The 229,467-nt window shown below is 61.7% G+C and carries 214 protein-coding genes, 1 tRNA gene and 1 pseudogene (2 of these 216 running past the window's edge); 129 read left to right on the top strand and 87 right to left on the bottom strand.

What is annotated here, in order from left to right; genetic code table 11:
• Nucleotides 1–435: the 3' end of an APC family permease gene (locus AC0J5Z_RS14070; protein WP_475033225.1), read on the top strand. It extends 1,059 nt beyond the left edge of the window; 435 of the gene's 1,494 nt are visible here — the last part of the coding sequence; its start codon lies beyond the left edge, outside the window; the stop codon is at nt 433–435.
• A 7-nt stretch (nt 436–442) separates the two neighbouring features.
• Here the strand turns inward: AC0J5Z_RS14070 and AC0J5Z_RS14065 are convergent, their stop codons facing one another.
• Nucleotides 443–1,255, bottom strand: coding sequence for an MBL fold metallo-hydrolase (locus AC0J5Z_RS14065; protein WP_475033221.1), 813 nt, complete (start codon nt 1,253–1,255; stop codon nt 443–445).
• Between the two features lie 120 nt (nt 1,256–1,375).
• On the opposite strand from AC0J5Z_RS14065, the gene AC0J5Z_RS14060 reads away from it, so the two are divergent.
• The gene (locus AC0J5Z_RS14060) at nt 1,376–1,582 is read left to right on the top strand and encodes a hypervirulence associated TUDOR domain-containing protein (RefSeq protein WP_475033216.1); all 207 of its coding nucleotides are present in this window, start codon (nt 1,376–1,378) and stop codon (nt 1,580–1,582) included.
• A gap of 4 nt (nt 1,583–1,586) precedes the next feature.
• On the top strand, nt 1,587–2,783 hold the full coding sequence (locus AC0J5Z_RS14055) for an NAD(P)/FAD-dependent oxidoreductase (RefSeq protein WP_475033212.1): 1,197 nt from the start codon (nt 1,587–1,589) through the stop codon (nt 2,781–2,783).
• A 67-nt stretch (nt 2,784–2,850) separates the two neighbouring features.
• Here the strand turns inward: AC0J5Z_RS14055 and AC0J5Z_RS14050 are convergent, their stop codons facing one another.
• From AC0J5Z_RS14050 to AC0J5Z_RS14040, 3 genes and pseudogenes are all read right to left on the bottom strand, one after another.
• Complete coding sequence (locus tag AC0J5Z_RS14050; protein ID WP_014921815.1) at nt 2,851–3,054, bottom strand: cold-shock protein; 204 nt, start codon at nt 3,052–3,054, stop codon at nt 2,851–2,853.
• A gap of 211 nt (nt 3,055–3,265) precedes the next feature.
• Nucleotides 3,266–4,027, bottom strand: a complete 762-nt coding sequence (locus AC0J5Z_RS14045) for a cation:proton antiporter domain-containing protein (protein ID WP_475039705.1) — start codon at nt 4,025–4,027, stop codon at nt 3,266–3,268.
• A gap of 82 nt (nt 4,028–4,109) precedes the next feature.
• A pseudogene (locus tag AC0J5Z_RS14040) lies at nt 4,110–4,433 on the bottom strand (cation:proton antiporter domain-containing protein); the annotation flags it as partial.
• Between the two features lie 248 nt (nt 4,434–4,681).
• Here AC0J5Z_RS14040 and AC0J5Z_RS14035 point away from each other — a divergent pair.
• On the top strand, nt 4,682–5,290 hold the full coding sequence (locus tag AC0J5Z_RS14035) for a dihydrofolate reductase family protein (RefSeq protein ID WP_475033210.1): 609 nt from the start codon (nt 4,682–4,684) through the stop codon (nt 5,288–5,290).
• A gap of 27 nt (nt 5,291–5,317) precedes the next feature.
• On the opposite strand, the gene ligD (AC0J5Z_RS14030) is transcribed toward AC0J5Z_RS14035, so the two are convergent.
• The gene (gene ligD / locus AC0J5Z_RS14030) at nt 5,318–6,562 is read right to left on the bottom strand and encodes a non-homologous end-joining DNA ligase (RefSeq protein WP_475033208.1); all 1,245 of its coding nucleotides are present in this window, start codon (nt 6,560–6,562) and stop codon (nt 5,318–5,320) included.
• 155 nt (nt 6,563–6,717) lie between these two features.
• On the opposite strand from ligD (AC0J5Z_RS14030), the gene AC0J5Z_RS14025 reads away from it, so the two are divergent.
• From AC0J5Z_RS14025 to AC0J5Z_RS14015, 3 genes are all read left to right on the top strand, one after another.
• Nucleotides 6,718–6,852: a hypothetical protein gene (locus tag AC0J5Z_RS14025; protein WP_445933465.1), complete on the top strand. Its 135-nt coding sequence runs from the start codon at nt 6,718–6,720 to the stop codon at nt 6,850–6,852.
• 36 nt (nt 6,853–6,888) lie between these two features.
• Nucleotides 6,889–7,239: a DUF3846 domain-containing protein gene (locus AC0J5Z_RS14020; protein ID WP_475033204.1), complete on the top strand. Its 351-nt coding sequence runs from the start codon at nt 6,889–6,891 to the stop codon at nt 7,237–7,239.
• 87 nt (nt 7,240–7,326) lie between these two features.
• Nucleotides 7,327–9,075: a pyruvate dehydrogenase gene (locus AC0J5Z_RS14015; protein ID WP_475033202.1), complete on the top strand. Its 1,749-nt coding sequence runs from the start codon at nt 7,327–7,329 to the stop codon at nt 9,073–9,075.
• 1 nt (nt 9,076) lies between these two features.
• Here AC0J5Z_RS14015 and uvrA (AC0J5Z_RS14010) read toward each other — a convergent pair whose 3' ends face one another.
• The gene (gene uvrA / locus AC0J5Z_RS14010) at nt 9,077–11,611 is read right to left on the bottom strand and encodes an excinuclease ABC subunit UvrA (RefSeq protein WP_475033199.1); all 2,535 of its coding nucleotides are present in this window, start codon (nt 11,609–11,611) and stop codon (nt 9,077–9,079) included.
• A gap of 159 nt (nt 11,612–11,770) precedes the next feature.
• On the opposite strand from uvrA (AC0J5Z_RS14010), the gene AC0J5Z_RS14005 reads away from it, so the two are divergent.
• Both AC0J5Z_RS14005 and AC0J5Z_RS14000 read left to right on the top strand, forming a co-directional pair.
• Nucleotides 11,771–13,309: a hypothetical protein gene (locus tag AC0J5Z_RS14005; RefSeq protein ID WP_475033195.1), complete on the top strand. Its 1,539-nt coding sequence runs from the start codon at nt 11,771–11,773 to the stop codon at nt 13,307–13,309.
• 104 nt (nt 13,310–13,413) lie between these two features.
• Nucleotides 13,414–13,830 carry a nuclear transport factor 2 family protein gene (locus AC0J5Z_RS14000; protein ID WP_475033190.1) on the top strand — a complete coding sequence of 139 codons (417 nt, stop codon included), beginning with the start codon at nt 13,414–13,416 and terminating at the stop codon, nt 13,828–13,830.
• Nucleotides 13,831–13,858: 28 nt separating this feature from the next.
• Here the strand turns inward: AC0J5Z_RS14000 and arfB are convergent, their stop codons facing one another.
• Nucleotides 13,859–14,278 (bottom strand): alternative ribosome rescue aminoacyl-tRNA hydrolase ArfB, encoded by a 420-nt coding sequence (gene arfB / locus AC0J5Z_RS13995; protein ID WP_475033187.1) that lies wholly within the window; start codon nt 14,276–14,278, stop codon nt 13,859–13,861.
• 290 nt (nt 14,279–14,568) lie between these two features.
• Here arfB and AC0J5Z_RS13990 point away from each other — a divergent pair, with 290 nt between their 5' ends.
• Complete coding sequence (locus AC0J5Z_RS13990) at nt 14,569–14,964, top strand: hypothetical protein (RefSeq protein WP_475033184.1); 396 nt, start codon at nt 14,569–14,571, stop codon at nt 14,962–14,964.
• Nucleotides 14,965–15,047: 83 nt separating this feature from the next.
• Nucleotides 15,048–15,668, top strand: coding sequence for a dihydrofolate reductase family protein (locus AC0J5Z_RS13985; RefSeq protein ID WP_475033182.1), 621 nt, complete (start codon nt 15,048–15,050; stop codon nt 15,666–15,668).
• A 17-nt stretch (nt 15,669–15,685) separates the two neighbouring features.
• Here AC0J5Z_RS13985 and AC0J5Z_RS13980 read toward each other — a convergent pair whose 3' ends face one another.
• Nucleotides 15,686–16,126 (bottom strand): hypothetical protein, encoded by a 441-nt coding sequence (locus tag AC0J5Z_RS13980; protein WP_475033179.1) that lies wholly within the window; start codon nt 16,124–16,126, stop codon nt 15,686–15,688.
• A 229-nt stretch (nt 16,127–16,355) separates the two neighbouring features.
• Here AC0J5Z_RS13980 and AC0J5Z_RS13975 point away from each other — a divergent pair, with 229 nt between their 5' ends.
• Entirely contained in the window at nt 16,356–16,838 is a 483-nt protein-coding gene (locus tag AC0J5Z_RS13975) for a pyridoxamine 5'-phosphate oxidase family protein (RefSeq protein WP_475033177.1), read from the top strand.
• Nucleotides 16,839–16,844: 6 nt separating this feature from the next.
• Nucleotides 16,845–17,201, top strand: coding sequence for a TraR/DksA family transcriptional regulator (locus AC0J5Z_RS13970; RefSeq protein WP_475033175.1), 357 nt, complete (start codon nt 16,845–16,847; stop codon nt 17,199–17,201).
• Nucleotides 17,202–17,218: 17 nt separating this feature from the next.
• On the opposite strand, the gene AC0J5Z_RS13965 is transcribed toward AC0J5Z_RS13970, so the two are convergent.
• From AC0J5Z_RS13965 to AC0J5Z_RS13950, 4 genes are all read right to left on the bottom strand, one after another.
• Entirely contained in the window at nt 17,219–17,479 is a 261-nt protein-coding gene (locus AC0J5Z_RS13965) for a hypothetical protein (protein ID WP_475033173.1), read from the bottom strand.
• Nucleotides 17,480–17,587: 108 nt separating this feature from the next.
• Nucleotides 17,588–18,142, bottom strand: a complete 555-nt coding sequence (locus AC0J5Z_RS13960) for a dihydrofolate reductase family protein (protein WP_475033169.1) — start codon at nt 18,140–18,142, stop codon at nt 17,588–17,590.
• A complete protein-coding gene (locus tag AC0J5Z_RS13955; RefSeq protein WP_475033167.1) occupies nt 18,139–19,446 on the bottom strand; it encodes an MFS transporter in 1,308 nt (435 codons plus the stop codon). Before AC0J5Z_RS13955 ends, AC0J5Z_RS13960 begins: the two co-directional genes overlap by 4 nt.
• A gap of 244 nt (nt 19,447–19,690) precedes the next feature.
• A complete protein-coding gene (locus tag AC0J5Z_RS13950; protein ID WP_475033165.1) occupies nt 19,691–21,625 on the bottom strand; it encodes an FAD-binding monooxygenase in 1,935 nt (644 codons plus the stop codon).
• A 166-nt stretch (nt 21,626–21,791) separates the two neighbouring features.
• Here AC0J5Z_RS13950 and AC0J5Z_RS13945 point away from each other — a divergent pair, with 166 nt between their 5' ends.
• Complete coding sequence (locus AC0J5Z_RS13945; RefSeq protein ID WP_475039701.1) at nt 21,792–22,742, top strand: 5'-3' exonuclease; 951 nt, start codon at nt 21,792–21,794, stop codon at nt 22,740–22,742.
• A 171-nt stretch (nt 22,743–22,913) separates the two neighbouring features.
• Complete coding sequence (locus AC0J5Z_RS13940) at nt 22,914–23,465, top strand: hypothetical protein (protein WP_475033163.1); 552 nt, start codon at nt 22,914–22,916, stop codon at nt 23,463–23,465.
• 90 nt (nt 23,466–23,555) lie between these two features.
• Here AC0J5Z_RS13940 and AC0J5Z_RS13935 read toward each other — a convergent pair whose 3' ends face one another.
• The gene (locus tag AC0J5Z_RS13935) at nt 23,556–24,641 is read right to left on the bottom strand and encodes a fatty acid desaturase family protein (protein WP_475033161.1); all 1,086 of its coding nucleotides are present in this window, start codon (nt 24,639–24,641) and stop codon (nt 23,556–23,558) included.
• Nucleotides 24,642–24,829: 188 nt separating this feature from the next.
• Here AC0J5Z_RS13935 and AC0J5Z_RS13930 point away from each other — a divergent pair, with 188 nt between their 5' ends.
• Both AC0J5Z_RS13930 and AC0J5Z_RS13925 read left to right on the top strand, forming a co-directional pair.
• Entirely contained in the window at nt 24,830–25,249 is a 420-nt protein-coding gene (locus AC0J5Z_RS13930; RefSeq protein WP_475033158.1) for a YciI family protein, read from the top strand.
• A 36-nt stretch (nt 25,250–25,285) separates the two neighbouring features.
• The gene (locus tag AC0J5Z_RS13925) at nt 25,286–26,545 is read left to right on the top strand and encodes an RNA polymerase sigma factor (protein WP_475033155.1); all 1,260 of its coding nucleotides are present in this window, start codon (nt 25,286–25,288) and stop codon (nt 26,543–26,545) included.
• 15 nt (nt 26,546–26,560) lie between these two features.
• On the opposite strand, the gene AC0J5Z_RS13920 is transcribed toward AC0J5Z_RS13925, so the two are convergent.
• The 3 genes from AC0J5Z_RS13920 to AC0J5Z_RS13910 form a co-directional block, all read right to left on the bottom strand.
• Complete coding sequence (locus AC0J5Z_RS13920) at nt 26,561–28,450, bottom strand: HNH endonuclease signature motif containing protein (RefSeq protein WP_475033153.1); 1,890 nt, start codon at nt 28,448–28,450, stop codon at nt 26,561–26,563.
• Nucleotides 28,451–28,659: 209 nt separating this feature from the next.
• On the bottom strand, nt 28,660–29,064 hold the full coding sequence (locus tag AC0J5Z_RS13915) for a (R)-mandelonitrile lyase (RefSeq protein WP_475033149.1): 405 nt from the start codon (nt 29,062–29,064) through the stop codon (nt 28,660–28,662).
• A gap of 27 nt (nt 29,065–29,091) precedes the next feature.
• A complete protein-coding gene (locus AC0J5Z_RS13910) occupies nt 29,092–29,988 on the bottom strand; it encodes a helix-turn-helix transcriptional regulator (RefSeq protein WP_475033144.1) in 897 nt (298 codons plus the stop codon).
• Nucleotides 29,989–30,117: 129 nt separating this feature from the next.
• Here AC0J5Z_RS13910 and AC0J5Z_RS13905 point away from each other — a divergent pair, with 129 nt between their 5' ends.
• On the top strand, nt 30,118–31,161 hold the full coding sequence (locus AC0J5Z_RS13905) for an NAD(P)-dependent alcohol dehydrogenase (protein WP_475033142.1): 1,044 nt from the start codon (nt 30,118–30,120) through the stop codon (nt 31,159–31,161).
• Nucleotides 31,162–31,256: 95 nt separating this feature from the next.
• The gene (gene hrpB / locus AC0J5Z_RS13900) at nt 31,257–33,908 is read left to right on the top strand and encodes an ATP-dependent helicase HrpB (protein ID WP_475033140.1); all 2,652 of its coding nucleotides are present in this window, start codon (nt 31,257–31,259) and stop codon (nt 33,906–33,908) included.
• A gap of 28 nt (nt 33,909–33,936) precedes the next feature.
• On the opposite strand, the gene AC0J5Z_RS13895 is transcribed toward hrpB, so the two are convergent.
• Both AC0J5Z_RS13895 and AC0J5Z_RS13890 read right to left on the bottom strand, forming a co-directional pair.
• Nucleotides 33,937–35,571 (bottom strand): amidohydrolase, encoded by a 1,635-nt coding sequence (locus AC0J5Z_RS13895; protein ID WP_475033138.1) that lies wholly within the window; start codon nt 35,569–35,571, stop codon nt 33,937–33,939.
• On the bottom strand, nt 35,561–37,018 hold the full coding sequence (locus tag AC0J5Z_RS13890; RefSeq protein ID WP_475033136.1) for an APC family permease: 1,458 nt from the start codon (nt 37,016–37,018) through the stop codon (nt 35,561–35,563). Before AC0J5Z_RS13890 ends, AC0J5Z_RS13895 begins: the two co-directional genes overlap by 11 nt.
• A 160-nt stretch (nt 37,019–37,178) precedes the next feature.
• Between AC0J5Z_RS13890 and AC0J5Z_RS13885 the strand changes: the two genes are divergently transcribed.
• The 3 genes from AC0J5Z_RS13885 to AC0J5Z_RS13875 all read left to right on the top strand — a co-directional run bounded on the left by AC0J5Z_RS13885 (nt 37,179) and on the right by AC0J5Z_RS13875 (nt 40,792).
• Complete coding sequence (locus AC0J5Z_RS13885) at nt 37,179–37,796, top strand: TetR/AcrR family transcriptional regulator C-terminal domain-containing protein (RefSeq protein WP_475033134.1); 618 nt, start codon at nt 37,179–37,181, stop codon at nt 37,794–37,796.
• Complete coding sequence (locus AC0J5Z_RS13880) at nt 37,793–38,527, top strand: M50 family metallopeptidase (RefSeq protein WP_475033130.1); 735 nt, start codon at nt 37,793–37,795, stop codon at nt 38,525–38,527. The genes AC0J5Z_RS13885 and AC0J5Z_RS13880 overlap by 4 nt, the downstream gene beginning before the upstream one ends.
• Nucleotides 38,528–38,686: 159 nt before the next feature.
• A complete protein-coding gene (locus AC0J5Z_RS13875) occupies nt 38,687–40,792 on the top strand; it encodes an elongation factor G-like protein EF-G2 (protein WP_475033126.1) in 2,106 nt (701 codons plus the stop codon).
• A gap of 2 nt (nt 40,793–40,794) precedes the next feature.
• On the opposite strand, the gene AC0J5Z_RS13870 is transcribed toward AC0J5Z_RS13875, so the two are convergent.
• Nucleotides 40,795–41,460, bottom strand: coding sequence for an alpha/beta hydrolase family protein (locus AC0J5Z_RS13870; RefSeq protein ID WP_475033122.1), 666 nt, complete (start codon nt 41,458–41,460; stop codon nt 40,795–40,797).
• A gap of 76 nt (nt 41,461–41,536) precedes the next feature.
• Between AC0J5Z_RS13870 and ligD (AC0J5Z_RS13865) the strand changes: the two genes are divergently transcribed.
• Both ligD (AC0J5Z_RS13865) and AC0J5Z_RS13860 read left to right on the top strand, forming a co-directional pair.
• Nucleotides 41,537–42,562 carry a non-homologous end-joining DNA ligase gene (gene ligD / locus AC0J5Z_RS13865; RefSeq protein WP_475033120.1) on the top strand — a complete coding sequence of 342 codons (1,026 nt, stop codon included), beginning with the start codon at nt 41,537–41,539 and terminating at the stop codon, nt 42,560–42,562.
• Nucleotides 42,563–42,575: 13 nt separating this feature from the next.
• Nucleotides 42,576–43,733, top strand: a complete 1,158-nt coding sequence (locus AC0J5Z_RS13860) for a serine hydrolase domain-containing protein (RefSeq protein ID WP_475033116.1) — start codon at nt 42,576–42,578, stop codon at nt 43,731–43,733.
• Between the two features lie 26 nt (nt 43,734–43,759).
• Here the strand turns inward: AC0J5Z_RS13860 and AC0J5Z_RS13855 are convergent, their stop codons facing one another.
• The 6 genes from AC0J5Z_RS13855 to AC0J5Z_RS13830 form a co-directional block, all read right to left on the bottom strand.
• A complete protein-coding gene (locus AC0J5Z_RS13855; RefSeq protein ID WP_475033113.1) occupies nt 43,760–44,380 on the bottom strand; it encodes an L-threonylcarbamoyladenylate synthase in 621 nt (206 codons plus the stop codon).
• A 20-nt stretch (nt 44,381–44,400) separates the two neighbouring features.
• Nucleotides 44,401–45,318: an ABC transporter permease gene (locus tag AC0J5Z_RS13850; RefSeq protein WP_475033110.1), complete on the bottom strand. Its 918-nt coding sequence runs from the start codon at nt 45,316–45,318 to the stop codon at nt 44,401–44,403.
• A complete protein-coding gene (locus AC0J5Z_RS13845) occupies nt 45,257–46,273 on the bottom strand; it encodes an ABC transporter ATP-binding protein (protein WP_475033106.1) in 1,017 nt (338 codons plus the stop codon). The genes AC0J5Z_RS13850 and AC0J5Z_RS13845 overlap by 62 nt, the downstream gene beginning before the upstream one ends.
• Nucleotides 46,270–47,424, bottom strand: a complete 1,155-nt coding sequence (locus tag AC0J5Z_RS13840) for a LolA family protein (RefSeq protein ID WP_475033102.1) — start codon at nt 47,422–47,424, stop codon at nt 46,270–46,272. Before AC0J5Z_RS13840 ends, AC0J5Z_RS13845 begins: the two co-directional genes overlap by 4 nt.
• Before the next feature lie 89 nt (nt 47,425–47,513).
• Nucleotides 47,514–48,452: an N-acetylglucosamine kinase gene (locus AC0J5Z_RS13835; protein ID WP_475033099.1), complete on the bottom strand. Its 939-nt coding sequence runs from the start codon at nt 48,450–48,452 to the stop codon at nt 47,514–47,516.
• Entirely contained in the window at nt 48,419–48,601 is a 183-nt protein-coding gene (locus tag AC0J5Z_RS13830; protein WP_475033097.1) for a hypothetical protein, read from the bottom strand. The genes AC0J5Z_RS13835 and AC0J5Z_RS13830 overlap by 34 nt, the downstream gene beginning before the upstream one ends.
• A 120-nt stretch (nt 48,602–48,721) precedes the next feature.
• Between AC0J5Z_RS13830 and AC0J5Z_RS13825 the strand changes: the two genes are divergently transcribed.
• The gene (locus AC0J5Z_RS13825) at nt 48,722–49,459 is read left to right on the top strand and encodes a GntR family transcriptional regulator (RefSeq protein ID WP_475033094.1); all 738 of its coding nucleotides are present in this window, start codon (nt 48,722–48,724) and stop codon (nt 49,457–49,459) included.
• A gap of 57 nt (nt 49,460–49,516) precedes the next feature.
• Here AC0J5Z_RS13825 and AC0J5Z_RS13820 read toward each other — a convergent pair whose 3' ends face one another.
• Genes AC0J5Z_RS13820 through kynA form a run of 3 tightly spaced genes read right to left on the bottom strand, consistent with a single transcriptional unit; the run spans nt 49,517 to nt 52,575 of the window.
• Nucleotides 49,517–50,413, bottom strand: coding sequence for a PaaX family transcriptional regulator (locus AC0J5Z_RS13820; protein ID WP_475033092.1), 897 nt, complete (start codon nt 50,411–50,413; stop codon nt 49,517–49,519).
• Between the two features lie 7 nt (nt 50,414–50,420).
• Nucleotides 50,421–51,659: a kynureninase gene (gene kynU, locus AC0J5Z_RS13815; RefSeq protein WP_475033088.1), complete on the bottom strand. Its 1,239-nt coding sequence runs from the start codon at nt 51,657–51,659 to the stop codon at nt 50,421–50,423.
• A 46-nt stretch (nt 51,660–51,705) separates the two neighbouring features.
• Nucleotides 51,706–52,575 (bottom strand): tryptophan 2,3-dioxygenase, encoded by an 870-nt coding sequence (gene kynA, locus AC0J5Z_RS13810; protein WP_475033085.1) that lies wholly within the window; start codon nt 52,573–52,575, stop codon nt 51,706–51,708.
• Nucleotides 52,576–52,685: 110 nt separating this feature from the next.
• Here kynA and AC0J5Z_RS13805 point away from each other — a divergent pair, with 110 nt between their 5' ends.
• From AC0J5Z_RS13805 to AC0J5Z_RS13785, 5 genes are all read left to right on the top strand, one after another.
• Nucleotides 52,686–53,204 (top strand): HAD domain-containing protein, encoded by a 519-nt coding sequence (locus tag AC0J5Z_RS13805; RefSeq protein WP_475033083.1) that lies wholly within the window; start codon nt 52,686–52,688, stop codon nt 53,202–53,204.
• 181 nt (nt 53,205–53,385) lie between these two features.
• Nucleotides 53,386–54,591, top strand: a complete 1,206-nt coding sequence (locus tag AC0J5Z_RS13800; protein ID WP_475033079.1) for an inorganic phosphate transporter — start codon at nt 53,386–53,388, stop codon at nt 54,589–54,591.
• Nucleotides 54,588–54,809: a hypothetical protein gene (locus tag AC0J5Z_RS13795; RefSeq protein WP_091467309.1), complete on the top strand. Its 222-nt coding sequence runs from the start codon at nt 54,588–54,590 to the stop codon at nt 54,807–54,809. The genes AC0J5Z_RS13800 and AC0J5Z_RS13795 overlap by 4 nt, the downstream gene beginning before the upstream one ends.
• Before the next feature lie 96 nt (nt 54,810–54,905).
• Nucleotides 54,906–56,036 carry a hypothetical protein gene (locus AC0J5Z_RS13790; RefSeq protein ID WP_475033077.1) on the top strand — a complete coding sequence of 377 codons (1,131 nt, stop codon included), beginning with the start codon at nt 54,906–54,908 and terminating at the stop codon, nt 56,034–56,036.
• Between the two features lie 27 nt (nt 56,037–56,063).
• Entirely contained in the window at nt 56,064–56,603 is a 540-nt protein-coding gene (locus AC0J5Z_RS13785; RefSeq protein ID WP_475033074.1) for a dihydrofolate reductase family protein, read from the top strand.
• Nucleotides 56,604–56,630: 27 nt separating this feature from the next.
• Here the strand turns inward: AC0J5Z_RS13785 and AC0J5Z_RS13780 are convergent, their stop codons facing one another.
• Nucleotides 56,631–57,095, bottom strand: coding sequence for a hotdog fold thioesterase (locus AC0J5Z_RS13780; RefSeq protein ID WP_243836761.1), 465 nt, complete (start codon nt 57,093–57,095; stop codon nt 56,631–56,633).
• Between the two features lie 160 nt (nt 57,096–57,255).
• Between AC0J5Z_RS13780 and polA the strand changes: the two genes are divergently transcribed.
• The 4 genes from polA (at nt 57,256) to rpsA (ending at nt 63,973) form a co-directional block, all read left to right on the top strand.
• Nucleotides 57,256–59,898: a DNA polymerase I gene (gene polA, locus AC0J5Z_RS13775; RefSeq protein WP_475039699.1), complete on the top strand. Its 2,643-nt coding sequence runs from the start codon at nt 57,256–57,258 to the stop codon at nt 59,896–59,898.
• A gap of 84 nt (nt 59,899–59,982) precedes the next feature.
• Complete coding sequence (locus AC0J5Z_RS13770; RefSeq protein WP_475033072.1) at nt 59,983–61,296, top strand: GNAT family N-acetyltransferase; 1,314 nt, start codon at nt 59,983–59,985, stop codon at nt 61,294–61,296.
• A 246-nt stretch (nt 61,297–61,542) separates the two neighbouring features.
• Nucleotides 61,543–62,307, top strand: a complete 765-nt coding sequence (locus AC0J5Z_RS13765; RefSeq protein ID WP_475033069.1) for a polysaccharide deacetylase family protein — start codon at nt 61,543–61,545, stop codon at nt 62,305–62,307.
• A gap of 184 nt (nt 62,308–62,491) precedes the next feature.
• Entirely contained in the window at nt 62,492–63,973 is a 1,482-nt protein-coding gene (rpsA, locus tag AC0J5Z_RS13760) for a 30S ribosomal protein S1 (protein WP_026540604.1), read from the top strand.
• 95 nt (nt 63,974–64,068) lie between these two features.
• Here the strand turns inward: rpsA and AC0J5Z_RS13755 are convergent, their stop codons facing one another.
• Nucleotides 64,069–64,758 (bottom strand): IMPACT family protein, encoded by a 690-nt coding sequence (locus AC0J5Z_RS13755; RefSeq protein WP_475033067.1) that lies wholly within the window; start codon nt 64,756–64,758, stop codon nt 64,069–64,071.
• A gap of 22 nt (nt 64,759–64,780) precedes the next feature.
• Here AC0J5Z_RS13755 and coaE point away from each other — a divergent pair, with 22 nt between their 5' ends.
• The 4 genes from coaE (at nt 64,781) to AC0J5Z_RS13735 (ending at nt 70,724) form a co-directional block, all read left to right on the top strand.
• On the top strand, nt 64,781–66,019 hold the full coding sequence (gene coaE, locus AC0J5Z_RS13750; RefSeq protein ID WP_475033063.1) for a dephospho-CoA kinase: 1,239 nt from the start codon (nt 64,781–64,783) through the stop codon (nt 66,017–66,019).
• 29 nt (nt 66,020–66,048) lie between these two features.
• Nucleotides 66,049–68,148, top strand: coding sequence for an excinuclease ABC subunit UvrB (uvrB, locus tag AC0J5Z_RS13745; protein ID WP_475033061.1), 2,100 nt, complete (start codon nt 66,049–66,051; stop codon nt 68,146–68,148).
• 168 nt (nt 68,149–68,316) lie between these two features.
• Nucleotides 68,317–69,342, top strand: a complete 1,026-nt coding sequence (locus tag AC0J5Z_RS13740) for a TerC family protein (RefSeq protein ID WP_475033059.1) — start codon at nt 68,317–68,319, stop codon at nt 69,340–69,342.
• Nucleotides 69,343–69,371: 29 nt separating this feature from the next.
• Complete coding sequence (locus AC0J5Z_RS13735; protein ID WP_475033057.1) at nt 69,372–70,724, top strand: MFS transporter; 1,353 nt, start codon at nt 69,372–69,374, stop codon at nt 70,722–70,724.
• Here AC0J5Z_RS13735 and AC0J5Z_RS13730 read toward each other — a convergent pair.
• The 4 genes from AC0J5Z_RS13730 to AC0J5Z_RS13715 are packed head-to-tail and all read right to left on the bottom strand — an operon-like array spanning nt 70,721 to nt 76,524.
• A complete protein-coding gene (locus AC0J5Z_RS13730) occupies nt 70,721–72,064 on the bottom strand; it encodes an alpha/beta fold hydrolase (RefSeq protein ID WP_475033055.1) in 1,344 nt (447 codons plus the stop codon). The two genes, AC0J5Z_RS13735 and AC0J5Z_RS13730, sit on opposite strands and share 4 nt — an antisense overlap.
• On the bottom strand, nt 72,057–72,569 hold the full coding sequence (locus AC0J5Z_RS13725; RefSeq protein WP_475033053.1) for an N-acetyltransferase family protein: 513 nt from the start codon (nt 72,567–72,569) through the stop codon (nt 72,057–72,059). Before AC0J5Z_RS13725 ends, AC0J5Z_RS13730 begins: the two co-directional genes overlap by 8 nt.
• A 32-nt stretch (nt 72,570–72,601) precedes the next feature.
• Nucleotides 72,602–73,978 (bottom strand): CoA transferase, encoded by a 1,377-nt coding sequence (locus tag AC0J5Z_RS13720; protein ID WP_475033051.1) that lies wholly within the window; start codon nt 73,976–73,978, stop codon nt 72,602–72,604.
• Nucleotides 73,979–73,989: 11 nt separating this feature from the next.
• Nucleotides 73,990–76,524, bottom strand: a complete 2,535-nt coding sequence (locus tag AC0J5Z_RS13715; protein WP_475033047.1) for a DEAD/DEAH box helicase — start codon at nt 76,522–76,524, stop codon at nt 73,990–73,992.
• Nucleotides 76,525–76,594: 70 nt separating this feature from the next.
• Here AC0J5Z_RS13715 and AC0J5Z_RS13710 point away from each other — a divergent pair, with 70 nt between their 5' ends.
• From AC0J5Z_RS13710 to AC0J5Z_RS13640, 15 genes are all read left to right on the top strand, one after another.
• Nucleotides 76,595–77,389 carry a trans-aconitate 2-methyltransferase gene (locus AC0J5Z_RS13710; RefSeq protein WP_475033045.1) on the top strand — a complete coding sequence of 265 codons (795 nt, stop codon included), beginning with the start codon at nt 76,595–76,597 and terminating at the stop codon, nt 77,387–77,389.
• Between the two features lie 154 nt (nt 77,390–77,543).
• On the top strand, nt 77,544–77,924 hold the full coding sequence (locus AC0J5Z_RS13705) for a GntR family transcriptional regulator (protein ID WP_475033043.1): 381 nt from the start codon (nt 77,544–77,546) through the stop codon (nt 77,922–77,924).
• A gap of 65 nt (nt 77,925–77,989) precedes the next feature.
• On the top strand, nt 77,990–80,917 hold the full coding sequence (gene uvrA, locus AC0J5Z_RS13700; protein ID WP_475033040.1) for an excinuclease ABC subunit UvrA: 2,928 nt from the start codon (nt 77,990–77,992) through the stop codon (nt 80,915–80,917).
• 112 nt (nt 80,918–81,029) lie between these two features.
• Nucleotides 81,030–81,746, top strand: coding sequence for an HAD hydrolase-like protein (locus AC0J5Z_RS13695; RefSeq protein WP_475033036.1), 717 nt, complete (start codon nt 81,030–81,032; stop codon nt 81,744–81,746).
• Nucleotides 81,733–82,401, top strand: coding sequence for a lysophospholipid acyltransferase family protein (locus tag AC0J5Z_RS13690; RefSeq protein WP_011774770.1), 669 nt, complete (start codon nt 81,733–81,735; stop codon nt 82,399–82,401). The genes AC0J5Z_RS13695 and AC0J5Z_RS13690 overlap by 14 nt, the downstream gene beginning before the upstream one ends.
• A gap of 58 nt (nt 82,402–82,459) precedes the next feature.
• Entirely contained in the window at nt 82,460–84,475 is a 2,016-nt protein-coding gene (gene uvrC, locus AC0J5Z_RS13685) for an excinuclease ABC subunit UvrC (protein ID WP_475033034.1), read from the top strand.
• A gap of 131 nt (nt 84,476–84,606) precedes the next feature.
• Complete coding sequence (gene rapZ, locus AC0J5Z_RS13680; RefSeq protein WP_475033032.1) at nt 84,607–85,530, top strand: RNase adapter RapZ; 924 nt, start codon at nt 84,607–84,609, stop codon at nt 85,528–85,530.
• The gene (locus tag AC0J5Z_RS13675) at nt 85,530–86,546 is read left to right on the top strand and encodes a gluconeogenesis factor YvcK family protein (RefSeq protein ID WP_475033030.1); all 1,017 of its coding nucleotides are present in this window, start codon (nt 85,530–85,532) and stop codon (nt 86,544–86,546) included. Before rapZ ends, AC0J5Z_RS13675 begins: the two co-directional genes overlap by 1 nt.
• 9 nt (nt 86,547–86,555) lie before the next feature.
• Nucleotides 86,556–87,536 carry a DNA-binding protein WhiA gene (gene whiA / locus AC0J5Z_RS13670; protein WP_011774774.1) on the top strand — a complete coding sequence of 327 codons (981 nt, stop codon included), beginning with the start codon at nt 86,556–86,558 and terminating at the stop codon, nt 87,534–87,536.
• A gap of 174 nt (nt 87,537–87,710) precedes the next feature.
• Nucleotides 87,711–88,334, top strand: a complete 624-nt coding sequence (locus tag AC0J5Z_RS13665) for a superoxide dismutase (RefSeq protein ID WP_475033025.1) — start codon at nt 87,711–87,713, stop codon at nt 88,332–88,334.
• 271 nt (nt 88,335–88,605) lie between these two features.
• A complete protein-coding gene (gap, locus tag AC0J5Z_RS13660) occupies nt 88,606–89,616 on the top strand; it encodes a type I glyceraldehyde-3-phosphate dehydrogenase (protein ID WP_475033023.1) in 1,011 nt (336 codons plus the stop codon).
• A 9-nt stretch (nt 89,617–89,625) separates the two neighbouring features.
• A complete protein-coding gene (locus tag AC0J5Z_RS13655) occupies nt 89,626–90,852 on the top strand; it encodes a phosphoglycerate kinase (RefSeq protein ID WP_475033021.1) in 1,227 nt (408 codons plus the stop codon).
• Between the two features lie 75 nt (nt 90,853–90,927).
• Nucleotides 90,928–91,743, top strand: coding sequence for a triose-phosphate isomerase (gene tpiA, locus AC0J5Z_RS13650; RefSeq protein WP_475033015.1), 816 nt, complete (start codon nt 90,928–90,930; stop codon nt 91,741–91,743).
• 36 nt (nt 91,744–91,779) lie between these two features.
• Entirely contained in the window at nt 91,780–92,037 is a 258-nt protein-coding gene (secG, locus tag AC0J5Z_RS13645; RefSeq protein ID WP_017198454.1) for a preprotein translocase subunit SecG, read from the top strand.
• A gap of 165 nt (nt 92,038–92,202) precedes the next feature.
• On the top strand, nt 92,203–92,598 hold the full coding sequence (locus AC0J5Z_RS13640) for an RNA polymerase-binding protein RbpA (RefSeq protein ID WP_475033010.1): 396 nt from the start codon (nt 92,203–92,205) through the stop codon (nt 92,596–92,598).
• Here AC0J5Z_RS13640 and pgl read toward each other — a convergent pair.
• From pgl to tkt, 6 genes are read right to left on the bottom strand one after another with little or no spacing between them, the layout of a single operon-like run.
• Complete coding sequence (gene pgl, locus AC0J5Z_RS13635) at nt 92,551–93,369, bottom strand: 6-phosphogluconolactonase (RefSeq protein WP_475033008.1); 819 nt, start codon at nt 93,367–93,369, stop codon at nt 92,551–92,553. The two genes, AC0J5Z_RS13640 and pgl, sit on opposite strands and share 48 nt — an antisense overlap.
• The gene (locus tag AC0J5Z_RS13630; protein WP_475033005.1) at nt 93,359–94,300 is read right to left on the bottom strand and encodes a glucose-6-phosphate dehydrogenase assembly protein OpcA; all 942 of its coding nucleotides are present in this window, start codon (nt 94,298–94,300) and stop codon (nt 93,359–93,361) included. Before AC0J5Z_RS13630 ends, pgl begins: the two co-directional genes overlap by 11 nt.
• Entirely contained in the window at nt 94,297–95,853 is a 1,557-nt protein-coding gene (zwf, locus tag AC0J5Z_RS13625; protein ID WP_475033001.1) for a glucose-6-phosphate dehydrogenase, read from the bottom strand. The genes AC0J5Z_RS13630 and zwf overlap by 4 nt, the downstream gene beginning before the upstream one ends.
• 15 nt (nt 95,854–95,868) lie before the next feature.
• Complete coding sequence (locus tag AC0J5Z_RS13620) at nt 95,869–97,500, bottom strand: glucose-6-phosphate isomerase (protein ID WP_475032996.1); 1,632 nt, start codon at nt 97,498–97,500, stop codon at nt 95,869–95,871.
• Nucleotides 97,501–97,506: 6 nt separating this feature from the next.
• Nucleotides 97,507–98,625: a transaldolase gene (gene tal, locus AC0J5Z_RS13615; RefSeq protein WP_475032992.1), complete on the bottom strand. Its 1,119-nt coding sequence runs from the start codon at nt 98,623–98,625 to the stop codon at nt 97,507–97,509.
• Nucleotides 98,626–98,648: 23 nt separating this feature from the next.
• Complete coding sequence (tkt, locus tag AC0J5Z_RS13610; protein WP_475032988.1) at nt 98,649–100,775, bottom strand: transketolase; 2,127 nt, start codon at nt 100,773–100,775, stop codon at nt 98,649–98,651.
• A 416-nt stretch (nt 100,776–101,191) separates the two neighbouring features.
• Between tkt and AC0J5Z_RS13605 the strand changes: the two genes are divergently transcribed.
• Nucleotides 101,192–102,154: a heme o synthase gene (locus AC0J5Z_RS13605; protein WP_475032984.1), complete on the top strand. Its 963-nt coding sequence runs from the start codon at nt 101,192–101,194 to the stop codon at nt 102,152–102,154.
• Between the two features lie 79 nt (nt 102,155–102,233).
• Here the strand turns inward: AC0J5Z_RS13605 and AC0J5Z_RS13600 are convergent, their stop codons facing one another.
• On the bottom strand, nt 102,234–102,782 hold the full coding sequence (locus tag AC0J5Z_RS13600) for a TOPRIM nucleotidyl transferase/hydrolase domain-containing protein (RefSeq protein ID WP_475032982.1): 549 nt from the start codon (nt 102,780–102,782) through the stop codon (nt 102,234–102,236).
• A 224-nt stretch (nt 102,783–103,006) separates the two neighbouring features.
• On the opposite strand from AC0J5Z_RS13600, the gene AC0J5Z_RS13595 reads away from it, so the two are divergent.
• Genes AC0J5Z_RS13595 through AC0J5Z_RS13580 form a run of 4 tightly spaced genes read left to right on the top strand, consistent with a single transcriptional unit; the run spans nt 103,007 to nt 107,429 of the window.
• Entirely contained in the window at nt 103,007–103,387 is a 381-nt protein-coding gene (locus AC0J5Z_RS13595) for a peptidase inhibitor family I36 protein (protein WP_475032979.1), read from the top strand.
• A gap of 4 nt (nt 103,388–103,391) precedes the next feature.
• On the top strand, nt 103,392–104,300 hold the full coding sequence (locus AC0J5Z_RS13590) for a hypothetical protein (protein WP_475032975.1): 909 nt from the start codon (nt 103,392–103,394) through the stop codon (nt 104,298–104,300).
• A complete protein-coding gene (locus tag AC0J5Z_RS13585; RefSeq protein ID WP_475032973.1) occupies nt 104,287–105,471 on the top strand; it encodes an efflux RND transporter periplasmic adaptor subunit in 1,185 nt (394 codons plus the stop codon). Before AC0J5Z_RS13590 ends, AC0J5Z_RS13585 begins: the two co-directional genes overlap by 14 nt.
• A 59-nt stretch (nt 105,472–105,530) precedes the next feature.
• A complete protein-coding gene (locus tag AC0J5Z_RS13580; protein ID WP_475032969.1) occupies nt 105,531–107,429 on the top strand; it encodes an ABC transporter ATP-binding protein/permease in 1,899 nt (632 codons plus the stop codon).
• Between the two features lie 6 nt (nt 107,430–107,435).
• Here the strand turns inward: AC0J5Z_RS13580 and AC0J5Z_RS13575 are convergent, their stop codons facing one another.
• From AC0J5Z_RS13575 to AC0J5Z_RS13565, 3 genes are read right to left on the bottom strand one after another with little or no spacing between them, the layout of a single operon-like run.
• Nucleotides 107,436–108,380 (bottom strand): COX15/CtaA family protein, encoded by a 945-nt coding sequence (locus tag AC0J5Z_RS13575; RefSeq protein WP_475032964.1) that lies wholly within the window; start codon nt 108,378–108,380, stop codon nt 107,436–107,438.
• A 46-nt stretch (nt 108,381–108,426) separates the two neighbouring features.
• Nucleotides 108,427–109,191: an ABC transporter permease gene (locus tag AC0J5Z_RS13570; protein WP_475032962.1), complete on the bottom strand. Its 765-nt coding sequence runs from the start codon at nt 109,189–109,191 to the stop codon at nt 108,427–108,429.
• Nucleotides 109,188–110,153: an ABC transporter ATP-binding protein gene (locus AC0J5Z_RS13565; protein WP_475032960.1), complete on the bottom strand. Its 966-nt coding sequence runs from the start codon at nt 110,151–110,153 to the stop codon at nt 109,188–109,190. Before AC0J5Z_RS13565 ends, AC0J5Z_RS13570 begins: the two co-directional genes overlap by 4 nt.
• Before the next feature lie 109 nt (nt 110,154–110,262).
• Between AC0J5Z_RS13565 and AC0J5Z_RS13560 the strand changes: the two genes are divergently transcribed.
• Genes AC0J5Z_RS13560 through AC0J5Z_RS13535 form a run of 6 tightly spaced genes read left to right on the top strand, consistent with a single transcriptional unit; the run spans nt 110,263 to nt 115,416 of the window.
• Nucleotides 110,263–111,084 (top strand): helix-turn-helix transcriptional regulator, encoded by an 822-nt coding sequence (locus tag AC0J5Z_RS13560; protein WP_475032957.1) that lies wholly within the window; start codon nt 110,263–110,265, stop codon nt 111,082–111,084.
• Nucleotides 111,084–112,547 carry a Fe-S cluster assembly protein SufB gene (gene sufB / locus AC0J5Z_RS13555; protein WP_011774792.1) on the top strand — a complete coding sequence of 488 codons (1,464 nt, stop codon included), beginning with the start codon at nt 111,084–111,086 and terminating at the stop codon, nt 112,545–112,547. Before AC0J5Z_RS13560 ends, sufB begins: the two co-directional genes overlap by 1 nt.
• Before the next feature lie 2 nt (nt 112,548–112,549).
• A complete protein-coding gene (gene sufD / locus AC0J5Z_RS13550; protein WP_475032955.1) occupies nt 112,550–113,863 on the top strand; it encodes a Fe-S cluster assembly protein SufD in 1,314 nt (437 codons plus the stop codon).
• A gap of 21 nt (nt 113,864–113,884) precedes the next feature.
• The gene (locus tag AC0J5Z_RS13545) at nt 113,885–114,241 is read left to right on the top strand and encodes a non-heme iron oxygenase ferredoxin subunit (RefSeq protein ID WP_475032953.1); all 357 of its coding nucleotides are present in this window, start codon (nt 113,885–113,887) and stop codon (nt 114,239–114,241) included.
• A gap of 43 nt (nt 114,242–114,284) precedes the next feature.
• Nucleotides 114,285–115,070: a Fe-S cluster assembly ATPase SufC gene (gene sufC / locus AC0J5Z_RS13540; protein ID WP_014921882.1), complete on the top strand. Its 786-nt coding sequence runs from the start codon at nt 114,285–114,287 to the stop codon at nt 115,068–115,070.
• Nucleotides 115,071–115,083: 13 nt separating this feature from the next.
• Entirely contained in the window at nt 115,084–115,416 is a 333-nt protein-coding gene (locus tag AC0J5Z_RS13535; protein ID WP_089595078.1) for a metal-sulfur cluster assembly factor, read from the top strand.
• 100 nt (nt 115,417–115,516) lie between these two features.
• Here AC0J5Z_RS13535 and ypfJ read toward each other — a convergent pair whose 3' ends face one another.
• Nucleotides 115,517–116,419: a KPN_02809 family neutral zinc metallopeptidase gene (gene ypfJ, locus AC0J5Z_RS13530; RefSeq protein ID WP_475032951.1), complete on the bottom strand. Its 903-nt coding sequence runs from the start codon at nt 116,417–116,419 to the stop codon at nt 115,517–115,519.
• Between the two features lie 61 nt (nt 116,420–116,480).
• Between ypfJ and AC0J5Z_RS13525 the strand changes: the two genes are divergently transcribed.
• Both AC0J5Z_RS13525 and AC0J5Z_RS13520 read left to right on the top strand, forming a co-directional pair.
• Entirely contained in the window at nt 116,481–117,872 is a 1,392-nt protein-coding gene (locus tag AC0J5Z_RS13525; protein WP_475032949.1) for a class I adenylate-forming enzyme family protein, read from the top strand.
• Nucleotides 117,844–119,085, top strand: coding sequence for a thiolase family protein (locus AC0J5Z_RS13520; RefSeq protein ID WP_475032947.1), 1,242 nt, complete (start codon nt 117,844–117,846; stop codon nt 119,083–119,085). The genes AC0J5Z_RS13525 and AC0J5Z_RS13520 overlap by 29 nt, the downstream gene beginning before the upstream one ends.
• Here AC0J5Z_RS13520 and AC0J5Z_RS13515 read toward each other — a convergent pair.
• The 3 genes from AC0J5Z_RS13515 to AC0J5Z_RS13505 are packed head-to-tail and all read right to left on the bottom strand — an operon-like array spanning nt 119,082 to nt 121,099.
• Nucleotides 119,082–119,708: an energy-coupling factor transporter transmembrane component T family protein gene (locus AC0J5Z_RS13515; RefSeq protein ID WP_475032945.1), complete on the bottom strand. Its 627-nt coding sequence runs from the start codon at nt 119,706–119,708 to the stop codon at nt 119,082–119,084. The two genes, AC0J5Z_RS13520 and AC0J5Z_RS13515, sit on opposite strands and share 4 nt — an antisense overlap.
• Complete coding sequence (locus tag AC0J5Z_RS13510) at nt 119,705–120,442, bottom strand: energy-coupling factor ABC transporter ATP-binding protein (RefSeq protein ID WP_475032942.1); 738 nt, start codon at nt 120,440–120,442, stop codon at nt 119,705–119,707. The genes AC0J5Z_RS13515 and AC0J5Z_RS13510 overlap by 4 nt, the downstream gene beginning before the upstream one ends.
• An 18-nt stretch (nt 120,443–120,460) precedes the next feature.
• Nucleotides 120,461–121,099: a biotin transporter BioY gene (locus tag AC0J5Z_RS13505; RefSeq protein ID WP_475032939.1), complete on the bottom strand. Its 639-nt coding sequence runs from the start codon at nt 121,097–121,099 to the stop codon at nt 120,461–120,463.
• Nucleotides 121,100–121,368: 269 nt separating this feature from the next.
• Here AC0J5Z_RS13505 and AC0J5Z_RS13500 point away from each other — a divergent pair, with 269 nt between their 5' ends.
• Nucleotides 121,369–122,967, top strand: a complete 1,599-nt coding sequence (locus tag AC0J5Z_RS13500; RefSeq protein WP_475032937.1) for an ABC-F family ATP-binding cassette domain-containing protein — start codon at nt 121,369–121,371, stop codon at nt 122,965–122,967.
• A 7-nt stretch (nt 122,968–122,974) separates the two neighbouring features.
• On the opposite strand, the gene AC0J5Z_RS13495 is transcribed toward AC0J5Z_RS13500, so the two are convergent.
• From AC0J5Z_RS13495 to AC0J5Z_RS13480, 4 genes are read right to left on the bottom strand one after another with little or no spacing between them, the layout of a single operon-like run.
• Nucleotides 122,975–123,460: a YbaK/EbsC family protein gene (locus AC0J5Z_RS13495; RefSeq protein WP_475032933.1), complete on the bottom strand. Its 486-nt coding sequence runs from the start codon at nt 123,458–123,460 to the stop codon at nt 122,975–122,977.
• Nucleotides 123,444–124,310: an SURF1 family cytochrome oxidase biogenesis protein gene (locus AC0J5Z_RS13490; protein ID WP_475032929.1), complete on the bottom strand. Its 867-nt coding sequence runs from the start codon at nt 124,308–124,310 to the stop codon at nt 123,444–123,446. Before AC0J5Z_RS13490 ends, AC0J5Z_RS13495 begins: the two co-directional genes overlap by 17 nt.
• Nucleotides 124,311–124,586, bottom strand: a complete 276-nt coding sequence (locus tag AC0J5Z_RS13485; protein WP_475032925.1) for a hypothetical protein — start codon at nt 124,584–124,586, stop codon at nt 124,311–124,313.
• The gene (locus tag AC0J5Z_RS13480) at nt 124,583–125,080 is read right to left on the bottom strand and encodes a DUF3099 domain-containing protein (protein WP_475032923.1); all 498 of its coding nucleotides are present in this window, start codon (nt 125,078–125,080) and stop codon (nt 124,583–124,585) included. Before AC0J5Z_RS13480 ends, AC0J5Z_RS13485 begins: the two co-directional genes overlap by 4 nt.
• A 153-nt stretch (nt 125,081–125,233) precedes the next feature.
• Here AC0J5Z_RS13480 and fabG point away from each other — a divergent pair, with 153 nt between their 5' ends.
• The 3 genes from fabG to AC0J5Z_RS13465 all read left to right on the top strand — a co-directional run bounded on the left by fabG (nt 125,234) and on the right by AC0J5Z_RS13465 (nt 128,651).
• Nucleotides 125,234–125,959, top strand: coding sequence for a 3-oxoacyl-ACP reductase FabG (gene fabG, locus AC0J5Z_RS13475; protein WP_475032920.1), 726 nt, complete (start codon nt 125,234–125,236; stop codon nt 125,957–125,959).
• 118 nt (nt 125,960–126,077) lie between these two features.
• Nucleotides 126,078–126,830 (top strand): SDR family oxidoreductase, encoded by a 753-nt coding sequence (locus AC0J5Z_RS13470; RefSeq protein ID WP_475032918.1) that lies wholly within the window; start codon nt 126,078–126,080, stop codon nt 126,828–126,830.
• A gap of 318 nt (nt 126,831–127,148) precedes the next feature.
• Nucleotides 127,149–128,651, top strand: a complete 1,503-nt coding sequence (locus AC0J5Z_RS13465) for a sugar ABC transporter ATP-binding protein (RefSeq protein ID WP_475032916.1) — start codon at nt 127,149–127,151, stop codon at nt 128,649–128,651.
• 78 nt (nt 128,652–128,729) lie between these two features.
• On the opposite strand, the gene AC0J5Z_RS13460 is transcribed toward AC0J5Z_RS13465, so the two are convergent.
• Nucleotides 128,730–129,299 (bottom strand): roadblock/LC7 domain-containing protein, encoded by a 570-nt coding sequence (locus tag AC0J5Z_RS13460; protein ID WP_475032911.1) that lies wholly within the window; start codon nt 129,297–129,299, stop codon nt 128,730–128,732.
• 330 nt (nt 129,300–129,629) lie between these two features.
• Nucleotides 129,630–130,523 carry a phosphoserine phosphatase SerB gene (gene serB, locus AC0J5Z_RS13455; RefSeq protein ID WP_475032907.1) on the bottom strand — a complete coding sequence of 298 codons (894 nt, stop codon included), beginning with the start codon at nt 130,521–130,523 and terminating at the stop codon, nt 129,630–129,632.
• Between the two features lie 110 nt (nt 130,524–130,633).
• Between serB and AC0J5Z_RS13450 the strand changes: the two genes are divergently transcribed.
• The 5 genes from AC0J5Z_RS13450 to AC0J5Z_RS13430 all read left to right on the top strand — a co-directional run bounded on the left by AC0J5Z_RS13450 (nt 130,634) and on the right by AC0J5Z_RS13430 (nt 134,627).
• Entirely contained in the window at nt 130,634–131,419 is a 786-nt protein-coding gene (locus tag AC0J5Z_RS13450; RefSeq protein WP_475032905.1) for an ABC transporter ATP-binding protein, read from the top strand.
• Between the two features lie 19 nt (nt 131,420–131,438).
• Entirely contained in the window at nt 131,439–132,224 is a 786-nt protein-coding gene (locus tag AC0J5Z_RS13445) for a sulfite exporter TauE/SafE family protein (protein WP_475032903.1), read from the top strand.
• A 7-nt stretch (nt 132,225–132,231) separates the two neighbouring features.
• Nucleotides 132,232–133,041: a TrmH family RNA methyltransferase gene (locus tag AC0J5Z_RS13440; protein ID WP_475032901.1), complete on the top strand. Its 810-nt coding sequence runs from the start codon at nt 132,232–132,234 to the stop codon at nt 133,039–133,041.
• A gap of 141 nt (nt 133,042–133,182) precedes the next feature.
• On the top strand, nt 133,183–133,440 hold the full coding sequence (locus AC0J5Z_RS13435) for a type B 50S ribosomal protein L31 (RefSeq protein ID WP_017200906.1): 258 nt from the start codon (nt 133,183–133,185) through the stop codon (nt 133,438–133,440).
• Between the two features lie 86 nt (nt 133,441–133,526).
• Nucleotides 133,527–134,627, top strand: coding sequence for a lipoate--protein ligase family protein (locus AC0J5Z_RS13430; RefSeq protein ID WP_475032898.1), 1,101 nt, complete (start codon nt 133,527–133,529; stop codon nt 134,625–134,627).
• A 10-nt stretch (nt 134,628–134,637) separates the two neighbouring features.
• On the opposite strand, the gene pepN is transcribed toward AC0J5Z_RS13430, so the two are convergent.
• On the bottom strand, nt 134,638–137,241 hold the full coding sequence (pepN, locus tag AC0J5Z_RS13425) for an aminopeptidase N (RefSeq protein ID WP_475032896.1): 2,604 nt from the start codon (nt 137,239–137,241) through the stop codon (nt 134,638–134,640).
• A 4-nt stretch (nt 137,242–137,245) separates the two neighbouring features.
• The gene (locus tag AC0J5Z_RS13420) at nt 137,246–138,295 is read right to left on the bottom strand and encodes a YeiH family protein (RefSeq protein ID WP_475032893.1); all 1,050 of its coding nucleotides are present in this window, start codon (nt 138,293–138,295) and stop codon (nt 137,246–137,248) included.
• A gap of 110 nt (nt 138,296–138,405) precedes the next feature.
• On the opposite strand from AC0J5Z_RS13420, the gene AC0J5Z_RS13415 reads away from it, so the two are divergent.
• The 3 genes from AC0J5Z_RS13415 to AC0J5Z_RS13405 are packed head-to-tail and all read left to right on the top strand — an operon-like array spanning nt 138,406 to nt 141,792.
• Complete coding sequence (locus tag AC0J5Z_RS13415; RefSeq protein WP_475032891.1) at nt 138,406–139,962, top strand: circularly permuted type 2 ATP-grasp protein; 1,557 nt, start codon at nt 138,406–138,408, stop codon at nt 139,960–139,962.
• Between the two features lie 55 nt (nt 139,963–140,017).
• Nucleotides 140,018–140,944, top strand: coding sequence for an alpha-E domain-containing protein (locus tag AC0J5Z_RS13410; protein ID WP_402932733.1), 927 nt, complete (start codon nt 140,018–140,020; stop codon nt 140,942–140,944).
• A complete protein-coding gene (locus AC0J5Z_RS13405) occupies nt 140,941–141,792 on the top strand; it encodes a transglutaminase family protein (protein ID WP_475032889.1) in 852 nt (283 codons plus the stop codon). Before AC0J5Z_RS13410 ends, AC0J5Z_RS13405 begins: the two co-directional genes overlap by 4 nt.
• Before the next feature lie 8 nt (nt 141,793–141,800).
• Here AC0J5Z_RS13405 and AC0J5Z_RS13400 read toward each other — a convergent pair whose 3' ends face one another.
• Both AC0J5Z_RS13400 and glgC read right to left on the bottom strand, forming a co-directional pair.
• The gene (locus AC0J5Z_RS13400; protein ID WP_017200913.1) at nt 141,801–143,252 is read right to left on the bottom strand and encodes an SDR family NAD(P)-dependent oxidoreductase; all 1,452 of its coding nucleotides are present in this window, start codon (nt 143,250–143,252) and stop codon (nt 141,801–141,803) included.
• Nucleotides 143,253–143,325: 73 nt separating this feature from the next.
• Nucleotides 143,326–144,738, bottom strand: a complete 1,413-nt coding sequence (glgC, locus tag AC0J5Z_RS13395; RefSeq protein ID WP_475032887.1) for a glucose-1-phosphate adenylyltransferase — start codon at nt 144,736–144,738, stop codon at nt 143,326–143,328.
• A 93-nt stretch (nt 144,739–144,831) separates the two neighbouring features.
• Here glgC and glgA point away from each other — a divergent pair, with 93 nt between their 5' ends.
• On the top strand, nt 144,832–146,028 hold the full coding sequence (glgA, locus tag AC0J5Z_RS13390; RefSeq protein ID WP_475032883.1) for a glycogen synthase: 1,197 nt from the start codon (nt 144,832–144,834) through the stop codon (nt 146,026–146,028).
• A 119-nt stretch (nt 146,029–146,147) separates the two neighbouring features.
• Here the strand turns inward: glgA and AC0J5Z_RS13385 are convergent, their stop codons facing one another.
• Together AC0J5Z_RS13385 and AC0J5Z_RS13380 are read right to left on the bottom strand one after the other, a co-directional pair.
• The gene (locus AC0J5Z_RS13385) at nt 146,148–148,253 is read right to left on the bottom strand and encodes an acyl-CoA dehydrogenase family protein (protein ID WP_475032880.1); all 2,106 of its coding nucleotides are present in this window, start codon (nt 148,251–148,253) and stop codon (nt 146,148–146,150) included.
• Nucleotides 148,254–148,299: 46 nt separating this feature from the next.
• Nucleotides 148,300–149,088, bottom strand: a complete 789-nt coding sequence (locus AC0J5Z_RS13380) for a TetR/AcrR family transcriptional regulator (RefSeq protein WP_475039696.1) — start codon at nt 149,086–149,088, stop codon at nt 148,300–148,302.
• Between AC0J5Z_RS13380 and AC0J5Z_RS13375 the strand changes: the two genes are divergently transcribed.
• Genes AC0J5Z_RS13375 through AC0J5Z_RS13365 form a run of 3 tightly spaced genes read left to right on the top strand, consistent with a single transcriptional unit; the run spans nt 149,087 to nt 152,710 of the window.
• Nucleotides 149,087–150,439: an acetyl-CoA C-acetyltransferase gene (locus AC0J5Z_RS13375; protein ID WP_475032878.1), complete on the top strand. Its 1,353-nt coding sequence runs from the start codon at nt 149,087–149,089 to the stop codon at nt 150,437–150,439. The two genes, AC0J5Z_RS13380 and AC0J5Z_RS13375, sit on opposite strands and share 2 nt — an antisense overlap.
• 10 nt (nt 150,440–150,449) lie before the next feature.
• Nucleotides 150,450–151,790 carry a 3-oxoacyl-ACP reductase gene (locus AC0J5Z_RS13370; protein WP_475032874.1) on the top strand — a complete coding sequence of 447 codons (1,341 nt, stop codon included), beginning with the start codon at nt 150,450–150,452 and terminating at the stop codon, nt 151,788–151,790.
• Nucleotides 151,787–152,710: a MaoC/PaaZ C-terminal domain-containing protein gene (locus tag AC0J5Z_RS13365; protein ID WP_475032872.1), complete on the top strand. Its 924-nt coding sequence runs from the start codon at nt 151,787–151,789 to the stop codon at nt 152,708–152,710. Before AC0J5Z_RS13370 ends, AC0J5Z_RS13365 begins: the two co-directional genes overlap by 4 nt.
• A gap of 53 nt (nt 152,711–152,763) precedes the next feature.
• Here the strand turns inward: AC0J5Z_RS13365 and AC0J5Z_RS13360 are convergent, their stop codons facing one another.
• Nucleotides 152,764–153,735, bottom strand: a complete 972-nt coding sequence (locus AC0J5Z_RS13360; RefSeq protein ID WP_475032870.1) for an alpha/beta hydrolase — start codon at nt 153,733–153,735, stop codon at nt 152,764–152,766.
• Between the two features lie 121 nt (nt 153,736–153,856).
• Nucleotides 153,857–153,939, bottom strand: a tRNA-Leu gene (locus AC0J5Z_RS13355).
• Nucleotides 153,940–154,200: 261 nt separating this feature from the next.
• Between AC0J5Z_RS13355 and AC0J5Z_RS13350 the strand changes: the two genes are divergently transcribed.
• Both AC0J5Z_RS13350 and AC0J5Z_RS13345 read left to right on the top strand, forming a co-directional pair.
• Entirely contained in the window at nt 154,201–155,505 is a 1,305-nt protein-coding gene (locus tag AC0J5Z_RS13350; RefSeq protein ID WP_475032868.1) for a M20/M25/M40 family metallo-hydrolase, read from the top strand.
• A 28-nt stretch (nt 155,506–155,533) separates the two neighbouring features.
• Nucleotides 155,534–156,694 (top strand): acyl-CoA dehydrogenase family protein, encoded by a 1,161-nt coding sequence (locus AC0J5Z_RS13345; protein WP_475032865.1) that lies wholly within the window; start codon nt 155,534–155,536, stop codon nt 156,692–156,694.
• A gap of 10 nt (nt 156,695–156,704) precedes the next feature.
• Here the strand turns inward: AC0J5Z_RS13345 and AC0J5Z_RS13340 are convergent, their stop codons facing one another.
• Nucleotides 156,705–156,938, bottom strand: a complete 234-nt coding sequence (locus tag AC0J5Z_RS13340) for a DUF5703 family protein (protein WP_419202727.1) — start codon at nt 156,936–156,938, stop codon at nt 156,705–156,707.
• Nucleotides 156,939–156,977: 39 nt separating this feature from the next.
• Here AC0J5Z_RS13340 and AC0J5Z_RS13335 point away from each other — a divergent pair, with 39 nt between their 5' ends.
• The 3 genes from AC0J5Z_RS13335 (at nt 156,978) to AC0J5Z_RS13325 (ending at nt 159,278) form a co-directional block, all read left to right on the top strand.
• Nucleotides 156,978–157,235, top strand: coding sequence for a hypothetical protein (locus AC0J5Z_RS13335; RefSeq protein WP_475032861.1), 258 nt, complete (start codon nt 156,978–156,980; stop codon nt 157,233–157,235).
• Between the two features lie 310 nt (nt 157,236–157,545).
• Nucleotides 157,546–158,211 (top strand): acetyltransferase, encoded by a 666-nt coding sequence (locus tag AC0J5Z_RS13330; RefSeq protein WP_475032858.1) that lies wholly within the window; start codon nt 157,546–157,548, stop codon nt 158,209–158,211.
• Nucleotides 158,208–159,278 carry a glycosyltransferase family 2 protein gene (locus AC0J5Z_RS13325; protein ID WP_475032855.1) on the top strand — a complete coding sequence of 357 codons (1,071 nt, stop codon included), beginning with the start codon at nt 158,208–158,210 and terminating at the stop codon, nt 159,276–159,278. Before AC0J5Z_RS13330 ends, AC0J5Z_RS13325 begins: the two co-directional genes overlap by 4 nt.
• Here AC0J5Z_RS13325 and AC0J5Z_RS13320 read toward each other — a convergent pair.
• Nucleotides 159,259–160,203: an aldo/keto reductase gene (locus AC0J5Z_RS13320; RefSeq protein WP_475032853.1), complete on the bottom strand. Its 945-nt coding sequence runs from the start codon at nt 160,201–160,203 to the stop codon at nt 159,259–159,261. The genes AC0J5Z_RS13325 and AC0J5Z_RS13320 overlap by 20 nt on opposite strands.
• Before the next feature lie 52 nt (nt 160,204–160,255).
• Here AC0J5Z_RS13320 and AC0J5Z_RS13315 point away from each other — a divergent pair, with 52 nt between their 5' ends.
• Nucleotides 160,256–161,089 carry an undecaprenyl-diphosphate phosphatase gene (locus AC0J5Z_RS13315; RefSeq protein WP_475032851.1) on the top strand — a complete coding sequence of 278 codons (834 nt, stop codon included), beginning with the start codon at nt 160,256–160,258 and terminating at the stop codon, nt 161,087–161,089.
• Between the two features lie 15 nt (nt 161,090–161,104).
• A complete protein-coding gene (gene mshC, locus AC0J5Z_RS13310; RefSeq protein ID WP_475032848.1) occupies nt 161,105–162,382 on the top strand; it encodes a cysteine--1-D-myo-inosityl 2-amino-2-deoxy-alpha-D-glucopyranoside ligase in 1,278 nt (425 codons plus the stop codon).
• A 71-nt stretch (nt 162,383–162,453) separates the two neighbouring features.
• Here mshC and AC0J5Z_RS13305 read toward each other — a convergent pair whose 3' ends face one another.
• The gene (locus AC0J5Z_RS13305) at nt 162,454–163,359 is read right to left on the bottom strand and encodes a PAC2 family protein (protein ID WP_475032846.1); all 906 of its coding nucleotides are present in this window, start codon (nt 163,357–163,359) and stop codon (nt 162,454–162,456) included.
• Between the two features lie 30 nt (nt 163,360–163,389).
• On the opposite strand from AC0J5Z_RS13305, the gene AC0J5Z_RS13300 reads away from it, so the two are divergent.
• The 18 genes from AC0J5Z_RS13300 (at nt 163,390) to AC0J5Z_RS13215 (ending at nt 184,421) form a co-directional block, all read left to right on the top strand.
• Nucleotides 163,390–164,202, top strand: coding sequence for an HAD family hydrolase (locus AC0J5Z_RS13300; RefSeq protein WP_475032844.1), 813 nt, complete (start codon nt 163,390–163,392; stop codon nt 164,200–164,202).
• Complete coding sequence (locus tag AC0J5Z_RS13295) at nt 164,203–165,369, top strand: site-2 protease family protein (RefSeq protein WP_475032842.1); 1,167 nt, start codon at nt 164,203–164,205, stop codon at nt 165,367–165,369. It begins immediately after the preceding gene.
• 117 nt (nt 165,370–165,486) lie between these two features.
• On the top strand, nt 165,487–166,551 hold the full coding sequence (locus AC0J5Z_RS13290; protein ID WP_475032841.1) for a tRNA (adenine-N1)-methyltransferase: 1,065 nt from the start codon (nt 165,487–165,489) through the stop codon (nt 166,549–166,551).
• Between the two features lie 97 nt (nt 166,552–166,648).
• Nucleotides 166,649–168,457 carry a proteasome ATPase gene (gene arc / locus AC0J5Z_RS13285; RefSeq protein ID WP_475032837.1) on the top strand — a complete coding sequence of 603 codons (1,809 nt, stop codon included), beginning with the start codon at nt 166,649–166,651 and terminating at the stop codon, nt 168,455–168,457.
• Nucleotides 168,458–168,507: 50 nt separating this feature from the next.
• On the top strand, nt 168,508–170,127 hold the full coding sequence (gene dop / locus AC0J5Z_RS13280) for a depupylase/deamidase Dop (protein WP_475039694.1): 1,620 nt from the start codon (nt 168,508–168,510) through the stop codon (nt 170,125–170,127).
• A gap of 119 nt (nt 170,128–170,246) precedes the next feature.
• Nucleotides 170,247–170,450, top strand: a complete 204-nt coding sequence (locus AC0J5Z_RS13275) for a ubiquitin-like protein Pup (protein ID WP_043806102.1) — start codon at nt 170,247–170,249, stop codon at nt 170,448–170,450.
• A gap of 79 nt (nt 170,451–170,529) precedes the next feature.
• Complete coding sequence (prcB, locus tag AC0J5Z_RS13270; protein ID WP_475032835.1) at nt 170,530–171,339, top strand: proteasome subunit beta; 810 nt, start codon at nt 170,530–170,532, stop codon at nt 171,337–171,339.
• A gap of 1 nt (nt 171,340) precedes the next feature.
• Nucleotides 171,341–172,048, top strand: coding sequence for a proteasome subunit alpha (gene prcA / locus AC0J5Z_RS13265; protein WP_475032832.1), 708 nt, complete (start codon nt 171,341–171,343; stop codon nt 172,046–172,048).
• 1 nt (nt 172,049) lies between these two features.
• Nucleotides 172,050–173,414 carry a Pup--protein ligase gene (pafA, locus tag AC0J5Z_RS13260; RefSeq protein WP_475032830.1) on the top strand — a complete coding sequence of 455 codons (1,365 nt, stop codon included), beginning with the start codon at nt 172,050–172,052 and terminating at the stop codon, nt 173,412–173,414.
• A gap of 127 nt (nt 173,415–173,541) precedes the next feature.
• A complete protein-coding gene (locus tag AC0J5Z_RS13255) occupies nt 173,542–174,474 on the top strand; it encodes an FKBP-type peptidyl-prolyl cis-trans isomerase (RefSeq protein WP_475032829.1) in 933 nt (310 codons plus the stop codon).
• A gap of 68 nt (nt 174,475–174,542) precedes the next feature.
• Nucleotides 174,543–174,938 (top strand): FKBP-type peptidyl-prolyl cis-trans isomerase, encoded by a 396-nt coding sequence (locus AC0J5Z_RS13250; RefSeq protein WP_309075022.1) that lies wholly within the window; start codon nt 174,543–174,545, stop codon nt 174,936–174,938.
• Nucleotides 174,939–175,033: 95 nt separating this feature from the next.
• Nucleotides 175,034–177,052, top strand: a complete 2,019-nt coding sequence (locus AC0J5Z_RS13245) for a helix-turn-helix transcriptional regulator (protein ID WP_475032827.1) — start codon at nt 175,034–175,036, stop codon at nt 177,050–177,052.
• 9 nt (nt 177,053–177,061) lie between these two features.
• Entirely contained in the window at nt 177,062–177,412 is a 351-nt protein-coding gene (locus tag AC0J5Z_RS13240; RefSeq protein WP_475032826.1) for a hypothetical protein, read from the top strand.
• A gap of 36 nt (nt 177,413–177,448) precedes the next feature.
• Nucleotides 177,449–177,718, top strand: a complete 270-nt coding sequence (tatA, locus tag AC0J5Z_RS13235) for a Sec-independent protein translocase subunit TatA (protein ID WP_475032824.1) — start codon at nt 177,449–177,451, stop codon at nt 177,716–177,718.
• Between the two features lie 6 nt (nt 177,719–177,724).
• Complete coding sequence (tatC, locus tag AC0J5Z_RS13230) at nt 177,725–178,561, top strand: twin-arginine translocase subunit TatC (protein WP_091470754.1); 837 nt, start codon at nt 177,725–177,727, stop codon at nt 178,559–178,561.
• Nucleotides 178,562–178,585: 24 nt separating this feature from the next.
• Entirely contained in the window at nt 178,586–181,561 is a 2,976-nt protein-coding gene (locus AC0J5Z_RS13225) for a DEAD/DEAH box helicase (RefSeq protein WP_475032823.1), read from the top strand.
• 49 nt (nt 181,562–181,610) lie between these two features.
• The gene (locus AC0J5Z_RS13220; protein ID WP_475032820.1) at nt 181,611–183,254 is read left to right on the top strand and encodes an amidohydrolase; all 1,644 of its coding nucleotides are present in this window, start codon (nt 181,611–181,613) and stop codon (nt 183,252–183,254) included.
• Between the two features lie 423 nt (nt 183,255–183,677).
• On the top strand, nt 183,678–184,421 hold the full coding sequence (locus AC0J5Z_RS13215; RefSeq protein ID WP_475032818.1) for a polyprenol monophosphomannose synthase: 744 nt from the start codon (nt 183,678–183,680) through the stop codon (nt 184,419–184,421).
• A gap of 79 nt (nt 184,422–184,500) precedes the next feature.
• Here the strand turns inward: AC0J5Z_RS13215 and AC0J5Z_RS13210 are convergent, their stop codons facing one another.
• From AC0J5Z_RS13210 to AC0J5Z_RS13195, 4 genes are all read right to left on the bottom strand, one after another.
• A complete protein-coding gene (locus AC0J5Z_RS13210) occupies nt 184,501–184,848 on the bottom strand; it encodes an RNA polymerase-binding protein RbpA (RefSeq protein ID WP_011774875.1) in 348 nt (115 codons plus the stop codon).
• A gap of 259 nt (nt 184,849–185,107) precedes the next feature.
• Nucleotides 185,108–186,085, bottom strand: coding sequence for an SPFH domain-containing protein (locus tag AC0J5Z_RS13205; protein WP_475032816.1), 978 nt, complete (start codon nt 186,083–186,085; stop codon nt 185,108–185,110).
• A 92-nt stretch (nt 186,086–186,177) separates the two neighbouring features.
• A complete protein-coding gene (locus tag AC0J5Z_RS13200) occupies nt 186,178–186,639 on the bottom strand; it encodes an NfeD family protein (protein ID WP_144648429.1) in 462 nt (153 codons plus the stop codon).
• An 80-nt stretch (nt 186,640–186,719) separates the two neighbouring features.
• On the bottom strand, nt 186,720–187,562 hold the full coding sequence (locus AC0J5Z_RS13195) for a methyltransferase domain-containing protein (protein WP_475032814.1): 843 nt from the start codon (nt 187,560–187,562) through the stop codon (nt 186,720–186,722).
• Nucleotides 187,563–187,630: 68 nt separating this feature from the next.
• Here AC0J5Z_RS13195 and AC0J5Z_RS13190 point away from each other — a divergent pair, with 68 nt between their 5' ends.
• Nucleotides 187,631–189,646 carry a S9 family peptidase gene (locus tag AC0J5Z_RS13190; RefSeq protein WP_475032812.1) on the top strand — a complete coding sequence of 672 codons (2,016 nt, stop codon included), beginning with the start codon at nt 187,631–187,633 and terminating at the stop codon, nt 189,644–189,646.
• Nucleotides 189,647–189,669: 23 nt separating this feature from the next.
• On the opposite strand, the gene AC0J5Z_RS13185 is transcribed toward AC0J5Z_RS13190, so the two are convergent.
• On the bottom strand, nt 189,670–190,344 hold the full coding sequence (locus AC0J5Z_RS13185) for a peptide deformylase (protein ID WP_475032809.1): 675 nt from the start codon (nt 190,342–190,344) through the stop codon (nt 189,670–189,672).
• A 53-nt stretch (nt 190,345–190,397) separates the two neighbouring features.
• Here AC0J5Z_RS13185 and AC0J5Z_RS13180 point away from each other — a divergent pair, with 53 nt between their 5' ends.
• The gene (locus AC0J5Z_RS13180) at nt 190,398–190,805 is read left to right on the top strand and encodes a nuclear transport factor 2 family protein (protein WP_475032807.1); all 408 of its coding nucleotides are present in this window, start codon (nt 190,398–190,400) and stop codon (nt 190,803–190,805) included.
• On the opposite strand, the gene AC0J5Z_RS13175 is transcribed toward AC0J5Z_RS13180, so the two are convergent.
• The 3 genes from AC0J5Z_RS13175 to AC0J5Z_RS13165 are packed head-to-tail and all read right to left on the bottom strand — an operon-like array spanning nt 190,806 to nt 193,799.
• Nucleotides 190,806–191,936, bottom strand: a complete 1,131-nt coding sequence (locus AC0J5Z_RS13175) for an FAD-dependent oxidoreductase (RefSeq protein WP_475032805.1) — start codon at nt 191,934–191,936, stop codon at nt 190,806–190,808.
• The gene (locus AC0J5Z_RS13170; RefSeq protein ID WP_475032803.1) at nt 191,929–192,666 is read right to left on the bottom strand and encodes a class I SAM-dependent methyltransferase; all 738 of its coding nucleotides are present in this window, start codon (nt 192,664–192,666) and stop codon (nt 191,929–191,931) included. Before AC0J5Z_RS13170 ends, AC0J5Z_RS13175 begins: the two co-directional genes overlap by 8 nt.
• Nucleotides 192,663–193,799 (bottom strand): type III polyketide synthase, encoded by a 1,137-nt coding sequence (locus tag AC0J5Z_RS13165; RefSeq protein WP_475032801.1) that lies wholly within the window; start codon nt 193,797–193,799, stop codon nt 192,663–192,665. Before AC0J5Z_RS13165 ends, AC0J5Z_RS13170 begins: the two co-directional genes overlap by 4 nt.
• Before the next feature lie 131 nt (nt 193,800–193,930).
• Here AC0J5Z_RS13165 and AC0J5Z_RS13160 point away from each other — a divergent pair, with 131 nt between their 5' ends.
• The 10 genes from AC0J5Z_RS13160 (at nt 193,931) to AC0J5Z_RS13115 (ending at nt 207,423) form a co-directional block, all read left to right on the top strand.
• Nucleotides 193,931–196,324, top strand: a complete 2,394-nt coding sequence (locus AC0J5Z_RS13160; RefSeq protein ID WP_475032799.1) for an ATP-binding cassette domain-containing protein — start codon at nt 193,931–193,933, stop codon at nt 196,322–196,324.
• Nucleotides 196,325–196,959: 635 nt separating this feature from the next.
• The gene (locus tag AC0J5Z_RS13155; RefSeq protein ID WP_475032797.1) at nt 196,960–197,841 is read left to right on the top strand and encodes a TetR family transcriptional regulator C-terminal domain-containing protein; all 882 of its coding nucleotides are present in this window, start codon (nt 196,960–196,962) and stop codon (nt 197,839–197,841) included.
• The gene (locus AC0J5Z_RS13150; RefSeq protein ID WP_475032795.1) at nt 197,838–198,725 is read left to right on the top strand and encodes a beta-keto acid cleavage family enzyme; all 888 of its coding nucleotides are present in this window, start codon (nt 197,838–197,840) and stop codon (nt 198,723–198,725) included. Before AC0J5Z_RS13155 ends, AC0J5Z_RS13150 begins: the two co-directional genes overlap by 4 nt.
• A gap of 3 nt (nt 198,726–198,728) precedes the next feature.
• Nucleotides 198,729–199,700, top strand: coding sequence for a 3-hydroxyacyl-CoA dehydrogenase NAD-binding domain-containing protein (locus AC0J5Z_RS13145; protein WP_475032793.1), 972 nt, complete (start codon nt 198,729–198,731; stop codon nt 199,698–199,700).
• Nucleotides 199,701–199,774: 74 nt separating this feature from the next.
• The gene (locus AC0J5Z_RS13140) at nt 199,775–200,167 is read left to right on the top strand and encodes a thioesterase family protein (protein ID WP_475032791.1); all 393 of its coding nucleotides are present in this window, start codon (nt 199,775–199,777) and stop codon (nt 200,165–200,167) included.
• A gap of 176 nt (nt 200,168–200,343) precedes the next feature.
• A complete protein-coding gene (locus tag AC0J5Z_RS13135; protein WP_475032789.1) occupies nt 200,344–201,798 on the top strand; it encodes an ABC transporter substrate-binding protein in 1,455 nt (484 codons plus the stop codon).
• Entirely contained in the window at nt 201,795–202,751 is a 957-nt protein-coding gene (locus tag AC0J5Z_RS13130) for an ABC transporter permease (protein WP_475032787.1), read from the top strand. Before AC0J5Z_RS13135 ends, AC0J5Z_RS13130 begins: the two co-directional genes overlap by 4 nt.
• Entirely contained in the window at nt 202,748–203,635 is an 888-nt protein-coding gene (locus AC0J5Z_RS13125; protein ID WP_475032785.1) for an ABC transporter permease, read from the top strand. The genes AC0J5Z_RS13130 and AC0J5Z_RS13125 overlap by 4 nt, the downstream gene beginning before the upstream one ends.
• Nucleotides 203,632–205,320, top strand: a complete 1,689-nt coding sequence (locus AC0J5Z_RS13120) for a dipeptide ABC transporter ATP-binding protein (RefSeq protein ID WP_475032783.1) — start codon at nt 203,632–203,634, stop codon at nt 205,318–205,320. The genes AC0J5Z_RS13125 and AC0J5Z_RS13120 overlap by 4 nt, the downstream gene beginning before the upstream one ends.
• 69 nt (nt 205,321–205,389) lie before the next feature.
• Complete coding sequence (locus tag AC0J5Z_RS13115) at nt 205,390–207,423, top strand: acetoacetate--CoA ligase (RefSeq protein ID WP_475032781.1); 2,034 nt, start codon at nt 205,390–205,392, stop codon at nt 207,421–207,423.
• 138 nt (nt 207,424–207,561) lie between these two features.
• Here the strand turns inward: AC0J5Z_RS13115 and AC0J5Z_RS13110 are convergent, their stop codons facing one another.
• From AC0J5Z_RS13110 to AC0J5Z_RS13100, 3 genes are all read right to left on the bottom strand, one after another.
• Nucleotides 207,562–207,990 carry a VOC family protein gene (locus AC0J5Z_RS13110; protein WP_475032779.1) on the bottom strand — a complete coding sequence of 143 codons (429 nt, stop codon included), beginning with the start codon at nt 207,988–207,990 and terminating at the stop codon, nt 207,562–207,564.
• An 88-nt stretch (nt 207,991–208,078) separates the two neighbouring features.
• The gene (locus AC0J5Z_RS13105; protein ID WP_475032777.1) at nt 208,079–208,534 is read right to left on the bottom strand and encodes a VOC family protein; all 456 of its coding nucleotides are present in this window, start codon (nt 208,532–208,534) and stop codon (nt 208,079–208,081) included.
• 146 nt (nt 208,535–208,680) lie between these two features.
• Nucleotides 208,681–209,058 carry a VOC family protein gene (locus tag AC0J5Z_RS13100; RefSeq protein ID WP_475032775.1) on the bottom strand — a complete coding sequence of 126 codons (378 nt, stop codon included), beginning with the start codon at nt 209,056–209,058 and terminating at the stop codon, nt 208,681–208,683.
• A 130-nt stretch (nt 209,059–209,188) separates the two neighbouring features.
• Here AC0J5Z_RS13100 and AC0J5Z_RS13095 point away from each other — a divergent pair, with 130 nt between their 5' ends.
• Entirely contained in the window at nt 209,189–209,578 is a 390-nt protein-coding gene (locus AC0J5Z_RS13095) for a DUF3054 domain-containing protein (RefSeq protein ID WP_475032773.1), read from the top strand.
• A 72-nt stretch (nt 209,579–209,650) separates the two neighbouring features.
• Complete coding sequence (locus AC0J5Z_RS13090; protein WP_017197606.1) at nt 209,651–209,929, top strand: Lrp/AsnC family transcriptional regulator; 279 nt, start codon at nt 209,651–209,653, stop codon at nt 209,927–209,929.
• Nucleotides 209,930–209,947: 18 nt separating this feature from the next.
• Here AC0J5Z_RS13090 and trpD read toward each other — a convergent pair whose 3' ends face one another.
• The gene (gene trpD, locus AC0J5Z_RS13085; protein WP_475032771.1) at nt 209,948–211,006 is read right to left on the bottom strand and encodes an anthranilate phosphoribosyltransferase; all 1,059 of its coding nucleotides are present in this window, start codon (nt 211,004–211,006) and stop codon (nt 209,948–209,950) included.
• A 148-nt stretch (nt 211,007–211,154) separates the two neighbouring features.
• Between trpD and ctaE the strand changes: the two genes are divergently transcribed.
• The 4 genes from ctaE to qcrB all read left to right on the top strand — a co-directional run bounded on the left by ctaE (nt 211,155) and on the right by qcrB (nt 215,488).
• Nucleotides 211,155–211,793, top strand: a complete 639-nt coding sequence (gene ctaE / locus AC0J5Z_RS13080; RefSeq protein ID WP_081589141.1) for an aa3-type cytochrome oxidase subunit III — start codon at nt 211,155–211,157, stop codon at nt 211,791–211,793.
• Between the two features lie 88 nt (nt 211,794–211,881).
• Nucleotides 211,882–212,670, top strand: coding sequence for a cytochrome bc1 complex diheme cytochrome c subunit (qcrC, locus tag AC0J5Z_RS13075; protein ID WP_475032769.1), 789 nt, complete (start codon nt 211,882–211,884; stop codon nt 212,668–212,670).
• Between the two features lie 96 nt (nt 212,671–212,766).
• Nucleotides 212,767–213,837 (top strand): cytochrome bc1 complex Rieske iron-sulfur subunit, encoded by a 1,071-nt coding sequence (qcrA, locus tag AC0J5Z_RS13070; RefSeq protein WP_475032766.1) that lies wholly within the window; start codon nt 212,767–212,769, stop codon nt 213,835–213,837.
• Complete coding sequence (gene qcrB / locus AC0J5Z_RS13065; RefSeq protein ID WP_475032764.1) at nt 213,815–215,488, top strand: cytochrome bc1 complex cytochrome b subunit; 1,674 nt, start codon at nt 213,815–213,817, stop codon at nt 215,486–215,488. Before qcrA ends, qcrB begins: the two co-directional genes overlap by 23 nt.
• Nucleotides 215,489–215,596: 108 nt before the next feature.
• On the opposite strand, the gene AC0J5Z_RS13060 is transcribed toward qcrB, so the two are convergent.
• Nucleotides 215,597–216,385 carry a GntR family transcriptional regulator gene (locus tag AC0J5Z_RS13060; protein ID WP_475032762.1) on the bottom strand — a complete coding sequence of 263 codons (789 nt, stop codon included), beginning with the start codon at nt 216,383–216,385 and terminating at the stop codon, nt 215,597–215,599.
• 157 nt (nt 216,386–216,542) lie between these two features.
• Here AC0J5Z_RS13060 and AC0J5Z_RS13055 point away from each other — a divergent pair, with 157 nt between their 5' ends.
• Entirely contained in the window at nt 216,543–216,836 is a 294-nt protein-coding gene (locus AC0J5Z_RS13055; RefSeq protein WP_475032760.1) for an HPr family phosphocarrier protein, read from the top strand.
• Nucleotides 216,837–216,979: 143 nt separating this feature from the next.
• Here the strand turns inward: AC0J5Z_RS13055 and AC0J5Z_RS13050 are convergent, their stop codons facing one another.
• The 5 genes from AC0J5Z_RS13050 to AC0J5Z_RS13030 form a co-directional block, all read right to left on the bottom strand.
• Entirely contained in the window at nt 216,980–217,381 is a 402-nt protein-coding gene (locus tag AC0J5Z_RS13050) for a cytochrome c oxidase subunit 4 (RefSeq protein ID WP_475032758.1), read from the bottom strand.
• The gene (ctaD, locus tag AC0J5Z_RS13045) at nt 217,378–219,099 is read right to left on the bottom strand and encodes an aa3-type cytochrome oxidase subunit I (protein ID WP_018777684.1); all 1,722 of its coding nucleotides are present in this window, start codon (nt 219,097–219,099) and stop codon (nt 217,378–217,380) included. Before ctaD ends, AC0J5Z_RS13050 begins: the two co-directional genes overlap by 4 nt.
• 10 nt (nt 219,100–219,109) lie before the next feature.
• Nucleotides 219,110–219,979: an aa3-type cytochrome oxidase subunit II gene (gene ctaC, locus AC0J5Z_RS13040; RefSeq protein WP_475032756.1), complete on the bottom strand. Its 870-nt coding sequence runs from the start codon at nt 219,977–219,979 to the stop codon at nt 219,110–219,112.
• A gap of 183 nt (nt 219,980–220,162) precedes the next feature.
• On the bottom strand, nt 220,163–220,552 hold the full coding sequence (locus AC0J5Z_RS13035; RefSeq protein ID WP_144648335.1) for a HesB/IscA family protein: 390 nt from the start codon (nt 220,550–220,552) through the stop codon (nt 220,163–220,165).
• Nucleotides 220,553–220,714: 162 nt separating this feature from the next.
• Entirely contained in the window at nt 220,715–222,148 is a 1,434-nt protein-coding gene (locus AC0J5Z_RS13030; protein ID WP_475032754.1) for a M20/M25/M40 family metallo-hydrolase, read from the bottom strand.
• 134 nt (nt 222,149–222,282) lie between these two features.
• On the opposite strand from AC0J5Z_RS13030, the gene AC0J5Z_RS13025 reads away from it, so the two are divergent.
• On the top strand, nt 222,283–222,876 hold the full coding sequence (locus tag AC0J5Z_RS13025; protein WP_475032751.1) for a DUF3043 domain-containing protein: 594 nt from the start codon (nt 222,283–222,285) through the stop codon (nt 222,874–222,876).
• A gap of 72 nt (nt 222,877–222,948) precedes the next feature.
• On the opposite strand, the gene AC0J5Z_RS13020 is transcribed toward AC0J5Z_RS13025, so the two are convergent.
• The gene (locus tag AC0J5Z_RS13020) at nt 222,949–224,028 is read right to left on the bottom strand and encodes a quinone-dependent dihydroorotate dehydrogenase (protein ID WP_475032749.1); all 1,080 of its coding nucleotides are present in this window, start codon (nt 224,026–224,028) and stop codon (nt 222,949–222,951) included.
• Nucleotides 224,029–224,197: 169 nt separating this feature from the next.
• Here AC0J5Z_RS13020 and AC0J5Z_RS13015 point away from each other — a divergent pair, with 169 nt between their 5' ends.
• Entirely contained in the window at nt 224,198–225,220 is a 1,023-nt protein-coding gene (locus AC0J5Z_RS13015) for an alpha/beta hydrolase (protein WP_475032747.1), read from the top strand.
• A gap of 117 nt (nt 225,221–225,337) precedes the next feature.
• Here the strand turns inward: AC0J5Z_RS13015 and AC0J5Z_RS13010 are convergent, their stop codons facing one another.
• The 3 genes from AC0J5Z_RS13010 to leuA form a co-directional block, all read right to left on the bottom strand.
• On the bottom strand, nt 225,338–226,162 hold the full coding sequence (locus AC0J5Z_RS13010) for an isoprenyl transferase (RefSeq protein ID WP_475032745.1): 825 nt from the start codon (nt 226,160–226,162) through the stop codon (nt 225,338–225,340).
• A gap of 2 nt (nt 226,163–226,164) precedes the next feature.
• A complete protein-coding gene (recO, locus tag AC0J5Z_RS13005) occupies nt 226,165–226,917 on the bottom strand; it encodes a DNA repair protein RecO (protein ID WP_475032743.1) in 753 nt (250 codons plus the stop codon).
• 85 nt (nt 226,918–227,002) lie between these two features.
• Nucleotides 227,003–228,742: a 2-isopropylmalate synthase gene (leuA, locus tag AC0J5Z_RS13000; protein WP_475032741.1), complete on the bottom strand. Its 1,740-nt coding sequence runs from the start codon at nt 228,740–228,742 to the stop codon at nt 227,003–227,005.
• Nucleotides 228,743–228,991: 249 nt separating this feature from the next.
• On the opposite strand from leuA, the gene AC0J5Z_RS12995 reads away from it, so the two are divergent.
• Nucleotides 228,992–229,467: the beginning of a M13 family metallopeptidase gene (locus AC0J5Z_RS12995; RefSeq protein ID WP_475032739.1), read on the top strand. 1,477 nt of this gene lie beyond the right edge of the window; only the first 476 of its 1,953 coding nucleotides appear in the window; the start codon lies at nt 228,992–228,994; its stop codon lies off the right edge, out of view.

Genomic DNA, 229,467 nt, shown 5'->3' with positions numbered 1-229,467 from the left:
TCGCCGTGGGCTGGCATCGCTTTCTCCACCGTCCTTGCCATGGGGCTGATTTGGTACGTCAGCATCGACCCCTCGAGCAACATCGTGGCCAATCTTTCCGGGACCACGGCGTTCCTGCTGCTGTGCGTTTTCACGCTGGTAAACGTCGCCTGCGTCGTCCTTCGCCGAAAGCGGGACCCCCACCGGAAGGTGTTCTTCACTTCCCCGGGACAACTGCCATTGGTGGCAGCCGTACTGTGTGCCTTCCTTGCTGGTCCATGGGTGGGCAGGAACCCCATCCAGTACCAAGTGGCCGGCGGCCTCATGGCCATCGGCGTGGTGCTGTGGTTCATTACCTGGCTGATCACCCGGAAGACCAACACGGGAGCTGGAGGACCAGCCAGTGCACAGGCGGATGTGGAGGGCCAAGGGCGACCGCAGCCACCGCAGGAATGACGCGGACTCAGGTCAGGTGGTCGAAGTCTCCCCGCGTCCATGCGGCGTGCCGTTGGGCCGAGTCGTGCAGTACGTCTTTCGCCCCGGAGGCGATGACGTTGTTGAAGTTGCCGTAGATTCGATCGAAAGTAAGCCCTTCCAGCCGGGCGGCTATACGTAACGCCACCGCCCCGGAGAGCGGTAAGCGATTGGGATAGCTGCGCATGAACGCGACTGTGCGACGATCGGGATTGGGAAACACGGTGTCACCGGTTAGGAGTACCCCCTTGCCGCCGGCTCCTGCTGCCCAGTGCGCCACCGCACTGCCTTGGAAATGCCCACCAATCTGATGCAGGACCAATCCATCGGCGATTGTTGTGGTGCCGGACCAGAAGGTGACACTAGGGTCGCTGCGCCCGAGCCATTCGCGGTCGGCCGCGGCGACCAGGACCGGGACGTTTCCAAGACGGCGCGACCACTCCACCTGCACGCCGAACATGTGCGGATGGCTGGCGGCAATAGCTGCAACGGGGCCGTGTTCGAGGACAGATGCAACAGCGTTGTCGTCGACGTACCCCACGGGATCCCACAGCAGCGAGCCCTTGGACGTCACCACGAGCTGCGCGGTCTGGCCGATCCCGACTTTCGGCTCCGTTTTGACCGCGAAAAGTCCGGGCTCGTTCTGCTCCAGCACCGTCTGACGTTCAGCCCCAGCCAGTTCATCCAGAGTGAGCCATTTTTGTCCGTCCTCGGGCACGTACTGCCGTTCATCGGCGCAGATCGGACAAACGTCGGGCACAGGTTCGTCGTGTTCAACGGCGCAGGTTGCGCAGATCAGCATTGCGAGTCCTTTCCACAGCTCTTTGTATCCGGCTGTCCCGCCAGGTATCGCCAGATGATCATCATGCTTACTATTGTGGGGCAGTCGAAGTCGGAGAGGGACACCACATTAGGAGCGGACATGGCACTGAGCAAGGGAACACACGTGGAGTGGAACACCCCGCAGGGCAAGACGCACGGAAAGATCGTGGAAAAGAAGACCAGTGACTTTGTACTGGATGGCAACAAACATGTGGCCAGCGAGGACGAGCCGCAGTACGTGGTGGAGTCAGAGAAGACCGGTGCCAGGGCAGCGCACAAGGGCTCCGCATTGACTGAAAACAGCTAGTGGCATGGCACCGCAACACGAGGTAGTCATCATCGGCGGCGGCAATGCAGGGGTGTCGCTCGCAGCACGCTTGGGGAGATATGGCGTCAAGGACATCGCACTCATCGAACCCAAGGACCACCACCTTTACCAGCCGTTGTTCTCCCATATCGCCGGTGGACGGGCCCAGGTCAAAGAAGCAGTCCGAAGCCAGGAGTCCGTGACGCCCAAGGGCGTGACGTGGATCAAGGACAGGGCGGTCAACGTGGATGCAGATGCCAACTCAGTGACGCTGGCGTCCGGTTCCACGGTGACTTATGGACACCTTGTTGTGTGCCCGGGGCTCCAGTACAACTGGGACGCTGTGCCAGGGATGGCTGAGGCGGTGCAATCGCCGTATGGCTCCTCCCACTACGACTTCGAGCTTGCGCCAAAACTCTGGGCCCTCTTGAGCGCCATGAAGTCCGGGACCGTCATCTTCACCATGCCGTCGGGACCTGTTAAGTGCGGCGGGGCAAGCCAGAAACCGATGTATCTGGCCTGTGACTACTGGAAGGAACAAGGCGTCCTGGACAACATTCGGGTTGTCATGGTCCAGCCCTATCCCACAGTCTTCGGCATTCCCGACGTTGACCGGGAGCTTGACCGCAAGGTCGCCGAGTATGGAATCGAACTGAGGACAAACAGCGAGTTGGTGGCGGTGAATCCCGCCGGACGTACGGTCACTATCCGGAACATTGCGGACCACACTTCGGAGGACTTGCCCTACGATGTCCTCAACGCCGTCCCGCCCCAGTCCGCGCCGGATTGGCTCAAAGCCACGGACTTGCCAGCGGAAGGGGACGAGCACGGTTTTGTGGAGGTGGACACGCAAACGTTGCGTCACCCCAGGTACCCCAATGTCTGGTCACTGGGCGACGCTGCAGGAACAACCAACTCCAAAGCCGGCGGGGCGCTGCGCAAGCAGACCAAGGTTCTGGCTAAAAATTTGGTCTCGGCCCGCAAAGGCGAAACGCTCAGCCAGAAGTACAACGGATACTCCGTATGTCCGTTCACGGTTTCGCGGAGCACCGTCGTATTCGCCGAGTTCGACCCCCAATACCGGCCCATGCCAACTATCCCAAAGGTTCCCACATGGAAGGAAAGCCGGCTCTCCTGGTGGGTGGACCGCGATATGTTCCCGCAGGTTTACTGGCACCTGATCCTCAAAGGCCGCGCGTAGGACGCCAAGAGACCGGTCTGGCCAATAGGCCGGACCGGTCTCTGTTAGTGAATCTGGTGTTGTGAACCTAGGCGGGCTGGATGTTCTCCGCCTGTGGACCTTTGGGACCCTGCGTGATGTCGAATTGGACCTTCTGGTTCTCCTCCAGCGAGCGGTATCCGCTCGACGTAATCGCTGAGTAGTGAGCAAACACGTCAGGGCCTCCATCGTCCGGGGCGATGAATCCGAAACCCTTTTCAGCGTTAAACCACTTAACTGTTCCTGTTGCCATGCCTTTATTTCCTTCACCCGGTCGCTGGTCGGTCCCGCTGGTCGGTTTGCCGTCCCTGCCACTCACGATACGAGCCTATGGGCCGGTTCCGCTTGGGGCAACACATTTGCGGAGACGCGTAGGCGTCGGTGGGAAGAACGTCCGACGGCGGGAGGCCGCCGTCGGACGCTTGTTGCCTTTGCCGGGGCTGCTTCAGGGCAGCCGGGTTGCCTCACGCTTTCGGTGGGAGCAGCGTAGGATCTGTGGCTTCTGTGCGGCCTAGTGCACGAAGCGCCAGCAGCGGAAACAGGAGTACCGAGAGCATCCCCGCGCCTATGAGGGCCGAGGAAATTCCATTGCTGATGAACCCATGCTCCCGGCCAATGGTTGTCACGGCAACGATGATTGGCAAAGCTGTGGCACCAAACAGCAGGAGGGCCCGTCTGTCGGCTCTAGTGGAGCCAGGGGGCGCGGCCAGCAAAGATGGCAGGCCACGGATGATCAGCAAAAGGACCAGGAACAGGGGGACCATGGCCAAGGTCAAGGGGCTGGAGGTGAGTGCGCCCAGATCGAAGTCAATGCCGGTATCGATGAAGAAGATGGGGACGAGGAAGCCAAATGCGACTGCGTCGATCTTGGTCTCAATGACTTTCCGGTCTGCTTCAGGAGCGCGCGCGATGGTGACCTTCCAGAGGACTCCTGCGACGAAAGCACCCAGGAGCATGTCGAGACCCAACACCATGCTGAGCACCACCAGCGCGCTGAGAATCAACAGGATTGACCGCATGGCGAACTGGCTGCTGGTGTGCAGCGTGGCAGTGACTTGGGCATGGAACAAGGTGTGCCGTGCCTGGGAGGCAAGGTAAATTGCAATGCCGGTCAGGAGAACGAAGCCGAGAAGCACTCCTGATGCCACTCCGAGTTGTTTGCCGCTGAAGAACAGTGAAATGGCTATCAGCGGACCAAACTCGCCGGCCGCGCCCACGGCTGTCACGGCGACACCGATCGGTGACTTCGATGCGCCGGCGTCCCGGGATGATCGGCAGTAACGCGCCCAACGCTGTGGAGCACAAAGCAACGCCTATGATCACGGCAGCCTCCGGGGAGGGGTCCAAGACAAAACCTGCCCCGATGCCTGCGGCCAAAGAGATGACCCAGCCCGCAGAGGCTCGGTAGATCGGACGGCCGCGGATTGCCGTGAAGTCGATCTCGTTGCCGGCAACGAAGAACAGCATGGCCAAGCCGAAGTCAGCCAGCGTGTCCGTGAACGCGGTGGATTGGACCCATCCCAGGAGACTCGGACCGAACAGGATGCCAAGAACAATCTCAAAAACCACGATTGGCACTTTGACCCAATGATCAAGGAGCCGGGTGGCAAGAGGGGCCACGACAGCCAGCATGGCGATGAGTACCAGTGACGCGGACAAGCCTTGCATCGGCAGTGCCTCCGGTACCTCGGCTACTTCAAGGAAAAGTACTCCAAAGCTACCGCCACCTCCCGCGGTGCGCCACAAGTCCTGCCCCAAAAAACCGGCGCCCTGAACAACCGGTTCCGGGTTCCGCGACGAACGGTGAAGCAGCATACTGATTCGAGGAAGACGCCACAGCCTCGCGGCATCCCGCCGCGGTTCACGCGAAGGAGCGCATCGTGGGAATTCTCTCCGCAAACCTGTTCATCACCCTTGACGGCGTCTATCAGGCGCCGGGCGGCCCCGAGGAAGACAGGGGCGGTGGCTTCGAATTCGGCGGCTGGCAGGGAGCATATTTTGACGACGAGACTGGCGAAGCCATCGGAGCGGGGATTGACCGCATGGACGCCTTGCTGCTTGGGCGAAAAACCTACGACATCTTCGCGGGGTTCTGGCCGCATCAGAAGGACCACATCGGCGAGACGTTCAACGCCTTGCCAAAGTTTGTTGTCTCACGAACCCTGACCCGCCCGGAATGGGAAGGAACCACAGCACTTCCGGAGGTTTCGGAGCTGGCTGAATTGAAGGAGCGGTTCCTGGATATCCACATGTTCGGCAGCGGACACCTTATTCGCTCGCTGCTGGAGGCCGACCTTCTCGATCGACTGAACCTTTTCCTTTACCCGCTCACCTTCGGCTCGGGAAAGCGGTTGTTTACTGATGGCTCGGGAGTCCCGGCGGCTTTCCGTTTTGCGCAACCACCGCGGGCGTTCCCGAAGGGAGCGGTCATGCTCTCCTACGAGCGTGCCGGTGCGCCGGTTACGGGCATCACCATCGGCCAGGACTAGCTGCGCGTCTTCAGGTTTTGGGCAGCGTCAGGAAGCTGGCTGGCCGGGCCATTCCTTGCCCGCCCACGGGTCATAGTCTGCGATGAGCTTCTCTTGGGGCGGGCGCCTGTCTTCAGGGATGTGCTGAAGGTTTACCCGCACCCGGTACCAAAGGGAACTCGATCCCCGCATCCCGTCGACAAGGACGTCGGCAGGGTGCAGCAGGGAAACAACGTCCGCGTTCCGGGCCTTCCACTCATCGAGCGCGGCCTCGGCCTCAGGCTTGGTCTTGGTGCGGGCCACCTCGATGAGCGGCATCGTTGACATCCGGCGGCCGGAGCCGTCGCCGCTCCTGGGAGCTTTCTCGGCGGGGCCAAGCTCGGCGGCCAAGGCGAGAAGCCCATCGAGCGAGCCGGCTGCGTCATCGATTCCTGTGTGCGGGTCGCCCAGATCCGAGAAACGCCCCGGGACTGAATGCACGGTGAATTGCTCCGGCCGAGCGGAGCGCACCTCGTCCCACGTGAGCGGCGTTGAGACGCGGGCATCGGGCCGGGAACGGATCGAGTAAGCGGAAGCTACTGTGCGGTCCTTCGCGTTCTGGTTGAAGTCGACGAAAACGCTCTCACCACGCTCCTCCTTCCACCACTTGGCGGTCGCCAGCCCCGGAGCGCGGTTCTCCACCTCACGGGCAAGGGTCTCGGCGGCGAGCCGCACATCACGGTAAGACCACTGCGGTGCTATGCGGACCAGGATATGGAGCCCCCGGGAGCCGCTTGTCTTTGGCCACCCCACCAACCCGACATCATCCAGGACATCCTGTGCGACGTAGGCGGTGTCCACGATCCGGGACCATTCCACGCCGGGCATCGGGTCCAAGTCCACCCGGAGTTCATCCGGGTGGTCGAGGTCCTCCGCACGGACAGGGTGCGGGTTGAGGTCCAAGCATCCAAGATTCACCACCCACGCCAAGCCGGCAGCATCGCGGATGACCGTTTCCTCGGCGGAGGTGCCGGACGAGTAGTGGAGAGTGGCCGTGTCAATGAAGTCAGGATGGTTTTCAGGGACGCGTTTCTGGAAGAACGGTTCAGCGTCTATGCCCTTGGGAAATCGCTTGAGCACCATCGGACGGCCGCCGGCGCCGCGTAGAGCCCCCTCTGCCACTGCGAGGTAGTAGTTCACCAGATCGAGCTTCGTCAGCCCGGGCTCGGGAAACACCACCTTGTCCGGATTGGAGATGCGGACCTCACTGCCGGCGATGTCGAGGATCTTTGCCGGGGGCTTCGACGGGTTCATGCGGCCACGCTAGCAACCAACAGCCCTCCCAGCCAGAGTCACGTTCAAAGAAAAGGCATAAAAGATCTCCGGCCTTGAGGCGCAAATTCTGCAACTGGCTTTAAAAATATAAGTAGGTATGGTGTTGTCATAACGAAAATATAGAGGAGCACAAAATGTCCGGCAAATCACCCAGCAGTGCCAAGTCCAAGAAGACAGGGAAGACCATTCTGGAAAAGCGGGCCGAAAAGAGGGCAAAAGCTGAAGGCAGCGAAAACCTCTTCTCCAAACCAAGGAAGAACCAGCGGTAGAGCGGCCGCATAGCAGCAGAAACGGAAATCACAGCAATGCAGCAACTCATTACTGTGCTCATTATTCCCGCACGCCTCAATGAGTGTATCCGGGTGGAAAGAATTGAGCCCGTCATGTCAATTCAGCAGTCCCTCGTAGAAGGAAATGTTGAAGCAATCTCCGGTCGTGGCTGGCACGTTCTTCTGAACGACCAGGCAATTCACATTCCTTTGCCCCTGAACCCCCGGGCCGAGGTCTTGATACGGGAAGCAGGCACTCCAATGGAGGACACCGTCAGTGGCACTGCCGTTTTCCTCGGTCACGGGAGCAGCGGCAGCGCCGCAGACGTGCCGAGTCATCTGTTGAGTCTGGCGGAGCGCCTGTTCGAGACTCGGCTGGCAGCTTAAGCAGAAGGCCTTCACAGGCGGGGACGGGACAGGCCGACTATATTGGCCCTGTCAGCCCACCACCACCATTGAGGGAGCCTGCACACTATGGCCAAGGAACTTGCCACCCAACTCATCGAACAACTCCAAGCGGCCGGCGTGCAGCGGATCTACGGAATCGTTGGCGACAGCCTTAATCCAATCGTGGACGCCGTCCGGCAAACTGGAGGCTCCAAGAAGGGCGGCATCGACTGGATCCATGTGCGCCATGAGGAGGCGGCCGCATTTGCTGCCGCTGCGGAGGCTAAGTTGACGGGAAAATTGGCGGTCTGCGCGGGCTCATGCGGACCCGGAAATCTGCACCTGATCAATGGTCTGTACGACGCCAACCGCACCGGAGCACCGGTGCTTGCCATCGCTTCGCACATCCCCAGCAAGCAGATTGGCAGCGGCTTCTTCCAGGAAACTCATCCGGACCGGCTCTTCAACGAGTGCTCCGTGTATTCGGAGATGATTAGTACGGCCGAGCAAGCACCGCGGGTCATGCACAGCGCCATCCAGAACGCTGTAGGCCTCGGGGGAGTCGCGGTTGTCACCCTTCCCGGCGATATCGCCGGGCTTGAAGCTACGGCACCAACCCCATTGCCGGCCGCCTTCCGTCCGGCGGCCCTGGTGCCCGATCCAGCCAGCGTCAGGGAACTGGCTGACGCCATTAACGACGCCGGTAAGGTGGCTATTTTTGCCGGCGCCGGCGTCGAAGGGTCGCATGATGAACTGATCGCCTTGGCAGAACTGGTCAACGCACCAATCGGCCACTCCCTGCGGGGCAAAGACTTCGTTCAGTACGACAACCCTTTCGATATCGGGATGACCGGGCTGCTCGGCTATGGGGCGGCGGCCGAGGGCATTGAAGACGCGGAACTGTTGATTTTGCTCGGCACTGATTTTCCCTACGACCAGTTCCTGCCGGACACCCGCACGGCCCAGGTCGACAGGGCCGCACAGCGGCTGGGGAGGCGGACCGACGTCGACATTGCCGTCCATGGCGACGTACGTCCCACCTTGACGGCCTTGCTGCCCTTGGTGACGCCGAAGAAGAGCCGACGTTTCCTTGACCAGATGCTGAAGAAGCATGACCGCCTGATGAACAAAGCGGTGGGAGCTTACACCCGCAAAGTGGAGAAGAAGCAGCCAATCCACCCCGAATACGCGGCATCGCTGCTGGACCAGGTTGCGGCGGAAGACGCCATTTTCACTGCCGATACCGGTATGTGCAACGTCTGGACTGCGCGTTACATCAACCCGCTGGGCACCCGTCGGCTGATTGGCTCCTTCCTCCACGGATCCATGGCCAACGCCCTTCCGCACGCGATCGGCGCGCAGATGGCTTATCCCGGACGACAGGTAGTCTCCGTGTCCGGTGACGGCGGGCTATCCATGCTGATGGGCGAGCTCATTACGGTGGCCGCGCACCAGCTGCCGGTGAACGTGGTGGTGTTCAACAACTCCACACTGGGCATGGTGAAGCTCGAAATGCTGGTGGACGGTCTACCCGACTTCGGAGTGGACGTGCCGGACGCCAATTACGCAGCGGTGGCCAAAGCCCTGGGTTTCCATGCCGTGCGCGTCACGGATCCGGCGGACATCGAGGCAGCGTACCGGGCAGCGTTTGCGCACCCCGGCCCGTCCTTGGTGGAGCTCATCACCGACCCCAACGCCCTCTCCATCCCGCCGAAAATTTCGGGGTCGCAGGTCATTGGATTCGCTACAGCCATGTCCAAGGTGGTTCTTAATCGCGGTGCCGGGGAGGCTGTCAGCATGGCGCGAAGCAACCTGCGGAACATTCCCCGGCGGTAGGTTACCGCCGGCCGGCAGCAGCGAGGTAGGGCGCTGTCCGGCTTGTTCGGGAACGCGCGACGACGGTTGGCGGGCCTGCGACCATGATCTCGCCGCCGGCGTCGCCACCGCCGGGACCCAAATCGATCACCCAGTCGGCGCCTGCTACGACGTCCATCTCATGCTCCACCACGATGACCGTGTTTCCGGCATCCACCAGCTTGTGCAGCTGGGCCATCAGAAGTTGGACGTCGGCCGGGTGTAATCCAGTAGTGGGCTCATCCAGCAAATAAAGGGTGTGGCCACGCTGGATGCGCTGCAGCTCGGTGGCGAGCTTGATGCGCTGGGCCTCACCGCCGGAAAGCTCGGTGGCCGGCTGGCCCAGGCGGAGGTATCCCAAGCCCACCTCGCGAAGGGTTTGGAGACTGCGGGCAACGCCGGGAAGATCAGCCAGGAATTCGGAAGCCATGTTCACGGTCATGCCCAGGACGTCGGCAATATTGTGTCCACTGTAGGTGACTTCCAGGGTTTCGGGATTGAACCGCGAACCGTGGCATTCGGGGCAGGGCCCGTAACTCCCGGGGAGGAACAATAGTTCCACAGCCACGAACCCTTCTCCCTGGCAGGTTTCGCAACGACCGCCGGCTACGTTGAAGGAGAACCGGCCAGCCCCGAAGCCACGGGCACGGGCTTCCTCAGTGGCTGCGAACTCCTTCCGGACTCCGTCAAAGAGCCCGGTGTAGGTGGCCAGGTTGGAGCGCGGGGTCCGCCCGATGGGCTTCTGGTCCACCTTGACGAGCCGGTCGAGCTGGTGGAGCCCGGATACCAGGCCCACATTGTTTGTTTCGTGCGGAGCGTCTGCGTCGGGGTGCAGCTCGGCCCCGACAACCTCGGCGAGAACGTGGCTGACCAGGGAGGACTTACCCGAGCCGGACACGCCAGTCACCGCCGTAAGCACGCCTAACGGGAACTCAGCTTCCAAGTCCCGAAGGTTGTGCCGGTTGATGTTCTGAAGCTTGAGCCACGCCTTCGGCTGGCGGGGCTCTTTTGGTGGACGGGTCTCTTTTGGTGGATTCGGTTTGTGGCTGTCAGGGAACAGGAACGGCCGCGTGATGGAATCCTGTACGTCAGCAAGTCCGGCCACGGGACCGCTGTACAGGACCTGTCCTCCGCCATCGCCCGCGCGGGGTCCGACATCGACAAGCCAATCGGCTGCCTTGACGAAGTCCATGTTGTGCTCCACTACGAACACAGAGTTGCCTGAGGTCTTGAGCTGGTCCAGCACAGCGAGGAGCGGCTCGGCATCGGCCGGGTGAAGTCCTGCAGATGGTTCATCAAGCACGTAAATGACGCCGAAAAGCCCGGAACGCAGCTGGGTGGCGATCCTGAGGCGTTGCATCTCGCCGGGAGAGAGGGTCGGTGTTGGACGACCCAGCGCAAGGTAACCCAGGCCCAGATCCAAAAGTACCGTGAGCCGGTTCAGTAGGTCGCGGGTGATGGCGACGGCTACCTCGTTGGTTTCACCGGAGTTCCCTGTCCGTGAGGCTGTGCCGGCTGCCGTCAATTCCGTGGTGGGACGGATGATGTTGGCCAGGTCGGTCATCGGCAGCGCGTTGAGCTCAGCGATGGTCTTGCCGGCGAAGGTCACAGCCAGTGCTTCCGGCCGGAGCCCGCTGCCGCCACACTGCGGGCAGCGCCCGCTTTCCATGAAGCGCAGCACCCTGTCACGCATCGTGGTGCTTTTGGAGTCGGCCAGGGTGTGGAGCACATAGCTTTTGGCGCTCCAGAACCGGCCCTTGTAGGGCTTGGCGACGCGGTCCCGTTGCGGCGTCACTTCCACTACGGGCTGTTCTTCGGTGAAGAGGATCCAGTCGCGGTCCTTCCTGGGGAGCTTCCTCCATGGCGTGTCGACGGCGTAACCAAGATGAGTGAGAATGTCGCGGAGATTTTTGCCTTGCCAAGCGCCGGGCCACGCGGCGATGGCACCATCACGGATGCTGAGGGACGGGTCAGGAACCAAGGACTCTTCCGTGACCGTGTGGGCGACTCCCAGTCCGTGGCATTCAGGGCAAGCACCAGCGGAAGTGTTGGGGGAGAAGGCGTCGGAGTCCAACTGTCGCGCGCCTTCCGGATAGCTCCCGGCTCGCGAGAAGAGCATTCGCAGGGAATTGGACAGCGTGGTCAGTGTGCCGACGCTGGAACGGGCGGTTGCCGTGCCCCGGCGCTGTTGGAGGGCGACGGCGGGTGGCAGCCCTGTTATCGTCTCTACCTTCGGATTGTGGCCCTGTTGGATGAGGCGCCGGGCGTACGGGGCCACGGATTCGAAGTAGCGGCGCTGGGCCTCGGCAAAGATCGTGCCAAACGCCAGGGACGATTTCCCGGATCCTGAAACTCCTGTGAAGGCGACAATTGCATCACGGGGTACGTCCACGTCCACGTTATGGAGGTTGTTCTCGCGGGCTCCACGGACCCTGACGAACCCATCCTCAGCGTCGGCAAACTGTGCTGACCCTTGGGTGGAAGCTTGGTGCCTGGCAATTGTCAGTTTGCTGTCCATTGAAACGACTCTATCGGGCGCCAGTAACCAACGCGATTCGCTGTGGCCATGTGGGGAACTTGCCAGGCGGTCCCATAACCTTTTGTCCGGGGGCGTTCGCGCTGCTTTGAAAGTTTCACTGTGAATCTTTCGCTTGATTGTCTCGTTGGGGGAAGACTCGTGATCAGAAAAATAGTGTCCGCCTGGTTCCTTGCGGCAACTTTGGCGGCGTCGTCGCTGGTGTTCGCGGTCCCGGCGGAAGCGGGCGCGCAGGTGTTCAACCCGTGTCAACGCCTCAGCTCCGGGCAGGTGAAGTTTCCGTCTTACGCGGCCAATCGTGTCACCTTTGCCACTGCGACAGACCGTTCACAGTCGGCCGTGGTCATCACGGGGTGTGTACGGGCGGGGAGCGGGTACGCGCAGGAGTGGCAAACCACCGGCTTCGCCGGTTCCAAGGGGTTCTCGGCCCAGAACCTTGCATGGGAAGACACTTGGAAGTCTCCCACCGGAAGCTTCAGTTTCACGGAGGCCTTAGGTCGATCGAATCCGGGGACCGCGCTGAAGTACTACAAGGTGAACCCCAGTTCCCGCTGGGGCGGTGAGCACGGGCCCACCTATAACCAGTATTTCGAGGGGCTAGGCGGCGAATCCGACGAGAACCTTTGGACATACATGAATCAAGGATTCTATGAGCAGGCCGCAGTGATCAACTGGAACCGATACCCGGACATGCCAACAGTCCAAGGGGCGTCCTATGCGATCTTCTTCCACGCCGGCAACGTCCCGAGCGCTGGCTGCATTTCAACGCACTTAGGGACCGTAAACCAGCTCCTGAAGACCAACCGGCCCGGTGACCGCATCATCATGGGCGCCGTGGACGACGTCTTCACGCCCTACAGCAGCTCACCGTTCGGGACAATCACCAACAAATATGCAGCAATCGGGGGCCCTGCCTACGCCGGTGATCCCATCAGCAACGAGATGTATGGCCTCAAAAATGGTGGAGCCGGCCAAGCTTTCCAAAATGGCTCCATCTATCACTCGCCACTATCCGGTACCTACTTCAACACAGGAGTGATACGCGGCAAGTGGGGTTCAACAGGCTTTGAAAACGGATTTCTCGGTTACCCGGCGTCCGATGAGTTACGGATGACCCGGGGAGCCTTGGGCCAGGCATATCAGAACGGCTCCATTTACTGGGGCGGGAGCACAGGCGTGCACATCAGTATGGGTGCCATCCGTGCTGCGTGGGGTGCCACCGGGTACGAAAGAGGCTATCTCGGCTACCCAACCACGGACGAGATAACCGGCATGGCCAAAGGCGGCATCGGTCAAGCATACGAAGGTGGCTCCATCTACTTCACGCCCGCAACCGGAGCGCACGTCAGTACTGGCTTGATCCGCCGCAAATGGGCCTCCCTCGGCTACGAGGCGGGGATCTTGGGGTACCCGGTCACGGACGAGATCCGAGGCATGGTGAACAGTGGCGTCGGACAGGCGTACGAAAACGGGTCCATCTACTACTCACCTGCCAGCGGCGCACACCTCAGCATGGGTGCGATCAGGAACCTCTGGGCCCAGCACGGGTTCGAGAAGGGCAAGCTCGGTTACCCGATCTCCGATGAGTACGTTTCTGCCGGCACCGTCGTGCAGGACTACCAGGGAGGTAGCATCCGCTGGTTCGGCTCCAGTGGCAAGGTCAGCTTCAGATCCAGCTAGCCCATGTCGCCCTGGAGAAGTCGACGCGTCACCTCATCAAGAAAACCTGAACCGGCGACAACAAGCCATGGCGCAATCCGGGCCCCAAGAGGACAATGCCGATCATGGCTGAACAAATAGTCAGTGATCAAGGCGTCAATGAGCAGGACGCCAACGAGAACATAGTCAAGCGGCTGATCGACTGCATCAACGATCGACACATCGAAGTCATGGATGAGCTCTTCCACGACGACGCCGTGATGCATTGGCCCCAATCCGGGGAAGTGGTTCGCGGCGCCGAGAATCGCAGGGGAATCTACAACGCTTTTCCGCAGCTGCCCACCATCACACCCCGGCGTCTGCTCAGCGGTGGGAACCTGGTGGTGGCTGAGGCGCTGCTGGACTACGGCGGACCCACCTATAAAACAGTCTTCATCTTCGAATTTCGCGATCGCAGGATAGCCAAGGAGACTGCTTACTGGAGTGATGCATTCCAGGCCCCGGAGTGGCGTTCGCAGTGGGTTGAAATCATTAGTACTTAGTCACTTTTGCCCGAAGGAATGCCCGGGGCTACTCGGCGGCAGGCCGGCGTCGTTGTTGTTTGGTTGCGGACCTGAGTTCTTTTGCGGCGCGGTGGCGGCGAGCGGAACCGCGCGTCGGTTTGGAAGCACGGCGGACGGATTCCGGGACGAGGCCCGTTCTTATGAGCTCAGCGAGCTTGGCCATGGCGATCTCACGATTACGCAGCTGGGATCGTTCCTCCGATGCGGTCACGGTGATGGTACCGCCGACGAGTTTTCGCCCCAGGCGTTTGAGCAGCAACGACCGCTGCTCATCTGTCAGGGTGGCAGAAGCGGTAACGTTCCACATCAATTCGGCCCGACTGTCCGTGGTGTTGACGTGTTGACCGCCCGGTCCGGAGGAGCGGGAGAATCGCCAATTGAGTTCCGCGGCGGGGATCGTCAGTGAGGGCGAAATTTCCAGGTCCATGGATCAAGCCTCGCACGTCACGGATGCCCACGCGGGCAGGACTGCACTGACATCCTCCGGCATCCTCGGCGTCTCAGGCGGTGGCGGTCTGGCTGCGATCATCGTCATCACCACAGTCCCGACGGCGGGCGCGTGGGTGGTCACCGGCTCAGCGCTTGGGGGAGCGGCCCTTTCTGCGTGTACCTGCTTTGGCGTTCACGGGTTGACCGGACAGTCTGACGTCCATATCGCACGGGTGGTGAATCGTCACTTCCTCCGCTATGTTCACTTCCTACGCTTAGGATCGACTCATGGCCGGTTCACTGGATGTTCTCGGCCCCATCCTGGAAATGATGACGTGGGTGGGGTTTGTCCCCGGCGTGCCGCTGCTTTTGTGGGCGTGGGTCATTGCCAAGCGTCGATGCGTTTGGACTACCGCCGAGGGAGAACAGTTCGCCGCAGGCGGATTTCTGGGACTGCATTGGGTAGATCGGGCGAACGAGGAACAAAAGGTCCTGCTGGATATCCCTGCCCGCGACGGGAGCGTTGAATCACGCGCTGTGCTGGTCCACTACGACCTCTGCCACCCCTCCCGATGCTCGCTGCATCCGCCCCGCCACGACAACACTGTTCTGATTCTCGGCTGGATCCTCACTGGTGTTGGGATACTGAGCACCCTGGGCGGGTTCGTCCTTCTCCTTCTCTAGCGCGAACCCCTTGAACCTCCAATTGCTCCGGGGCTAGCATTTCCGCGCACGGTCAACGCGCACCGTAAACCTAGGAGACTGCTATGAGTGAGACGACCGCAACCCTGATGGTGGACCTGATCATTTCCTTGGACGGCTACGCGTCTGCCGAAGGTTGGCCCGGCTGGTGGGGATTGGAAGGTCCGGAATACCTGGCCTGGTTGGACGAAGAGGCGAAGAAGGACTTCACCACACTTATGGGCGCGAACACGTATCGGGTGATGTCCAGCATGTCGGAAGAAGCCTCTGAAGACAGCTCGGGGTTTTCAGAGGAAGAGGGCGCCAGCCTGAGCGGGTTGGCTGCCATGCCAAAGATCATCTTTTCCTCCACTCTGAAGGAGCCCTTGGCATGGCCCAACTCGGAACTCATTTCGGGTGACGCTGTGGAAGCTGTCCGGGAACTAAAGCGGACCCGAACCGGCACGTTGAGCACTCTGGGCAGCTTGAGCCTTTGCCGTTCCCTGCTGACGGCCGGTCTGGTGGACAGGTATCGCTTGGTAATCTTTCCCGTGATCACCGGGAGGACCGGTAGTGAGCGAATCTATGACGGCTACCCGGATGTCGCCTTGGAATTGGTGGACAGCCGGACGTTCGATGGCCGCTCGCAGCTTCTCGAGTACATACCCACTGTCATAGAGGGCCCGCCACCAGCAAGGCAGGGTTGATTTCATCCGCGGGTGCCTCACCTAACGTTCAGTGTCTGACCCTCATTTACGTGTTCGAACAGTGGAGCGAGGCAATCAGCGTAATAGGTCATGGCCTCGGCGAAAGTGAGTAACTTTGGTCCGTCGGCGGCGGCGCCCGTCGAGCCCTGCGGGTCTGCCAGGTCCACGTGGCAGAGAACAGGTTCGCGGCTGATGCCGTTGGCGGTCAAGGTGGCAATTCCCCAAGGGTGGGTTGGGTCGCTCACGGAGATGCCGGCAGCATCGAACGTGTCCCGCAGGACGTAGTGCGTGACCGTGCGCCACGACTGGAGAAACGGCGGCTGCAGCTGTTCTATGAGGTCGTCGTCATTGGTGTTGTAGGCGGCCGAGAGGGCGGCTGAAAGTCCGTCCCATTCGTTGGCGTCCCGGACCATAAGGTGCGCGGTCCTCAGGCGGTCAATGGTTTCAATAAACGTCATGGCAGTCCCCAAACTTCCCGTCGTTTTGCTTGGCCCGCATGGGACAAGCCTGACCGCCGTCGGCATGTCATTAATAATGAGAACGGATAGAGGTGCAGCATGATTCCCGGAAAGCCTCGTGTTTTTTGTACTGCTATCGGCATTCCTTACTCGCCTATTGAATCAGTAGTCTTACTAATAGGCTGGACGATCGGGGAAAGCTCCGGAACGAAGAGAAACGAGGCGAGGTATGACTGAAGAGCCGGGAATCAGCAAGGTTGTGGACATCATCAACGATTCCAAGATCGGCATGCTGACAACCGTCAACGAGGCGGGGGCGCTGGTCAGCCGGCCGCTGGCTGTCCAGCAAGTGCAGGACGACGGCGACATGTGGTTCTTTACGGGGCTGGGAACCTCACAGGTTGCCCATGTAAGGCAGGATCCGCGGGTGAATGTTTCCTTTGGCAAGAACACAGAGTGGGTCTCCGTAGCCGGGACTGCCGAGGTTGTCACGGACCGGCAGAAGATCCATGGGATGTGGAACCAGGTTGTAGAGGCATGGTTCCCAGATGGCCCTGACACTCCGGAGGTTTGCCTGCTTCGCGTTGATTCAGATTCGGCAGAGTATTGGACGAGCCCGGGCGGAACGGCCGCAACGGTACTTCAATGGGTCAAGTCCAAGGTCACCCACTCCCGGTTCAGCGTGGGCGAGAGCGGCACAGTAGAACTATGACCCGACGTGGTTGATACTGAGCGGTTTCGGTTCCTCCTGGAGGAGGAAAGGAGTCGCAAACTCGAACTGCTCAAGGCGCTGCGAAGCGACATCACCTCGGTGAGCCTGGCCCGTCAGGATTCCAATGTGGACGACGAACATGATCCTGAAGGCAGCACCATAGCTTTCGAACTCTCCCAGGCGTCCGCACTACTGGACCAAAGCCGGGTTGGTTTGGAGCAGATCGAACAGGCGCTGGCGAGGATCGCAGGGGGAACCTACGGACGGTGCGCGGTTTGCGGCGTAGCCATCCCTGAGGGCAGGCTTGAGGCCCGGCCGTGGACGCCTTTCTGCGTCGATCACGCATCCGGAAAGTTGGAATAGCTTGCGAAGAGGCTGAGTCAGCTGGACATTCCCGGCGAGACCGGCACGAATTCGATGCCCTGCTGTACCTTCTTCTTGGGCCCCCGGTCGAACCCTTTTGCATCCAGGTGATTCCCCGCGCGGTAGGCTGCGAGGGCTTCGTCGTAGATCTGGTTGAGCCGCAGCCCAGTGAATACCTCCTGGGTTCCATCCGCAAATACGACGGCTACCGAAACGCTGGCGGGAAAGTGCCTGCTCATTCGGATGAAGCCTTGGGGGTCCTGCTGTAGGGAGATCACTTGCCAACCGCGCTTTCAGTAGTGGTTGATCTCATTCTTGCGTACTTGAGCACCAGTGGGTGCTTCTGGCGCCGCTGCCCGCCCGACGTGACTAGCCGCTCAAGGTGACTAGCCGCCGTCGGGCACTTTTCTTTTGTCCTTCACCTTGTAGTTCAGCAGCACGATCCCTGACGGGTATTTGCGGCAGTCCAGAAGCTCTAGTTTTGTCCACTGACTGACCTGGCCGAAGAACGGGACTCCGCCGCCAAGGATAACGGGGACGATGGACACTCCGAGTTCGTCAATCAGGCCCAGCTCGACGAACTCCGTGACCAACCCGCCCCCGCCGAACAAGCAGATGTCCTTGTCTGCCGGAATGGATCCCTTAATGCGGGCAACGAGGTCGTGCAGATCGCCGGAGAAGAGCTCTGCCTTGCCCTTGGTGGCAAGCGCTTGATCGTGCGTGACCACATAAGTTGGAACCTTGGACCCTCCGCCACCCATCCTTAATACCTCGCGGTAGGTGTTGGCCCCCATGATGTAAGCCCCGGTCCTGCGCTCGGTCGCTTCAAAACCGTAGTCCTCGTCCCTTGCCATGGCGTCGTTCAGCCACGAAAGATCGCCGTTCCGTGACGCGATGTACCCATCAAGGCTGGCAGCCATGCCTCCAAACACGGCGCTCATGGCAGGAATTCTGTGTCTGATGCGGTTTCGGCTGTGCTGGCACGGTCGGCAGCCGCGCCCTGCTTCCGGCTGCCCAGCAGGAACGGCACTGCGATGAGCTCGATGACACCCGCCATGGCCAAGGATGCTGGATAGCCGTAGAGGTCAGCGCCCCGGCCCAGCAGCGGCTGGATCACTACGCCACCGCTGGAACCCATCAGTGAATCGAAGCTCAGGACGGTGGCCCGCTGCTTCGATGGGATCATGTCGTTCACATATGCCTGCCGGACGGGTGTGGCCGCGGAACCCACAACAGCCCACAGCGCGAGCAACACCAGCGCCACCCAGAAGATACGCGTGAATCCAAGGACCAGCAGGATGACGCCGCCCGCCAACGCACCGAGGATCAGCACGGACGTGCGCTTGTGGAACATTTGCCGGGCGTGCGGGGCGAGCCAGCCTCCCAGGATCTGCGATCCCGCCACGATCGCTGCGGCCAGACCTGCAATGGAGTACGCCTTGGGGTCGCCAAACAGGTCCAGCAGATAAGGCTGCAGTGCGTAGAAGACATAGATCCCGACGCCGGCACTAAAGGGGGCTGCCAACATCACGTACCGGACTGGCGGGTTTTTCAAACCATTCTCGATCGAGGCGGACAGCACAGCTCGGGTCGCGCGGAGGGGGTGCGTCGAACGCTCAGGCGAGAAGCCGACGTCGTGCATGAGTCCAAACGCGACAGCAAACATGGCGAGCAGCACCAGCACGCGCAGGAGGAACGGCACGCCAAGGTTGGTGGCTTGGGCAATAACCCCGCCCGCCACTGACCCCGTCAGCATCGCTACTCCTTGCACCATCTGACCGCGGCCGAGCACTGATTCCAGGCCGCCTTCGTAACCCGAGAAGCGCAGGGCATCGACGAGCCATGCCTCAACAGCGCCAGAGAAGAATGTGAAGCCGAGGCCCAGGAGGACGGACACCACCGCCCACATCCAGAACGGCGCAGAGATCTGCCACATGACGAAGTACAGGTAGGTGGATACGGCAAGTGTCACAGTACCCAGCAGGAACGAGACGCGCCGGCCCCACCCATCAGCAATAACGCCCGTGGGGACCTCGAAGAGGACCATGCCTGCAGTGAAGAAGGCGTTGGCGGCGAAAGCCTCCAGGTTGCTCAAGCCGGCATCCAGAAGGAACAGGGTGTTGATGCCCCAGATGAAGGAGGCCGCAACGGTATTGCCCAGCGTCAATGTGAGGTAGACGCGTTGGATCTTTCGGGCGGCGTTATTCAGAGTGTTGCCGCCCTCGCCGGCGCGAGGAGGGACCACCAGCTAATTCTCGCCCTGTTACCGGTCCTCCGCCAGAGCTTCCGGGGATGGCGTGCTACGTTTGGTGACTTGTCGGGATGTCTTGGGAGGCCCCCTGAAGTAGGCGAGTGCTTCAGCGTGGTGCTGAACTCTCCAGGATCCGTTCATGACGGCCATAAGCCTGTTCTACGCTCAGGGCAGGTCAAAAACCAGATTCGTTGCTCGAACTGCGCAGCCACGAACTTCCGGGTGCTGCCCCTCGCGGTTAGGCCTGGTTACTCACCAGGCCCGGTTTTGTCGCAGGCGCTTCAGGACGCCCCGCCGAAAGCATCGGTGCGAAGAACTCGCCGAGCTCCGCCGTCGCGGTCAAGGGCAGCACGTTGGCGACGTACTGGTCTGGGCGGACGATTACAACCACGCCATCGCGGCTGAGGCCGCGCAGCTCGAAGATGTCTGCGTTCGGGTCCGTGCCGAAGACCTTCTCTAGGTAGGTGAGCTTGAAGGGACCGACCGTCGGCTTGAAGGCTGCAGGTACGGCGTTGATATCAACGTTGGTGTGGTCCTGCTGGTAGATCACCTTCACGTCGTACCAGGCGTCGCGGTCGGCGTCCGACGGCGTCGCGGCCAGCGGTGAGTCCGGCGAGTTCGCGATCCACTCGGCGAAGTTCGCCACGGGTCCCGCAGCGCCTGCCTGCGCAGCGTCGGCGAAGACGTAAATGCGCCAGCGGCCGTCAGCCTTTGCGTGGTGGCCGAGGTGCATGGGGTTCGTGTCACACACCCGAAGGACGGGAGCGGACTTGAAGCGCTTGCCGATGGGGAAGCCGGTGGCTAGTTCCTGGTGCTTTGCTTCGGCCACCAGCATTGAGGGCGCGTACTGCGTCATGAAGCCGGCGGGGAACTCGGCGGTGCTGGTGTAGAAAGTCTCCAGTTCTGCGGGGTCTTCGAACTCTTCAGGCTTCTTGGCCATCAGCGTGGACCACTTCTTGTCGAAGTCGATGAGGTTTTTCGCCACTACCTGGCGCTCGGCCGAGTATGTGTCCAACAGGCTTTCGGGGCTGCGGCCTTCAAGGACGTGTCCGAGCTTCCAGCCGATGTTGAAACCGTCCTGCATGGAGACGTTCATGCCTTGACCGGCCTTGGCGCTGTGGGTGTGGCAGGCGTCGCCGGTGATGAACACCCGTGGCGTCCGCGTCCCGCGATCCTCCGGCAGAACGTCGTCGAACCTGTCCGTAAGGCGGTGGCCTACCTCGTAAACGCTGTGCCAGGCGACGTTGCGGACGTCCAGGGTGTACGGGTGGAGGATGTCGTTGGCCTTCTGGATAATCTGCTCAATGGTCGTCTTGCGTACTGCGCCCTTGTCATTGGGATTAACTTCGCCAAGGTCCACGTACATGCGGAACAGGTGGCCGCCCTCGCGGGGGATCAGGAGGATGCTGCCTCCCGCGCCGGACTGGATGGCGCACTTGGTGCGAATGTCCGGAAAATCGGTGACGGCAAGGACATCCATGACGCCCCACGCGTGGTTGGCTTGGTCGCCGGCAAGGTGGCAGCCAATGGACTCACGAACCTTGCTGCGCGCACCATCTGCACCCACCACATATTTGGCGCGGATGACCCTCTCCTGGCCTTCGTTGGGCCCGGACGTGTGGGCCAGCGTTACGGCGACAGGGTACTCGCCCTCGCCGGTGACGTTGAGTCCTTGGAATTCGTAACCGTAGTCAGGTGTCATACGTGTGGGGGAGTTGGCCATGAATTCAGCGAAGTAGTCCAGCACACGGGCCTGGTTGACGATCAGGTGCGGGAACTCACTGATGCCGGCTGGGTCATCCACTGCCCGTGCGGCCCGGACGATGCGGGAGTGGTCAGCGGGGTCCGGCTTCCAGAACGCCATTTCCGTGATGCGGTAGGCCTCGGCGGTGATGCGCTCCGCGAACCCGAAGGCTTGGAAAGTCTCGACACTGCGGGCTTGGATGCCGTCGGCCTGGCCGATGGACAAGCGCCCGGGTCGGCGCTCAATAATACGTGTGGTGACGTCGGGGAACTGGGACAGCTGCGCCGCGGTCAGCATTCCGGCAGGGCCAGTGCCCACGATGAGGACGTCAACTTCGTCGGGAAGCTCGGCTGGGCGGTTGATTCCGACGCCGGCCGCCTGCTCGACTCGAGGGTCACCGGATACGTAACCGTGGTGATGGAACTGCACGGGCTTTCCTCACTTCTTTGTGGGCTATCTCATTGGGTGTTCGATAATAGAACAACGTGTTCTATTATCGCTCAAATAATCGTAATGCGGCTCACACCCGTGTTCAAGTCCTTGAAGAGTCTTATGACGGAACCTTGTGTAGCTTCCGGCGAATTGAACCATGGGCATGTCAGGATCAGGTATGCCGCGACTGATGCTCTTGGACACTGCCTCCTTGTATTTCCGCGCCTTCTACGGTGTGCCCGATTCCATCCGCCGTTCCGACGGAACGCCCGTGAACGCAGTGCGGGGGCTGATGGACATGATCGCCCGGCTCACCACCGACTACGAAGCCACGCACCTGGTGGCCTGTTGGGACAACAATTGGCGCCCGCAATGGCGCGTGGACCTCATCCCCAGCTACAAGTCGCACAGAGTCGCGGAGATCGTTCCGGACGGCCCGGATGTGGAGGTTGTCCCCGACCCGCTTGAGGCGCAGATTCCCATGATCCGCCGGGTACTGGAACTTGCCGGGATTGCTGTGGTGGGCATCGACGACCATGAGGCGGATGATGTCATAGGGACCTATGCGAGCCTGGCGACCTTCCCGACGGATGTGGTTACTGGTGACCGCGACCTATTCCAGCTCGTGGATGACGACCGCGGGATCCGCATCATTTACACGGCCCGCGGCATGAAGAACCTGGAAGTTGTCACCGACGTCGTAGTGGTGGGCAAGTACCGTGTCCTGCCCCAGCAATACGCCGACTACGCAACACTCCGGGGCGATGCCTCCGACGGGCTTCCCGGAGTCGCCGGCATCGGCGAAAAGACGGCGGCGTCGTTGCTTGGCACGCACGGTTCATTGCAAGGACTTCTTGAGGCGGCCGAAGCCCCCGACGGCGGGTTGTCGGCTTCCGTCCGGGCCAAGCTGTCCGCGGCGGCTGACTATCTCAAGGTGGCGCCCGCCGTCGTGAATGTCGTGCGCGACTTGAAGGTGCCGACGCTTGAAGAAGCAGGCGCTGAACTTCGCCCCGTCACAGGAGCTGCTCGCACTGAACTTGAGAAACTGGCCAATGACTGGAATCTGGGTGGATCGGTCAAGAGGTTGCTGGACGCGCTGGACCGCGTCCGCTGAGCCCGCCGTCCGCTGAGGACAGCCCTCACAGGCTCCGGTTCACTTTCACAGCCGAATGACAGGTTCGAAACAGCCTGTGCTGTGGTGGGTCTCTCATCGTGTTTAAGAGGACGGAACCATTGACCGTCCCTCAGACACCAGCCGTACCAACGGCTCATTGAGGAGAGGCATATGTCGAAAATCAAGAGAATCACCCTGGGCATGGCAGCCGGAGCGCTGGCACTAGGCGCAGGGCTGGGGGCAACCAGCATCGCGACGGCGGCTACCACCCCGTCGCCGAGCGCCACGTCATCCGCGGATGCAACCACCCCGTCAGACCGTGGGGGCAAGCCCGGTGGCCACGGACGCGATCGGGGACAAATAGCCGCGGAGCTGGCCACAAAGCTCGGTGTGGACGAAGCCAAGGTCACCGAAGCCTTGAAGGCGTTCCGTGAGGCAAACAAACCCACCACTCCGCCTACCGAAGGAACTGAAGGAACCAAGCCGGACCGCACAGCGCAGGATGCTGCCGTGGCTAAGTCGCTCGCTGAAGCATTGGACGTCGACGAAGCCAAGGTCACCACGGCACTGGAAGAAATCCGTGCAGCAAACCAAGCGGAACGTTCCGCTGCACTGAAGACCAAGCTGGACAAGGCGGTCACGGACGGCAAACTGACCCAAGCCGAAGCTGACGCCGTGACCAAAGCTGTTGAGACCGGGGTCATCGGAGGAGGCGGCCGCTGATGTCATTGTGAGGACGGCTTAGGACGGCTACGGCAAAAGGATCCCCCGGATACATCCGGGGGATCCTTTTCGTAGCGCCTGACGATGGCCTTATCGCGGCCGGAACTGGTCAACCACCGGACATTCGAAGGGCTCGCCCGCGAAGAGTCCAACGTCGTCCAAGTACTTCACCACCGCCGCGTAAGACGCCACCAAACTGGTTTCGGTATAGGGGATGCCCAGTTCGTCGCAGCACTCCTTCACGATGGCGGAGGCGCGGTGCAGGTAGGGGCGAGGCATGTCCGGGAAGAGATGGTGCTCAATCTGCCGGTTCAGTCCGCCCATCAACGTGTCCATGAACCGGCCGCCGGAGATGTTCCGGGCAGTGAGCACCTGACGGTTGAGGAAGTCAGTCCTGGTTGAACTGGGCAGGATGGGCATGCCTTTGTGGTTTGGGGCAAAAGACGCACCCATGTAGAAGCCGAACACGCCCAACTGCACTCCGAGGAAAGCGAACGCCATGCCTAACGGCAGCAACGAGAACACCAAAATAGGCACCACCAGCAATCGCAGCATAATGACCGGGATCTCCACCCAGCGGTGATCCACTTTTCTTTGATGGAGCAGGTACTTCAAGGAATCAATGTGCAGGCTGAGGCCGAGGAAGAACAACAACGGGAACAACAACCAGCCTTGCTTGCGCGTGACCAGAACCATGACGCCCCGGCGGGTGCTTGCTGCTTCAGGGTGAAAGGCGATAGCGCCGGTGTGGATGTCCGGGTCCTTGTCGATGACATTGGGAAAGTTGTGATGGCGGGTGTGCTTCTGCGCCCACATTGAGTAGCTGATACCCACCAGGCCCGTACCAACGAGCCGCGCGGACCACTCATTCATGCCTTTGGACTTGAACACCTGGCGGTGGGCCGCTTCATGGGCCAAGAACGCGAACTGGGTGAGAACCACACCCATTCCCGCCGCAATGAGGAGCTGAAACCACGTATCCCGTAACAAAAGGAAGCCACTCCAAGTTCCCGCCCACGCCACCATCAGGATCACAAAGACCGTGATGTAAAAACCCCGGCGGCGTTTCAGCAATCCGGCGCTGCGCACGGACTTCAACAGGGCGGAGTATGTAAGGACCGTCCGGGCGGCACCCCGGTCCGGCTGAATTTCATCGGACGAACGCTCCGGTGCCATGATGCCTCGAACCACTTACCGGCGGACTCAACAGAATCCTTTCCCACCGTCCCTTCAGACTACTCCGGTGGCGCCCGCAAAGAGCAGGGAATTTGTTTTCAACTAGTTGTCGATTTCTGCTCGCACTGTTCGACCTATGAATGAGAAGGTCGAAGGGCGACTTTCCACGACACAGGAGATTGAGTCAAATGGCGAAATACATGTTGATCATGCGGGCAGACGACGCTTCTTACGCCAAGTTCGAGAACATCGATTTCAACGAGATCCTCGAAGCCATGGGCAAATTCAATGACGAACTGATCCGCGCCGGAGTCCTCTTGGCTGCTGAAGGCCTGGACGACGCCAAGGACGGAGTGGTGGTGGACTTCACTGGTGAAACCCCGGTGGTCACTGACGGCCCCTACGGAGAAACAAAGGAACTCTTCGGCGGCTATTACATCCTGGACGTCGCATCCAAGCAGGAAGCAATCGAGTGGGCCAAACGCGCTCCGATGACTGCTGGTACCAAGACCGAAATCCGGCGCGTCACCAGCATTGACGAGTTCCCTCAGGACAACGAATGGATCCAAAAGGAACGCGCGTGGCGCGAGCAGACCGGCCAGCTCTGAGGTTCATCACGGAAACTTCGGTCAATAGCGACTGGCGTGAGCAGCAATGAGGCAAGGGCCGCCGTCGAAGCGGTGTGGCGGAGCGAATCCGCCCGCATCGTCGGCGCCCTTGCGCGCTACATGGGCGACTTCACCCTGGCAGAGGACCTCGCTCAGGAGGCGCTCGCAGAAGCTCTCGTGTCGTGGTCTGTCAGCGGCATCCCCGCGGAACCGGCGGGTTGGCTCCTGACTGCCGGCCGGCGTCGGGCGATCGATTCGTTCCGACGGCGTGCTCTCCGCGATGAAAAGTACGCCCTGCTGGCCCGTGACCTCTCCGAGGAGGAGCCGGGCGTGGACACTCTGTTCAACCCGGAAGCGATCGATGACGACGTTCTCGCATTGATGTTTGTCTCCTGCCATCCCGTGTTGTCCAAGGAGTCGCGAATTGCGCTGACACTTCGAGTAGTGGGTGGTATGGGCACGGAGGAGATTGCCAAGTCGTTCCTGGTCCCCGTTCCCACTGTCCAAGCCCGCATTACACGAGCCAAGAAAACCCTGGCGGCAGCGCACGTTCCGTTTACGGTGCCGGAGAAAACTGATGTACCGGAGCGGCTGGGATCAGTGCTGCAGGTGCTCTACCTGATTTTCTCGGAAGGTGCCTTTGCGTCCGGCGGCGACTCGTGGATGCGCACAGAACTGGCCGGCGAAGCACGTCGTCTCGCCCGTGTGCTGGTTCGGCTAGCACCTGAGCCCGAAGTGTTTGGCCTCTTAGCCCTGATGGAACTGACGGCCGCACGTTTTCCAGGCAGGCTCGACGCTGCCGGGCAGCCCGTCCTACTCGAAGACCAGGATCGTCGCCGTTGGGACCAGTCTGCGATACGCCGGGGCAGGGCGGCACTTTCGACGGCGGTGGCGGCCGGCCGCGGTCTTGGCGCCTACGGATTGCAGGCTTCCATTGCGGAATGCCACGCGGTGGCTCGGACAGCAGGGGAGACGGATTGGCAACGAATTGTAATCCTGTACGAGGCACTCGGGCGTCTTGTTCCATCGCCTGTCATTGAACTGAATCATGCAGTCGCGGTTGCCATGGCTGCGGGTCCGGGCGTAGGGCTCCACCTTGTGGATACCCTTGCAGATAGGGGTGAGCTGCATGGCTCACACCTCGTGCAGACAGTGCGAGGCGAACTCCTCACCCGGCTGGGTCGCCTCGCGGAGGCAAGGGTGGCCCTGCTCGAGGCACTCGACCTGTGCTCAAACGCCGCCGAACGAACTGCGTTGGAGCGGAAGATCGCAGAATTGGCAGACAAGCAGAGCTGACAAATCACGACATCCCTATGTTCTGTGGGGTGTGTGGTGGTGGTTGCGTCGGGGTGTTTGGTTGGGGTCGATGTGGGGTGGGGGGATGAACCAGGGGACGCCGGTTGTCATGTCGATGCGCCAGTTTTCTTTGTGGATGAGGTGGTGGTGGTGGCTGCAGAGCAGGGTGCCGTTGTTGGTTGATGTGGTGCCGCCGTGGGACCAGTAGGTGGTGTGGTGGGTTTCGCACCAGGGTGCGGGCATGGTGCAGTCGGGGAAGGCGCAGCCTTGGTCGCGGGCGGTGATGGCTTTGCGGATGTGGGGTGGGAAGATCCGGGTGGTGCGGCCGATGTCCAGGACGCGGGATTCGCTGCCGAGCAGGACGGGGATGATGTCGGCGTCGCAGGCGATTTTGCGGATGGTGTTCGGGTGGATGGGGCCGGTGAACGTCGCTGTCCCGGTGCTGAGCCGTTGGTGGTTGTTGAGTCGTTTGAAGAGGTCGCGGTGGTCGATGGTGACGGTGAGTTGGGGTCGGAGGCCGCCGTTGGAGGGCAGTTTCCCGGTGCTCATCGCGACGGCGCAGGCGCCGACGAGGCCGTTGAGGAGTTTCTGTGCCCGGCTGCGCCGGTCCAGGTCCGGGCCGCTTGGTCCGGGCTGCGATCCTGTGCCGGGCTCGTCGTTGTGGCCGGTGAGTCTGGGGTTGGTGGCGGTGTTCATGGCCGTGGCCAGGGTTTCGTATTGTTCGGCGGTGGCGAAGATTTCGAGGTGGTGGAGTCCGTGGCGGCGTCGACGGCGGAGGAACGCGCCTTGGAGTTGGCGGCGAACTTCTTCGGACGGTTCGGGGCCGTCCTGGTCGATTCTGTCGGTCCAGCGTTTGGCCATTTTGGTGACGAAGTCCGGGTCGGATTCAACGGCCGTGGCGGTGAGGGCGTGTTCCATCCGGGTGATGGTGTCTTCATCGGTGAGTTGCCGGACAGTGTCCAGGGCGGTGCTGATGATCGTCGCCGACCGGGTAGGCACCAGGGCTGAGGAGAGGGCTTCGGCCAGCATTTCGCGCCGGGCCGGGATCTGTTGCCCGGCCAGTCCAGCCTGCGGAAGGACATCGGGGGCGAGGGCGAGCCTGCGCCGGGCTTCACCGATGCTGATCCGCAACCGGGCCCGAAGGAACTCAGCGGCGTTCCGGTACCCGTCATCCAAAGGGCTCACTGTTGAAGCGGCGGCCCGTCCTCCAGAACCCTCGCCGACTACCGAACCCTCGCCGACTACGGAACCGGCCTCATCCACGGAAGGTGCCGTGTTAGTGGAGCGTGCTTCACCAGCGGCAGCTGATGCCGGGTTGGGTTCTGGCTCCGGTTCAGACCACCCCGTCCGCCATCCCGGCGCGGCCCCAGACAACCCGGGTCCTGCTTGCTGTGCTTCTTGCCGGGTCCGTTCCACCGCCTGCGCCGCGACGACCTGCAAGTACTCCAACGACCGGGACATCTCCTCGACCCTGCCCGCAAAATCAGCGGCCTCAACAAAACCAAACAACCGCGCCTCATCGGCTACGGATTTACGAAGCGACCCCAAGGCTTCGCTCGCCTGCTCAAGCGGCTCGCCCACAGCACTGGGTGAAGGCCGGCCGGCTTCGGTCAGACTTGCTCTGCGCTTGATGTCGGCGGCCAAGACTACGGGCAAACCAGCCTCAGCGTCCATGGAGTTCACGCCGTCACTTGTGCTGAACTCCGGTAAGCCGCTCAATGACTCGAATCCGGGAAGCAGCCCAGCGCCTCGAGAGCTACCCGCGAGAGTGTCGGTCGCCGTCGAACCCCTTAACGTGGCCGTCCGGACAGGGACACTCGTGGACCTCAGGGACCGCTGACGCAGCAGGGCATCGGCGCGTGGCGAACCCGCCCGCCGTGCCACGACCTGCCCGATGATTCCCATACATAAACCCTGTCATGGAGCTCTGACATTATTAGCTCTCTGCAATGACCCTCCTGTATGACGGCAAAGAAGAGGGGATTCCGGAGCGTGGTCCAGTTGGGTCCGTGCCCACGCGTTGGTCTCCTCACGGCTGTGCAACGTCTGCTTCGCCCGTTACTTCCGCCCCCTAAACCCCCGTCAATGCGTCATCAACAACCGATCACCCTCGATTACTCCGAGTAGCCGTACTCCTCGTCAGTGACCAACTCACCCCACGTCGTCTCCGAACCGTCAGTGACGCCGGCGGTTTCCCACATAGCCAAGTGACTCATAAAGTGGTCCGGAGCTGCGCCGTGCCAATGCCATTCACCAGGGGGCGTATAGATGGTTTGGCCCTGCTGGACCACTTGCACCTCACCACCGCGTGCCTGCACCAAGCAGACTCCGTCGGTGACATGAAGGGTTTGCCCCGCGGCGTGGGTGTGCCACGCGGTCCGCGAGCATGGCGAGAAACGGACGATGTTCACCCGCAGCTGCGACGGCTCATCACCCCTAGCGATGACGTCAAAGTAGACGTCGCCAGTGAACAGCTCGGCCGGACCTTTGGTGCTGGTGGTCTTGGGAAAGATATCCATGGTTCCTTTGTGAAGTTGATGGCTGGATTACTTGTTGTGAATGTTGCGGAGGGGCCCGGAATCCTCAGGGGTCGCGAGGGTCGTCGCGGCCCAGCTTGCGAGCAACTGCAGGGCATCCGCCGTACCGGTGCCGGGTTCCGCGTTGTAGACCGTTAAGGTCAAACCGGCATCGGCGGACAGCTCAAGGGCTTCGTACAACAAATGCAGATCGCCAACTATCCGATGCCGGAAGTGCTTCTTCCCCGTGTAATGCTGACGGACATTATGGGAGGCCCAGCGGACCCGGAATTCTTCGCTGCGAGTGGACAGCTCGCCCACCAGGTCGCTGAGTCCGCGGTCGTAGGGGTCACGGCCTGCCTCTGTCCGCATAATGGCCACGGTGTCGTTGGCCGCGCGTTCCCAATCTGTGTAGAAATCACGGCTGCGTGGATCGAGGAAAAGGAAGCGGGCATGGTTGGGCGGCCCGGCCGGACTGTCGTAAATATCGGAGTACAAAGCCCGCCCCAGGGCGTTGGTCGCCAAGAGATCCAAGCGACCGTTGCGGATGAAGGCGGGTGAGCCGCTAATGGCATCCAGGGTGAGTTGCACGCCAGGCCGGATGGCCTGTTTCCGCACCGGCCGGCGTCGTGACTTACCACCTTCACTCGCTGCGCGGGCAAGGTCGTACAAGTGGGCGCGTTCGGCGTCGTCGAGTTGCAGGGCGTTCGCCAAGGATTCCAGCACGCTTTCCGAGACGCCGGCGAGGTTTCCACGCTCCAGACGGGTGTAGTACTCCACGCTCACTCCGGCAAGCATGGCCACTTCGCCGCGGCGGAGGCCCGGTACGCGACGGTTGCCGCCATAGGCGGCAAGTCCCGCTTGCTCGGGAGTGATCTTCGCCCGCCGTGTGGAGAGGAAGTCGCGCGTCTCGGTCCGGTTGTCCATGGTTCAACGGTATGACCTTTGGCCCGCTAAGGGAGTCCCTGTCATTACCCCTAACAGCAGTAACTCCTTCGATTCGGGGAAAGCAGGTTAGATGGAAACATCCAACAACGTTCACCACGCAGGAGAAACATGCCTACCGCTAACGCTTACGCTGCCCCCTCGGCCACGGGCGACCTGACCCTGACCACCATCGAACGTCGCCAGGTCGGCCCGAACGACGTCCACATTGACATCAAGTTCGCCGGTATCTGCCACTCGGACATCCACACGGTTCGGGGTGACTGGGGCCCGCAGCAGTATCCTCTGGCCCCTGGCCACGAGATTGCAGGAATCATCACCGAGGTTGGCTCGGACGTCACCAAGCACAAGGTGGGTGACCGCGTAGGCGTTGGCTGCATGGTCAATTCCTGCAAGGAGTGCAAGAACTGCCTGGCAGGTGAGGAACAGTATTGCCTCCAGGGAAACGTGGGCACCTATGGCGCCGTTGACCGCGATGGCACCATCACCCAGGGCGGCTACTCCAGCAACGTCGTGGTGAATGAGGACTTCGTGGTTACCATCCCGGAAGGTTTGGACCTCGACGTCGCCGCACCCTTGCTGTGCGCCGGCATCACCACTTACTCGCCTCTGCACCACTGGGGCGCCGGCCCCGGTAAGAAAGTCGCCGTCGTTGGTCTTGGCGGACTCGGGCACATGGCCGTCAAGATTGCCGACGCCATGGGCGCAGAGGTGACAGTTCTGTCGCAGTCACTGAAGAAGATGGAGGACGGGCTCAACTTGGGTGCGGACCACTACTACGCCACCAGCGATCCCTCCACGTTCGAGCAGCTCGCAGGCACCTTCGACCTCATCATCAACACCGTCAGCGCCTCCATCGACATCAGCGCTTATCTGCAGCTGCTCACGCTGGACGGCACGCTGGTCAACGTCGGCGCTCCGGCCGAACCGCTGCCGGTGAACGTGTTCTCGCTGATCATGGGTCGTCGCCGGTTTGCCGGTTCAGCGATTGGCGGGATCCGTGAAACGCAGGAGATGCTGAACTTCTGCGCGGAGCACGGCCTGGGCGCCGAAATCGAGGTCATCCCGGCCAGCAAGATCAACGATGCCTATGAGCGGGTTCTTGCCTCGGATGTCCGCTACCGCTTTGTCATCGATGCCTCCACTATCGGCTAGATACACAGCACTACAAGAGCAGCATCATGAGAAAGGCCACGCCCCCTTGATGGGGCGTGGCCTTTCCTGCACCACGCAGCGGGGACAATGGTCTGGTGACTTTCAGACTGGACACCATCGGTACGGGGCTCGTCTTCGCTGATTACCTTGCGAACCTGGCTGAGGCACTGACAAACCAGGGCGACGGCGGAACGGCAGTGGTGCAGGCGCCGCCCGGTACAGGTAAAACCACACTGGTCCCACCACTGTTGGCCAATTTTGTCTCCGCACGGCAAACGGTCCAGCGGCAAGCGGTCCAGCCCCACGTCGTCGTCACCCAACCGCGGCGTGTGGCCGCCCGCTCAGCCGCACGCCGCCTGGCCGCGCTGGACGGAAGCCGCCTGGGTGGCAGGGTGGGCTATACCGTCCGAGGTGAAAGCAAAGTCAGCCAGGACACCGTGGTCGAATTCGTCACGCCAGGCATTCTCCTTCGACGTCTTCTGGCTGATCCCGGCCTTGAAGACGTCCACGCCGTGGTCCTGGATGAGGTCCACGAACGTGGACTCGAAACGGATCTCCTGGTGGGCATGCTCGCGGAGGTTCGTGAGTTGCGCGGTGACCTCACGCTGGTGGCCATGTCGGCAACCCTCGACGCTCCGCGTTTCGCAGAGCTGCTTGGGACAGGGCTCGACGGCGGTGGGCCGGCTCCCGTCGTCGACTGCCCTTCCGCGCTGTACCCGTTGGAGGTCCAGTGGGCTCCGGCCCGCGAGCATCGATTGGATGCTCGGGGCGTGTCCCGAAGTTTCCTCGATCACGTGGCCCGCACGGCAGCGGGCTCGCACACAGCGGCCCTAAGCCAGAACCTCGAGGTAGACGCGCTGGTTTTCCTCCCGGGAGCCCGGGAAGTTACCGACGTCGCCACTCGCCTTCGCGGGCTGCTGCCACAAGGTGTGGAGGTGCTCGAGTTGCATGGCCAGATCGGTCCGGAAGCCCAGGACCGCGCGGTATCCGGACGTGAACCCGGCGGGCCGCCCCGGATCATCGTGTCAACGTCGTTGGCTGAATCGTCCCTGACCGTCCCCGGCGTACGGCTGGTCATTGACTCGGGGCTTTCAAGAGAACCGCGTCGGGACGCCGGCCGCGGCATGTCCGGACTCGTGACGGTTTCCTGTTCGCGCGCCTCGGCAGATCAACGCGCCGGTCGCGCGGCTAGACAGGGACCGGGCACGGTGGTTCGCTGCTATGACCAGCAAGCCTATGCTGCAGCTCCGGCGCATCAGACCCCCGAAATCTCCGTTGCCGACCTCACCAGCGCTGCCTTGGTCCTTGCCTGCTGGGGCGCGCCCGGTGGTTCAGCCTTGCGGCTCCCGGACGCACCACCTGCCGCAGCCATGAACGATGCCGTGGAGGTCCTCCGGGAACTGGGTGCTGTCAACCGGGACGGAACAGTCAATGCCGTGGGCAAGGCCTTGGCCCGTATCCCAGCCGACCCACGGCTTGCCCGCGCCTTGCTGGACGGATCGGCTGTGGTTGGCCGACGCGCGGCGGCTGAAACAGTGGCACTCGTGGCCGGCGATCAAAGAGCACCCGGCGCTGACCTCACCAAGCTGCTCTCTGCGCTGCGTTCGGGATCAGAGCCAGGAGCCCGTCGGTTCGCCGAAGACGTCAAGCGGATGGAGACGTTGGTACGGCAGGAGACGTCGGTACGGAAGGAGACCGCCGCCGTCGTGCGTCCCAAGGCTGCCATCGATGTCACTACGAGGGAAGCGCCCGGCTTCGTGGTGGCGCTGGCATTCCCGGACCGCGTGGCCAGGCGTGTTCCCGGCGATGGATCCAGCACGTACTTGCTTTCGTCCGGGACGCGGGCCGGGCTCCCCGCCGGGAGTCCACTGTCCGGGCATGACTGGCTGGCAGTTGCCGAAGTGTCGCGCGCGCAGGGGCGTGACGCCGCAGGAACGGGCGCGGTCATCCGTTCCGCCGCGCCCTTGTCGCTTGAAATGGCGGAAGCTGCCGCGCCGGATCTCCTCACGGAGACGGTGCAGGCGAAGTTTGACCAAGGCCGGGTAATGGCCAGGCTGGAGCGGAGGTTAGGCGCCATCATGTTGTCCTCCACACCCGTCCGCCCCACCGCTGAATCCGGCCGTCGTGCCGTGTCCGAGTCGTTGGAGAAGGCGGGGTTATCCATAATCGGCTGGTCCACCGCAGCTGACGCCCTGCGCCGGCGCCTTGCATTGCTGCACCGCGAGCTCGGAAGTCCGTGGCCTGACGTCCGCGAAGCCGCGCTGCTGTCCACGCTGGAGAATTGGCTGGGCCCGGAGCTGGAGACGATTGCCGCCGGCGCCTCCGTGAGTTCCATCAACCTCGTCGACCCTTTGAGGCGCCTGCTCCCATGGCCGGAGGCTGCCCGGCTCGAAGACCTCGTGCCGGAGCGCTTGGCGGTGCCGAGTGGTTCGCGTGTCCGGATCGACTACCCCGAGGTTTCGGATGGTTCGGGTCACGACGACGGCCGCCCGGTGGTGGCGGTCAAGCTTCAGGAATGCTTCGGTTGGGACCGCACGCCCCGCCTCGTGGAGGGTAGGGTCCCTGTGTTGTTTCATTTGTTGTCCCCGGCAGGAAGACCCTTGGCCGTCACGGACGATCTCGCGTCCTTCTGGTCTGGTCCTTACTCCCAGGTTCGGGCAGAGATGCGTGGGCGCTACCCCAGGCATCCCTGGCCCGAAGACCCGTGGTCCGCACCGGCTACGGCTAAGACGAAGAACAGAATGTAGCCGAACGTCTGTGCTCCAGAGGCGCCGGCTACGCGAGCCGCTCCAGGATGAACTGGATCTCGCCATCCACGAACGTCCCCAGCACGCTGCTTGCGGCAAATTCGTCCGGCGCCGTGGTCAGGGGATCGAGTTCGAATGCCGTGAAGTCTGCCCGCTTGCCCACCGTGATCGAGCCTGATAATTCCCAGAGCCCGGCAGCTTTGGCCGCGTGGGAGGTGTACCCCTCAAGGGCCTGGAGTGCTGTAAGCGCCTGGGCTGGTGCGATGGGTTCCTGCTCGGGCTTCCCCGAACGCCGTCGCAACTGGGCGTCCGCGATGATGGGAAGTGGCTCGTAGGGCGCGATCGGCCAGTCCGAACCAATCCCCAAGGTCACTCCGGCGTCGCGAAGATCCCTGCAGCGCCACGCCCGGTCGGCGCGCTCCGATCCCAACCGGATTGACCAATTGTCGCTGTGATCCGCAAGCGAGTAATGCGTGCAATGTGTAGGCTGCATGCTGGCCACCACGCCTGCGCCCTTGAAGCGCTCCACCAGCTCATCCGGCACGGTTTCGATGTGCTCGATCCTATGGACGGTACGGCGCAGGACGTCAACGGGGACATTGTTTCGCAGCGATTCCAGGGCCTCCAGCACGTGGTCCACCCCGGCATCGCCAATTGCGTGGGTGGCCGTGGGGATGCCACGTGAGGCAAAGTATCGGACGGCAGCGGAGTAGTCTTCGGGACGCGGCCAGAACGGCGCAGTGGATTGGCCGTGAACATCAGGTTCGTAGAGCCAGGCCGTTCCGTTGTCCACGGTGCCATCGACAAAGAGTTTGATGGCTTCAATGGACCACCGGCGGCCACCCGTACCAATGCTGCGGGCCAGTTCCTTCCAAGCAGCTTCACCGCTGCCCGGCATGCACCACGGTGCGGCTCGAAGCCGCAGCGGGAGCTCGCCGTCGGCCTCCAACGCCTGGAAGAGGGCGGTGGATTCCTCGCTGTGGTCCATGACGTGGCCACCGGTCAGTCCCGCGCGGGCGAAGTCCCCCAAAAGCCGTGCGAGTCGCGCTTTGCGTTGGCCAAAGGACTCCCGCGGAATGTGCCGCTGCACGAGCTCCATGGCAGCAGCTTCGAGCAGGAGCCCGGTGGGAACGCCGTCTGCGTCGCAGACCACCTCAGAGGCTTGGTCGAATTCGAAGCGGCCATGGACTCCGGCCAGTTCCAGGGCTCGGCTGTTTGCTAATGCCGAATGACCATCGAACAAGCGAATGAGCGCGGGCTGGTCCCCGGTGACGCTGTCCAGCGCACTGCGGTGCAACGGGACTGTTCCGAAAGCGTTCGGGTTCAGCCCCCATCCCCGCAACCAGCCGCCGTCGTGTGCTGCTTCTGCGCGCAGGAGTGTGAGGACTTCATCCAGAGACGTAGCGCCGGCGAGGTCGACGCCGATTGTCAGGTCCAAGCCGAACACCGGGTGGATGTGGCAGTCCACCAAACCGGGCGTGAGCGTCGCATTACCGAGGTCCACCACCCGTGTGTCCGCCTGTTGCCAGTCCTTGGCGTCTTGGCGTCTTCCGACGGCGGCAACTCTCCCGTCGCTGACAGCGACGGCTTGGATAGGCTGCGCGTGGTGTCGCTCATCCATCGTGTGAATGGTGTCGGCAAGGACGATGAGGTCAGGAGTCATGGATTTCAAAGCTTCCAATCCGGGAGAAGACGTCAGGACGGGTGGTGCGCAGCCTGCGGGCAATCAGTAGGCCAGCAAGGAAAACAAGGGGCGCGACCAGGAGCAGGATGGTGTTGGTCAGCGCATCGGCAAAGGTGAGGAGTTCGATGTTGATGGCGATCAGTGTCACCACGCCGAACAGCAGGATGGCCGAGGTCACGCTCAGGGGGATGAGCAAACGGTGTGTGGCCGCGGCGGGGTTACGCCGCAAGTAGATGAATGCAGCTACCGACACCAGGCCCTGCAGGGCCACGATCCCGAAAATGCCCGGCGTGTTGACCCAGATGAGCAATTGCTTGTATGGATCCGCGCCGGCTATGGCGCAAATGATGATGACAACGGCGGCCAGAATGGTCTGGATCTGCCCTGCACGGTGCGGGGACTTGTACTTGGGGTGGGTCCTGCCAAGGAACGCGGGGAGCACACCGTCTTTGGCGAGCATGTACACGTAGCGGTTGATGGCGTTGTGGAAAGCCAACTGGGACGCATAAACGCTGGTCACGATCAGCACGTACATGACGACTTCCGCCCAAGGGCCCACGTACTGGTTGATGGTGGCAAAGAACATTCCATCGGCCAGTTCACCGGCGGCAACAACCACGTTTCCATCGCCGTAGGCCTGGATGACGGTCCACACAATGAAGGCGTAGAACACGGACATGAAACCCACTGCGATGTAGGTTGCCCGGGGAACGGACTTGTCCGGATTACGCGCCTCGCGGCGGTACAGCACTGTGGACTCGAAGCCCATGAAGGCAGCAAAGCACACAGCCAGGATGGCCAGGACACCCGGCGTGAAGGCATGCTCGGGGGTGAAGGAGGCGAAACTGATGCCTTCAGCGCCGCCACGTGCAAGGATTCCGAAGCCCATGATGGCCAGGATCGCAGTCTCGGCGATGAGCAGGACGCCAAGGACCTTGGCGCCAACATCGATGCCCCGGTATCCCAGGAACCAGACGGCCGCAATGGCCACCAACGCGACGGCAGGCCAGGGCACGTCCAAGCCAAAGAGCGCGAGCAGCATGGCTTGGGTTTGGACCGCGAACAATCCGTAGACGCCGATTTGCAGACAGTTATAGGACACGATCGCAAGGATGGCTGCGGCCAGGCCCACGGTTTTGCCCATGGCCAAGGTGATGTAGGTGTAGAAGCCTCCGGCGGCTTTGACGTGTTTGGTCATGGCCATGAAGGAGACGGCGAAGACCAGCAGGACCGCTCCGGCAATGGCATAGCCCATGGGGGCGCCTATGCCCCCGACGCCGATGGCAACAGGTGCCACGCCGGCCATCACGGTGAGGGGAGCTGCCGCGGAGATCACCAGGAAGGCGATGCCACCGGTGCCTATGGCGTTGCGCTTGAGCCCGTTCCCGGCGTCTGCTGCCGGGGGGCGGGTTTCGAGGTCAGACATGGGGATCCTCTGGGGTGTTTGGGGAGGGGAGTTTTCAGGAGAAGCCGAACACTAAGCGAAAGGCTTTCGTTTATCGTAAGTCCTTGTGACCCGGGGCACAATACTTCGACGCAAACTTCTGGCTAGAGTCGTAACAACAACCTTGAATGGAGACACCCGCATGGCACGCCCGTTGGTCCCTCTGATATCGATTGATGCACTCGTCACCGCTGCCCTTGAACTGGTGGACGAGGCAGGGGACTTCAGCCTGCCAAAACTTGCCAAACGGATTGGCGTGAGCCAATCCTCCATCTACAACCATGTCAGCGGGCGGGAGGAGATCCTCGAGCTCATGCGTGGCCGGATCATCTCCGAGAGCCCCTACATCCTGGTGGACGAGCAGGACTGGGAGGCGTCACTTCGCGCGATTGTCCGGAGTTATCGGGACGCCTTTGCCCGCCATCCAAAACTCGCGCCCCTGCTGGTACTTCAAACTGTTCAGGATGCCCAAGTGATGGCACTCTACGAGAACCTGGCAGTGGCCCTCGAAGCGGCAGGATTCCGCGGGCGGGACGTCATGTCAGCGATTTCCACCATTGACAGCTTCGCCCTGGGCTTCGCCTTGGACCTGGCAGCACCCGACGTCGTCTGGGCGCCACCTGCGCAGGGGTACCCCGCCCTCACCAGCGCCTTGGCTCACGCAGGACCCACCGATGAGCGAGGCGAGGCAGCTTTCGACTTCGGACTCGAGATACTCATCGCCGGCCTGCATTCCCGTCTTCAGCCGTCAGTGCTGTGAATTTCGCGCAAAATTGGTGGGACGCGGTGGTCCGCGGCTTCACCGACACGCATACCACCGCAGTGCCGCTTCCGGCCCTGCTGGGCATCCTCGCGTGCGCCGTCGTCCTGAGCATCCCTCGCGCTACCTGGAGGTGGTTCGGCCTCTACGTCACTTTCGTCCATGAGCTGGGGCATGCCTACGCCGCACTCATGACTGGGCGCTTTGTACATGGCCTCCGGATCGGCCTCGACCATTCGGGGCGTCTTGTCAGCAGTGGCCGGAGCGCGTTCGGGGCAGCGTGGTCCGGGTTTTGGGGCTATCCCGCGCCGGCGGTCGTCGGGTTGTGCCTGATCGCAGCCTTTGCCTCTGGCCGGTCCGGCGCAGCCATGTCCATCGGTGCTTTGATCCTGCTGGTTTCGCTCATCTTCCTTAGGAACCTGACCGGGATCCTTGTGGCTGTGTTGAGCGCTGCCATCGCGCAACTGCTGGTTCTGTTTGCGACGCCCGCAGTAGTCAACTATGTAGTCCTTGCGCTCGGCGTTGCCCTGTCCGTGGGCGGTGTTCGGGATCTGCTCAAACTTGCCGGCGTGCACACCCGACGCCGCGACCGCTTGGCTGCCTCTGATGCCTTCATTCTTGGCCGCACCACGGGCGTCCCGGCGTTCATCTGGCTGACCGGATTCGCTGCGGTGATCGCCGGATGCGCCGTAGCGTCCGTCTGGTTGCTGTGGGGGATGCTTACCGTTTAATGCGGTGGTTGACCGGCGCTCTGGGGCTCGACGGCGATTGTCCGGTTTTCGTCCATGGCAGCCCTTGCCCTCTGGTCGCTTCAGGGTGTCCAATCCTCTTTAACGTTCGAACTGGATGTGTTCGGACTCCGTGCCGGGATACAACACCAGGAGGTGCCCATGTCCGCGAAGGGCACGCGCGAAACGGCGAAAGGAACCGGGCTTGGCACAACCGACGCCAGGCGCGGTGACAACGGCGCAGCCTTGGCCGCGAGCGATCCGGCGAATATCCGGAACGTGGCACTCGTGGGGCATTCGGGTGCGGGCAAATCGATGCTGGTGGAGGCCTTGCTCGCCGCAACGGGTGCCATCACCAGGATGGGCTCCATCAGCGAGGGCACCACGGTCAGTGATTCCGACCCCTCTGCGATCCACCAACAACGATCGGTCACGTTGTCTGTGGCCCCGATCCTAGTGGGCGACATCAAGGTCAATCTGATCGACACCCCCGGCTACACCGACTTCACCGGCGAACTGCGCGCTGGTTTGAGGGCCGCCGACGCGGCCCTTTTTGTTGTGTCGGCCGTTGACGGCATTGATGGTGCCACCGTTGCGCTGTGGGGCGAGTGCGAGAAAATCCGGATGCCTCGTGCCGTGGTGGTCAGCAAACTGGACCATCCGCGCGCTGACCTCAGTGCCGCCGTCGTGCGTTGCCAGGAAGCGTTCGGTGAATCGGTCCTCCCGCTCTACCTACCGGCCGTGGGCAACGCCGGACTCATCGGCGTACTCCACGGCACTGAGAAGGGGGACCTGGAGCCGGCTTCGGATGTCGAAGCAGCAAGGGGGCCCCTGATCGAGGGAATCATCGCTGAGAGCGAAGACGAAACGCTCATGGACCGGTACCTTGGCGGTGAAGAACTGCCCCTCGCGGACCTGGTCAACGATCTTGAAACGGCGGTTGCACGGGGGAGCTTCTTCCCCGTTATGCCCACGTCGGCCGAAACCGGCCTGGGCCTTCCGGAACTCATGGCCCTGTTGACTGATGCTTTGCCATCGCCGTTGGAACGCATCACTCCTGCGGTGATGAAACTCGACGGTTCCTCACTGAAGCCCCTGGAGTGTGACCCAACCGGCCGACTTGCCGCAGAAGTGGTCCGAACCACCGTGGATCCGTTTCTGGGCCGCGTGTGCTTGGTCCGGGTCTTCTCGGGCACCCTGCGGGAAGATTCCTCGATTCATATCGGCGGCAGGGGATTGGCGGACCGCGGGCACGAGGATCACGACGCCGATGAACGCATCACGCACCTCTACTCGCCTGTAGGTTCCAGCCTGAAGGCGGTTCCGCAGTGCATTGCAGGTGACATCTGCGCCATCAGCAAGCTGGCCAGCGCCGAGACAGGGGACACTGTCTCGGACCGTGAGGCGCCGCTGCTGATCGAGACGTGGAACATGCCGGAGCCCTTGATGCCCATAGCCATTGAGGGGGCATCGCGCAGTGATGAGGACGCGCTGGCCAAGAGCATCGGAAAGGTGGCGGCTGCCGATCCGACGCTTCGTCTGGAGCGCAACCAGGACACGCACCAACTCATACTCTGGTGCATGGGGGAGGCTCACGCCGAGGTGGTCCTGGACAGGCTGCGCAACCAGGGCGTTAAGTTGCAGACAGTAGACGTGATTACGCCGCTCAGGGAAACTTTCGCCACCAAGGCGGCCGGACATGGGCGGCATGTCAAGCAATCCGGTGGCCACGGGCAGTTTGCCATCTGCGACATCGAGGTGGAGCCCTTGGCACGGGGTGAAGGATTCGCCTTCACGGACAAAATCGTGGGCGGCGCAATACCCGGGACTTTTGTCGCCTCCGTGGAAAAAGGTGTCCGCTCGCAAATGCTCAAGGGCGTGTCAGCAGGATTCCCGGTGGTGGACATCAAAGTGACGCTGGTGGGCGGAAAAACCCACAGCGTGGACTCTTCGGATGCAGCCTTCCAGGCCGCCGGTGCGTTGGCTCTGCGAGAAGCTGCGGCAAACGCGAAGATCCAGCTGCTAGAACCCGTCTCGTCCGTTGTCATCAGCGTTCCAGACGAATACGTGGGTGCAGTGATGAGCGATCTTTCCGGACGCCGGGGTCGCGTAACCGGCACTACCGCAGCAGACGGTGAGGGAACGGAGATCAGCGCCGAAGTGCCGGACCAGGAGCTTTTGCGGTACGCCATTGAACTTCGTGCCCTCACGGCAGGTACGGGGCGCTTCCGCCGGTCCTACCTTCGCCATGAGCCCCTGCCGAAGTAGGTCTACGCGTTAGCCCGCAGGAAAGCAGCCACCGCCGGGGCGAGGGATGCTCCAACCTCCGCCGCGCCACGCTTTACACCCTTGACCGCGAACGAATGGTCCCCGCCCTCGCTCCATTGAAGAGTCGCCGTCGGACCAATCTTCGCAACCACCGCCTCAAGCAGTTCCGGCGTCGCGAAGGTATCGCGCGTTCCTTGGAGGAAGAGCATGGGCACAGTGACGCCGTAGAGGTGTTCATCCCGCAGCTTCTCCGGCTTGCCGGGTGCATGGAGTGGATAACCGAGGTACACCAAACCGCTTGCGGGCATGCCCTCGGCCGCCGCCATGGAAGCCATGCGTCCACCGAAGGATTTACCGGCTGCCCAAAGGGGTTCCCCTTCGCCTAGCTCAGCTGCTCTGTCCATTACTGCCTGCCACGTGGCGATAGCCAGCGGCGGGCGGTCCGGAAAACGCCTGCCCGCCTCGCGGTAGGGAAAGTTGAAGCGGAATGTGGCCACTCCTTCGTCAGCCATCGCCTCGGCAAACCCCTGGAGGAAGGGGTGTTCCATACCGGCTCCGGCTCCGTGCGCCACCACAAGGGTGGCGAAGGGCTGCTTGGGCCGGAGATGGAGGGCAGACACTTCGGTTTCGCCGACAGTGACGGTCACGGATGTTTCTGTTCTTGGCATGTATCCATCATTGCCCACGACACAAAAAACGCACTGGATGCTGACGAGCAAGGCCTAAACGGGGTAGCTTGTGGCCATGGCGAGCGAAGCAACCACCGTTACTGTCCCCGGTCCAGAAGGCCCCCGCGAGGTCCGGATTTCAAGTCCAAGCCGGGTGATGTGGCCCGAGGCGGGATTGACCAAGCTGGACCTTGCCAACTACCTCATCGACGTCGGCCAAGCCTTCGTCACGGCGAACGGGAACCGGCCAATCAGCCTCCAGCGTTACTCGGGGAACATTGAGGGCGAGATGTTCTTTTCCAAGAATCCGCCCAAAGGCGCCCCGGAGTACGTCCGTTCCGTGCCGGTCACCTACCCCAGCGCGCGTTCGCATCCCCAGTTGGTGATCGACGAGCCGGCTGCCGCCGTGTGGGCCGCGCAAATGAATACCGTGGTGTTCCACCCCTGGGCGTCCCGGGCCAACGATCCCGACAATCCCGATCAGCTCAGGATCGACCTGGATCCCCAACCTGGCACGGACTTCGACGACGCCATCCCGGCCGCGCTGGAACTCCGCACCGTGCTGGAAGAAGCCGGACTCACGGCGTTCATCAAAACCTCCGGCAACCGGGGACTCCACGTGTACGCCCCCATCCATCCCAAGCATGAATTCCTGGACGTCCGCCACGCCGTGATCGCCGCTGGCCGCGAGTTGGAGCGCCGCATGCCGGAGAAGGTCACTACGGCTTGGTGGAAAGAGGAACGCGGAACCAGAATTTTCGTGGACTTCAACCAGGCCAACAGGGACCGGACAATTGCCGGTGCTTACAGCCCGCGCGCCGTGCCCACGGCCCAGGTGTCCTGCCCGTTGACGTGGGACGAATTGGAGAACGCTGATCCCGCGAAGTACACCATCAAGACAGTCCCGGATCGCCTGGCTAAAGTAGGGGACCCCTGGCTGTCCATGCATGATCATCCGGGCGACATCGACGTCCTGCTCAAGTGGTGGGAGCGCGACGTCAAGAACGGCCAAGGTGAAATGCCTTTCCCGCCGGAATTCCCCAAAATGCCTGGCGAGCCCATGCGTGTACAGCCGAGCCGGGCACGTAAGCCAGAGGAGTAAACCAGGAGAGCGTGTGCCGCGACGACCAGCGAGAGGGATCCTGACCGCCGCACTCGCGTGCGGCTTGTTCCTCAGCGGCTGCACCCAAACCCCGGAACCGCTGCCGTTACAGCCCACCACCACTATGCCTTCCCGGCTAACGCCAACAGCGATACCTTCGACGCCGGGCCCTCCTGCCGCGCCTACCCTCGCGCCCGTACCCACGGAGAGCGTTGAAGTAACCCCGGCCTTCCAGGAGCTCCGTGCCACTCTTGAGCTCTTCACTCGGGAGAAGCTGGAGGAGGGGGCGTCGGCCGTGCTCATCAAAGCGAAGGTCGGCCAGCAGGTGTGGACGCACGCGGAAGGGGTCCGGAGCCGGGTGGGACGGGTCGCGGTCCAACCGGGCGACCGTTTCCATGTAGGTGACCAGTTCCGGGGATTGTTGGCAGTCTCTGTGATGAAGCTTGTCGAAGAGGGCCGGCTGGGTTTGGACGACCCCATCACCACGCACCTGCCGGGATCTCTCACGGCAGGCAATCCCGCGACGATACGCCAGCTCCTTGGCGACGCCGCGGACTTGCCTGCTGCCGCGGACTTGGTCGGCACTCCTGGACCCGATGCCGACGCACTGCTTGGCCTGATGGTGGAGCAACTTCGGGGTGCTCCGCTGGGGGCTGTCCTGCGAACGGATGTCCTGACACCCGTGAACCTTGGTTCTACGGAATTGCTGGATGCCAACAGCACCTTGCCGGATGATCTCATCCACGGATACGTCCAGGTGGAAGGAGAAGCAGTGGACGTTACCGGTGCCGGACTGCCGGACGGGATCGCCAACGGCGGCCTGGTGTCCACCGTGGAGGACATCCCGGCGTTTCACGCCGCGCTGCTGAGGGGCCAATTGTTGTCGCCGGCGAGCCTGATCGCCATGAAGGGGACGGTGTTCGAAGAATATGGCCTTGGCCTGGACCATTGGGATGACCGCTGCACCAACGGCTTCTATTACGGCCACGCCGGAGATGTTCCAGGGTACGGGAGCATTGCCATCAGCAGCGCCGACGGTAACCGCCAACTGTCGATTTTTGTGGCCTACCCGCCGCAGCCAGTGTCGTCCCAGCCGTCAGCCCTGGCACTGGAAATGACGGGCGTCGCCCAAGTTGCCCTGAATTCGGGATGCCGCTTCCAATTCCGGTGAATGCGCCACGCCAAGAACCTGTGGCCTTATTCGAAGCGCGAGGGATCACCCGTTCCGTACCGCACAACCTCGGCCACTCCACTGGAGAAGTCGATCACAGTGGTAGGTTCCGAACCCGTGTCTCCGGCATCGATGACGCCGTCCACCTGGTTGTCCAGCCGCTCCTTGATTTCCCACCCCTGGGTCAGTGGTTCTTCCTCATCCGGCAGCAGGAGCGTGCTGGAGAGCAAGGGCTCGCCCAGCTCGGCCAAAAGCGCCTGAACCACCTTATGATCCGGAATGCGAACGCCCACAGTCTTCTTCTTGGGGTGCAGAAGCCTCTTGGGAACTTCACGGGTGGCCGGGAGGATGAACGTGTAGCTTCCGGGGGTGACGGCCTTGATACTCCTGAAGATGTCGTTGTCCAACATGACGAACTGCCCCATCTGGGCGAAGTCCTTGCACACCAAGGTGAAGTGATGTTTGTCGTCTAGTTGCCTGATGGTCCTGATGCGGTCCAAGGCGTCCCTGTTACCGATCTGGGCGCCAAGCGCGTAGCAGGAGTCGGTAGGGTATGCGATCAAACCGCCGCCTTGGAGCATGTTCACCACTTGGCCGATGGCGCGTGGTTGGGGATCTTCCGGGTGCACGTCAAAGAATCTGGCCATGGAAAGAGCCTACGACAAAGCTATGACAAGACGTCCTTGTTGGAGAATTTCGCGTAGGCCAGCGCGCCGCAGACGGCGATGTACCCGGCTTGCAGGATGGCATTTTCACCGAATGACGTCCACGAGATCGGCTGCCGCAGCAGATCCGCGAATCCCAGCCAGTGGTGGCTGAACAACCATGGATGCAGCCACTCAAGTTGGGGGAGGTTATCGAGAACCTGCGACACCACAGATAGCACGATGGTGGCTGCCATGGCCCCCACCGGCACGTCAGTGAACGTGGAGATCAGAAGACCGATTGCGGACAGGCCGAGCAAAGACACTGTGATGTAAGCAGCGATCAGCAGGGATCTCAAGGCAGACTCACCCACGCTGATGGTGTCGCCGGACAGCAGGGTCACCGGACCCACAGGAAAGAGTACGACGCCGGCCAAGGCCCCTGACACAGCCACTGTGGCGGTCGCGGCGAAACAGAAAGCGACGGCCCCGGCATACTTCACCAGCAGTAGGCGTATGCGCCCTGCTGGAGCGAGGAGAAGGTACCGCAAGGTTCCCAGGCTGGCTTCCCCGGCGACGGTATCGCCGGCCACCACGCCGACAGTAAGAGGCAGGAACAAAGGAACACACACCACCAAGGCAGTGACCGCGACGAAGAGGCCATTCTGGGTGATGCGGTCCAGGAACAACGGCCCCCGGCCGGGCGTGGTGGGCCGGGATGACAATTTGACGGCCACGGCTATCAGGATGGGCACGGCAGCGAGGGCGATCAGCATTGCCCACGTGCGGAGCCGACGGAACAGCACGGACAACTCCGAGCCCAGGAGCGCCCATCCGATACCAGGACGCAGTGCAGCGTCCCGGGAAAGTCCAGCAGCCTCAGCCGACAACGTCGAACCCCTCCCCGGTAAGGGACACGAACCGCTCTTCCAAGCTCGCATTCTCCACCGTGAAGCCTCGGACCCGGACGCCGTCAGCAACCAACGCGGCCACGATCGCCTCAGGTTCACGTCCATTGATGCCAGTGCCCACCACCGCCGTTGTTCCCCACGGGCTACCGGTACCCGGCGCTTCGCCGGGAACCAGGCCTAAGCGCGTCAAGACGCTGGCCGCACGTTCGACGTCGGGCGTTTGCACCACAACGTGGGCCTGCCCGGCTGACCGAAGCTCCTCCAGCGGGCCCTGGGCCACCAGGCGGCCGGCGCTCATTACGCCCACGTGGGTGCACATCTGTTCCACCTCGGCGAGTAAGTGGCTGGAGACGAACACGGTGGTCCCACCTGCGGTGAGGGAGCGAACCAGGCTGCGGACTTCGCGGGTGCCCTGGGGGTCCAGGCCATTGGTTGGTTCGTCGAGGACCAGCAGCTGCCGGGGCCTGAGCAGCGCGTTGGCCAGGCCCAGGCGCTGTTTCATGCCCAATGAGTAAGCGCGGACCTTTTTTCCGGCCGCGTGGCCAAGTCCCACCCGTTCCAGGGCGTCGTGGACGCGTTGCCGCCTGGTTGACGACGAGGCATGGCGATCGGCGGCATCCAAGCGCACAAGGTTTCCCGTCCCCGAGAGGAAGGGGTAGAAGCCAGGACCTTCAACCAAGGCACCGACGTCAGGCAGCACAGAAGCCAAAGACTGTGGCATCTCCCGCCCAAGAACGCGGATGTCCCCACTGTTCGCTGTAGCCAAGCCCAGCAGCACCCGGATGGTGGTGGTCTTCCCCGATCCATTCGGTCCCAGGAAGCCGAACACCGAGCCCCGTGGTACCGCGAGGTCGATGCCGTCGACGGCGGACCGGTGACCGAAGCGCTTGACCAGTCCGTGCGTTTCTATGGCGAGATCGGACGAGCGGACAGGCGTCGGACCATCAGTTGCACCAACAGACGCGGCTGTCCCGGGTTCGTTCACTGGGCGGCAGCTGTTGACTGAAGCCGTTCCAAAGGCACCATTCCCGCATAGACGCGGCCGTCGTCGAGAACCAGAACGCTCAGCAGCGACGTCGTCAAAGCCCGTCCGCCGTCAACAGGCTGCAGGGCCTGCGATAGCTGGGGATTGGAAGTGAACTCAGCTGGGGCAGAACCAGCGGGCAAGGCGACCACGGAGTCCCACGCCTCACCAGAGACAGTCGCACCGTGACCAGAGGAAGCATGGCCCGGGGTGACAAAGCCCTCCGCGGCGGGTGCATCCGGTGCCGGAACAGCAGGATCGGGTACCGGCGCAGACGGCAGCGCCATGGTAGGTGCGGGCTTCGCCGGCAGGACCTTCTCAGTGACTGAGGCTCCCGGCGGCGGGGTGAAGTCAAATAAAGCATCATCCGGCTTGGAGAGGTCCAACTGCGTGTACGCAAGTGAATACGCGGGCTCAGCCTGCCCCTTGGCCCGCACCTCGACGCCCAGCGGCAGACCGGTTTCGGAGTCGACGTCGATGGTCACCGAATCAACCAGGGTTTCATCGCTGCGGGGGGTAAGGACCAACGAGTAAGCGCTGCGGCCCGCCACCGATGAAGCCTCAGCAACGGTCACCTCTGTGCTGGCATCAATGGCTCCAAGGAAACGGCTGGCCATGGCCTCCGGAGTCGGCATGTCCAGTCGCTCCGGCTTAGCGGGAAGGGACCCCTTCAGTTCCGCCACGGACGGAACCGGCACGGTCAGATGCGTGGCGCTGTTATCCCTTGAGTTGTAGAACCAAGCGTCCCGGCCATTGATGACAACGTCACGTTCGGCCATCTGGTCCAGGATTTGCAACCGCGCCCTCAGGGGGCCATCTATATAGACCCTGGCCGTGTGGGAGCCAGTCAGGAACTCCAGGGCAGAGGCAGCGCCCGGGGCGATGCCCGGACCTGATGCAGGGACTTCCGGCAGCCCCAGCTCGGCGGTCTGCTCCACAGTGCCGGACAAAGCCCGCACCTCGGTGCGCGCGATCATGGCCAGGATTTCTTCAGCGGTCTTGGGTGGAAGGGAAACGGTGGCGCCAGCCTGGACTGAGCCGAACAGGACTGCCATCGCCAAGGCAAGGGGAATGAAGAGAGCTGGCAGCCACCGCTGCCTGGCCCGCGCCACTGCTACCAACCACCGCTCGTGAGAGGCATAAATCCAGACTACTCCGGTTGGCTGCAGCGATCACCTGCCCGGATCACTCCTGAATCAGCTCACTCCTGGATCAGCTCACGGGCCAATTCCACCGCACCATGGACCGGAGGCTGCGCCAGGATCCGGATTGCGGACGGATCTTCCAGGGAAACCTTGCGAGCCACGGCCCCGGCCAGCTGGCTCTGATTCACCAACAGGGCACCGGCCATGACCAACGGCAGGTCCAAACCCAGCTCGCCCATGACCTGCCGGGCAAGCGCAGCCAGCGAATGCGCGGCCTCTGCCTGGATACGCAACGCTGCGGGATCGCCCTCCGCTGCCAAGTCCAAGACAAGCGGGGCCAAACCGGCCCAATGGTCAGGTTCGGGTTTTGCGTAGAAGGAATCCATGAGCTGCAAAGCGTCCGCGCTCGCAGTCGCTGCCATGAGTGCTCTGACGAGGGTGCCGGGTTCCAGCCCGGCGTAGTACTCGCGCAGCGCCTCGCGGACGGCATCGCGCACCACCGAGTAGCCGCCGCCCTCGTCGCCCAGCAGGTACCCGTAGCCTCCGCTGCGGGCTTCGCGGCCGTCACGGTTCCGGCCCCACGCCACCGAGCCGGTGCCCGCAACGACGACAGCTCCGACGTCGAGACCGGCTGCCGCCAACACAATGCGGGTGTCATGCACGACGTCGATCCTGGCGCCGGGGAAATGTTCCGTGAGCAGGGCGGACAGGACTGCCCGGCTTGCCGGGGTGTCCGCTCCGGCGGCTCCGGCACACACAGCCTCGATTCCGCCGCCCACGCTTGCCGCGATCCGACGCAGCACGGCGTCGGCGCCTTGGTGCCCAACGGAGGACAGGTTGGCGCTGGCTTCGGTGATTTCGACGCCGGAGCCACCCTGGGACTCAACGTCGCCCTGCGCTGCATCGGAGCGGACGGCGTGCGTCTTGGAGCCGCCGATGTGAAGGCCCAGAACAGCGGGCGTCACAGGATTTCCGCCGGCACGGTGGTCTCCCACTGCTGTATTTCCTCCAACTGATGTCCCTTCGTTTCGGGTGCGGACTCTCGGACAAACATAAACCTGAGGATAGCCAGTACGCCGAACACTGCGAAGGCACCCACTTCGTGGAGTTGCTGGGTTCGCCGTAGGTCGTGCAGGATCGACATCTTTGTCCTTGGTTCCATGGAAAAGTTATGGTCTTCGGGAGCCTTCCCGATATTGGTTTAGAGCAAGCCTTTCAACATTGGCATAGACCAATGGCGTTGTCTAGAAGTAGGATCTCCAATATGTCGAGCGACGTCGCGCATGCAACCCCCAAGTACTACGTCCTGAAGACCGAGGTAATCGGGCTGATAGCAGGTCTCCAACCGGGCACGCTCATTCCCACCGAGCGTGCCCTTGCCGAACAGTACGCGACATCCCGGACCACGGTCAGGCAGGCCATTAGCGAGCTCGTCGCGGAGGGCAAGCTGGGCCGCATCCAAGGCCACGGCACGTTTGTGGCGCCACCTAAGGTGACGCACGTCCGGCAGCTGACCTCCTTTTCGGATGACGCCCGGTCCCAGGGGCTGCGACCGGACTCAGCGCTGATTGCCCTCAACGTCGTTCGTTCTGATGCGGAGGTAGCCGCCCATCTGGGGCTTGACCAAGGTGCGCCCGTCACCCGGCTCGAGCGCATCCGATTGATTGAGGGGGAGCCGTTGGCGCATGAGGTCGCCTGGCTTCCCGGTAAGCTGCCGCGGTTCAAGTCCAACCTGGCCAAGGCAGGGTCGCTTTATGCCGTTCTGGCCGAGGTCTACGGGGTCCGGATAGCCGACGTTGAGGACACGGTGGAGACAGGACTCGCCGGTCCGGCGGACGTCAGGCTGCTTGGAATCGAAATGGGAGCACCATTGCTGGTGGTCCACCGATTGGCCCGGAATGCGGCCGGCGCACCGGTGGAATGGACCCGCAGCGCATTTCGCGGCGACAGGTTCCGGTTCGTGTCGCGCGTGAAGTCCGGGAGCCAAGGTGGCCAACAATGAGTGTCGTCACGTTGGCCCGGCGTTCGGGAATCCCTGTGACAACAGCCTACCTGGGACTCAGGAAACCGGAGTTCGACGAAATCCGGCCCCAACAGCTTCCCGCAATGTGTTGCGGACGAACTCACCGCTCGGTTCCGCATAGACATCAACTATCCGGCTGAACAACGCAGTACCCTCGGCCCCAGGCCAGTCGTGAGGCAGGAATGCCGACGGCAAGCCGGGGTCGAGGTACGGGATGATCCGCCAGCGGTCGATGCACCGGACATATGCGGCAAAGGCCTCAGGAGAAGGCCCCACCGTTTGACCGGCACGTACGGGATCATCAGCCGCGCTTCCACCGACAAAACCGTGCTCACGGATAAAGTCCCTGTGCAGTTCGGCCACCGCGTCCAGGTCCCACCACGTGGACGCAGCATCCTGAAGGCTGCCACCCACTAGCGGAGTTTCCGTGACGAAGATAGTGGACATGGCCCGCAGCTCAAGATCGGCAAGGATTTCCTCCACCTCCACACGCAGCGAATCAGGGCAAATCCACAGGCCGGCTGCCACCGTACCGCAACCGATCCAATGGAGCCTCCGCCGTAGCTGGTGCCGTTTCTCGCGCTCCGTCTCAGGGATGGAGAAGGAGATGAGGCACCAAGGATCCGAAGCTGACATGCTCCGCGGGTTGAAGATCCGGCGGTCGCCGCGGGCCAACATCGTTGCAGCGCCCTCGGTGAGCGTGAACCCGGGGACGCCATGACGGGTCTCCTGCAACACCACATCCTTCTTGCGGAGCCGGCCCAGGGCCGTCCGGGACACTGTTCCGGACGTGCCCAAGGCTTCCATGAGAGTCACTATGTCCTTGGCGGACATCCACCCCCCGGCATCACGCAGATACAGGCCGATGACGGTGCGCAGCAGCGACGTTGTACTCCCGGGACGGGAGTCCATGTCGTCAAGGACGGCACTCATTTCCGGCTCACAGAAGTTCCGAGAGGGCGTCGCGGATGGCTGCGACTCCCAGCTCAACCTCGGCGTAGCTTGTGCTCAACGGGGACAGGCCAATGCGCAGGCCGTGCGGGGGACGAAAATCGGGGATGACTCCCTTTTCCCACAGCTTGGCCGTGACATCGGCGAAGAGCGGGTGGTCCACCGTAATGTGCGAGCCACGCTCAGCAGGATCCCGGGGGCTCACGATTTCCGCACCGAGCGGCACCAGGAGCTCCTCGGAGAGCTCGACGGCGTACTCGGTGAGCTTGATCGACTTCTCCCGCACGGCTTCCATTCCAACCGATGCAATCAGGTCCACCATGTCCTTGAGGGGCTGCATGGCCAGGACCGGGGGAGTTCCCGTGATGAACCTGCGAATGCCCTTGGCCGGATGGTACGAGTCCGTCATCCCAAAGGGATTGTCAGCGCCCATCCAACCCCAGATGGGCTGCTGCAAGCTGTCCTGACGCGATGCGTTGACGTAGGCGAATGCGGGGGAGCCTGGCCCGCCGTTGAGGTACTTGTAGGTGCAGCCGACGGCAAGGTCCACACCCCACTCGTCAAGTTCCAAGGGCACGGAGCCAACGGAATGGCAGAGGTCCCAGAGCATCAACGCACCCGCTTGGTGCACCTTGGCCGTGATCCCGTGGGCGTCGGCAAGGAACCCGGAGCGGTAGGCCACATGGCTGAGGACCACGACGGCGGTCCGCTCACCCAGCATTCCGTCCAGGTCCTCCGCGCGCACACCGCTGGCAGGGTTGGCAGCGATCCACTTAATGCTCGCTCCGCGCTCCTTGGCGATGCCCTCAATGATGAACCGGTCCGTAGGGAAGTTGTCGCGGTCGATGATGATCTCGTCGCGTCCCGGCTGGGCATCGACTGCTGCACGGATCATTTTATAGAGCATCACCGACGTGGAGTCACCCACCGTGGTCTGTCCCGGAGCAGCCCCCAGCACCACTTCGCCGATGCGGTCGCCCACTGCAGTGGGCTCGTCCATCCATTGCTCGTCCCAACCGCGGATGAGGCGGCTGCCCCAGGCGTCGTGGACGAATGAAGCGAGGTTCCCCGAGGTGACCTTCAGCGGGCGTCCGAGTGAGTTGCCGTCCAGATAAGAGACGAGCTGATCGGCGTCGGGCGTGTAGAAGGCGTCACGCTGGGCGGCGAGTGGATCAGCGGCGTCCAATTCGGCCGACGTCGGCTTGTGGGTCTGCTGTGCTGTGGTCATGGTTGCTCCTGCGGAACTATTGGGCGGCAGTGGCCGGGTGGTTTGGTTAGTTGCCGATCTCGGTGCGTACGGCGTAGAGCTCGGGGAAGAACGTGAGGTCCAAGGCGCGCTTAAGGAAGTCCACGCCCGACGAGCCGCCGGTGCCTACCTTGAAGCCGATGGTGCGTTGGACTGTCCGGAGGTGCCGGAACCGCCAAGCCTGGAAGTTGTCCTCAATGTCCACCAGGTCCTCGCAGGCCTCGTAAAGACCCCAGGGAGTGTCGTCCGATTCGTAGATCTTCTGGAAAATGGGGACGAGGTCTTTGCGGAGCGTCCACGGTTCGCTCTTGTCCCGGTCAAGGATGTCAGCAGGGATGTCATAACCGGCCCGTGCAAGGACCGCCAGGAAGGCGTCGTACAGCGTGGGCTCTTCCAAGAGCGTGCTGAGCAATGCGTGGGCATCGGGTTCGCTTTCGAAGACGCGCAGCATCCCGCGGTTTTTATTCCCCAACAGGAACTCAACACCGCGGTACTGATACGACTGGAAGCCGGACGAGCTTCCCAGGAAACCGCGGAACTGGGCGTACTCGCGGGGTGTGAGCGTTCCAAGTACCGACCATTGCTCAGTCATGGTTCGCTGGATGGCCTTGACCCGGGCGATGCACTTGAGCGCCTTGCCAAGGTTGTCTGCGTCGAAAAGCCTCCGGGCTTCCAGCAATTCATGAAGGACCAGCTTCAGCCAGAGCTCGCTGGTCTGGTGCTGGATGATGAACAGCAGTTCGTCGTGGTGTTCCGGTTCACTGAGGGGGTGCTGGGAACTGAGCAGGCGGTCAAGGTCCAGATATCCGCCGTAAGACATCGCATGCCGGAAATCGGTGCGAACACTGTCCTCGATATCTCGGACGCTTTGGGCGGAATGGACTGTGGGCTTTTCCATGGATTGAGATTATCACTTCCATGACGAACGTCAAGAGATTGATTTGTCCCGCTTTCCCGCGTTGCCGTCACGTAGGTTGAACCTCAACAGTCGGGGAAGGGGGAGCTGCCATGGACTCCAGCCGAGGCTCCGACGCGCCCGTGTCTATATACCTGGATGTCGATGGTGTTGTGAACCCCTTCAGTCCCATGGGAACCACTGACTGGGGCGGCGAATGGGCCATCGCCGATGCCGGAATCCTCGATGTCGCTTTCGCGCCCGAAGTGGTCGCTGAACTTAATGACCTGGCCGACCATCCCGATGCGCGATTTGTGTGGCTGACCACCTGGGAACGCCTTGCGCCGGAGCTTCTGTGCCCTGCCATAGGCCTGAACGGACAGGACTGGCCCGTGCTGTCCAGCCAAGGTTGGGATGAGGGCCCCGAATGGTGGAAGCTGGTGGCCCTGCAAAAGGACCTGGCTGCAGTGGGCAGCGAGAGGATCGCCTGGCTCGACGACCAACTCAGCCAGGAGTCCGATGCCAGATCCTGGGCCGAATACCAGGACGATCGTGTGCTTTGCATCTCACCGGATCCCCGCAAGGGACTGTCCCGTCACGACCTCGCAGCTGTACGTGCGTATTTAGGCTGAACCGGAGGCACGGCACGTTTGTCCGCTCACCGTATGGCACGTAGGATTCTTAAGGTTTCAAGCCCGCCAGAGTGAATCCCGCAAGTCGAGTCAGTTGAACATTTGCTGAACTATGCTGTGGATGGCAGGTACGGGGAAGTGAAACTGCTGAACGTCGTCGACTCTGCAGATTGGGCAACAGGTGGATATCACCTTCATGGTCGCGCTGGTAATAGCGTTGGCCCTATTCTTTGACTTCACCAACGGGTTTCACGACACAGCCAATGCGATGGCTACGCCTATCGCAACGGGGGCGATCAAGCCCAAGACGGCCGTCGCCCTGGCCGCCGTGCTCAACCTCGTCGGCGCGTTCCTCTCCACGGAAGTGGCCAAGACCATTTCCGGCGGACTGATCCGGGAAGGCTCGGACGGAATCCACATCACGCCGGACATCATCTTTGCCGGCCTCATGGGAGCAGTTCTCTGGAACATGATCACCTGGCTCAAGGGCCTGCCCTCGAGTTCCTCGCACGCCCTCTTCGGCGGGCTCATCGGTGCAGCCGTGGTGGGCATCGGCCTCCATTCCATCAACTTCGAGACCGTGCTGCAGAAAGTGATCCTGCCCGCGATCTTTGCGCCGCTCATCGCAGGCCTCGTGGCGTACATCTGTACCCGCCTCGCATATGCCCTGACCTCGCGACATGATCCTGAGACCGGCGACAAACTCACGCAGAAACGTGGCGGCTTCCGCACTGGACAGATTTTTACTTCCAGCCTTGTGGCCCTTGCGCACGGAACCAATGATGCCCAAAAGACCATGGGCATCATCACCCTGGTCCTCATCGCAGGAGGCACCCAGGCTCCGGGCAGTGGTCCACAGTTCTGGGTTATCGCTGCCTGTGCTTTCGCCATCGCGATCGGCACCTACGCAGGCGGCTGGCGCATCATCCGCACCATGGGCTCGGGCCTCACCGAAGTAAAACCGGCCCAAGGTTTCTCCGCTGAAACCAGCACAGCGTCGGCAATCCTGGCCTCATCCCACTTGGGCTTCGCCCTCTCTACTACACAGGTCGCCTCAGGCTCTGTCATCGGCTCAGGCCTCGGCCGTAAGGGTACATCCGTCCGATGGGGCACCGCCGGCAAGATCGCCCTGGGATGGTTGTTCACCCTTCCGGCATCGGCCATCGTCGGCGCGTTGACGGCTCTCCTGGTGAGCATCGGCGTCGTTGGCGTCATTATTGCCGCGGTAGTAGGAACCGCCGCCGTCCTGTTCATGTTCGTTGTGTCCCGTAAGTCGCATGTCGGCCACCACAACGCCGTCGAGGTTGAGGAAGCCGGCCACGCGGTGCGGTTCCGCAAGAAGAAAAAGTCCCGAAAGACCACCCCCAGCGAGGATGTGCAGCGATGAAATGGTTGGAATTGCTGCAGGTGGGCGGGGTCACCCTCGTGGCCGCAGTGACTTTGGTGGTGCTCTATTCGTTGGGCGTACGCCTCACGGCCATCGCCGGTGACGCCCGGCAGAAGTCGCCCGCTTTGGTGCGCTCCCTGGCATTCGTTTGCTTTGGTTTCTGTGCACTGGCCGTTCTTTTCGGCATCTACTTGATCGTGCCTTACTTCGGGAAGTAAGTACCTTTCTAGCCGTCAGGTCCGTTCGGGAGAATAATCAGCAGTGTAGTTATGCACATAGCTGCGTTGTCTTAATCCGGCAGATGTGGGGCTGTGATGACGTGCCGATCCCGGGAGCATCTCATCGGACTGGCGCTGGTTCCGGTCTTGATGCTTGGACTTTCGGCGTGCCTTCCTCCTGAAAAAGGCGGTCTCCCGCCTGGCTCGACCTCCGCCTCACCACCCGCGACCACTCCGTCGCAGGCCAGCACGGCTCAAGCGGGCACGACACAAGCGGGTACGGCACAATCGACCCAGGCAGAGGGCGCCCCGTCATCGGACGCCTCCGCAGATGCCACCCCGTCAGGGAACAACTCTGCGGACGCCAGGACCGCAACACCCGAACCCACCGCCGTCGACCCCACTCACAGCACCACTACTCAACAGCAGGAAACCCCGGGCACCCAGGTGTCTTCGCAGAGTCCCACCGTCGTGAGTTGGGTGCCCACGGGGCCCATCGGTCCGAATGATCCAGCCCCGGGCCAGCGGTATCTCCTGCTCCAGCAATTCCAGTGCGATGCCTTGGCCCAAAGCGTGGCAGGCGCAGCGGACGCGGCCGTCTGGCTGGCGGGTGCCGCCGTCTGCCGTGCCCTTCAGACCGGAAGCCAAGAGGACTGGCAGCGGGCGAGCGCCGCCGTCGCCATCACCCCGCGGATCCCGCAACGGCAGTGCCTTGAATTCAGAGTTGCCGCCACGTCGGCATCTGTGGTGACGCAGTACCGCAGCAATCCCGGTGGCATCTTCAAAGCGGAGCCGTCGCCCGGAGAAGCCTGCCCCCGGCAATTGCTCGGGCTGACCGTGGTGGACGGGGACTTGCGGCCCGTCACCGGGTTGACCCGTGCCTCAGGTCCCAGGACAGGTGGCACGATTGTCCGCTTGGACGGTTACTACGTGCGGGTAGGAGAGGTCCTCTTCGACGGTGTCCCCATAGCCCCGGACGTCGTGGCCGGGGGAGGGGACTACCAGGCGTTGTACTTGCGAATGCCCCCGTCCGACGGCAGGGACGCCATCCGGATCTCCATCACGGACACGGCAGATGTCGCCGGAACGGTGACCTTCTTCTATGACGATTCCGCCGCTTCCGGCAACACCCCAAGTCCGCCGAATGACGCTGCAACGCCACCGGATTCCAAACGACCCGGTGAAGCACCCGCCGTTAAGCGGAACAAAAAGTCTGCCACTGACTAGTCCGGGGTCATGTCTTAGTCTGGGGCCATGTCGATTTTCCAGTACTACGTAGCTTCAACCATTGACGGCTTCATCGCTTCGCCGGACGACGACCTTGGCTGGCTCCTTCAGTTCGACCAGGTTGAGGGCGTTAACGAGAGCATCGAGTCCTTCATGGCGGGTGTCGGCTGTATCGCCATGGGCGGCGATACCTATCGCTGGCTCATGGAACACGAACCCGGTAAATGGCCGTATCCGGACACGCCCTGCTGGGTGTTCACCCATCACGAATACTCCGCTCCGGCCGGTTCGGATATCACTTTTGTCCGGGGTGACGTCCGGGAGTTCGCCCCGGACCTGCTCAAGGATGCCGGCGACAGGAACGTCTGGCTGGTGGGCGGAGGCGACCTCGTGGCCCAATTCGCCAATGCCGGCCTGCTTCACGAGATGATCGTCACCATCATTCCCGTGGTGCTGGGCGCAGGGAAGCGACTGTTGCCCCTCAACGGCCCGACGGCGCCACTTGAGTTGGTTTCGTCGAAGATCCTGGGTGGGGCCGCGGCCGAACTGCATTACCGGTTGACGTGACGCTTCAGGCTCAGTGACGGTTCCTGTTCAGTGACGGTTGTCCCGGATCATGTTGGTGATCCGGGCCGTCGAGAGCCTGCGCCCTTTGTCATCGGTGATGACGATCTCGTGGGTGGCCAAGGTCCCGCCAAGGTGGATGGCCGTGCAGGTGCCTGTCACTATGCCGCTGGCAACGGAACGGTGATGGGTTGCGCCCACCTCGATGCCCACCGCATGGCGACCCCTGCCGGCGTGGAGGGATGCGGCGAAAGAACCCAAAGTCTCAGCCAGGACAACATGCGCGCCGCCGTGGAGGATGCCAGCCACCTGGGTGTTTCCTTCCACCGGCATCGTGGCCACCGTGCGCTCGGCGCTCATTTCCGTGAACCGGATGCCCAGTTTCACCACGAGGGCGCCAACGCCATGCGCTGAAAGCCAATCGTGGAACTCTTCCGGGACACCTGCCTCATTGAGCTCGTCGACAAACCGGTTCGGCGTGAAATTGTCCATCATGCCAACTAGGCTGGCACCTGTGAGTGAAACAACCAAACCGGACCAGGTTCCAACGGCCCAAGCTGCTGCCATCGCTACAGCACCCACCCCCTCTTCCACAGCATCCACCAACGCCACGGGGGAGGGCCGGCCGAGGTTGCTGGTCCTGGACGGCCACTCCATGGCGTTCCGCGCGTTCTACGCCCTTCCTGCGGAGAACTTCTCCACGGCAAGGGGGCAATACACCAACGCCGTACATGGGTTCACGTCCATGCTGATCAACTTGATCAAGGACCAGAAACCCACCCACGTCGCTGTGGCATTCGACGTTTCTGACGACACCACATTCCGCAAGGCGGAGTACAGCGAATACAAGGGGGGCCGCAATGCCACGCCAGCGGAGTTTGCCGGCCAGATCGGCCTCATAGCCAAGGTCATGGAAGCCTGGGGCATCAGGACCATTGCCATGCCCGGATATGAAGCGGATGACGTCCTCGCCACTCTGGCGGCACAAGGTGACGCCGCAGGCTTCGAGGTCCTCCTCGTGTCAGGCGACAGGGACTCGTTCCAGCTGATTAATGACAACGTCTTTGTGCTGTACCCCAAGCAGGGTGTGAGTAATATCCCGAGGCTGGATGCCGCGGCCATCGAAGAGAAGTACTTCGTCAAACCCAGCCTGTACTCGGACCTCGCCGCCCTTGTGGGCGAATCCGCGGACAACCTTCCCGGCGTTCCGGGGGTCGGCCCCAAAACGGCTGCCAAATGGATCAATCTCTACGGCGGCCTCGAAGGCATCCTGGAGAACCTTGACGCCATCGGTGGCAAGGTTGGCGGGGCCCTCAAAGAGAACCTTGAGAACGTCAAGCGCAACCGCAGGCTCAACCAGTTGCTGACCGATCTCGAGTTGCCCATAAGTTTGGAGGACCTGCACGAGCCCCGTCCGGATCGCCAGGCGATTGAGGAGCTCTTTGAGGAGCTCGAATTCCGCACGCTCCGGACCCGTCTTTTCGATCTTTATGGTGACGACACTGCCGGCGCAGCGCCGGACACCATTGAAGCCCCTGAATTTTCCGTGCTCACGGATGCTGCAGGGCTCGAGGCCTTCTTCGCCGCCGGTTCCGGAGTGCGTTCTGCGCTGGCCGTGCAGCTGGTCCCCGGACGGATCGGTGATGATGCCAGCGCCCTTGCCGTTGTCAGGAACAACGGAGCAGCCTACATCGAACTGACAGGCCTTGATGCGACGGCTGAGTCTGTCCTGGCCCGGTGGCTCAAGGACCCCGAGGAAGCCAAGGTCCTGCACGAGTTCAAGTCGGCGCTCAAGTCTCTGCACAACCGTGGCCTCGGACTGGAAGGCGTAGTGGATGACACCTCCGTCTCGGGTTACCTGATCCAGCCGGACCGCCGCAGCTACGACCTCGCCGAGCTCGCGCAAGTTCATTTGAAGATCTCACTTGCGACGGCCGCAGCCCAGTCGGGTCAGCTGGAGCTCGACCTCTCCGGTGAAACTGACCAAGCTGCCGCAGCAGCGCTCGTCCAGCATGCCGCCGTCGTGCATGCCCTCAGCAAGCACTTCGAAAAGGAGCTTGCCGAGCGTAAGGCCGATGCGCTTCTTACAACGCTCGAACTTCCAGTGGCCCGCGTGCTGGCCCAGATGGAACTCACCGGCATTTTTGTGTCCACGGACCGCATGGATGAGCAGCTCGCAGACCTCACCAAGGTGATCGAGAACGCCCAGGAGCAGGCTTTCGCTGCGATTGGGCACGAGGTCAACCTCGGTTCGCCCAAGCAGCTCCAAACGGTGCTCTTCGACGAACTCGGCCTCCCCAAGACCAAGAAAATCAAGTCCGGCTACACCACGGATGCCGCGTCCTTGAAGGGTCTGCTGGAAAAGACCGGCCACGAATTCCTGGTTCAGCTCATGGCGCACCGCGAGTCCTCCAAGCTTGCCCAGATGGTGGAGACACTCAAGAAGTCCGTGGCGGATGATGCGCGCATCCACACCACCTACGCCCAGAACATCGCAGCCACGGGCCGCATCTCCTCCAACAACCCCAACCTCCAGAACATCCCGGTTCGCAGTGAAGAGGGCCGGCGTGTCCGGGGAATCTTCGTGGTCAGTGAAGGCTATGAGTGCCTGCTGTCCGCCGACTACTCGCAGATCGAAATGCGCATCATGGCACACCTGTCAGGCGACGAAGCGCTGATCCAGGCCTACCGTGACGGTGAGGACCTGCACCGCTTTGTTGGATCCCGGATCTTCAACGTTGCGCCGGCCGAAGTCACCAGCGCCATGCGTTCCAAGGTGAAGGCGATGTCCTATGGCCTGGCATACGGCCTGACGTCCTTCGGACTGTCCAAGCAGCTTGAGATCTCCGTGGATGAAGCACGGACGCTCATGAAGGACTACTTCGACCGCTTCGGCGGGGTGCGCGACTACCTGCGTGGGGTAGTGGACCAGGCCAGGACGGACGGCTACACGGCCACCATCGAGGGCCGACGCCGCTACCTGCCGGACCTGACCAGCACCAACCGGCAGGCTCGCGAGGCAGCCGAGCGCATCGCACTGAACTCGCCCATCCAGGGTTCAGCAGCAGACCTCATCAAGCGCGCCATGCTGGGCGTATCGGCAGAGCTCGCCAGCCAAGGCCTAAAGTCGCGCATGCTGCTGCAGGTGCACGACGAACTTGTGCTCGAGGTTGCGCCAGGAGAGCGCGAAGTCGTGGAGAAACTGGTGATTGAACAGATGGGATCGGCCGCTGAGTTGTCAGTCCCGCTCGATGTCCAGATTGGCGTCGGTTCCAGTTGGTACGAGGCCGGACACTAGTCCAGGCAGACATTCAAAGGATCGCTGGAGGGCGCGCCGCCGAGATGGTGGCGCGCCCTCGGGCGTCTGGCTAGGCTCGAGGACGTGGCCGATCCCAATGAACCAAATCTTGCAAAGTATGCCGTCCGGCGTTTCCCTGCCGTAGCCGATCCGGATGACGCAGGCTATAGCCGCTGCACCACATGGGTGCAGGCCGTGTCCCACGGTTTCCACGAGCGACGGCGTGATGACGAATTCCTGGCCAAGACCCTGGCGGCCTACCAAACAGACAATCGCGTGCTGACTGGCGTCTACGTCAATGGCAGCGTGCCTGATCACTCCCTGGGCGCCGAGGTTCCGGTGGCGACCTACGCCACCATGCGTAAGGCCTTGAACATTGGCTTTGGCCGCCAACTGGAATCCAACCTGGTCACCGCCGTAACAGTCCGCGGTACCCATCGGCGGAACGGGATCCTTCGTGGCATGATCACCGCCGACTTGGAAGCTGCCAAGGATGACGGCCTTTCCATGGCCGCCCTCACGGCGTCAGAGGCTTCCATTTATGGCCGCTTCGGCTTCGGTGTGGCCACCTTTGAGCGGAGCATCAAGGTTGATGCCGGCCCACGCTTCCGGCTGAGGGGCCTGCCGGAAGGCACCGTGGAAGTCGCCGATCCTTCCGTATTGTTGGACGTGGCCCCGCAGCTCTTTGATCGTGTCCAGCGACTCTCGCCGGGTTCCATTGACCGGCAGGAGTATTACCGACTGGCTGCCTCCGGTTCCATCGGTCATGACGGCAAGCCGGACACCTCTGTCCGCTGCGCCCTGCGTTACGACCTGTCCGGAAGGTTGGATGGCTACGTTTCCTACCGCTTCAAAGGCTGGGACCGCAAGCCGTACACCATGGAAATCGTGGACCTCGTCGCGGCAAGCAACGCGGCTTACCTTGACCTGTGGCGCTTCCTGGGCAGCATCGACCTCATTGACGAAGTGACCTGGGCTGAGGCGCCTGTGGATGACCCGCTGGCATGGGCCTTGGAGGATCCGAGGTGCATCGACGCCTCTGAAATCCGCGACATGCTGTGGCTCAGGATCCTCGATACTCCTGCTGCCCTGCGCGCCCGCAGCTTCCCGGTGGCCGGCAGGCTGGTGCTGGAGGTATCGGATTCTTTGGGTTTGGCAGGTGGCACCTGGGTTCTGGAGTCCGACGGCGGTGCTGCCGCCGTCGTGAATGACGCTTCGGGCGAGACGCCCGACCTCAGCCTGGACGTGGCGGATCTAGCGTCCATCTACCTGGGTGTGGTGTCGCCGGTGACGTTGGCGGCTGCCGGGCGCATCCAGGAGAAGGCTCCAGGAGCCGCCTTCCTCGCCCAGCAAATGTTTGCCGTAGAACGATCCGCGCACTGCCTGACGCACTTCTAGAAAGCATCAAAATAATCACAACCACATAGCCACAACCAGATAGGGACATCCATGGGGGATTCCAAGCGGCGGCCATTGGCCGGCCGGCGATCAGTGCTGCTGGGAATTGCGGGCCTTGCGTCCGTTGCCATGACCGCGTGCGCGGGTAGGGGCGGCCATAACGATCCCGCTGGTTCAAGCGCAAGCCCAGCTGCTCCAACGTCCCCGCGAACGGGTCCGGCCACACCGCCACCTTCCATAGCCGCCATGTCCAGCGAACAGGCAGCCGCTGCCCTCGCTCCTGCTGCGCGGAGCAAGCCCAAGGCGACACCAGACAAGCAACAGATCGTGGCGGAGTTCGCAGGAAGGCGCCCAAAGGAATGGGGGCTGCATGTGACGGGGGTCGTGAACAATTCACGGTCACAGCACGCGGCGCTAACGTTCGACGCCTGCGGCGGGCCCGGAGGCACAGGGTGCGATCACGCTCTGCTGCAAACCCTTCGTCGGCTCAACGTCCCTGCAACGCTTTTCATCAACAGCCGATGGATCCACGCCAACCCGTCACTGTCGGCCGAACTGGCCGCTGACCCGCTGTTCGAACTCGCCAATCACGGGACCGCCCACCTCCCGTTGTCAGTAAACGGTCAGGCGGCGTATGGCATCCAGGGAACAGCCACTGTTGCCGCTGCGTACGACGAACTCATGGGTAACCAGGCGATCCTGCAGGAGATCAGCGGAAAGGTCCCCCGGTTTTTTCGTCCGGGGACTGCGTTCTACGACGACGTCGCAGTAGAGATCACACGACGGCTCAGTATGCTGCCGGTCAACTTCACGGTCAACGGCGACGGCGGTGCTACGTTCTCGGCGGCCACTGTGGCCGCCGAAGTGGGGCGGATAGCGGCCGGGGACATCGTTATTTCACATTTCAACAGACCGGCTGCAGGCACTGCCAACGGCTATGCGCGCGCTTTGCCGCAGCTGCTGGACCAAGGAGTCTCATTTGCCCGTCTTGGAGACGTCTTGACGACGTAACACTCCTTTTGACCCTGCTTTGCCAATGCGACTAGAATAAACGGGCGTGTACTACGTGCATGCATCCATTTTGTACTAATCCACAAATCAGGATGACCCGGTATTTCGCCGTGTTCTGCCGTCCGGACCCGGGCGGCAGCGGTTTGCCTGACCGACTAACTATCCACAACGGAGCCCCTACTACATGACCATCACCTCCACCGAGAAGCCCGGTACCCCCGTAGTCGCCATTAACGACATCGGTACCGCTGAGGACTTCCTCGCAGCTGTCGACGCCACCATCAAGTACTTCAACGACGGAGACCTCGTCGAAGGTACCGTCGTCAAGGTCGACCGCGACGAAGTTCTGCTCGACATCGGTTACAAGACCGAAGGTGTCATCCCTTCCCGCGAGCTTTCCATCAAGCACGATGTTGATCCCGGTGACGTCGTCGCCGTTGGCGATCAGGTCGAAGCTTTGGTTCTCACCAAGGAAGACAAAGAAGGCCGTCTGATCCTCTCCAAGAAGCGTGCTCAGTACGAGCGTGCCTGGGGCGACATCGAGAAGGTCAAGGAAGAAGACGGTGTCGTTACCGGTACCGTCATCGAGGTTGTCAAGGGTGGCCTCATCCTGGACATCGGCCTGCGCGGCTTCCTGCCCGCATCGCTCGTGGAGATGCGTCGTGTCCGCGACCTCGCTCCGTACATCGGTCAGCAGATCGAAGCCAAGATCATTGAGCTGGACAAGAACCGCAACAACGTTGTGCTGTCCCGCCGTGCATGGCTCGAGCAGACCCAGTCCGAGGTTCGCTCCACGTTCCTCAACAAGCTGGAAAAGGGCCAGGTTCGTCCGGGCGTCGTTTCCTCCATCGTCAACTTCGGTGCATTCGTGGACCTGGGCGGCGTAGACGGCCTCGTTCACGTTTCCGAGCTGTCCTGGAAGCACATCGACCACCCGTCCGAGGTTGTCGAGGTTGGCCAGGAAGTCACCGTCGAGGTCCTCGAAGTGGATCTGGACCGCGAGCGTGTCTCCCTGTCGCTCAAGGCTACGCAGGAAGATCCGTGGCAGACCTTCGCCCGCACCCACGCCCTCGGCCAGGTTGTTCCGGGTAAGGTCACCAAGCTGGTTCCGTTCGGTGCGTTCGTTCGCGTCGAAGACGGCATCGAAGGCCTCGTGCACATCTCCGAGCTGGCTGTCCGCCACGTGGAGCTCGCAGAGCAGGTTGTCTCCGTTGGCGACGAACTGTTCGTCAAGGTCATCGACATCGACCTCGAGCGTCGCCGTATCTCCCTCTCCCTCAAGCAGGCTAACGAGGGCGTTGACGCTGACAGCACCGAGTTCGATCCCGCTCTGTACGGCATGGCCGCTGAGTACGACGAAGAGGGCAACTACAAGTACCCTGAGGGCTTCGACCCCGAGTCGAACGAATGGCTCGAAGGCTACGAGACCCAGCGCGCCGCTTGGGAGCAGCAGTACGCTGACGCCCAGACCCGCTGGGAAGCCCACAAGAAGCAGGTTGCCCAGCACGCTGCCGACGACGCTGCTGCTGCAACGTCCGGTGAGAGCGATTCCGGCACCACCAGCTACTCCTCGGAGCCGGCTGCTGCTGAGTCCAACACCGGCGGCGGCACCTTGGCGTCCGACGAAGCACTCGCCGCACTGCGCGAGAAGCTGACCGGCAACTAATTCCGCCTCCCTCACGGGATGTGCTGAATAGCCAAAGAAGGACCCCTGCCTCCGGGCAGGGGTCCTTCTTGGTTAAGCCAAAAGCGGGTGGTCGATCAGCGGGGAACGTCTACCCATTCAGTGCCCTCGCGTCGGAGGGTTGCTTGCCCGGCCGTCAAGGCGGCCACCCTTGCCCCGGCTTCGGCAATCTCCGCCGGATGGTCCTGCACGGCAACGCGAAGAATGGCGTTCCGGGCTTCATACGCGGTCCCAGCCATCACGTACCCGGCGCTGCGCAGTTCGTTCTCCAGGCGACCTGCGTCCGCGTGGGGACTCTCAATGGTGCACAATCGCAGCCGGCGTCGCTGGACCAGGGGAGCGAGATCCAAAGCAGTGGAGACCGATTCTGAGTAAGCGCGTACCAGACCTCCCGCACCCAGGAGGACCCCACCGAAATAGCGCACGACGACGGCACTCACGTCACTGAGGTCCGTCACCCCTGCCGCGGTTTCGCGTTTGATGATGGCCTCCAGCATGGGAACGCCCGCCGTGCCCGAGGGTTCGCCGTCGTCGCTGGATCGTTGAATCATCCGGTCAGGACCTAAGACGAAGGCTGAGCAGTGGTGCCGGGCGTCGTGGAATTCACGCCGAAGGTCAGTGACCAGGGAGCGCGCGGTTTCCTCATCGGGTGAACGCCGGAGGACTGTGATGAAACGGGACCGCCGGATCTCCAGCTCGTGGCGGCAATCCGCATCCGCGGCGAGTGTTGTGTACGTTGTCGCACGGCTGTCATCCTCATTTTCCACCGCTTCAGTCTAGTGTTGGAGGGTGCTGAAGATCGGGCTGACGGGCGGCATCGCCTCGGGGAAATCACTGGTGGCATCCAGGTTGCAGGAATTGGGCGCGATCCTTGTGGACGCAGACCTCATTGCGCGGGAAGTGGTGGAGCCGGGAACTCCGGGGCTGGCCCGCGTTGTGGCCGCATTCGGCCCCGGAATCCTCGATGCACATGGAAGGCTGGATCGGCCCAAACTTGGCTCCATCGTGTTCCAGGATCACTCTCAGCGCGAAGTGCTCAACGGCATCATCCATCCGCTGGTCCGCGAGGCTGCTGCGGCGATCGTGTCAGGTGCCGGCCCTGGTGAGATTGTCATCCAGGACATTCCGCTCCTTGTCGAAACCGGACAGGGCACCAACTTCCACTTGGTGGTGGTCGTGGACGCGCCGGATGATGTTCGCATCCAGCGCATGGTGGAGTTCCGCGGAATGACAGAGCAGGACGCCCGATCACGCATGGCGGCCCAGGCCACACGCCAGGCCCGCAACGCGGCAGCTGACGTCGTCCTGGACAATGCCGCAGGACGCCAGGAACTGCTCGCCGGCGTCGACTCACTATGGCGGAACCGCCTGGTCCCCTTCGCGGACAACCTGGCGCGGGGAGTAAGGGCACCGAGGAATATCGGCCCGGTCATGTCCAGTTCGCACGATGCCTGGGTGTCCCAGGCCGCACGACTGGCAGCCCGCATCACGGCGGCAGCACCTGACGAGGTCCTCGCAGTGGACCACATAGGTTCCACGGCGGTGCCAGGCCTGGCAGCGAAGGACGTGATCGACCTTCAACTCACTGTGGCCGATTTGGAGACGGCAGACCCGATCGCGCCTCTTCTGGCAAACGCCGGATTCCCCGCCGTGCCGCATATGGAACGAGATACCCCGAAGCCTTCCCAGGCCGAGCCCTCTCAGTGGCAGAAGCGTTTCCATGCCAACGCAGATCCGGGCAGGGCGGTGAACCTTCACGTTCGGGTAGCCGGCTCGCCCGGATGGCGTTATGCGCTGCTGTTCCGCGACTGGTTGCGCGCAGAACCGTCATCAGCGGCACTTTATCAGGCACACAAACTCGAACTGGCGACCGCGCTGGCGGGGGATCAGGGCACTGCTGCCTACGCTGACGCCAAGGAGCAGTGGTTCACCGAGATTGCCTGGCCGCTCATGGATGAGTGGGCCCGGCGCACACGCTGGATGCCGCCGTCGTATATGTCTTCTGCTGAAGGCAAACGCGGACAGTAGCTGTCCTAGGGCGGGGGTAGATTGGTTTCATGAGCCTTGCCCAGGAAATCAACCGTGTCGTCGCGCCTTTCGAAGTGATCAGTGAGTTCAAACCCGCCGGTGATCAGCCGACCGCCATCGCAGAACTGACCGAACGAATCAACAACGGTGAAAAAGACGTTGTCCTCCTCGGCGCCACTGGTACGGGTAAGAGCGCCACCACGGCATGGCTCATCGAACAGGTCCAGCGACCCACCCTGGTTATGGTCCAGAACAAGACCCTCGCCGCGCAGCTGGCCAATGAATTTCGGGAGCTGCTGCCCAACAATGCTGTTGAGTACTTCGTCTCCTACTACGACTACTACCAGCCCGAGGCATACGTAGCGCAGACGGACACATTCATCGAGAAAGACTCTTCCATCAATGAGGAAGTCGAAAGGCTCCGGCACTCGGCCACCAACGCCTTGCTGACCCGCCGCGACGTCATCGTGGTGGCCACGGTGTCGTGCATCTATGGCTTGGGTACGCCGGAAGAGTACATCGCCGGCATGGTCACGCTCCGCAAGGGCGCGGAGATGAACCGCGACCATCTCCTCCGGAAGTTCGTCTCCATGCAGTACGCCCGGAATGACATGGACTTCCACCGAGGCACGTTCCGCGTGCGTGGCGACACCGTGGAGATCATTCCCATGTACGAGGAACTCGCCATTCGGATCGAGTTCTTCGGTGACGAGATCGAAAACATCCAGACACTCCACCCCCTGACCGGGGAAGTGCTGCGGGACGAGGAAGAGATGTACGTTTTCCCGGCGTCGCACTACGTTGCCGGGCCTGAACGGATGGCCCGTGCCATCAAGCGGATCGAGGATGAACTCGCTGACCGCTTGAAGGTCCTCGAGGGCCAGAACAAGCTCGTGGAAGCCCAGCGGCTCCGGATGCGCACCACGTACGACCTCGAAATGATGCAGCAGATGGGTTTCTGCAACGGCATCGAGAACTACTCCGTGCACATTGACGGACGTAACCCCGGGACCGCTCCGCACTGCCTCATCGACTACTTCCCGGATGATTTCCTGCTGGTTGTTGATGAGTCGCACGTGACCATTCCGCAGATCGGAGCCATGTACGAGGGCGACATGTCCCGTAAGCGGAACCTCGTGGACTTCGGCTTCCGCCTGCCCTCGGCCATGGACAACCGGCCCCTCAAATGGGATGAGTTCCTGGAACGCATTGGCCAGACCGTGTATCTTTCGGCAACCCCCGGCAAGTACGAGCTGGGAAAGGCCGATGGCTATGTCCAGCAGATCATTCGCCCCACCGGCCTCATTGATCCCGAGGTTGTGGTCAAGCCCACCAAGGGCCAGATTGACGACCTTCTCGGTGAGATCAGGACCCGCACGGAGAAGAACGAGCGCGTCCTTGTCACAACATTGACCAAGCGGATGGCCGAGGACCTCACGGATTACCTCGTGGGACACGGCGTCAAGGTGGAGTACCTGCACTCGGACGTGGACACCCTGCGGCGCGTGGAACTGCTCCGCGAACTTCGGATGGGCGTCTTCGATGTCCTGGTGGGCATCAACCTGCTCCGCGAAGGCCTGGACCTGCCTGAAGTTTCCCTTGTCAGCATCCTGGATGCGGACAAAGAAGGCTTCCTGCGTTCCTCCACCTCCCTGATCCAGACCATCGGCCGTGCCGCCCGTAACGTTTCGGGCCAGGTGCATATGTACGCTGACAGGGTCACCGACTCCATGGCCCATGCCATTGAAGAGACCAACCGCCGCCGAGCCATCCAGGTGCAGTACAACACCGACCACGGCATCGACCCCCAGCCGTTGCGCAAGAAGATTGCCGACATCACCGATCAGCTGGCCAAGGAAGACGCGGACACCCAGGAACTGCTCAATAACAACCGGCTGGCCAAGGGCGGCAAGCGTGGCAAGTCGGCCGCCAAGGGTGCCGCTACGGTTCGGCAGGACGGCCTCGCCGCGGCTCCCGCCGAGGACCTTGTGGGTCTCATTGAGCAGCTGACCGAACAGATGCACGGCGCAGCTGCTGAACTGCAGTTCGAAGTCGCTGCCCGAATCCGTGATGAAGTCAAGGAGTTGAAGCGCGAATTACGGCAGATGCAGTCAGCCGGGCACGCCTAAGGTAAGGTTTAGGTCACGTAGGGGAGTATCCCAAGCGCTACGTCCGTCAGCACGCAAGGCACAGATGCCTCGCCGGACCTAGCGGGCCGCCAACATTTGCATTCACCGCACCCTGGCAGGCCGGAGAGACTTACACCGCTTTCCCGTACCCTGCGAAAGGCACCTTTAATGCAGCTTCCCGTCTGGTTCGAGATCGGCTCCTTTGTCGTCCTCGGAATCATCTTGGCTATCGACCTCCTGTTGGTCGTCAAGCGTCCCCACGAACCTTCCATGAAGGAAGCCGGCCTGTGGGTCGGCTTCTATGTTGCACTTGCCCTGCTGTTTGCAGTGGCCATGTTCATTTTCGCCGGCCCGGAATACGGCGGGCAATTCGTCGCCGGCTGGGTCACTGAGTACAGCCTCAGTATCGATAACCTCTTCGTCTTCATCATCATCATGGCGCGCTTCTCGGTGCCGCGTAAGTACCAGCAGGAAGTGCTGATGGTGGGCATCATCATCGCGCTGATCCTCCGCGGTATCTTCATTGCCCTGGGCGCGGTAGTCATCGAGCAGTTCAGCTGGGTCTTCTATATCTTCGGCGCCTTCCTCCTCTGGACTGCCTGGAAGCAGGCCCGGGACTCCGGCGAAGACGAGGAAGATACCGAGAACCCGCTGATTGCCCGGATCCGCAGGGTCCTCCCGATGTCCGAGAAGTTTGATGGCAACAAGATCCGCACCGTGGTGGACGGCAAGAAGGTCTTTACCCCCATGTTGATCGTTTTCATCACGATCGGACTCACTGACCTCCTGTTCGCCGTGGACTCCATACCTGCGATCTTCGGCCTGACCCAAAGCGCCTTCATTGTGTTTACTGCGAACATCTTCGCCTTGATGGGTCTGCGCCAGCTGTACTTCCTCCTCGGTGGACTCATGACGCGCTTGGTGTACCTGAAGCACGCCCTGTCAGTGATTCTGGCCTTCATCGGCGTCAAGCTTGTCCTGCACGCCATGCACGTCAACGAGCTTCCGTTCATCAACGGTGGCCACCACATCGAATGGGCTCCTGAGATCCCCACCTATGTGTCCCTGGCGGTCATCGTGGGAACCATCATCGTTGCTGTCGTAGCTAGCCTGATGAGCCCGGCAGCACGCCAGGCCACGTTGGATGCACGGTTGGAAGAGGACGCACGCAAAAGCATGAGCGAGGCAGAGTAACTGACCTCCAAAAGTTGTAGTCTCGTGAAGTGACTACCACTTCAACAACGGCGCTGGACCCACAACGGGTTCAGCGCCGTTCTGTTTTCCTGCTCAGTTCAGCACAGCTGCTTAGCGGCGTTGGCAATGGGGCTACACTTTCCATTGGGTCTTTGCTGGCTGTGGACTTATCGGGTTCTGAGGCCTGGGCAGGATCCATCACCACCGTCCTGACACTGGCTGCAGCAATCGCAGCGCTGCCGCTGGCCGGGCTGGCTGAAGCGCGCGGCAGGCGCGTAGGACTTGTCACCGGCTTGGTTGGTGCAATGCTCGGTGCTCTGCTCATCATCGCCGCAGTAATGAGCCAGTCATTCGTGCTGCTTTTGCTGGGCGCGGCCTTCCTTGGCCTGGGCACGGCGGCGAACCTGCAGGCGCGTTTCGCCGCCGTCGACCTCGCTGAACCGGAGCACCGGGGAAGGTCACTGTCCACGGTGGTCTGGGCGATCACCATCGGCGCAGTCGCAGGGCCAAACTTGATTCAGCCGGGCGCCGCAGTTGGTGCAGCACTTGGCCTGCCGCCCATTGCGGGTCCCTTCGTGTTCTCAGCAGTGGGGCTGTTCCTGGCGGCCAGCCTATTGTTCGCAGGCCTGAGGCCGGATCCATTGTTGCTGTCCCGGCGCTTGGCGTCCGAAGCAAGCCTTGACGGGGAGCCAGGGGTGCAGCCCGCCAAGGGAACCATCCGTTCCGGTCTTCGTGCCGTCCGTTCATCACCGCGCGCCATTCTTGCCCTCGCGGCGGTCGTCGCTGCCCACGGCGTCATGGTGGCGGTCATGTCGATGACACCGCTGCATCTGCAGCAGCTTGTGGGCGGATCCCACGCAGGGCACCATGGTGGAACCACCGACAGCACAGATGCACTGGTGGTTATCGGGCTCACGATATCCCTCCACATTGCAGGTATGTTCGCCCTATCGCCCCTCTGGGGTTGGCTGACGGACAAGGCCGGGCGGTTTCAGACCATCGCCATGGGCCACGGCCTCCTGCTGGTGGCGGTGTTCATCGCTGGATTCGGCCAGCATGAACCGGCATTGGTAACCGCAGGGCTGGTTCTCTTGGGTTTGGGATGGTCCGCGGCAACCATCGCTGGATCAACGTTGTTGGCCGAAAGCGTCGCGCCTGACCAGCGGGTGACCGTGCAGGGTGTCTCGGACACCCTGATGGGTGCAGCCGGAGCGATCGGCGGTGCTACGTCCGGCCTGCTCCTTGCCTGGATCGGCTATCAAGGGCTCAATATCGCTTCGAGCGTTCTCGCCGCAGCGGTGCTGGCCCTGACGGCCATCACGGCAGCCCGCCAGCGGACGCAAGCCTCCGCAAGCGGGCCACCGGGTGGCGCGTCCACCTAGCGGTTTGCGCGCACCATGCCGAACAGCCGCCCAAAGATGCCCTCACCGTCTTCGCCGATGCCGTCATGGTGGAAGTCCGACGTGACCCAGGTCTGAAGACCTCGCACTGCCGCAGCGGTTTCAAGGGAAAGATCGTGATCCACGTAGATATCGTCCTTGTACACGGCCGCGGCAACGGGAACCGTGTTGGACGCTAGTCGGGTGGGGTCGTATAGCGGTTTCCAGTCCTTCTTGGCGGCCAGCTGTTCAGCCACGTCGCCTAAGGGAACGAGCGCCGGATCCTGTTCGAAGTACCACGGATACACCATTTCGCCCGTGAGCAGAGGCTCCTCGGCCTCGGGCTTGAACTCAGGGTAGTCCTCCAAAACGCGCCAGGCGGCCCAGTTGGTTGCTTCTCCTTGACCGTAGATGGATTCGTGCAGGACGGCGTAGAGCGGATTAGCCGCCCGGCTCACGAGTCCCCGTACTTGTTCGAGGAACGCCTCGGACAACCGCTCTCCGGAAGGTGTGTCGATGAACGCGTCTTCCAACAGGTAGTGCAGTGCATCAACCCGGGTGTTGCCGCCCAGGAAGGATCCCACCATTTGGAAGCGCTCGGGCGTCAACTGTTCGCCACTGGCCAGGAATTCAGGCTGCTGCTCCAGGTGGCGGGCGATCCGCGTGACTTTCTCCCGGTCCTCCGGGTACCACGAGAAATACTCCGCGTTCCTCGCGGCGACGCGATTAAAGGTTGCTTGGTAGACGCGGTCCGCCGGGCCGTGGAGCGGGGCCAGGCCGCCGGTGATGAGGACCTCGCGTAGTCCCTCCGGCGCGAAGGACAGGTATGTCAGCGCGCAGAACCCGCCGAAGCTCTGCCCCAGCACTGACCACGGGCCGGAGCCCAGGACACCCCGGATGAGTTCGGCGTCCGCCACGATGGAATCGGCGCGGAAGTGGGTCAAATACTCGGCCTGGGCCGGGGCGTCGCCACGGAGCTCCAGTGATTTTTGTTCAACGGGCGTAGACAACCCGGTGCCGCGCTGGTCCAGCATCAGGATGCGGAAGTCCTTCGCGGCCGCCTTCATCCACCCGGAAAGCGAGGTGACACGGTTACCCCGGCCGCCGGGTCCACCCTGCAGAAACAGGAGCCACGGTAGCTTGGCTGTTTCCTCCGCCGAATGGTCACTGGAAGAGTACTCCCGGGCGAAGATGGTGATCCTCTCGCCGGGGACCTCTGCCTGGTGAACCAAAGGGACCCTGAAGTAGTGCTCCGCCGTCCGCAGTCCACGGAATTCGTGGCGTGCACGGATGAGGTGCCTGCCGGCGGAGGGCCGCTCCTCAGCCACAGATAGTTCAGCCATGGGTAAGAACCTCTTTCGCCTCACCGACGTTCGCGCCAAAGGCCTGGAGTGCCTCGCCGGTCAGCCTGAACGTCGACCATTCCTCCATCGGGAAGGCACCCAGGCTCTTGTAGAACTTGATGGAAGGCTCATTCCAGTTCAGGACGCTCCACTCCACCCGGGCGTAGCCACGGTCGACGGCGGTGGCGGCCAGATGCTGCAACAGCGCCTTGCCGTGGCCCTCGCCACGGGCTTCGGGAACCACGTAAAGGTCCTCGAGGTAGATGCCGTAGACGCCTTCCCATGTGGAGTAATTCAGGAACCAGAGCGCGAATCCCTGTACTGTGCCAGCGCTGTTTTCCGCGATGGTGGCATAGACGCGCGGGTTCTCGCCAAAGAGTACTTCGCTGAGCATGGCCGGGGTGTTCTTAACCGCGTCCGGTTCCTTTTCATAGATCGCAAGATCGTGGATCATACGCAGGATGGCAGGGACGTCTTCGACGGTGGCGGGGCGGATTACACTCATGCATTCGAGCTTACTAGGGGCTTGCCGGCTTCCTACCTCCAGGCCAGCGCGGACGTTCCATAAGGCACAGGCGGCTGCCGGTACCTTAGCGGGACGCCCTCAACCACGAGGGGCGGCCCCACAAAACTGAGCCGGCCGTAGGGGCTGTCCGCTTCAAGGTGCTCCGGCTCATGCAGTGGGCTCACAGGGATGCCTTGGTTGCCGGAAGGCAGGGCGAACAGTTCCTCGGCCGTCCGACCCAAGGAGAGCTCCGCTGATCCACCGGCTCCAGTCCTTATTCGCTCGGTTAGTAAAGCCAGCACCGCCGCCGCAAGCCCATAGCCCGTGGCGTGATCAAGGGCCTGGACTGGTAGCGCGCCCGGCTTCCACCCGTCGTCGTCATGCTGTCCGTAACGCTCCGCGATTCCGCAGGCTGCCTGAACAAGGCTGTCGAAGCCCCTCCGGCCTTTCCACGGTCCGCTGATTCCCCAAGCTGTCAACGTCGCCACCACCAAGTCAGGCCGTACGGCCGACAGAGCGTCCGGGCCTAATCCGAATCTGTCCAGGCCGCCGTCGCGGTAGCCGGTAACCACCACATCCGCTGAGGCGACAAGACCGTGAACAGCTGCCAAGACGTCGGCATTCTCGAAATCGGCTTCAGCACTGCGCTTGTCGAACCCGGCGTCAATGAAGGCATCGATCAGTTCCGGAAGGGCGGGCGGGTCGATACGCAACACGTCCGCGCCCAGTGCACCCAGAAGGCGGGTGGCAGTGGGCCCGGCGATGACCCGTGTCAGGTCAAGTACTTTCAAACCCTCCAACGGCCGGAGCGGGTTCTCGGCCGGTACCCACGAAGTGGCACCCTGGCGTCCGGACGGTGCAGCTGAACGGGAGAGGCTGATCCATGGACCGGAGCGTGCCGCAGAATGCATGGGTGAGGAAACCCATTCCTCGCGGCCCCGGACAGCGGCAGCCACACCCCTGTGTGCCACGATCGCAGTCTCGGCCTCCAAGGACGTCATCGATGACAGGGCACGGTCTACGTCAAGCGGCACCCTGGCCGAGAGCGCTTCCATCAACCGTGCTGCGTGGTGGGGATAGTTGGCATGCAGGCGGATCCAACCGTCCGCTGTACGCCGGAAGCCCGACGTCGGGGCGAATCCTTGGGGTATGCGGCCCGCAATCCGAAGGTGACCCAGCGAATCGAAAGAGGCCGCGGTCAGCCCTGAGTCAACGGAGTATCTCCCTGGAGATCCGGTCAATGCGTTCAGCGCTGTGGCGGCGCCCTGAACCGAGGCGAGAGCCAAACCCTCGACGTCCAGGCGTCCGCCGCCCCACCAGCGACGTGAACCGGTGCAGGCCGCCGGCGGTTCCTTGCGTATGGCTTCCACTTCCCGCAATCCGGCGGTCAGGTCAGGGACGGATTCCACGGCGCCAGGACCTAGAGCCTGTTGACGTCTGTCACCCGGACCACGGCGGTGCCGGACTCATCGGACTCAGCCAAGTCCACGTCGGCAGAGATTCCCCAGTCGTGGTTGCCCGCCGGGTCGTCAAAGATCTGCCGGACCTTCCACGTCCCTGGTTCCTCGGTGATGATGAGTAACCCGGGACCCCGCGCGTCAGGACCAGTGCCGATGTCGTCATGTTCGTCGAAGTAATCGTCCAAGACTTCTTCCCATCGCTCTGCGTCCCAGCCTGCATCGGCGTCCAGTTCGCCCAACGCCGTGGAGCCCTCGTCTGCGAAAAGTTCAACCCTGCGGAACATCTCGTTCCGAACCATGACCCGGAAGGCCCGGATGTTGGAGGTCAGGAGCGGCGGCGGGGGCGGGGGAGCGTCGTGGGGCGTGGGGGCCAAGCCGGAAGTGAGCTCTTCCCACTCGTCCAGAAGGCTGGAATCCACTTGGCGGACCAGCTCACCCAGCCACGCGATGAGATCTTCAAGGTCTTCACGGAGCGAATCCTGGGGCACTGTCTGCCTCAGCGCGCGGAACCCGTCCGCCAGATAACGCAGGACGATGCCCTCCGAGCGGGCCAAACCATAGAACTGCACAAACTCGCCAAAATTCATGGCGCGCTCGTACATATCCCTGATGATCGATTTCGGAGCAAGCTCGAAGTCGCCCACCCAGGGGGCGGCCTTGCGGTAGACCTCAAAGGCCTCGCCAAGAATCTCCGCCAGGGGCATGGGATAGGTAACTTCGTCCAGCATGGCCATGCGTTGGTCATACTCAATTCCGTCAGCCTTCATGGCGGCAACGGCTTCGCCCCGGGCCTTCTTCTGCTGGGCGGAGAGAATCTGGCGCGGCTTCTCCAGTGTTGACTCAATGACCGAGACAACATCCAGTGCGTAGGAGGGAGACTCAGGATCCAGGAGCTCCAACGCAGCAAGCGCGAAGGGGGAGAGCGGCTGGTTGAGGGCAAAGTTTGCTTGCAGATGAACAGTCAGCCGGACTGAGCGCCCTTCTGCCTCCTGTTCCTCCTCCGGGATGCGTTCCACCACACCCGCGGCCAGGAGTTCCCGGTAAATCCCCAAGGCCTTCTTCATCAGCTTGAGTTGCGCGGGGCGGCTCTCATGGTTCTCACTGAGCAGGCGCCGGGTTGCCTGAAAGGGGTCGCCCGGGCGTTCCATGAGGTTCAGCAGCATCGCGTGGGTGACGGTGAAGCTTGAAGTCAAAGGCTCGGGTACCGACTCGACGAGTCGCTTGAACGTAGGTTCGCCCCAGGACACGAATCCTTCCGGAGGTTTCTTCTTCACCACTTGGCGCAGTTTCTTCTGGTCATCGCCAAACTTGGCGGTGGCCTTGGCCATGGCCTTGGTGTTTTCCACCACGTGGTCCGGAGCCTGAACCACCACGGTGCCGGCGGTGTCATAGCCGGCCCGTCCGGCGCGTCCGGCAATCTGGTGGAACTCCCGCGAGTTGAGAGACCTGGTGCGGACGCCGTCGTACTTGCTCAGTGCCGTCAACAGCACTGTCCGGATGGGCACGTTAATGCCGACCCCCAATGTGTCGGTTCCGCAGATCACTTTGAGGAGGCCGGCCTGCGCGAGCTGCTCCACCAGGCGGCGGTACTTGGGCAACATGCCGGCGTGGTGGACCCCAATGCCGTGCCGGACCAGTCTGTTGAGTGTCTTTCCGAAGCCGGCGGCAAACCTGAATCCCGCAATCAGCTCCGCGATCCGGTCCTTTTCGGCCCGGCTGCACATGTTGATGCTCATGAGGTTCTGGGCACGCTCAATGGCTTCTGCTTGGCTGAAATGGACCACATAAACGGGAACCTGCTTGGTCGAGAGCAGTTCTTCCAGCGTCTCGTGAACAGGAGTCAGATGGTAGTAGTGGTGCAACGGAATCGGGCGTTCCGCAGAACTTACTGTGGTGGTGGTCCGGCCCGTTAGCTCAGCCAGACCCGTTTCGAACCGGGAGACATCGCCCAGGGTCGCGGACATAAGGAGGAACTGCGCCTGCGGGAGTTCCAGGAGCGGCACCTGCCAGGCCCAACCGCGCTGGGGGTCGGAGTAGAAGTGGAACTCGTCCATGATCACGGAGCCCAACTCTGCCGCGGAGCCTTCGCGGAGGGCGATGTTGGCGAGGATTTCCGCGGTGCAGCAAATGATGGGGGCATCTTGGTTTACACCGGAATCACCGGTGATCATGCCAACGTTTTCTGCACCAAAGATCTCGCAGAGCGCGAAGAACTTTTCGGAGACGAGAGCCTTGATCGGCGCCGTGTAGTAGCTCCGCTGGCCACGTGCCATCGCCTCGAAGTGCGCTGCGATGGCTACCAGGGATTTTCCGGAGCCCGTGGGGGTGGCGAGGATGACGTTGGCGCCGGCAGCCAGCTCCATGATCGCTTCGTCCTGCGCCGGGTAGAGCTGCAGCCCACGGCTCTCAGTCCACTCCACGAACCGTGTGTAGATTTCGTCCGGGTCCAAGGGACCGGTAGCGGTGGAACCGGGGAGCTGATCTAGAAGTTTCATTGGTTTCCAGCTTAGTGCCCGGACGGTTTAGGCTCGGCCCAGCAGGAATGCCAGCGGCGAGGAGGCTTTTATGAACTGGGATCCGTCCAAATATGTTGAATTTGGCAACCATCGTGACCGGCCGTTCCATGACCTTGTAGCAAGGGTCCAGGCCAGCGAACCAAGGAAAGTCATTGACCTCGGCTGCGGCCCCGGAAACCTGACCGCTACGCTGGCTGACCGCTGGCCGGATGCCAGCGTCGTGGGCATCGACTCGTCGGAAGAAATGCTCCTCAAGGCCGAGACGCTCGCGCAGCAGTCCCTCCCGTTCCAATACAGCCAGTTGACCTTCCAACAGGGCGATATAGCCGGCTGGGCTCCGGATGCGGACACTGACGTGGTGGTCACGAATGCCGCCCTCCAGTGGGTTCCCGGGCATCAGGAGATGCTGGGCGCCTGGCTTCGCGACCTCACGCCGGGGGCTTGGTTTGCCTTGCAGGTACCGGGCAACTTCACCTCGCCATCCCACACGCTCATGCGGCAACTGGCGGAATCCCCTTCATGGTCGGCCCGTCTTGGCGGCGTGCTTCGGCACGATGGCGCGGTGGGCAGTCCTGCGGACTACCTGGGCATCATGCTCGACGCCGGATGTGCGGCAGACGCTTGGGAAACCACCTACCAGCAGGTGCTGCAAGGGGAAGATCCCGTACTGGAGTGGGTGCGCGGCACGGGACTTCGTCCGATATTGGCAGTCTTGTCTCCGGAGGAGGCCGCGGCCTTCGAAGGGGAATATTCGGCTCTGCTTCGTGAGGCCTACCCTTCGACGAGCCACGGAACAGTCTTCCCGTTCCGTCGTATTTTCGCCGTCGCCCAAAAGACCGCATGAACCGGCAGGATGCTTGGCCGCGCGTAGCATTCAGTTTCCTGCGCTGTGACGGCTTGTCCCGTGCCGACGTCGCTGGTCTAATTCTCGGCATGGACCAAGGACGTTTCGAAGAAAAGATGACCCGGCCGGAGCAGGCACCAGGCCGGAGTTCCTCGTGACTCCCACGGGAGATTTTCCAGGCAGCTGGCGCCCCAACACCAGCAGTGCCGTTGCGCTGTTTGAACAGTTGAGATTGCGGATCATTGAACTCGTGGATGCCGGAGTCCTTGCCGTTGGCGCCAAGCTTCCTCCCGTTCGCAATCTGGCCGGGGTGCTGGACGTCGCTCCGCACACGGTGGCCCGTGCTTACAAGGAATTGGAAGCAGCAGGCGTAGTGGCAACGCGGGGGCGCAACGGTACCGTGGTCTGCGCACGGGATGATCGCTGGGGAGCGCTGGCCGGTGTCGCCGCACAATATGCCGCCGCCGCGAAAGCCCAAGGAGCCTCATTCGCCGAGGCAGTGCAGCTTCTTGCCGCGGCCTATGACGCTGACTGATACCGATCGGTAGCATGTGAGGCACGACATGGAAATTCGAAGAAGTTTTCGATTAGCATTGGTAGGTGCCCAAAGCCTTAGCTGAAGATACCGCCATGGATGCCATAAACGGCGTCTCCGTCCTTCCCCATACCAAACCCGCCAAGCCGGATCTTTCCCGCTTGGTGGTCAAGGGTGCCAGGGAACACAATCTGCGAAACGTGGATCTCGATCTTCCCCGTGACGCCATGATCGTGTTCACGGGACTCTCCGGTTCCGGCAAGTCATCCCTGGCTTTCGACACCATCTTCGCCGAAGGCCAGCGCCGCTACGTGGAGTCGCTGTCCGCGTACGCACGCCAGTTCCTTGGCCAGGTGGACAAGCCTGATGTCGATTTCATCGAGGGTCTGTCTCCTGCGGTATCCATCGACCAGAAGTCCACCAGCAAGAATCCGCGTTCAACCGTGGGCACCATCACCGAAATTTACGACTATATGCGTTTGTTGTGGGCGCGCGTAGGCCGTCCGCACTGTCCTGTTTGTGGCGAGCCTATCGCCCGGCAGACGCCGCAACAGATTGTGGATCAGCTCCTGGAACTGGATCCGGGCACGCGGTTCCAGGTGCTGGCGCCGGTTGTTCGAGGGCGCAAGGGCGAATTTGTTGATCTCTTCAAGGAGCTCACCGCGAAGGGCTATTCCCGTGCCCGGGTGGACGGCGAACTGGTTCAGCTAAGCGATCCTCCCAAGCTTGGCAAACAGTTCAAGCACACCATCGAGGTAGTGGTGGACCGCCTGGTGGTCAAGGAAGAGATCAGCCAGCGGCTCACTGATTCCGTGGAGACGGCCTTGGGCCTTGCCGAGGGCCGGGTGCTGGTGGAGTTCGTGGACCTCGATGCCCAGGATCCTGAGCGCATACGCGCTTTCTCAGAGAACCTGGCGTGCCCCAACGAGCACCCCCTGGCCATCGACGAAATTGAGCCCCGCTCATTCTCCTTCAACAACCCCTTCGGTGCCTGCTCTGCCTGCAGCGGCATCGGTACCCGGCTGGAAGTGGATGAAGAACTGATCGTTCCCAATCCGGAGCTCTCCCTGGGCGAGGGTGCCATTGCTCCCTGGGCCCTCGGCACAGCGACAACGGAATACTGGAACCGACTTCTGGAGGGCCTGGCACACGAACTTGGCTTCTCCATGAAGACATCATGGGAGAAGCTGCCCAAGGACGTCCGCAATACCGTGCTGCATGGCAAAGACCACAAGGTTGTTGTCCAGTACAAGAACCGCTTTGGTCGTGAGCGTAAATACAGCACCGGCTTTGAAGGCGCAATCCAGTACGTCCACCGTAAGCACGGAGAAACGGACTCCGACTGGGCCCGCGACCGGTACGAAGAGTACATGCGCCAGATTCCCTGCCCTGAGTGCAACGGAGCGCGCCTCAACCCGGCATCGCTGTCCGTGCTCATCAACGGGAAGTCGATCGCCGAGGTCGCTGCCCTGCCGATGCGTGAGTGCGCGGAGTTCCTGGGCAGTCTTACCCTGACCAACAGGGAAGCCCAGATTGCCAACCAGGTGCTGAAGGAGATCCAGGCGCGCCTGACCTTCCTCCTGGACGTCGGGTTGGAGTACCTCAACCTGGAGCGCCCTTCGGGGACTTTGTCTGGTGGCGAGGCCCAGCGCATCCGACTGGCCACCCAGATCGGCTCCGGCCTGGTGGGCGTCCTCTACGTTTTGGATGAGCCATCCATTGGCTTGCACCAGCGTGACAACCGGCGGCTGATCGAGACGCTCACCCGCCTCCGGGACCTGGGTAACACCCTGATTGTGGTGGAGCATGACGAAGACACCATCCACGAAGCGGACTGGGTGGTTGACATCGGACCGGGTGCCGGCGAACACGGCGGCCAAGTGGTGCACTCCGGAACCTACAAGGAACTTCTGGAGAACACTGACTCACTGACGGGTGACTACCTGTCCGGACGCCGCAAGATAGATGTCCCCACCAAACGCCGTAAGTATGACAAAAAGCGTGAACTCAAGGTTGTTGGCGCCAGGGAGAACAACCTCAACAACGTTGACGCCACGTTCCCCTTGGGGCTCTTCACAGCGGTGACCGGCGTCAGTGGCTCCGGCAAGTCCACATTGGTGAACGAGATCCTGTACAAGGTCCTAGCCACCAAGCTTAACGGCGCCAAGCAGGTTGCAGGACGTCACCGGACGGTGGCTGGACTGGAGCACCTGGACAAAGTGGTCCACGTAGATCAGAGCCCGATCGGCCGTACACCCCGGTCCAACCCGGCCACATACACCGGCGTCTTCGACAACATCCGGAAACTGTTCGCTGAGACCACCGAAGCCAAGGTGCGTGGATACCAGCCCGGTCGGTTCTCGTTCAACGTCAAGGGCGGGCGCTGCGAGGCCTGTTCAGGCGACGGCACGTTGAAGATCGAGATGAACTTCCTGCCGGACGTTTACGTACCTTGCGAAGTGTGCCACGGCGCCCGGTACAACCGGGAAACCCTTGAGGTTCACTACAAGGGCAAGACCATTGCCGACGTCCTGAACATGCCCATCGAGGAAGGTGCACAATTTTTCGCTGCGTTCACTCCGATCGCTCGGCATTTGAACACTTTGGTGGATGTGGGCCTTGGCTACGTCAGGCTTGGCCAGCCCGCCACCACACTGTCGGGCGGCGAGGCCCAGCGCGTGAAGCTGGCTGCAGAGCTCCAGAAGCGATCCAACGGGCGCAGCATCTACGTCCTTGACGAGCCCACCACGGGCCTGCACTTTGAGGACATCCGCAAGCTGCTCATGGTTCTTCAGGGCTTGGTGGACAAAGGCAATACTGTGATCACTATCGAGCACAACCTGGACGTCATCAAGTCGGCGGACTGGATCGTGGACCTTGGCCCCAATGGTGGTTCGGGCGGCGGAAAGATCGTGGCCACTGGAACGCCTGAACAGGTGGCAAAATCTACGGACAGCCACACCGCGACCTTCCTGGCCGAGGTTCTCGGTTAGTTACACACGCATGTCCGGGAGGCCTTCGAGGGAATATGTCCACGACCTTGGAAGTATTCCGATAGCGGCATGCGAGTTTCAGGCATGCCGCTACTCGTGAGAAACTAACCCGGTGACTCAAACAACGGTGCCCGTAATATTCGATCTGGACGGCACCCTTGTCGATCCTGCCGGTGGTATCACGGGAGGCATTTCTGCGGCCCTCCGGGAAATGGAACTCCCTGTTCCGGAACAAGCTGTGCTGAATTCCATGGTGGGTCCCAAACTCAGCGATTCCCTCCTGCATTTGGCGAACGTCCCCAGCGAATTGGTGGACGAAACCATTGAGCGATACCGGCGCCACTACAAAGACACCGGTATTGGCCAAAGCAAGCTGTACCCGGGAATATTCGATCTCCTCGAATTCTTCGCGGAGACCGGCCGGCCCATCGCGGTAGCCACCCAGAAGCCGCAGTCAATTGCGCGGCTCGTGCTCAAACATCACAAAATTGCTGACTTCTTTGTCTCCATCCGCGGGGCTGCGGACGACGAATCCCTGAAGGCCAATACGGCGTCCGGCAAAGTTGAGATCGTCGGCGCGGCGTTGAATGATCTTCACTCCCAACCGGCCGTCATGGTTGGGGACAGGCATCAGGACGTCGCGGGCGCATTGGCCAACGGGTTGGACTGCATCGGGGTCAGTTGGGGATTCGCGCCGGACGGTGAACTTGCGGAAGCCGGAGCAGTCGCCGTAGTAGACACTGCCCTCGAGCTGCGCACCAAAATTGAAGAACTTGACGCTGTCCGCGCGGCAGCCCTGAGCGAGGTACAAAACGATGGCAGTCTTTGATGCGATCCGCTGGACAACCCGTGGCTTGATTTCTTCCACGTGCCGTCCTACGGTCATTGGGCTGGAGAACGTTCCCAAGGATGGGCCGTTCATCGTAGCCCCCAATCACCTCTCCTTCCTGGACAGTGTCATCGTTCAGGCACTCATGCCCCGCCCCGTTGCCTTTTTTGCCAAGGCGGAGTATTTCACCACCAAGGGCGTCAAAGGTGCCGTGATGAAGTCGTTCTTCGAGGCAGTGGGTTCCATTCCCGTCGAGCGTGGCGAACAGGCGGCCAGCGTGCAGGCGCTCAAGACGCTCCTGGACATACTGGAATCGGGTAAGGGCATCGGCATCTACCCTGAAGGTACGCGTTCCCGGGATGGCATTCTCTACCGTGGCAGGACGGGCGTGGGTTGGCTTGCCTTGACCACGGGGGCTCCGGTGATACCGGTAGGTCTGATTGGCACCGAGAAGTTGCAGCCTGCGGACAAGAACGCGGTCCGCCCCCAGCACTTCACCATGAAGGTGGGCGAACCCCTCTATTTCGACAAGACAGGCCCGGACCATTCCCTGCCCGCTCGCCGCGAAGTCACCGACAAGATCATGGACGCCATAGCCCTGCTGAGCGGACAGGAACGGTCCACGAGCTACAACCAAAGTAAATCGGTTGACTAGCGGGCACTGCCGCAACGCCGTGGCAATGAGTGACGTTCCGGTTCACTAGACTGGAAACGTGGCAGATCCAGCAAGTTACCGCCCCCAAACGGGGGAAATTCCCACCACGCCGGGCGTCTATCGTTTCCGTGACCCCCATGGCCGCGTCATCTATGTGGGCAAGGCAAAGAACCTCCGCTCCAGGCTGAATTCGTACTTCGCCAACCCGGCAGCCCTTCTTCCCAAGACCCATGCCATGGTCCACGCGGCCAGCAGCGTTGAATGGACTGTGGTGGGCAGCGAGCTGGAGTCGCTGCAATTGGAATATACGTGGATCAAGGAATTCAAACCACGGTTCAACGTCGTGTTCCGGGACGACAAGACCTATCCCTATCTTGCCGTCACCATGGGGGAGAAGTACCCCCGGGTGCAGGTCATGCGCGGCGAGAGAAGGAAGGGCACCAGGTACTTCGGTCCATACACGGCCGGAGCCATCAGGGAAACCATGGACACGCTCCTACGGGTTTTCCCCGTCCGGAGTTGCAGCGCTGGCGTCTTTAAGCGCGCTGAGTCCAGCGGACGGCCCTGCCTTTTGGGTTACATCGACAAATGCTCGGCACCTTGTGTTGGCCGGGTCACTCCCGATGAGCACCGTGGCCTTGCGGAGGACTTCTGTTCCTTCATGGGAGGCGAAGCCAAACGTTTCATCAGCCGGCTGGAAAAGGAAATGGGTGCCGCCGTAGCCGAGCTGGACTACGAGCGCGCCGCCGGGCTCAGGGACGACATCATCGCGCTTCGGAAGGTCTTTGAACGCAATGCAGTGGTCCTCGCGGAGGACACCGACGCCGATGTCTTCGCTCTCCACGAGGACGAACTCGAAGCTTCCGTACAGGTTTTCCACGTGCGCGGCGGCCGTGTCCGCGGGCAGCGCGGCTGGGTGGTGGAAAAAGTGGAGGATGCTACGACGCCGGAACTCATCGAACATTTGCTGCAGCAGGTCTACGGGGAAGATAGTGAAGTTCAGGGCCGGATCCCACGGGAAGTCCTGGTGCCGGAGAACCCCAGCAACCATGCTGAACTGACGGAATGGCTGGGTGGCTTGCGCGGAGCCAGGGTGGACATCCGCGTGCCACAGCGCGGTGACAAAGCCGCACTGATGTCCACTGTGCGCGAGAATGCCGAGCAAGCCCTGAAGCTGCACAAGACCCGACGCGCAGGAGACATTACGGTTCGTTCCCTTGCCCTCCAGGAACTGCAGGAAGCCTTGGAGATTCCGGTTCCCCTACTGAGGATCGAGTGCTTCGATATTTCCCACGTCCAGGGGACAAACGTGGTGGCTTCCATGGTGGTAGTGGAAGACGGGCTCCCCAAGAAGTCCGACTACCGGAAATTCTCGATTACGGGAGCTGCAGCAGCGGACGATACGGCCGCCATGCACGACGTCCTGACCCGTCGGTTCAGGCACTACCTGACAGACAAGGCTGCCCAGGTCCCCATCGTTTCCGGCGAGATCGTCAACCCGACTCGTACTGGCGCCAAAAGCAGCACTGACTTGCCGCCGTCGGACCCCAATGTTCCCGCCCCGAAGGCCAAGTTCGCCTACCCGCCCAACCTGGTGGTGGTGGACGGTGGGCAGCCTCAGGTCAATGCGGCCGCGCGTGCCCTCGCTGAGTTGGGCATTGATGACGTCTACGTTGTGGGCCTCGCCAAGCGGCTTGAGGAAGTCTGGCTGCCTGACAGCGACTTTCCTGTGATCCTGCCCCGAACGTCGCAGGGGTTGTACCTCCTGCAACGGATTCGTGACGAAGCCCACCGATTTGCCATCACCTTCCACCGACAGAAGCGCGGCAAAGCGATGACGGTCTCCGTCCTGGACGGCGTACCGGGCCTGGGTGAGGCGAAACGCAAGGCGTTGGTGGCACATTTTGGCTCGCTCAAGAAGATCAAGGCTGCGTCGGTGGAGGAGCTCACCACTGCCAAGGGCATCGGGCCGGCGCTGGCCGCAGCGGTGGTCCAGCACCTTGGATCTACTGCGGACAGCGGTGAAACGGCACCAGCGGTGAACATGACCACCGGCGAAATCCTTGAATCTTAGCTAGGGTAAGAACTTGGCCTGTCGCCGCAGCTGCGGTGGCGGACGCCTGAAGATGGCCACGTGCGCCACGCCGTGCAGGGCGGGTACCGAGAGCTTTTGACTGACCACTTTCGACGAAACGGGGACAACTGATGGATGAGGCTACGGCAGAGTCCGACACGGAGCAGGACGGCCTGACGCCGGTCAAGCCAGCTGAGGCGGAGTTGCTGGTGGTAACCGGCATGTCGGGTGCGGGGCGCAGCACTGCTTCCGATGCTTTGGAGGATCACGGCTGGTACGTTGTGGACAACCTTCCTCCGCAAATGCTTGGCACCTTGGCCGAAATTGTCTCGCATGCGCCGAAGTCGATTCCCAAGCTTGCTGTCGTGGTGGACGTCCGCAGCAAGGACCTGTTCGCCGACATTCAAACTGCCTTGGGGGCGCTGAGCGCGACCGGTATTTCGTTCCGGGTCCTCTTCCTGGACGCCAACGACGACGTCCTGGTGCGCCGTTTCGAGCAGGGGCGTCGTCCGCATCCGTTGCAGGGCGGCGGAAGGATACTCGACGGCATCGGCATCGAACGTGAGGTCCTGCGTGAACTGCGCGAGCACGCCGACGTGGTGCTCGACACGTCCGACTTCAACGTTCATGGCTTGGCCACGGCCATCACGGAACTGTTCAGCGATACCGGACCGGTGACGCTTCGCCTGAATGTCATGAGCTTTGGATTCAAATACGGTCTGCCGGTGGATGCGAATTTCGTGGCCGACGCCCGCTTCATCCCCAACCCGCACTGGGTTCCCCGGCTTCGGCCCCACACCGGCCTGGATGAGGATGTCAGCGAGTATGTCCTGGGCGCCGAGGGTGTTCAGGAGTTCGTGGACCGTTATGTCCGGGCTTTGGAGCCGGTCTTGGACGGCTATCGCCAGGAAAACAAGCATTACGCCACGCTGGCGGTGGGTTGCACCGGGGGTAAACACCGTTCGGTGGCAGTCGCTATGGAACTTTCCAAGCGGCTGGCACAGTACCCCCGAGTCACCGTGACCACCACCCATCGCGACCTGGGACGCGAGTAGTGGGGGTCCTGACGGGTCCGCTGCCCCTCATCCCGCCCAAAGGCGTTCCCGGCAGCCAGCAGAAGAAAAGTCCTTCTGTGGTCGCGTTGGGTGGCGGTCACGGACTGGCGGCTTCGCTGTCTGCCCTGCGTTTGCTCACGTCTGAGCTGACGGCAATCGTCACAGTAGCGGACGACGGCGGAAGTTCCGGGCGCCTCCGCGACGAGTACGGCGTCCTCCCGCCCGGTGACCTGCGGATGGCCTTGAGCGCCCTCTGCGACGACACCGATTGGGGGCGGACCTGGCGCGACGTTATGCAGCACCGCTTTGAAGCCGGTTCTGCCAAGGGCGGTTCCCTGGACAACCATGCCATGGGCAACCTGCTCATCGTCACGCTGTGGGAACTGTTGGGGGACACCGTCGCGGGTCTGAAGTGGGCGGGAGCGTTGCTGGGCGCCCGCGGACAAGTACTCCCCATGTCAAGCGTTCCCCTCACCATTGAGGGCAAAGCGCGTACGGAATTGCCAGGCGGCGGCCATGAACTGCGGACGGTTCGGGGGCAGGCGAAGTGTGCTGTTGCGGGAAAACTGGACGAAGTCAAGCTTCTGCCCGAATCCGCTCCTGCCTGCACCGAGGCACTCACTGCGATTGAGCTGGCTGACTGGGTCATTCTGGGCCCCGGTTCCTGGTACACCTCGGTTCTGCCGCATTTGCTGCTGCCAGAGCTTCGGCGGGCCCTCGGCGATACCGCTGCAAAGCGATGCCTGACCATGAACCTGGACGTGGAAACCAAGGAAACGTCAGGCATGACGGCAGCGGACCACTTGGATGTCCTGCGCCGCTATGCGCCTGAGTTCACTGTCGACGTCGTCCTGGCAGATCCCGCTGCAGTGCAGGATCTCAAGGCATTCGAGAAGGCAGCGGCGATGATCGGCGCCGAAGTGGTGTTGGGTAGAGTAGGGGCGTCGAGGCGCCGCCCCGTCCATGATCCAATGCTGCTGGCAGCGGCGTACCACGATATTTTCGGGAACAGTTAGGAACACGCGATGGCACTTACTGCGTCGGTCAAGGACGAACTGTCCCGGCTGGACATCAAGAAATCTTCGGTCCGGAAGGCGGAGGTTTCGGCAATGCTGCGTTTTGCAGGCGGCTTGCACATCATTTCGGGGCGGATCGTCATTGAGGCTGAAGTTGATCTCGCCTCCACTGCCCGCCGTCTCCGGGCCGCGATCGCGGAAGTCTATGGGCATCAGAGCGAGATAATTGTTGTTTCCGGCGGGGGTCTGCGCCGGGGGAGCCGGTACGTTGTCCGCGTCGTGCGGGACGGCGAGGCCCTCGCGCGGCAAACAGGCTTGCTGGATGGCCGTGGACGCCCTGTACGCGGCCTCCCGTCCGCGGTTGTCAATGGTTCAGCCGCCGATGCCGAGGCCGTGTGGCGGGGCGCTTTCCTTGCCCATGGCTCGCTCACAGAGCCAGGGCGTTCGTCGTCCCTTGAGGTGACGTGCCCCGGCCCTGAATCCGCGTTGGCACTGGTCGGCGCAGCCCGCCGCCTCGGCATCCAGGCCAAGGCGCGGGAAGTTCGCGGCGTTGACCGTGTGGTCATCCGAGACGGTGACACCATCGCAACCCTCCTGACCCGAATGGGCGCGCATGACGCCTTGATGGTGTGGGAGGAACGGCGGATGCGAAAGGAAGTCCGGGCAACTGCCAACAGACTGGCCAACTTTGATGATGCCAACCTGCGTCGCTCTGCCCAAGCCGCAGTAGCTGCGGGTGCCAGGGTGGACCGTGCATTGGAAATCCTGGGCGACGACGTCCCGGATCACCTCAAGTACGCGGGGGAGCTTCGCGTGGCCCACAAGCAGGCAAGCCTGGATGAGCTGGGCCGCCTTGCCGATCCGCCCATGACCAAGGACGCCATAGCGGGCCGCATTCGCCGTCTCCTTGCCATGGCCGATAAACGTGCATTGGATTTGGGCATTCCGGGGACTGAGGCAAATGTGACTCCGGAAATGATGGACGAGTAGGGCACACCCATAGAATCGACAAAGTGCGGAGGAAATACTGCGAGGCCACCGCGGGTTGTTCCCGGTGGAGGCAAGAGCAGTCTTCTTCGCCAAGGATTTCCGGCCGGTCCGCTGGCCGGATGAATTAACGAGAGTTACCAACCCGGACGTAAGTCCATTACATTGGAGGATTTCGTGACAGAGTACGTTCTGCCCGAGCTCGGCTACGACTACGCAGCACTCGAACCGCACATTTCGGCAAAGATCATGGAGCTGCACCACAGCAAGCACCATGCGGCATACGTAGCAGGCGCCAACAACGCCCTCTCCCAGCTGGCCGAAGCGCGCGAGAAGAATGATTTCGCCAACATCAACCGCCTCTCCAAGGACCTCGCGTTCCACACCGGCGGACACATCAACCACTCCGTCTTCTGGAACAACATTTCCCCGGACGGCGGTGACAAGCCCGAGGGCGAGCTCGCAGCTGCCATCGACGACGCTTTCGGATCCTTCGATGCTTTCCGTGCACAGTTCAGCGCTGCTGCGCTGGGCTTGCAGGGTTCCGGCTGGGCTTTCCTGGCCTACGAGCCCATCGGCGGGAACCTGCTCATCGAGCAGCTCTACGATCAGCAGGGCAACGTGGCAGTTGGCACCACCCCGCTGCTGATGCTGGACATGTGGGAGCACGCCTTCTACCTGGACTACGTCAACGTCAAGGCCGACTACGTCAAGGCATTCTGGAACATCGCCAACTGGGCAGACGTGGCCAAGCGCTTCGAAGCCGCCCGCGCCAACGCAACGGGCCTCATCGTCCTCTAGTTGGTGAGTCCCGGTTCACGCCGATGTAACAAAAGTCACTTTTGGCCTGAATTGGGGCCAAATGCTGGAAAGCCTGCCTCCGCAGTTGCGGGGGCAGGCTTAGTTAAACGTAAGATGGATCACGGAAGGCGGTTAGCCTTCAGCAATGTGGCTGGTCGCCCTCCGATCTGATAATCACCTCTGCCCAAAGACGTGCGGGGTCTGTTAGTTGGAAATATTTGATCCGACTCACTAGGCGTGCTTGCAAGAGCACCAAGGAGATTGACACATAGTGACCACCCGTATTGGTATCAACGGCTTCGGCCGCATCGGCCGTAACTACTTCCGCGCAGCACTGGCCCAGGGCGCAGACCTTGAGATCGTGGCAGTCAACGACCTCACAAGCCCCGAAACGCTCGCCCACCTCCTGAAGTACGACTCCGTCGGTGGCCGCCTCACGCAGTCCGTGGAGGTTGTTGATGGCAACCTGGTAGTCGATGGCAAGTCCATCACCGTTCTGGCCGAGCGCGATCCCGCAAACCTCCCCTGGGGCGAGCTGGGCGTAGACATCGTCATCGAGTCCACCGGTTTCTTCACCAAAGCCGCAGCTGCGCAGAAGCACATCGATGCCGGCGCCAAGAAGGTCCTCATTTCGGCACCCGCCAGCGACGAAGACATCACCATCGTCATGGGCGTCAACCAGGACCTCTACGATCCGGCAGAGCACAACATCATCTCCAACGCATCCTGCACCACCAACTGCCTCGGCCCGCTTGCCAAGGTGGTCAATGACGCCTTCGGCATCGAGCGTGGCCTGATGACCACGGTCCACGCCTACACGGCAGACCAGAACCTGCAGGACGGCCCGCACGGCGATCTCCGTCGCGCCCGTGCTGCTGCGATCAACATGGTTCCCACCTCCACTGGTGCTGCCAAGGCAATCGGCCTCGTCCTGCCGGAACTCAAGGGCAAGCTGGATGGCTACGCCATCCGCGTTCCCGTCCCCACGGGCTCGGCCACAGACCTCACGGTCACCGTCTCCCGCGAAGTCACGGTTGAGGAAGTCAACGCTGCCGTCAAGGCCGCCGCTGAGTCCGAGCAATTCGCCGGAATCCTCAGCTACACCGATGCCCCCATCGTGTCCTCGGACATCGTCGGAGACCCCGCGTCCTCAATCTTCGACTCCGGCCTCACCAAGGTCATCGGCAACCAGGTCAAGGTTGTTTCCTGGTATGACAACGAGTGGGGTTACTCCAACCGCCTCGTAGACCTCACGGAGCTCGTCGCATCCAAGCTGGGCTAGGGTAGACACATGACATCTCACACCCTCAACGAACTCATCGCTGAAGGTGTCCGCGGGCGGTACATTCTGGTCAGAAGTGACCTGAATGTGCCGCTCGACGGCTCTACAGTGACCGACGACGGCCGCATCAAGGCCTCCCTTCCGGTCCTTACGAAGCTCTCGGACGCCGGTGCCCGTGTGCTCGTAACCGCCCACCTCGGACGCCCCAAAGGCGCCCCCGAGAACAAGTACTCGCTGAAGCCCGCCGCGTCGCGCCTGGCGGAACTCGCGGACTTCAAGGTCCAGCTCGCCGACGATACTGTAGGTGACTCCGCCAAGGAGCTCGCAGCTGGACTCCAGGATGGCGAAGTGCTCGTCTTGGAGAACGTTCGCTTCGACGCCCGCGAAACCAGCAAAGACGACACCGAGCGCGGCGCCTTCGCTGACGAGCTGGTTGCCCTCACGGGGACCAACGGGGCCTTCGTGGACGACGCCTTTGGTGCGGTCCACCGCAAGCACGCGAGTGTCTTTGACGTCGCTACCCGTTTGCCGTCGTACTTGGGCGACCTTGTGCACACCGAGGTAGAGGTTCTCCGGAAGCTCACTACGGACACGCAACGTCCCTACGTCGTGGTTCTTGGCGGCTCCAAGGTCTCAGACAAACTGGCAGTCATCGAAAACCTGCTGGGCAAGGCCGACACCATCCTTGTTGGCGGCGGCATGCTGTTCACGTTCCTGGCAGCGGCCGGGCACAAGGTAGCGGGCAGCCTCCTCGAGGAAGACCAGATTCCAGTGGTTCAGGACTACCTCAAGCGTGCCTCTGAATCCGGAACGTCTTTCGTGATCCCAACAGACGTCGTGGTAGCCAGCCGCTTCGCGGCGGATGCTGAGCACGAGGTCGTCAAGGCAGACGCCATTGAGGAGAGCACTTTCGGCGCTTCCGGCATCGGCCTGGACATCGGCCCGGAATCCGCTTCGGCATTCGCTGCCCAGATCGAAGGGGCAAAGACCGTGTTCTGGAATGGCCCCATGGGTGTCTTCGAATTCGAAGCCTTCTCCAGTGGGACGCGAGCGATTGCACAGGCCCTGACGGACACGGTTGCCTTTACGGTGGTTGGTGGCGGCGACTCCGCCGCGGCCGTTCGGACCCTCGGCTTCGAGGACTCGCAGTTCGGCCATATCTCCACCGGAGGCGGCGCCAGCCTGGAATACCTTGAAGGCAAGGAACTTCCCGGCCTGAGCGTCCTGGACCGCTAAGCAACAAACCGGCCGGCAGGACGCCACTGCGTCCTGCCGGCCGTTCCATATTTCAACGCATTCTTTGGAGTTCATGTGACTACCTCTGCCAACGGCACCTTCGTCCGCAAGCCCTTCATCGCCGGCAACTGGAAGATGAACATGGACCACGTCCAGGGCATTACCTTGCTGCAGAAGCTCGCTTGGACACTGTCCGACGCCAAGCACGACTACAGCCGTGCCGAGGTCGCAGTGTTTCCTCCGTTCACCGACCTCCGGGGTGTCCAGACGCTGGTTCAGGGTGACGAGCTGGAAGTTGTCTACGGTGGCCAGGACCTGTCCCAGTTCGACTCCGGCGCCTACACGGGCGACATCTCCGGTCAGTTCCTCAGCAAGCTGGGGTGCACCTACGTCCTGGTGGGCCACAGTGAGCGGCGCACCATCCATAACGAGTCGGACGAGGTTCTGAACGCCAAGGTCAAGGCCGGCTTCCGCCACGGAGTCACTCCGGTTTTATGTGTCGGCGAGGGCCTCGAAGTCCGCCAGGGCGGTACGCATGTGGAGCACACCTTGGCCCAGCTGCGCGCCGGTGTGGAAGGACTCACCGCTGAGCAGGCTGCTGATCTCGTTGTTGCCTACGAACCCGTTTGGGCCATCGGCACCGGCGAAGTAGCTGGCCCGGAGGATGCACAGGAAATGTGTGCAGCCATCCGTGCTGAGCTTGCCGAACTCTTCGACGAGACCGTTGCGGCGAAGACACGCCTTCTTTATGGCGGCTCCGTCAAAGCCAACAATGCTGCCGCCATCATGGCTGAAAGCGATGTTGATGGATTGCTCGTGGGTGGCGCCAGCCTGGACCCCGCGGAGTTTGCTAACATTGTCAGGTTCGAGAGCCACCTCGTCACCGACTAGTCCGGCTCCCGTTTTCCGCTTCTTCGAAAGGCCGTCGTGGACGTTCTTCAAGTCATTCTGCAGATCCTGCTGGGCATCACCAGCCTTCTGCTGACGCTGCTCATCCTCCTGCACAAGGGACGTGGAGGCGGTTTGTCCGACATGTTCGGTGGCGGTATGAGCTCCGGATTGAGTTCGTCCGGTGTAGCCGAGCGCAACCTTAACCGCTTCACCATCATTCTTGGCATCACATGGGGCGTCGTGATCATCGGCTTGGGCCTGATCATGCGATTTACCTCGGGTGGCGACTCCTAGTTCGTTCCCAAAAAAGGGAGGCTCCTGAACAGGAGCCTCCCTTTTTCTTTACCCATGGCACCCATTCCTGGTGCCGCCGTCGAGCCCCTCGCATTAGACTGGCCCTGTTGGCCGTAGGGCCCACAGGCCGTGACGGCCGACCACCGAGTCGCTAGGGGTTCGAAAATGGTTCATGGCACGTCTGGTTATCGGGGCACCCGCGCAGGTGTAACCCAGGGTTCAGCTCCGAGAAATGAAAGCGACCACGGCGCAGGAGAACAACTGCCGCGTATTCGCGTCCCCTATTGGTGCGGCAAGGGACACGAAACACGGCTTGTTTTTCTTAAGCTGCCGGACGAGCAGATTCCAAGAACGTGGGACTGCCCGAAATGTGGTTTGCCCGCTACGCGGGATCCCGGCCATCCTGCGCCACCAAGGCCGGAGGATGAAATCTTCAAATCGCACCTTGATTACGTTAAAGAAAGACGCTCCAGCCAGGACGCCGAAATGGTCCTGGCTGGAGCGCTGGATCGGTTACGCGCCCGCGGGATCCTTCCTGACCAACTGCTGGGGGACACGTGACGCCGCGTTCTCGTCTATAAGCCACAGCGTCCTCGCACGCCCCACAGGTCCGGCTGCCGGGACCTGGACCGGGTTGGCGCCTGCCAAGGCCAGGCCCACAGCGCCGGCTTTGTCCTCGCCGGCAACAACCATCCAGATTTCCTGCGCGGTGTTGATGGCCGGCAGCGTCAGTGAAATGCGCGACGGCGGCGGCTTGGGCGAGTTTTCAACGCCCACCACGGTACGTGACTTCTCGCGAATTCCGGCCTGCTCGGGAAAGAGCGACGCTACGTGCGCATCGGGTCCGACACCCAGGAGCAGGATGTCAAAGCGCGGCAGGATGCCGGGCTTCTCAGGCCTGTTATCAGACGTATCCGCTGCATGCTCGGCCTCGGCAGCTGCCCTGAGCTCTTCCGCGTAGGCGGCTGCCGCTTCGTCCGCGGTGGCGTACTGATCGGCGGAGCCGGGTTCGTGAACCCGGGCCGGATCTACGGCCAAGTGGGTCAGTAATGCCTGGTGTGCTTGGCGGGTGTTCCTGTCATCGCTGTCAGCGGCGACAAATCGCTCATCACCCCACCAGAAGTTGACCCTCGACCAGTCGACAGCAGGTGCTGCGGCAGAGTCGGCGACAGCCTTCAAGGTCCCGATGCCAACGGTTCCGCCGGTCAGGACCACAGTGGCCTCGCCATGCTTGTCCTGAACATCCACAAGCTTGGTGATGAGACGCGCCGCAATGGCGGCCATCAACACCTTGGAGTCGGGGTGGATGCTTACTCTTGGCTCAGCGTGCACTGGTCTGGACTCTCCTCTGGCTGGTTAGTGGAAGTCCCATCGTAATCACTTCTCCGAAGACTTCGTCCGGATCAAGCCGTCGGAGTTCCTCTGCGAGGCAATCCTTCAAGCTTCGGCGGGGGAGGGTGATGCGTTGCGCGGGCTGTCCCGGTTGGGTCAGCTCGGCCACGGACAGGCCCGGACGGAAGAGCTGGACATCGCCGCTGGCGCGCGTGAGACGCACGCGTCGGATACCGGTACCTGCCGGATCGGCAACGATCGTGACAGGGGCCTGCAGTGCGAGGCTAAGCCAGGCCGCCAAGAGTAGCGTACTCGGAGAGTCCGAGGCGCCCTCGACGGCCACTGCGGAGACAGGGTCGCCGTCCACTTGGTCGAAAACGGCGGCGAGCTGCATGCGCCAATTGGTCAATCGGGTCCAGGCCAGGTCGGTGTCGCCGGCTTTGTACGTGGCCCGAATGTTCTCCAAGGCGAGCCGGGGGTCCGGTTCGTTGGCTGAGTCCGTGATGCGCCGGTGGGCGATGCGGCCAATCGATGTCTCACAGGCGCTTTCCGGTGCACCGTGCGGCCACCACGCCACGATGGGTGCGTCCGGGAGCAACAGTGCCGCGACGAGGGATTCGCTCTCATGGGCCATGTGCCCGTGGCCACGCAGGACGATGACCTCGGAAGCGCCGGCGTCGCCGCCCACACGGATCTGCGCGTCGAGGCGGTCTGGTCCTTCCACGCCGGCGTCGGCCAGCACGATGATCCTGCACGGGTGTTCCCGGCTGGCTTCATTGGCTGCCTCGATGGCGTCTTCTTCCTGCCCGGACTTGGTCACCACTACCAGCGTCAGGACACGGCCCAAGGCGATGACGCCGCCTTGTTCGCGCAGCGACATGATCTTCTTGGAGATCTTGGAGGTGGTGGTATCGGGAAGATCTACGATCATGGCCTTCTCCAGGTTCTTCCGTCGCGGGCCAGCAGGGCATCGGCCGAGGCCGGTCCCCAGCTGCCGGGTGCGTAGGGTTGCGGTTGTTCATCCAGGCCTGCCCAGTATTCCTCAAACGGGTCAAGGATCTTCCAGGACAACTCCACTTCCTGATGGCGCGGGAAGAGCGGCGGTTCGCCCAGGAGCACATCCAAGATGAGCCGTTCGTACGCTTCGGGGCTGGACTCAGTGAAGGAGTGTCCGTAGCCGAAGTCCATAGTGACATCGCGGACTTCCATCTGCGTGCCCGGAACCTTGGAACCGAACCGGATGGTGGCGCCCTCGTCGGGCTGAACGCGGATGACCACGGCGTTCTGGCCGAAGTCGTCCTCGCCGTGATCGCGGAACAGCAGGTTCGGTGCACGCTTGAAGACCACGGCGATCTCAGTCACGCGGCGGCCCAGGCGCTTACCGGCGCGAAGGTAGAACGGAACTCCGTTCCAACGCCGGGTATTGATGTCCACCCGGATCGCAGCATACGTTTCAGTCTTCGAGTCGGCAGGGATACCGTCCTCGTCCAGGTAACCGAGGACTTCCTCGCCACCTTGCCAGCCACCGGTGAACTGACCACGCGCCGAGTGGGTGGAGAGGTCATCGGGCAGCTTGACCGCCGCGAGGACCTTTTCCTTCTCAGCCCGCAGGTCATCGGCATTGAAGGAGATGGGCTCCTCCATCGCCGTCAACGCCAGCAACTGCAGCAGGTGGTTCTGAATGACGTCACGGGCCGCGCCCACGCCGTCGTAATAGCCTGCACGCCCACCGGTGCCGATATCCTCGGCCATGGTGATCTGGACATGGTCCACGTAGTTGGCGTTCCACAGCGGTTCGAACAACTGGTTCGCGAAGCGCAGCGCCAGGATGTTCTGCACCGTCTCCTTGCCCAGGTAGTGGTCGATCCTGAACACGGCATCGGCAGGGAACACCGATTCCACGATGTCGTTGAGCTGACGGGCGGACTCGAGGTCGTGCCCGAACGGCTTCTCGATGACCACACGGCGCCACTGACCGGGCCTGGCCTGCGCCAGGCCGTGCTTGGACAGCTGGCGGCACACCTGCTCGAAGGCCTTAGGCGGGATGGACAGGTAGAAGCCATGATTGCCGCGGGTACCGCGGGTTTCGTCGAGCTCATCCAGGACATCGCCGAGGCGCTCGAAAGCGTCGTCGTCATCGAACTCGCCCTGGACGAAGCGGATACCGGATGCGAGCTGCTCCCACACCGCCTCGTCGAACTTGGTCCGCGCGTGGGCTTTGACGTTTTCCTTGACCTCAGCGGCAAAGTCGGCGTTGTCCCACTCGCGGCGGCCGAAGCCCACCAGCGCGAAGCTGGGAGGCAGAAGGCCACGGTTGGCGAGGTCATAGACCGCCGGCATGAGCTTTTTACGGGCGAGGTCGCCGGTGACTCCGAAGAACACCAACGACGACGGCCCAGCGATGCGGTTCAGGCGCCGGTCCCGCGGATCCCGCAAGGGGTTCCGAAGACCTGAGGTCTTCCTGCCGTTTTCAGTTTCTGGCATGTTTGGTTCTGTGCCTTAGCTTTCGAGTGCGCTGGCTTGGTTGGCCAGCACAGCGACGACTTCCTGGAGTTGGGCTACGCCCGCAGCGCGCTCGGTGAGGTGCAAGCGCAACACAGGCCTGCCATGACCTTCCAGGACCTGGGCATCGCCCGAGGCCTGTGCGGCAATGAGCTGGCCGAAGGTGAAGGGGCGCTCAGGGATGTCGAGATCGGTGGGTGATGCAGCAGTGACCTGCAGGAACACCCCGATGGCCGGTCCACCCTTGTGGAACTGGCCCGTGGAGTGGAGGAAGCGCGGGCCCCAGCCGAACGTCACAGGACGTCCGCTGACAGCCGCGAGTTCGTCGCGGATTCCTTCAAGCGGTGCGTAGGAAATACGGTCAAAGTAGGCCTGAACGCTCAAGTAACCATCCGTGCCGAGCTGGGCCAGGAGCGCCTGCACGGCTTCCGAAACAGTGGAGGCGGAGCCAAGCCAGTCAGCGCCGCGAACTTCCACGGCACCGTCGGTGAAAGCTGCGGGAGTGGGTTCCGGCCGCGCGTCCAGAAGGCCGCGCGCGGCTACTTTGGCTGCCTCGACGTCGGGCTGGTCGAACGGGTTGATGCCTAGCAGGCGTCCCGCCACGGCTGTTGCGAACTCCCAGACGAACATCTGGGAAGGCAAGCCACCGGCAATGGCAACCTCGTTTTCGCGAAGTTCGACGTCGGCATCCGCACCCACCAGCCGCACCACCAGGACGTCGCCGGCGCCGTTGGTGGCCTCAGGGGAATGCGGACCTGCTACGACCGGCAGAACGCCGGTGCCCAGCTTGCCGGTGGATTCCGCGATGAGCTGTTCGGCCCAGTCGGCGAAACCGACGATGCCTGAACCGTCCTCGGCGATGACGATCTTGTTGCGCAACGGGCTCGTCCCACCCAAGGCAATGCCCAATGCCAGACCGATGTTGTCAGCAGAGTCCTCATTGAGGATCTCAGCGGCCTCTTCTGCTTCGTCCAGGAATGCCTGGATGTCCACGCCGGCCAGCCCGCAAGGGACCAGGCCAAAAGCGGTCAGTGCCGAGAAACGGCCGCCCACATTGGGATCGGCGTTGAACACTGCACGGTAGCCGGCCTCGCGGGAAGCCTTGTCCAGCGGGGAACCCGGGTCCGTGACAATGATGATCCTGCTCTTGGCGTCGATGCCGGCGTCGCTAAACGCCTTCTCGAATACGCGTCGCTGGGAGTCAGTTTCGACGGTGGAGCCGGACTTGGAAGAAACGACGATGGCCGTCTCCGCCAGCCGGTCCGACAAGGCAGCACTGACCTGTTCGGGATCAGTGCTGTCCAGCACAGTCAGCTCGACGCCGGCAGTGCCGGCAATGACCTCGGGAGCCAACGAAGACCCGCCCATGCCACACAGGACAATGCGTGAGACGCCGTCGGCGCGGAGGGCATCACGAAGTTCCAGGATGACCTCAACCAAAGGCTGGGACACGGTGGCAGCCTCTACCCAGCCGAGACGAATCGCGGATTCGGACTCCGCCTCAGGTCCCCACAGGGTGTGGTCCTTGGCGAAAATCCTCGTTGCGATCTTGTCCTCGACCAAGCTGTCAATGTGCTGGGCGATGGCCTCTTGCGCGGCACCGCTGGCGTCGTAGCTGATTGTGCTCATAGTGGGTTAGGAAGCCTTCCGTGCGGTGACGAGTGCGCCTTCGACGTCGGCGAGGAGTTCCTTCCAGGAGCCCACGAACTTCTCGAGGCCTTCGGTCTCAAGGAGGGTCACGACGTCGTTGTAGGAGACGCCGAGTGCTTCGAGGGCGTTGAGGGTCTCGTTCGCTTCGTCGTAGGTGCCGGTGATGGTGTCACCGGTGACAACGCCGTGGTCGAAGGTCGCGTCGAGCGTCTTCTCCGGCATGGTGTTGACCACGCCGGATGCGACGAGTTCCGTGACGTAGAGGGTGTCCGGGTAGGCCGGATCCTTCACACCTGTGGAGGCCCACAGCGGACGCTGGGGAAGCGCGCCGGCCTCGGCCAGCACCGCCCAGCGCTCGGTGGAGAAGAGCTCTTCGTAGACCTGGTAGGCCAGGCGTGCGTTCGCAACGCCCGCCTTGCCCTTCAGTGCCTTGGCTTCGTCGGTGCCGATGGCGTCAAGGCGCTTGTCAATCTCGGAGTCCACGCGGGAGACGAAGAACGAAGCCACGGAGTGGATCTTGGAGAGGTCGTGGCCGTTTTCCTTGGCCTGCTCAAGGCCGGACTGGAAGGCGTTGATGACCGCGCGGTAGCGCTCCAGGGAGAAGATCAAGGTCACGTTGACGCTGATTCCCTCGGCCAGCGTAGCCGTGATGGCTTCGAGGCCTTCCAGGGTTGCCGGGATCTTGATGTGGACGTTGTCCTTGTTGACCTTGGCGTAGAGGTGCTTGGCCTCGGCGATGGTGCCGGCGGTGTCCCATGCAAGGCGGGGGTCAACCTCGATGGAGACGCGGCCGTCCACACCGTTGGTGGCGGCTGCCACCGGTGCGAAAAGGTCGCAGGCGTCCGCGACGTCCGTGGTGGTGATCTCGAAGATGGTCTCTTCGACGCTGGCACCGGCCGCGGCCTGGGCCGCGATGGTGGCGTCATAGTCTGTGCCCGCGGTGATGGCGGCGTGGAAGATGGACGGGTTGGTGGTTACACCAACCACGTTCTTCTCGTCGATCAGCTTCTGCAGGGTGCCGGTCTCGAGGCGATTCCGGGAGAGATCATCGAGCCAAATGGAAACGCCGGCGTCGGAAAGCTGCTGCGTGGGAGTTGTAGACATGTGTTTTCTCCTGTTGTGGGGGATCAGGCCGTCAAGCCTGCGAGGGAGTCTTTTGCTGCGGCGGCAACGGCTTCGGACGTGATGCCGAATTCGTTGAAGAGCCGCTTGTAGTCGGCCGAGGCGCCGAAGTGCTCCAGGGAGATGGAGCGGCCTGCGTCGCCGACGAAATCGCGCCAGCCCAGTGCCAGGCCGGCTTCAACCGAAACGCGGGCCTTCACAGCAGCAGGGAGCACAGACTCGCGGTAGGCCTCGTCCTGCTTGTTGAACCACTCAACGCACGGCATGGAGACGACGCGGGTAGCGATGCCTTCAGCCTGCAGGGCTTCGCGGGCCTGGACGGCGAGCTGGACTTCCGAGCCGGTACCGACCAGGATGACCTGCGCGTCAGCGGTCACGCCGTCCTTGGAGGCTTCGGCCAGGACGTAGCCGCCCTTTGCAACACCTGCGGTGGAACCGAAGGTGTCGCCGGTTGCTTCGCCTTCGCCACGGGCGTACGTGGGGATGTTCTGGCGGGTCAGAACAATACCGGCCGGGTTCTCGTGGTTCTCCAGCATGGCCTTCCATGCTGCCGAGACCTCGTTCGCGTCGCCAGGGCGGACAACGTCCAGGCCCGGGATGGCACGCAGGGAGGCGAGCTGCTCCACCGGCTGGTGGGTGGGTCCGTCTTCGCCGAGGCCGATGGAGTCGTGCGTCCATACGTACAGGGACGGGACACCCATCAGAGCGCCGAGGCGGATGGCCGGGCGCTGGTAGTCACTGAAGATCAGGAAAGTACCGGAGAAAGCGCGGGTGCGGCCGTGCAGCGAGATGCCGTTCACGATCGAGGCCGCTGCGTGCTCACGGATACCGAAGTGCAGGACACGTCCGTACGGGTTGCCCTTCCAGGCGTCCGTGGAGCGCGACGTCGGGATGAACGACGGCGAGCCTTCGATGGTGGTGTTGTTGGACTCGGCGAGGTCGGCGGAGCCGCCCCAGAGTTCCGGCAGGACCGGACCAATGGCATTAAGGACCTTGCCCGAGGCTGCGCGGGTGGAAACATCCTTGCCGGCTTCGAACACCGGAAGAGCAGCGTCGATGCCAACGGGAAGCTTCTTGGCTTCAACACGCTCCAGCAGGGCAGCAGCGTCCGGGTTGGCGGACTGCCAGGCCTCAAACGAGGTCTGCCAGGCAGCACGTGACTCGGCGCCGCGGTCCAGGACCTTGCGGGCGTGCGCCAGGACTTCCTCGTCTACGTCGAAGGACTTGGCCGGATCGAAACCGAGCACAGTCTTCAGCGCTGCGACTTCCTCGGCGCCCAAAGCAGAACCGTGGATCTTGCCGGTGTTCTGCTTCTTCGGCGCCGGGTAGCCGATGATGGTGCGCAGCGAGATGATGGACGGCTTGTTCGTCTCAGCCTTGGCAGCGAGCAGTGCCGAATAGAGCTCCTGGACGTCTTCGACGTAGTCGCCGGTCTTGGTCCAGTCAACGCGCTGCGTGTGCCAGCCGTAGGCCTCGTATCGCTTCAGGACATCTTCCGTGAAGGCGATGTCGGTGTCATCTTCGATGGAGATGTGGTTCTCGTCGTAGATCACTACGAGGTTGCCCAGTTCCTGGTGGCCGGCGAGCGAGGAAGCCTCGGACGTCACGCCTTCCTGGAGGTCACCGTCAGAGGCGATGACCCAGATGGTGTGATCGAACGGCGACTCGCCGGCGGGAGCATCGGCGTCGAACAGGCCGCGCTGGCGACGCTGGGAGTAAGCGAAACCAACAGCGGAAGCCAGGCCCTGGCCCAGCGGGCCAGTGGTGATTTCCACGCCGGCGGTGTGCTTGTACTCGGGGTGGCCCGGGGTCAGTGAACCCCAGGTACGCAGCGCCTCGAGGTCCTTAAGCTCCAGGCCGTAACCGGAGAGGAACAACTGGATGTAAAGGGTCAGCGAAGTGTGTCCGGGGGACAGGACAAAGCGGTCGCGGCCAATCCAGTCCGGGTTCTTCGGGTCATGGCGCATCAGCTTCTGGAACAGCAGGTACGCTGCCGGAGCCAAGCTCATCGCCGTACCAGGGTGGCCGTTGCCCACCTTCTCCACGGCGTCAGCGGCCAACACGCGAACGGTGTCTACTGCCTTCTTGTCCAGGTCGGTCCATGACAGTTCTTGCTCTTCCAAATGTGGCACGAAAACCGAGCCCCTCTCTGTGCTGACGGCAGGCGTATGGACACGGCACGCAGGAAGCACAGGATGGCGCCCGCTGCAATGTGTCTACCAGCCGTTCACCATTGAAACGTTGATCTCTCATCCAGACGCACGGATATCCGAGAATACGGTTTCCCGGATCGTCAACGTGTGCTGATCTGCTCAACAGCTTAGCCCTAAACGTGTCGCGGAACTCAGGGAATCCCACTAACTGGACAGAAATTCCCTTATATGAATCACGATGGCCCACCGGCGGAGTGAAGATTCGGAAACATTGACGTATTTTGCGGACATCGGGCCACTTCCGGCCACGGTATGATATTTGGAGGCCACCAGCGGTTCATGCGCCCGGTTTGAGGGACGGCAGCCGCTGCGAGAACCCCAGAGCATAGAACAGAGTGACTGCCGCCGTGAGCACAACTGATACGCCCCTTAACGCGTCCCCGGCCCGGGGAAGCATCGGAATTTCCCGTAAGTTCAAGGCGTATCTGGCTCTGACCAAACCCCGTGTCATCGAGCTGCTCCTGGTCAGCACACTGCCTACCATGATCTTTGCGCAGCGCGGCTTCCCGTCCATCGGGCTGATCCTGGCAACCCTCGTGGGCGGTGCGTTCGCTGCTGGCAGCGCCGGCGTGTTCAATTGCTACATCGACCGTGACATCGACAAACTGATGCACCGCACGGAGAAGCGTCCGCTGGTCACCGGCGAAGTGACACCACGCGAAGCCTTGGTGTTCGCTTGGATTCTTGGTGCCGCCGCGATCGCGATCCTTTGGTTTGGGGCCAACCCGCTTTCTGCATGGCTGGGCCTCGGTGCCATCGTTTTCTACGTGGTCATTTACACAATGATCTTGAAGCGCCGTACCGCCCAGAACATCGTGTGGGGTGGAGCCGCCGGATGCTTCCCCGTGCTCATCGCCTGGGCAGCCGTCACCAACACTGTTGAGTGGCCCGCAATTGTCCTGTTCATGGTCATCTTCCTCTGGACGCCCCCTCACTACTGGCCGCTGTCCATGCGCTACGGCGAGGACTACCGCAACGCCAAGGTACCCATGCTCGGCGCGATCGCCGGCGCGAAGGTGGTTTCGGTGCAGGTTGTCCTCTACGCCTGGGCGATGGTTGCGTGCTCCTTGCTGATGATCCCCGTAGGCGGGGCCGGTTGGGTCTACACGATCGTCGCTGTTGCTGCCGGTGCGTGGTTCCTCTACGAGAGCCACGCCCTCTACAAGCGCGCACAGGGTGGCGACGTCTCCAACAAGGGCGCCATGAAGGTGTTCCACGGCTCCATCAGCTACCTGACGCTGCTCTTTATTGCGTTGGCCGTTGACCCGTTCATCGGTTCGCCGATCATCGGCGGCTAGCCCACCAACGTTCGCTCACATCCCTTGGGCTTGAGCTCAACGTTCGCTCACATCCCTCGGGCTTGAGCCCAACGCTCGCTCACATCGCGAAAGATGCAACCAGACGAGCCAGTGGAGGAGGCGCCTGTCCTTCCGGTAGCGCCTTGACAAGCAGAGGCGCGTATCGGATCTTATTCCCGCTGCGCCCCCCGAAGAACCGCCGTAACTGCCCTTCCACAGACCGGTCCCGCAACGAGGGCTGGCGTTGCAGGAGCTCAAAGGACGCGAGTTCCCCTTGGGCCGCGATGACGTTGAGCACGGCATCAACGCCAAGGCATCGGATGAATTCGTCCTCCAAATCGGCGTTACAGACCTGGAAGCCTCGGTCTTCCAGCGGGCCTGACCCTATGCCAGCCCGCATGAGGGCACGGGCAATGCCCGCAGCCTCTCCGAAATCGCATAGACCCAACAATCGGTGGCCCGCCCCATGCGGCCCATAGCGGTCGAGGAAGTGGCCGATGCTTGTGGCGCCATTCATCGGCACAATTGAAACGCGTTCCACCCTTAGGTCGTGGCCAAGCCCCTTAGCCAGCATTTCCACAGCCAGCCGGTCGCTCTCGCCCTCCACCAACACTGTCGTCTCCTGCACAGAACCAGTATGGCGGACAAGGGTAGTGACTTCTCTAACCAGTGCACACCAAGAGCTCAACACCTAGAAGCCTCATTGCAGCACCTAGTTTGGACCCCTGAACACTCATCTTTTGACTGAACGCCACCTAGATCCTCGAAAGGCAGCCTAGGTGGTGCTCAAGGCGATTTAACGTTCGAGGTGGAACAGAGCTGTTCCACCTCACACGAGCATTGGGGATTCTCATGAAAAACATCCTGCGCACAGCCGGAGTGCTTGCAGTTGCTTCAGCCTCGGTATTGACCGGGGTTTCTGCAGCCCAGGCCGCACCGGCGTGCTCCACCGCACGGGTATGCCTTTACGACAACTACTGGTTCACCGGGACCTCCAGGTCCTTTGGCTGGGTCACGTATAACGTGGGCGTGGACGCCAATGATAAGGGGAGTTCCTTAGTAGTTGGACCCGCCGCAGATCCAGCTTCGCCCTATGTCTATTTCTATGTTGACAGCAATTTTGTTGGCCACAATGTGGTTTTTCGGGCCGGCAATGCCTCAAATGATCTGCGCGGACTCTACATGACGTCCACCCGGAACTGGGACGACGAAATCACGAGCGTCTGGGGCTAGTCTTTTGGCGTACAAGATCAAAAAGCTGCCGTCCGCGGCACTTGGCGTGCTGGCGATGCTGGTTGCTATCGCCGGCACGTCGTGCTCCAGCGAACGCGACCGTCCGTCGGAACCCGGGGCCACCCTCAGCTTGCCTGCGATTGATCGGAGCGCCGGAGCGAACGCGCGGGCCTCCCTCAATGAGATCACCGGCGAGGTTGTGCTGCCCATGAGCGCCTACTGGTACTCCGACAGGGAAAACGTCATGGTCAATTCCGCGGTCGCGTTTCTCATTTTCGACTGCGTTGAAGAGGCTGGATTCACTGTGGCTCCCTGGGGAGGCGGCGGCAAGGCACTGCAGGACAGCAGGTATGGTCAGTGGTCACGTGCCTTGGCCGCAAAGAATGGTGCCCTGCCGGAGATCCGGAAAATTCCTGGTGTGATGGAGGAGCAACCGGAGCGCCCGGCACTTAGCGCCAAGCAACAAGAAGCGGAATCCCGGTGCACCAAGTCTGTAGGGCGCGCTGGCTTACCTGAACTTCTGGAGGGACTGGTCGGCGATACGTCCATCCAGAACCAAATCTCCGACATCGCGGTGGGACTGACGGAGCGTGACCCGGAGTTCCTTACCTTCCGCCAGGGCTGGGAAGACTGCTTGGCAGGGAAAGGCCTGAAGCTCACGGAAGCAGGTTCCTGGAACCTGCAATCAACCGGGTCAAAAGAAGACGAAATCCGTGTTGCCCTGCTGGATCTTGACTGCAAGGACGCGGGCGGCGGTGCCAGGAAACCCTATGACATCCTTGCTCAGTACCAAGCAGCACAAATGAAGGACCATCAGGCTGAGCTCAACGCCTTGGCAGAAGAGAAGGCGGCCGCCGTGGAACGAGCGAAGCAAATACTGCGGGACCACGGTGTTGCTGATGCACGACTCTGAGGTGACCCCGGCGGGTCGAGCCATGAGGCGCGTTCCCCGGTGGTGGCTCATTCCCGCGGTGCTGGTGATGGTATTGGCAGGCCTGGGCGCCGCTTACTGGACGGGTGCCAGCGGCGTTGCCAGCGCAGGGCCCTCGTCGTCAACGCCCGCGGTTATCCCTGTTTCGGCAACCGTGGAGCGTCGCGCGGTCATCAAACAGGTGGTGCTCTCCGGTAAGGTCGTGGCGGGTGCACAACACGCGATCACAGCGAGTCCCTCCGAAGGTATTGACAGGCTGGTTTTGACGGCAGCCGCCAAAACGGTGGGAAGCGTGGTGGCCCCAGGCGAACTGCTGGCCGCTGTGTCCGGGAGGCCGTTACTCCTACTCCCCAGCGGTGTGCCGCTGTACCGCGATATCGAGCTGGGTGATTCCGGCCCCGACGTCGCAGCCTTGCACACCGCACTGGCCGGTTTTGGCTATGCCGTTTCCTCGACGGATACCTTTGAAACCGGCACACAACGCGCCTTGATCGACTGGTACAAGGCAGCCGGTTACGAAGCACCAACCTCAACACCTTCGCCGAAAGCGATCAACCCCGGGGACGTGGACTCCCAGCCCCTTTCGACCAAGCAGGCCCCCGGCGGGGTAGTTTTCCGGTGGCGGGAATTCGTCCAAGTCCCCGGCGATACGGGGACGATCGTTTCCATGGCAGCCAATGGGTCGGTCCTCGCTGAGGACGGCATCGTTGCCCAGGTGAAGATTGCTGACGACTCCATTGTTGCCCGGGCGGACGTTGTCCAGTCCGAGAGTTTTCCCGTGGGTGGGGCCGTTACTGTTCGCGCCGGTTCCGCAGTCCTCGAAACCAAAGTAGTGCATGCAAGCGGCTTTTTGGAGGGTGACCAAAGCAAGAACGAAATCCCTGGAAAAGACATTACGTTTGCGGTCCCATCGGGCGCGCAGGGATTCGCCGCGGACCAGTCCGTCACTGTGACCGCAGGCAGCGCCGCCGCGGAGTCCCTGGCCGTCCCTTTGATCGCGGTCCGGCAGGAAGGAGGGGACCCCTACTTGGTGCTTCAAAAAAACGGTGAGCCGCAGCGGGTGAAGGTAACGGTCATGGCACAGGCGGATGGGTGGGCGGCCATTGCTGACGTGGACGGGTTGGCACCTGGCGACGAGGTCGAATTGCAATGACTTCGCACTGGCATGTCCAGGAAGCGTCCGTTCCGCCACAACACCGTCCGATCCTTAGCATGCGGGACGTCCAGCGCGGGTTTTCCGGCGCGCAGGCCTTGAATGGGCTGCACCTCGATATCTACCAAGGCGAGTTCGTAGCCATTGTTGGGCCCTCCGGCTCGGGAAAATCGACGCTTCTCAACGTCCTCGGCCTTTTGGACACAGCTTCGGCAGGGACTTACTTGGTGCAGGGCACGGACGTGTCAGGCATCAGCGAGCGACAGCGAGCCGATCGACGCGCCAGTCTCTTCGGTTTCGTCTTCCAGGACTCGCACATGGTGGGACGCGATGCCGCGGCACGCAATGCCGTCCTCGGACTGCGTGCAAGGGGAATTGCTCTGTCCGTCCAAAAGCGACTAGTGATGCCCGCACTACACAAGTTTGGCCTTGCGCATAAGGCCGCCACCCCCGCTTCCTTGCTCTCCGGAGGCGAACGGCAGCGGCTGGCAATTGCCCGTGCCGTCATCGGAGCCCCGGGAATCGTGCTCGCTGATGAACCGACAGGCAGCCTGGACACCGCCAATGGCAGGGTAGTCCTGGACCATCTCCGCGAGCTTCATGCCGCAGGAACCACCGTTGTCCTGGTCACCCATGACCCAGGCATCGCTGCTGCTGCTGACCGGGTCATCACAATGCGGGATGGGCTGATCGTGGGTGACACCGGCTCCGCTACGGTCCGCGTCGACGCGCCAGTAACACCAGGCGACAGTTCCGCTCCCCATCACCTTGCACGGCGCATCCACCATGAAGCTGCAGACGTGATTGCGGATGCGTTGTCTGCGCTGACGGTCCGCCCGACCAAGGCCCTTCTGCTGGTGCTGGCATTCCTGCTGGGGAGCGGCGGGCTTGTAGCCGCCATGGGGCTGAGCGAGAGTGCAGCCGTCAAGGTGTCCGCGAGGATCGACGCAGCCGCCAGCGACGAAGTGCGGGCTATGCGTGAGGGCGGTTACGCCTCGTGGGTTGCCGTGACAGAGGACCTTCAGCGGTCAAAGGAGCTGTCCGGCGTTCTCGAGGCCGGAGTTCTTGCTGAGCTTTCGGCGTCGATAGTGCAGCCTTCGACCTTCCGCCCTGGGTCCTTTCCCGAACAGCCTGTCTTCACCGGAGCAGTCCGGGTCGTTGATTCCGCCTATCTCCGACTCCAAGGGGCCACCATTTCCTACGGCGATGCCAGCCTGCTTGATCAATCTTTCGGTGGACCAGCCGCATTCCTCGGTCAGGATGCCGCCATCCAACTGGGCATCGCAAGGCCAGGTCCCGGCGTCGTCATCTGGCTGTATGGTGAGCCGGTTCCGGTGGTGGGCATCATCGAGAATCCGGGGAGGGATCCGATTCTTCCAGAATCGGTGGTGGTGGGAGTCGGGTCATACCCCGTGACCAGCAGAGTGGCGGCCAGCCTGGTCTTACGGACAGAGCCGGGCATGCCGGCGGCCATCGCGGAGGCACTGCCTAAGGCATTGAGTCCCACTGAGACAGGCGCCGTGACGGTGCAGACCGTGGCGGACCTACGCGACCTCAAGCACGGGATTGACGCTGACCTGGGGCGGCTAGTTGGCATTGTCTCCATTGTGCTCTTGGCCATCGCCTGTTTGAGTGCCGGAACCACGATGTACCTCGGTGTCCTGGCCCGGTCGAGCGAAATAGCTCTTCGACTGGCATTGGGCATGCGGAGGGGTCCACTGGCTGGGATGTTCCTGTTGGAAGGCGCCGTGGTGGGAGTGTTGGGCGGCACTGCCGGAGCGGCAGCGGGCATGGGGGCAGTCCTGTTATACGCATCCACTGAAGGCTGGGCGGCCGTGATCCCTTGGTATGCAGCGCTGTGGGGAATCGGAGCCGGTCTGGCCAGCGGAACCCTGTCCGCCCTATACCCGGCCCTGGTGGCTTCGCGATCCAACCCCGCCCAGCTCATCCGGGCATAGAAAAAGCTAGTTGGCGGGGCTGTGCTTCGCTAAGTCGGCAGCGTTGGTGGCCGCGCTCATCAGCACGGCTGCGCCGAACATATGCGCACCAACCAGGAGAGCAGGGATTCCGTTGTAGTACTGGGTGAAGCCGATGACAGCCTGCAGCAATGTGACACCCAGCAGAAGATACGACGCCGATCGGAACGGACCGCCGATCTTGTGGCGGATCACCAGGAACACCGCGAAGAGCGTTCCGGCAGTGATGAGGTAGGCAGGGACCGCATGGATGTGCGAGAAGAGGTCCCAGTCGAGGTCGTTGCGGGGAGCGTCTGCGTCTCCGGCGTGGGGTCCGGCTCCTGTAACGACGACCCCCAGCATCACAGAGAGAGCGGAGAAAACTGCGACAGCAAGCATCACGGGGCGAGCAAGCGAGGGGATGGCCGGCAGGGTGCGGTTCATGAAGCGGCCGGTCCGTCCGTAAGCCCGGTTGACCAGCAGCGTGGCAAAAACCACCAAGGCCATGGATACAAGGAAGTGCAGGCCCACAACCCAGGGGTTGAGGCCGGACAGTACGGTAATCCCACCGATGATTGCCTGGGCCGGGATGCTGGCAAGGAGTCCCAAGGCAAGCATGAAGAGGTCGCGACGTTCCTTGCGAAGGTTCCACAAATACACCAACATCATGGCGGCCACTGCGGCGAGGGCGAAGGTGAGCAGGCGGTTGCCGAATTCAATGAACCCGTGAATGCCCATCTCCGGCGTGTTAACCAACGAATCGCTGGTGCAGCGCGGCCACGTCGGGCAGCCCAAGCCGGAAGCTGTGAGTCGTACGGCACCGCCGGTGACCACCAGAACGGTCTGCCCAATGAGCGACAACAAGGCCAACCTGCGCACCGCCTTGTTAACCTCGGTAGGCAACTTGGACGTGAATCGCTGGATGGTTTTCGGGAGGCGCGATGCCGTGCTCACAGTTTTCTCAATTCTCAGTTCTGCATTGTCGGTGGATACATGCTGGTTAGTTCCACTTGAACCAGCGGATGGCTGCGGCGCCGGCTAGCACTGTCCACAGCAGGAGGATCAAAACAGCGGGGAGGGGGACGGCCCCCATTAGGAATGCATCTCGGAGTGCTTCACCCAGCGCACCGGACGGAAGGAATTGAACGATGCCCTGCAGCAAAGAGGGCAATCGGTCGGCCGGCACCACAATGCCGCCCAAGGCACCCAGCAGTATCCACAGCAAATTGGTAATCGCCAGGGTAGCTTCGGGCCGCACCGTTCCCGCCACCAACAACCCCAATGCGGTGAAGGCAGCGGCGCCAAGAACCAGCAGACCCACTCCGGGAAGCCAAGCCTCGAGCCGTGGTTGCCATCCCAGCAAGCCGGCAACTGCACCGACTACCAGCACCTGAAGGAACAGGACCACCAGCACGGCGAGAATCTTGCCCGCAATGAGTCCGCCCCTGCCAAGGGGAGTAGTGGACAGGAAGCGGAGTACTCCGTATCGACGATCAAAACCGGTGGCGATGCCCTGACCGGTGAAAGCCGTAGACATGGCGCAAAGAGCCAGAATCCCCGGTGTGGCAACGTCTATTCGCGAGCCGCCGAGGCCATCGAGCATCGGGGTGACCACCAGACCTACGAGTGCCATTAACGGCAACACAATGGCGAGAATGAGTTGCTCACCGTTGCGCAGCATGGTGATGGTCTCGTAGCGGCCCTGCTGCACGATCCGGCGCGGCAGCGATGCCGGTCCGGCGTTGGGGGAGAGAAGCTTGCTCATCGGAGGTCCCTTCCGGAAATGTCCAGGAATACGTCTTCCAGGCTGCGGGCTTCCAACCGCAGCGAGGCAGGCATGATGTTCCGTTCAGCCCACCACGCGGTGAGGGCCGCCAAGTCCTTCGGCGTGAGCTCACCAGCAATGGCGTAGCTGCCCGAGCGGGTCTCGGTAACTTGGAGGCCCACGCCAAGGACACTGGCAAAGTCCAGCCCTCCGGGGGCATCGAAGTATAGCGTCCGGTCCGTGATCGCGGAGTCTGCGGCATGATCGTGCTGGAGCAGCTCGGCGACCGTTCCTTCCACCACGTTGTGACCGCCGTCGATGATGTACACATAGTCAGCCAGGCGCTCCGCGTCATCCATCAGGTGCGTTGTCAGCACGATGCCCATCCCGGCGTCCCTGAGCTCGGCAATGAGTTCGAAAACCATTTGCCTCGACTGCGGATCAAGCCCGGCGCTGGGTTCGTCGAGAAACAGGATTTCCGGATTGCCCACCAGCGCGGCCGCGAGTGCCAGCCGCTGCTTCTGGCCACCAGAGAGGCGGCGCACGCTGGTCCTGCTGAACTGGTCGATTCCCAGCCGTTCCACCAAGGCGTCAACGTTCATGGGCTTTTGGTACATGTCTGCGACGTGCCGCAACAAGGGGATGGGACGGGCCGACGGCGGGAGGCCGCCGTCCTGGAGCATCACACCTACGCGGGACCTCAAGTCGGCGCCTGCCGTATCCGGGTCCGCGCCAAGCAGGGAAATGGTTCCGCCTGTTCGCTTCTGCAACCCTTGGGCACATTCCAGGGTGGTGGTTTTACCCGCGCCGTTCGCTCCCAACAGGGCGGTTACTTGGCCGCGTTCGGCCACCAGGGACAGTCCACTGACTACCCTGAGCATTTTGCCGTCAAGGGAGGCCAGGGGGCCTACGTCCTTTATGAGTCCATCTATGGTGAGGACAGGGGAATCGGGGGATCGCACCAGAGTATTCTACGGGAAGTAGTACGGTCACACTCGGCGGCCAGCGCAGGTCAGTCTTGCCTTACTGGATGCATGAAACAAATTACGACATGATTATGTTGTGTATTCCATGAGCAGTCCAACTTCCATGCCCTCAACACGGCATGCTGCAGCGGCAGAGGCATTCGTTGCTTCGCCTGTGCTGCCGGACGCGGATGACCGTACACGGGACCGCGTACTGAGCGCAGTACTGGAGAACGGCCCGGTTAGCGCCGCGGAACTAGGCGACCTTTTGGGATTTACGCCGGCTGCAGTTCGGCGCCATCTTGACCATTTGGAACGCAGCGGTGTCATCGAGGTCAAGCGCGTGGCCAAAGCCGGTTCAGGTGCAGGCCGCCCGGCGCGCCGTTACGTCCTCAGCTCGCAAGGGCAGTCCAAGCTCGGCGACGACTACCTGAATATTGCCAGCTCCGCGCTCAGGCGACTACAGGAACTTGCCGGCGCGGACGCAGTCCGGGAGTACGCAGAAGAACGCTTCTCGGACATGGAGCGCCGCTACGCCCCAGAGGTGGAAGCAGCCGGTGATGACATCACGGCCCGCGCCGTGGCGCTTTCGAAGGCCCTCAGCCGCGATGGCTTCGTTGCCTCAGCCCACTCCATGGAAGCCAAGGCGCCTTTGCCGGCAGCGTTGTCCAGTGTCCAGCTTTGCCAGGGCCACTGCCCGATTCAGCGGCTTGCCGCAGAATTTCCCGTGTTTTGCGACACGGAGACCAAGGTCTTCTCGCGCTTGGTGGGTGTCGATGTCCGGCGCCTCTCCACGCTCGCACAGGGCGGACACGTCTGCACCACCCACATACCTACCGGGCGCCCGGCTGCCACGGCATCCCCAGATGTCGCAGAGCAGCCCGGGAACCCGTACCAGGAATCAAACAACCAGCAAGAAAGGCCGTGATGACGGACCAAATAGCAGAGAAAGCGGTAGCTGACGGCACTGTGATCTCGGAGATTCTGGAGAAGAATCCCGAACTGCACGGTATCGGAAACTACGAGTACGGCTGGGCCGACAAGAACGACGTAGGCGCCAACGCCCGTCGTGGCCTCAACGAGGAGGTCGTCCGCGACATCTCCTCGAAGAAGAACGAGCCTGAATGGATGCTCGATCTGCGGCTCAAGGGCCTGAAGTATTTCGATCGCAAGCCCATGCCTACCTGGGGTGCAGACCTCTCCGGCATCGACTTCGACAACATCAAATACTTCGTGCGCTCAACGGAGAAGCAGGCAGCAACGTGGGAAGACCTTCCGGAAGACATCCGGAACACCTACGAGAAGCTGGGCATCCCCGAAGCTGAGCGCAGCCGCCTGGTCTCGGGTGTCGCTGCCCAGTACGAGTCCGAGGTTGTCTACCACCAGATCCGCGAGGACTTGGAAGCACAGGGCGTCATTTTCCTGGACACCGACACCGCACTGCGGGAACACCCGGAGATCTTCCAGGAGTACTTCGGCACCATCATTCCGGTGGGTGACAACAAGTTCGCTTCGCTGAACACGGCTGTATGGTCGGGCGGATCATTCGTGTACGTGCCCAAGGGCGTGCACGTGGACATCCCGCTGCAGGCTTACTTCCGCATCAACACGGAAAACATGGGCCAGTTCGAGCGCACGCTGATCATCGCCGATGAAGATTCGTACGTTCACTACATCGAAGGCTGCACGGCTCCGATCTACACCTCGGATTCCCTGCACTCGGCTGTTGTGGAGATCATCGTGAAGAAGGGCGCCCGCGTCCGCTACACGACCATCCAGAACTGGTCCACCAACGTGTACAACCTCGTCACCAAGCGCGCCATCTGCGAAGAGGGCGCCACCATGGAGTGGATCGATGGCAACATCGGTTCCAAGGTGACCATGAAGTACCCGGCCGTCTACCTCGTTGGCGAGCACGCCAAGGGTGAGACCCTGTCCATCGCCTTCGCCGGCGAAGGCCAGCACCAGGACACCGGCTCCAAGATGGTGCACATCGCACCGAACACCAAGAGCTCCATCATTTCCAAGTCCGTGGCCCGCGGCGGCGGACGTGCTGCTTACCGCGGCCTGGTCCAGGTCCGTGAAGGCGCCAAGCACTCGGCCAACACGGTCCGCTGTGATGCCCTCCTGGTGGACACCATTTCCCGTTCGGACACGTACCCGTACATCGACATCCGCGAGGATGACGTTGTCATGGGCCACGAGGCCACCGTTTCCCGCGTCAGCGAAGAGCAGCTCTTCTATCTGATGTCCCGCGGCATGCCTGAAGACGAGGCCATGGCCATGATCGTGCGCGGCTTCATCGAGCCGATCGCCCGTGAATTGCCCATGGAATACGCTCTTGAGCTGAACCGCCTGATTGAACTGCAGATGGAAGGGTCCGTCGGTTAACAATGACTGATATCACTACTGAAAAGGCGCGCATCGGCGCGCCCTCGGCCCAGCCGTTTATCAACGGCTTCACCGAGGAAGGCGAGAACCTTTCGCCCGTCAACACCGGAACGAACACCAGCACGACGTCGGAACAGCCTTCCGCTGGTCCTCTCGCTGGCGCTTCGGCCAAGAGCCACTCACACGGTGGCGGCGTAGGCATCCCGGACAGCTCCCGCGCAGGCCGTCTTACCTCCTACAAGCTGGCAGACTTCAAGCCGCTGAACGGCCTTGAGGAAGACTGGCGCTTCACTCCCCTGAAGCGCCTGCGTGGCCTCCACACCGACGTCCTCAACGGCGCAGCTCCGGCTGTCAGCGTGACTGCGCCGGCCGGCGTCGTTGTTGAAACTGTTGGCCGCGATGACCAGCGCATTGGCCAGGCGGCCATCCCGGAGGACCTCGTGTCCGCCAACGCCTGGGAGAACTTCGCCGAGGCCACGGTTGTGACCGTGCCCGCCGAGCTGCAGGCCGAGAGTGAAGTTTCTGTCCTGATCACCGGCGCTGGCGAAGCACCTTCCGCCCAGCACATCGTGATCGTGGCAGAACGCTTCTCCAAGTCCGTCGTGGTCCTGGACCACCAGGGCACAGCGGTTGTCTCTGAGAACGTGGAGATCATCGTCGAAGACGGTGCTGAACTAACCGTGGTCTCCCTGCAGGAATGGGCCGATAACGCCGTCCACGCCTCATCGCAGCAGGCAAAGATCGGCCGCGATGCCAAGTTCAAGCACATCGTGGTCAGCCTTGGCGGCGACCTCGTTCGCGTCACGCCGTCCACGCGCTTCACTGCGCCCGGTGCCGACGTCGAAATGTTTGGCCTGTACTTCGCCGACGCCGGACAGCACCTGGAGCAGCGCCTCTTCGTTGACCACGCAGTGGCCAACTGCAAGTCCCGCGTGCTCTACAAAGGCGCCCTTCAGGGCCGCAATGCCCACAGCGTCTGGGTTGGCGACGTCCTGATCCGAAAGGAAGCAGAAGGCACCGATACCTACGAGGCCAACCGCAACCTGGTCCTCACGGACGGCGCCCGCGCGGACTCAGTTCCCAACCTGGAAATCGAAACCGGTTTGATCGAAGGCGCGGGCCACGCCAGCGCCACCGGCCGTTTCGATGATGAGCACCTGTTCTACCTCATGGCCCGCGGAATCCCGGAAAAGGTTGCCCGCCGCCTGGTGGTCCGAGGCTTCCTCAACGAAATCATCCAGCAGATCAAGGTCCCGGCAATCGAAGAGCGCCTGACCGCAGCTGTTGAGCGCGAACTCGCCGCGACCGACAACTAAGACAGGCCAGGCAGAGCAACAATGAGTGAAGAAACCAAGGGCGAACTGGTATGCAACGCCAATGACATCCAGGTCAAGCAAGCGCTGCGCGTCCTGATTGATGACTATCCAGTAGCCATCGTCAAGGACTCGATGGGCGACATCCACGCCATCGCCGATACCTGCTCGCATGCGGACATCTCGTTGTCCGAGGGCGAGGTTGAAGGCTGCGCGATCGAATGCTGGGGACACGGTTCCCAGTTCGACCTCCGCAGCGGACAGCCCCTCCAGCTGCCTGCTTACGACCCCGTCCCCGTTTTCGCCGTCTCCATCGATGGCGACGACGTTTACGTGGACGTGACCAACGTTGTGAACGGCGCCTCGGTAGATCACTACTGAGCGCCCAGTACCGCCAGACTTACGAACGGAAAGAAAGAAGAGCATGTCAACTCTTGAAATCAAGGACCTGCACGTCAGCATCGAGACGGAGCAGGGCACCAAGGAGATCCTGAAGGGCGTCAGCCTCACCATCAAGACCGGTGAAACGCACGCCATCATGGGCCCCAACGGCTCAGGCAAGTCCACCCTCGCCTCCACCATCGCCGGCCACCCGCGTTACAACGTCACCAGTGGCACCATCACGCTGGATGGCGAAGACGTGCTGGAAATGAGCGTCGACGAGCGCGCCCGTGCAGGCGTCTTCCTGGCCATGCAGTACCCGGTAGAGGTTCCCGGCGTCACCATGACCAACTTCCTGCGGACCGCCAAAACTGCGATCGACGGCGAAGCACCGGCCCTGCGCACGTGGACCAAGGACGTCAAGGCAGCCATGCAGCAGCTCCGGATCGACGCCGACTTCGCACAGCGCAACGTCAACGAAGGCTTCTCCGGTGGTGAGAAGAAGCGGGTTGAAATCCTTCAGCTCGAGCTTTTCAAGCCGAAGTTCGCCATCCTGGACGAGACCGACTCCGGCCTGGACGTCGACGCTTTGAAGGTTGTCTCCGAGGGCGTCAACCGCGCGCACGAAGAGGGCAATATGGGCACACTGCTCATCACCCACTACACCCGTATCCTGCGATACATCAAGCCGGACTTCGTTCACGTGTTCGTTGACGGCAAGGTTGTTGAAGAGGGCGGCCCCGAGCTCGCGGACCGTCTTGAAGATGAGGGCTACGACCGCTACGCTCCGGGCGCCGGCGTTGCCGTTGCTCCTGCTGTGCAGGCCTAGTTAGGATCGTTCCATGACCGAAATCAACACGGCGCGAACCAGCCTCGAGGACGTCGAGGAAGCGCTCAAGGACGTTATTGACCCGGAACTCGGGGTCAACATTGTGGACTTGGGCCTTCTTTACGGACTCAAGTACTCCGACGACGACGGCGCGCTCCTGATCGATATGACACTGACCACTGCGGCTTGCCCGCTGACGGACGTGCTTGAAGAGCAGGTTGGCAAGTCCCTTGACGGCGTGGTTGATGATTGGCGCCTGAACTGGGTATGGATGCCGCCATGGGGTCCCGAGCGGATCACCGACGACGGCAAGGACCAGATGCGGGCCCTCGGCTTCAACATCTGATCAGCAGTTTTTGCTCGCTTCGGCGGGCACAAGGAAGGGTTCCGGGCTTGCCGCCCGGAACCCTTCCTTGGTGTTTAAGGCCTTACTTGGGGACGAAGACCTACGGCGCAGCTACTCCAAATGTGTCGCACTTGTTGATATCGCCCGTGGTGTACCCCTGATAGAACCACTTCTGCCGCTGCTCACTGGACCCGTGGGTCCAAGATTCAGGAGACACCCGGCCGGTAGCCGCCTCCTGGATCCGGTCATCACCAACGGCGGAAGCGGCCGAGAGCGCATCCTGCAGGTCCTGCTGGGTCAGGGGATCAAGGAAGGGCTTGCCGGTGGCGTCCGTTTGGGTGGTGGCGTGCCGGACCCAAAGTCCCGCATAGCAATCAGCCTGCAGTTCCACGCGGACTGCTCCTGACTGCGGACCTTGCGGGTCCTGCTGGGCCTGGTCGAGGTTGCCGAGGACGTTCTGGACGTGGTGTCCGAATTCGTGGGCCACTACATACTCCTGCGCCAGCGGACCCCCGGACGAGCCGAAGCGGGTGACCAGGTCATCGAAGAATCCGGGGTCAAAGTAGGCGGTGGTGTCCGCAGGGCAGTAGAACGGACCCACGGCACTGGTGGCCGCACCGCAACCGGTGTTCGTGGCTTGGCTAAAGATGACAGTCTTGGGACGGGGATACTCCACGTTGTAGTCCGCAAGGTAGGCAGGCCAAAAGGCATTGAGGCTGTTCACTGTCCCTGTGATCCGGCAGTCCAGCCGTTTGTCCGCATCGGCACCGGTCTGGCATTCCTGGACACCTCCGGCCCCGCCACCACTTTCGACGGCGGGTGGCTGGCTTCCGCTACCTGTCAGGTCCCCGAGGATATTGGGATTAATACCGAAAAGTGCCAGCAACAGCACCACTATGCCGCCGCCAATGCCTCCGCCGATCTTGGTGCCGCGGCCCATGCCACCGCCACGTCGGTCTTCCACTTGCGAAGGGTCAAGCTGTGCGCCGTCATTGAAACTCATACAGTCAGAATAGACGTCACTGTTGGTGCCCGATGCCGGACACTGCCGTAAAATTGTTTGGATGCCTTTCCTGGACAAACTTCAGCTCTGGGCCGAGGAGCGCCCCCACGACACCGCCGTCGTTGTGGGCAGCAGCCGGCTCACCTGGGCGGGACTTCGCGACGCTGCAGCAGGGCTGCTGCGCGACACGACTGCCACTACTGTTCTTGCCGAGCCCAACTCCGTGCGCTTTGCGGAGCGCTACGCGGCCGCGGTGGCGGGGGAGCGCCGCTGTGCGGTGCTGGATCCCGAATGGCCGCTCCCCATGATCGAGGAAGTCTCGTCCCGCGTCGTCGAGGCCAGCAGACCCGTTGAGGCGGAGCTGGTGGACGGAGACCCGTCAAGTACCTTCCTGATCGGCCTCACGTCGGGCACCACTTCGGTTCCCAAAGCGTTCACCAGGTCCCGCCGTTCCTGGCATGTGTCCTTCGAAGCGTCCATCGAGTTTTTTGGCCTCCAGCAGGACGATCGGACCCTTGCACCTGGACCCCTCTCAGCCAGCCTGAACCTGTATGCCCTCTCAGAATGCCTGTATGCGGGTGCTGCGTTTCATACACTTGAATCATTCGACGTGGGTGACGCCCATGCTGCCATCGCTCATGACGGCATCACCCGCTTGGTCCTGGCGCCCACTGCGCTGAGATTGCTCAGCGAACGGGGACTCGCCGGCGACGTTGACGCTTCCGGCATCCGCAGCATTATTTGCGCCGGTTCCAAGTTGGACGCCCGGACGTTGGAGGCGGCTCGGCGGTGGGCGCCCCGTGCGGCCATATACGAGTACTACGGTGCCTCCGAGTTGAGCTTTGTTTCCGGCACCCGCCTGGCCGCTGGTCAACCACTCGACGCAGGTGGTACCGGCATCGGTGTGCCTTTCCCAGGCGTTGAACTGAGCATCCTCGATGACACCGGCAGGCCCCTTCCGGACGGCGAGCATGGAAACATCAGTGTTCGCAGCGGAATGGTCAGCAACGGCTACCTGTGGGGCGACGATGGACAAGCCCTGCGCTGCCTTGACGGTTGGTACACCGTGGGGGATCAGGGATTCCTTGAGAACGGCACCCTTCACATCCTTGGCCGCCGCTCGGACATGATCATTACCTCCGGAAAGAACGTCTACCCGCACGAGGTTGAGCTTGCCGTGGCTTCAGTGCCCGGTGTGGATGTTGCGGTAGCCGCCGGGGCGCCCGACGATATTCGCGGCCAAAAGGTGATCGCCGGCGTCGTACCTGCCTACGGCGCGGTCACCGCCACCCAGCTCCGCACCGGACTGGATGGCCTGCTGGCACGGGACAAGTGGCCGTTGCAGTATTACGTATTGGCGGAGCTGCCCATGACAGACCGAGGCAAGGTCAGTAGAAAAGTTCTCCTGGACTGGATCAAGAATCATGACCCCCGGGCGCAGCCCCTTGGGTAGCGGCAGCCCCTTGGGTAGCGTCGAAGAATTGCAACGCGGGTCCGACGAATCCCGGCAACCCGTCATCATCGCCGCGCTCCGGTCTCCCATTTGTCGTGCCAACGGGCAGCTGAAGCATCTCCGAGCACCGGATCTCCTGGCGCCCGTGCTGGGTTCGCTCCTCGAGGCAGCAGGCCTGAACCCTGCAGACGTGGACGACGTCATCATCGGAAACGCGGTGGGCGGAGGCGGCAACGTGGCCAGGTTCGCCGCGCTCCAGGCCGGGATGCCAATCACAGTTCCCGGCATCACCGTTGACCGACAGTGCGGCTCCGGCCTTGACGCCATTGCACTGGCGTCACGGCTGGTGGCGGCCGGCGATGATCCGCTGTATCTTGCCGGCGGCGTCGAGAGCATCAGTACCGCACCGGCCCGGGCCAACAGAACCGACGACGGCGAACTGGAATTTTACTCGAGGGCCAGCTTTGTGCCTCAACAGTTCGGCGATCCTGACATGGGTGTTGCTGCGGAGAACGTGGCCCGCGCGTTTGGCGTGACCCGGGAGCGACAGGACGAGTACGCACTCCGGAGCCATCGCCGTGCGGTTGAGGCGGCAAGTGCGGGCTCCTTTGCGGATGAGATCGTTCCGCTCAAGAGCAACGAAAAACTCGTAGATTCCGACGACGGCCCCAAAGCGACCCTGCGGGCGCCGCTGATGGCGAGGTTCCCTGCTGCGTTCATGCCGGGCGGAACGGTCACGGCAGCGAACTCTTGCTTCGACGCGGACGCAGCCTCAGCTGTGGTCATAACGTCACTCAAGCGGGCTCGCGCGATGGGCGCGAGAGACGGGTTGCTGGTAATGGGGTGCGACACGGCAGGCGTTGATCCGGAACTCCTTGGTATCGGGGCCGCCCATGCCGCCGAACGGCTACTAAACCGCCACGAAGTGGCCGCAGGAGACGTTGACCTGATTGAGTTTAATGAGGCGTTTGCCTCCCAAACCATTGCATGCCTTAATCACTTGGGCGTGGATCCAGAGCGAGCCAACCTGGACGGCGGCGCCTTGGCTTTGGGTCACGGCTACGGCGCCTCAGGAGCGGTACTGGTGACGCGGTTGATGGCTCAGTCACGCAGCCGATATGCAACGCATGGGGGGAGTCCGTTGGCGTTGGCAATGATCAGCATTGCAGGCGGGATGGGAACCGCAGCGCTGGTCCAGTACACCAGGCTTTAGTCTCTTTCCGGTTCGCCCAACCCGCGGGCTGCCAGTGCGTCTCCGGTTTGGCGGGCGTACGCCACAGTGGTAATGAAGACAGGAAGGACCAGCGCGCGGGGATTGCGTTCAAGCCCGCGTGCCCGCGCGGAGTCCCGTACGTCCGAGAAAGTGCCCGCAATGAATGGAATACTCCTCAGCATCACTGCGATGGTCAAGGCGAATCGTTCAGGATCGGCGCCGAAACGCCGGAACGGGTTCGCCAAGGCCACCACCCCGTCCAGCAGCGCCTGCACGGGGGTGGTTGCTGTCAGCACGGACGCCGCCACCACACAAATAAGCACATTAAGTACGATGCGTGCTGCGGTGGGTCCACCGAGTTGCCACCACTGGAAGAGACCGATGACCAGCAGGATGGGCGTAACCATCCAGACGGCTTTCAGAAGTCGGCGGAAGCCGGCTCCGGTGAGCAGGAACAAGCCGCACATGATGGCGAAGACCACAAGGGAAGCGGACCAGTCCACAATGAGGAAAGACGCCGTTCCGCAGGCGGCTACCACCAGGAATTTCAGCCACAGGGGAGTGCGGTGGATGATCGAGTTTCCGCGAACGTAGTTCGCAATCAGGAAGCCATGGCCCCTCACCTGGACACATCACCTAAAGGCCCGCCGGGCAGGGCAGCCTCGCACAGCGAACGGTAGCGGGCGACGCCGTCGGCAGCACCGCCGTCGAACTCGATACGTCCGGACTCCACCACCAGCACCCTGTCCATGTCGAGTGCGAGGTCGAGATCGTGCGTGGACATGATCACCTGTTGATCCAGTTCGGCTACGGTACGCCGCAGGAGTTCGCGATTCCGGAGGTCCAAGAGGGTGGATGGTTCGTCAAGGACCAGGACCGCCGGATCGACGGCCAGGACTGCAGCCAGTGCCAACAACTGCCTTTCACCACCGGAAAGTTCGTAGATGCTTTGATCGGCCAGGTGCAGTAGGCCGAAGCGATCCAGGACCGCTTCTGCCCGGGCGGCCCGCTCCTTGGAGTTCTTGATGGAACGGCGCAGGGAGAGCTCAACGTCCTCCCGCCCCGTCGGCATCACCAACTGAGACAGGGGATCAGTAAAAACGAAGCCCACATTGCCGCGGACCTGACGGCCAGAAGCAACGGTATCGTCGCCGTGGACCGCAACAGTGCCTTCGCTCGGTACAACCAAACCGTTCAGGAGACGGAGAAGGGTGGATTTCCCGGATCCGTTAGCGCCGATCACCCCGATCCTGCGCTCAGTCAGGTCCAGGGAAATGTCCTGGAGCAACGTCTTGGGCAAATCGCTTCCATCAACCGGGACGCGCACCGAGACACTGCTGAAACTGATGGAGTTCATCTACTGATTGTTCCTGCTTTACTTGACCCGACGCACCAGGACGTCCGGGAAAGCCTTGTGAATCGCCATGGCGATGATCACAGCCAGGACGTTCTTGAGGATGTCACCGGGTACGAAGGGGAGGTCTGCGAGGAGAGCCTTGGTGAAGTCCAGTTTGGCGTTGATCATCATTCCAAGGACTCCCAGCGCGTGGATGACCACGATGCTGCTGACCATTGCCGCTGCGAAGAGCCACAGCGCACGGAACTTAACCGTCCGGCGGATGACAACCCCCGCTAGGTAACCGGTAGCCGCTGCAGCCAAGGGGAACGCGATGATGTAACCGGCGGAGGGCGTCGCAAGAATCCCCAGTCCACTGCGGCCACCGCTGAAGATCGGAAGTCCGGCGAAGCCGAGCAACACATAGAGCCCGACGGCGGCGAAACCGCGCCCAGCGCCCAGCACCAGTCCGCTGAGCATCACTGTCAGGGTCACCAAGGTGATGGGAACGCCAAGGGCGCCTACCGGAATACCAGGGACGATCGCGGAGGCGGCGACGAGGGCCGCGAAAACCGCAATGAGGCCGAGGTCGGTGGCGGTCCAGCGTTTGCGGGAGGAGGCGGTGCGCTGCACTGTTGCGTCGGAGGTGGCAGCAGTGTCAGGTTGGGTCTGGCTCATGACGGTCCTATCGGGTGCGGTGCGATGAAGTTCTATTTCCCCTCCTGTCGAGGGTACGGAGGGACGTTGGCCGGGATTTTGGAGCCTTCCCACAAAGTCTTTCGGGAATTGTTTGGCTGTTGGCACAGTTTTCTCCCTGTGAGGGCCGATGTCAGCCTGCGGCCGGGGTACCGGTAGACTTGAACAGGCTGTTCTCACAGCCGCCCCCGCCGCACTTATCGGACCCGCCGGTCCCCGCGAGCGTTCCCCATTGAAAGGCATCACCCGAATTGATTACCGTCCAGGACCTCGAACTCCGCGCCGGCGCACGCCTGCTCATGGACCAGGTCAACTTCAGGGTGGACAAAGGTGACAAGATCGGACTGGTCGGACGTAACGGTGCCGGCAAGACCACCCTCACCCGGGTCCTCGCCGGCGAAGGCCTTCCCGCCGGCGGCAAAGTGACCCGCAGCGGTGAGATCGGCTACCTGCCGCAGGACCCGCGGACGCCGGACATGGAGCAGCTTGCCCGGGACCGCATCCTTTCAGCCCGCGGTTTGGACGTCGTGGTAGGCAAGCTCAAGAAGGCCCACGAGGACATGGCAAGCGATGATGCCGCCGTGCAGCGCAAAGCCATGAACCGCTACGACCGCCTGGAAGCTGAGTTCCTCTCGGGTGGCGGCTACGCTGCTGAAGCCGAAGCCGCAGCGATCTCCTCCAACCTCGCGCTGCCGGATCGGCTCCTCAACCAACCGTTGAAGACCCTCTCAGGTGGCCAGCGGCGCCGTGTCGAGTTGGCACGCATCCTTTACTCGGACGCGGAAACCCTGCTCCTCGACGAGCCCACCAACCACCTTGACGCCGACTCCATTACTTGGCTGCGCGACTTCCTGAAGAACCACCAGGGTGGCTTGATCGTGATCAGTCACGACACGGACCTGCTCGAAGCAACGGTGAACAAGGTATTCCTGTTGGATGCCAACCGCGCCCAGATCGACTTCTACAACATGGACTGGAAGCGCTACTTGCTCCAGCGCGAAACGGATGAGCGCGCGCGGAAGCGCGAACGCGCCAATGCCGAAAAGAAGGCCCAGGTCCTGATCGACCAGGCCAACAAGATGCGGGCCAAGGCCACCAAGGCCGTGGCGGCCCAGAACATGGCCAAGCGCGCTGAGAGGCTCCTGAGTGGGTTGGAGGCTGTGCGCGAGAATGACCGCGTAGCCGCCCTGCGCTTCCCGGATCCCTCTCCTTGCGGCAAGACCCCACTGACCGCGGAGGGCCTGAGCAAGTCCTACGGCTCCCTGGAAATATTCACGGACGTGGACCTGGCAATCGATCGCGGCTCCAAGGTGGTCATCCTCGGCCTCAACGGTGCCGGTAAGACCACCCTTCTGCGCATGCTCGCCGGTGTCGACAAGCCTGACACCGGTGACATCATCCCAGGGCAGGGCCTCAAGGTGGGCTACTACGCCCAGGAGCATGAGACGCTCGACGTCGACCGCACGGTCCTGGAGAATATGCGGTCTTCAGCCCCGGACATGAAAGACGCCGAAGTCCGAGGCATCCTGGGTTCATTCCTGTTCTCCGGTGACGACGTCGACAAGCCCGCGGGCGTCCTCTCCGGCGGTGAGAAGACCCGGTTGGCCCTGGCCACAATTGTGGCCTCCAGCGCCAACGTGCTGCTCCTCGATGAGCCCACCAACAACCTGGACCCTGCCAGCCGTGCCGAAATCCTGGGTGCCCTCAAGAACTACAGTGGCGCCGTCGTCATGGTCAGCCACGACGAAGGAGCCGTTTCAGCGCTGAACCCGGAGCGCGTTGTGTTGCTCCCGGACGGTGTTGAAGACCACTGGAACGAAGACTACCTGGACCTCATTACCCTCGCGTAGGCTTCGGCTAGCGGACCTGCAGGGGTTCCGCTGCGGTGATGCGTGCCAGCTCTTCGTAGGTGATGGAAAACATCGAGTTGTGATCTCCTGCGCCGGCCCAGAGGACCGGGTGTGCTTGGAGTGAGACGTCCAGAAGTGTCCTGATCTTCCGGGGATGCCCCACTGGCGCGACTCCGCCTACTTCCTGGCCGGTGTGCTCCAGCACGAATTCCGGTTTGGCGCGGCGGATATTTCCCGTGCCAAGCTGGGTAGCAACCAGGGCCGTATCAACTTTGGCCGCTCCACTGGCGAGAATGAGCAGGGGTGCGCCGTCGAGTTCAAAGATCAGGCTGTTGGTAATCGCGGCGACATCGCAGCCGAGGGCCGAAGCGGCTGCCGCCGCTGTGGGCACCTTTTCATCGAAGATCCGAACAGTGTCCTCAGCGCCAGCGGCTGTCAAAGCAGCCCTGACGTTGAGCACGGAATCAGGGATCAAATCAGTAGCCTTGTGCATCCAGGATGGCGTCTTCCTCTTCTTCGGACGTGGGCCGCTTGTTTTTGCGGGGAGCAGGCGTGCGCTTCTTGGGCGTGCCACCGGCGGCGAGGATTTGTTCGTCCTCTTCCTCCTCGGCGTCGATGGCCGCGTTGCGGGCCTGTTGCCGCGCTGCGTATCCGAACCCGATGAACATCAGGACACCAAAGGCGAACCACTGCAAAGAGTAGGAAAGGTGCGTTCCTTCTTCGGTGGCAGGCTTGGGGAAGGGAGTGGGCATCGGCTGCACGGCGGGGTTTTCGCTCGCCAGCTGCCCGTACGCACCGGTGGCGATGGGGTAGGGAAGTTCGCTGGCGAAGCCGGCGAGGTCTATGGAGGCCAACTGGCCGTCCACCGCGCCACGATCCAGCTTGGGTTCGGCAGGCTTAAGCCGTGCCACCACCGTCACCTCGCCAGTGGGAGGAGCAGGAATGACATCAGGACGGCCAGGCGTGTTGTTGCCGATCGGCAGCCAACCCCGGTCAATCACCACGGCGTCGCCTGTGCTCAGCCGGAAAGGGACTACGACGTCGTAACCTGGCTGGCCGTTTAGCGGCCGGTTGCGCACAACCCGCTGACCGTCAAGGTCGTAGCTGCCACGCAACTCAACCTGGGTCCATTCCCGTTCAGGGTCCAGGGCATCGAACTGGTCTTTGATCTCCGTATAGGGGATTGGGGCGGCCGAGTAGTTGCTCACCACACGATTGATTTCTGCCAGCGTCTCAGCCCTGCGGTCCATCTGCCAGCGGCCCAGGAAAACGCAGGCCGTGGCGAAGATGACAGCCAGCACGAAGTACCCCAGCCACTTGCTGGAGAAAAGGAAGCGGTACATTCAGCCAGCCTCATCCGCTGTTGCTTCGCTGGCCATGAACGGCACAGTTTCTTTCCAGAGGCCCCGCGTCTGCAGGTATTCCTCCAGCCAGTCCCGGTGGTCTCCGCACGAAAGCCAGACCTTGCGCCGATCCGGCGTGTGAATGCGGGGATTGTTCCACAGGAGTTGCCATTCGGCTCCGGCACGGCATCCTTTACGGGAGCACAACGCCGGACCGGTGGCGCGTTCGGACTCTTGGCTGGCCGCACTTGCGCCGCCAAGGTTAAAGATATTCATGAAGCCGCCCGTTCGTCGCCGGGATGTCCGGCCTCTCTTGCCTGGCCCGCCGGGGGGCCTGCTTGTTTGCTTGGTGCTTCGTCATCCACCAGTTCCCCTTGGAGCACTGTTGGCGCGTCCGCAGGAGTTTCTTCCGGCTCGGAGGAACGTTCTATTTCAGGGACAGCCACGTACTCCAGCAAGGATTCACTGTGGTCCTCGGCTTTGTCGTTGCCATTGGCGATGACCACGGCAATCCACGGCAGGAACACCGCGCCCGCGATGGCGATGATCTTAAACCAGCCGTCCACTACGAATATCAGGATGATGCAGACCATGCGGATGCCCATGGCCACCGCATACTTGATCATGCGATCACGCATGTCTTCGGAGTGCGCGGCAGCGGCATCTGTGATGCTGTGGACTTCGGGGTCGCTGGAAACAGCGTCCGGTTCCCCGGGCACTTGCTGCAGGGGACTGTTTTCTCGTGTCACAACTGAATCATCACGCTCCAAAGGCCTCTCTCAATTCTCTCACCAAGGCGGTACCCGCCCAAACCGCGCTGGTTACCGGTTACCGGCGGGTTGCAGCGGGCTGCGGATAGGATCGACACAGGAAAATCCCCCTTCATAGCGGCATACGAATGCCGCGGAACCAGGAGCGAAAGCATGTCTGAAGCAGTATCCACCGGCCGCAGCGTCCTCATTACCGGCGGCAACCGGGGCATCGGCCTCGCCATTGCGGAGTCGTTCCTTGCCAACGGTGACAAGGTTGCCGTCACCTACCGCAGTGAGACAGAACTGCCTGAGGGCATACTGGGGGTCAAAGCCGACGTCACCGACGAGGCATCGATTGACGCTGCGTTCAAGATCGTCGAAGAGGCGCACGGGCCAGTGGAAGTGCTTGTAGCCAATGCAGGCATCACCAAAGACACCCTGCTGTTGCGGATGAGCGAGGACGACTTCACGTCAGTTGTGGACACCAACCTGACCGGCGCGTTCCGTGTCATCAAGCGGGCCTCCAAGGGCATGATCCGGCTGCGGAAGGGCCGCGTTGTTCTCATCTCCTCGGTCTCGGGCCTCTACGGCGCTCCCGGTCAGATCAACTATTCCGCCTCCAAGGCCGGCATGGTGGGCATCGCACGCTCCCTGACCCGAGAACTCGGCAGCCGCGGTATCACTGCCAACGTTGTTGCACCCGGTTTCATCAACACGGACATGACTGCCAAATTGCCGGAGGACACGCAAAAGTCCTACTTGGCCAGTGTTCCTGCGGGACGCTTCGCCGAGGCTTCCGAGGTAGCAGACGTTGTGCGCTGGGTTGCCAGTGACGAAGCTGCGTACATCTCCGGCGCCGTGATCCCGGTTGATGGCGGTCTCGGGATGGGTCACTAGCCCGCTAGCCTGTCAGGCAGTTTTTTGTCCGGAGCCAACAACAGATTTCAACTATGCCGCTGGCATGATGGAAGTCGAGCCCACATGATTTTGGATGAAGTGAACAAAAGGAGCACGAATGGGAATGCTGGATAACAAGACCGCCATCGTCACGGGATCTTCCCGCGGAATTGGCGCCGAAGTTGCCAAGATCCTCGCCGGCGAGGGTGCCGCCGTCGTCGTCAACTACCGCCAGAAGGCGCCTCGCGCCAACAAGGTAGTGACCGAGATCCAGGCAGCAGGCGGGCGGGCAGCTGCCGTAGGCGCAGACCTCACCACCGATGAAGGGGTGCACGCCCTGGCCAGCACGGCCATGGAGGAGTTCGGTTCCCTGGACGTCCTGGTGCTCAACGCTTCCGGCGGCATGGAATCCGGCATGGAAGAGGGCTACGCACTCAAGCTGAACCGCGATGCCCAGATCAACATGCTCAATGCCGCAGTTCCCCTGATGCCGGAAGGTTCGCGGGTTGTCTTCGTGACCAGCCACCAGGCTCACTTTGTCGAGACCGTGCCCACCATGCCCGAGTACGAGCCCGTTGCCAAGAGCAAGCGCGCCGGCGAGGACGCTCTCCGTGCACTCTTGCCCAATCTTGCAGACAAGGGCATCACATTGGTGGTCGTTTCCGGCGACATGATCGAGGGCACCGTGACGGCCACCCTGCTTGACCGCTCCAACCCGGGAGCCATCGAAGCGCGCCGGGCAGAAGCAGGCAAGCTGTACTCCGTGGAGGAGTTCGCGGCCGAAGTTGCCAAGATGGTAACCGCCGACGTCGAATCCGGCCACACCGAATACGTGGGTGGCGCCGACTACTTCGATAAGACTGCCGAGTAGCGAGCACACCAGACAGCAGCGGTCCGGGACATCCGTCCCGGGCCGCTGCTGTTTAAGCAGCCCATAGGGCTTCGAAATGACAATTCTATAAATTATTCGGTTTTGGCGTCACGAAATGAGGATTGTTGTTTCACCTTTGTCGCTTTGCATTAAGGGACTCCATCTGGTTGACTCTCCAAGGCGCCCTCGTCCTTGGTTGTCAGCAGGCCGCATAAACCCAGGTGGCGAGTTTATGCCAAATCACCCACCTCAGGCAGGTGAAAGCTTCGCGGTTGACTCACAGGGGCGGCTATTGTCCCTTTGCATTAGGAGCTTTCTTTGGACCTGTTATTGCACGCTGATGATATTCATGCCTCGTACGATCATCGGCGCATCCTTAAAGGCGTCGGACTTTCGGTACAACGTGGCGAAATACTGGGGTTGATCGGAACCAACGGTGCGGGAAAGACCACCCTGATGGGCGTACTTGCCGGGTCCCATAAACACGACGCCGGACTGATGATGCTGGCCGGTGAAAAGTATGTGCCGGACTCAATAGAGGAAGCGCAAGCCTGCGGCGTCGGGCTCATCCCGCAGAACTTCCGGATCGACCCCCAACTAACCATTGCAAGCGCCATTTTTCGCGGTACTTTCCAAGCAGGCAAGCCCCATCACGAACTCCGCGATCAGGCAAGCAAGCTGATCCGGGACATCGGCATCAGCTTGGATCCCGACGTGAAGGTCGGAACGCTGATTCGCGCTGAGCAGGCCCTTGTTGAAGTCCTGAGGATGGTTGCGGAAGAAGCTCAGTTGGTCATCATGGACGAGGTTGCCGCCTCGCTACCGGACCACGATGTCGCCGTCCTGCATCAAGTATTGCGGATGCTGGTCAGGCAAGGACGGGCGATCATCTACATCACGCATCGCCTGGATGAGGTCCGATCCATTGCGCACCGCATCGCCGTCCTACGGGAAGGCCGGGTGCATAAGATTTTGGAAGCCAGCCAAACCGACGTCGACGAACTAGCCTTCCTGTTGCTGCAACAGGAACTAGAAGGCAGTGCCAGGCCCGCTGACCCGGCTAGCGGTGATGAGGCCCTACGGGTGGTGAACCTCAGCATGGAGGACAAGGTTCGGGAGGTCACCTTCCACGTGGCCAAGGGCGAGATTTTTGGGTTGGTTGGAACACATCGCTCAGGCGTCTACGAGTTGGTCGAAGCGCTTGCGGGCGTTCGCCCCAGCACCTCGGGGCAGATCCTTGTGCACGGGCAACCGGTACAGATTCGGGGGGTCCAGGACGCCTCCCGCTTGAAAATCGGCTACTTGTCCGATGCCGCAGAGGATGGTGAGGAGGCGGGCAGCATCGTGGACGGCCTTCAGCGTGACGCTGACGCGGGCGCGGCAAATCTTAGGGATGAGATCAGCCAGCTTCGTGGAGTAGCTGAGGTCATTCGACGCATGCGCATCAGCACGACGAACATCCACGGCAACGTCACCACCCTCTCGGGCGGAGACCGCCAGAAAGTGCAGCTTGCCAAACGGATGACTACGGACTGTGACGTCCTGATCCTTAGCCATCCGAGCCGCGGCATTGACATCGGCGCTAAGGAGACCGTTTACAAGATGCTCAACGAGCTCAGCCAAACGGGGGTAGCCATTATTCTCCTGTCCTCTGACTTATCCGAACTGATCGGCTGGTGCCACCGGGTGGGCGTGATGCGCGACGGAGAACTTGTGACTATCGAGGCCAACGCCAACACCAATGAGGACGTATTGGTACACCACATGTTGGGTGTGAAGTTTGAATCCGGTGGCGGCGAGGCACGCCGAGTGAGAAATTGACGCTGAAGCGTTCTACTGCTGAATAACAAAGGGGACGGTCGCGCGTGCGCCACCGTCCCCTTTCGCTTCCCTCAGGAGTCAGATGGTGATGTTCTTGGCAAGGTTCTTGAGCTTGTGCCGGGCCAGTGCCAGGTTTGCGTAAGTACGATCGAGTACAAGGTAGACGAAGAGGCCCCTGGAACCGCTTGAGTTCAGGACGTTGATCAGGTGGTACTGGGTCCCGAGCGTGATGAGGATGTCTTCAATGTCGCTGTCAACGCTTAGCTCGGACATGGTACGCAGCTTCGCGCTAACTACATTCGAGTTGCCCGCAGCGGCAACGCCGAGGTCGAAGCCCGGGCTTCCGCCTTGTGCCAAGGCCATTCCGCTGGAATAGTCCACCACGGCCGCACCAGTGGCTCCTTCGATGGCCAGCAGTTGCTTTATGGCTTCATCAAGTGTGCTCATATCGGGTTGTTCCTGTTCTGTTGTGTAATCGGCGGTGTCCGTGAAGTTGGCAGTTCGGGTTGCGTCAACGTCGTAGTGATTCATGTGGAGAATCTCGTGGAGTGGTGTTAAACGCTCGTCCGGCGCGGCTTGGTCATATTCAGCCGATTCGAATCCGTCGACGCGTTTCCACCATTTCCACGTGCGCTCCGAACGGTTCACTTACTGCCCCCCGCACTTCCATCATCCCGACTTACCGCCTCTATGCGGAGTTGTTTATAAGAGTCTTCACTTTACACAGAAAGTACCGGACCAAGGAAATATATTTACCTTGTAACGACGCGAATCAATTCCGATTGAGAATTGGTGTCGGTTTGATAAATTATTGCAATTTCTGCGTCACGAAATCGATTTTACTGTTTCTCCACGATCGCTTCATTCTTCGACTGGAAAGTGAGGCCGCACGCAGACACGCCGAAGCGCCGGCGGAAAGCCCCACCGGCGCCGGGTGATAAGAACTTGCAGCGGCCTCGCGCAAGCAACGCCCTAAATTCAGACGTTGGCGATATGCCGCACGGCGTCCAGATACGGCATGGTGATGACAGCGTCAGCTACTGCGCGCACAGCTGGTTTCGCATTGAAGGCAACTCCTATGCCTGCAGTACTGAGCATGTCCAGGTCGTTGGCGCCGTCGCCCACCGCAATGGTGTGCTCAAGGCTGATACCTTCGGCAGCGGCCCATTCACGCAGGTACTTTTCTTTGGCTGCCCTGTCAATGACTGCGCCGAGTACCTTACCCGTCAACGCGCCGTCGACGATTTCGAGCTCATTGGCAATCCAGTAGTCCAGGCCGAGTTCGTCCGCGATGGGCCCCAGGATTTGGTTGAATCCTCCGGACACGACAGCCACCACGTGGCCTGCCTCTTTGAACGCGGCTACCAGCTCTGCCGCACCGAGGCTTAGGCGCACCTCTTGACGAACAGAATCGACGACGGCGGCAGGCAGTCCGGCGAGCACGGCAACGCGGGCGTGCAGGCTCTGCGCGAAGTCCAACTCGCCGCGCATGGCAGCTTCGGTGACGGCGGCGACTTCCTCGCGCTTGCCCGCATGAGCTGCCAGCAACTCGATGACCTCCTGCTGGATCAGGGTTGAATCCACATCCATGATCAGGAGTTTCCGCGGGGCTTGGCGGAGGGACTCCGGAACAATGGCTGTATCCACTCCGGCGTTGGCGGCCTCGGCCACCAAACGCCTCACGGACAAGAGGTCTGCAGCCGTGTCCGCGCCCACGGTGAGCCCGGCCGTGTGCACGCCGAAGCGTTCGTCTCCGCCGTGTGATTCCGATGACACCGAGGCGCCGGCATCAGCCAGTACTCTGAGCACATTTTCCAGTGATTCGGGGGACAGATTCACGCCGTAGCTGACTGCAGCCAAGTTCGAAGTCATGGCCTCAATCCTACTGAGCGCGCCAGGTTCACCCGAATTCGTTTCGGCTGGGAAACCAAGAGAAACCCCGGTTATCAGTCATCTGCATTTTTGTCCTAGTGTCTACTGCTATGAGTGATGTTCTGGAATTGGCTTCCGTCAGCGTTGTCCGAGGCAAGAAAACCCTGCTGGACAAGGTTGACTGGGAAGTCAACGAAGGCGAACGCTGGGTCATCCTGGGACCGAACGGCGCTGGCAAGACAACCCTTCTCCAGATAGCTGCCGCCCGTATGCACCCGAGCAGCGGCAGGGCCGGAATCCTCGATGAGACGTTGGGGCGTGTTGATGTCTTTGAACTCCGCCCTCGCATCGGCCTCTCTTCGGCAGCACTGGCCACCCAGATTCCTGAACACGAGAACGTCCTGAACGTCGTGGTCACCGCAGCCTACGGCGTCACTGGCCGCTGGCGCGAGGGATACGAGCGCGACGACGAACGCCGCGCCTTCGGCTTGCTCAACGACTGGGGGATGGGCCCCCTGTTGAACCGCACATTTGCCACCCTGTCTGAGGGTGAGCGCAAGCGCGTCCAGATTGCCCGCGCGCTGATGACCGACCCCGAACTGCTGCTGCTGGACGAGCCCGCAGCTGGCCTCGACCTCGGCGGCCGCGAGGAGCTCGTCCACAAGCTCGGTGAACTCGCCAGCGACGAAGCTGCTCCGGCAATGGTCTTGGTAACCCACCACCTTGAAGAAGTGCCACCGGGATTCACGCATGCCATGCTGCTCCGCGACGGCGGAGTGGTCGCTGCTGGTCCCATCAAGGAAGTCCTCACCGACGAGCACCTCAGCACAACCTTCGGACTGGCCCTGGACGTTTCCGAAAACGCCGGCCGCTACACAGCCACCGCCCGCCGCTAGGCCGGTTCCGTAGTTAAAAATGGAGATTCTTAGCAGCATCCTTGTCTTTTTCGCGGGCCTGTGGGCGGGCACCATCAACGCGGTGGTCGGTTCCGGCACGCTGGTGACGTTCCCCGTTCTCATTGCTCTTGGCGTCACACCGGTGGTCGCTTCCATGAGCAACGCGATGGGACTTGTGGCGGGTACTGCTGCAGGCGCCTGGGGTTACCGCCGAGAACTGGCAGGCCGCGGCAGGCAGCTGCTGAAGCTTCTGCCGGCCTCCTTGCTGGGCGGCATCACCGGCGCGTGGCTGCTGCTGCACCTGCCAGAGAAAGTCTTCCACTACGTAGCTCCCGTCCTGCTGGTCCTCGCCCTCCTCATGGTGCTGTTCCAGCCCAGGCTGCAGGCATGGGTGCGCAGCCGGGAAGAAAATCCGGAACACGCCATCCGCGACCGCAGCCACGGATTCCTGCTGGTGCTTCTTGTCTATCTGGCAGGCGTGTACGGCGGCTACTTCGTTGCTGCGCAGGGCATTCTCCTGGTGGGAATCCTCGGGGTGTTCCTCACGGGAACCATGCAAAACGCCAACGCCATGAAGAACATCCTCGTCCTGGGCGTCAATATGGTGGCGGCTATCTCATACCTGATTTTCGCCTTTGACCGCATCAACTGGCTCGTTGTCCTGCTCATCGCCGTGAGCTCCACTATTGGCGGACTTGTCGGTTCGAGGGTGGGCCGGAAACTGTCGCCCAAGGTCCTCAGGGCTGTCATCTTCACCCTCGGCATCGTGGCCTTGGGCTTCATGATTGCCAACCTGCTGAAATAATCACCTGGTGACATTCCATTATCTCGAGTCCGCCGACGATCCCCGTGTGACGGACTACACCACACTCACCGATGTTCACCTCAGGAAGCTGCGCGAGCCGCGGGAGGGCATGTACATCGCCGAATCCTCCAAGGTCCTTCGCAGGGCGTTGGCTGCAGGGCACCAGCCACGTTCCTTTTTCCTGGCGGACAAGTGGTTGGAGGACTTGGACGACGTTTTCCGGGCTCATCCCGACGTTCCGGTCTTCATAGGCAAGGCGTCCTTGCTGGAAGAAATCACCGGGTTTCACCTGCACCGCGGTGCCATGGCCGCAATGCACCGGCCGGCTCCCGTCCCGTTGTCGGACCTCTTGGCCAACGCGCAGCGAATTGCTGTCCTGGAGGACATTGTGGACCACACAAACGTGGGGGCCATCTTCCGCTCTGCTGCTGCATTGGGTGTAGATGCGGTCCTCGTGTCGCCACGGTGCGGGGACCCGCTGTACAGGCGCAGTGTTCGCGTCAGCATGGGCACGGTGTTCCAGGTTCCGTGGGCACGCTTGGAAAGCTGGCCCGATGACTTGGAACGCCTGAAGGAACAAGGCTTCACTGTGGCGGCCATGGAGCTGACCGACGACGCTTTGGACCTGGATGATCTCGCGGCAAGAAAGATCCCGAAACTGGCCTTGGTGCTGGGAACCGAAGGTGCAGGCATGAGCGAGGGGACGTTGGCCGCCGTCGACCTCGCCGTTAAGATTCCCATGCGTGCAGGGGTCGATTCGCTCAACGTCGCAGCCGCCTCGGCGGTTGCATTTTGGGAACTTCGTCCGCACGGCTGAGCGCAGTTCGTACGGGATGGCCATATCCGCTATGATTGGTTGTTGGCCCAGCCGCTGGAATGTTCGCATTGCAGCAAAGGTCCACCTCCATTCATACCTGGCAGCTGGCAAAATCCAGTTGCGCGAACAAAAGGTCCCATTATGAAGTCTGATATCCACCCGAAGTACGAAGCTGTTGTTTTCAACGACCTGGCTTCCGGTACGCAGTTCCTGACCAAGTCCACCGTGTCTTCCTCGAAGACCATCGAGTGGGAAGACGGAAACACCTACCCGGTTATCGACGTCGAAATCTCTTCGGAGTCCCACCCGTTCTACACGGGCAAGCAGCGCATCATGGACTCCGCTGGCCGCGTCGAGCGCTTCAACGCTCGCTTCAAGGGCTTCGGCGGCAAGAAGTAACCCACTTCACCCCAAGGCTTTTCAAGGCCCGCATTGCTGGATTTCCGGCAATGCGGGCCTTTGCGTTTTCCGGCAAGATGGACAACATGACTTCCCACCCGACCCACGAACCGCACACTCACGACGACGGCACGCGCCTTCACGGCGAATATAAAGTCCCGGGCGGCAAACTTGTGGTGGTGGACCTGGAGGTTGTGGATTCACGGTTTTCCAAGGTTTCGCTGAGCGGCGATTTTTTCCTGGAGCCCGATGAAGCACTTGAGGACATCAATCGCGCACTGACCGGTCTCCCGGAAACGTCAACAGCGGCAGACATTGCCGCGGCCGTTGCTGCCGGCTTGCCTGATGACGCCGTACTGTTCGGGGTTTCCCCCGAGGCGGTGGCTGTAACAGTCCGCCGTGCACTCTCCAAGGCGACGGGGTGGGCGGACCACCAATGGGACGTCATCCCACCTTCAGTGCTGCCCACGCAAGTTAACGTTGCGTTGGACGAGGTCCTCACGGAGGAAGTGGGAGCCGGGCGGCGCAATCCCACCTTGAGGTTCTGGGACTGGGAAGAACCGTCCGTTGTCATTGGCAGCTTCCAGTCGGTACGGAACGAGGTGGATCCGGACGGCGTCTCGCGGCACGGCATCACCGTGGTTCGTCGGATCAGTGGCGGCGGTGCCATGTTCATGGAAGCCGGCAACTGCATCACCTACTCGCTCTACCTGCCGCAGACGCTGGTGGACGGCATCAGCTTCGCCGACTCCTACGCGTTTTTGGATGCCTGGGTCATGGCCGCATTGGAGAAGCTGGGCATTACAGCCTTCTACGTGCCCCTGAATGACATCGCCACCGACCAAGGCAAGATCGGAGGTGCAGCGCAGAAGCGGCTCGCCAATGGCGGCATGCTGCACCACGTCACCATGAGCTACGACATCGACGCCGACAAAATGGTGGACGTCCTGCGCATCGGCAAGGAAAAGCTCTCGGACAAGGGAACCCGGAGTGCCAAGAAGCGCGTGGACCCGTTGAGGCGCCAGACAGGTCTTGCACGGTCGGCAATCCTGCAGACCATGCAGGAAGTCTTCATTGAGCGCTACGGTGCCGTGGAATCCCGGCTCACCGACAGCGAACTCGACGAAGCCAGGCAGCGTGTGGGTTCAAAGTTCGGCACTGAGGAATGGTTGAACCGGGTTCCCTAGATCCCTGCGCTCAGCCGGCCGCCTGTGCCTTCAACGCCCGCAACAGGTGGCTCCGTTGCTCGATGACGATGCGGCGCAGGGCACGGGGAGCTTCAGCATGGTCGCGAAGCCACTGGTCCGCCCGCACCAGGACCGGGTGCTCAGCGGGCCGCGTACCTTCGGACAAGTTCTGGGCTCCCGGGAAGAGACCACGGACAATCCTGCCCGCGATTTCAATGCTGCGTTCTGACCACACACGCTCGAGGCACTCGAAGTATGGCTCGACGTAGCGTTCCAGAAGGTCTCCGGGAGCAGTAACGAAGCCCGCTATCGTGGCGCTGAGGATCTCGTTGGAAAGGCCGGTGCTGTTGACAGCGGAATCCCAGGCAGCTGCCTTGACTGATGCGTCCGGTCGGGCTGCAGAGGCCAGAGCATGGCCCTCCCTGCCCGATGCCGTTGTATCAGCTTCAAGCTCCCGGTCCAGCTCAGCCAGGGTCGCCCGCCCATGGGCTGCCAACGCCTGCCAGAGGCTCCATCGCAGTTCCGCGTCCACGGCCAGGCCCGCCACCACGATGCTGCCGTCCAGGATGCCCCGCACCAGGGTTAGCTCGCTGTCACCATGCCTGGAAACGTCGGCCAGGGTCCTGGCCCAAGCAAGTTGCTGGTCAGAACCGGGAACTGCAGCCATCAACTGCTCAGCGGCCACGCCCAGGAAATCCTTTCGCACACCCTCGCGGGTGGCTGCGGGGACGTAGCGTTCGATGGCGCCGGCAGCGTTGCCCAGCACGTTGAGCAAGACACCTATGCCCGCTTCCGAAGGCGCGAACTGCTCGACGGCGGACACGTAGCGCGCCGCTGGAGTCACTCCATCCCGGGCCGAATCCCAGAGCGCGGTCCAGCACAGTGCCCGTGCCATGGGGTCTGAAACCTTGTCGAGCGATACCCGGACAGTATGTTCGGACTCCGGATCGAGCCGTACTTTGACGTAGCTCAGATCGTCATCATTGACCAGGAGCAGCGCTGGCCGGCGCTCTCCATTCAGTTCAGTCACCAGTGTGCTTGGACCGGCAACGTCCACTTCGATGCTTGCAGACCGGACCAGGGCGCCTGTTGGGTCGGCGTCATACAAGCCAAGCCGCAGGCGGTGGGGCCGGAGCTCTTGATGCCCCGTCAGGGGATCGATGGCCTCCTGCCGTAGCGTCACCGCACCGAGGACTCCATCATTTTCCACGATCTCCGCTGTAATGGTGGAGATACCGGACGTTTGCAGCCATTGGCGTGCCCAGCCAGCAAGGTCCCTTCCCGAGGAGGCGCTGAGGGCCTTCAGGAGGTCCTGCAAGGAGGTATTGCCGAATTCGTGGTCGCGGAAATATTGACGGGAGCCTGCAATAAAGGCATCGAAGCCCACGTAGGCCACCAGTTGTTTTAGAACCGAGGCGCCCTTGGCGTAAGTAATCCCATCGAAGTTCTGCTTGGCCGCCTCAAGGTCCGGGATGTCGGCCACAATCGGGTGCGTAGTGGGCAGTTGGTCCTGCAGATAAGCCCAGGCCTTGCGCTTGCTGGCAAAATTCACCCACGCAGTGTCCCAGTCCGTAGCGCGGTCGACACCAAGCGTCCCCATGTAATCGGCGAACGACTCCTTGAGCCAAAGGTCGTCCCACCAGTTCATGGTCACGAGGTCGCCGAACCACATGTGTGCCATCTCGTGCATCAGGGTATTCGCGCGGGCCTGGTACTGGGCATCAGTGGCGCGGGAAGCGTAGACGTACTTCTCGGTAAAGGTGACCAGGCCGGGGTTTTCCATAGCCCCGAGGTTGTATTCGGGCACAAACGCTTGATCGTACTTTCCCCACGGGTACGGGTAGTCGAAGAGTTCATTGAAGAACCCCAACCCGCTCTTCGTCAGACGGAACAGTTCGTCGGCATCGAAAGAGTCCGCCAAAGATGCGCGGCAGTAGAGTGCCAGCGGCACATCAAGGCGGGTGCCGTCGTCGAACATTGCTCCCCAGTGATCCGTAGCCTTGAAGTAAGGCCCCGCAAGCACAGTGGTGATGTAGGTGGACATTCTTTTGGTGGTGGCGAAGTCCCATTGCGAAACCGCCGGGTCAGTCGCCACAGGCGTGCGCGCTTCCTCAACCCCGTTGGACGCAACTTCCCATCCGGCGGGAGCAATGACATGGAACGTGAATTCGGCTTTGAGGTCGGGCTGTTCGAAATTGGCGAAGACGCGACGGCTGTCCGCCGGTTCGTACTGGGTATAGAGGTAGCACTGGCCATCGGCGGGATCCACAAAGCGGTGCATGCCCTCGCCAGAGCGGCTGTAGAGTGCCCGCCCAATCACAGTCACCGTGTTTTCGGTCGCGAGTCCTTCCAGAATGATCCTGTCGCGGTCCACCACGGACCCAACGTCAAGAGGCCGGCCGTTCAACACCACTGACTCGACGCCGGCGCTGATGAAATCCAGGAACGTTGCAGAGCCTTGCTCGGCGGAGAATCTGATGGTGCTTGTACTCGGGTATTCGGCGACGGCGGGATCTGCCGCATCGCGGACATCGAGGATGACGTCGTAGCTGTGGGTGGTGATCAAGGCTGAACGGATAACGGCTTCGTCGCGCGACAGGTTGTGATTCGACACACAGCTATCTAATCATGATCCAAGCGGCGCCCAAGCCCAGCGATGCGATGAGCAGCCAGGAGCCCAAAGCCACCAGAACGGCGCGGCCTCCAGTGTGAATCAGCGTGCGCACCCGCACTGCCGAACCCAGCCCGAACAGCGCCGTCGCCAAGAGAATGTCCTGCACCGCCGCCGCGATCTCCAGTCCCACCGGCGGTGCCCAACCCAGCGAACGGACCGCCACCATGACGAGGAAGCCGACGACGAACAGCGGGACAATCGGAGGGAAGCGCCCGTCAACGTCATTGGCTCCACCATGCTTTCCGTTGCTGCGCTCCCTGACGTGGAGGACCCGCTGGTGCAGCCCCGCCGCAGCGGCAAGAGGCGCCAAGAGGACAACACGCGTCAACTTGACTACGACGGCTATCGCCAGCGCCGAGGTTCCCGCGGTTTGCGCCGTGGCAACCACCTGGCCGACGTCATGCACGGAGGCGCCGGTCCATGCACCGAACTGTTCGGGGTTGAGGTTCAGCGGGTGCATAAGGAGTGGTAGTACACCGATGGCTAGCGTCCCGCACAGCGTCACGAGTGCCACGGGCAGAACAGTGTCCTGGTGCTTGATTCGCCGGACGGCGGCCATGGCCCCGATGGCCGAGGCGCCGCAGATGGAAAAGCCAGTCGCGACAAGGAGGGCGGCTTCCCCGGGGAGACGCAGCAGGCGCGCCAAGCCATAGGTTCCCGCGAAGCTCACCAAGACAACGCCGGCGATCAGGAGCAGTGACAGCCACCCCAAGCCGAGGACGTCCCCGATACTGACTTTGAGGCCCAAAAGCACGATTCCGGCGCGCATGAGGTGCTTTCCTGCGAAGTCCAGGCCCGGGCGGGCGCGCCCCGCGGCCAAGATAGCCGTGCCCGGTATATTGGCTGAGAGCAACCCCAAGGCAACAGCAAGTGTCATGGCCGGGACCGCCGGAAACACGGTGTGGATGGCGAAGGCAAGACCCGTTGCGGCGACGCTCAGGACCAACCCGGGCCCCAGCCGGGACAGCTGGGGCGCAAGACTGTTGAAGGGCATGCCTCAACCCTGCCGGATGGCGGCACGGAAGGCGAACCGGGAGTACCCGGAAACTGCGACACAATCAGCGCGTAATGCGCTCGACTCAAAAAGGTGATTACCTGATTCCCATGTCTGACCTATTCCAGGATTACTCCGAGGCCGCCGCACGCAGCGGCGCCTACGACGAGATGTTTGCCCAGGGCCACGTTGCCAGAAGATCCTATGGTCAGGTTTCCGGGGCTCTCCGCGAGCTTTCCCTGGCGGATGTCACCGCCCGTGCCGACTCAATGGCACGCACCTTCCTGGACCGGGGCGTAACGTTCGACTACGCGGGGGAGGAGCGCCCGTTTCCACTGGACATTGTCCCGCGCGTCATTCCCGCCGATGAGTGGGATGTGTTGGAACGCGGCGTTGCCCAGCGCGTCAAAGCACTTGAAGCATTCCTGAACGACGTCTACGGACGGATGGCAGTAGTCACCGATGGTGTAATACCGCGTCAGCTAGTGACCACCAGCGCACATTTCCACCGGGCGGTGCACGGTTTCGAGCCGGCAGGCGGCGTTCGCGTCCATGTTTCGGGCATTGACGTCGTTCGGGATGCCGCCGGAACCTTCCGTGTGCTTGAGGACAACGTCCGCGTTCCATCCGGCGTCAGCTACGTCCTGGAGAACCGGCGGGCCATGGCCAAGGGCTTGCCCGAGGCCTTCGGCCAACAGCACATCCGGCCTGTGGAGGAGTACCCCAGAAGGCTCCTCTCGGCACTGCGCAAAACTGCTCCCGCGGGCGTGGACGATCCCACCGTGGTTGTCCTGACACCGGGCGTCTTCAACAGCGCCTACTTTGAGCACACCCTCCTTGCAGGACTCATGGGCGTGGAACTGGTGGAAGGCCGGGACCTCATTTGCCGCGGCAATCGCGTGTACATGCGTACCACGGCCGGCGAGCAGCGCGTGGACGTTATCTACAAGCGCATCGATGACGACTTCCTGGATCCACTGCAGTTCCGCTCCGATTCCATGCTCGGTTGCCCGGGATTGGTCAACGCAGCCCGCGCCGGGGGAGTGACCATCGCCAACGCGGTAGGCAACGGCGTAGCCGACGACAAGCTCGTGTACAGTTACGTGCCTGACCTGATCCGGTACTACCTTCACGAAGAGCCGATCATCGCCAACGTCGACACTTTCCGGCTCGAGGAAAAGGAAGCCAGGGAGCATGTTCTGGACCGCCTCGACGAACTGGTGGTCAAACCAGTGGACGGCTCCGGTGGCAAAGGACTCGTCATTGGCCCGGACGCTTCCAAAGAAGAACTCGATGCGTTGCGCAAGCGCGTCATCGCCGATCCGCGCGGGTGGATCGCACAGCCCGTCCTGCAGCTCTCCACGGTGCCGACGCTCTCCGGAGACAAGTTTGGTCCCCGCCACGTGGACCTGCGGCCTTTTGCAGTCAACGACGGCGACGACGTCTGGGTCCTGCCCGGCGGCCTCACCCGGGTGGCACTCAAGGAAGGCTCTTTGATTGTGAACTCCAGCCAAGGCGGCGGTTCCAAGGACACCTGGGTGTTGGCCGACTCGCCGCAGATGCCGGCCGAGATCATTCCACGCCAGTCCGTCACAGTCCGTGAGCAGGTATCCGTATGGCCGGTGGAGAGCAACTGGCGGGACCGCCAAACGGAGCAGCAGCAGTGAACACACTCCAACACCACTTGAACTTCGACATGCACCACGCGAAGGAGGCAGTTCCATGCTGAGCCGCATTGCTGAGTCACTCTTCTGGATCGGACGCTACGTAGAGCGCGCCGACGGCACTTCCAGGATCCTGGATGTTCACCTTGAGCGCCTGAACCACCTGCCCCTTGAGGAACAGCGAAGCGTCGCCCGGGAGCTCCTTGCCGTGATGGGCGCAAAGCCGCAGAGCGAAGAATTCGGCCTCCCTGAACTCCTTCATGCCTTGGCATATGACAAGCACAGCGCTTCGTCCATTGCCGGTTCCCTTGGGGCAGCGCGCGAGAATGCCCGGCGGGCCCGCGAAACAGTCTCCCAATCCCTCTGGGAGAGCCTCAACACCACCTATTACGGACTCAACCAGCATCGCAAGGACGTTGTAGGAACCTACCGTTTCTGCAATTGGGTTTTGGAGCGCACCGCTATGGTTCGCGGTCTCGCAGACACCACTGTCAGCCACGATGAGAGCTGGTTGTTCATGGTGCTCGGCCGCTCCTTGGAACGGGCCGATATGACAGCCCGCATGTTGTCGACGCGCGATGTTCAGTCCGCTGGAATGTCGTGGGTCAACATGTTGCGGTGCGCCGGGGCGTACGAGTCCTTCATCCGAACCCGCAGGGCTGCGTTCGGAGACCAGCACGCGGCGGAGTTCCTGCTCCTGGACCGCCTGTTCCCGCGTTCGATTGTCTATGCGTTGCGCGACGCCGACGATTGCCTCGCCAAGTTGGATCCGTCAGCACAGCGCGTGGGATTTATCAACGATGCCAGGCGTATTGTGGGCCAGGCCCGCACGTTCCTTGAGTTCCACCGCACAGACGATCTCATGTCCGAACTACCCGAACACATGGAACGTGTGCAGAAGGCCGTGACGCAAGCGTCGGACGCAATTTCCCGTAAATATTTCAATCAGGCTGATGAGCACGCCTGGGTGGGAGAAGTTTCATGACCCGGCTGAGCATCGTTCACAAAACGGCGTATAAGTACAACCGCCGCGTGACCTTGTCCTACAACGAGGCCCGGATGACTCCGCTGACTGACGGCCAGCAGGTGGTCCTGGAGTCCTCGCTGAAAGTTTCGCCCCACCAAGCGTCCGTCAGCACCTACCGTGACTACTGGGGAACCCGCGTTACTGCGTTCGACATGCAGATGCCGCATGAGAGCCTTGAGGTCCTCGCAACGGCCACCGTTGAAGTGCATCGCACCGAGCGGGTGGCAACCGAGGACGACATCGTGGGATGGGACGTCATAGCCTCGGAAAAGGTCCAAGACGAATTCAGTGACTGGTTGCCCCAGTCCCGGCTCAGCGGGCCGGGCGAGGAAGTCCTGGGGATCGTCCCGGATGTCGTCGAAGGCAAGAATCCCCACGAGGCCGCGCTGGCAGTGTTTGCGTGGATGGCCGGTGAGATGACCTACATGAAGGGCACTACAGGCGTCACGACCAATGCCGAGCAGGCGTGGTCCCAGCGCCAGGGAGTGTGCCAGGACCTGGCCCACCTGGCCATCGGAGCCTTGCGCTGCAGCGGCATTCCTGCGCGCTATGTTTCGGGATATATCCACCCCCGGTCCACGGCGGACATCGGCGAAACAGTTGCCGGCCAATCACACGCCTGGCTGGAATGGTGGGACGGGGAATGGCGCAGCTGGGACCCGACCAACCACAAGCCCGCCGGTGATTACCACGTGACAGTGGCCCGGGGCCGTGACTATCGCGATGTCCCCCCGCTGAAGGGCATCCTGTCTGGTGGCGGTGGTTCGGGGCTTTCCGTTTCGGTGGAGATTACCCGATTGGCGTAGGAGTGGCTTTACCAAGGTGAGGGCTTGTAGTCCTTAAGGAAGACGCCGTACTGGTCCTCACCCTTTTCGCCCATCACGATGGGGTCGTAGACGCGCGCGGCGCCGTCTACCAAATCCAGCGGGGCGTGGAATCCCTCTTCCATGAGCCGGACCTTGGTGTAGTGCGGGCGCTCGTCAGTGATCCACCCGGTGTCCACCGCGGTCATGAGGATGCCATCGGAATCCAGCATTTCCTGGGCGCTGGTCCGGGTCATCATGTTCAAGGCAGCCTTGGCCATATTGGTGTGGGGGTGTCCAGGGCCCTTGTAGGCGCGAGAGAACTGCCCTTCCATGGCTGAGACGTTGACGATGTACTTCCTGTGGGCTGTGGAACGCTTCATGGCATCGCGAAGCCGGCTTACCAGCAGGAACGGTGCCGTGACGTTGCACAACTGCACCTCGAGCATCTCCAGGGGATCCACCTCGTCCACCACCTGGGTCCAGCTGTTGATGGATGCGAGGTCCGGAACCAGGCCTCCGGCGTCGATCGCCGTCCCTGACTCAATGCGCTCCAAAGATGCCGATCCCGTGGAAAGCGCCAAGGAGGTGATGGCATCGCCGGCCAGCACGGGGTGCTCGGTGACGCTGCTGGCCAGTGCCAGGGGGTGCTTGTCATGGGCGTGGCCGAACGTCACTAGCTCGGGTCCACCGTTGGCAGCTTCCAAGGCTGCGGGCAGCGGTTCATCCTCTGCGTCCACCAAGGGCTTGTAAGCGTTGCCGGAGCGTCGCACCGTCTGGGCTGCGTTGTTAATAATGATGTCCAACGGGCCGGCCTCATTGAGGGAGTCCGTCAAAGCCATGACCTGCGCCGGGTCACGGAGGTCTATGCCGACAATCCTGAGGCGGTGCAGCCACTCGCCGCTGTCTTCCATGGCAGCGAAACGACGCGCTGCGTCCTTGGGGAAACGCGTGGTGATGGTGGTGTGCGCCCCATCCCTCAGCAGGCGCAACGCGATGTACATGCCGATCTTGGCGCGTCCGCCGGTCAACAAAGCCCTACGGCCCGTGAGGTCGGTCCGGGCATCGCGCTTGCTGTGGCTGAAGGCCGCGCATTCAGGGCAGAGCTGGTGGTAAAAGGCGTCAACCTGTGTGTAGTGCTTCTTGCAGATGTAGCAGGGACGAGAGCGGATGAGATGGCCCGCGATCTCACCAGTGGCTGAGGGAGCCAGCTTGTTGCCGCGGGTCTCGTCGTCAATGCGGTCCGGTGCCGCTGTTGCAGTCAGGGCTATGACGGCGCGGTCTGCCTCAGCGATGGAGTCGCGTTTGGTGACACGGCGGTGGCGTTTGACGGCTTTGAACATCTTGCCGGTGGCACGGCGGACGGCAACGTAGTCCGGGTGCTCTTCGTCGTAGACGTGGATCGTGGTCAGAACCTTGAGGCAGGCCTGGATCTCTTCAGGCGTCAGATCGGTGGAGCTCATTGACCTGATTTTACAGCCTTGGGAGCCCGTGGCCTGCCTCGGGTTCTGTTAGCACGTGCCGGGGACGTTCGGCCTAGTGCGCTGCACCCTGGGCCGCGGCGCCCGCCACTCGTGACTGGATCCCCGCAGCTACCTTTTCAGCGGAGTCGCGGATATCGGGGTCATCATGCGTGGCTGCCTTGACGGCTTCCGGCAGCCCACGGCGATGTTGGGCGGACAACGCAAGCTCTGCCTCACCGGGCTCGGGAACCACTTGGCCCTTCGCCAGGACGGTAATGCCGGATTCCGTGACCTTATAGCCTCGGGCCCTATCCAAAGCCGGGTCCAAGCCGATGGCCGCACCAGCTGGGACCTTAACGTTCTTGTCCAGGATTGCCCGCTTGATCACCGCACCTTCGCCAACACGCACCTTGTCCATGAGGACGGAATCCTGGACCCGGCTGCCGGCCGCCACATAGGCGTCGTTGGAGAGCACGGATCCCTCAACGATGCCGCCGGAAACCACCACGCCGCTGGCAACAATGGAATCGAGGGCCGTTCCCACTGTGTTGTTCTCGCCACGGACAAACTTTGCAGGCGGCGAGATGCTCTGGCGCGTGTAGATCGGCCACTCGGAGTTGTAGAGGTTGAAGATCGGCACAGGGGAGATGAGGTCCATATGTGCGTCGTAGAACGAGTCGATGGTACCGACGTCGCGCCAGTAGGTCCGGTCGCGTTCGGTGGCACCGGGAATGTCGTTGAGGGTGAAGTCGTATACGCCTGCTTCGCCCTGGTCCACGAAGTAGGGAATGATGTCGCCACCCATGTCGTGCTTTGTATCGAGGCGTTCCGCGTCCACATGAAGCGCCTCAACAAGGGCATCAGCGTTGAAAACGTAGTTGCCCATTGACGCCAGGAACTGCGTGGGGTCAGCGGCCAGCCCGGGGGTGCTGGCCGGCTTCTCCACGAACGCGGCAATCTTCTGGGGATCGTTCTGGTCGACTTCGATCACGCCGAACTGGTTTGCCATATTCAGCGGCTGGCGGACGGCCGCGACTGTGGCCTTCGCGCCACTGGCAATGTGCTGCTCCACCATTTGGGAGAAGTCCATGCGGTACACGTGGTCAGCGCCGACCACCACCACGATGTCCGGGGCGTCGTCATGGATGAGGTTCAGCGATTGATAGATTGCGTTCGCACTGCCAAGGAACCAACTTTTGCCCACGCGCTGCTGCGCGGGAACAGAAGCTACATAGCGGCCCAGCTGCGTTGACATACGCCAGGTTTCCGAGATGTGCCGGTCAAGGCTGTGCGACTTGTACTGCGTCAGAACGACGATTTTCAAATATCCCGAATTAACGAGATTGGATAGTGCAAAGTCAATTAACCTGTAGCCGCCTGCGAACGGAACCGCGGGCTTGGCCCGATCCGCCGTCAGCGGCATGAGTCGGTTGCCTTCTCCGCCTGCCAATACGATTGCCAGAACTTTCTTCAACGCCATGGTCACAGCTCCCCGTACGTCTTCGTATCCCCCAAAAGTCCGATTTTCCGGACTCTTTCACACTAGAACACATACGCCGGAACGACTACGTTGGTTAGCGTGCGAATAGACATTGTGACTAAAGAATTCCCTCCGGAAATTTATGGCGGTGCCGGTGTCCACGTTGCCGAGCTCAGCCGGGTGCTGGCAAAGCACGTCGACCTTCACGTCCGGGCCTTCGGCGCGCCTCGTGATGCCGACTATCACGGGGCTTCCGTGGCGTCCTATGCCACCCCCGAAGACCTCGACGATGCCAACGCCGCCATCCAGACCCTCGGCGTGGACCTGAGGATAGTTCCGGACATTGCGGGGGCGGACCTTGTCCACTCGCACACCTGGTACGCCAATATGGCCGGTCACCTGGCGTCGCTTTTGCACGGCATTCCGCACGTGCTCAGCGCACACAGCCTGGAGCCGCTGCGTCCGTGGAAGGCCGAACAGCTTGGAGGCGGCTATGCGCTGTCCTCCTGGGTGGAGAAGACGGCGTATGAGGCAGCCGCGGCCATCATTGCCGTCTCGGACGGCATGCGTCAGGACATCCTCCGCAGCTACCCCAACGTGGATCCCGAGAAGGTTCGCGTGGTCCACAACGGCATCGATGTTTCGCTATGGGAACGTGATGAAGAGGATGACGCGATCCGTGCGCTGGGCATCGATCCTGCCAAGCCCAGCGTGGTCTTCGTGGGCCGCAACACCCGCCAGAAGGGGGTGCCGTACCTGCTCCGCGCGGCGTCAAGCCTGCCGGACGACGTCCAGTTGGTACTGTGCCTTGGGGCCGCGGATACTCCCGAACTCGCCGCCGAAACTGCACGCCTCATTGAGGAGTTGCAGGCCAAACGTGAGGGCGTCATCCTCATTGAGCGCATGCTGCCACGGAAGGAGCTCATCCAGGTCCTCAGCCATGCCACGGCCTTCGCCTGCCCATCGATTTACGAGCCGCTCGGCATCGTGAACCTTGAAGCCATGGCATGCGGTGCCGCGGTGGTAGCGAGTGCCACCGGCGGCATTCCGGAGGTCGTCCAGCATAACGAAACAGGGCTCCTGGTCGAATTGGAACAGGTCACCGACGGAACCGGAACCCCTTTGGATCCGGAGAAGTTCGTCAGCGACTTCGCTGCGGCCCTGAACGTAGTAGTGGCGGATCCGGCCCGCGCCCGCGAGATGGGAATAGCTGGTCGACACCGGGCGGAGGAGCACTTCTCCTGGGAGTCCATCACTGAAACAACGCTTGAGGTCTACCGATCAGTCCTGCGCTAAACCCTTAGCGTCCCAACAGCACGCCAAAGCACGACGGCGCCGCCCCCCTTTAGTGGGGACGGCGCCGTCGTGCTTGACCAAAGTTCCGCAACTGTTCACCGATTGGTAGCGGAGTGCTGCTAACGGGCCTTTGATGCCTTGAGCGCCAAGAGGGTCTTCTCATCCGCCGGAGCGCTGCCACTGGCCCGCTGCTCGCGGAAGTGCTCGCGGGCTTCGTCCTGCCGGCCGGCTTCTGCGCCTGTCGCAATGGAGGCGCGCAGGTGCTCCGGGCCGTAGCCGAAGGCATCCACGAGGTCCACGGCGTGAGGGCGGATCTTGACCAGCAGGCGGTTGATGTACGTGCCGACAGTCCGGCCACGCTGCATCGAAAGCCTTCCGTTCATGAGGTACCAGGAGAGGTGCTTCTCTATCAGGGACAAGCCGAAGAGATCGCGCAGCCACGTCAGGACCCGCTTGGTGCCTTCATCAGAGACGTGGGTCAGGGCCTCGGTGAACGCTTCCCACTGGAGAAGTTCGGCGTGCGCCTGGGCGGCTTCGATGAGTTCGTGCTGGTGCTGGTTGAACAGCGCTGCGGCCTGGTGCTGCGGAAGCTTGTTGGCACCCTTCAGCGCAGCACCCACTTCGGCGACCATCGACTGCACACGGTCTGCCAGCAGGGTCCGCTGTCCTTCTTCGTCCCGCAAAGCCAGCGCTGCTTTCTGGACCGAACCAGTGTCGGCCACGAACTGGGCAACCTGTCGAAGGCCCGTCCGGTGCAGGGCCACGCCGGCAGCCTGGTCCACTACGTAGCGGGCAAGCACGCCAAAGTCGGCGCTGCGGAATTCCTTGGCGTAATCAGCCAGGAGGCGCTTGGCTACCAGTTGCAGCAGGACTGTGTTGTCGCCTTCGAACGTGACATATACGTCGAGGTCCGCACGCAGCGAAGCAAAGCGGTTCTCGATCAGGAAGCCTGCCCCGCCGCACGCTTCGCGGCATTCCTGCAAAGTGTCCAAAGCATGCCAGGTACTAAGCGGCTTGAGCGCGGCCGCCAACGTTTCCAGGTCCTGACGGTCGGCGTCTGTGTCGTGGGCGCCGGAGAAGACGTCGTCGAACTTCTGCAGGAGCTGTTCGTGGGCGAAGCTGGCCGCGTACGTGGTTGCCAGCCGGGTGAACAAGCGGCGCTGGTGCCGCTGGTAGTCCAAAAGCACCTCTTCATCGGTGCTGGAAGAAGCATTGAACTGACGGCGTTCGGTTGCATACTGGATGGCCGTCTTGAGGGCCACCTTGCTGGCAGCCACAGCGGCACCATCCAGGGACACGCGCCCTTGGACCAAGGTGCCGAGCATAGTGAAAAAGCGCCGTCCCGGGCTCTCAATGGTGGAGGAGTACGTACCATCCACCGCGACGTCGCCGTAACGGTTCAGGAGGTTGGTGCGGGGGATGCGTACATCCGTGAAGTGCAGCCGGCCGTTGTCGATGCCGTTCAGTCCGCCCTTGATGCCGTCATCCTCGCCGCCGATGCCCGGGAGAAATTCCTTGGTGTCAGGATCGCGGAGTTCCACATAGAAGGCATGGACGCCGTGATTGACGTTCTTGGTGATCAACTGGGCGAACACCACGGCGGCCAGGCCGTCGTTGGCTGCATTGCCGATGTAGTCCTTCCATGCCGCCCGGAAGGGTGTGGTGATGACGAATTCCTGGCTCGCTTCATCGTACGTAGCCGTAGTGGCAATGCTGGCGACGTCGGAGCCGTGGCCGGTTTCCGTCATGGCAAAACAGCCCGGGATCTCCAGGCTCATGATGCCGGGGAGCCACTTGTCCTGGTGCTCAGCCGTTCCAAGGTGCATCACGGCGGAGCCGAAGAGGCCCCATTGCACGCCGGCCTTGATCTGGAGGGAGGGGTCTGCTGTGACAATTTCTTCGAAGCCCGCGATGTTGCCGCCGTGGTCGTCGGAGCCGCCCAGCCGGGTGGGGAAGGCGCGATGGACGGTGTTGTTGTCCACCAGGAACTTCAGTTGCTCGAACACGCGGGCACGGTGCTCGGTGTGGCCCAGGCCTTCGATCTTCTGCACCGCCGGATTGCCTGCCACTGCACGTGCCTGGTGCCGGATGTGGGCCCACTTGCCCAGAAGCTGCTCTCCAAGGGCAGCGACATCCACCACAGGCTCCGCGCCGGTGGGCGTTGCCGCGTCGTCGCGGCCTGAGGGCTGGTTGGCCGATGAGGCCCGGTCCACTACTTCAGTCATGTTGTTTCCTTCTTTGGTTCCGACAACTGATGAGTCATTGCTTGTGTCAGGTGGTGGTCTTGAGTTCCGGGGCGATGCCGAGGCAAAGCCAATCAGTAATCTGCCCGGCCATGGTTGCCTGGTCGGGTTTAGTGCTGCTGGCGGGGCTACCCAGCCACATTTCCCCGGCGTTCCTTACGAGTCCGATCGCGGCGGTGGGCCAATACACGATCACCGCTTCTTTCTCATCCCCCAGGTGCTCCCGCATAGGAGTCGCGATCATGTCCGTAATTTGCTCAAAGAAGTTACCCAAGGCGCCCGATGCCGCGATTGCGTCTTGCGCTGATGCCTCTCCGGGAGTCAGCCGGGTGATGAACGCATAGACATTGGGGCTGGACTCGGCCATCTGCAGGTAGGCGGAAACCATGGCGAACAACCCCTCGCGGGGTGTCTGGGCCAGTTGGGCGGCTTCCTGCATGCGGCGCTGCATTTGCCCCAGTACAACCTCGCCCATTGCTTGCTGAAGCCCGGCTTTGTCACCGAAATAGCGGTAGAAGACGGATTTCGACGTTCCGGCCGCTCCGGCGATCTCCTCCATCGAGGCGTCACTACCAAGCCGGTGAACAGCCTTGCGAGCGGCTTTGATCAACTCGCGTCGGCGCTCCTCGCGGTGGGACTGCCACCGGGCCGCACGTCCATCAATCACAGATTCAGCCTCAAGGGCGCTGGGGACTTCGAGGGCAACCTTCGCAGAGCCGGCAGGGCTGGCGGATTCTTCGTCGCGACTGTTCACGATACCCAGCGTATCAGGTACGCTGGGTATCAGTAACTGGCATCGATCGAAGGAGATAAGCATGGCTGCAGCAGACGTGACCACGGACGGGCCCTTGGAACCGACCACCACCCCTCAAGCAACCCGTTCGGCGGTCATCGTGGGCGGCAACCGCATCCCGTTCGCCCGAACAGGCGGCGCGTACGTAAAGTCCTCCAACCAGGACATGCTGACGGCTGCCTTGGAAGGTCTCATCGCCAGGTTCGGTCTCCAGGACGAACGTATTGGAGAGGTAGCAGCCGGAGCAGTGCTGAAGCACTCGAGGGACTTCAACCTCACCCGGGAGGCCGTCCTCGGCTCAGCCTTGTCGCCGGAAACCCCTGCGTACGACCTCCAACAAGCCTGCGCAACGGGTTTGGAGACCGTCCTCGGGTTGTCCAACAAGATCAAGTTGGGGCAGATCGATTCAGGGATCGCCGGAGGGGTGGACTCGGCATCCGATGCTCCGATCGCCGTCAGTGAGGGACTGCGCGAGATCCTGCTGGACCTGAACCGGGCCAAGACCACCGTGCAGAAGCTGAAGATCATCGGCCGGATCCGCCCCAAGGACCTTGCCCCCGATGCTCCCAACACCGGAGAGCCCCGTACTGGACTGTCCATGGGCGAACACCAGGCCCTCACTACTGCGCAGTGGAAGATCTCCCGGGAAGCGCAAGACGAGCTGGCTTTTAACAGCCATCGGAACCTGGCTGCCGCCTACGAGCGAGGATTCTTTGATGACCTCATCACTCCGTACCGCGGGCTCAACCGCGATTCCAACCTGCGCGCAGACACCACGTTGGAGAAGCTCTCCACGCTGAAGCCCGTCTTTGGTAGGAATCTCGGCTCCGAAGCAACCATGACGGCCGGCAATTCGACGCCCCTGACAGACGGCGCCTCCACCGTCCTGCTGGCAACCGAAGAGTGGGCGGACGCCCACGGCCTGCCGAAGCTCGCCACGGTGCTGGACGGCGAAGCGGCCGCCGTTGACTTCGTGCACGGCAAGGACGGCCTCCTTATGGCCCCCGTCTTCGCTGTTCCCCGTTTGCTCGCTCGCCACGGACTCACTTTCGAGGACATCGACTTCTTCGAAATCCATGAGGCCTTCGCCGGAACCGTCCTCAGCACCTTGGCCGCATGGGAAGACGAAGAGTTTGGCCGGACGCGCTTGGGCCTTGATGGCGCGCTGGGGAAAGTGGATCGTGCCAAGCTCAACGTCAATGGATCGTCGCTGGCTGCGGGCCACCCGTTCGCAGCAACGGGTGGCAGGATCGTGGCCTCACTGGCAAAGATGCTGCATGAGAAGGGCAGCGTTAACGGCCGCCCCGCGAGGGGCCTGATTTCCGTGTGCGCCGCCGGCGGGCAGGGTGTCGTTGCGATTCTGGAAGCAGCATAGGGGAAACGCGATGACAGACAAATACACACAGCTCGTGAGCCAGGGACTGGGGAAGGATGTAGCCAAGAAGCTCGGCCTGCCTCAGCCCGTGGTGCTTCGACGCCACCAACCCGGCGCGCCGCTCATTACCGGCCCGGTCCTGGTCAGTGGTGACAGTGCAGGGGCAGATGACATAGCCACCACCCTGCTCGGTTGGGGTTTGGACGTCCGCCGAAACGCGCTCCCCAAGGAAAAGCTGGGAGCCATCATCCTGGTTCTTGACGCCGTCCAGCACCCCGAGGACCTGGGCAAACCTGTACTTACAGCAGGCGCATCCCTGCGGGACCTTTCGCCAAACGCCCGGGTGGTCACCATTTCACGGACGTCGCAGTCTGCCCAGTCGCCGGCGTCCGCTGCTGCGCGGCAGGGGATCGACGGGCTGTTGCGGTCCCTGGCCAAGGAACTGCGGGCGGGAGCCACGGCCAACGGCATTCTCCTGGACGACCATCTGGCAACCACCAGCCCTTCGGCGCTGGGCGCGCTGCGGTTCTTCCTTTCGGGCCGCTCCGCTTATGTGGACGGCCAGTTCCTGACCGTCCGCTCAACATCAGGCAGCCTACCGAACGACGCCGACAAGCCCCTCGCCGGCAAGGTAGCAGTGGTTACCGGCGCGGCCCGGGGGATCGGAGCCGCCATTGCCCGGACCCTGCACCGCGATGGGGCCAAGATCGTGGCGGTGGACATCCCTGCAGCAGGAGACCATCTGGCAGCTGTTGCCAACGAGGTTCGCGGGACGGCCCTGCAGCTTGATATCAGTCGCGACGACGCCGGCCACCGGATCATCGAGCACGCCGTGGAACGCCACGGCCGGCTCGACATTGTGGTTCACAACGCCGGAATCACCCGCGACAGGCTCTTGGCCAACATGGACGAGGGCCGGTGGCAGTCTGTCATCGCCGTTAACATTGCAGCCCAGCTGAGGATCAACGAGGCACTTCTGGCGTCGGAGCATTTCAAAGATTCGCCACGGATCGTTTCAGTCGCGTCCACCAGCGGCATCGCGGGCAACAGGGGCCAAACCAACTACGGCGCATCCAAAGGTGGGGTCATAGGCATGGTGCGGTCCACAGCCACACTAATGCAGCCCTTCGGAGGGACCATCAACGCGGTAGCCCCGGGCTTTATCGAAACTGAAATGACCGCCAAGATGCCCTTCGCAATCCGTGAGGCCGCACGCAGGCTCAACTCACTCAAGCAAGGCGGCCAGCCCCAGGACGTGGCTGAGGCCATTGCGTTCCTTTCCAGCGATGCTGCCGGTGGAATCTCCGGTGAGGTACTGCGTGTGTGTGGGCAACAACTGGTGGGAGCATGAACCATACCCAGCCGGTTGTCCTTGGCGAACTGCCATCGCTGTCCAAGCTGTATGTCAATGCGGCCACAACGGCAGCGCGTCGTCGGGTCCTGGGGGCGTCCCCCGGGAAAAAGCGACTTCCGACCGTCAGCCACGAGGTCAGGGGAGTGCGGGCCACCGTCGGAAACCTCACGGCCTACCAACATCTGGTGGGGGAAACCGCCAGCGATATCCTCCCGGCCGGCTACGTCCATGCCTTGGCTTTTCCAGTGTCCATGAGTGTCATGAACCGCGACGACTTCCCGTTGCCGCTTCTTGGCATGATTCATCTTAAGAACCGCATTGAGCAGCGGGTTCCCATCCGATTCTCCGAGGATCTGGACATCTGTTCTTGGGCGAAAAACCTTTCCGGCCACAAAGCCGGAACCCAGCTGGACATCGTTGCTGAAGTCCGCTCCGGCTCGAGCGGCGACTTGCTCTGGCGCGGCGTCTCAACATACCTCGCCAAAGGCGTCTTCCTACCAGGCATAGACAAGCCAGGCAGCCCGAATGGCGCATTCGCCGGCGACTTTTCGCCGCCGGATCCCACTGCACTGTGGCAGCTCGGCCTGGATACCGGAAGGAGCTACGCAACCGTGTCGGGCGATTTCAATCCGATCCACTTGAGCGTCCTTTCGGCCAAAGCCTTGGGACTGCGGGGATCCATCGCGCACGGAATGTATCTGGCCTCGCGTGCACTTGCCGACGTCGGGGCCGTGAAGTCGGATTCCTTTACATGGGACGTTGCCTTCGAGGCGCCTGTGTTCCTTCCAGCGCGGGTAGCCTTGGACATCACCACGGTGCAGGCGGATTCGGGAAGCTGGGAGCGCTCGGACTACGTTGCGTGGAATCCCCGCAGCGGCAGGCGACACTTCGCTGGCAGCGTTTCGGCCCTGATCTAAGACACGGCAGCGGACGGCAGCGGTCACCCTCAAGGTGACTGCCGCCGTCGTCGTTAATTCCTTGGTGATACAGCGCTTACGGGTACGTACGCGCCCGCCCAGCGGAAGACTTCGTCGAAGAACCTGCTTCGCGCGGGTTCGGCAGACAAGGCAAGGTCATGGATGCCACCATCGATCCGCGCCAGCGTGATCAAGCGGCCCAGCCGCGTGCTGCGCTCGGTTATATGCCGGACGTTCAGGACGATGTCCGATGAGTTGATGGTCTCCAGCGGGGCCGTCACTGCCGCACTGGCGGTAGAGGCACATACCAAGACCGGGCAACGGATATCCAAGCCTCTTGCGAGTTCGGCGTGTCCGCGCCTGATGGCACGCAGCCAACCGGCCAGGACGGGAAATCCTTCCAGTGGCTTCCAGCTGAGGTCAAAGTCCCACTTACCGCCAGTGGTTGCATGCAGGCTGCGTCCGTATTGCTCACCGAGGACGCCCACCTGCCGCCGCGGCTGGTAAGTTGCAAGACGGTCGACGACGACGGTCCCCACCGTGCGCTGGAGGAAGGGCTTGTTGAGGTCGAACCATGGACTATTGAGGACCAGGGCGTCCACGATGCCATCGAAGCGGCGGCGGTGGGCCCACAGGCTGGTCACCAGACCACCGGTTGAATGGCCCATGACAACCATGACGTCGTGCCCGTCCTCTTCCTTGATGATGCGGGCCGCCTCGTTGAGTTCCTCATCGTAGCTCTGCAGGGATTCGATGTAGTTGGGTGTCTGGTGAGGGCGGAGCGAACGGCCGTACTTACGGAGGTCCAGTGCGTAGAAATTGTATCCGGCGTTGATCCACTCATCAGCCAGGTGCGCCTGAAAGAAGTAGTCCACAAATCCATGAACATAGAGCACGGCGCGCCCGGTGCCGGTAGGAGCGTTCCTGGAGACCAGCGTCGCTACCACATCGCCCTCGGCGTCGGGCTGGAGAGCCAGGATCCGGGCCTTGTAATCCGGACCGAGGATATCTTCGGAGCTGGCCATGTGTTTTCCTTGGATTTGCAGGGAAGAAACAGTTGCGATCAAGCTCGCATTGTATTTGCCGAAGTAAAGTGGAGCAAAACAAACAAGGCCCGAAATCCGTGGATTTCAGGCCTTGTGATTGTGCGCGGAGGGGGACTTGAACCCCCACCCCCTTTCGAGGACTAGCACCTCAAGCTAGCGCGTCTGCCATTCCGCCACCCGCGCAGGTGGTGTTCAGATGGTCTGTTCGCACCTTCCGGTGCTTCACTTTCCTCCGAAGCAGCGAGAAAAACTCTAACACGGTTTCGGTTCGCTGAAAAATCGGCGCTGGTCAAGCCGTTTCTGCACTTGCCCAAAGGACCCACGACGAAACGAATTCCTGACTGTGGCGGCTGCTGGTGAGTAGGCTGAGGGAACACGGGACGAGCTGCGGAGCCGCAGTTTGCGCCACCGGACCTGCAGCCCAGCCACGCAAGGAGAATTTCCATGTCTGTCATCCGCCCCGAAGACGAAGTTGTCCGGATCTGCCAGGAGCTCATCCGCATCGACTCCTCCAACTTCGGCGACGACACCGGCCCGGGGGAGCGCGCGGCAGCGGAGTACACGGCCGGGCTGATCACTGAAGTAGGCCTCGAGGCCGAGATTTTCGAGTCCGCCCCGGGTCGCGCCAATGTGGTTACCCGCATGGCGGGGGAAGATCCGTCGGCTGACGCACTGGTAGTGCACGGACACCTGGACGTGGTCCCTGCCCTCAAGGACCAATGGAGCGTGGACCCATTCAGTGGCGAACTGAAGGATGGCTTGGTCTGGGGCCGGGGCGCTGTGGACATGAAGGACATGGACGCCATGATCCTTTCAGTCATGCGCAACTTTGCCAGGACGGGCCGCAAACCCAAACGTGACATCATTTTTGCCTTCTTTGCTGATGAAGAGGCTGGCGGCACGTACGGGGCCAGGTACGCCGTCGAGCACCGACGCGAACTTTTCGACGGCGCCACTGAGGCCATCTCCGAGGTAGGCGGGTTCTCTGCCACTATCGGCGGACAGCGGACCTACCTGCTGCAGACTGCCGAGAAGGGGTTGTCGTGGTTGCGGCTGGTAGCGCACGGCCGGGCGGGCCATGGTTCCCAGATCAATACTGACAATGCTGTCACCCGCCTTGCCGCTGCTGTAACCCGGATCGGCGAACACAAGTGGCCTGTGGAATTGACACCAACCACCCGACAGTTCCTGGACGGTGTCACCGAACTCACCGGCGTCGAGTTTGATGCCGACAACCCGGACATACTCCTCAAGGAACTTGGTACTGTAGCCCGGTTCGTCGGTGCCACACTTCAGAACACCTCCAACCCTACGTTCCTGCGCTCCGGCTACAAGCACAACGTCATCCCTGAGTCGGCCGAGGCGTTCGTTGACTGCCGCACACTGCCGGGACAGCAGGAGCTGGTATTCGAAACCATCAAGGACCTCGCCGGAGACGGCATCGAGATCAGCTACGTCAACAAGGATGTTTCCCTGGAGGTGCCGTTTGCAGGGAACCTGGTGGACTCCATGATTGATGCCCTTCACTCCGAAGACCCGGGAGCCAAAGTCCTTCCCTATACGCTCTCCGGAGGCACGGACAATAAATCGTTGAGCAAGATCGGCATCACAGGCTACGGTTTCGCTCCGCTAATGCTGCCCGACGAACTCGACTTCACAGGAATGTTCCACGGCGTTGATGAGCGCGTTCCAGCCGAGTCCCTCCATTTCGGCGCCCGGGTCCTGAACACACTCCTCAGCAATTACTAAAACCAAGAACCCGAAGGAGATCCCCGCCTTGACGCCCGAAGAAATTCTGCCCGACGAACTGCTTGAACGGCTGCGTGGTCGCGCCGCAGGCTACGACCAGAACAACCAGTTCTTCCACGAAGACCTGGAAGAGCTGGCAGCCGCCGGCTACCTCAAGCTGTTCGTGCCGGAGGCCGACGGCGGTTTCGGGCTCGGACTCGAAGCGGTAGCTGCGTTGCAGCAGCGTCTCGCCACGGCTGCCCCGGCCACAGCGCTGGCGGTGAATATGCACTTGGTCTGGACCGGCGTCGCCCAGGTCCTCACCGCGCGCGGGGACAGCTCCATGGATTTCGTGTTGAAGGAGGCTGGGCAGGGTGAGGTCTTTGCTTTCGGCATCTCCGAGGCCGGCAATGATTCCATGTTGTTCGATTCCGGCACGGTTGCAGAGCCGCTACCGGACGGAAGCTACCGGTTCACGGGCCGGAAGATCTTCACAAGCCTCTCCCGGGGCTGGACACGGCTGGGTACCTTTGGCAAGGATGCCGACGCCAAGGACGGTGGCGGCGAGCTCGTCTTTGGCTTTCTCCGCCGTGATGAGCCCGGCCACGAAACCCTGAGCGACTGGGACACCCTGGGCATGCGTGCCAGTGCGTCGAACACCACACTCCTGCACGGAGCCGTGATTCCCTCGGAACGGATCTTCCGCAAACTGCCCGTGGGACCCAATAAGGACCTCCTGATCTTCGCGATCTTTGCGTGCTTCGAGACATTGCTCGCCGCTGTGTACACAGGCGTAGCAGAGCGGGCGTTCACCCTCGGCGTGGCGAACGTCAAGCGTCGCGTTTCGGCGAAACACGGTGGTCGGAGCTTCGCCCAGGATCCTGATATCCGTTGGAAAGTAGCAGACGCTGCCTTGGCCATGGACGGGATTTCACCGCAAATCTCTTCTCTTGCCCGCGATGTGGACAATCTGGTGGACCACGGAGCCCAGTGGTTCCCCAAACTTGTAGGACTCAAGTCCCGGGCTACGGAGAACGCACGCCACGTAGTGGACTTGGCGATCCGTGTCACGGGAGGATCCAGCTACTTCCGCGGGTCTGAGATGGAGCGGCTATACCGGGATGTCCTCGCGGGCATATTCCATCCTTCCAACGATGAGTCCGCTCACAACACAGTGGCCAACGCATGGTTGGGTCCCTTGGAGGACTAGGGGCCGGCGCCTACACGGTTCGCTGGACGGAATAGACTTTACGTCGCAACCAAAAGCGCCGACCGCCTCCGAGGTAGAGCACGCTGCGCTCGAGTTCCCACTTGCCGTATTCGGAATGTTCGGCGAGCCGACGCCGGGCTTCCGGCAGCGAATCCTCAGGTCCCACCGTCAGAACGAGGTATTCGTACTGACGTGCGTAGTCTCGCTGGCGCTCAACGGAGCTGCCCGGAAATTGTTCTCTCATCCCTCTCCATTTTCGTCCTTTTCCGGCTAACGTGAAGTCATGAGCATCGATCCGCGTGTCGCGCTTCAATCACTGACCGCCGCCCTGGAAGAACATCTGGCTGCTGCATCCGCGCGGCGGGGCGAAGGTGACCCCAACGTCGAAGCGGCTTTCTTCGCCGTCGCTGATGCTTTCGAGGTTTATGAAGATGCGCTCTACGAGGCCTATTCCGAGGTTACTCCGCTCCAAGTCTTCGATGACGAAGATGAAGAAGACGACGAGGTCCTGGACGAAGACATGGAAATCGTTGAGGACTAACCAGCCTGATGAACCGGCCACCCAAGGGTGGCCGGTTTTTTGTGCACTCTCGGCTTCCTACGGCAGAAACACGTAGTCCCGGCCGGGTCTGCTAGGTACCCGCACGTAGGCCTCAGAGGTTGTCCCGCTGAAATCTGAGTACTGACTACTGATGCGCCACGACCGGGCACCCGATTGGATTGGGGGAACGCAAGGACAGGTCCTCGAAGAAGGCACAAATGGCTAACACACTATCCGGGCCACTGCAGGGTTCCCCCTTCATCAGGTCCGGAAACACTCTCGGGGCGACTCCCGCCGTGGGAGCGTACCAATGAGCGAACTTCTGGTGATTGCGGCCGGAGGGCTGGCACGTGAGGTGCTTGCCATGGTCCGGAGCTTTGGACTGTATGACGTCATAGGGATCCTGGATGACGACGAAGACAGGAATGGCCGGGTAGTGGATGGGGCGCATGTCCTGGGCCCGGTCCGCGACGCCCTGGAGTTTCCGCACGCCAAACTTCTCGTCTGCATTAACTCCGGACGAGCCCGCGAAAACGTTGTGATGAGGCTGCGCAACCTGGGCTTGGACGAAGACCGATACGCCACAGCCATTGACCCGTCTGTGCACCGCCCCGACGGATGCCACATCGGAGTGGGCAGCGTCCTCCTCGCCAACGTTACTATGACAGCTTCTGTGTCCTTGGGTCAGCACGTAGTTGCCATGCCCGGTGTCACGTTCACCCATGATGACGTGGTGGACGACTTCGCCACCTTCTCCGCTGGTGTCTCCTTGGGCGGGAACGTCTTGATTGGCCGGGGCGCACACTTGGGCATGAACGCCAGCATCCGCGAACACAGGACTGTCGGGGCTGGTGCAACGATCGGAATAGGTGCAGCTGTGCTGGATGACGTTCCGGCGGGCGAGACCTGGGCCGGTATTCCGGCCCGAGTTATCCAAAGAAGCACAACCACCCTCGAGTTGGAGGATATGCAATGACCAGGATGCATCCCCTTCCACTGAAAACCCGGCCCAAGGTGACTGTGGTGGTTTCGGCCTTCAACGACGGCCACCGCCTGGCGGTCACAGTTGACAGCGCACTGTCCCAGGAAGGGGTGGACGTTGACGTCATCCTTATTGACGACGCCTCGACTGACGGTACGGAAAGGGTGGTGTCCTGCCTGGCAGCCGGCGATGAACGCATCACAGCGGTGTTCCATACTGTTCAGTGGGGGCGCGTAGCGACTTGGAACGATGGACTGTCCGGGGCCAACGGCCGCTATGTGACGATAGTGTCGCCAGGTGAGTTGCTGGCACTTGGGTCCTTGGCGCGTGCATCAAGGTTGATGGAGTCCAGCCCAAGGGTAGGAATGGTGCACGGACGCTTTGGGAGCTTCACAGACCCACAAACGCCTCTCGGCTCCCGTCCACGAACACAGTGGTCTGTATGGGATGGGAATGGTTGGCTCCGCCTGGCCTGTGCCAGCGGGCGTCCCATCATTCCTGTTCCAGCAGTGCTGATGAGGACGGAAGCCGTGCTCACTACGGGAGCATTCAATTCGGCCCTGACCGGCAGCGCGACCTTGGAATTCTGGCTTCGTATGGCCGCGGCCTGGGACGTAGGGGAAATCAAGGGCCCCGTGCAGGCTCACTACGGCGATCATGACGCGAAACATTTGCTGCCGAACGCTGAGCCGGCTGAGGACCTTAAAGATCAGCTCGCCGCCTTCCGCGTACTGGAGGGTAGCGCCCTGGCGATACCCTTCGAAGTCCGTGTCAGGCATCTGCGCCGGGCGGAGCGAGCCCTGAGCGAACAAGCCTTGAGACTGGCTCGCCATGAGATCTCGCAGGGCGCCTTGGATGCGGCCGCCGAACTCCGGCGCTTCATCGAGACGCTTCATGGCGTGCCGGGAAATATTCACAAGGCAAACGCGCTGCAGGCCGGCATATTGCGTGCCTCCGCGTGCAGACGCACGATCGTGAGCCGTTCTGCCGCCCCCTCCGGCAGGCGGCGCCTGAATGCTGCTTACTCGCGTCTGCTGAGATTCACAGAGGCTGTGAACTAGCTGAAACGTCTTCGAGGGCGCGCGCAATTTCAGCCGGCAGAACCGTCATTTGCGTGTCCAGGAGTTCCTTGAGCTGAATGGGGTTCCTGGGGCCGATGATCGCGGTCGCGACACCCGGCCGGGACAGCAACCAGCTCAGCGAAACGTCCATTGGTGTCCGGCCCAGTCCGCGGGCCGCCATGGTCACAGCTTCCACCACCCGGGATGCCCGCGACTCAAGATACGGCTCAATGTAACCAGCCAACCGGCTCTGTGCGGCACGCGAATCAGCTGGAATTTGCCCACGGTATTTACCGCTCAGGACACCACGACCCAAAGGCGCCCAAGCCATCAGTCCCAGCCCGGCGTCTTCCACGGCAGGGATGAGTTCTTCCTCGGCCTTGCGCTGAACGAGGGAATATTCGGACTGGTTGGCCACGAGAGTGAATCCGGCCACTGCTGCTGCTTTGGCTGTCTGCCAGCCGTTGTAATTTGAGATTCCCACGTAGCGGGCACGCCCGGTCCGCTGGGCAAGTTCCAAAGCCGAAAGAGTCTCGTCCAAGGGCACGTTAGGATCCCACTCGTGGGCGAACCAGATATCGATGTAGTCGGTGCCGAGCCTGGCGAGGCTGGCATCCAGTGCGGACAGCATCGCACCGCGGGAGGCGTTGACACTGCGCCTGGAGTCCGAAGACGACACGCCGGCCTTCGTGGAAATCACAATCTCGGACCGTGCGACGACATCACCCAGCATGGATCCCAGCATGGCTTCTGCCTGGCCTTGGGCGTATGACGCTGCTGTGTCCACAACAGTGCCGCCGGCGGCAACGAATCCTTGGAGCAGTTCGGCAGCGTCCTGCTCGTCGGTCTCCTGGGCCCAGGACATGGTTCCAAGGGACAAGGAGGACACACGGAACCCACTGTTTCCGACATAACGCTGCTGCATAGCAGCTAGCTTACGGGGAGTTAGCCGTCTTCATGACGTAGGGTCTATTCACGTGAACTGGATAGAAGCAGCCTTGCTGGGCCTTGTGCAGGGCCTCACCGAATTCCTCCCGATTTCCTCGAGCGCACACCTGCGGATTGTCGGCTCATTCCTTCCGAATGCTGCAGACCCCGGTGCTGCCTTCACGGCCATTACACAGTTGGGAACTGAAACCGCCGTGATCGTCTACTTCTGGCGCGACATCGTACGGATTGTCAGAGCCTGGTTCGGCTCCCTTACAGGCAAGGTGGAGCGCAACAATCCCGATGCCCGCATGGGTTGGCTGGTCATCTTGGGCAGCTTGCCGATCATCGTCCTGGGCCTGTTGTTCCAGGACCAGATCGAGTCGGTGCTGCGCAGCATGTGGATCGTTGCCACCATGCTGATCGTGTTCGGCATGATCCTTGCTGTCGCCGATGCGATTGGCCGGCAGGAAAGGGATCTCACGCAACTGAGCTACAAGCACGGCATCCTCTACGGCTTCGCGCAAGCCATGGCATTGATCCCGGGCGTTTCCCGCTCCGGTGGCACCATCACCGCAGGCCTCCTCATGGGCTACACGCGTGAAGCGGCTGCCCGGTATTCCTTCCTCCTGGCCATACCGGCCGTGTTCGGCAGTGGTCTTTACCAGCTTTACAAGACGGTTTCGAACGAGGGCCTGGCTGGTCCATACGGCCTCCCGGAGACCGCGCTGGCCACAGTCATCGCTTTCGTGGTGGGTTACATCATCATTGGCTGGTTCCTGAAGTTCGTCTCCACCCGCAGTTACCGGCTCTTCGTGTGGTACCGGATCCTCCTGGGCCTGGCCTTGTATGTCCTGCTCGGTTTCAATGTGATCAGTGCCTAGCACTAAGGTTGAGTCGTGAAATCGTGGACCTCCCGCCCTGTTCCTGAGCTGCCCGGCAGCATGCCGCAACTACGGCTGTACGACACCGCCCTCGGCCGTGTGGTGGACGTTGAGAGACAGCCGGAACAGTCGATGTATGTCTGCGGCATCACGCCGTATGACGCTACGCACATGGGACATGCAGCCAGTTATGTGGCCTTCGACCTCCTGAACCGTGCCTGGCGCGATGCCGGCATCCGTGTGTCCTACGTCCAGAACGTCACGGACATTGATGACCCCCTCCTGGAGCGCGCTACAGCCACTGGCGTGGACTGGCGTGAATTGGCCCAGAGCCAGATCGAGCTGTTCCAGACGGACATGGACGCACTGAATGTCCTCGCACCGAACCACTACATCGGCGCAGTGGAGGCCATTCCCGACATTGTGCCCGCCATCGAGCAGCTTATTGCCGACGGCGTGGCGTATCGCGTTGACGGCTCCGGGGACGAACCCGACGGCGATGTCTACTACGACGTCGAGATGGCCGGCAAACGTTCCGACGCCACGGACGCCTGGACCCTCGGCGACGTCTCAGGACTTGGCGAAACGGAAATGCTTGCCTTGTTCGCAGAACGTGGCGGCGACCCCGCCAGGCCGGGCAAGCGGCACGCCCTCGACCCCCTGCTCTGGCGCGTAGCCCGTGACGGCGAGCCAAGCTGGCCCGGTGCCACCTTGGGCGATGGCCGGCCCGGGTGGCACATTGAATGTACTGTGATCGCGCAGAAGTACCTTCCTGCCCCCTTTACGGTTCAGGGCGGCGGCTCGGATCTGGTTTTCCCGCACCATGAAATGGGCGCTGGCCACGCCTATTCACTGTCCGGCGTTCCGCTGGCCCGCCACTATTCACATGCCGGCATGGTGGGGTTGGACGGGGAAAAGATGAGCAAATCCAAGGGCAACCTGGTTCTTGTCTCAAAGCTACGCGCCGCAGGTGAGGAACCCGCGGCTATACGCCTTGCCATCCTTGCGCACCACTACCGCTCGGACTGGTCCTGGACCGATGCAGAGTTCGACGAAGCCAAGGACCGGCTCACACGGTGGCGTGCTGCCCTGGATCAGGCACCGGCCGGATCTGCTGCAGCATTGATATTTGCCATGCGCGATCAGCTGGCCAACGACCTCAACGCTCCGGGCGCCATCGCCGCCGTCGACCACTGGGCAGAGGAAGCGATTCGCTCCGCCGCAGACAAGTCAGCGCAGGACACGGCCCTTGTTACCGACGCAATCGATGCTTTGTTCGGGGTTGAGCTCTAGGCCACCCCACACAAAAACCAACGGCCCTGACATTGCGTCAGGGCCGTTGCTGGTTTCAGGACATTGATCTCTCAGGGGCGCTCTTTACCGCGTCGCTTCAGATACCGCTCAAACTCGCGGGCGATGGACTCGCCGGTCGCCTCCGGGAGATCAGCTGTGTCCTTCGCTTCTTCCAGTTGCCGCACATAGGCAGCAATCTCAGGGTCCTCCGTGGCGAGCTCGTCCACTCCGCGCTCCCAAGCCTCCGATTCTTCAGCCAATGCCTGGCTGTCCAAAGGAACCTGCAGCAGGTCCTCGATCCTGTGCAGGATGGCGAGCTGTGCTTTGGGGGAGGGCGGCTGGGCGACGTAATGCGGAACTGCTGCCCAGAGGGATACCGTCGGCAGCCCTGCCAGCATGGCGAACTCTGCTAGCACTCCCACAATGCCCACGGGTCCTTCGTACTGGGATGCTTCCAAGTTGAGGCGCTCCCGCAGGGAACTGTCCTCGGTGGTGGTGCTCACCGGAATCGGACGGCTGTGGGGCACATCGGCGAGGAGCGCGCCCACCAAAATCACTGAGTCCACTTTGAGCGCTTCAGCATGGACCAGTAGTTCGGTGGTGTAGGCGCGCCAGCGGTATGAAGGTTCTGTCCCGAGAACGAGGACCACATCCACGTTGCTTTCCGGAACTTCAGCCTTGTAGATCCGCGTTGAGGGCCATTTCACTTTTCGGGCACCTGAGGACGTACGCCGCACGGTGGGCCGCGTGAACTGGAAGTCGTAGTACTCCTCGGCGTCCACAGTGGCGACCTTCTTGCCATCCCAGAGCTTGTTCAAGTAGTGCAGCGCATCGCTGGCGGCTTCACCGGCGTCGTTCCAGCCTTCAAAGGCTGCGAGCATTACCGTGACGCGTTGGCCGTCCGCGGGTTCCTTGAGGAAACGCTCGGGCTCCGCGGTGATGTCCTGCCCTTCGGGGGTCCCGTCCACACTGTTCATCCACTCACCCTACGTCCAAGACCCTCGTGGATGCATGGCATTTCATGTCAATGCGTGTCACCGATTCGCCCACAGCGCAACGCACGGACAGCTGTCCGCCAGGTTCCACGTAGACTGGAAACCATGCATTCGTTACCCAGCCAGCCCCTCCTCAAAGCCGTGCTCTGGGATATGGATGGCACACTTGTGGACACCGAACCTTACTGGATCGCGGCCGAGCGTGCGCTGGTGGAATCCCACGGCGGCACCTGGTCCCACCAGCAGGCCATGCAGTTGGTAGGGCAGTCCTTGCTGCACTCGGCAGCCGTTCTGCAGGCCGCCGGCGTCAGGCTTGAAGCCCGTGAAATCGTGGACACCCTGAGTGCACACGTCATCCAGGAGGTCCGCAAGGAAGTCCCGTGGCGGCCCGGCGCCCGCGAACTGCTGGATGAGCTCCATATGGCAGGCATCCGTTGCGCCCTTGTCACCATGTCTGAAGGCCCCCTTGCCGGCGTGGTGGTGGAAAGCCTCCCGAAGCCCTACTTCGAGTTCATGGTGACAGGCGACACCGTCACCAACGGAAAGCCGCACCCGGAGGCCTACCTGACGGCCGTGGAACGGCTCAGGTTGGATGATCCTTCATTGACCATCCACCATTGCGTCGCACTGGAGGATTCCATCCCAGGTGCCACAGCCGCCATTGCCTCAGGCGTGGTCACGGTCGGCATTCCCCACCAGGTGCCCCTGCCCCAAGACGCCCAAATGACCAGGTGGCCCACTCTGGTGGGCCGGACTGCCCCTGATCTGCAGCAACTGGTTGCTGATCGCTTTGCAGCAGTGAACCTGCTTGAAGGGGCCAACTAGGTGAGTAGCCAGACCACACCACATCACTCGACGGCCAGCAAGAGGGACGGCATACCCCTCGGGAGAATCGCCGGTATCCCGGTCTACCTGGCGTACTCGTGGTTTGTCATCGCCGCCTTTACTGTGATCGTTTACGGCCCGGTCCTCATGGACTACATGCCCTATCTGAACAACTGGGCCTACGTAGTGGCGCTGTGCATTGCGTTGCTGCTCGCCATTTCTGTTCTCATCCATGAACTTGCGCATGCGCTCAGCGCAAAAGCCTTCAAGTGGCCCACCGAAAAAATTGTTCTCAATCTTTGGGGTGGGCACACGCAATTCGAGAACTTCACGGCTTCGCCGGGGAGGTCTGTCATTGTCGCCCTGGCTGGCCCCGCTTCCAACTTCGTCGTGGCCGCGGTCATGTGGGCGGTGATGTCCGCCGACGTACTGAGCGGCGTCTCAGCAACCTTGGGGGACATCCTGATGAGGGCCAACCTCCTGATCGGCATCTTCAATATTCTTCCCGGCATGCCACTCGATGGCGGACGTCTGGTGGAGTCGGCCGTTTGGAAGGCGACGGGCAGTCAGGACAAGGGCACTATTGCCGCCGGATGGTCCGGCCGTATCATCGTCGTCGCACTGGTCATTTGGTTTATCGGACTGCCATTGATCAGCGGCGCGTGGCCGGATCTCACGTTTATTGTGATCACCGTGCTGGTCTGCGGCTTCCTATGGATGGGCGCCTCGAGCTCCATCCACCACGCCAAGCTCCGCAGCCGCCTGTACCTGGTGAGTGCCGCCGGCCTCGCGGAGCCCGCCGTGGGCGTGCCGAACTCCGCCACAGTGGCCGACGTCCTGGACATTTCCCCTGCCGGGAGTCCCGCCGTCGTGATTTGCGGACCCGACGGTAAACCGCAGGGAGTTGTGGATTTCGGCGCAACGCTCGCTGTGCCCGCCGGAGCGGCTGCAACGACGCCAGTCACCGCAGTGGCACATGCCCTGGCCGCGGGGGCGTATGTCCCCGAATGGTCCAAGGGGCAGGAATTGATTCAGTACTTGGCTCGGTTGGAGGGCGGCGAATACGCTGTGGTAGACCACAACGGAATGGTCACCGGGCTACTCCGCCAGCAGGCGGTAGTGACGGCCATAACAGGCAAGGAAGCACGCAGGAGCGGGCGCGCCTGACTGCGTTGCCGGTAGAGTTGCATGCCGGCGGATATACAAAAGAAACCCATTGATTTTTTGGCGCCCACCAGCCGGTCACACATCGCGGCCCAGCCGTACAGGAGCGAGGAACACCACATGAGCAGCGAAACCGCCGCCCCCGCAGCAAGCACAGGCACTGACGAGCCGGCGACCGGCACGGCAGTGCAGCCGACGGGCGCTGCACGACGCCGCGGGCCTTTCCGTGTGGGCGAGCGGGTCCAGCTCACGGACGAACGTGGGCGCATGAACACCATCACGCTGGAGGTAGGCGGTGCTTTCCATACTCACCGAGGCTTCCTGAACCATGATGAAATCATCGGTAAGGTGGATGGCTCGGTGGTCAGCAACAACGTCGGCCAGCAGTACCAGACGTTGCGGCCGCTACTCTCCGACTTCGTGTTGTCCATGCCCCGTGGTGCTGCTGTGGTTTATCCCAAGGACGCCGGCCAAATTGTCACCATGGCTGACATCTTCCCCGGCGCGCGCGTAGTGGAAGCAGGCGTGGGCTCGGGCGCCCTCTCCATTTCGCTGCTGCGCGCAGTGGGCGACGGCGGGTACCTCCACTCGTTCGAGCGTCGCGAAGAGTTCGCGGACATCGCCCGCGGGAACGTTGAGACCATCTTCGGCGGCCCGCACCCCGCGTGGCAGATCTCCTTGGGTGACTTCCAGGAAGTGGTAGTCAAAGCCGAAGCTCCGGGGTCCGTAGACCGGGTCGTGCTGGACATGCTCGCCCCGTGGGAGTGCTTGGACGCTGTTGCCACTGTCCTGGCTCCCGGTGGCGTCTGGATCAACTATGTAGCCACTGTCACACAGCTATCCCGCACGGCCGAAGCCATCCGCGCTGACGGCCGTTTCACTGAGCCTGACGCTTGGGAATCGATGGTTCGCGGCTGGCACCTCGAAGGCCTCGCGGTCCGTCCGGACCACCGTATGGTCGCCCACACCGGATTCCTGCTGGTCACCCGCCGTCTGGCCGATGGCGTCACCGGAATCTCCGTGAAGCGCCGCCCGTCCAAGACCGAATTCAGTGAAGAAGACCTCAACGCCTGGACTCCTGCTGCAGTGGGGGAGCGCGCTGTGTCCGACAAAAAACTGCGCCGCGCAGCACGTGACGCAATCGCCGGGACCAACGTCCAGGATGGTCCGTCAGTCACAAACTGACAAAGGTCACAATAGGGTTCGCATTCCGAATGTCACCAAGCACCCTGAGCTTTTCGGGACTAAGGTCTTGTTAAGCGCAGGAAGGGGCTGATGAATCGTGGATACGTCAAACAACGACCTTGGACGGCCGACGCCGGAAGAAGCAAACGACGCAGCGGAGAATACGGCAAGCCGGGGGCTTGGCGCTGTTCAACCGCCGGAAACCTCGAGTGAACTGACTGTTGCCGAACGGCAGATCAACATTCTCCGGGACAAGCTTCGCCACATCGACCGCCAGTTGGCAGCCGCGACCCAGAACAACAGCAAACTGGTCAGCATGCTGGAAACGGCGAAGGCCGAAATTCTTCGCTTGAAGGGCGCCTTGGAGCAGGAGGGCCAACCTCCTTACAGCTTCGGTACCGTGGTGCAAATCAATCCACGGAAGCAGCCGGCCGCCGGGAGCTCGGGACAGGCAGCCACTGAAGAGTCTGTGGATATCTTCAACGCCGGCCGCAAGATGCGCGTCGGCGTTAGCCCGCTGGTAAACCTCAACCAACTTGCCGTCGGGCAGGAAGTCCTGCTCAATGAGGCACTTCTCGTCGTGGCAGGGCTTGGCTATGAACGCGCCGGCGAACTCGTCACCCTCAAGGAAATGCTGGGCAGAGACCGGGCACTCGTGGTCGGCCGCGCCGACGAAGAACGTGTGGTCCGGCTCTCCGGCGCGCTCCAAAGAGTTCATCTGAAGGTCGGAGACGCGTTGTCGTTGGATTCCCGTACAGGTTACGCGCTGGAGAAGGTTCCCCGCGCCGAGGTGGAGAACCTCGTCCTCGAAGAAGTTCCGGACATCACCTACCAGGACATCGGTGGACTGGGCCCGCAGATCGAACAGATCCGCGACGCCGTGGAGCTGCCGTTCCTGCATCCGGACCTCTACCGTGAGCATGGACTGAAGGCCCCCAAAGGCATTTTGCTCTACGGCCCTCCGGGCTGCGGAAAGACCCTCATTGCCAAAGCAGTAGCGAATTCCCTTGCTGCCAGGGCTGCAGAACGCGCAGGTAATACTGATCTCAAGAGCTACTTCCTGAACATCAAGGGTCCCGAACTCTTGGACAAGTATGTGGGTGAGACCGAGCGCCATATCCGGCTGATCTTCTCCCGCGCCCGTGAAAAGGCTTCGGATGGCAGCCCCGTGGTGGTCTTCTTCGACGAAATGGACTCGCTGTTCCGCACCCGTGGTACCGGCGTATCCTCCGACGTCGAAACCACCATCGTGCCCCAGCTGCTCAGTGAGATCGACGGCGTGGAGCGCTTGGACAACGTGATCGTCATTGGCGCCTCAAACCGTGAAGACATGATCGATCCCGCCATCCTTCGTCCCGGTCGCCTCGACGTCAAGGTTAAAATCCAGCGACCTGATGCCGAAGCCGCAGCCGACATCTTCGCAAAGTACATCACCACGGACTTGCCGTTCCACGCCCAGGATTTGGCTGAGTATGGCGGCGATGTACAGGCCACGGTGGATGCCATGGTCCAGCGCACGGTTGAGGCCATGTACTCCACGGAGAAGTCCAATGAGTACCTCGAGGTCACCTACGCCAATGGCGATACCGAGATGCTGTACTTCAAGGACTTCAACTCCGGCGCGGTGGTCCAGAACGTGGTGGATCGCGCCAAGAAGTATGCCATCAAGGACTTGCTGACCAATCACCAGAAGGGTCTTCGGATCGATCACCTGCTCCGGGCCGTGGTGGATGAGTTCCGTGAGCATGAGGACATGCCCAACACCACAAACCCGGATGACTGGGCTCGGATTTCAGGCAAGAAGGGTGAAAGGATCACCTACATCCGGACCATCGTTCAGGGGAAGGCCGGTCAGGAGCCCGGAAAGTCCATCGAGACCACCGCCAACACAGGCCAGTACCTGTGACGGCAAGGCCCGGGGGTTCGCCTGCAGAAAAACTGCCCGCAGGCGGCGCCATGCGCGTCATGGGCTCGGAAACTGAATACGGGATTCACGCGCCATCAGCACCGGGAGCGAACGCCACCATGATGTCCGCCAGGATCATCCAGGCGTATGCGGCCGTTACCAGGCAGCGGGCAGCCGGCGGTGCGGAGACGCGGTGGGACTACACGGACGAGGAACCGCTGCACGACGCCCGGGGTTGGACAGTGGACCGGACAACGGCGGATCCAAGCCAGCTCACAGACCAGCCGCCAGTGCTCGACGCCGAAGCGGTCGCCTTGGCCTATGGCCGCCAGGAATTGGAACTGGACGGGGCAGACGAGTCCGGTTCCCTGTTGATGAACATGGTCCTCGGAAATGGCGCCCGGCTGTACGTGGACCATGCACACCCTGAGTACTCCAGCCCGGAGGTCACCAACCCGCGCGATGTCGTTGCGTGGGATGCCGCCGGTGACCTGGTTGCTTTGGCCACGGTCCGGAAGGTCGCGGCGGATGCCGCGCTTCCCCCGATCAACCTTTACAAAAACAACACCGATAACAAGTCTGTTTCCTACGGCTCGCATGAGAACTACCTCATGCCGCGTTCGGTGCCCTTCGGAGACATCATTCGGGGTCTGACACCATTCTTCGTCTCCCGCCAGGTGATCTGTGGCGCGGGCCGGGTGGGGGTGGGGCAGGACAGCTCAACGCCTGGCTACCAGATCAGCCAGCGCGCAGACTTCTTCGAAGCAGAGGTAGGGCTGGAGACAACCATCCGCCGGCCAATCATCAACACGAGGGACGAGCCGCACGCGACAGCGGATAAGTATCGCCGCCTCCACGTGATCATTGGAGACGCCAACCTCAGCCAAGCCTCCAATTATCTGAAGTTCGGTACCACCGCCATGGTCTTGAGCCTCATCGAGGCGGGACAGGCTCCGAGGATTGAGGTCCACGAACCCGTCCAAGCGCTCCAAGCCATCAGCCACGACACCACGCTGGCCGCAACCGTGAGGCTCCTGGACGGACGGCGGGTGACCGCCCTCGATCTCCAGTGGATGTACTACGAGGCGGCCGCCAAACTCGCCCAGGAGACAGGGGTGGCGGATTCAGTCACCGGAGATGGCCACACACACCAGGTTCTGTCGCAGTGGGAGTCCACATTGACAACCCTCGGCACCAACCCGGCTGCAGCGGCCTCATCTGTTGAGTGGGTGGCCAAAAAATCGCTTCTGGAAGGTTACCGTAACCGCGACGGACTGGCGTGGGATGATGCGCGGCTCGGCCTGGTGGATCTTCAATGGTCCGATATCCGGCCTGAGAAGGGCCTCTACTACAGGCTGCTTTCCAGGGAGCGCATGATGCGGATTGTCGACGACGGCGACATTACCCGGGCGGTGACCGAACCGCCGTCGGACACTCGCGCATACTTCCGGGGCCGGTGCGTTTCGAGGTTCGGCAAGGACGTTGTTGGCGCCAGTTGGGACTCGGTGATCTTCGATGTCCCGGGGTTGGGGAAACTGCAGCGCGTTCCCACACGTGAGCCCTTGAGGGGAACGCAGGCTTTGACCGGCGCTCTCTTTGACCGGCACCAGGACGCAGGCTCTTTCCTGGCCGAATTGATGGGCCAGAACCCACCACCGGCGAAGGGTTGAGGCATGCCCGCCACAGGAATATTCGTGCCTGGTCAAAGCCATCCGCAACGTCCGTCAGCGTGGCAATATGGCAGTAGGAAGTCTCCGTCTTCAGGGGACTGACAGTAGGGAGAGAGAAAATGGCAGCTCAGGAGCAGCAACAACCGCAGTCACGGGAAACCGAGACCGAGGTGGACGTGCCGGAGGCACCACCGGCCGCACCCGAGGCACAAGCCTCGGAAGCGACGCAGGGTGTTGACGACCTCCTCGACGAAATCGACGGCGTGCTCGAATCCAACGCCGAAGAATTCGTCAGGGCGTTTGTCCAAAAGGGCGGCCAGTAACCGGCCCCACCCTCGCAGGTACTGCCCGGTCGGCGTGAGGCCGCCGGGCATCGGAACGCAGAGTCGAAGGAGTGCAGCAATGCAGGACCCATCAACCGGCCCCCTGGCCACCCAGGCAACGTCTTCTTTCACGGAGCATCTTCAACGCTCGCGTCCCGAACTTCTTCCGTTCAGCCAATCGTTACCCGCCGGAATGGTGCCGTCGTCGCCTCATGCCACCACCATCGTGGCCTTGACGTATGCCGGTGGTGTGTTGATGGCCGGGGATCGTCGCGCCACCATGGGCAATATCATCGCCAGCCGGCACATCGAGAAGGTGTTTCCCGCGGACGAATACTCAGTGCTGGGCATCGCTGGAACGGCCGGCTTGGCTATCGATATCACGCGCCTTTTCCAAGTTGAACTGGAGCACTACGAGAAGATTGAGGGCACTCTCCTCAGCCTGGTTGGCAAGGCCAACCGCCTGGGTGCCATGATCCGTGGAAACTTACCGATGGCGATGCAGGGGATGGCAGTCATTCCACTCTTTGCTGGCTTCGACCATGGGTCCGGCGTGGGGCGTTTGTTCTCCTACGACGTCACGGGCGGCCGCTACGAAGAACAAGAACATCACTCCGTTGGCTCCGGCTCAGTGTTTGCCCGTGGTGCCCTGAAGAAACTGTGGAAGCCAAACCTTTCGGAAGAGGCTGCCGTGGCTGTGGCTGTCGAGGCCCTTTACGATGCCGCCGACGACGACTCCGCCACCGGCGGCCCAGACCCCGTCCGCCAACTATGGCCGGTGGTGTATACCGTCAACCGTTCCGGCAACCGGCGGGTTCCTGAACGGGACTTGGCAGCGATAGCCGGCGCCATCGTTGAATCGCGGGCCATCGCCGGACGGGAGGCCTGACATGACGCAGCAGTTCTATGTCTCGCCCGAGCAGTTGATGAAGGACCGTGCGGACTTCGCACGGAAGGGCATCGCACGTGGACGCTCCGTGGTGGTCATCAGCTGTGCCGATGGCATCGCATTGATTGCCGAAAACCCTTCACCCTCACTGCACAAAATCGGCGAAATCTACGACAAAATCGCGTTCGCAGCGGTGGGCAAGTACAACGAATTCGAAAGTCTCAGGCAAGCGGGTGTCCGTTACGCCGACGTCCGCGGCTACTCCTACGATCGCGAGGACGTGACGGCGCGCGGCTTGGCCAGCGTGTACGCCCAGAGCCTCGGAGCTGTGTTCACAGCCGAGCAGAAGCCGTTCGAGGTGGAATTGGCGGTGGCCGAGGTTGGCTTCACGCAGGAACAGGACCACCTGTACCGGCTCACCTTCGATGGTTCAATCGCCGATGAGAATGGCTTCGTGGTCATGGGCGGACTTGCTGACCAAATTTCCGACGTCGTCAGTGGGGATTGGGAGCCGGAGCTCAGCTTGGCGGGAGCCATGCGATTGGCACTGCGTGCCTTGGCCACCAATAAGGAAGTTGAAGAACTGCCCGCTACCGCCGTTGAAGCCGCGGTGTTGTATCGCGCTTCTGAGAGCCAACGCGGATCCCACAGGGCGTTCCGGCGGCTATTGCCGGATGACATGACCCGGTTGCTCACAGAGGAGAGCTGAGATGGATAAACGGATATTTGGCATCGAAACGGAATTCGGCATCTCCTATTCCAGTCCGGATTCACGTCCACTGGCTCCCGAGGAAGTGGCACGCTACCTGTTCCGCAAAGTGGTCAGTTGGGGTAGGTCCTCCAATGTTTTCCTCACCAACGGTTCACGGCTTTATCTTGATGTGGGCTCTCACCCGGAGTATGCCACGGCCGAGTGCGACGACCTTGCCCAGCTCATCGCCCATGACAGGGCGGGCGAACTTATCCTGGACGATCTCGTGGATGAAGCCCAGGCAAGGCTCGCGGCGGAGGGCTTCAACGGTACGGTTTACCTCTTCAAGAACAACACCGATTCGGCGGGGAACTCCTACGGCAGCCACGAGAACTACCTCATACCGCGGCGCGGGGAATTCTCCCGCCTTGCCGAGATCCTGATTCCATTCCTGGTCACCCGGCAACTGATCGCTGGTGCAGGCAAGGTATTGAAGACTCCGCACGGCGCCACATTCGCCTTTTCCCAACGCGCCGACCACATTTGGGAAGGCGTGTCCTCCGCCACCACCAGGTCCAGGCCCATCATCAACACCCGCGATGAGCCACATGCGGACGCCGAGTTCTACCGCCGCCTCCACGTGATCGTGGGGGACTCCAACATGTCTGAGACCTCGGCGCTGCTCAAAGTCGGCACGGTTGACCTCATCCTCCGCATGATCGAGGCGGGGGTCATCATGCGTGACATGCGCATGGAGAATCCCATCCGCAGCATCCGCGAGATTTCCCACGACCTCACGGGCCGGGCACTGGTCCGGTTGGCCAACGGACGGCAACTCACCGCCCTTGATATCCAGCGGGAGTACCTCAACAAGGTCACCGACTTCGTGGCCACCAACGGCGCGCACAACGTCCACGTACCGCTCATTCTGGACTTGTGGAAGCGGACCTTGGACGCGATCGAGAGCGGTGACACCAGCACCATCGATACCGAAGTGGATTGGGCCATCAAGAAGAAGCTCATGGACGGCTATATGCGCCGGCATGATCTCAACCTTGACTCACCGCGCATCGCCCAACTGGACCTCACGTACCACGACATTTCGCGGCAACGTGGCATCTTTTTCCTGCTGCAGGCGCGCGGTGCAGCACGAAGGCTTGTCACGGAAACCGAGGTAAAGGATGCTGTGGATGCGCCGCCGCAGACAACGCGGGCAAAGTTGCGAGGAGACTTTGTCCGCAGGGCCCAGGAGCTTGGGCGCGATTACACAGTCGACTGGGTACACCTGAAGCTCAATGACCGCGCGCACCAAACAATCCTCTGCAAGGATCCGTTCCGCAGCGTGGACGAACGGGTGGACGCTCTCTTGGACTCCATGAGCTGACGGCTTTATAAGCTGGCTCCCAGCTTCACGGGCTATTCTGGATAGTGGTCTCTTCCCGAGATACACCTCGCTTGGATGCGCAACGCGCCTTTCCGAGTGTCCCTTGCCCCGACGAAAGTGTCTTTTTGTGCGCCGACTCCTAGCAATCCTCCTTCCCGCCCTGCTGCTTATTACCGCATGCGGTGGCGGAAGCACTCCGGCTACTGAGCCCACCAGCAAGTCGGTGGGCGACATCTCCAAGCTCGACTCCGTGAAGGTGACGGACAACGGCAACGACAAAGCACCGGGCATTGAATTCTCCAAGCCCCTGACCGTGGCCGAGCCCACCGTTGACGTCGTCAGTGAAGGTGACGGAGAGCCCGTGAAGACGGGTCAAACTGCCGAATTGGCATACGTCGCCGTGGATGGCAGCGATGGCAAAACCCTCGAGGACGGCTACGCCAACGGGCCCCAGCCGATCGACCTCACGGACCAGGTGAAAACCAGCAACGAGCTGATCTATAACGCCATCATCGGCGCCAAGGTGGGCAGCCATATTGCCATCGCCGCACCCGGCAACTCCTCCGGTACCACACCCGCGTCCACGCAGCTGGTGGTATTCAAGATCATCTCCGCCAAGGACGCACCCGGTCTTCTGAGCAAGGAAGAGACCGAGCAGCTGGACAAAGACGGCAAGCTTCCCAAGGTCACCTTTGACGCCAAGGGCATACCTTCCGTGGAGATCCCCAAGACTGACGCACCTGCCGGGCTTTCGGTGAAGGTACTGTCCGAGGGCTCCGGTGAAGAGTTGAAGAGCTCCGACACCATCGATGCCAACTACAGCGGCTGGCGCTGGGACGACAGCACCAAGTTCGACTCCAGCTATGACCGCGGAGAGGCCGCTACGTTCGGTCTGACCCAGGTAATCAAGGGCTGGACACTGGGCCTTACGGGCCAGAAGGTCGGGTCCAAGGTGCTACTGACCATCCCCACGGACCTCGCCTACGGTGCAAGCGCCGCTGCGCAGGGCAAACCTGCAGGTCCGTTGGTCTTTGTTGTTGAGATCACCGGGAAAAAGTAAGACCTCGCCCAGGTTCTGGCTAAGCTGGTCCCTGAAAACACCTTCGTCCCTTTCACTAAGGAGCACCAATGTCATTTGGTCAGCGTGACTTCGACCGCACTAAGCCGGAAATCGACTTCCCGGAAGGCGACGTCCCTACGGACCTCGTCATCACGGACCTCATCGAGGGCAGCGGCCCCGAGGCCAAGGCGGGCGACACCGTATCCACCCACTACGTCGGCGTTGCCTGGTCCACGGGCGAAGAGTTCGACGCTTCCTGGGGCCGCGGCGCTCCGCTCGACTTCCGCGTCGGCGTCGGCCAGGTCATCCAGGGCTGGGACCAGGGCCTGCTGGGCATGAAGGTCGGCGGCCGCCGTCGCTTGGAGATCCCCTCGGAGCTCGCCTACGGCTCGCGTGGCGCCGGTGGAGCAATCAAGCCCAACGAGGCCTTGATCTTCGTCGTCGATCTCGTTGCTGTCCGCTAGGACTTTGGCTTTTCGCAGGGCGCGTTACCTTCCGGTTTTGCCGGTCGGTGACGCGCCTTGCTGCTTTCCCGCTGGTTTTTAGTAACGTAGCAAGCGTGTCCGCATCCCGCACTGAACGTCTCCTGAACCTTCTCCTGGCTTTGCTCAATACCAAAGTTGGCCTTCCACGCGCCGTGCTGCGCGAAAAGGTCTACCACGATTCAGCCGAGAATGACGTCGCCTTTGGACGCATGTTCGAGCGCGACAAAGTGGAGCTGAAGCAGTTTGGCTTTGAGATTGAGACCCTGATGGATCCGCGCAACTTCGGCGCGGACGACCCCGCCTCGGCACGCTACCGGATCGGCAAGGACTCCAACCGGCTTCCTGATGTCAACCTGACGGCTGCGGAGAGCACTGTGCTTCTGCTGGCGGCTCAGCTCTGGGAACGCGCTGCTCTGGGAACAGCAGCTGCCAACGCCGTTCGCAAGCTGCAGGCCGCAGGAGGCTTCATGGACGTTGACCTCCCCGCAGGGGTCCAGCCGCGGATCAAACCTGCCGGACAAGCCTTCGACGACGTCGTTGCGGCCATGCACGGCAAGCATCCGGTCCGCTTCGGCTACCTCGCGGTCAGTACCGGACGGGAAGAAGTCCGCGAAGTTGAGCCGTGGGGGCTGGGCAGCCGCTTCGGCCAGTGGTACCTCGCGGGCTGGGATCGGGGGAGAGGGGCCCAAAGGCTCTTCAGGCTCTCACGGATGACCACCGCAGTGAGCGTTGTAACCACGAGCAGTTTCCAACCACCGGAGGGCTTCAGCGCCCGGGCCGAGTTGGACGCACTTCATGAGCTGCCCGTCCAACAAGCCACTCTGGACGTCGATATGGACAGGCTGCTTGCCTTACGCAAAAGGGCTGTGTCCGTCGAGGCAGCCCCGGATGCACCCAGTCGTGACCGCATCACTGTGGATTTCCGGGATCCAGAGCAGCTGGCCGAAGAGCTGGCCTCCTATGGCCCCCACGTCAAGGTGGCGGGACCCACAGAGCTGCGTGCCGCCGTCGTACGCCGCCTCAAAGCTGCCGCGGACTTTGATGACTCTCCGCCACTACTCATTGAATTTCCCGAAGCCGGCCGTGCTCCGCGGGCGCGCAAACGCACCTCTGAAGACCAACTCGCCAGGATGCTGCAACTGGTTCCCTTCCTGGTTCACCACCAAGGCCTGCATATCCAGCAGGTGGCCGATCACTTTGGCATCAGCCGCAAGGCGCTGATCGATGACCTGAAGATCCTTATCTGTTCGGGGCTGCCCGAGGGATACCCTGACGACCTCCTGGACATTCAATGGGAGAACGATCACGTGTACATCTCCGAGCACCTCGATTTGAACCGTCCAGTGCGGTTCAGTGAAGACGAAGCGGCTGCGTTGCTGACCGGCCTGGCCATGCTGGGGGATCTGCCGGCACTGGCAGGAATGCTTGAGGATGAGTCGGGGAGCGCCCTGGAATCCGTGACCATCAAGCTGACAGGCGCTGCCGGGCAGGCCGCACGATTGGCCGGCTCAGTCTCCGGGCAGTCGGTGGCGCCGGAACAGTCACAAGCTTTCGCCGCAATAACCCGGGCAATCCGTGAGGGGCAGCAACTGCGACTCAGGTACTTCTCACTGCAACGCGACGAAGTGACCGAGCGTGACGTGGATCCGCTGCGGCTCTACTCGCTGGACAATACGTGGTACTTCGAGGCGTACTGCCACAGCAAGGCGGGAATCAGGAACTTCCGGCTGGACCGGGTAGAAGCGTTGGAGGCCAACGGCCACGCCGTGTCCAGGCCGCCAACAGCCGGGCAGGATTTTCCGGCCCGGCTGTTCACGCCCAGCGATGACGACGTGCTGGTGGTCCTCCAGCTGACCCGTCAGGGAGCTGGATTGGCTGACGACTACTACGCCGAACGCACCGCTCAACTGCCCGACGGCGGTCTGCTCGCCGAAGTTCGGTTCGGCAACGCAGAGTGGCTGCCGATGTTCGTTTCCCAGCATGGTGGCACCGTTCGCATCCTCGAACCCGGGCACCTTCGACAGGATAGCCGCGCGTGGGTCGACGCGGCCATGGCGCAGTACAACTCACCTTCCAGCACGAAGGCTGGCTAGACTACTCAGATGCCTTGGTGGTTCTGGATCCTGTTGTGGATCGCGCTTATAGCCCTTTCGTTGCTCTTTCACCTGACTTTGGGCTATCGCCTGTACAAGAAATTCATGTCAACTGTTCATGATTTGGGTGCCGCGGGTAAACGTTTCAGCAACCTTGCTCCTTCCCGGGAAACCTCCGACGTTGAAACCGCCGAACCCCGACCAACGCCGGGGTCCGCAATTTTTGCCTCACCGGAACAGATGCGTCATGATTACCTGACGGCCAAAGCCTTCCGTCAGGAAGTTCGTCGTCAACGACGCGTCAAGCGCAAAGCCGGGCGGGGTCAACCCCAAACCCTGCACGACATTGAATTCAGATAGACGTAGGATGTATCCAAAAGGAAAGGACCTCCCCACATGAGGCTCGAAGGCTGGCATCTCATCATCATCATCGTCCTGGCTCTGGTGCTTTTCGCAGCGCCGAAGCTGCCGTCCATGGCGCGCAGCATTGGTCAGTCGATGCGCATTTTCAAGTCTGAAGTCCGGGAGATGAAGAAGGATGGCTCTTCCGAAGCCAAGGACTCCCAGGACTCATCCGACGCCGTTGAAGGCAAGGTTGTAGGCCACCCGGACGTGAAGACCCAGAACAACGGCGAGACCGACGTTCCGCCCTCCAACCGCGTCTAAAGAGAAGTGGTAGAGACGAAGGGGCGCAAGGCCAACCCCGAAGCCCGGATGGCGCTCCTGGATCACCTCAAGGAGCTGCGAAACCGGCTCTTCAAGGCTGCAATAGGCGTCATCCTGGGAACTGTGGTGGGCTTCATCGTCTACCAGCCTCTCCTGGAAGCACTGATCAAGCCGATCAAGGACCTCAACGAAAAAGAGGGACGAGCTGCCACGCTGAACTTTGATGGCGTCGCCAGTTCGTTCGACCTCATGGTCCAAGTGTCGGTTTTTCTTGGCGTGATCCTGTCCAGCCCGGTCTGGATTTACCAGCTGTGGGCCTTCATCGTTCCGGGCCTCCACAAGAAGGAACGGCGCTTGGCATTGTCCTTCGTGGCAGCAGCCGTACCGCTATTCATCGGCGGTGTCCTGCTTGCCTGGCTGGTGTTGCCCAACGCTGTTCGCGTCCTGACCGACTTCACTCCGGTGGGCGGTTCAAACTTCATCAGCGCCGAAATTTATCTGGCCTTCGTCCTTCGGCTCCTCTTGGCCTTCGGAATCGCCTTCCTCGTCCCCGTGGTGCTGGTGGGATTGAACCTGGCCGGACTCATAAAGGGCAAGCAGCTCATCAAGAGTTGGCGAATCACCATTTTCCTGGTGTGCCTGTTCGCTGCGATGGCCGCTCCCGGCGCTGACGCCATGAGCATGTTCTACCTCGCAGCGCCCATGCTCCTCCTGTTCTTCGCGGCGATCGGTGTCTGCGTCCTGAATGACCGCCGCCGTGAGCGCCGTGCCATCAAGCGGGCGGCTGAGACCGAAGCCACTGCAGACATCGCAACCCCGGCCACAGATCTGGAGAATCTCTAGACCTTGGGCCACTAGGCTTGATGCATGTCCTCCATTTCCGGGTCTTCATCTCCATCAGACCGTTACCAGGCGGCAGCCCAGCGGGCAGCTGAGTCGAAAACTTACCTTGGCGCCTTCGCCCGTTCCTTGGACTTTGAACTGGACGACTTCCAACGCGAGGCGTGCAGGTCGCTCCAGGAGGGCCGCGGAGTTCTGGTAGCAGCCCCCACCGGCGCTGGTAAGACGATCGTTGGCGAGTTCGCGATCTACCTGGCCTTGGAACGGGGACTCAAGGCGTTTTACACCACGCCCATCAAGGCCCTGAGCAACCAGAAATACTCGGAACTCGCAGCGAAATACGGGTCGGCCAACGTCGGCTTGCTGACGGGCGATACCACCATCAACGGAGACGCTCCCGTGGTGGTCATGACCACCGAAGTCCTTCGGAACATGCTCTACGCCGATTCTGAAACCCTAGGCGATCTGGGGTTTGTGGTGATGGACGAAGTCCATTACCTGGCCGACCGCTTCCGTGGTGCCGTGTGGGAAGAAGTCATCATCCACTTGCCCAGCGAAGTGCAGGTTGCCTCGCTGAGCGCCACAGTTTCCAACGCCGAAGAGTTTGGCGCCTGGCTGGATACCGTGAGGGGCGATACTGACGTCATCGTCTCCGAACACCGTCCCGTTCCGCTGTGGCAGCACGTCATGGTGGGCAGGGAAATCGTGGATCTCTTCGCCGGTGACACCACCTTTGACGAGATTGCACCCCAAGCCCCTGGCGCACAGGAAACGGAAGTACCGGACCTTTCCGAAGCTAATGAGGTGGCAGCCGAGCCGGCCGCCAATGATCGCCGACTCGTCTCAGCCAAGCGTTCGTCCGCAACCACAGTCCGCCAGGCAGTCACCGGTCCCGAGTTCGAGGTCAATCCGGACCTGTTGGCCATGGCTCGCTCTGAGAGCCGGATGAACATGAATGGCCGCTTTGGCCATGGTGGACGCAGCCGCCGCCGTCAGGACCGCTATCGCGATGAGCGGCAGCAGTCCGAGCAGCGCAGTCCTGTCCGGAAGGCCAGCCGTCCTCAAGTCATCGAGAGTCTCAGGCGACAGGATCTCTTGCCCGCCATTACCTTCATCTTCTCCAGGGCCGGCTGTGACGCTGCCGTAGCCCAGTGTGCAGCGTCGGGACTGTGGCTGACAACGGAGCGTGAACAGCAAATCATTGCCCAAAGGGTGGACGAGGCGAGCCACGAGATTCCCGCAGACGACCTCGATGTCCTGGGATTTTGGGGTTGGCGCGACGGCCTCATCAGGGGCTTTGCTGCGCACCACGCAGGCATGCTGCCCACGTTCAAGGAAGTGGTGGAAAAACTCTTTGCCGGCGGCTTGGTCAAGGCCGTTTTCGCCACTGAAACGCTGGCCCTCGGCGTCAACATGCCCGCCCGCTGCGTAGTCTTGGAAAAACTGGAAAAGTTCAACGGTGAAGCCCACGTCAACATCACGGCGGGGGAGTACACCCAGCTGACCGGGCGTGCCGGACGTCGTGGCATCGACGTCGAAGGCCATGCCGTTGTGCTGTGGCAGCCGGGGACTGATCCAGCGGCCGTGGCTGGCCTTGCCTCAAGGCGCACTTACCCCTTGAACTCCAGTTTCAGGCCGACGTACAACATGAGCATCAACCTCATTGCCCAGTTCGGGCGGGTCCGCGCCCGTGAAATCCTTGAGTCTTCCTTTGCCCAATTCCAGGCTGACCGATCCGTGGTGGGCCTTGCCCGGCAGGTGCGTGGGCGTGAAGAGTCGCTGACGGGCTACGCCAAGTCCATGCAATGCCATCTGGGTGACTTTACCGAGTATGCAAAGCTCCGCCGTGAACTCAGCGATGCCGAGAATTTCGCGGCCCGAGACCATCAGCGGGCCAGGAAATCACATGTTGCTGATTCACTCACGCGATTGATCCCCGGCGATGTCATCACCATCTACAGCGGCCGGCTGGCAGGACATGCCGTTGTGCTGGAGGTGGACCCCAATGCCCGGGAACCACGGCCCTCGGTGCTCACTTCTGACAACCAGCTGCGACGCATCGGTGTCCACGACCTGGACGGTCCGGTGTCGCCAGTCACACGTATCCGTATCCCGAAATCCTTCAACGCCAAGGTTCCCAAGTCCCGCCGGGACCTTGCTTCGTCCATGCGGCACGCCATCAGTGAGGACGCACCCCACAGCCGGCGTAACAGCAGGCACGAAGACTTCGGTCTCGGGGCCCGTCTGCCGGATCAGGAGAAGAAGATCGCGGATCTTCGGCGGGCACTGCGGGCTCATCCGTGCCATGGCTGCAGCGAACGCGAAGACCATGCACGGTGGTCGGAGCGCTGGTGGAAGCTGCGCAGGGAGACCGACGGCCTGGTCCGGCAGATCCAAAGCAGGACCAACACCATTGCCAAGACGTTCGACCGCGTCTGCGATGTTCTTTCGGTTTACGGTTACTTGGAAACCAGCGGCGCCGGAGAGGTCACCATCAGCACCGACGGGCAGCGGCTTCGCCGGATCTACGGTGAGAAGGACCTGCTCATCTCCCAGACTGTGCGGCGCGGCGCCATCAACGACCTCGACGCCGCCGAACTGGCCTCGCTTGCCAGCACCCTGGTTTACCAGGCTAAACGGGAGGACCGTGGGCTGCGGCCTAAGATGCCTAGCGTCTCCTTGGAATCGGCCGTAGACATTGTCATCCGTGAATGGTCCCAGTTGGAAGATACCGAGGAACGTAACAGGCTACCTTTGACCGGCGAACCGGAACTCGGCCTGATGTGGCCAATGTACAAGTGGGCCAGGGGACGTCATCTCCAGGACGTGCTCAGCGGAACCGACCTCGCTGCCGGCGACTTTGTCCGCTGGGCCAAGCAAGTGGTGGACCTCCTTGACCAGCTGGCCAAAATCCCACAACTGGACCCACGCTTGGCTCGCATTTGCCGCGAGTCCATTGACTTGGTCCGCCGCGGCGTCGTGGCCTACTCCACAGTGGCCTAGCGCGCCCCTAACCTCATTGACTGTTTTCAACGCTCGAGGAGCACAACGCATGAACCAGCCAGGCGTGCCAGCCGGCCAGGACCGCAAGGTCACGATGTACCGCAACGGTTCGATCTATACCGCCGCAGATCCCTTTGCCACCGCAATGGTGGTGGATGGCGATACCGTAGCCTGGGTCGGCTCCGAGCAGGCAGCCACCTCCATCGCTGACTCATCCATGGAGATCATCGACCTCCGTGGGGCCCTCCTGGCGCCAGGCTTCGTAGATTCCCATGCACACCTGACGGAGACAGGCCTGGCCCTGTCCGGCCTTAGGCTCACCGCGGTGCGTTCGGCCAAGGAACTGCTCGACGCCGTTGCATCCACCAGCGGCACGGGCACAGTCCTGGGCCACGGTTGGGACGAAACGATGTGGGACGATCCCACGCTTCCTACCCTGGAAGAAATCGAAAGGGCGGCGGGGGGTCGGCCTGTCTACCTCTCGCGCATCGATGTCCACTCAGCCCTCGTTTCGTCCTCACTGGCCGCGGCGGCTGGTTTGACCGGCCTCGACGGCTTCTCCGGCACCGCCCGCGTAGTGCGGGCCGCGCATACGGCGGCCCGGCTGAGGGCCCGGATGTTCCCGGAGTCCGACCGGCGAGGGTACCAGGAACGAGCCCTGCAGGAGGCCGCTTCACACGGCTACGTAGCCTTGGCCGAGATGTCGGCACCACACATTTGCGGACCCGAAGACCTAGGGATGGCTGCCTCTTGGAACGAAGGGGGCGACATGCCGGAGGTGCTCCCGTACTGGGGCCAACTGGCGACGTCGGAGGAGCATGCCCGAGCCATTCTTGATGGATTGGGCACTCGTGTGCTGGGTCTGGCGGGGGATCTCAACATGGACGGTTCAATCGGATCCCGCACGGCGGCCCTCGTGGATGACTACTCCGACGCGCCGGGCCAACGCGGCAGTTTGTTCCTGTCAGTTGACGATGCCGCCAAACACCTTGCCGCCACGTCCCTCCTGGGAGTCCAAGCGGGATTCCACGTCATAGGCGACGCTGGCTTGGCGGCAGTCCTCGACGCCTTGGACACAGCAGCTGCCGAGGTGGGGGAGCAGCGTATCCGGGCGTCTGGCCATCGACTTGAACACGTGGAAATGGCTGACCAGTCCGCCATCGACAGGCTGGCAAAATACTCCGTGTCGGTCAGCGTCCAGCCCGGCTTCGACGCCGCGTGGGGTGCTTCCGGCGGGCTCTACGAGCGGCGCCTGGGCCTCCGCAGCCAGGCCATGAACCCCTTTGCTTCCTTCTACGCAAGCGGGGTCCCTATCGCTTTCGGCAGCGACAGCCCGGTTACTCCTCTCCGCCCATGGTCGAGCGTCCGCGCCTGCCTGGAGCACAGCAACCCGGGGCAACGAATCTCGGCTCGTGCCGCGTTCTTGGGCCACACGCGTGCGGGGTGGCGGGCCACCAAACACCGGGACCCCCTGATGGGCCAGCTGGTCCCGGGCGCACCTGCCAGTTTCGCCGTGTGGGAAGTGGACGAACTGATGGTCCAGGTGGCTGATAGCCGCGTACAGTCGTGGAGCACGGATCCACGGGCGCGGACACCCCTTTTGCCGGCCTTGGACACCGGCAGCGATCCCCGTTGCCTGCAGACTGTCCGCGAGGGACATGAGCTGTTCGCCCACGAGTCGCTCAGGGTGTGAAGCAGGAATTTCCAGCGGCGCTGCGACGCCTGAACTGGGACAACGGACAAAACTGCAGGTCATTGGCTGGTTGACAGCCTAGGGGGAGTCCGTAGCATTGAGGCTCAACGGACAATCAACGCAGAGGCGGCTGCCGGAGCGTGATGGTTCGGTCGTGGCCGGAGCATGTTTATGGTGGCGGCAAATGAGTGGGCAGGTCCACAGCGACCCAGAAAACAGTTCGTTCGCGATTTCGTCGTCGGGCGACACTGGTCCTGGGCTTGTGGACCTGCCCGCAGCACGGCCCCTACGCGCCCCTATGTGTCCGGCGCCACAGCCGCCAAATGAATCCTTGCCGTCGTCCTATAATGGAGAGTTGCGCCAGAACGCCAGCCGCCAGGCTGCTCCGGCACACTGACCGCTCCATCAAGGAAAGGCCTCTTCTTGCGTGTCCTGACGATCATTCCCACTTACAACGAGCTGGAATCGCTCCCCGTGACATTGGGACGGCTGCGCGCAGCAGTTCCCGACTCAGATGTCCTCGTGGTCGACGACAACAGCCCTGACGGCACGGGAAAGCTTGCCGATGACTTCGCCGCAGAAGACAGCCAGGTTCATGTCCTGCATCGCAAGGGCAAAGAAGGCCTTGGAGCTGCCTACATCGCTGGCTTCAAGTGGGGGCTGGCCGCGGGCTATGACGTACTGGTTGAAATGGACGCAGACGGTTCGCATAAACCGGAGCAGTTGCCGCTACTTCTCGACGCCGTCAAGGACGGGGCAGACCTCGCCATGGGTTCCCGGTGGGTTCCCGGTGGCAGCGTCGTAAACTGGCCTCTCTACCGCCAAGCCATCTCCCGCATCGGCAGCACCTACGCGCGGATCATGTTGGGCGTGAAGATCAAGGACGTCACCGGCGGTTACCGGGCCTTCCGCCGCAGCACCCTGGAGGCACTCAACCTGGACCAGGTGGAGTCGGTTGGTTACGGCTTCCAGGTTGACCTCGCGTGGCGCGTGGCCAAGCTTGGCCTCCGCATCGAGGAGCGCCCCATCACGTTCGTCGAACGCGAGCTCGGGGCATCGAAAATGAGCGGCAACATTGTGGTGGAAGCCATGATCAATGTCACCAAATGGGGACTCGCCGCACGTTGGGCAAAGCTCACCCGCAAGTCACCGGCGATGTCCAAGTAGTCCCGGACGTTCTAACAAAAAGGCCGGGTCTGGCTCCCAAAGGGAAACCAGACCCGGCCTTTCTTGTGTCGCCTACCGGCTATGCGGAGCGGCGCTCTCCACGGCGCTCACGCAGGATGTTCAGGCGATCTTCAAGGATCTGCTCCAGCTCGGGGAGGCTGCGGCGTTCCAGGAGCATGTCCCAGTGGGTGCGGACAGCTTTCTCGTTGGCATCCACCGGACGCTCGCCATCAACCAGAAGCGCTTCCTTGCCTGTCTTGGAAACCCAAACGGGGGGAATTTCGGCTTCGGAGGAGAAGGTCACAAAGACCTGCTCGCCATCCTCACAACGGTACTCGACCCGCTGGCGCGGTGCCGGTTCAACGCCGGATTCAGTTTCCATGCTTTGGGCGCCAAGACGCATACCCCGCAGGCTGCGATCGCTCATGATTACTCCCTCTGTCTGTTCGCGGAGCATGAACCCCGCGCTAGCCGTAAGCCGTTTTCACGATCCTTACGGACTACTTCTGCACACCTTGCATCACTAATTGCAACGCCTGGCCAAGCTTGATTGTTCCATCCACACTGAACCAGCCGGACAAATATCCCATTATACGCGGATCAATGCCCACTACTCAAAAGGGCGAACATACAACGAGCGGCCAGCCAGTATGGCTGACCGCCCGGAGGCCTTGCGATGGGGCGAATTATTCAGTTTCTCGAGGCTGGGGCGCAGTTCCCGCCGACTCGGAACTCTTGGCTTTTTCATTGCCACCGAAGAGGCCGGCGGGGGAGTCCCCGTTGTGCCCTCCGAGTGCGCCGCCGATGCCTTTCAAGGCCTCGCCGACTTCGCTGGGAATGATCCAAAGCTTGTTCGAGCTGCCCTCGGCAATCTTGGGAAGCGTCTGCAAGTACTGGTAGGCCAAGAGCTTCTGGTCAGGGTTGCCCTTGTGAATTGCGTCAAAGACCTTGTGGATGGCCTGAGCTTCACCGTCGGCCCTCAGAATGGCAGCCTTCGCATCACCTTCAGCAGCGAGGATGGCAGCTTGTCGCTGGCCTTCGGCGGTGAGGATCTGCGACTGCTTTGTACCTTCAGCCGTCAGGATGGCTGCACGACGGTCACGCTCTGCGCGCATCTGCTTCTCCATCGAGTCCTGGATGGAGTGGGGCGGATCAATCGCCTTCAGCTCGACGCGGGACACGCGGATTCCCCAGCGACCCGTTGCTTCGTCGAGGACCCCACGCAGCTGACCATTGATCTGATCGCGGGAGGTGAGCGCTTCTTCGAGGTTGAGTCCACCCACCACGTTACGAAGCGTGGTGGTGGTCAACTGCTCCACGGCCTGGATGTAGTTGGCGATCTCGTAGGTTGCGGCCCGTGGATCGGTGACTTGGAAGTAGACAACGGTGTCAATCGAGACCACCAGGTTGTCCTCGGTAATGACCGGCTGCGGCGGGAACGACACCACCTGTTCGCGCAGGTCAAGCAACGGCAGGAGCCGGTCAACGAACGGGATCAGGATGGTTAGTCCCGGGTTGAGCGTGCGCTGGTACTTGCCGAGCCGTTCAACGACGCCGGCACGGGCCTGCGGGATGATCCTTACCGAGCGGACCAACACGATGATGACAAAAATGACGAGAACAATCAGCACAATTGCTGCTGCTGTTCCTCCTAAGCCGTCCATACATCTCCTTCATTCCCCAATTGCGTGGTTTGATGCGGCTGAACGCGGGTGGGCTGCCCGACCCGGCAACCGCTGAAAGTCAAGGGCGCGCCTCAGCGCGGGCTGTTGTCGGCGGACGAGGCTACGACCGCCGTCGCGCCGTCGATCTTGGTGACTTGAACCGTGGCACCGGGGTCAATGACTCCCGCAGTGCTGCGGGCGCTCCAAACGTCACCGCCAATTTTGACGAGACCGCTGGTGCCGCTCACGGCTTCGATGACCAGTGCGGACTGACCTATCAGGCGGTCTACGTTGGATCGTTGTTCTTCCGGACCTTTGTGGAGGTGCTTCAACGCAACCGGGCGCAGGAAAACGATCATCAGGAGAGAGACCACGCAGAAGATGACGATCTGGAGCCAGAAATCGGCCCCGGCGAAGTCGGCGATCAGCCCGGCCAGGGCTCCGCCGCCCAGCATGATGAAGAAGAGGTCGAGGGTAAGCATCTCCACCACTGCGAACGCGAGGAAGACCGTGAGCCAGAGTGCCCACCAATTCTCGCCGAGCCATTCAAACATCGTTTCCCCCTTGGTCCCGGATCCCGCGAGCGGGATCACAGTCGCTGTTCCTCCATCCTAGCCCGACGTTCCGTCCCACGTCAGGACAAGACGAATTCGCTGATCCGGAACTTCGCGGTGGCGGCCACGGGACCGTCCAAGGTGGCCAATTCTGCCAACTGCCCACGCTGTAGGTGGTGCCCGGCCGGACCCATGTAGGCGAGGTCAGCTACCTCCGGACCGCTCAGCATCAAAGGAAGATCAAGGCTTTGGCTCGTGCCTGACTCGAAATAATCCCGCATGGACTCCACCAGCCGCTCTTCTTTGCCCTCTTCAATGCCGAGCATCCCTGTCCGGGCCGCGATCTCGGCAAGGTGGCCCGGCCTGGGCGTCACAACAATCAACGAGCCGCCTGGCCGAAGCACCCGGGCAAATTCGGCGGGGTTTCGCGGGGCAAAGACCACCGTAACCACGTCCGCCGTGTTGTCAGCCATGGGCAGCGGACGCCAAATGTCCCATACAAGGTTGGCGGCCTGCGGATTGAGCCGGGCGGCGCGCCGCAGGGCGAATTTGGAAATGTCCACACCGATTCCCGCTGCCCCGGACCTCCCAAGGACCGCCTGAAGGTAGTGGCCTGTACCGGTACCGGCGTCGAGAACCAGCGCGTCGGGACGTCGAAGTGATCCTGCGGCTGCTTGTGCAACGGCTTGGGCAAGGCCGGAGTAGTGCCCGGCGTCCAGGAACCTGTGTCGGGCGGCCACCATGTCTGCCGAGTCTGCTTCAAACACGGTGCCTTTGCCGGTTAGCAGGTTGAAGTAGCCCTGTTTAGCGGCGTCGAACAGGTGCCCCGCATCGCAGGCGAGAGTCCGCTGCCGGCCCTCCCGGAGCTGGAACGTCCCTTGGCAAACAGGACAGCGGAGGGCAGCAACGGCGACGGACAACATGGCTCCAATCCTACGGCGGACGGAGTGTCTGGTGCCTGGTGCGGAACCGCCGGGCTAGGCTCACCAACGTGAAACCCGAGCAATTGCACCTGCTGAACTCTGTGTCCGCCCCGGCAATCCACCCCGATGGTACTAAGGCGGTGGTATCTGTCACGAGGCCGGATTTTGATTCTGACAGCTACGTGGGTCAGTTGTGGAGCGTTCCCCTGGACGCCACCAAGTATCCGCGCCGCATCACGCGCGGCTTCCGGGATAGTTCCCCGGCATTTTCACCCGACGGCCTTGTCCTTGCCTTCCTTAGGAGTGACCCAGATGGCAAACCGCAGTTGCATGTTGTGGAGGCAGCCGGTGGTGAACCGCAGCGCATCACGGATCAGCACGCCGGAGTAGGCAGTTTCGTGTGGGCGCCTGATTCCCACCGGATTGCGTTTGAGGCCCGCGTACCGGAACCAGGGCGCTACGGAACGGTGGACGGCATCGCGTCCGGCGGAGAGGACGCCCGACTGATCATCACCAACCAGTACATGGTGAACGGCCTGGGGTACACAGCAGACCAGCGCCAGCAACTGTTTGTCGTTGAGGTCCCGGAGTTAGGCGGTGAGCCAGTAGTTGCTCCCCGAGGGAGGGCTGCCCATGAGCAGCCCACGCGAGTGGTCACCGGTGTCCCTGACGCCAAGCAAATAACCTTTGGCGACTCGGACCACGAGTCGCCGTGCTTTTCAGCTGACGGCACCCACCTTTACTTCGTGGCGGCCCTCCATGAAGCGCACGACGACGACCTCGTCACGTCCGTCTATCGGGTGGGAGCCGACGGCGGCCAGCCGACCGCCGTCGAACCTTCCAACAGGAAACTGCAGACTGTTACTGGCGTGCGCACCTCCACCGATGGCCGTTGGCTGTTTTACGTTGCCCAGGACCTGGGCGACACCGGCAAGGATTTTGTGGCTCGGAATGCTGTTCTGTACGTCACGCCAATCGCCGGGGGAGAGGCGTCGGCCCTGACCGATGTGGAACATTTGGACGTGTCGGGACCGCTGGAACCAAGCGGCCCCGCCAGCGTTCTGGTGCTGAACACCGCGTTGGGAAGTGTCGAACTGTTGGATGTCACGGCAGAAGGCGGGATCACACCCCTGGTCCATGGTGCCCGGGTAGTTATCGGGGCAACGGTCGCTGCCAACGGGGAAGTTGCCGTGAGTTTTTCCGATGCCTCAACGGCGGGGGATGTCGCCTCCTTGGAACGCGGGGAGATCCGCCTTCTCACAGATTTCTCGGCCGCCCTGCGCAACAACTCCCGTGTAACGGAACCCTTGGACTTCGAAGCCGAATCCACCGATGGACACCCGGTCCACGGTTGGGTGGTACTGCCTGATGGTCCCGGCCCCCACCCCGTTCTACTCACCATCCATGGCGGTCCGTTCTCCCAATACACTGGCGCTTTCTTCGACGAAGCGCAGGTCTATGCCGCTGCCGGGTACGCCGTTGTGATGTGCAATCCGCGCGGGTCTTCCGGTTACGGCCAGTCCCACGGGCGCGCCATCAAGGAGCGCATGGGGACTGTGGATATGCAGGACGTGCTTGCGTTCCTGGACGCAGCGTTGGCTTCGTTTGATGCCTTGGATGAAGACCGTGCCGGGATCATGGGCGGTTCCTATGGTGGCTACCTGACAGCGTGGACCATCGCCCACGACCATAGGTTCAAGGGTGCGATCGTGGAGCGCGGCTTCCTGGACCCAGTCAGCTTTGCGGGTTCCGCTGACATCGGCTGGTTCTTCGGGACCGAATACATGGGAGGGACACCGGAGCAGATTACGGCCCAAAGTCCCATGGCGGTAGTCTCGCGCGTCGATACTCCTACCCTGGTGATTCACAGCGAGAACGACCTACGGTGCCCCATCGAACAGGGCCAGCGCTACTACGCGCACCTCAAGGCGAAGGGCGTGGACACTTCCTTGCTGATCTTCCCTGGGGAAGATCACGAATTGTCACGGTCCGGGACACCTCATCACCGAAGGCAGCGCTTTGATCACATCCTCCGCTGGTGGGCAAAGTACCTTCCAACGGAAGCCAATCGCTTGGAGGAATAGCAGACAAGGCCGCTATTCAGTTCTCAGTGAAGGAAGCCGAGAGTGCGGCGCGCTTCGTCAATGTCCGGAGCGGCCCACCGGACGGAGTGCTCGGCGTTGCTGGACAAGGAACGTAGTTCTGCCCGGTCCAGATACAGCGTGCCGTGGAGATGATCCGTTTCGTGCTGCACGATGCGGGCCTGCCACCCCGAAAACCACTCTTCAGTGGGCTCTCCGGCGGCAGTGGCATATCGCAATTCCACGTTTCGATACCGGGTCACCACGGCCTGATACCCGCTGACGGAGAGGCATCCTTCATAAAAAGAGGCAGTCTCTGTTCCCAGCGGACGGTACGTCGGATTGATGATGGCGAAGAATTCCATCGGTTCCCGGTGCCGCACAGCAGCCGACGTCGGGTCGACTTCATACTTGTCCTCAAGGACAGCAACTTGTAGTGGGATGCCCAGCTGAGGAGCGGCAAGTCCGACGCCCGGGGCGTCGTGCATAACATCCCTCATTCGCTCTATGAAAGCCGCCAACTCAGCATCGTCAATCTGGCCGTCGTACGGGGCCGCCAGCTGACGCAACACGGGGTGCCCGGCCTGCACAATGGGCGGGAGCCCTTCCGCATCAAGCAACCGACGGACAGCGTCACGTATCTGGGTTGGGTTGTAGTCCGTGGCAGGGCTCGTGGCCTCAGGATGAGGTTGGTGCGTCATACAGTGAGCCTAACGCGATGAGGGCTTTCCCGAGTGTGGGCTAGGCTCAACGAATGATCGACTCCACCCCATTGGATTGTGTACTCGGGTTTGTCCGAACAGTTGAAGCCGGCGGCGGAGCTGCTGAACTTCGGCCCTTTCTGGCTGACGATTTCAGGCTCACAGAGTGGCCGCATGCCTTGTCCAAAACGGGCTCCACGCGGAACCTGGCCGAGACCCTGGCCGGCGCCGACCATAGCAAGGACATTGTTTCCGATCAGCGCTTCGAAGTGGTTCGCACAACAAGCCAGGACAATCGCGTGGTGCTTGAGATGAACTGGTCGGCCACTCTCCTTCTTGACCTTCCGCACTGGGACAGCGGCGATACCATCCGAGCCAGGAGCACTGCTGTTTTCGAGCTTCGGGACGGACTGATCATCAGTCAGGACACGTACGACTGCTACTACACGACGCCGGAATAGCTAACGCATGGTGAAGCGTCGTTCGACCAGTCCAGCGACAACCGGAAATTCCAATGCGCCTGCAAAAAGAGTGTTCCTGACCGCAAGGACCCTCGGCGGCAGCGGCCTGCCCAGTGCCATATTCAATCCGGCTTGCCGGGAGGCGCGCAACGCTGCCCGGCGTCGGGACCTCTCAAAATCCTCAAGCCACCTGCCGACGTTTGCGCCTCCAAGGGAGGCCTGGACGATGGGTGCGAGGGCTGCGGCATCCAGCCAGCCCAGATTCATGCCCTGTCCGCCGATGGGGCTGATTTCATGGGCGGCGTCACCGAGTAAAACCACTCTGCCGTAAACCAAGCGCTGAGCAAGCCGGGACCGTACTTCAAAGGCACTCAGCATCGTGTTGCTGGCTGTATCCAGTACCTCACCGGTCCTGGCCCTGACCAAATTCGCCAGCCCTGCCGCCGTCGGACCTCTGTCCGGTGCCCCCAGCCTTACGACCCATCTGCGGACCCCTCCCGGCAGGGGAAAGGACTCCACGATTCCGTCGGGCTCCAAGTACAGCACGGCGTCGGGCCCGTGCCCGGTGGTGTCCTTGAAATCGCCCATGATGTAAGAGTCCGGGTAGCCTCGCGTTGGCAACCCCGGCAGGATGCGCTGGCGGGTCCTTGAGTGGGCGCCGTCAGCGACCAACACCAGTCGGGCCGTCACTTCCAGGTTCCCGGAAGGTGAGTCAGCGCGGACGCGCAGGGTTCCGCCGTCGTCGTCCATTTCCTGAACGTCAGCACCACGGACTAATGCCTTGGAGTCCAATCGTGTCACCGCGTTCTCTAGGACTTTCTCCGTGATTGTCTGCGGTACTGACAGGATGTAGGGAAAAGCAGCGTCGCCGTCGAACGCCAACTCAGCAACCCGTCGTCCCTGGCTGTACGCCACGCCTCGGTGGATATGGACTCCGGCGGAAATCAGTTCGTTGGCAACTCCGGCGCGTGCCAACTCAGCCAATGCCGGGGGGTGGATTCCGATGGCCCGCGATCGGCTGCTTCTTCTGGCCCGGCGCTCCAAGATCCGGACGTGATGCCCCCGCTGAAGCAACAGCACCCCCATGAACAGGCCAACGGGACCGGCACCCACGATCACAACGTCAGGCACGCTCCTCCTCACCGTGTTCGGAAGAAGCCTCGGGAAGCTCATGGGTGAGCAGGTTATGCCAGGGGCCGTTTCGTTCAACAGTCCATGAGGCCGGAACAACGGCTTTCAGTTCCGCCGCGGTGTAACTGCGCCTGATGGACGTCAATCCATCCCCACAGATGTACGAGCCCACGCCCAAGGGCCAAAAGCCTGTGAGGAACAACAGGTACGCGATATTGCTGCGATTGAGGTCGTTATGGAGGCAAAGTCTCCGGCTCAGTGACTGGGAATCATCTAGAACGTCTGCGAGTTGCCCGGGATCGAGGTGGTGAAGGATGTGATTGGAGATGACGACATCGAATCTTCGGCGTTCCGCGACCAGCTCGGAGCTGTGGGCTTGCCGGTACGAAACACCTTCCACGTGTGGCGCTTTCGCTGCAAAGGCGTGAGCCCTTTCGTCAGGGTCGATCGCTGTAACGGTCAGGTTGAAACCATCTTGCTGTGCCCAACGCACAAGGCACCGGGCTACATCCCCGCTGCCACTTCCGATGTCCAGCAACGACGCCTCGCCCCTTTCAGCCAGCACCGGCCGGATACGTCGCCGATAGGTCCCGTGCCATCCGGAAAGGAGCCTGTTGACCACCGGAAATCTGGCGTAGGTCTTGTTAAGGCGTTCAGGATCGCAGTCGGCCCTGTCCATCTCCTCTACGGCGTGCAAATCCCTCTCTTGAAGGGATCCCCACGGACTCACCGCTCGGGGGAGACCAAGGTGAAGAGGCCCGTCTCCACCGTCAGTCCCGGGCCAAACGCCATGGAACAGATCCGTTCCTCGCGTTCAGTCGCAGCCTGCCCCAGCATGTACTTGAGGACGAACAGCACCGTTGCGCTGCTCATATTGCCGTATTCCCTCAGTGTCTCGCGGGCCGGCACCAACTGCTTCTGCGTGAGTTCCAGCTTGGACTCCACCTTGTCCAGGATGCTGCGGCCGCCGGGATGGATGGCCCAGTGGGTAATGTCCCGGTAGGGGACGCCTGCCAGGGAAGGCTCTTTGGCCAGCAGGGGCGCCAAGGCACCAGTGATGTGTTCCTCAATAATGTGGGGGACGTACGATCCCAGCACCATTTCGAATCCTTCGTCGCCAATGTTCCAGGCCATGGCTTCCTCGCCCACTGGCGTCAGGACAGTCTCGAAGTGATCCAGCCGGATGGACGGTTCCGGTCCCTGCGGTTCCCGGGCCGTTACGACGGCGGCCGCCGCACCGTCACCGAAAATCGCTGACCCCATGATCGTGTCGGGGTCGTTCGATGTTCTGACGTGAAGCGAGCAGAGCTCAACACAGATCACCAACACGACAGCCTCGGGATCAGCAACGCAGAACTGCTTCGCGGCTTTCAGTGCAGGGAAGGCCGCATAGCAGCCCATGAATCCGAGGTGGTAGCGCTGCACGGCCGGGTTGAGTCCTAAAGCCCTGACCACCTTGTAATCGGGACCAGGATTGAAGAACCCCGTGCAGGAAACGGTGATGACGTGCGTGATGTCGTCCAAGTCTATGCCGGGTGCCTGCGCCACTGCGGCTTTGCCTGATTCCACGAAGAGTTTGGTGGCTTCCGTAGCGAAGATTTCGTTTCGTACCTTGGTGCTGGGGCTAAGAACCTGGTTGGTTTGGGGGTCGAAGAACCGTGGATTTTCGGGATGGGCGTCGAGGCTGAGCTCCGCAACAGCGGTATAGCGGGTGTCAATGGCTGCTGAGTCGAAACAGGTTGTCACAAGTCGGGTTCCCAGCCGCGTCAGGCCTGGCTGGGATGCGAAGACATCACGGGCTTGCTGCTGGACGAGGATGGTTTGCGGAACTGCGGTTTCAAGTGACCTCATGTATACCGGCATGCTTCATTCTTAGCGAGTAAACCGAGGAAGACAATGGCAGAATCAAACGTACTGGCCGGGGCTGGTCAGTGTGAGCCAGGCGACGCCGACGGGGGACTGTTGGGCAGCGCCGCCTAACAGATGGAGAAATCATGACTATTGCCACGAGCACGGACACGCAATCTCCCGGGTCCCATGTTGCGGACACGCACGATTTGATCCGGGTCCAGGGCGCACGTGAAAACAACCTGAAAGACATCAGCATCGAGATCCCGAAGCGCCGGCTCACGGTCTTCACAGGCGTCTCCGGCTCCGGGAAGAGTTCACTGGTCTTCGCAACCATCGCCGCAGAGTCGCAGCGCATGATCAACGAAACCTATAGTGCCTTTGTGCAGGGCTTCATGCCGTCACTGGCCCGCCCCGACGTCGACGTGCTCGAAGGGTTGACGACGGCGATCATCGTGGACCAGGAGCGGATGGGCTCCAACCCGCGTTCAACCGTGGGTACCGCCACAGACGCCAATGCCATGCTGCGGATCCTTTTCAGCCGTCTTGGCCATCCCCACATCGGTTCCCCCAACGCCTACTCTTTCAACGTGCCTACTGTGAAGGCCAGCGGCGCAATCACTGTGGAACGCGGCGAAGGCAAAACCAAGACCGAGAAAGCCACCTTCAATCGGCTGGGAGGCATGTGTTCCCGTTGTGAGGGCATGGGCTCGGTCAACGACTTCGATCTCACAGCACTCTACGACGACACCAAATCCCTGAGCGAAGGTGCCTTGACCATTCCCGGCTACACGATGGACGGCTGGTATGGACGTATTTTTAGCGGATCCGGTTTCTTCAATATGGACAAGCCCATCTCCAAGTTCACAAAGAAGGAACTCCACGATCTCCTCTACCGGGAGCCGACCAAGATCAAAGTAGAGGGAATTAACCTCACTTATGAGGGCGTGATCCCCAAGATCCAGAAGTCAATGCTCAGCAAGGACGTAGACGCCTTGCAGCCACATATCCGCGCGTTTGTAGAGCGGGCGATCACGTTCACCACCTGTCCCGAATGCGATGGCACCAGGCTTAGCCCCGAGGCGAGGTCCTCCAAAATCAAGGGCAAGAGCATCGCGGATGTCTGCACCATGCAGATCAGCGACCTCGCCGACTGGATCCGCGACCTCGATGAGCCCTCTGTTGCTCCGCTCCTGAAGGGACTCCAGCACCTCATGGATTCCTTCGCCGACATCGGTTTGGGCTACCTCTCCCTTGACCGTCCTGCCGGTACGTTGTCCGGGGGAGAGGCGCAGCGGACCAAGATGATCCGCCATCTCGGGTCATCCCTCACGGACATCACCTACGTCTTTGACGAACCCACCATCGGGCTGCACCCGCATGACATCGAGCGCATGAACCAGCTCTTGCTGCAACTGCGGGACAAGGGCAATACCGTCCTCGTGGTGGAGCACAAACCCGAAACGATCGCCATCGCTGACCACGTGGTTGACCTCGGCCCCGGCGCTGGCACCGGAGGTGGCTCCGTCTGCTTCGAGGGAGACCTGGAGGGGTTGCGGGGGAGCGATACCATCACTGGACGGCACCTGGACGACCGCGCTTCCATCAAGCCCGGCGTGCGTTCCGCTTCCGGCATCATGGAGGTGCGAGGAGCATCAACAAACAACCTCAAGAACGTCGACGTCGACATCCCCCTCGGCGTTCTGTGCGTCCTCACCGGTGTGGCTGGCTCCGGCAAAAGTTCACTGATCCACGGCTCAGTAGCCAAGCGCGAGGGCGTCCTGGTGATCGACCAAGGTGCCATCCGGGGATCCCGCCGGAGCAACCCTGCCACCTACACCGGCCTGCTGGAACCCATCCGCAAGGCGTTTGCCAAGGCCAACGGTGTTAAGCCGGCGCTCTTCAGCTCGAACTCCGAAGGCGCGTGCCCGACGTGCAATGGAGCGGGTGTCATTTACACGGACCTCGGAGTAATGGCCACCGTTGAGTCGCCCTGTGAAGAGTGCGAGGGAAAGCGCTTTCAGGCCTCTGTGCTGGAGTACCGACTGGGGGGCCGCAATATTGCAGAGGTGCTTGCAATGTCTGTCGATGAGGCTGAGCTCTTCTTTAGCGAGGGCGAAGCCAAGACGCCTGCGGCCCATAAGATCCTCGATCGCCTGGCTGATGTTGGACTGGGCTACCTGACGCTGGGGCAACCACTCACCACATTGTCCGGCGGTGAGCGTCAGCGGCTCAAGTTGGCGACGCAAATGTCCGAAAAGGGAGACATCTACATCCTGGACGAGCCGACAACTGGCCTGCACCTGGCCGATGTCCAAAACCTGCTGGGCATGCTGGATCGTCTTGTTGAGTCGGGCAAATCGGTCATTGTGATCGAACACCACCAAGCCGTCATGGCACATGCCGATTGGATCATCGACCTCGGACCAGGCGCCGGACACGACGGCGGCAAGATCGTCTTCGCCGGAACGCCCGCTGAACTTGTGGCAGATAGTTCGACGCTGACAGGTAAGCATTTGGCTGCGTACGTGGCGAAGTAGCGTGTGGTTGTGGTCGCTTCGAAGACGTTTGAAGCGACCACAACAGCCGGATCCCGGATCTTCCATATAACGCCGATAATCTACATTATGTAAAGTAGTAGTTTGCGTATTGCATTATCTGAACCAAACGCCCCATCCCCGGGTCCGCGAGAGAATTCTCCGGCTTCCTTGAGATTCCGCGGATTTTGCGGCCTTACCTGCCGGGGCGCTCCTGACGGCTGCAAATGCCGACTACCTGCGGTTCCGTGCATGCAACCGGCAGCGCTCCAGGTTGCTCCAGTTCGACACGACCGCGATGCGCCCGCATCATCACGATGAGCACTGACTCGCCCGCAGGACTGACGCAGTGATTATCGCTTCTGATGATGCATGAACACCCCTCCCCCACGTTCCGCACCATTCGGTCCAATAGGCCGACCCCGGCCGTGCGATGTCACCATCAGCGCTTGGCCTCACGGAGCGTCCTCAATGTTCCCTTCAAAAGCAGGGAGATAGGGACCGGTAAGGTCAGCACCCCGGCTGCACGCCGAGAGCAGAAGGACTACATCACAGTGCCCTACGTCACAATATCGCAAACTTCGCTGAGTTTTAATTAAACTCTTGCCATAATCGCAAGTCGTCCCTATGGTCGAACCATGGCAACATCCACCACCCCAGAAAATGCCCAACTGGCCGAACGCGCCCGACTCTCCATCCAGAATTCGGGCTTGGTCCAGAGGGAAGTTGCGCGGCATATCGGTCTTGATGAAACGAAGCTTTCCAAGTCCCTGGCCGGCACGCGGCGTTTCCGTCCGGCAGAGCTGACAGATCTGGCGGACGTCACCGGTGTCACCGTGAACTGGCTGATGTCGGGTTCTGATCAGACCCGGGGTGTTTCCGTACCTCCGCCCGCAGTGATCCTGCCGACGCGGCATGCGGAAAACAGCGACCAGGCCCAAAAGAGGCGGGCGATCATCGAATCTGCGTGGTGGCTGTTGGCGAGGCGCGGATACTCGTCGGTCCGTATCGCTGACATCGCGGCTGCCTGCGGTGTGAGTACTGCAAGCGTGCATTACTACTTCTCCACAAAACGCGAGATTTTCGCCGAGGTTCTGCGCTACTCGGTGAAGCTGGCATTTGACCGCCAGATCGCAGAGCTCCATTCCATAACGGAGCCCGTAAGCCGCCTCAAGCGGCTTATCGAGCTTCAGCTACCCGCCGGAGACAGGGGCCGGGCCGAGTGGTCCATCTGGCTGCAGACCTGGTCCTACGTCGCGGTGGACGAGTCCGGCAAGGAAAACCACGCCCAAGGTTACCGTCGCTGGATCCAGACCGTGGAGGACGCAATCGTTTTCGGCCAGCAGGCCGAAGTGTTCGTCGAAGTCCCATCCGCCGATCTCGCAATTGAACTTACCGGGCTCGTGGATGGCCTCGGCATCAAAGTCCTGACCGGCATGCTGACTTCTGATCAGATGCATCGCCACATCGAAAACTTCATCAACCGCAATATCGTCAAAGCCAAAGGGAGTACCCAATGAATCGCAAGGTTATTGTCACCTGTGCGCTGACCGGCGCAGGTGACACCACCAGCAGGAGCGAACACGTTCCCATCACACCCGAGGAAATCGCACAGGACGCCATCGAAGCCGCCCGTGCCGGAGCTTCGATTGTCCACATCCATGTCAGGGACACCGAGACCGGACAAGGCTCACGGGACGTGGCCCTTTACCGCGAAGTCGTCCGTTTGGTGCGGGACAGCGATGTTGATCCCGTCATTAACCTCACCGCCGGAATGGGCGGAGACCTGTTCCTGGACCCTGGCGAGCCTACCAAGCAGCTGCCTGGGACGGATCTGGTCAGTGGCCTGGAACGGCTGGCCCACGTCGAGGAGCTGAGGCCCGAGATTTGCACCATCGACTGCGGTTCCCTGAACTTCGGTGAGGGCAGCCAGCTCTACATCAGCACCCCTGACATGCTGCGCGAGGGCGCAACACGCATCAAGGAACTCGGCGTGAAGCCGGAGATGGAAATCTTCGATACGGGCAACCTTTGGTTCGCCAACATAATGGTCGAAGAAGGCCTCGTCGCCCCTCCACCGCTGTACCAGCTTTGCATGGGGATCCCTTACGGCGCCCCCGTGAATGCCGGCCTGCTCCAAGCGATGGTGCATATGCTCCCCCACGGCGCACAATGGACCTCCTTCGCCATCGGCCGGGACCAGCTGCCCTGGGTGGCCCAATCCGTGCTACTGGGAGGCCACGTGCGGGTAGGACTGGAGGACAACCTCTACCTCAGCAAGGGCGTCAAAGCCACCAACGCACAACTGACGGAGCGCGCAATCCAAATCATCAACAGCCTTGGTTCGTCCGTCGCAACACCGGACGAAGCGCGCGAAATACTCCATCTCGAGAAGAAGGCATGACCCATGTCCACCGTTGATTTCACTCCCCTGACCATAAACGACATCGACACCGTCGCCTGCGTAGGTATCGGTACCATCGGCGGCGGTTGGGCAGCCTACTTCCTGGCCCAGGGCTACCGCGTCAAGGCGTGGGATCCTTCCCCCGATGCCGAATCGAAACTGCGCCGCCTCATCGATGCGGCGTGGCCCGCACTGACGAAGCTGGGGCTGGCCCCGCATGCTTCGAAGGACAACTTCACCGTCCACTCCGATCTCGCCGAGGCTGTTGCCGGAGTGGGCTTTGTGCAGGAGAGCGCCCCCGAGGTCCTGGACCTGAAACGGTCGCTCCTGGCCCAGATCGATTCGGTAACGGCCCCGGACGTGGTGATCGCTTCCTCCACATCCGGCTACGGCATGACGGAGATGGCCACCGAGGCCGCAAACCCGTCCCGGCTCGTCGTCGGCCACCCCTTCAATCCGCCGTACCTTATTCCCCTCGTCGAGGTCGTCGGCGGCGAAAACAGCTCGGCGGAAGCGGTGAAATGGGCAGCTGCCTGGTACGAGCACATCGGTAAATCCGTCATCAGCATGGAGCGTGAGGTGCCCGGCTTCATCGCCAACCGCTTACAGGAAGCTCTGTGGAGGGAAGCGCTGCACATGGTGGACAACGGAGAGGCGACAGTCGAACAGATCGATCTGGCGATCACCGACGGCCCAGGCCTTCGATGGCCCATCCAAGGCCCGATGCTCACCTTCCATCTGGCCGGCGGAGAAGGCGGGATGGCCCACATGCTCGATCACTTCGGTCCGTCACTGAAGTCTCCATGGACCCGGCTAGAGGCCCCCGAACTAACACCCAAGTTGCGCGATGCGGTTATCGCCGGTTGCGATGAGGAAGTCGCCGGCAGGTCATTCCTGGAGCTCGTAGCCGAACGCGATGAAGCGATCATCGCCATCCGCAACGCCGTCGCTGCCGTGAAAGCATCACAAAGGTGACAGGCACCGGGACAAGGGTCCTACCGGCGTACGGGTGCACAGTTCTGCCTGAATGGATCGACTACAACGGTCACATGTCCGAAGCCTTCTACGTACTGGTCTTTGGCTTCGCCACCGACCAGGTCATGGATGAATTGGGAATGGACACCCTCTACCGGCAGGAAACGCGGGCGTCGCTTTACACCGTGGAAGCCCACATCCGGTACCTCTTGGAAGCATCGCTGGGCGCCGAACTGTCAGTAACAACAATCGTCGCCGACGCGGGCCCAAAGAAACTACACCTGGCCCACGAAATGCGCTCCGGTGGCCGGCTCCTCGCAACGGAGGAAATCCTGGCACTTCACGTCAACACCCACACGGGACGCAGCGAAGCGTTCCCCCAAGCAGTCAACGACAACATCACCAGAATCAGGCGCACAAGCGGAAGCCAGTCGCCTGAGTGGGTCGGACGGAAAGTGACTGCATAGGCGTTTTAGATCCTCAGAAAGAAGGATTTGTGAAACCACCATCATCACCATTGGGGCTGTCTGGGGGAACAGCCACCCAGATGAGCAGGCGTCTGCTGCTCGGCACCGGCTTGGTTTTGGGACTCGGCGGTCTTACAACCGCCTGCCGGGGCAGTCAACCCAGTGTCCTTGCCCATGTGTCAGGACCACCCCGGTCAGGGGGCCGGCTGCGGGTTGGATTGTCAGGAGGCGGCGCGGCCGACAATTTGGACGCCCATTCGCCCGTCAGCACCACTGACATTGCCCGTGTACTTAACCTCTACGAAGGCCTGCTCTACCGCGACGAAAACTACGAGCTACGCCCATTACTCGCAACCTCAGCTACTTCCTCGCCGGATGCGCTGGTCTGGACGGTAAAGCTCCGCAACGACGTCAGATTCCACGACGGCCGACCCATGACCGGTCGGGATGTTGCCGCCACCTTCAGCCGGATCACCGACCCCGGGAATCCAAAGACCGGCGCCTCATCGCTGGCCGTTCTGGACCAAGTCATGGTCTTGGATGACTTCACGGTCCAGTTCCGACTAAACACCCCCACGGCGACCTTCGATGATTCCTTGGGCCAGTATGCCCTGGGCATCGTTCCGGAAGACTACGACCCGGCCAACCCGATCGGTACCGGGCCATTCAAATACCGCTCTTTCTCACCCGGCCGCAGCAGCCTGTTTGTTCGCAACGAGAAGTACTGGCGTAGCAACGAGCCGTATCTGGATGAACTGGAAATCCTCAACTTCAACGACAATGACGCACTGATCAACGCACTGCTCTCCAGCCAGGTCGATGCCATCGGCCAGATTCCTTTGGCGTTGCTGGAGGTCATCGACGCCGACCCGCGCATCAGCATATTGAACTCTGAAACAGGGATGTGGATGCCGTTCAGCATGCGCGTCGACAAGCCGCCCTTCAATGACAACCGCGTTCGTCAGGCCTTCCGTCTGGTAGTGGACCGGGAACAGATGATCGAACAGGTTCTTGGCGGAAACGGGCGCGTGGGCAATGACCTCTATTCACCTTTTGATCCCGGCTACGCCAAGCACCTGCCACAACGGGTCCGGGATATCGGCAAGGCAAAGGCACTTCTGGCCGAAGCCGGATATCCGAACGGGCTGAGCGTTGAACTGGTTACAGCCCCCATCCAAGCCGGGGCAGTTGAAGCCGCCCAGGTGTTTGCGGAACAAGCAGCCCCAGCCGGAATCAAGGTCAATCTGCGCCGGGTCGATACCACGACATTCTTCGGGGACGGCTACCTGCAGTGGGACTTTGCCCAATCCTTCTGGTACACCCGGAACGTCCTGCCGCAGGTCAACAACAGTTCCCTACCCACATCTCCGTTCAACGAAACCCACTGGAACCACCCGGTGTTCGCCCGGCTGGTGGCCGAAGCCAACGCCACCGTCAGCGCGGAAAAACGTAACAGTCTGATCGCCCAGGCGCAGGAGATCGAATACCACGAGGGCGGGTACATCATCTGGGGCTATCCGAATCAGGCAGATGCGTACCAACAGTATGTGGCCGGACTGGTCCCCAGCCGCACCGGACTAGCGCTTTCGGGCTTTCAGTTCCGCCGCGTCTGGTTGGGAGAGGTCCAATGACACAACTAATCCTCCGCCGGCTGGCGACCAGCCTGCTGATCCTGCTGGCGGTTTCACTCCTCGTTTTCATCGCAACCCTTCTGCTGCCTGGGGATCCAGCCCAAGCCATCCTCGGGCAGCAGGCGACTCCCGAGCGGCTGGCCGCACTGCGGGAGCAGATGCACCTCAACGACCCGGCCTGGCAGCGTTACCTGGCCTGGCTGGGCGGTCTGAGCGTGGGAGACTTCGGCGTTTCCGCCGCCTCAGGGGGCCCCGTCACGGCGCTTCTTGGCGAACGCATCGGCGCATCCCTGGTGCTCCTCGTTGCCGCCGCGCTGATCAGCATCCCTTTGGGCCTTCTGCTGGGAACGTATAGTGCCCTGCGTAAAGGCCGGACAGGAGACCACATCACCACCGGTGTCAGCCTGGTCCTCGCAGCCCTTCCCGAGTTCGTGATCGGCGTCTGGCTGATCACTGTCTTCTCAACGACGATCTTCCCCATCCTTCCGTCGGTGACCATGGCCCCGCCAGGAGAAGCCGTGTGGAACTATCCAGCCCAGCTGGTCCTGCCGACAGCAACCCTCGTGCTTGTGGTCACGCCTTACATTGCCCGGATGGTGAGGGGCACCATGTTGGAAGTCCTGGACTCGGGCTTTGTGGAGATGGCCAGGCTCAAAGGCGTACCCGAACGCCAAGTCATATTGCGCCACGCGCTACCGCATGCACTTTCCCCGGTAGCCCAGGTTATCGCCATCCAGCTCGCGTGGATGGCTGGCGGGGTCGTCGTCGTTGAATTCCTTTTCCGATATCCCGGAATCGGCCAGGCCCTCGTGGACGCTGTCGCCAACAGGGACGTCCAGGTAGTGCAGACTCTTTCGATCCTGATAGCAGCCGTATACATCGTGGTCAATCTCTTGGCCGACATGGTCGGCATCCTCACCAATCCCAAACTTCGCGCGGGAGGCTCCCGATGAGCGTCATTGATTCACCTCAACTTGTCAAACGGGAAGTGGAAGCCCCGCCGGGGTTGCTGCGTCGCCTGGTCCGCCAACGCCAGGCGAGGATCGGCATTGCCCTCACCGGGACGGTCGTTTTAGTCGCGCTGTTGGGCCCGCTGCTTCTTCCTTGGGCAACCGGGTACACCAGCACCGAATTCGCCGGCCGGCCGTTCAAACCAGACGGGCTGCTGGGCACAGACAACCTGGGACGCGATGTACTCACCCGCTTCCTGGACGGCGGACTGCGCCTGCTGGTGTTTGCCGGCCTGGCGACCCTGCTGGGCATGGTCATTGGAGGCCTGTTCGGCATGCTTGCGGCCTATCGGGGCGGCTGGGTGGACAGCGCCATCATGCGCGCCAATGACATCCTGCTGGCAGTCCCCCAGCTGGTGTTCGCCCTCTTGGCCATCACAGTCCTGGGACCGCAGAACTGGGTTCTCATTACCGTGATCGGCATCACGCACGCGCCTCGTATCGCCCGGGTTACCCGTGCCGCCACAGCTGCTGTAGTAACCGAGGATTTCATCCGTGCGGCGGAAATGTATGCCGTTCCTAAATGGAAAATCCTCGTGCAGGATGTATTGCCCAATATCACCGGCCCCCTCATGGTGGAGCTGGGGCTGCGCATGACCTATTCAATCGGCGCCTTGGCCTCGCTGTCCTTTCTGGGCCTGGGCATGCAGCCGCCCACGGCCGACTGGGGGCTGATGATCAACGAGAACCGGATTGCCTTGGCCGTGCAGCCGTGGGGCGTCATTTTGCCTGTACTTGCCATTGCGGTCCTGACCGTCGGCACAAATCTGATAACCGATTCACTGGCCCGGGCCTCGGCCACCCTGAACGTGGGAGAAAGCAAATGAGCACTTCCGTCGTGGAACCTCCAACTACTACCAAACCCGTATTGAGCGCACGTGATCTCCGGATCGCCACAACCTCCGGCCACGAAATCCTGCACGGTGTATCTTTCACCCTTCAACCCGGCAAGATTCTGGCCTTGGTGGGCGAATCCGGTTCCGGCAAGACAACCGCGGGGCTGGCCTGCCTGGGGCATTTCCGCCGGGGCCTGAGACACACGGGCGGCGAAGTCCATCTCGCCGGATCGGGCCTTGGCAACATCCTGAACCTGCCGGACCCCGAGCGTCGCAAGCTCCGGGGCGGTTCAATCTCTTATGTGCCACAGGACCCTGCCCTCTCCCTGAACCCCGCAATGCCGATTGGCCGCCAGATCCAGGAAGTCCTGCAAGTCCATCGCTACGGGAAATCCGAGGAAGAGCGGCGTGCGCGCACCACAGAAGTGCTGGCCGAAGTCGGCCTGGAAAACACCCAGTCTTACCAGCGCCGGTATCCCCATCAGCTTTCAGGCGGGCAGCAGCAGCGGGTGGGTATCGCCATGGCTTTTGCCTGCAGACCAGCCGTCCTGGTGCTCGATGAACCAACCACAGGCCTGGATGTCACGACACAGTCACTGGTGCTGCAAACCATCGCCGAGCTAGCCTCACGCCATGGTGTGGCAGGCCTCTACATCACCCACGACTTAGCGGTCGTGGCGAAAATCGCCGACGAAGTCGTCGTCATGCTCTCCGGCGAGGTGGTTGAAAAAGGTCCTACTGCGCAGGTGCTTTATCAGCCCCAGCACGAATACACGGAAAAGCTGCTCAGCGCCGTACCCGATCTCGCAGGCAGGCGACAAGTAGGCCGGGTCGCGGCCATCACCAAGGAACATCCAGTCCTGACGCCGGAAACCAGCCCGGTAACGGCGAGTCGGCACCCGCACACTGCGCCTTCAGATGACAAAGTCAGCCTGTTGAAGGTCACCGGACTGAAACTGGCCTACGGGAGCACCCAAGTGCTGGGCGGCATCGATTTTACTCTGGCCAGAGGCGAGTCCATGATGCTCCTCGGCGAGTCAGGCTCGGGCAAAACCACTCTCTCCCGCTGTATAGCCGGACTCAACGACGACTATACCGGCGTCGTCCGCTTCGACGGACGAGATCTCGCACCCGGCACCCGTGCGCGGACGGCAGAACAACGCCAACAGGTCCAATACGTGTTTCAGAGCCCGTTCTCGTCATTGAACCCCCGCCGAACAGTCTGTGAATCTGTCGAAGTCCCACTGCAGATGTCGGGCAAGCTGAGCCGGAAGCAGCGACGGATACTGGTCCGTGAAGCACTCGACCAAGTACGCCTGGGCGAAGCCTACCTCGACCGCCGACCAGGAGACCTAAGCGGAGGCCAACGCCAGCGCGTAGCCATTGCCCGGGCACTCGTCAACGCGCCTTCGCTGCTGATTTGCGATGAAATCACGTCCGCCCTCGACGTTTCCGTCCAGGCCTCCATCATCGATTTGCTGCGCACCCTCCAAGCCGAAACCGGCATGTCCATGCTGTTTGTCACGCACAATATCTGTCTCGCCCGCCACATTTCCCAGCGGATGGCGGTTCTGCAACAGGGGCGGATTGTCGATTGCGGTAGCACTGACGAAGTACTGCACCAACCCCGGCACGAGTACACCAAGGAACTACTGGCCAACGTCCCGACACTCTAGTTGAGCGACCTAATTTCTTCGATCAGCAAAGGCATTTAGGCAACACCTGACATCAAAGGACGCTTCTCCATGAGCACCACGCAAACAAACCGATTACGGGACCCATTGGGACCGGGCGAGCAATCCTCCTCGTGGCTACCGTCACCTGGGCGCACGCGGGAGGCCAACGTCGAGGTCTTCCGTCGATGGCTGGCCATCAGGGGCAAGAAGTTCGACGACTATGCCTCCATGCAACGCTGGTCAGCAAGCGAAATCAGCGAGTTCTGGGGAGATCTGTGGTCCTTTTTCGACATCGCGACCTATTCCCCGTACGAAAGAACCCTGGTTGATGAGACGATGCCGGGAGCCCAATGGTTCCCCGGGGCAACACTGAATTATGTCGATCACGTATTCCGGCACACGACGGCGGATCAAGCCGCCGTCATCGAAGAGTGTGAGCCAGGCGGTGCCGGCCGCCACACACTGTCATGGGAAGAACTGGAAAGGCAGGTCGCCGCCGTCGCGGGCACGCTGCGCCGGAACGGGGTCGGTGCAGGAGACCGGGTTATCGGGTACATGCCCAACATCACCGAAACCGTCGTCTCGTTCCTGGCAGTGGCCAGTCTGGGGGCCGTGTGGGCATCGTGCGGACAGGACTACACAGCACCTGCGGCTCTTGACCGCCTGGACCAACTCGAGCCTAAAGTACTCATCGCGACCGACGGATACCGATATGGCGGCAAATCCCATGACCGGCGGGAGGCCATCGCCTATCTTCAGGCCAACATGACATCACTGGAGGCCACGATCATCGTCCCGCGGCTGGGGCTGCCCTCGAACCTACTTGACTCCGTTATCGGATGGGCAGAGGCCAGTGCAGGTACCAGGCCGCTGCAAACCGAACCGGTGCCTTTCGGCCATCCGCTATGGATACTCTTCTCCTCCGGCACGACCGGCCGGCCCAAGGCTATCGTTCACTCACACGGCGGCGTCTTGCTCGAGCATCTGAAGTCCATGTCCTTCCACCTCGACCTGACCCCTGGCGATGTGTACTTCTGGTACACCTCACCGAGCTGGATGATGTGGAATTTCCAGGTGGCTGGCCTGCTGGTAGGTGCAACGATCCTCTGCTACGACGGCAGCCCGACCTACCCAGACACCGGTGCCATCTGGCGGATATCCGAAACCAACGGCGTCACCCTGCTAGGAACCAGCCCTGGATACTTGCAGGCCTGCGAAAAAGACAGCCTATCCCCTGCCCTGACCTACAACCTCTCCGCGTTAAGGACGCTAGGGGTCACGGGTTCCATTCTGCCCGCGGCTTCCAACGCCTGGGTCGCCAATCACGTCGGATCCCATATTCATGTCGCATCCATGACGGGAGGAACCGACGTCGTGACTGCGTTCGCTACGTCCGTTCCGACGGTCCCTGTCCTTGCAGGGGAAATCTCAGCAATCGCCCTGGGCGTGGCCCTCGAAGCCTGGGACAAGGACGGCAAACCCGTCATCGGCGCCGCAGGCGAGCTGGTCCTCACCAAACCCATGCCATCCATGCCACTCTATTTCTGGGACGATCCCGGTGGCGCGCGGTACCGCCATGCCTACTTCGACAACTTTCCAAACGTATGGCAGCACGGTGACTCGGTAACGGTCAGCGCACGTGGCACCGTCACTGTCCACGGACGCTCCGACGCCACACTTAACCGGAACGGTATCCGGATGGGTAGCGCTGACATTTACCAGGCAGTCGAGAACCTATCGCAGATACGGGAATCCCTGGTTATCGGAGTCGAATACACCGACGGAACGTACTGGATGCCGCTGTTCGTCGCTCTCACTCCGGGCACCACGCTGGACGACGAGCTGATCGGCAAGATCCACGAGGTGATCCGCCAGGAAGCATCGCCACGGCACATACCTGATGAAATCATCGCTGCACCAGCAATTCCTTACACCCGGACCGGCAAGAAGCTGGAGATCCCCATCAAGAGAATGTTCCAAGGTCCGGATCCAGACACAATGTTCGACCCCCAAAGCACAGATGATGCCAGAGTTCTACAGTGGTACCTCGACTTGGCCCATAGGCGTGCAACCCAACAGAATCACACGGTGAAATGGAGATGAAAACTGCCACCACCGGCACATTGCCGCTGAGGACCTGGCTGCGCGGGCTACAACGTGCTTGGGCCTGTCCGGTAATCCGGACAGGCATCCCTGTTGCAGTCCTTGGGCCGCCGGACTTCGGGCTGGCCATGAGCAGTGTTACTGAACCTGCTGTTCTCCGGCGATGTTGACCAGCCACCCGATCCCGAACCTGTCCACGCACATTCCGAAGATGTCACCCCACGGGGCCATCTCGAGCGGCACCGTGACCGTACCGCCGTCGGTCAGCTTGTCCCAGTAGCCGCGGAGCTCCGCTTCATCCGCTGAGTCGCCGCTCAGGGAAACGGAAATGTTGTCACCGGGGTTGTATTCCATGCCGTTTGGGGTATCAGCAGCCATCAACGTCAGTCCGCTTGGAGTTTCCAGCATGGCGTGCATGACCTTGCCGGCTTCGGCCGGGTCTTCGCTCGCTTGATAGTCACCGAAAGTGCTGATGTTCAGTTCACCGCCAAAGACGGATTCGTAGAAAGTGATTGCATCCCGGGCGTTGTCCCGGAATGAGATGTACGGGTTGAGGCGGGTTGTCATTGGTCAGTTCTCCTCATTGTTGTGATGGTTGTGCACGCGAACCGTGCGGCAATGCTAACGCGCCCCCAGGCGCCTTTCCCCCACGGTTTCAGTCGCCGTCGTACGCCCTTTGCAGAACATTGATGTCGAGTTTCCGCATCTTCAACATGGCCTCCATGGCACGCTGCGAACCTGCCCGATCGGGACCGCCCAACAGTCCGGACATGGCTGTCGGAACGATCTGCCACGACAAGCCAAACCTGTCCTTAAGCCACCCGCACTGGCTTTCCTGTCCCCCGACCAGGAGGGCGTCCCAGTACCGGTCCACCTCCTCTTGGGTGTCGCAGTTCACTACCAAGGAAATAGCCTCGTTGAACGTGAAGGCCGGTCCCCCATTGAGGCCCATGAACTGCCTGCCCTCGATCTGGAACTCAACAGCCAAGGCCTTTCCATCGGGCCCGGGCGTGGATTGCCCCATGGATGAATCATCGAATGTCGCTGTGTAAAACTCGGCGGCTTCGGCCGCTTGCCCGTCGAACCATAAACAGGTGGAAATCTTCTGCATCTGCCGCTCCTCCAGGACCGCTGGGAACTGCTTGTCCCCCGTCAGAGGCTAGTACCGTGAGATCGCCCACACAACGCCCGACGGCGAAACTACCCGATCGCCGATGTGGCGCCACGCGCCGGGGTGCTGGAGCGGGCAGTTGCTGGTCAGTCCCCCGCTGTGCGGATCCGGCTCACCAAACCCACGGTATTGGCCTCGCTGTCCTCAATGAGGGCCATCCATTCTTCTGAACCGGCCGGCCCCAAAGTGCCGTCCTCATGCGAATAAATCATGTGCGGATCGGCGATGATCCGCACTCCTCGGCGCCGCAGTGCTGCCACGGTTCCTTGAAGGTCTGCCACCTCGAAGTAGATGAGCGATGACGGGGCACCTTCCTCCAGCAGGAGGCGAACCCCGCCAACATCAAAGAACAGGAGACCAGGGGGATCAAAGAGGGCACTCGGCTCAGCGTCCAACAGGGCAGCGTAGAAGGCCGCTGCCCTTTGAAGATCTTCGGCATGCTGGGCAACCTGGACAAATCGCACGGCATCCTCCAAAACTGGGCTGTCATGTGGGCACCTGCCCTCATAGTGGCGGCCCTTCGGACCACACACAAGGGCTGCGGCACGGGAGCCGGCTTCGCGCAGGACGGAAGGCCCCGATAATGTCGGGAGTATGTCTTCACCATCACGATTGTGGATTCCCGCAGCCATTGCCGACCTTTTGCTGATTCTTGCCTTCGCCGCCATTGGCCGCGACGCACACGCCCGCGGAGACATCATCTCGGGGGCTTTCGCCACAGCATGGCCATTCCTGACCGGAGCAGCCATTGCTTGGGTGGTCATGCGTGTGTGGCGAGCACCCTTGGCTGTATGGCCATCCGGGGTGTGCATCTGGATCGGTGCAGTACTGGTGGGAATGCTGCTGAGGGCTGTCACTGGCCAAACCGTAGTTCTGCCTTTCGTCCTCGTGGCCCTGATCAGCCTCGGCGTATTCCTCCTCGGATACCGGGCCCTCGCGGCCTTGCTTCTGCGGGCATCGCACAAGCGGCAACGCCGGGCGTGATCAAGCCGCCGCCCGCGGGAATGCACTAGGCTGGAAATCGTCCGCAACGATGCATTTCCGGAAAGGCCCCACGTGATCACCGCTTTCGTCCTGATCAAGACCGACGCCTCACGCATACCGGAGACCGCCGAACAAATCTCGGCCATCCAGGGCATCAGCGAGGTTTACTCCGTGACCGGCGAGTGGGACCTTATTGCGGTTGCCAGGGTGACCAAGCACGACGAGCTCGCCGATGTGATCGCCGATCGCCTTTCCAAGGTAGCTTCAGTGGTCCACACCACTACCCACATCGCCTTCCGCGCCTATTCACAGCACGACCTGGACGCAGCCTTCGCACTTGGATTCGAGTAACAGCAGGACCGCTGGTCCTCAGCTTTGGCTGAGGGCCGTCCACTTTGCGAGTACTTCGGCAGCCTTGCCGGAGTCAACGGATTCTGCTGCCCGGGCGAAAGCGATGCTCATCCGCTCCTCGAGGCTCCCGTCGGCGTAGAGATCGATTGACACCAATCCCGCCGCGGCATTCAGCAGTACAGCATCACGCACCGGACCCGTCTTACCCTCGAGGATCTCGCGGACTACTGCCGCATTGGCAGCGGCGTCGCCTCCGCGAAGGTCCGCAACCGTCGAAGGGCGGATTCCCAGATCTGCAGGCGAAAACACCTGCTCCCTGACTGCACCGTTCCTGATTTCCCAAACGGTCGACGGTCCTGTGGGGGTCAACTCGTCCAGGCCATCGTCACCACGGAACACCAGGCCCCGGCTGCCGCGGCGGGCCAGCACTCCCGCCACCAACGGCGCCATACGGGCATTGGCTACGCCCACCGCCGAGGCTTGTACGTGCGCGGGGTTAGTCATTGGCCCCAGGAAATTGAAGGCCGTGGGTACAGCCAGTTCACGGCGCGGAACAGCTGTATGCCGGAACGAGGGGTGGAAGACCTGGGCAAAACAAAAAGTGATTCCCGCCTCTTCGGCGTTCCGGGCCACTTGCTCGATCGAAAGATCCAAGCGGACACCCAAGGCCTCCAGAACGTCGGCCGAACCTGAAGTGGACGAAGCCGCCCTGTTGCCGTGCTTCACCACTTTGGCCCCGGCGCCAGCGGCCACGAGCGCGGCCATGGTAGAGATGTTCACGGTGTTCAACCGGTCCCCACCGGTTCCTACGATGTCCAGCTTCTCGCCGGAGATGTCGATCGGATTGGCATGCTGGACCATGGCCTCAACCAGGCCAGCCAACTCTTCGACAGTCTCGCCCTTGGCGCGGAGCGCAACCAGGAAACCGGCGATCTGAGCCGGAGTAGCTTCTCCGGACATGATGGTATTCATGGCCCACTCTGTGTTGCCCACTGCAAGGTCGTCGCCGTTGATCAGTGCAGAGATGAGCCCTGGCCAGGTATTGCTGGCTGCAGGTGCCGATGCCGGAGAAGTCACTCCCTGATGCTATCGAGCCAGCCACGCCGATGACCAATGTGAACGAGGGTGGGAACTTTTCCGCGCGAATTCGCGTCTTTGTAGAAAAAGTCTCCCGAATCGGTGGTTTGCATTGGGAAGTCTGGACTTTTACAGACATAATGTCCTTGTGACATCTGCGACCCATGCCCCCAGTACCCCGGCGCACCCGACGCTGAACCGCCCCAACCTGGTTTCTGTTGGAACCGTTGTTTGGCTGTCCAGTGAGTTGATGTTCTTCGCCGGCCTCTTTGCCATGTACTTCACCCTGCGCTCCACATCCGGAACGATGTGGGCCGAGGAGACGGCCAAGCTCAACTTCCCGTTTGCGCTCGTCAACACCATCGTCCTTGTGGCAAGTTCCTTTACTTGCCAGATGGGCGTCTTTGCCGCCGAGCGGCTGGAGCCGCGCCGTACCGGTGGGCTCCTGCAGTTCACACGTTGGGGCATGACCGAATGGTTCTCCCTCACGTTCGTCATGGGTGCCTTCTTCGTAGCCGGCCAGACCATGGAATACGCCATGCTCGTCTCCGAGCATGTATCCCTGTCGTCCAACGCCTACGGCTCCGCCTTCTACATGACCACGGGCTTCCACGGCCTGCACGTCATTGGCGGCCTGATCGCGTTCCTGTTCATCATTGGCCGCGCGTTCGCAGCCAAGAAGTTCGGACACTTTGAAGCGACGTCCGCGATCGTCACCTCGTACTACTGGCACTTCGTTGATGTTGTGTGGATCGGCCTCTTCCTGGTCATCTACGTCCTCAAGTAAGCCCGGCTTTGACTCTTTTTCTACAAGAGGCAGAATTTCAAGAAGCGGCTCTCGGAGCCGACGCAGGATCGAATAAAGGAACCACCACGTGAAGGCACTCTCGCAGAAGCGACGTCACCCACTGGCAGCCATTGCGCTGTTGCTGATGGGCCTCCTCCTCACTGGTGGGTTGTACGCCGTTGCCACAACTGTCAACCAGGCCAAGGCCGACACCACAAGCTTCAGTGCCAGTGACGTAGAGGAAGGCGGCAAGCTCTTTGCCGCCAACTGCGCCACCTGCCACGGCATGGGTGCCGGCGGAACCCAGGACGGCCCCTCGCTGGTCGGCGTGGGCGCTGCTGCAGTTGACTTCCAGGTTGGCACCGGACGTATGCCCATGCAGATGAGCGGCCCGCAAGCCCAGCAGAAGCCCGCCCAGTTCAATGCGGAACAGACCAAGCAGCTCTCTGCTTATGTTGCATCCCTCGGTGCAGGTCCTGCCATCCCCGAGGAAAGCCTCCTCGACGGCAAGGGGGACGCAGCCAACGGTGGCGAACTCTTCCGCGTCAACTGCGCCATGTGCCACAACGCTGCTGCTGCCGGTGGCGCCCTGACCCGCGGTAAGTTTGCCCCCGCGTTGGCGGGTGTGAGCGCTGAACACATTTACGAAGCCATGGCCACTGGTCCGCAGAACATGCCCGTCTTCAGCGACTCCAACGTCACCCCTGAAGACAAGCGGGACATCATCACCTTCCTGAAGACCATCGAAGCCAACGGATCACCCGGCGGCGCGGATCTGGGCGCGCTAGGCCCGGTATCTGAAGGTCTCTTTGTTTGGGTTGCCGGCTTGGGTGTCATCATCGCTTTCACCATCTGGCTGACGTCCCGCACGTCCTAATCCGGACTAGACAAAACTTCTGCTGCACGGTCAGCAGTTTGAAACTGAAAATAACTCGGCCCCGGCCGAGACAACGAGAGAAGGATGAGGCGAATTATGGGCAACCATAGTGACGGCAGTCCGAACCACTCGGGCACCGTAGCTACGGCTGGTCAGAATGAGGTGGAGAAGTTCCAGGATCCTGGACTGCCTCCGCATCGTTTGCGCCTGGCTGACACGGACCCGGTAGCCGCAAAGCGCGCCGAGCGTCAGGTAGCCATTCTGTTTGGCACCTCTGTAATCGGCACACTGGTGTTCCTGGTGGCATACTTTGCCATCGACTTGGGCGAAAATACCTCGATTGCGACCATCCGCACCCAGAACCTCCTCCTGGGGCTCGGTACGGCGTTCGCAATGCTGGGTATCGGTACAGGAATCGTGCACTGGGCCAAGGCCCTGATGCCCGATCACGAAGTGTCTGAAGAGCGCCACGCTATCCGTACTGAGGAAGATCGCCAGGCAGCCGTCCGTATCGTCGACGATATCGTCGACGAGACCGGCATCAAGCGTCGCCCGCTGATCCGCAACACCCTTCTTGGTGCCGTTGCACTTGCTCCTCTGCCAGCCCTCGCCATCTTCGGCGATTTGGGACCGCGACCGGACGACGCTTTGGCACACACCATGTGGGCTCCCGAAGGCGGCAAGCTCAAACGCTTGACCCGTGACCCCGATGGCACCCCCATCAAGGCATCGGACGTCACTATCGGTTCGGCCTTCCACGTGATCCCGGAAGGCCTCAACGAGCTCCACGAAGGCAAACTGAACGAGAAGGCAAAAGCCGTCGTTCTCCTGATGCGCCTTGATCCGAACTCGTTGAACCCCTCTGAGGGCCGCGAAAACTGGAGCTACAACGGCATCGTTGCTTACTCCAAGATCTGCACGCATGTCGGTTGCCCCGTTGCCCTTTATGAGCAGCAGACGCACCACCTCCTGTGCCCCTGCCACCAGTCCACATTTGACCTCACGCAGGAATGCAAGGTCATCTTCGGACCGGCAAGCCGTCCGCTCCCCCAGCTGCCGATCGCAGTTGACGCAGAGGGCTACCTCGTCGCCACCAGCGACTTCAGAGAACCTGTAGGACCGAGTTACTGGGAGCGTGACGAGCATGAGCGCCTCATCAACAGCTGAAGCCCCCTTCGTTCCGAAGACCAAGGTTGGTAGTTTCACCAACTTCGTGGACGAGCGTGTAGGCGGCTCCGGCATCCTGCGCGAGTTCGGCCGGAAGGTCTTCCCCGACCACTGGTCGTTCATGTTCGGTGAGGTGGCGTTGTATTCCTTCGTCATCCTGCTGCTGTCGGGTACCTTCCTGACCTTCTTCTTCGATCCGTCCATGGCGGAAACCCACTACCAGGGTTCGTACACGCCGCTGTACAACGTCGAAATGTCCGTTGCCTACAGCTCATCGCTGAACATCTCGTTTGATGTCCGTGGTGGCCTGTTTATGCGCCAGGTCCACCACTGGGCAGCACTGTTGTTCGTGGCTTCCCTTGGTGTGCACATGCTGCGCGTCTTCTTCACGGGTGCATTCCGCAAGCCCCGTGAAATGAACTGGGTTGTGGGCGGCGTGCTGCTCATCCTGGCGATGGCTGCCGGCTTCACCGGCTACTCCCTCCCCGATGACCTGCTGTCCGGCAACGGCCTGCGCATCATCGACGGTGTGATCAAGTCCATTCCGGTCATCGGAACGTACACCTCCTTCTTCCTCTTCGGTGGAGAGTTCCCGGGTACGGCCATCATCGGTCGCTTGTATGTCCTGCACATCCTTCTGGTCCCGGCCCTCATCCTCCTGATGATTGTCATCCACCTCTTCATGGTGGTTGTACACAAGCACACCCAGTACCCCGGCCCCGGCCGGAACGACGGCAACGTCGTTGGCTACCCCCTGGGCCCGGTCTACGCAGCCAAGGCCGGTGGATTCTTCTTCATCGTCTTCGGCGTTCTGGCGCTCATGGCAGCGGCCTTCACGATCAACCCGATCTGGAACTATGGCCCCTACGACCCCTCCCCGGTTTCGGCCGGTACCCAGCCTGACTGGTACATCGGGTTCGTCGACGGCGCCCTGCGCCTCATGCCGGGTGTCATCAACGACTTCCATTTCGAATGGGTCGTCTTCGGATACACGCTGACGCTGAACGTCCTGCTTCCGGCCTTGGTACCGGCTGGAATCATCTTCACTGTGCTGTTCATGTACCCCTGGATCGAACGTTGGGTCACCAAGGACAACCGCGAACACCACGTTCTTGACCGCCCACGCAATGCACCCACCCGTACCGCGATCGGTGTTGCAGGCTTCACCTGGTACTGCGTGATGTGGGCAGCGGCAGGTTCCGACCTCATTGCAACCCACTTCCACGTGTCGCTGAACGATGTGACGTACTGGCTGCGGACGCTGTTCTTCATCGGCCCGGTCATCGCTTTCATCGTGACCAAGCGGATTGCATTGGCGCTCCAGCGGAAGGACCGCGAAATTGCACTTCACGGTCGCGAGACGGGCCGCATCGTCCGACTGCCCCACGGTGAGTTCATTGAGGTCCACGCTCCACTGGACGAATACAAGCGGTACAAGCTCGTTGGATTCGAATCGCCTGCTCCCCTGCCGGCCGAACCAAACGAACATGGCGTCGTCACCCGCAAGGAAAAGCGTCGCGCCGCACTCTCCAAGTGGTTCTTCGAAGACCGCGTTGCCCCGGCAACACCCGCGGAACTCGAAGCAGCACACGCTCATGGCCATCACGAAGCCATTGCAGCTGGTGAAGACCAGAAGAGCCTGAGCCACTAGCGCTTAGCACTCAACATAGGAGAAGGGCCCGGTCCACATGGACCGGGCCCTTCTCCTATGTCTATTCCATTTCCCGCAAACGTCCAAGGCTTCCTGACAGCACCGTGACTACTGGGTACGGTACCCCGACGAGTAGTTGCGGGTCGGGCGGATGCCGGGGCGTTGCAAGGGGACCCACAGTTTGTAGCGGTCAGCCCGGTAGTACGAGACAGAGTAGTCCACCATTGCGCGGGCAACGAAAGCGTGTCGCTGGATCTTCAGCAACGGTGACCCGACATCGACGTTCAGGAGTCTGGCCGTTGACGGCGACGCCGCGGTGGCTTCGATCATGTCCTCGCCCCACTCCATGACTAAGCCGAAACGTTCGCTCAGCACGTTGTAGAGCGACGTTGGGGGTGCCTCATCGAGTAGCCCAGGAACCCGATGTGCGGGGATAAAGTTTTCATCCACGCTCATTGGTTCATTATCGGCCAACAGCAAGCGCCTGAATCGCACCAGGGGTGTGCCCTCCTCGAGCTGGAGCTCACGGGCAAGGAAGGCGCTGGCTGCGATCTGTTCAAAGCTCAGGACCTTTGCAGCGGGGACCATGCCACGACGCTGCATCTCCTCGCTGTACGACGTCAGCTTTACTTGCAGATCCAGCTTGGGCTTTCTGACGAAGGTTCCCAGCCCGACGACGCGCTCGATCACTTCTTCACCGACCAATGCATCAATAGCCTGGCGCACTGTCATACGTGCCAGACCGAACCGTTCGGACAGGTCCCGCTCCGATGGAAGGGCTGATCCTGGTGGGCAGGATTGTGCAATGAACGACCGCAGAATTTCGCGGAGTTGAACGTAGATGGGCGTACCACTGCTGCGGTCGATCTCGCCGGCAATCTTTGCTGCCTCAGCCACGGCAGACGTCCAGCAATTGAGTCATGGTTCAAGGATAAATCAGCCGGGCTGGAGGTCTAGACCACTGAAGAAGAATGTGGAACAGGGCCGTCTCCGACGGCTACGCTGGTATGAATCATTTTTCAGACGGAAGATCCGTCGTAGCAAAGGAGCTGGGTTGCCGGAGCAGAAGACCTTCGTTGCCGCCGAAATCGGTTTACACGCACGGGCGGCCGCGGTGTTTGTTCGTGCCGTCACTGAGACAGGCCTGCCGGTAACCATCCGCAAGCAGGACGGCCATCCTGTTGACGCCCGCTCACTGCTTGAAGTCATGACTGAGGATTTTGAGCACGGTTGCGAGGTATTCCTCGCGGTAGCTCCAGACGCACTCAGCGCGGACCAAACGCACCAGCGTGTCGAGAGTGCCCTCCACGCCCTTTCGGCCGTTCTGGAGGGTACGCAGGCCCACTGAGAGGTACCTACGGTAGACCACGGCCCTGACGGACGCTACGGACAGGCCAATACGCCGTGGACTAGCTAAGGGTCCACGGACTCGGACTTAACGACGCTGGGCCCCACCTGGAAGGTGGGGCCCATCTTTTTGTCGCTAATTACTTAGTGGGCGTGATCGCCGCGGCTGTACTCAAAGACCCAGCCAACCAAGGCAATGAGGGCAAGGCCGCCGGCGACGTAGGTCACCCAGAAGCCAATGGCCAAGCCAAGGAATCCACCTGCGCAGGCCAGGCCGAGTACCAGCGGCCACCAGCTCCAAGGGCTGAAGTGTCCCTGCTCGCCAGCACCCTCATGGATCTCCGCGTCAGGACGATCCTCGGGTCGCATACCGATCCGCTTGCCCGTGAAGCCAAGGTAGGCACCGATCATCCCGGCGAGGCCGCCGACGAGGAGGATGCCCAGAACACCAACCCACTCAGACCATTCGGTCAAGAAGCCATATGCGATGGCTACGGGAACGAAGAAGAAGACTCCGGCTCCGAAGAGCCACGATTCAATTTTCATTTGCTGACGTCCCTTTGGTCGGCGTTACCCAGAACTGCTGCTGCGGGCGACGGGGCCTCGGCTGTGTGAACCTGGGCCAACTCCGGGTGGTGAAGGTCCAGAGCCGGGCGCTCGGAGCGGATACGGGGCAAGGAAGTGAAGTTGTGGCGCGGCGGCGGGCAGGACGTTGCCCATTCCAGCGAAGCACCGAAACCCCACGGATCATCAACTTCCACCTTTTTGTTGCTGCGCCAGGTGATGTAGACGTTCCAGAAGAACGGCAGGAGCGATGCACCCAGGACGAAGGAGGAAATGGTGGAGAACTGGTTCATCCACGTGAAGTTATCCTGCGGCATGTAATCGGCGTAGCGACGTGGCATACCTTCAACACCCAGCCAGTGCTGGATCAGGAACGTGCCGTGGAAGCCGAGGAACAGCAGCCAGAAATGGATCTTGCCCAGGCGCTCGTTGAGCATCTTGCCGGTCCACTTGGGCCACCAGAAGTAGAAGCCTGCAAACATGGCGAACACCACTGTGCCGAACACCACGTAGTGGAAGTGGGCGACGACGAAGTAGGAGTCCGAGACGTGGAAGTCCAGCGGCGGGGACGCCAGGATGATGCCGGTGAGGCCACCGAAGAGGAACGTCACCAGGAAGCCGATGCTCCAGAGCATGGGCGTTTCAAAGGTGATGGAACCCTGCCACAGCGTGCCGATCCAGTTGAAGAACTTCACACCGGTGGGAACTGCGATCAGCATGGTCATGAAGGCGAAGAACGGCAGCAGCACTGAACCGGTCACGTACATGTGGTGTGCCCACACGGTCACGGACAGGGCGGCGATGGCGATGGTCGCGTAGACAAGACCCTTGTAGCCGAAGATCGGCTTGCGGCTGAAGACGGGGAAGATCTCGGAAACGATGCCGAAGAACGGCAGCGCGATGATGTACACCTCGGGGTGGCCGAAGAACCAGAACAAGTGCTGCCAGAGGACGGCACCGCCGTTTTCGGGGTCAAAGATGTGGGCACCAAAGCGGCGGTCGGCACCGAGTGCGAACAGAGCAGCTGCCAGCGGCGGGAACGCCATCAGAACAAGGATTGCCGTGACCAGCGTGTTCCAGGTGAAGATCGGCATGCGCCACATGGTCATGCCCGGCGCACGCATGCAGATGATGGTGGTGATGAAGTTGACGGCGCCAAGAATGGTACCGAAACCGGAGAGCGCAAGGCCGAAGACCCAGAGGTCACCACCAACGCCCGGGCTAAACGTAGTGTTCGACAACGGCGCATACGCAAACCAACCGAAGGAAGCTGCACCCTGCGGGGTGATGAAGCCGGACACGGCGATGGTGGAACCGAAGAGGAAGAACCAGAAGGCCAGCGCATTCAGACGCGGGAATGCAACGTCGGGTGCGCCAATTTGCAGGGGCATGATGACGTTGGCGAAGCCAGCGAACAGCGGAGTCGCGAACATGAGGAGCATCACGGTGCCGTGCATCGTGAACATCTGGTTGTACTGCTCTTTGGTCTGCAGGATCTGCATACCGGGCTCGAACAGCTCTGCACGGATCAACAGCGCCATGACGCCACCGAGGCAGAAGAACACGAAGGACGCAATCAGGTACATGTACCCGATGGTCTTGTGGTCAGTGGAGGTGATCCAGTTGACGACGATGCGTCCCTTGGATTTAGGAACTACGGGAGCCTCAAGGGTCCCGGCGGATTGAGTGTAAGTAGCCACGTCGCTCCCCTTACTTTTCGTTCAGGTTCGGATTGCGGTCGTATTCCGCACCGAGCAGGCCCGTGTTGCCATCCTGACGCAGCTTGTCCATGTGGGCCTGGAATTCAGACTCGGAGACAACCTTGACGCGGAAGAGCATTTCGGAGTGGTATTCACCGCAGAGTTCAGCGCACTTGCCATCGAAAGTGCCCTCCTTGGTGGGGGTGAACCTGATGTAGTTCGTCTTCCCGGGAATCATGTCGCGCTTCTGAAGGAAGGCGGGTACCCAGAAAGAGTGGATGACATCGCGGGAGTTCAGCTCCAGGTCCACTGACTTGCCAACGGGCAAGTAGAGGGTGGGGAGGAGTTCCTTATTGACCTCGTTGCCGGTCAGGTGAGCCTGAACGCCGGCCTCATGGAGGTCTTCGTTGATGACTTCACCCTTTTTGTAGTTGAAGTCCCATGCCCACTGCTTGCCACGGACGTCAACAACGACGTCGGCAGGCTGCGAACGGTCATCGATCGCGCGCTGGTCCTGGTCGGTGAAGTAGAAGAACACCAACACCATGAACAGCGGGATGGTCAAGTAGAAGACCTCGAGCGGCAGGTTGTAGCTGAGCTGCTTGGGGAATCCTGTGGTGCCCTTACGGCGACGGTAAGCAATGATGCACCAGACCAGCAGGCCCCACGTGATGATACCGACTGCCAAGGCGGCGATCCATGAGTTGACCCAGAGGTCCATGATCCGGTCAGTGTGGTTGGTCGTGCCGCGCTCTGTAGGCAGCCAACCCTTCTCTACCTCTGGTGAACATCCGGTCAAAACCAACGCGCCGGCTAGTGCCGAGCCAGTGATCGATGTGATCTTTATGCGTCGGCTGCCGGTTCGGTTCTGCGAACTCACAGACGGCCCTTCCTCTTGTTGCTGTCTCCCGGCAGGCCGAAGGCCCACCGGGCACACTAAAAGTTTTACTACCCGATGTAGAGCTTACCGCTATCACGCGGTTTTCGCGCACATGTCAGCGCCGTGGCTCCGAACGGTTTCAAACCCGCGCGAAGGGGCGCCGACATGCGGCGATGGCTCACATCAGTGGAACGAATCGCCGCAGGCGCAAGACCCGCCGGCGTTTGGGTTGTCGATGGTGAAGCCTTGCTTCGAAATGGTGTCCTCGAAGTCGATGCTGGCACCACTGAGGTACGGAACACTCATCTTGTCCACGACGACCTCAACTCCGTCGTAGTCGCGAACAGCGTCTCCGTCGAGCATGCGCTCATCAAAGTAGAGCTGGTAAATCAGGCCGGAGCATCCGCCGGGCTGGACTGCAACGCGCAGCCGAAGATCGGTGCGCCCTTCCTGTTCGAGGAGGCTGCGGACCTTGCCTGCGGCGACATCGGTCAGATTGACCTCGTGCGTGGGCAGTTCGTCGTTGGCGACGACCTGTGCTCCGGTGCTGTTTTCGTTGGTTGCAGTGCTCATTGGCCTACCTTCTTATGAAGCTCCTGGCGGCTGCGCCGGAACGCTGCCTGCCCTTACCCAATTACGTACGGGTTATAGCTAATGCTACGTCGCGCAGACGCTTAGCTATAACTCCTGACGTAACCACACACAGCATTTGGTTGTTCCCGGCGCGCTGCGAAATCAGTCCGCCAGGCCTTCAGCGTTGAGCCGGGCCAGCATTAGCGCCTCTGCCAATACCGCGTGCCGGAAATCTCCTATGTGCAACGATTCGTTGGCACTGTGCGCGCGGGAATCCGGGTCCTCTACCCCTGTCACCAGGATCTGGACGTCCGGATCCATCTCCAAGAGATCGGCTATGAAGGGAATGGAACCACCGATTCCCATTTCTACTGGTGTGACGCCCCACGACTCCCCCAGCGCCCACAGTGCCACCCGCGCTGCAACGGAGGACGTATCGGTGGAGAAGGCATTGCCCCTCTCCCCCGGCGTGAACGTTATCCTGGCACCAAACGGCGCATTGGATTCGACGTGTTGCTTCAGGGCATCCATTGCGGCGTCGGGGTCCTGGCCTGGCGCCAACCGCATGCTGAACTTTGCACGAGCCGCCGGGATGAGGGTGTTGGAGGCAACATCAACTGCCGGCACATCCATACCGATGATGGACAGGGCCGGTTTGGTCCACAGACGCGAAGCGATGGTTCCGCTTCCGGCCAGCCTCACGCCGTCGAGCACTGATGCATCGGCGCGGTAGTCCGCTTCGGTGAGGTCCACAGCTACTTCATCCCGGCCCACAAGGCCGGCCACCGCCACGTTCCCATCATCGTCGTGAAGTGTCGCAATAAGCCGTGACAAGAGAGTCGGGGCATCGAGCACCGGCCCGCCGAACATGCCCGAATGGACGGCATGGTCCAGGACGCGGACTTCAAAAGTGCCGTCCACCAGGCCGCGAAGGCTGGTGGTCAGGGCGGGAACCCCGACCTTCCAGTTACTGGAGTCGGCAACAACAATCACATCTGCCCGGAGAAGTTCCTGGTGCTCCTCAAGGAATGTCCGGAAAGTGGGCGACCCCGCTTCTTCCTCACCTTCGAAGAAGAACGTCACGCCCAGCCCGAAATCTTCCCCTAAGGCCTTGGTGACAGCGGTGTATGCGGCAAGGTGCGCCATGATCCCTGCTTTGTCGTCGGCGGAACCACGGCCGTACAACCGGCCGTCACGCTCTTCGGCCACAAACGGTTCCGAGTTCCAGAGGCTCCGGTCCCCCGGGGGCTGGACGTCATGGTGGGCATAGAGCAAGATGGTCGGCTTGCCTTCGGCGGCAGGTCGACGCGCGACGACGGCAGGACCACCGGGCGTACCGTCGGCCTTGTTGCAGCGAAGGATTCGGACGTCCTCCATGCCGGCTTCCTTAACCAAGGAGGCAACGGCGTCGGCGCTTCGATCCAGTTCCTTGGGATCGAAGCTTGGCCATGCAATGCCCGGAATACTGACCAGGTCTTCCAAGGACGCGAGAGTGGTTTCGAAAGAGTCGTTGACCGCCGCGGTCAGTGCCTCGACCGGGGTGGAGCCGGAGTGCCGTTGCTTGTTCTGCGGGATCTCCGCATGTGCTGAAGTCATGGGCCACACTTTACCGTCGGTGATTCTCGTTCCTCAGCAGGCGCAGCCGGGAGCCAGGGGGCCTCACAGGGGCAAAGGCCTCCAGCAGCCGGACACGTAACGTGCGCCACCTCCTTGAGGGGTATTCTGTATGGGTGTTCGGACGCAAAAAGGAAGAGCCCAGCGCTCAATCAGTAGTTGATCAGGCCTACGCCACTGCACCGGAGCCCGGTGCAGGGAAGGGCGCCCCTACGCCCAAGCGGAAGGACCAGGAAGCGGCCCGCAAGCGCCCATTGGTTCCCAACGACCGTAAGGCCTCCAAGGCAGCGGAAAGGGTAGCCATTCAGGACCAGCGGCAGAAAATGCGGCAGGCTCTGGATACGGGCGACGAGAGGTTCCTGCCCCTTCGCGACAAAGGCCCCCAGAAGCGGTACACGCGTGATTACGTCGACGCACGCTTCAGCCTGGGCGAGTACCTTATGTTCGGCGCATTGCTGTTCGTAGTGATCTCCCTGATCATTCCGCCCACCAGCGCCGGCATCAGCTACGTCCTTATTGGCTTCTGGATCATGTTCCTCGCGGTCTTTGTGGACGTCTTCATCCTGTCGCGCAAGCTTCGCAAGCGTCTGACGGAGAAGTTCGGCGAAGTGGAACGTGGCTCCATCTGGTACGGCTGCATGCGCGCTCTCCAGTTCCGGAAGCTCCGCCTTCCCAAACCTCAGGTAAAGCGCGGGGAATACCCGGCCTGAGCAAACCAAACCTTTAGAAACGAAGAAGACCCTGGACCATATGGTCCAGGGTCTTCTTCGTTGATTCCGTTCTTAGCGGACTGACCTCTTGCGGATCTTCACGAGGCCCTTGTTGATGCGCGAAGCCCAGAACGGGCCTTCGTAGAGGAACGCTGTGTAGCCCTGCACCAGAGTGGCCCCGGAATCCAAGCGGTCCTGAACATCCCGCGGGGTCTCCACGCCACCCACCGCAATGAGCACGAGCTGATCCCCCACCGCGTTCTTGAGCCTGCGCAGCACTTCCAGGGACCGCTGCTTGAGGGGTGCTCCGGACAACCCGCCCGCACCCATTGATTCCACTTTTACGGCGTCCGAGATGAGTCCATCGCGGGAAATCGTGGTGTTGGTGGCAATAATTCCATCAAGTTTCAGGTCCAGCGCAAGCCGTGCAACGTCGTCGATGTCGTCATCGGACAGGTCGGGCGCGATCTTGACCAGCAGGGGAACATGCCTGCCGGCGGCCTCGTCGGCAGCATCGCCGACAGCCCGCAGCAGCGGACGCAGCGTCTCCACGTTCTGCAGCAAGCGAAGCCCTGGGGTGTTGGGAGAGCTAACGTTGACCACCATGTAATCGGCTGCCGGTGCCAGGCTACGGGCACTCACCAGGTAATCCTCGGTAGCGTCGTCGAGCTCAACCACCTTGGTCTTGCCGATATTCACCCCAATAATCGGCCGGACGTCGGGGTGCTGCCGCTGCAAAGCAGCCCGTGCTGACTTGAGCCTCGGCGCGACTGCGGCGGCGCCGTCGTTGTTGAATCCCATGCGGTTGATGACCGCCTTGTCCTCAATCAAGCGGAACAGGCGGGGCTTTTCATTGCCTGGCTGTGCCTGGCCAGTGATGGTTCCCACCTCCACATGTCCGAAACCAAGCTCGGACAAGGCTTCGATGCCGTGGCCCTCCTTGTCGAAGCCTGCCGCCAGGCCGAACGGGGACGGAAAGGTGAGCCCCAGCGCCTCCGTGCGAAGGGACGCATCAGGAGCTGTGATCCTGGCCAGGATCCGGCCGGCGCCGGAACGGTGGGCCGCCCGGATTCCTAGGAAGCCGATCTTGTGGGCCTTCTCGGCATCCATCCAGGAGAAGGCCAACTTAAAGAATGTGGGGTAAACACGCATGGTCCTAGTTTTCCCGCTTACAGACAACTCACCAAACCCGTGACCAACCCTGCCGCTGGCATGTAGGCATCCCTCTGGAAAATCGTGACCCGGATCATGGAAGCAAAAGGTCGCCACACGTCCCTTGGCGGCGCGTGGGGACGCCGCCCCAGGTGTCTAAGCTAAAGCCATGGAGTGGACGGCTGACATCCTGGGAACCGACTTCCAATCCTGTGGCCTTGACGCCACAGGGCCGGATGGCGTGATCAGGCACGCAACCTTGATCCGGCACAGAGTCCAGACCAAGGGCCAGGCTAACGACGACGGCCAGTCACCGCAGAAGCGCTACGGTGCCGTACTTTTCCTGCACGGTTGGAGCGACTACTTCTTCAACACCGAGCTGGCCGGATTCTGGGCGGACCAAGGCTACGATTTTTACGCTCTGGACATGCACAACCACGGCCGGAGCCTTCAGGCCGACATGCCCGGGGGCTACGTTGCGAACCTGACCGACTACGATGCCGAAATTGAAAAAGCCATCGAAATCATTCATCACGATCGCGCCTCCTCAGAGGGGAGCCTGACACTGATGGGCCATTCAACCGGAGGATTGGTGGCAGCGTTGTGGGCAAGCCGCCATCCGGACGAGATCCAATACCTGGTTCTCGACAGTCCATGGCTGGAGATGCACGGCAGTTCGCTGGTGCGGCGCGCAGCACAAGCCATGGTGTCCCCCATCGCAAAGATCCGGCCCGAGACTGTCCTTAGATTGCCGGAGCGGGGCTTCTACTTCCGGAGCATCAGCAGTAGCGCCGAGGGGGAATGGGCCCTGGACGAGAACTATAGACCTCCGCTCGCTTTCCCCGTCCGGGCAGGATGGCTGAGCGCTGTGTTCGCAGGTCATTCGCAGGTGGCCCGCGGTTTGAAGCTGGAGATGCCGGTCCTTGTGCTGACGTCCACCACCAGCGCCAATGGCATGGTGTGGCAGGAATCGATGCGCCGTTCGGATGCCGTACTGGACGTCAGCGTCATCGCCTTGCGGGCCATGGCCTTGGGCAGGACAGTGACCTTGGAACGCATCGACGGAGCCCTTCACGACGTCTTCCTTTCGGCTCCCGCCGTAAGGAAGGACGCATATGCTCGCCTTGCCCGGTGGGTCAACGGATTTATGGACAACAACGAGCCGGAGCATCCGCGGGGAGGGGACACATGACCACCACACAGGAGTCAATATCACTGTGGCAGCCCGACGTAAACGCACGCAAGCTCAACAGACCGGGACGTCGCCGTGTGGCTGGCGGCCTATCCGCACTGAGTTAACAGGTATGTGCTATTTGGCAGCGGGCGCCGCGTCCACGGCCCCTCCGTAGCGCCGGTCACGTTTCGCATAAATCTCGACGGCGTCCCAAAGTGTCCGCCGGTCCACGTCCGGCCACAACGTGTCCATGAAGACGAACTCCGCGTAGGCTGATTGCCACAGCAGGAAATTGGACAGCCTTTGCTCTCCCGAGCTGCGGAGAAAGAGATCCACATCAGGAAGGTCTGGTTCATCCAGATACTTTTGAATGGTCTTCTCCGATACCGATCCCGGCTTCAAGCGGCCAGCGGCGACGTCGTGCGCTATAGCGGAAACGGCGTCCGCAATCTCCGCGCGGCCACCGTAATTAACACACATGGTCAACGTGCAGGTGTCATTCGCTCGGGTGTAGTCCTCTGCCTCTTCCAGCTCTTTGATGACCGATCCCCACAGGCGGGGCCGGCGACCAGCCCAGCGGATACGGACACCCCATTCGTCCAACTGGTTGCGCTGGCGGCGTAGTACATCCTTGTTAAATCCCATGAGGAATCGAACTTCTTCAGGTGACCGGCGCCAGTTCTCAGTGGAGAACGCATACACGCTGACGTACTTGATTCCGAGTTCGATCGCTCCGGCCATGACGTCCAAGAGCGCAGGCTCACCGGCCTTATGCCCCTCTATCCGCGGGAGCCCACGCTGATTAGCCCAACGCCCGTTTCCGTCCATGACTATCGCCACGTGCTGCGGGATGAGCTCACTTGGAATATTCGGCGGCACCGCCCCGGAAGGGTGGCCGTAGGGGGCAACCACGGGGGTGGTCCTTGCCGCTGTTGATTTACTCTTCTTTCCAAGTACCACTGTCAGCTTCGCTCCACGTGTTTGAGAGATTTCAGGGCCCGTTCAAGATGCCACTGGAGGTAACTAGCCACCAAGCCGGCAGCCTCCCGCCTGTGCCGCGGATCCGAAGCATCGGCGACGCTCCAGGTACCCGTCAGCAAGGCACCGAGCAACACCACTGTCTCCGGTGCTGGAGCCGGAGAGCCCGGTGGCCTGCAGTCGCTGCACACCATGCCGCCCGCGGGCGCGGCAAACGCTGTATGAGGACCGGGACGGCCACAACGTGCACAATCGGTAAAGCTCGGCGCCCAGCCACCGGTGGCCAATGCCCGTAAAAGATAAGAATCAAGAATGAGTTCAGGCGGATGGTCCGAACGGCTCAGGGCAGCCAACGCACCCACCAGCAGATTGTATTGGGCAGTCCCTGATTCGGTGTCGGCATCCGTGAGCTTCTCAGCAGTCTCCGTCATGGCTGCAGCCACAGTGAACCGCCCGTAGTCGGCGGCGATACTGCTTCCGTACACGCCCTTCGCCACGGCCTGGGTCACAATGTCCAGGGTCCGGCCGGAGACCAGTTGCAGGTCCGCCACCATGAAGGGCTCCAGACGCGCCCCGAAGCGGCTGCTGGTCCTGCGAACACCCTTGGCAACGGCACGAACCTGGCCATGGTGCTTGGTCAGCAAAGTGATGATTCGGTCCGCCTCGCCCAGCTTATGGGTACGGAGCACCACGGCATCGTCCCGATAGGACCGTGCTGCAAACGACGGATTGGCCACAACTAATCTTCGCACCATGCCTGGGCCCGGCAGTGATCGCCGGACCGTGTGGTGACGGTATTTCCCGTCACCACACGGCACGGGCTTAGGCTTGGGCGTCCCGGACGGCCCGGTTTACTGCCGAAATCAGGGCCTTGAGAGAGGACGTCGTGGTGCTGGGGTCGATTCCCACTCCCCACAGAACGCGCTCTCCGACGGCACATTCAACGTATGCCGCGGCACTGGCACTACCGCCTTCGGACAGGGCGTGCTCGCTGTAATCGAGCACCCGCACGTCAACGCCGTCGTGGTGGAGTATGTCCAGCAGGGCTGCAATGGGACCATTGCCGTGGCCGGTCCGACGGACCTCGACACCATCGATCCGCAGGTTTGCGTTCATGGTCATTGCCCCCGATTCGTCAGTCTCGGTGCTCACGCTGCCCAGCCCATAACGACCCCACTGGGCCTGCTCTTCGTCCGAGGGCAAGTACTCATCCTGGAAGATCTGCCACAGCTGGGCACCACTGACCTCGCCACCCACGGCATCGGTACGACGCTGGATGACCCCGGAGAACTCAATCTGGGCCCGGCGGGGCAGATCCAGATTGTGCTCGTTCTTCAGCAGGTAGGCCACGCCGCCCTTGCCGGACTGCGAGTTGACCCGGATGACGGCCTCGTAGCTGCGGCCGAGATCCTTGGGATCGATGGGCAGGTACGGAACCTGCCAGGTGAAGTCGTCAACCGACTTCCCGGCAGCAGCAGCGTCCTTCTCCAGCGCCTCGAAGCCCTTCTTGATGGCGTCTTGGTGTGAACCGGAAAAGGCGGTAAAGACGAGGTCGCCACCGTAGGGCGAACGCTCCGGGACCGGCAATTGGTTGCAGTACTCCACAGTGCGGCGGATTTCATCAATATCAGAGAAATCGATCATGGGGTCTACACCCTGAACGAACATGTTCAAGCCCAGCGTCACCAGATCGACGTTGCCGGTACGTTCGCCGTTGCCGAACAAGCAGCCTTCGATGCGGTCGGCGCCGGCCAGGTAACCGAGCTCAGCAGCAGCTACGCCCGTACCGCGGTCGTTGTGCGGGTGCAGGGAGATGATGATTCCCTCGCGAGGGTGCAGGTTCCTGTGCATCCACTCAATAGAGTCGGCATAAACGTTGGGAGTTGCCATTTCCACGGTGGCCGGCAGGTTGATGATGACCTGTTTGTCGGCCGACGCTTCAAAGACGTCTGCAATGGCGTTGCATACGCGGGCGGCATACTCGAGCTCGGTTCCGGTGAACGATTCGGGCGAGTATTCATAGGTAATGTGCGTGTCAGTCAGAGTCTCTTCATACTTCTTGCACAAGCGCGCACCCTGCAGCGCAATATCCAGAATGCCGTCTTCGTCCTGGTTGAATACGACGCGGCGCTGCAATACAGACGTGGAGTTATACAGGTGCACAATGGCCTGCTTGGCGCCGACCAGAGACTCGTAGGTCCGTTCAATCAGATGCTCACGCGCCTGCGTCAGGACCTGGATGCTGACGTCGTCCGGAATATGGCCACCCTCGATGAGTTGGCGAACAAAGTCGAAGTCGGTCTGCGACGCTGAGGGGAACCCAACCTCGATCTCCTTGTAGCCCATCCTGACGAGCAGCTGGAACATCTTCAGCTTGCGTGCCGGGCTCATAGGGTCGATCAGCGCTTGGTTGCCATCGCGCAGGTCAACTGCGCACCAGCGCGGAGCCTTGGTGATGACTTTATCCGGCCAAGTGCGGTCAGGAACTTCGACGGTGATCTGGTCCTGGAACGGCAGGTAGCGGTGAATCGGCATACCGGAGGGCTTTTGTGCATTACGCATGACGTGTGGCCTTTTCTCTAAGAACTAAGTGAAAGCTTAGCCGGACACAACGGAACTCCGCGGCGAGGATGGCCCAGCTTCAGATAGCTTTCAGGCCTCGCCGCGGCAGCTAAGAAGAAGCATCGCCGTACGCACAAATTCACACTAACACGATGCGTATGATGACAGTGCAACACCTCATGCAACGTCCACTATGCAGACGCAGCGACGGTGGAAACGCCGACTGCAGTGTCCACACAAGGAGCCACAGTGCCACAGTCGGGGATCTCTCTTTCCAACATCGATCACAGCGTCCGGCCCCAGGACGACCTTTATCAGCATGTCAACGGCGCGTGGCTCAACAGCACTACGATCCCCGATGACAGGCCGCTGGAAGGTACTTTCACGGCTTTGCGGGATGGCGCCGAGTTGGCCGTCAAGGCGATTATCGAAGAAGCAGCCGCCAAAGGAGAGTCAGCAACCGGCGTCGAACAAAAAGTTGGCGGACTTTACGCCAGCTTCATGGATGAAGAAGCAGCAGAGGCCAAAGGGCTCGCCCCGGTTCGAGGCCGCCTCGACGAGGTTCAGGCGGTGAGTTCTCCCCAGGAACTGGCGTCCCTGATGGGACGGTTGTTCCGGTCAGACGTCTCCGGCCTCTTCTCCATCTACCCTGCTCCGGACGCCGGCAACCCTGAACGCATCCTCGTGTACATCGGACAGGGCGGCCTGGGTTTGCCCGACGAGTC

The sequence above is a fragment of the Paenarthrobacter sp. TRD_SC_7 genome, from assembly GCF_056156245.1.
This window is presented reverse-complemented; position numbering and strand designations above follow the sequence as displayed.

Bases quoted from the DNA above. Each gene is read 5' to 3' on its own strand.
- AC0J5Z_RS14065 (WP_475033221.1), bottom strand. From the start codon at position 1,255: ATGCTGATCTGCGCAACCTGCGCCGTTGAACACGACGAACCTGTGCCC.
- AC0J5Z_RS14060 (WP_475033216.1), top strand. From the start codon at position 1,376: ATGGCACTGAGCAAGGGAACACACGTGGAGTGGAACACCCCGCAGGGC.
- AC0J5Z_RS14055 (WP_475033212.1), top strand. From the start codon at position 1,587: ATGGCACCGCAACACGAGGTAGTCATCATCGGCGGCGGCAATGCAGGG.
- AC0J5Z_RS14050 (WP_014921815.1), bottom strand. From the start codon at position 3,054: ATGGCAACAGGAACAGTTAAGTGGTTTAACGCTGAAAAGGGTTTCGGA.
- ligD (WP_475033208.1), bottom strand. From the start codon at position 6,562: ATGAACCCGTCGAAGCCCCCGGCAAAGATCCTCGACATCGCCGGCAGT.
- AC0J5Z_RS14025 (WP_445933465.1), top strand. From the start codon at position 6,718: ATGTCCGGCAAATCACCCAGCAGTGCCAAGTCCAAGAAGACAGGGAAG.
- AC0J5Z_RS14020 (WP_475033204.1), top strand. From the start codon at position 6,889: ATGCAGCAACTCATTACTGTGCTCATTATTCCCGCACGCCTCAATGAG.
- AC0J5Z_RS14015 (WP_475033202.1), top strand. From the start codon at position 7,327: ATGGCCAAGGAACTTGCCACCCAACTCATCGAACAACTCCAAGCGGCC.
- uvrA (WP_475033199.1), bottom strand. From the start codon at position 11,611: ATGGACAGCAAACTGACAATTGCCAGGCACCAAGCTTCCACCCAAGGG.
- AC0J5Z_RS14000 (WP_475033190.1), top strand. From the start codon at position 13,414: ATGGCTGAACAAATAGTCAGTGATCAAGGCGTCAATGAGCAGGACGCC.
- arfB (WP_475033187.1), bottom strand. From the start codon at position 14,278: ATGGACCTGGAAATTTCGCCCTCACTGACGATCCCCGCCGCGGAACTC.
- AC0J5Z_RS13990 (WP_475033184.1), top strand. From the start codon at position 14,569: ATGGCCGGTTCACTGGATGTTCTCGGCCCCATCCTGGAAATGATGACG.
- AC0J5Z_RS13985 (WP_475033182.1), top strand. From the start codon at position 15,048: ATGAGTGAGACGACCGCAACCCTGATGGTGGACCTGATCATTTCCTTG.
- AC0J5Z_RS13980 (WP_475033179.1), bottom strand. From the start codon at position 16,126: ATGACGTTTATTGAAACCATTGACCGCCTGAGGACCGCGCACCTTATG.
- AC0J5Z_RS13975 (WP_475033177.1), top strand. From the start codon at position 16,356: ATGACTGAAGAGCCGGGAATCAGCAAGGTTGTGGACATCATCAACGAT.
- AC0J5Z_RS13960 (WP_475033169.1), bottom strand. From the start codon at position 18,142: ATGAGCGCCGTGTTTGGAGGCATGGCTGCCAGCCTTGATGGGTACATC.
- AC0J5Z_RS13945 (WP_475039701.1), top strand. From the start codon at position 21,792: ATGTCAGGATCAGGTATGCCGCGACTGATGCTCTTGGACACTGCCTCC.
- AC0J5Z_RS13940 (WP_475033163.1), top strand. From the start codon at position 22,914: ATGTCGAAAATCAAGAGAATCACCCTGGGCATGGCAGCCGGAGCGCTG.
- AC0J5Z_RS13935 (WP_475033161.1), bottom strand. From the start codon at position 24,641: ATGGCACCGGAGCGTTCGTCCGATGAAATTCAGCCGGACCGGGGTGCC.
- AC0J5Z_RS13930 (WP_475033158.1), top strand. From the start codon at position 24,830: ATGGCGAAATACATGTTGATCATGCGGGCAGACGACGCTTCTTACGCC.
- AC0J5Z_RS13920 (WP_475033153.1), bottom strand. From the start codon at position 28,450: ATGGGAATCATCGGGCAGGTCGTGGCACGGCGGGCGGGTTCGCCACGC.
- AC0J5Z_RS13915 (WP_475033149.1), bottom strand. From the start codon at position 29,064: ATGGATATCTTTCCCAAGACCACCAGCACCAAAGGTCCGGCCGAGCTG.
- AC0J5Z_RS13910 (WP_475033144.1), bottom strand. From the start codon at position 29,988: ATGGACAACCGGACCGAGACGCGCGACTTCCTCTCCACACGGCGGGCG.
- AC0J5Z_RS13905 (WP_475033142.1), top strand. From the start codon at position 30,118: ATGCCTACCGCTAACGCTTACGCTGCCCCCTCGGCCACGGGCGACCTG.
- AC0J5Z_RS13895 (WP_475033138.1), bottom strand. From the start codon at position 35,571: ATGACTCCTGACCTCATCGTCCTTGCCGACACCATTCACACGATGGAT.
- AC0J5Z_RS13890 (WP_475033136.1), bottom strand. From the start codon at position 37,018: ATGTCTGACCTCGAAACCCGCCCCCCGGCAGCAGACGCCGGGAACGGG.
- AC0J5Z_RS13885 (WP_475033134.1), top strand. From the start codon at position 37,179: ATGGCACGCCCGTTGGTCCCTCTGATATCGATTGATGCACTCGTCACC.
- AC0J5Z_RS13875 (WP_475033126.1), top strand. From the start codon at position 38,687: ATGTCCGCGAAGGGCACGCGCGAAACGGCGAAAGGAACCGGGCTTGGC.
- AC0J5Z_RS13870 (WP_475033122.1), bottom strand. From the start codon at position 41,460: ATGCCAAGAACAGAAACATCCGTGACCGTCACTGTCGGCGAAACCGAA.
- ligD (WP_475033120.1), top strand. From the start codon at position 41,537: ATGGCGAGCGAAGCAACCACCGTTACTGTCCCCGGTCCAGAAGGCCCC.
- AC0J5Z_RS13855 (WP_475033113.1), bottom strand. From the start codon at position 44,380: ATGGCCAGATTCTTTGACGTGCACCCGGAAGATCCCCAACCACGCGCC.
- AC0J5Z_RS13850 (WP_475033110.1), bottom strand. From the start codon at position 45,318: ATGCGAGCTTGGAAGAGCGGTTCGTGTCCCTTACCGGGGAGGGGTTCG.
- AC0J5Z_RS13830 (WP_475033097.1), bottom strand. From the start codon at position 48,601: ATGTCGATCCTGCACGACCTACGGCGAACCCAGCAACTCCACGAAGTG.
- AC0J5Z_RS13825 (WP_475033094.1), top strand. From the start codon at position 48,722: ATGTCGAGCGACGTCGCGCATGCAACCCCCAAGTACTACGTCCTGAAG.
- AC0J5Z_RS13820 (WP_475033092.1), bottom strand. From the start codon at position 50,413: ATGAGTGCCGTCCTTGACGACATGGACTCCCGTCCCGGGAGTACAACG.
- kynU (WP_475033088.1), bottom strand. From the start codon at position 51,659: ATGACCACAGCACAGCAGACCCACAAGCCGACGTCGGCCGAATTGGAC.
- kynA (WP_475033085.1), bottom strand. From the start codon at position 52,575: ATGGAAAAGCCCACAGTCCATTCCGCCCAAAGCGTCCGAGATATCGAG.
- AC0J5Z_RS13805 (WP_475033083.1), top strand. From the start codon at position 52,686: ATGGACTCCAGCCGAGGCTCCGACGCGCCCGTGTCTATATACCTGGAT.
- AC0J5Z_RS13795 (WP_091467309.1), top strand. From the start codon at position 54,588: ATGAAATGGTTGGAATTGCTGCAGGTGGGCGGGGTCACCCTCGTGGCC.
- AC0J5Z_RS13790 (WP_475033077.1), top strand. From the start codon at position 54,906: ATGACGTGCCGATCCCGGGAGCATCTCATCGGACTGGCGCTGGTTCCG.
- AC0J5Z_RS13785 (WP_475033074.1), top strand. From the start codon at position 56,064: ATGTCGATTTTCCAGTACTACGTAGCTTCAACCATTGACGGCTTCATC.
- AC0J5Z_RS13780 (WP_243836761.1), bottom strand. From the start codon at position 57,095: ATGATGGACAATTTCACGCCGAACCGGTTTGTCGACGAGCTCAATGAG.
- polA (WP_475039699.1), top strand. From the start codon at position 57,256: ATGGCGTTCCGCGCGTTCTACGCCCTTCCTGCGGAGAACTTCTCCACG.
- AC0J5Z_RS13765 (WP_475033069.1), top strand. From the start codon at position 61,543: ATGTCCAGCGAACAGGCAGCCGCTGCCCTCGCTCCTGCTGCGCGGAGC.
- rpsA (WP_026540604.1), top strand. From the start codon at position 62,492: ATGACCATCACCTCCACCGAGAAGCCCGGTACCCCCGTAGTCGCCATT.
- uvrB (WP_475033061.1), top strand. From the start codon at position 66,049: ATGAGCCTTGCCCAGGAAATCAACCGTGTCGTCGCGCCTTTCGAAGTG.
- AC0J5Z_RS13740 (WP_475033059.1), top strand. From the start codon at position 68,317: ATGCAGCTTCCCGTCTGGTTCGAGATCGGCTCCTTTGTCGTCCTCGGA.
- AC0J5Z_RS13730 (WP_475033055.1), bottom strand. From the start codon at position 72,064: ATGGCTGAACTATCTGTGGCTGAGGAGCGGCCCTCCGCCGGCAGGCAC.
- AC0J5Z_RS13725 (WP_475033053.1), bottom strand. From the start codon at position 72,569: ATGAGTGTAATCCGCCCCGCCACCGTCGAAGACGTCCCTGCCATCCTG.
- AC0J5Z_RS13715 (WP_475033047.1), bottom strand. From the start codon at position 76,524: ATGAAACTTCTAGATCAGCTCCCCGGTTCCACCGCTACCGGTCCCTTG.
- AC0J5Z_RS13710 (WP_475033045.1), top strand. From the start codon at position 76,595: ATGAACTGGGATCCGTCCAAATATGTTGAATTTGGCAACCATCGTGAC.
- AC0J5Z_RS13690 (WP_011774770.1), top strand. From the start codon at position 81,733: ATGGCAGTCTTTGATGCGATCCGCTGGACAACCCGTGGCTTGATTTCT.
- rapZ (WP_475033032.1), top strand. From the start codon at position 84,607: ATGGATGAGGCTACGGCAGAGTCCGACACGGAGCAGGACGGCCTGACG.
- whiA (WP_011774774.1), top strand. From the start codon at position 86,556: ATGGCACTTACTGCGTCGGTCAAGGACGAACTGTCCCGGCTGGACATC.
- AC0J5Z_RS13655 (WP_475033021.1), top strand. From the start codon at position 89,626: ATGACATCTCACACCCTCAACGAACTCATCGCTGAAGGTGTCCGCGGG.
- AC0J5Z_RS13640 (WP_475033010.1), top strand. From the start codon at position 92,203: ATGGTTCATGGCACGTCTGGTTATCGGGGCACCCGCGCAGGTGTAACC.
- AC0J5Z_RS13630 (WP_475033005.1), bottom strand. From the start codon at position 94,300: ATGATCGTAGATCTTCCCGATACCACCACCTCCAAGATCTCCAAGAAG.
- zwf (WP_475033001.1), bottom strand. From the start codon at position 95,853: ATGCCAGAAACTGAAAACGGCAGGAAGACCTCAGGTCTTCGGAACCCC.
- AC0J5Z_RS13620 (WP_475032996.1), bottom strand. From the start codon at position 97,500: ATGAGCACAATCAGCTACGACGCCAGCGGTGCCGCGCAAGAGGCCATC.
- tal (WP_475032992.1), bottom strand. From the start codon at position 98,625: ATGTCTACAACTCCCACGCAGCAGCTTTCCGACGCCGGCGTTTCCATT.
- AC0J5Z_RS13595 (WP_475032979.1), top strand. From the start codon at position 103,007: ATGAAAAACATCCTGCGCACAGCCGGAGTGCTTGCAGTTGCTTCAGCC.
- AC0J5Z_RS13585 (WP_475032973.1), top strand. From the start codon at position 104,287: ATGCACGACTCTGAGGTGACCCCGGCGGGTCGAGCCATGAGGCGCGTT.
- AC0J5Z_RS13580 (WP_475032969.1), top strand. From the start codon at position 105,531: ATGCGGGACGTCCAGCGCGGGTTTTCCGGCGCGCAGGCCTTGAATGGG.
- AC0J5Z_RS13570 (WP_475032962.1), bottom strand. From the start codon at position 109,191: ATGAGCAAGCTTCTCTCCCCCAACGCCGGACCGGCATCGCTGCCGCGC.
- AC0J5Z_RS13560 (WP_475032957.1), top strand. From the start codon at position 110,263: ATGAGCAGTCCAACTTCCATGCCCTCAACACGGCATGCTGCAGCGGCA.
- sufB (WP_011774792.1), top strand. From the start codon at position 111,084: ATGACGGACCAAATAGCAGAGAAAGCGGTAGCTGACGGCACTGTGATC.
- sufD (WP_475032955.1), top strand. From the start codon at position 112,550: ATGACTGATATCACTACTGAAAAGGCGCGCATCGGCGCGCCCTCGGCC.
- AC0J5Z_RS13545 (WP_475032953.1), top strand. From the start codon at position 113,885: ATGAGTGAAGAAACCAAGGGCGAACTGGTATGCAACGCCAATGACATC.
- sufC (WP_014921882.1), top strand. From the start codon at position 114,285: ATGTCAACTCTTGAAATCAAGGACCTGCACGTCAGCATCGAGACGGAG.
- AC0J5Z_RS13535 (WP_089595078.1), top strand. From the start codon at position 115,084: ATGACCGAAATCAACACGGCGCGAACCAGCCTCGAGGACGTCGAGGAA.
- ypfJ (WP_475032951.1), bottom strand. From the start codon at position 116,419: ATGAGTTTCAATGACGGCGCACAGCTTGACCCTTCGCAAGTGGAAGAC.
- AC0J5Z_RS13525 (WP_475032949.1), top strand. From the start codon at position 116,481: ATGCCTTTCCTGGACAAACTTCAGCTCTGGGCCGAGGAGCGCCCCCAC.
- AC0J5Z_RS13520 (WP_475032947.1), top strand. From the start codon at position 117,844: ATGACCCCCGGGCGCAGCCCCTTGGGTAGCGGCAGCCCCTTGGGTAGC.
- AC0J5Z_RS13510 (WP_475032942.1), bottom strand. From the start codon at position 120,442: ATGAACTCCATCAGTTTCAGCAGTGTCTCGGTGCGCGTCCCGGTTGAT.
- AC0J5Z_RS13505 (WP_475032939.1), bottom strand. From the start codon at position 121,099: ATGAGCCAGACCCAACCTGACACTGCTGCCACCTCCGACGCAACAGTG.
- AC0J5Z_RS13495 (WP_475032933.1), bottom strand. From the start codon at position 123,460: ATGCACAAGGCTACTGATTTGATCCCTGATTCCGTGCTCAACGTCAGG.
- AC0J5Z_RS13490 (WP_475032929.1), bottom strand. From the start codon at position 124,310: ATGTACCGCTTCCTTTTCTCCAGCAAGTGGCTGGGGTACTTCGTGCTG.
- AC0J5Z_RS13485 (WP_475032925.1), bottom strand. From the start codon at position 124,586: ATGAATATCTTTAACCTTGGCGGCGCAAGTGCGGCCAGCCAAGAGTCC.
- fabG (WP_475032920.1), top strand. From the start codon at position 125,234: ATGTCTGAAGCAGTATCCACCGGCCGCAGCGTCCTCATTACCGGCGGC.
- AC0J5Z_RS13470 (WP_475032918.1), top strand. From the start codon at position 126,078: ATGGGAATGCTGGATAACAAGACCGCCATCGTCACGGGATCTTCCCGC.
- serB (WP_475032907.1), bottom strand. From the start codon at position 130,523: ATGACTTCGAACTTGGCTGCAGTCAGCTACGGCGTGAATCTGTCCCCC.
- AC0J5Z_RS13450 (WP_475032905.1), top strand. From the start codon at position 130,634: ATGAGTGATGTTCTGGAATTGGCTTCCGTCAGCGTTGTCCGAGGCAAG.
- AC0J5Z_RS13445 (WP_475032903.1), top strand. From the start codon at position 131,439: ATGGAGATTCTTAGCAGCATCCTTGTCTTTTTCGCGGGCCTGTGGGCG.
- AC0J5Z_RS13435 (WP_017200906.1), top strand. From the start codon at position 133,183: ATGAAGTCTGATATCCACCCGAAGTACGAAGCTGTTGTTTTCAACGAC.
- AC0J5Z_RS13430 (WP_475032898.1), top strand. From the start codon at position 133,527: ATGACTTCCCACCCGACCCACGAACCGCACACTCACGACGACGGCACG.
- AC0J5Z_RS13420 (WP_475032893.1), bottom strand. From the start codon at position 138,295: ATGCCCTTCAACAGTCTTGCGCCCCAGCTGTCCCGGCTGGGGCCCGGG.
- AC0J5Z_RS13415 (WP_475032891.1), top strand. From the start codon at position 138,406: ATGTCTGACCTATTCCAGGATTACTCCGAGGCCGCCGCACGCAGCGGC.
- AC0J5Z_RS13410 (WP_402932733.1), top strand. From the start codon at position 140,018: ATGCTGAGCCGCATTGCTGAGTCACTCTTCTGGATCGGACGCTACGTA.
- AC0J5Z_RS13405 (WP_475032889.1), top strand. From the start codon at position 140,941: ATGACCCGGCTGAGCATCGTTCACAAAACGGCGTATAAGTACAACCGC.
- AC0J5Z_RS13400 (WP_017200913.1), bottom strand. From the start codon at position 143,252: ATGAGCTCCACCGATCTGACGCCTGAAGAGATCCAGGCCTGCCTCAAG.
- AC0J5Z_RS13385 (WP_475032880.1), bottom strand. From the start codon at position 148,253: ATGACTGAAGTAGTGGACCGGGCCTCATCGGCCAACCAGCCCTCAGGC.
- AC0J5Z_RS13375 (WP_475032878.1), top strand. From the start codon at position 149,087: ATGGCTGCAGCAGACGTGACCACGGACGGGCCCTTGGAACCGACCACC.
- AC0J5Z_RS13380 (WP_475039696.1), bottom strand. From the start codon at position 149,088: ATGCTTATCTCCTTCGATCGATGCCAGTTACTGATACCCAGCGTACCT.
- AC0J5Z_RS13370 (WP_475032874.1), top strand. From the start codon at position 150,450: ATGACAGACAAATACACACAGCTCGTGAGCCAGGGACTGGGGAAGGAT.
- AC0J5Z_RS13365 (WP_475032872.1), top strand. From the start codon at position 151,787: ATGAACCATACCCAGCCGGTTGTCCTTGGCGAACTGCCATCGCTGTCC.
- AC0J5Z_RS13360 (WP_475032870.1), bottom strand. From the start codon at position 153,735: ATGGCCAGCTCCGAAGATATCCTCGGTCCGGATTACAAGGCCCGGATC.
- AC0J5Z_RS13350 (WP_475032868.1), top strand. From the start codon at position 154,201: ATGTCTGTCATCCGCCCCGAAGACGAAGTTGTCCGGATCTGCCAGGAG.
- AC0J5Z_RS13340 (WP_419202727.1), bottom strand. From the start codon at position 156,938: ATGAGAGAACAATTTCCGGGCAGCTCCGTTGAGCGCCAGCGAGACTAC.
- AC0J5Z_RS13335 (WP_475032861.1), top strand. From the start codon at position 156,978: ATGAGCATCGATCCGCGTGTCGCGCTTCAATCACTGACCGCCGCCCTG.
- AC0J5Z_RS13330 (WP_475032858.1), top strand. From the start codon at position 157,546: ATGAGCGAACTTCTGGTGATTGCGGCCGGAGGGCTGGCACGTGAGGTG.
- AC0J5Z_RS13325 (WP_475032855.1), top strand. From the start codon at position 158,208: ATGACCAGGATGCATCCCCTTCCACTGAAAACCCGGCCCAAGGTGACT.
- AC0J5Z_RS13320 (WP_475032853.1), bottom strand. From the start codon at position 160,203: ATGCAGCAGCGTTATGTCGGAAACAGTGGGTTCCGTGTGTCCTCCTTG.
- AC0J5Z_RS13305 (WP_475032846.1), bottom strand. From the start codon at position 163,359: ATGAACAGTGTGGACGGGACCCCCGAAGGGCAGGACATCACCGCGGAG.
- AC0J5Z_RS13300 (WP_475032844.1), top strand. From the start codon at position 163,390: ATGCATGGCATTTCATGTCAATGCGTGTCACCGATTCGCCCACAGCGC.
- AC0J5Z_RS13290 (WP_475032841.1), top strand. From the start codon at position 165,487: ATGAGCAGCGAAACCGCCGCCCCCGCAGCAAGCACAGGCACTGACGAG.
- dop (WP_475039694.1), top strand. From the start codon at position 168,508: ATGCGCGTCATGGGCTCGGAAACTGAATACGGGATTCACGCGCCATCA.
- AC0J5Z_RS13275 (WP_043806102.1), top strand. From the start codon at position 170,247: ATGGCAGCTCAGGAGCAGCAACAACCGCAGTCACGGGAAACCGAGACC.
- prcB (WP_475032835.1), top strand. From the start codon at position 170,530: ATGCAGGACCCATCAACCGGCCCCCTGGCCACCCAGGCAACGTCTTCT.
- prcA (WP_475032832.1), top strand. From the start codon at position 171,341: ATGACGCAGCAGTTCTATGTCTCGCCCGAGCAGTTGATGAAGGACCGT.
- pafA (WP_475032830.1), top strand. From the start codon at position 172,050: ATGGATAAACGGATATTTGGCATCGAAACGGAATTCGGCATCTCCTAT.
- AC0J5Z_RS13250 (WP_309075022.1), top strand. From the start codon at position 174,543: ATGTCATTTGGTCAGCGTGACTTCGACCGCACTAAGCCGGAAATCGAC.
- AC0J5Z_RS13240 (WP_475032826.1), top strand. From the start codon at position 177,062: ATGCCTTGGTGGTTCTGGATCCTGTTGTGGATCGCGCTTATAGCCCTT.
- tatA (WP_475032824.1), top strand. From the start codon at position 177,449: ATGAGGCTCGAAGGCTGGCATCTCATCATCATCATCGTCCTGGCTCTG.
- AC0J5Z_RS13225 (WP_475032823.1), top strand. From the start codon at position 178,586: ATGTCCTCCATTTCCGGGTCTTCATCTCCATCAGACCGTTACCAGGCG.
- AC0J5Z_RS13220 (WP_475032820.1), top strand. From the start codon at position 181,611: ATGAACCAGCCAGGCGTGCCAGCCGGCCAGGACCGCAAGGTCACGATG.
- AC0J5Z_RS13210 (WP_011774875.1), bottom strand. From the start codon at position 184,848: ATGAGCGATCGCAGCCTGCGGGGTATGCGTCTTGGCGCCCAAAGCATG.
- AC0J5Z_RS13205 (WP_475032816.1), bottom strand. From the start codon at position 186,085: ATGGACGGCTTAGGAGGAACAGCAGCAGCAATTGTGCTGATTGTTCTC.
- AC0J5Z_RS13200 (WP_144648429.1), bottom strand. From the start codon at position 186,639: ATGTTTGAATGGCTCGGCGAGAATTGGTGGGCACTCTGGCTCACGGTC.
- AC0J5Z_RS13195 (WP_475032814.1), bottom strand. From the start codon at position 187,562: ATGTTGTCCGTCGCCGTTGCTGCCCTCCGCTGTCCTGTTTGCCAAGGG.
- AC0J5Z_RS13185 (WP_475032809.1), bottom strand. From the start codon at position 190,344: ATGACGCACCAACCTCATCCTGAGGCCACGAGCCCTGCCACGGACTAC.
- AC0J5Z_RS13180 (WP_475032807.1), top strand. From the start codon at position 190,398: ATGATCGACTCCACCCCATTGGATTGTGTACTCGGGTTTGTCCGAACA.
- AC0J5Z_RS13165 (WP_475032801.1), bottom strand. From the start codon at position 193,799: ATGCCGGTATACATGAGGTCACTTGAAACCGCAGTTCCGCAAACCATC.
- AC0J5Z_RS13160 (WP_475032799.1), top strand. From the start codon at position 193,931: ATGACTATTGCCACGAGCACGGACACGCAATCTCCCGGGTCCCATGTT.
- AC0J5Z_RS13155 (WP_475032797.1), top strand. From the start codon at position 196,960: ATGGCAACATCCACCACCCCAGAAAATGCCCAACTGGCCGAACGCGCC.
- AC0J5Z_RS13150 (WP_475032795.1), top strand. From the start codon at position 197,838: ATGAATCGCAAGGTTATTGTCACCTGTGCGCTGACCGGCGCAGGTGAC.
- AC0J5Z_RS13145 (WP_475032793.1), top strand. From the start codon at position 198,729: ATGTCCACCGTTGATTTCACTCCCCTGACCATAAACGACATCGACACC.
- AC0J5Z_RS13140 (WP_475032791.1), top strand. From the start codon at position 199,775: ATGTCCGAAGCCTTCTACGTACTGGTCTTTGGCTTCGCCACCGACCAG.
- AC0J5Z_RS13130 (WP_475032787.1), top strand. From the start codon at position 201,795: ATGACACAACTAATCCTCCGCCGGCTGGCGACCAGCCTGCTGATCCTG.
- AC0J5Z_RS13125 (WP_475032785.1), top strand. From the start codon at position 202,748: ATGAGCGTCATTGATTCACCTCAACTTGTCAAACGGGAAGTGGAAGCC.
- AC0J5Z_RS13120 (WP_475032783.1), top strand. From the start codon at position 203,632: ATGAGCACTTCCGTCGTGGAACCTCCAACTACTACCAAACCCGTATTG.
- AC0J5Z_RS13115 (WP_475032781.1), top strand. From the start codon at position 205,390: ATGAGCACCACGCAAACAAACCGATTACGGGACCCATTGGGACCGGGC.
- AC0J5Z_RS13110 (WP_475032779.1), bottom strand. From the start codon at position 207,990: ATGACAACCCGCCTCAACCCGTACATCTCATTCCGGGACAACGCCCGG.
- AC0J5Z_RS13105 (WP_475032777.1), bottom strand. From the start codon at position 208,534: ATGCAGAAGATTTCCACCTGTTTATGGTTCGACGGGCAAGCGGCCGAA.
- AC0J5Z_RS13095 (WP_475032773.1), top strand. From the start codon at position 209,189: ATGTCTTCACCATCACGATTGTGGATTCCCGCAGCCATTGCCGACCTT.
- qcrA (WP_475032766.1), top strand. From the start codon at position 212,767: ATGGGCAACCATAGTGACGGCAGTCCGAACCACTCGGGCACCGTAGCT.
- qcrB (WP_475032764.1), top strand. From the start codon at position 213,815: ATGAGCGCCTCATCAACAGCTGAAGCCCCCTTCGTTCCGAAGACCAAG.
- AC0J5Z_RS13050 (WP_475032758.1), bottom strand. From the start codon at position 217,381: ATGAAAATTGAATCGTGGCTCTTCGGAGCCGGAGTCTTCTTCTTCGTT.
- AC0J5Z_RS13035 (WP_144648335.1), bottom strand. From the start codon at position 220,552: ATGAGCACTGCAACCAACGAAAACAGCACCGGAGCACAGGTCGTCGCC.
- AC0J5Z_RS13030 (WP_475032754.1), bottom strand. From the start codon at position 222,148: ATGACTTCAGCACATGCGGAGATCCCGCAGAACAAGCAACGGCACTCC.
- AC0J5Z_RS13020 (WP_475032749.1), bottom strand. From the start codon at position 224,028: ATGCGTGTTTACCCCACATTCTTTAAGTTGGCCTTCTCCTGGATGGAT.
- AC0J5Z_RS13015 (WP_475032747.1), top strand. From the start codon at position 224,198: ATGGAGTGGACGGCTGACATCCTGGGAACCGACTTCCAATCCTGTGGC.
- leuA (WP_475032741.1), bottom strand. From the start codon at position 228,742: ATGCGTAATGCACAAAAGCCCTCCGGTATGCCGATTCACCGCTACCTG.